Annotated in this window: 225 protein-coding genes, 3 tRNA genes, 1 rRNA gene and 1 pseudogene (1 of these 230 cut by a window edge); 111 read left to right on the top strand and 119 right to left on the bottom strand. The window is 43.2% G+C overall.

Annotated elements, in window-relative coordinates; genetic code table 11:
- Positions 1–507, top strand: the 3' portion of a protein-coding gene (locus Q8O20_RS04820; RefSeq protein ID WP_305530219.1) for an MBL fold metallo-hydrolase. 87 nt of this gene lie to the left of the window's left edge; the window shows 507 of its 594 coding nt (coding positions 88–594); the start codon falls outside the window, past its left edge; the stop codon is at positions 505–507.
- On the opposite strand, the gene Q8O20_RS04815 is transcribed toward Q8O20_RS04820, so the two are convergent.
- Together Q8O20_RS04815 and cmoB are read right to left on the bottom strand one after the other, a co-directional pair.
- Complete coding sequence (locus tag Q8O20_RS04815) at positions 504–977, bottom strand: PaaI family thioesterase (RefSeq protein ID WP_304743239.1); 474 nt, start codon at positions 975–977, stop codon at positions 504–506. The genes Q8O20_RS04820 and Q8O20_RS04815 overlap by 4 nt on opposite strands.
- A 2-nt stretch (positions 978–979) precedes the next feature.
- Entirely contained in the window at positions 980–1,873 is an 894-nt protein-coding gene (gene cmoB, locus Q8O20_RS04810) for a tRNA 5-methoxyuridine(34)/uridine 5-oxyacetic acid(34) synthase CmoB (protein WP_305530218.1), read from the bottom strand.
- Positions 1,874–1,928: 55 nt separating this feature from the next.
- Here cmoB and Q8O20_RS04805 point away from each other — a divergent pair, with 55 nt between their 5' ends.
- Positions 1,929–2,813: a cation diffusion facilitator family transporter gene (locus tag Q8O20_RS04805; protein ID WP_304743235.1), complete on the top strand. Its 885-nt coding sequence runs from the start codon at positions 1,929–1,931 to the stop codon at positions 2,811–2,813.
- 32 nt (positions 2,814–2,845) lie between these two features.
- Here the strand turns inward: Q8O20_RS04805 and rny are convergent, their stop codons facing one another.
- Positions 2,846–4,414 carry a ribonuclease Y gene (gene rny / locus Q8O20_RS04800; protein WP_305530217.1) on the bottom strand — a complete coding sequence of 523 codons (1,569 nt, stop codon included), beginning with the start codon at positions 4,412–4,414 and terminating at the stop codon, positions 2,846–2,848.
- Positions 4,320–4,964 (bottom strand): 5-formyltetrahydrofolate cyclo-ligase, encoded by a 645-nt coding sequence (locus Q8O20_RS04795; protein ID WP_305530216.1) that lies wholly within the window; start codon positions 4,962–4,964, stop codon positions 4,320–4,322. Before Q8O20_RS04795 ends, rny begins: the two co-directional genes overlap by 95 nt.
- A gap of 55 nt (positions 4,965–5,019) precedes the next feature.
- Here Q8O20_RS04795 and Q8O20_RS04790 point away from each other — a divergent pair, with 55 nt between their 5' ends.
- The 5 genes from Q8O20_RS04790 to Q8O20_RS04770 are packed head-to-tail and all read left to right on the top strand — an operon-like array spanning position 5,020 to position 8,802.
- Positions 5,020–5,571 (top strand): TlpA disulfide reductase family protein, encoded by a 552-nt coding sequence (locus tag Q8O20_RS04790; RefSeq protein WP_305530215.1) that lies wholly within the window; start codon positions 5,020–5,022, stop codon positions 5,569–5,571.
- Positions 5,572–5,573: 2 nt separating this feature from the next.
- On the top strand, positions 5,574–6,461 hold the full coding sequence (gene ftsY, locus Q8O20_RS04785) for a signal recognition particle-docking protein FtsY (RefSeq protein WP_305530214.1): 888 nt from the start codon (positions 5,574–5,576) through the stop codon (positions 6,459–6,461).
- On the top strand, positions 6,461–7,813 hold the full coding sequence (gene radA / locus Q8O20_RS04780) for a DNA repair protein RadA (RefSeq protein WP_305530213.1): 1,353 nt from the start codon (positions 6,461–6,463) through the stop codon (positions 7,811–7,813). Before ftsY ends, radA begins: the two co-directional genes overlap by 1 nt.
- Before the next feature lie 45 nt (positions 7,814–7,858).
- The gene (locus tag Q8O20_RS04775; protein WP_304743222.1) at positions 7,859–8,131 is read left to right on the top strand and encodes a hypothetical protein; all 273 of its coding nucleotides are present in this window, start codon (positions 7,859–7,861) and stop codon (positions 8,129–8,131) included.
- Entirely contained in the window at positions 8,122–8,802 is a 681-nt protein-coding gene (locus Q8O20_RS04770; RefSeq protein ID WP_305530212.1) for a carbonic anhydrase, read from the top strand. The genes Q8O20_RS04775 and Q8O20_RS04770 overlap by 10 nt, the downstream gene beginning before the upstream one ends.
- A gap of 15 nt (positions 8,803–8,817) precedes the next feature.
- Here Q8O20_RS04770 and Q8O20_RS04765 read toward each other — a convergent pair whose 3' ends face one another.
- A complete protein-coding gene (locus tag Q8O20_RS04765; protein ID WP_304743218.1) occupies positions 8,818–9,612 on the bottom strand; it encodes an ABC transporter permease in 795 nt (264 codons plus the stop codon).
- Positions 9,613–9,726: 114 nt separating this feature from the next.
- Between Q8O20_RS04765 and fliL the strand changes: the two genes are divergently transcribed.
- From fliL to Q8O20_RS04750, 3 genes are read left to right on the top strand one after another with little or no spacing between them, the layout of a single operon-like run.
- Positions 9,727–10,305 carry a flagellar basal body-associated protein FliL gene (gene fliL / locus Q8O20_RS04760; RefSeq protein WP_305530211.1) on the top strand — a complete coding sequence of 193 codons (579 nt, stop codon included), beginning with the start codon at positions 9,727–9,729 and terminating at the stop codon, positions 10,303–10,305.
- Entirely contained in the window at positions 10,302–10,658 is a 357-nt protein-coding gene (acpS, locus tag Q8O20_RS04755; RefSeq protein WP_305530210.1) for a holo-ACP synthase, read from the top strand. The genes fliL and acpS overlap by 4 nt, the downstream gene beginning before the upstream one ends.
- Positions 10,659–10,670: 12 nt before the next feature.
- Positions 10,671–10,970, top strand: a complete 300-nt coding sequence (locus tag Q8O20_RS04750; RefSeq protein WP_305530209.1) for a hypothetical protein — start codon at positions 10,671–10,673, stop codon at positions 10,968–10,970.
- A 1-nt stretch (position 10,971) separates the two neighbouring features.
- Here Q8O20_RS04750 and thiS read toward each other — a convergent pair whose 3' ends face one another.
- Genes thiS through Q8O20_RS04725 form a run of 5 tightly spaced genes read right to left on the bottom strand, consistent with a single transcriptional unit; the run spans position 10,972 to position 15,600 of the window.
- Positions 10,972–11,172, bottom strand: a complete 201-nt coding sequence (gene thiS / locus Q8O20_RS04745) for a sulfur carrier protein ThiS (protein WP_305530208.1) — start codon at positions 11,170–11,172, stop codon at positions 10,972–10,974.
- An 8-nt stretch (positions 11,173–11,180) separates the two neighbouring features.
- Entirely contained in the window at positions 11,181–11,693 is a 513-nt protein-coding gene (locus tag Q8O20_RS04740) for an ankyrin repeat domain-containing protein (RefSeq protein ID WP_305530207.1), read from the bottom strand.
- 3 nt (positions 11,694–11,696) lie between these two features.
- Positions 11,697–12,686, bottom strand: coding sequence for an SAM-dependent methyltransferase (locus Q8O20_RS04735; RefSeq protein WP_305530206.1), 990 nt, complete (start codon positions 12,684–12,686; stop codon positions 11,697–11,699).
- A gap of 8 nt (positions 12,687–12,694) precedes the next feature.
- Complete coding sequence (locus tag Q8O20_RS04730) at positions 12,695–13,870, bottom strand: aspartate aminotransferase family protein (RefSeq protein WP_304743203.1); 1,176 nt, start codon at positions 13,868–13,870, stop codon at positions 12,695–12,697.
- Positions 13,867–15,600, bottom strand: a complete 1,734-nt coding sequence (locus Q8O20_RS04725) for a molybdopterin-dependent oxidoreductase (protein ID WP_305530205.1) — start codon at positions 15,598–15,600, stop codon at positions 13,867–13,869. The genes Q8O20_RS04730 and Q8O20_RS04725 overlap by 4 nt, the downstream gene beginning before the upstream one ends.
- 146 nt (positions 15,601–15,746) lie before the next feature.
- On the opposite strand from Q8O20_RS04725, the gene Q8O20_RS04720 reads away from it, so the two are divergent.
- Positions 15,747–16,709 (top strand): chemotaxis protein, encoded by a 963-nt coding sequence (locus Q8O20_RS04720; RefSeq protein WP_304743199.1) that lies wholly within the window; start codon positions 15,747–15,749, stop codon positions 16,707–16,709.
- 19 nt (positions 16,710–16,728) lie between these two features.
- Here Q8O20_RS04720 and Q8O20_RS04715 read toward each other — a convergent pair whose 3' ends face one another.
- Both Q8O20_RS04715 and Q8O20_RS04710 read right to left on the bottom strand, forming a co-directional pair.
- Entirely contained in the window at positions 16,729–18,561 is a 1,833-nt protein-coding gene (locus Q8O20_RS04715; protein ID WP_305530204.1) for a biotin/lipoyl-containing protein, read from the bottom strand.
- 11 nt (positions 18,562–18,572) lie between these two features.
- On the bottom strand, positions 18,573–18,869 hold the full coding sequence (locus tag Q8O20_RS04710) for a hypothetical protein (protein ID WP_304743194.1): 297 nt from the start codon (positions 18,867–18,869) through the stop codon (positions 18,573–18,575).
- Positions 18,870–19,025: 156 nt separating this feature from the next.
- Here Q8O20_RS04710 and ppa point away from each other — a divergent pair, with 156 nt between their 5' ends.
- A complete protein-coding gene (gene ppa, locus Q8O20_RS04705; RefSeq protein ID WP_294895463.1) occupies positions 19,026–19,547 on the top strand; it encodes an inorganic diphosphatase in 522 nt (173 codons plus the stop codon).
- 6 nt (positions 19,548–19,553) lie between these two features.
- A complete protein-coding gene (locus tag Q8O20_RS04700) occupies positions 19,554–19,859 on the top strand; it encodes a hypothetical protein (protein WP_304743192.1) in 306 nt (101 codons plus the stop codon).
- On the opposite strand, the gene Q8O20_RS04695 is transcribed toward Q8O20_RS04700, so the two are convergent.
- Positions 19,856–20,371 carry a hypothetical protein gene (locus tag Q8O20_RS04695; RefSeq protein ID WP_304743190.1) on the bottom strand — a complete coding sequence of 172 codons (516 nt, stop codon included), beginning with the start codon at positions 20,369–20,371 and terminating at the stop codon, positions 19,856–19,858. The two genes, Q8O20_RS04700 and Q8O20_RS04695, sit on opposite strands and share 4 nt — an antisense overlap.
- Before the next feature lie 261 nt (positions 20,372–20,632).
- On the opposite strand from Q8O20_RS04695, the gene Q8O20_RS04690 reads away from it, so the two are divergent.
- The 5 genes and pseudogenes from Q8O20_RS04690 to Q8O20_RS11950 form a co-directional block, all read left to right on the top strand.
- Complete coding sequence (locus tag Q8O20_RS04690) at positions 20,633–21,160, top strand: transglycosylase SLT domain-containing protein (RefSeq protein ID WP_304743188.1); 528 nt, start codon at positions 20,633–20,635, stop codon at positions 21,158–21,160.
- 41 nt (positions 21,161–21,201) lie between these two features.
- Positions 21,202–21,429: a hypothetical protein gene (locus Q8O20_RS04685; protein WP_304743186.1), complete on the top strand. Its 228-nt coding sequence runs from the start codon at positions 21,202–21,204 to the stop codon at positions 21,427–21,429.
- A 37-nt stretch (positions 21,430–21,466) separates the two neighbouring features.
- The gene (locus Q8O20_RS04680) at positions 21,467–22,414 is read left to right on the top strand and encodes a DUF523 and DUF1722 domain-containing protein (RefSeq protein WP_305530203.1); all 948 of its coding nucleotides are present in this window, start codon (positions 21,467–21,469) and stop codon (positions 22,412–22,414) included.
- 2 nt (positions 22,415–22,416) lie between these two features.
- Positions 22,417–23,796, top strand: coding sequence for a deoxyribodipyrimidine photo-lyase (locus Q8O20_RS04675; RefSeq protein WP_305530202.1), 1,380 nt, complete (start codon positions 22,417–22,419; stop codon positions 23,794–23,796).
- Between the two features lie 1,114 nt (positions 23,797–24,910).
- Positions 24,911–25,273 (top strand): annotated as a pseudogene (locus Q8O20_RS11950) (methyl-accepting chemotaxis protein); the annotation flags it as partial.
- Between the two features lie 210 nt (positions 25,274–25,483).
- Here the strand turns inward: Q8O20_RS11950 and Q8O20_RS04665 are convergent.
- From Q8O20_RS04665 to Q8O20_RS04640, 6 genes are all read right to left on the bottom strand, one after another.
- A complete protein-coding gene (locus Q8O20_RS04665; RefSeq protein ID WP_305530200.1) occupies positions 25,484–27,124 on the bottom strand; it encodes a methyl-accepting chemotaxis protein in 1,641 nt (546 codons plus the stop codon).
- A 71-nt stretch (positions 27,125–27,195) separates the two neighbouring features.
- Positions 27,196–29,463: a diguanylate cyclase gene (locus tag Q8O20_RS04660; RefSeq protein ID WP_305530199.1), complete on the bottom strand. Its 2,268-nt coding sequence runs from the start codon at positions 29,461–29,463 to the stop codon at positions 27,196–27,198.
- 59 nt (positions 29,464–29,522) lie between these two features.
- Positions 29,523–30,821 carry a DEAD/DEAH box helicase gene (locus Q8O20_RS04655; RefSeq protein ID WP_305530198.1) on the bottom strand — a complete coding sequence of 433 codons (1,299 nt, stop codon included), beginning with the start codon at positions 30,819–30,821 and terminating at the stop codon, positions 29,523–29,525.
- Positions 30,822–31,035: 214 nt separating this feature from the next.
- Positions 31,036–32,580, bottom strand: a complete 1,545-nt coding sequence (locus tag Q8O20_RS04650; RefSeq protein WP_305530197.1) for an HD domain-containing phosphohydrolase — start codon at positions 32,578–32,580, stop codon at positions 31,036–31,038.
- Positions 32,577–33,344 carry an MBL fold metallo-hydrolase gene (locus Q8O20_RS04645; protein ID WP_305530196.1) on the bottom strand — a complete coding sequence of 256 codons (768 nt, stop codon included), beginning with the start codon at positions 33,342–33,344 and terminating at the stop codon, positions 32,577–32,579. The genes Q8O20_RS04650 and Q8O20_RS04645 overlap by 4 nt, the downstream gene beginning before the upstream one ends.
- Entirely contained in the window at positions 33,334–34,851 is a 1,518-nt protein-coding gene (locus Q8O20_RS04640) for a response regulator (protein WP_305530195.1), read from the bottom strand. The genes Q8O20_RS04645 and Q8O20_RS04640 overlap by 11 nt, the downstream gene beginning before the upstream one ends.
- Before the next feature lie 171 nt (positions 34,852–35,022).
- Here Q8O20_RS04640 and Q8O20_RS04635 point away from each other — a divergent pair, with 171 nt between their 5' ends.
- On the top strand, positions 35,023–35,373 hold the full coding sequence (locus Q8O20_RS04635; RefSeq protein ID WP_305530194.1) for a hypothetical protein: 351 nt from the start codon (positions 35,023–35,025) through the stop codon (positions 35,371–35,373).
- A gap of 7 nt (positions 35,374–35,380) precedes the next feature.
- Here Q8O20_RS04635 and Q8O20_RS04630 read toward each other — a convergent pair whose 3' ends face one another.
- Genes Q8O20_RS04630 through Q8O20_RS04620 form a run of 3 tightly spaced genes read right to left on the bottom strand, consistent with a single transcriptional unit; the run spans position 35,381 to position 40,370 of the window.
- Positions 35,381–36,667 (bottom strand): diguanylate cyclase, encoded by a 1,287-nt coding sequence (locus Q8O20_RS04630; RefSeq protein WP_305530193.1) that lies wholly within the window; start codon positions 36,665–36,667, stop codon positions 35,381–35,383.
- Entirely contained in the window at positions 36,664–39,597 is a 2,934-nt protein-coding gene (locus Q8O20_RS04625; RefSeq protein WP_305530192.1) for an ATP-binding protein, read from the bottom strand. Before Q8O20_RS04625 ends, Q8O20_RS04630 begins: the two co-directional genes overlap by 4 nt.
- Before the next feature lie 2 nt (positions 39,598–39,599).
- Positions 39,600–40,370, bottom strand: a complete 771-nt coding sequence (locus Q8O20_RS04620; RefSeq protein WP_305530191.1) for a phosphate/phosphite/phosphonate ABC transporter substrate-binding protein — start codon at positions 40,368–40,370, stop codon at positions 39,600–39,602.
- 141 nt (positions 40,371–40,511) lie between these two features.
- Between Q8O20_RS04620 and Q8O20_RS04615 the strand changes: the two genes are divergently transcribed.
- Both Q8O20_RS04615 and Q8O20_RS04610 read left to right on the top strand, forming a co-directional pair.
- Positions 40,512–41,978: a flagellar hook-length control protein FliK gene (locus Q8O20_RS04615; RefSeq protein WP_305530190.1), complete on the top strand. Its 1,467-nt coding sequence runs from the start codon at positions 40,512–40,514 to the stop codon at positions 41,976–41,978.
- Positions 41,975–42,226 carry an EscU/YscU/HrcU family type III secretion system export apparatus switch protein gene (locus Q8O20_RS04610; RefSeq protein ID WP_305530189.1) on the top strand — a complete coding sequence of 84 codons (252 nt, stop codon included), beginning with the start codon at positions 41,975–41,977 and terminating at the stop codon, positions 42,224–42,226. Before Q8O20_RS04615 ends, Q8O20_RS04610 begins: the two co-directional genes overlap by 4 nt.
- A 2-nt stretch (positions 42,227–42,228) precedes the next feature.
- Here the strand turns inward: Q8O20_RS04610 and Q8O20_RS04605 are convergent, their stop codons facing one another.
- The gene (locus Q8O20_RS04605) at positions 42,229–43,854 is read right to left on the bottom strand and encodes a methyl-accepting chemotaxis protein (protein WP_305530188.1); all 1,626 of its coding nucleotides are present in this window, start codon (positions 43,852–43,854) and stop codon (positions 42,229–42,231) included.
- Positions 43,855–43,976: 122 nt separating this feature from the next.
- Entirely contained in the window at positions 43,977–44,438 is a 462-nt protein-coding gene (locus tag Q8O20_RS04600; protein ID WP_305530187.1) for a YcgN family cysteine cluster protein, read from the bottom strand.
- Positions 44,439–44,522: 84 nt separating this feature from the next.
- Here Q8O20_RS04600 and Q8O20_RS04595 point away from each other — a divergent pair, with 84 nt between their 5' ends.
- Positions 44,523–44,984, top strand: coding sequence for a hypothetical protein (locus Q8O20_RS04595; RefSeq protein ID WP_305530186.1), 462 nt, complete (start codon positions 44,523–44,525; stop codon positions 44,982–44,984).
- Positions 44,985–45,249: 265 nt separating this feature from the next.
- On the opposite strand, the gene Q8O20_RS04590 is transcribed toward Q8O20_RS04595, so the two are convergent.
- The 4 genes from Q8O20_RS04590 to Q8O20_RS04575 all read right to left on the bottom strand — a co-directional run bounded on the left by Q8O20_RS04590 (position 45,250) and on the right by Q8O20_RS04575 (position 50,202).
- Positions 45,250–48,390 carry an RNA-directed DNA polymerase gene (locus tag Q8O20_RS04590; RefSeq protein ID WP_305530185.1) on the bottom strand — a complete coding sequence of 1,047 codons (3,141 nt, stop codon included), beginning with the start codon at positions 48,388–48,390 and terminating at the stop codon, positions 45,250–45,252.
- Positions 48,391–48,554: 164 nt separating this feature from the next.
- Positions 48,555–48,631: transfer RNA gene (locus Q8O20_RS04585), tRNA-Gly, on the bottom strand.
- Between the two features lie 37 nt (positions 48,632–48,668).
- Positions 48,669–49,382 (bottom strand): DUF3108 domain-containing protein, encoded by a 714-nt coding sequence (locus Q8O20_RS04580; protein ID WP_305530184.1) that lies wholly within the window; start codon positions 49,380–49,382, stop codon positions 48,669–48,671.
- Positions 49,383–49,389: 7 nt separating this feature from the next.
- On the bottom strand, positions 49,390–50,202 hold the full coding sequence (locus Q8O20_RS04575; protein WP_305530183.1) for an aldo/keto reductase: 813 nt from the start codon (positions 50,200–50,202) through the stop codon (positions 49,390–49,392).
- A gap of 108 nt (positions 50,203–50,310) precedes the next feature.
- Here Q8O20_RS04575 and Q8O20_RS04570 point away from each other — a divergent pair, with 108 nt between their 5' ends.
- Genes Q8O20_RS04570 through Q8O20_RS04555 form a run of 4 tightly spaced genes read left to right on the top strand, consistent with a single transcriptional unit; the run spans position 50,311 to position 52,460 of the window.
- Entirely contained in the window at positions 50,311–51,069 is a 759-nt protein-coding gene (locus tag Q8O20_RS04570; RefSeq protein ID WP_305530182.1) for a TerB family tellurite resistance protein, read from the top strand.
- 9 nt (positions 51,070–51,078) lie between these two features.
- Positions 51,079–51,489 carry a rhodanese-like domain-containing protein gene (locus Q8O20_RS04565; protein WP_305530181.1) on the top strand — a complete coding sequence of 137 codons (411 nt, stop codon included), beginning with the start codon at positions 51,079–51,081 and terminating at the stop codon, positions 51,487–51,489.
- A gap of 15 nt (positions 51,490–51,504) precedes the next feature.
- Positions 51,505–52,077: an NUDIX domain-containing protein gene (locus Q8O20_RS04560; protein ID WP_305530180.1), complete on the top strand. Its 573-nt coding sequence runs from the start codon at positions 51,505–51,507 to the stop codon at positions 52,075–52,077.
- 14 nt (positions 52,078–52,091) lie between these two features.
- Positions 52,092–52,460, top strand: a complete 369-nt coding sequence (locus Q8O20_RS04555) for a hypothetical protein (RefSeq protein ID WP_305530179.1) — start codon at positions 52,092–52,094, stop codon at positions 52,458–52,460.
- On the opposite strand, the gene Q8O20_RS04550 is transcribed toward Q8O20_RS04555, so the two are convergent.
- The 4 genes from Q8O20_RS04550 to Q8O20_RS04535 all read right to left on the bottom strand — a co-directional run bounded on the left by Q8O20_RS04550 (position 52,457) and on the right by Q8O20_RS04535 (position 60,558).
- Positions 52,457–54,265 carry a diguanylate cyclase gene (locus Q8O20_RS04550; RefSeq protein ID WP_305530178.1) on the bottom strand — a complete coding sequence of 603 codons (1,809 nt, stop codon included), beginning with the start codon at positions 54,263–54,265 and terminating at the stop codon, positions 52,457–52,459. The two genes, Q8O20_RS04555 and Q8O20_RS04550, sit on opposite strands and share 4 nt — an antisense overlap.
- Complete coding sequence (locus Q8O20_RS04545) at positions 54,262–57,081, bottom strand: EAL domain-containing protein (protein ID WP_305530177.1); 2,820 nt, start codon at positions 57,079–57,081, stop codon at positions 54,262–54,264. The genes Q8O20_RS04550 and Q8O20_RS04545 overlap by 4 nt, the downstream gene beginning before the upstream one ends.
- Positions 57,082–57,181: 100 nt before the next feature.
- The gene (locus Q8O20_RS04540) at positions 57,182–59,644 is read right to left on the bottom strand and encodes a bifunctional diguanylate cyclase/phosphodiesterase (RefSeq protein ID WP_305530176.1); all 2,463 of its coding nucleotides are present in this window, start codon (positions 59,642–59,644) and stop codon (positions 57,182–57,184) included.
- Positions 59,644–60,558 carry a substrate-binding domain-containing protein gene (locus Q8O20_RS04535; RefSeq protein WP_305530175.1) on the bottom strand — a complete coding sequence of 305 codons (915 nt, stop codon included), beginning with the start codon at positions 60,556–60,558 and terminating at the stop codon, positions 59,644–59,646. Before Q8O20_RS04535 ends, Q8O20_RS04540 begins: the two co-directional genes overlap by 1 nt.
- A gap of 127 nt (positions 60,559–60,685) precedes the next feature.
- Between Q8O20_RS04535 and Q8O20_RS04530 the strand changes: the two genes are divergently transcribed.
- The 3 genes from Q8O20_RS04530 to Q8O20_RS04520 are packed head-to-tail and all read left to right on the top strand — an operon-like array spanning position 60,686 to position 65,916.
- Positions 60,686–61,405 carry a helix-turn-helix domain-containing protein gene (locus tag Q8O20_RS04530; protein WP_305530174.1) on the top strand — a complete coding sequence of 240 codons (720 nt, stop codon included), beginning with the start codon at positions 60,686–60,688 and terminating at the stop codon, positions 61,403–61,405.
- Between the two features lie 4 nt (positions 61,406–61,409).
- On the top strand, positions 61,410–64,613 hold the full coding sequence (locus Q8O20_RS04525) for a chemotaxis protein CheB (RefSeq protein WP_305530173.1): 3,204 nt from the start codon (positions 61,410–61,412) through the stop codon (positions 64,611–64,613).
- On the top strand, positions 64,606–65,916 hold the full coding sequence (locus tag Q8O20_RS04520) for a diguanylate cyclase domain-containing protein (RefSeq protein ID WP_305530172.1): 1,311 nt from the start codon (positions 64,606–64,608) through the stop codon (positions 65,914–65,916). Before Q8O20_RS04525 ends, Q8O20_RS04520 begins: the two co-directional genes overlap by 8 nt.
- A 2-nt stretch (positions 65,917–65,918) precedes the next feature.
- On the opposite strand, the gene Q8O20_RS04515 is transcribed toward Q8O20_RS04520, so the two are convergent.
- The 5 genes from Q8O20_RS04515 to Q8O20_RS04495 all read right to left on the bottom strand — a co-directional run bounded on the left by Q8O20_RS04515 (position 65,919) and on the right by Q8O20_RS04495 (position 72,684).
- Positions 65,919–67,181 carry a diguanylate cyclase gene (locus tag Q8O20_RS04515; protein ID WP_305530171.1) on the bottom strand — a complete coding sequence of 421 codons (1,263 nt, stop codon included), beginning with the start codon at positions 67,179–67,181 and terminating at the stop codon, positions 65,919–65,921.
- A 6-nt stretch (positions 67,182–67,187) separates the two neighbouring features.
- Entirely contained in the window at positions 67,188–68,459 is a 1,272-nt protein-coding gene (locus Q8O20_RS04510; protein WP_305530170.1) for a diguanylate cyclase, read from the bottom strand.
- Positions 68,460–68,512: 53 nt separating this feature from the next.
- Positions 68,513–70,831, bottom strand: a complete 2,319-nt coding sequence (locus Q8O20_RS04505; protein WP_305530169.1) for a diguanylate cyclase domain-containing protein — start codon at positions 70,829–70,831, stop codon at positions 68,513–68,515.
- A gap of 69 nt (positions 70,832–70,900) precedes the next feature.
- Positions 70,901–72,433 carry an AarF/ABC1/UbiB kinase family protein gene (locus Q8O20_RS04500; RefSeq protein ID WP_305530168.1) on the bottom strand — a complete coding sequence of 511 codons (1,533 nt, stop codon included), beginning with the start codon at positions 72,431–72,433 and terminating at the stop codon, positions 70,901–70,903.
- A complete protein-coding gene (locus tag Q8O20_RS04495) occupies positions 72,430–72,684 on the bottom strand; it encodes a hypothetical protein (RefSeq protein WP_305530167.1) in 255 nt (84 codons plus the stop codon). The genes Q8O20_RS04500 and Q8O20_RS04495 overlap by 4 nt, the downstream gene beginning before the upstream one ends.
- A 143-nt stretch (positions 72,685–72,827) precedes the next feature.
- Here Q8O20_RS04495 and Q8O20_RS04490 point away from each other — a divergent pair, with 143 nt between their 5' ends.
- Positions 72,828–74,516 carry a diguanylate cyclase gene (locus Q8O20_RS04490; RefSeq protein WP_305530166.1) on the top strand — a complete coding sequence of 563 codons (1,689 nt, stop codon included), beginning with the start codon at positions 72,828–72,830 and terminating at the stop codon, positions 74,514–74,516.
- Positions 74,517–74,532: 16 nt separating this feature from the next.
- Positions 74,533–74,718: a hypothetical protein gene (locus Q8O20_RS04485; protein WP_304739133.1), complete on the top strand. Its 186-nt coding sequence runs from the start codon at positions 74,533–74,535 to the stop codon at positions 74,716–74,718.
- A gap of 27 nt (positions 74,719–74,745) precedes the next feature.
- Here the strand turns inward: Q8O20_RS04485 and Q8O20_RS04480 are convergent, their stop codons facing one another.
- Positions 74,746–75,597, bottom strand: coding sequence for a D-alanyl-D-alanine carboxypeptidase family protein (locus Q8O20_RS04480; protein WP_305530165.1), 852 nt, complete (start codon positions 75,595–75,597; stop codon positions 74,746–74,748).
- 30 nt (positions 75,598–75,627) lie between these two features.
- Positions 75,628–75,891: a DUF1294 domain-containing protein gene (locus tag Q8O20_RS04475; protein ID WP_305530164.1), complete on the bottom strand. Its 264-nt coding sequence runs from the start codon at positions 75,889–75,891 to the stop codon at positions 75,628–75,630.
- Between the two features lie 57 nt (positions 75,892–75,948).
- On the opposite strand from Q8O20_RS04475, the gene Q8O20_RS04470 reads away from it, so the two are divergent.
- Complete coding sequence (locus Q8O20_RS04470) at positions 75,949–76,443, top strand: histidine phosphatase family protein (RefSeq protein WP_305530163.1); 495 nt, start codon at positions 75,949–75,951, stop codon at positions 76,441–76,443.
- A 152-nt stretch (positions 76,444–76,595) separates the two neighbouring features.
- On the opposite strand, the gene Q8O20_RS04465 is transcribed toward Q8O20_RS04470, so the two are convergent.
- The 3 genes from Q8O20_RS04465 to Q8O20_RS04455 are packed head-to-tail and all read right to left on the bottom strand — an operon-like array spanning position 76,596 to position 77,895.
- Entirely contained in the window at positions 76,596–77,363 is a 768-nt protein-coding gene (locus Q8O20_RS04465; protein ID WP_305530162.1) for a hypothetical protein, read from the bottom strand.
- A gap of 45 nt (positions 77,364–77,408) precedes the next feature.
- On the bottom strand, positions 77,409–77,690 hold the full coding sequence (locus Q8O20_RS04460; RefSeq protein ID WP_305530161.1) for a type II toxin-antitoxin system RelE/ParE family toxin: 282 nt from the start codon (positions 77,688–77,690) through the stop codon (positions 77,409–77,411).
- Positions 77,674–77,895, bottom strand: coding sequence for an addiction module protein (locus Q8O20_RS04455; protein WP_294896354.1), 222 nt, complete (start codon positions 77,893–77,895; stop codon positions 77,674–77,676). Before Q8O20_RS04455 ends, Q8O20_RS04460 begins: the two co-directional genes overlap by 17 nt.
- Before the next feature lie 298 nt (positions 77,896–78,193).
- Here Q8O20_RS04455 and Q8O20_RS04450 point away from each other — a divergent pair, with 298 nt between their 5' ends.
- On the top strand, positions 78,194–79,276 hold the full coding sequence (locus Q8O20_RS04450) for a site-specific integrase (RefSeq protein ID WP_305530160.1): 1,083 nt from the start codon (positions 78,194–78,196) through the stop codon (positions 79,274–79,276).
- 141 nt (positions 79,277–79,417) lie between these two features.
- Here Q8O20_RS04450 and Q8O20_RS04445 read toward each other — a convergent pair whose 3' ends face one another.
- The 8 genes from Q8O20_RS04445 to Q8O20_RS04410 all read right to left on the bottom strand — a co-directional run bounded on the left by Q8O20_RS04445 (position 79,418) and on the right by Q8O20_RS04410 (position 85,922).
- Positions 79,418–80,395 carry a hypothetical protein gene (locus tag Q8O20_RS04445; RefSeq protein WP_305530159.1) on the bottom strand — a complete coding sequence of 326 codons (978 nt, stop codon included), beginning with the start codon at positions 80,393–80,395 and terminating at the stop codon, positions 79,418–79,420.
- A 12-nt stretch (positions 80,396–80,407) separates the two neighbouring features.
- Positions 80,408–81,046 carry a hypothetical protein gene (locus Q8O20_RS04440; protein WP_305530158.1) on the bottom strand — a complete coding sequence of 213 codons (639 nt, stop codon included), beginning with the start codon at positions 81,044–81,046 and terminating at the stop codon, positions 80,408–80,410.
- A 140-nt stretch (positions 81,047–81,186) separates the two neighbouring features.
- Positions 81,187–81,675, bottom strand: a complete 489-nt coding sequence (locus Q8O20_RS04435; RefSeq protein ID WP_305530157.1) for a hypothetical protein — start codon at positions 81,673–81,675, stop codon at positions 81,187–81,189.
- Between the two features lie 141 nt (positions 81,676–81,816).
- Entirely contained in the window at positions 81,817–82,476 is a 660-nt protein-coding gene (locus tag Q8O20_RS04430; RefSeq protein ID WP_305530156.1) for a DCL family protein, read from the bottom strand.
- A gap of 57 nt (positions 82,477–82,533) precedes the next feature.
- A complete protein-coding gene (locus tag Q8O20_RS04425) occupies positions 82,534–82,731 on the bottom strand; it encodes an AlpA family transcriptional regulator (RefSeq protein WP_299893417.1) in 198 nt (65 codons plus the stop codon).
- Entirely contained in the window at positions 82,728–83,528 is an 801-nt protein-coding gene (locus Q8O20_RS04420; protein WP_305530155.1) for a phage replisome organizer N-terminal domain-containing protein, read from the bottom strand. Before Q8O20_RS04420 ends, Q8O20_RS04425 begins: the two co-directional genes overlap by 4 nt.
- 218 nt (positions 83,529–83,746) lie before the next feature.
- Entirely contained in the window at positions 83,747–85,231 is a 1,485-nt protein-coding gene (locus tag Q8O20_RS04415; protein ID WP_305530154.1) for a hypothetical protein, read from the bottom strand.
- Between the two features lie 178 nt (positions 85,232–85,409).
- The gene (locus Q8O20_RS04410; RefSeq protein ID WP_305530153.1) at positions 85,410–85,922 is read right to left on the bottom strand and encodes a hypothetical protein; all 513 of its coding nucleotides are present in this window, start codon (positions 85,920–85,922) and stop codon (positions 85,410–85,412) included.
- Positions 85,923–86,038: 116 nt separating this feature from the next.
- On the opposite strand from Q8O20_RS04410, the gene Q8O20_RS04405 reads away from it, so the two are divergent.
- Positions 86,039–86,527: a helix-turn-helix domain-containing protein gene (locus Q8O20_RS04405; protein ID WP_305530152.1), complete on the top strand. Its 489-nt coding sequence runs from the start codon at positions 86,039–86,041 to the stop codon at positions 86,525–86,527.
- A gap of 257 nt (positions 86,528–86,784) precedes the next feature.
- Here Q8O20_RS04405 and Q8O20_RS04400 read toward each other — a convergent pair whose 3' ends face one another.
- The 9 genes from Q8O20_RS04400 to Q8O20_RS04360 all read right to left on the bottom strand — a co-directional run bounded on the left by Q8O20_RS04400 (position 86,785) and on the right by Q8O20_RS04360 (position 98,524).
- On the bottom strand, positions 86,785–89,916 hold the full coding sequence (locus Q8O20_RS04400; RefSeq protein ID WP_305530151.1) for a type I restriction endonuclease subunit R: 3,132 nt from the start codon (positions 89,914–89,916) through the stop codon (positions 86,785–86,787).
- 29 nt (positions 89,917–89,945) lie between these two features.
- Positions 89,946–90,866 carry a hypothetical protein gene (locus tag Q8O20_RS04395; protein ID WP_305530150.1) on the bottom strand — a complete coding sequence of 307 codons (921 nt, stop codon included), beginning with the start codon at positions 90,864–90,866 and terminating at the stop codon, positions 89,946–89,948.
- Positions 90,863–92,200 carry a P-loop NTPase fold protein gene (locus tag Q8O20_RS04390; protein ID WP_305530149.1) on the bottom strand — a complete coding sequence of 446 codons (1,338 nt, stop codon included), beginning with the start codon at positions 92,198–92,200 and terminating at the stop codon, positions 90,863–90,865. Before Q8O20_RS04390 ends, Q8O20_RS04395 begins: the two co-directional genes overlap by 4 nt.
- Positions 92,201–92,260: 60 nt before the next feature.
- The gene (locus Q8O20_RS04385; RefSeq protein WP_305530148.1) at positions 92,261–93,859 is read right to left on the bottom strand and encodes a hypothetical protein; all 1,599 of its coding nucleotides are present in this window, start codon (positions 93,857–93,859) and stop codon (positions 92,261–92,263) included.
- The gene (locus Q8O20_RS04380) at positions 93,856–95,190 is read right to left on the bottom strand and encodes a restriction endonuclease subunit S (RefSeq protein WP_305530147.1); all 1,335 of its coding nucleotides are present in this window, start codon (positions 95,188–95,190) and stop codon (positions 93,856–93,858) included. The genes Q8O20_RS04385 and Q8O20_RS04380 overlap by 4 nt, the downstream gene beginning before the upstream one ends.
- The gene (locus Q8O20_RS04375) at positions 95,187–96,926 is read right to left on the bottom strand and encodes a class I SAM-dependent DNA methyltransferase (RefSeq protein ID WP_305530146.1); all 1,740 of its coding nucleotides are present in this window, start codon (positions 96,924–96,926) and stop codon (positions 95,187–95,189) included. Before Q8O20_RS04375 ends, Q8O20_RS04380 begins: the two co-directional genes overlap by 4 nt.
- A gap of 194 nt (positions 96,927–97,120) precedes the next feature.
- Positions 97,121–97,196, bottom strand: a tRNA-Ile gene (locus Q8O20_RS04370).
- Positions 97,197–97,303: 107 nt separating this feature from the next.
- Positions 97,304–97,379: transfer RNA gene (locus Q8O20_RS04365), tRNA-Ile, on the bottom strand.
- Positions 97,380–97,414: 35 nt separating this feature from the next.
- Complete coding sequence (locus Q8O20_RS04360; RefSeq protein WP_305530145.1) at positions 97,415–98,524, bottom strand: FtsW/RodA/SpoVE family cell cycle protein; 1,110 nt, start codon at positions 98,522–98,524, stop codon at positions 97,415–97,417.
- Positions 98,525–98,614: 90 nt separating this feature from the next.
- On the opposite strand from Q8O20_RS04360, the gene Q8O20_RS04355 reads away from it, so the two are divergent.
- From Q8O20_RS04355 to Q8O20_RS04330, 6 genes are read left to right on the top strand one after another with little or no spacing between them, the layout of a single operon-like run.
- On the top strand, positions 98,615–99,592 hold the full coding sequence (locus Q8O20_RS04355) for an RluA family pseudouridine synthase (RefSeq protein WP_305530144.1): 978 nt from the start codon (positions 98,615–98,617) through the stop codon (positions 99,590–99,592).
- A complete protein-coding gene (locus Q8O20_RS04350) occupies positions 99,537–100,796 on the top strand; it encodes a hypothetical protein (protein WP_305530143.1) in 1,260 nt (419 codons plus the stop codon). Before Q8O20_RS04355 ends, Q8O20_RS04350 begins: the two co-directional genes overlap by 56 nt.
- Before the next feature lie 3 nt (positions 100,797–100,799).
- A complete protein-coding gene (gene trmB / locus Q8O20_RS04345) occupies positions 100,800–101,972 on the top strand; it encodes a tRNA (guanosine(46)-N7)-methyltransferase TrmB (protein WP_305530141.1) in 1,173 nt (390 codons plus the stop codon).
- A complete protein-coding gene (locus tag Q8O20_RS04340) occupies positions 101,965–102,636 on the top strand; it encodes a cell division ATP-binding protein FtsE (RefSeq protein WP_304742353.1) in 672 nt (223 codons plus the stop codon). The genes trmB and Q8O20_RS04340 overlap by 8 nt, the downstream gene beginning before the upstream one ends.
- Complete coding sequence (locus Q8O20_RS04335) at positions 102,623–103,435, top strand: cell division protein FtsX (protein WP_305530140.1); 813 nt, start codon at positions 102,623–102,625, stop codon at positions 103,433–103,435. The genes Q8O20_RS04340 and Q8O20_RS04335 overlap by 14 nt, the downstream gene beginning before the upstream one ends.
- On the top strand, positions 103,436–104,650 hold the full coding sequence (locus Q8O20_RS04330; RefSeq protein WP_305530139.1) for a murein hydrolase activator EnvC: 1,215 nt from the start codon (positions 103,436–103,438) through the stop codon (positions 104,648–104,650). It abuts the gene before it with no gap.
- A gap of 57 nt (positions 104,651–104,707) precedes the next feature.
- Here the strand turns inward: Q8O20_RS04330 and flgH are convergent, their stop codons facing one another.
- Positions 104,708–105,424: a flagellar basal body L-ring protein FlgH gene (gene flgH, locus Q8O20_RS04325; protein ID WP_305530138.1), complete on the bottom strand. Its 717-nt coding sequence runs from the start codon at positions 105,422–105,424 to the stop codon at positions 104,708–104,710.
- Between the two features lie 57 nt (positions 105,425–105,481).
- On the opposite strand from flgH, the gene Q8O20_RS04320 reads away from it, so the two are divergent.
- Complete coding sequence (locus tag Q8O20_RS04320) at positions 105,482–105,925, top strand: GatB/YqeY domain-containing protein (protein ID WP_305530136.1); 444 nt, start codon at positions 105,482–105,484, stop codon at positions 105,923–105,925.
- A gap of 6 nt (positions 105,926–105,931) precedes the next feature.
- On the opposite strand, the gene Q8O20_RS04315 is transcribed toward Q8O20_RS04320, so the two are convergent.
- The 8 genes from Q8O20_RS04315 to Q8O20_RS04280 form a co-directional block, all read right to left on the bottom strand.
- A complete protein-coding gene (locus tag Q8O20_RS04315; RefSeq protein WP_305530135.1) occupies positions 105,932–107,950 on the bottom strand; it encodes a diguanylate cyclase in 2,019 nt (672 codons plus the stop codon).
- A gap of 104 nt (positions 107,951–108,054) precedes the next feature.
- Positions 108,055–109,575 carry a methyl-accepting chemotaxis protein gene (locus tag Q8O20_RS04310; RefSeq protein WP_305530134.1) on the bottom strand — a complete coding sequence of 507 codons (1,521 nt, stop codon included), beginning with the start codon at positions 109,573–109,575 and terminating at the stop codon, positions 108,055–108,057.
- Complete coding sequence (locus Q8O20_RS04305) at positions 109,572–110,138, bottom strand: SCO family protein (protein ID WP_305530133.1); 567 nt, start codon at positions 110,136–110,138, stop codon at positions 109,572–109,574. Before Q8O20_RS04305 ends, Q8O20_RS04310 begins: the two co-directional genes overlap by 4 nt.
- 82 nt (positions 110,139–110,220) lie before the next feature.
- The gene (trpC, locus tag Q8O20_RS04300; protein ID WP_305530132.1) at positions 110,221–111,006 is read right to left on the bottom strand and encodes an indole-3-glycerol phosphate synthase TrpC; all 786 of its coding nucleotides are present in this window, start codon (positions 111,004–111,006) and stop codon (positions 110,221–110,223) included.
- On the bottom strand, positions 111,006–112,262 hold the full coding sequence (locus Q8O20_RS04295; RefSeq protein ID WP_305530131.1) for a lipopolysaccharide assembly protein LapB: 1,257 nt from the start codon (positions 112,260–112,262) through the stop codon (positions 111,006–111,008). Before Q8O20_RS04295 ends, trpC begins: the two co-directional genes overlap by 1 nt.
- On the bottom strand, positions 112,255–112,635 hold the full coding sequence (locus tag Q8O20_RS04290; protein WP_305530130.1) for a YkgJ family cysteine cluster protein: 381 nt from the start codon (positions 112,633–112,635) through the stop codon (positions 112,255–112,257). The genes Q8O20_RS04295 and Q8O20_RS04290 overlap by 8 nt, the downstream gene beginning before the upstream one ends.
- A complete protein-coding gene (locus tag Q8O20_RS04285) occupies positions 112,620–113,318 on the bottom strand; it encodes a tRNA1(Val) (adenine(37)-N6)-methyltransferase (protein ID WP_305530129.1) in 699 nt (232 codons plus the stop codon). The genes Q8O20_RS04290 and Q8O20_RS04285 overlap by 16 nt, the downstream gene beginning before the upstream one ends.
- A 146-nt stretch (positions 113,319–113,464) precedes the next feature.
- Positions 113,465–114,409 (bottom strand): Fic family protein, encoded by a 945-nt coding sequence (locus Q8O20_RS04280; RefSeq protein ID WP_305530128.1) that lies wholly within the window; start codon positions 114,407–114,409, stop codon positions 113,465–113,467.
- Positions 114,410–114,500: 91 nt separating this feature from the next.
- On the opposite strand from Q8O20_RS04280, the gene kdsB reads away from it, so the two are divergent.
- Together kdsB and Q8O20_RS04270 are read left to right on the top strand one after the other, a co-directional pair.
- Positions 114,501–115,220, top strand: a complete 720-nt coding sequence (kdsB, locus tag Q8O20_RS04275) for a 3-deoxy-manno-octulosonate cytidylyltransferase (protein ID WP_305530127.1) — start codon at positions 114,501–114,503, stop codon at positions 115,218–115,220.
- Positions 115,221–115,295: 75 nt separating this feature from the next.
- The gene (locus Q8O20_RS04270) at positions 115,296–115,637 is read left to right on the top strand and encodes an alpha/beta hydrolase (protein WP_304742327.1); all 342 of its coding nucleotides are present in this window, start codon (positions 115,296–115,298) and stop codon (positions 115,635–115,637) included.
- Here the strand turns inward: Q8O20_RS04270 and Q8O20_RS04265 are convergent.
- On the bottom strand, positions 115,634–116,110 hold the full coding sequence (locus Q8O20_RS04265; protein WP_305530126.1) for a hypothetical protein: 477 nt from the start codon (positions 116,108–116,110) through the stop codon (positions 115,634–115,636). The genes Q8O20_RS04270 and Q8O20_RS04265 overlap by 4 nt on opposite strands.
- Positions 116,111–116,240: 130 nt before the next feature.
- Positions 116,241–116,516, bottom strand: a complete 276-nt coding sequence (gene rpsO / locus Q8O20_RS04260; RefSeq protein ID WP_304742322.1) for a 30S ribosomal protein S15 — start codon at positions 116,514–116,516, stop codon at positions 116,241–116,243.
- Positions 116,517–116,677: 161 nt separating this feature from the next.
- Between rpsO and Q8O20_RS04255 the strand changes: the two genes are divergently transcribed.
- From Q8O20_RS04255 to Q8O20_RS04235, 5 genes are read left to right on the top strand one after another with little or no spacing between them, the layout of a single operon-like run.
- Positions 116,678–117,082: an Rrf2 family transcriptional regulator gene (locus Q8O20_RS04255; RefSeq protein WP_294896061.1), complete on the top strand. Its 405-nt coding sequence runs from the start codon at positions 116,678–116,680 to the stop codon at positions 117,080–117,082.
- A 3-nt stretch (positions 117,083–117,085) separates the two neighbouring features.
- Positions 117,086–119,278 carry a flagellar biosynthesis protein FlhA gene (flhA, locus tag Q8O20_RS04250; RefSeq protein WP_371131546.1) on the top strand — a complete coding sequence of 731 codons (2,193 nt, stop codon included), beginning with the start codon at positions 117,086–117,088 and terminating at the stop codon, positions 119,276–119,278.
- A 9-nt stretch (positions 119,279–119,287) separates the two neighbouring features.
- On the top strand, positions 119,288–120,364 hold the full coding sequence (locus Q8O20_RS04245; protein WP_305530125.1) for a DHH family phosphoesterase: 1,077 nt from the start codon (positions 119,288–119,290) through the stop codon (positions 120,362–120,364).
- Positions 120,365–120,374: 10 nt separating this feature from the next.
- Positions 120,375–122,207, top strand: a complete 1,833-nt coding sequence (locus Q8O20_RS04240; protein WP_305530124.1) for an ABC-F family ATP-binding cassette domain-containing protein — start codon at positions 120,375–120,377, stop codon at positions 122,205–122,207.
- Positions 122,185–122,886, top strand: a complete 702-nt coding sequence (locus tag Q8O20_RS04235; RefSeq protein ID WP_305530123.1) for a pseudouridine synthase — start codon at positions 122,185–122,187, stop codon at positions 122,884–122,886. The genes Q8O20_RS04240 and Q8O20_RS04235 overlap by 23 nt, the downstream gene beginning before the upstream one ends.
- Here Q8O20_RS04235 and Q8O20_RS04230 read toward each other — a convergent pair.
- Complete coding sequence (locus Q8O20_RS04230; protein ID WP_305530122.1) at positions 122,873–123,709, bottom strand: J domain-containing protein; 837 nt, start codon at positions 123,707–123,709, stop codon at positions 122,873–122,875. The two genes, Q8O20_RS04235 and Q8O20_RS04230, sit on opposite strands and share 14 nt — an antisense overlap.
- 93 nt (positions 123,710–123,802) lie before the next feature.
- Here Q8O20_RS04230 and Q8O20_RS04225 point away from each other — a divergent pair, with 93 nt between their 5' ends.
- From Q8O20_RS04225 to Q8O20_RS04210, 4 genes are all read left to right on the top strand, one after another.
- Entirely contained in the window at positions 123,803–124,477 is a 675-nt protein-coding gene (locus Q8O20_RS04225) for a TIGR01621 family pseudouridine synthase (RefSeq protein WP_305530121.1), read from the top strand.
- 121 nt (positions 124,478–124,598) lie between these two features.
- Positions 124,599–126,167 carry a sensor domain-containing diguanylate cyclase gene (locus Q8O20_RS04220; protein ID WP_305530120.1) on the top strand — a complete coding sequence of 523 codons (1,569 nt, stop codon included), beginning with the start codon at positions 124,599–124,601 and terminating at the stop codon, positions 126,165–126,167.
- An 81-nt stretch (positions 126,168–126,248) separates the two neighbouring features.
- Positions 126,249–126,686, top strand: coding sequence for a hypothetical protein (locus Q8O20_RS04215; protein WP_304739221.1), 438 nt, complete (start codon positions 126,249–126,251; stop codon positions 126,684–126,686).
- A 5-nt stretch (positions 126,687–126,691) separates the two neighbouring features.
- Positions 126,692–127,624, top strand: a complete 933-nt coding sequence (locus Q8O20_RS04210; RefSeq protein WP_305530119.1) for a class I SAM-dependent methyltransferase — start codon at positions 126,692–126,694, stop codon at positions 127,622–127,624.
- On the opposite strand, the gene Q8O20_RS04205 is transcribed toward Q8O20_RS04210, so the two are convergent.
- A complete protein-coding gene (locus tag Q8O20_RS04205) occupies positions 127,603–128,379 on the bottom strand; it encodes a diguanylate cyclase (protein WP_305530118.1) in 777 nt (258 codons plus the stop codon). The two genes, Q8O20_RS04210 and Q8O20_RS04205, sit on opposite strands and share 22 nt — an antisense overlap.
- Positions 128,380–128,530: 151 nt before the next feature.
- On the opposite strand from Q8O20_RS04205, the gene Q8O20_RS04200 reads away from it, so the two are divergent.
- The 7 genes from Q8O20_RS04200 (at position 128,531) to Q8O20_RS04170 (ending at position 136,573) form a co-directional block, all read left to right on the top strand.
- Complete coding sequence (locus tag Q8O20_RS04200) at positions 128,531–129,316, top strand: sensor histidine kinase KdpD (protein WP_305530117.1); 786 nt, start codon at positions 128,531–128,533, stop codon at positions 129,314–129,316.
- 56 nt (positions 129,317–129,372) lie between these two features.
- Positions 129,373–130,056, top strand: coding sequence for a response regulator transcription factor (locus tag Q8O20_RS04195; RefSeq protein WP_305530116.1), 684 nt, complete (start codon positions 129,373–129,375; stop codon positions 130,054–130,056).
- Positions 130,057–130,135: 79 nt separating this feature from the next.
- Complete coding sequence (locus Q8O20_RS04190; RefSeq protein WP_305530115.1) at positions 130,136–130,693, top strand: SCO family protein; 558 nt, start codon at positions 130,136–130,138, stop codon at positions 130,691–130,693.
- 11 nt (positions 130,694–130,704) lie between these two features.
- Positions 130,705–132,858, top strand: coding sequence for an ATP-binding protein (locus tag Q8O20_RS04185; protein WP_305530114.1), 2,154 nt, complete (start codon positions 130,705–130,707; stop codon positions 132,856–132,858).
- A complete protein-coding gene (locus Q8O20_RS04180) occupies positions 132,855–134,255 on the top strand; it encodes a response regulator (RefSeq protein WP_305530113.1) in 1,401 nt (466 codons plus the stop codon). The genes Q8O20_RS04185 and Q8O20_RS04180 overlap by 4 nt, the downstream gene beginning before the upstream one ends.
- 6 nt (positions 134,256–134,261) lie before the next feature.
- Positions 134,262–135,275 carry an HD-GYP domain-containing protein gene (locus Q8O20_RS04175; RefSeq protein WP_305530112.1) on the top strand — a complete coding sequence of 338 codons (1,014 nt, stop codon included), beginning with the start codon at positions 134,262–134,264 and terminating at the stop codon, positions 135,273–135,275.
- Positions 135,276–135,427: 152 nt separating this feature from the next.
- Positions 135,428–136,573, top strand: coding sequence for an iron-containing alcohol dehydrogenase (locus tag Q8O20_RS04170; RefSeq protein ID WP_305530111.1), 1,146 nt, complete (start codon positions 135,428–135,430; stop codon positions 136,571–136,573).
- Here the strand turns inward: Q8O20_RS04170 and Q8O20_RS04165 are convergent.
- The 3 genes from Q8O20_RS04165 to Q8O20_RS04155 are packed head-to-tail and all read right to left on the bottom strand — an operon-like array spanning position 136,570 to position 138,246.
- Positions 136,570–136,869, bottom strand: a complete 300-nt coding sequence (locus Q8O20_RS04165; protein WP_305530110.1) for a helix-hairpin-helix domain-containing protein — start codon at positions 136,867–136,869, stop codon at positions 136,570–136,572. The two genes, Q8O20_RS04170 and Q8O20_RS04165, sit on opposite strands and share 4 nt — an antisense overlap.
- A 22-nt stretch (positions 136,870–136,891) precedes the next feature.
- Positions 136,892–137,698, bottom strand: a complete 807-nt coding sequence (locus tag Q8O20_RS04160; RefSeq protein ID WP_305530109.1) for an ABC transporter ATP-binding protein — start codon at positions 137,696–137,698, stop codon at positions 136,892–136,894.
- Complete coding sequence (locus Q8O20_RS04155) at positions 137,683–138,246, bottom strand: DNA-3-methyladenine glycosylase I (RefSeq protein WP_305530108.1); 564 nt, start codon at positions 138,244–138,246, stop codon at positions 137,683–137,685. The genes Q8O20_RS04160 and Q8O20_RS04155 overlap by 16 nt, the downstream gene beginning before the upstream one ends.
- A gap of 115 nt (positions 138,247–138,361) precedes the next feature.
- Here Q8O20_RS04155 and Q8O20_RS04150 point away from each other — a divergent pair, with 115 nt between their 5' ends.
- Positions 138,362–138,829, top strand: a complete 468-nt coding sequence (locus Q8O20_RS04150; protein WP_305530107.1) for a methylated-DNA--[protein]-cysteine S-methyltransferase — start codon at positions 138,362–138,364, stop codon at positions 138,827–138,829.
- 2 nt (positions 138,830–138,831) lie between these two features.
- On the opposite strand, the gene Q8O20_RS04145 is transcribed toward Q8O20_RS04150, so the two are convergent.
- From Q8O20_RS04145 to Q8O20_RS04135, 3 genes are all read right to left on the bottom strand, one after another.
- A complete protein-coding gene (locus Q8O20_RS04145) occupies positions 138,832–139,362 on the bottom strand; it encodes a carboxymuconolactone decarboxylase family protein (protein WP_305530106.1) in 531 nt (176 codons plus the stop codon).
- Positions 139,363–139,507: 145 nt separating this feature from the next.
- A complete protein-coding gene (locus Q8O20_RS04140; RefSeq protein ID WP_305530105.1) occupies positions 139,508–139,921 on the bottom strand; it encodes a GNAT family N-acetyltransferase in 414 nt (137 codons plus the stop codon).
- Between the two features lie 28 nt (positions 139,922–139,949).
- Positions 139,950–140,231 (bottom strand): DUF1330 domain-containing protein, encoded by a 282-nt coding sequence (locus Q8O20_RS04135; protein WP_305530104.1) that lies wholly within the window; start codon positions 140,229–140,231, stop codon positions 139,950–139,952.
- Between the two features lie 294 nt (positions 140,232–140,525).
- Between Q8O20_RS04135 and Q8O20_RS04130 the strand changes: the two genes are divergently transcribed.
- Positions 140,526–141,158, top strand: a complete 633-nt coding sequence (locus Q8O20_RS04130) for a TIGR02391 family protein (RefSeq protein WP_305530103.1) — start codon at positions 140,526–140,528, stop codon at positions 141,156–141,158.
- A 99-nt stretch (positions 141,159–141,257) separates the two neighbouring features.
- On the opposite strand, the gene Q8O20_RS04125 is transcribed toward Q8O20_RS04130, so the two are convergent.
- Both Q8O20_RS04125 and Q8O20_RS04120 read right to left on the bottom strand, forming a co-directional pair.
- Positions 141,258–141,671 carry a hypothetical protein gene (locus tag Q8O20_RS04125; protein ID WP_305530102.1) on the bottom strand — a complete coding sequence of 138 codons (414 nt, stop codon included), beginning with the start codon at positions 141,669–141,671 and terminating at the stop codon, positions 141,258–141,260.
- A complete protein-coding gene (locus Q8O20_RS04120) occupies positions 141,668–142,558 on the bottom strand; it encodes a DMT family transporter (protein WP_305530101.1) in 891 nt (296 codons plus the stop codon). Before Q8O20_RS04120 ends, Q8O20_RS04125 begins: the two co-directional genes overlap by 4 nt.
- 114 nt (positions 142,559–142,672) lie before the next feature.
- Here Q8O20_RS04120 and Q8O20_RS04115 point away from each other — a divergent pair, with 114 nt between their 5' ends.
- From Q8O20_RS04115 to Q8O20_RS04100, 4 genes are all read left to right on the top strand, one after another.
- A complete protein-coding gene (locus tag Q8O20_RS04115) occupies positions 142,673–143,386 on the top strand; it encodes a pirin family protein (RefSeq protein ID WP_305530100.1) in 714 nt (237 codons plus the stop codon).
- 82 nt (positions 143,387–143,468) lie between these two features.
- Positions 143,469–144,422: a 5'-nucleotidase gene (locus tag Q8O20_RS04110; protein WP_305530099.1), complete on the top strand. Its 954-nt coding sequence runs from the start codon at positions 143,469–143,471 to the stop codon at positions 144,420–144,422.
- 16 nt (positions 144,423–144,438) lie between these two features.
- Positions 144,439–145,185 (top strand): arylamine N-acetyltransferase, encoded by a 747-nt coding sequence (locus Q8O20_RS04105; protein ID WP_305530098.1) that lies wholly within the window; start codon positions 144,439–144,441, stop codon positions 145,183–145,185.
- Positions 145,186–145,242: 57 nt separating this feature from the next.
- Entirely contained in the window at positions 145,243–147,369 is a 2,127-nt protein-coding gene (locus tag Q8O20_RS04100) for a WD40 repeat domain-containing protein (RefSeq protein ID WP_305530097.1), read from the top strand.
- Positions 147,370–147,381: 12 nt separating this feature from the next.
- On the opposite strand, the gene Q8O20_RS04095 is transcribed toward Q8O20_RS04100, so the two are convergent.
- Positions 147,382–147,924 (bottom strand): hypothetical protein, encoded by a 543-nt coding sequence (locus Q8O20_RS04095; protein ID WP_305530096.1) that lies wholly within the window; start codon positions 147,922–147,924, stop codon positions 147,382–147,384.
- Positions 147,925–148,047: 123 nt separating this feature from the next.
- Here Q8O20_RS04095 and Q8O20_RS04090 point away from each other — a divergent pair, with 123 nt between their 5' ends.
- From Q8O20_RS04090 to Q8O20_RS04080, 3 genes are read left to right on the top strand one after another with little or no spacing between them, the layout of a single operon-like run.
- On the top strand, positions 148,048–148,770 hold the full coding sequence (locus tag Q8O20_RS04090) for a hypothetical protein (RefSeq protein ID WP_305530095.1): 723 nt from the start codon (positions 148,048–148,050) through the stop codon (positions 148,768–148,770).
- A 1-nt stretch (position 148,771) separates the two neighbouring features.
- Positions 148,772–149,701, top strand: a complete 930-nt coding sequence (locus Q8O20_RS04085; RefSeq protein ID WP_305530094.1) for a bifunctional 2-polyprenyl-6-hydroxyphenol methylase/3-demethylubiquinol 3-O-methyltransferase UbiG — start codon at positions 148,772–148,774, stop codon at positions 149,699–149,701.
- Positions 149,698–150,333, top strand: coding sequence for an HAD family phosphatase (locus tag Q8O20_RS04080; protein WP_305530093.1), 636 nt, complete (start codon positions 149,698–149,700; stop codon positions 150,331–150,333). The genes Q8O20_RS04085 and Q8O20_RS04080 overlap by 4 nt, the downstream gene beginning before the upstream one ends.
- On the opposite strand, the gene Q8O20_RS04075 is transcribed toward Q8O20_RS04080, so the two are convergent.
- Complete coding sequence (locus Q8O20_RS04075) at positions 150,334–150,648, bottom strand: hypothetical protein (RefSeq protein ID WP_305530092.1); 315 nt, start codon at positions 150,646–150,648, stop codon at positions 150,334–150,336.
- 135 nt (positions 150,649–150,783) lie between these two features.
- Between Q8O20_RS04075 and Q8O20_RS04070 the strand changes: the two genes are divergently transcribed.
- A complete protein-coding gene (locus Q8O20_RS04070; protein ID WP_305530091.1) occupies positions 150,784–151,440 on the top strand; it encodes a lytic transglycosylase domain-containing protein in 657 nt (218 codons plus the stop codon).
- Between the two features lie 39 nt (positions 151,441–151,479).
- Here the strand turns inward: Q8O20_RS04070 and Q8O20_RS04065 are convergent, their stop codons facing one another.
- Entirely contained in the window at positions 151,480–152,187 is a 708-nt protein-coding gene (locus tag Q8O20_RS04065) for a YebC/PmpR family DNA-binding transcriptional regulator (RefSeq protein ID WP_304738427.1), read from the bottom strand.
- Positions 152,188–152,341: 154 nt separating this feature from the next.
- Here Q8O20_RS04065 and Q8O20_RS04060 point away from each other — a divergent pair, with 154 nt between their 5' ends.
- Positions 152,342–155,059, top strand: coding sequence for an EAL domain-containing protein (locus Q8O20_RS04060; protein ID WP_305530090.1), 2,718 nt, complete (start codon positions 152,342–152,344; stop codon positions 155,057–155,059).
- A gap of 20 nt (positions 155,060–155,079) precedes the next feature.
- On the opposite strand, the gene Q8O20_RS04055 is transcribed toward Q8O20_RS04060, so the two are convergent.
- Together Q8O20_RS04055 and Q8O20_RS04050 are read right to left on the bottom strand one after the other, a co-directional pair.
- Entirely contained in the window at positions 155,080–155,802 is a 723-nt protein-coding gene (locus Q8O20_RS04055) for an ATP-binding protein (protein ID WP_305530089.1), read from the bottom strand.
- Positions 155,803–155,900: 98 nt separating this feature from the next.
- On the bottom strand, positions 155,901–156,428 hold the full coding sequence (locus Q8O20_RS04050; protein ID WP_305530088.1) for a YaeQ family protein: 528 nt from the start codon (positions 156,426–156,428) through the stop codon (positions 155,901–155,903).
- An 81-nt stretch (positions 156,429–156,509) separates the two neighbouring features.
- Here Q8O20_RS04050 and mnmH point away from each other — a divergent pair, with 81 nt between their 5' ends.
- Genes mnmH through Q8O20_RS04025 form a run of 5 tightly spaced genes read left to right on the top strand, consistent with a single transcriptional unit; the run spans position 156,510 to position 160,487 of the window.
- Complete coding sequence (gene mnmH, locus Q8O20_RS04045) at positions 156,510–157,520, top strand: tRNA 2-selenouridine(34) synthase MnmH (RefSeq protein WP_305530087.1); 1,011 nt, start codon at positions 156,510–156,512, stop codon at positions 157,518–157,520.
- Positions 157,504–158,538, top strand: a complete 1,035-nt coding sequence (selD, locus tag Q8O20_RS04040) for a selenide, water dikinase SelD (protein ID WP_305530086.1) — start codon at positions 157,504–157,506, stop codon at positions 158,536–158,538. Before mnmH ends, selD begins: the two co-directional genes overlap by 17 nt.
- Before the next feature lie 4 nt (positions 158,539–158,542).
- Positions 158,543–159,634, top strand: a complete 1,092-nt coding sequence (locus Q8O20_RS04035; protein WP_305530085.1) for a transglutaminase-like domain-containing protein — start codon at positions 158,543–158,545, stop codon at positions 159,632–159,634.
- Complete coding sequence (locus Q8O20_RS04030; RefSeq protein ID WP_305530084.1) at positions 159,631–160,239, top strand: sulfurtransferase TusA family protein; 609 nt, start codon at positions 159,631–159,633, stop codon at positions 160,237–160,239. Before Q8O20_RS04035 ends, Q8O20_RS04030 begins: the two co-directional genes overlap by 4 nt.
- Positions 160,227–160,487 carry a heavy metal-associated domain-containing protein gene (locus Q8O20_RS04025; protein ID WP_305530083.1) on the top strand — a complete coding sequence of 87 codons (261 nt, stop codon included), beginning with the start codon at positions 160,227–160,229 and terminating at the stop codon, positions 160,485–160,487. Before Q8O20_RS04030 ends, Q8O20_RS04025 begins: the two co-directional genes overlap by 13 nt.
- A 72-nt stretch (positions 160,488–160,559) precedes the next feature.
- Here Q8O20_RS04025 and acs read toward each other — a convergent pair whose 3' ends face one another.
- The 8 genes from acs to Q8O20_RS03985 form a co-directional block, all read right to left on the bottom strand.
- Positions 160,560–162,518, bottom strand: a complete 1,959-nt coding sequence (gene acs, locus Q8O20_RS04020) for an acetate--CoA ligase (RefSeq protein ID WP_305530082.1) — start codon at positions 162,516–162,518, stop codon at positions 160,560–160,562.
- A gap of 12 nt (positions 162,519–162,530) precedes the next feature.
- Positions 162,531–163,145: a 3'-5' exonuclease gene (locus tag Q8O20_RS04015; RefSeq protein WP_305530081.1), complete on the bottom strand. Its 615-nt coding sequence runs from the start codon at positions 163,143–163,145 to the stop codon at positions 162,531–162,533.
- The gene (locus Q8O20_RS04010) at positions 163,145–164,968 is read right to left on the bottom strand and encodes a putative nucleotidyltransferase substrate binding domain-containing protein (protein WP_305530080.1); all 1,824 of its coding nucleotides are present in this window, start codon (positions 164,966–164,968) and stop codon (positions 163,145–163,147) included. Before Q8O20_RS04010 ends, Q8O20_RS04015 begins: the two co-directional genes overlap by 1 nt.
- A gap of 55 nt (positions 164,969–165,023) precedes the next feature.
- Entirely contained in the window at positions 165,024–166,688 is a 1,665-nt protein-coding gene (locus tag Q8O20_RS04005; protein WP_305530079.1) for a cation acetate symporter, read from the bottom strand.
- Positions 166,688–167,002 carry a DUF485 domain-containing protein gene (locus Q8O20_RS04000; protein WP_304739056.1) on the bottom strand — a complete coding sequence of 105 codons (315 nt, stop codon included), beginning with the start codon at positions 167,000–167,002 and terminating at the stop codon, positions 166,688–166,690. Before Q8O20_RS04000 ends, Q8O20_RS04005 begins: the two co-directional genes overlap by 1 nt.
- Positions 167,003–167,015: 13 nt before the next feature.
- Positions 167,016–168,362, bottom strand: coding sequence for an OprD family outer membrane porin (locus Q8O20_RS03995; RefSeq protein ID WP_305530078.1), 1,347 nt, complete (start codon positions 168,360–168,362; stop codon positions 167,016–167,018).
- A gap of 131 nt (positions 168,363–168,493) precedes the next feature.
- Positions 168,494–169,159 (bottom strand): response regulator transcription factor, encoded by a 666-nt coding sequence (locus tag Q8O20_RS03990; protein WP_304739355.1) that lies wholly within the window; start codon positions 169,157–169,159, stop codon positions 168,494–168,496.
- Positions 169,140–170,357: a HAMP domain-containing sensor histidine kinase gene (locus Q8O20_RS03985; RefSeq protein ID WP_305530077.1), complete on the bottom strand. Its 1,218-nt coding sequence runs from the start codon at positions 170,355–170,357 to the stop codon at positions 169,140–169,142. Before Q8O20_RS03985 ends, Q8O20_RS03990 begins: the two co-directional genes overlap by 20 nt.
- 105 nt (positions 170,358–170,462) lie before the next feature.
- Between Q8O20_RS03985 and Q8O20_RS03980 the strand changes: the two genes are divergently transcribed.
- The 12 genes from Q8O20_RS03980 to Q8O20_RS03925 all read left to right on the top strand — a co-directional run bounded on the left by Q8O20_RS03980 (position 170,463) and on the right by Q8O20_RS03925 (position 183,593).
- Entirely contained in the window at positions 170,463–170,969 is a 507-nt protein-coding gene (locus tag Q8O20_RS03980; protein ID WP_305530076.1) for a peptidylprolyl isomerase, read from the top strand.
- Positions 170,970–170,971: 2 nt separating this feature from the next.
- Positions 170,972–172,054: an epoxyqueuosine reductase QueH gene (locus Q8O20_RS03975; RefSeq protein ID WP_305530075.1), complete on the top strand. Its 1,083-nt coding sequence runs from the start codon at positions 170,972–170,974 to the stop codon at positions 172,052–172,054.
- 62 nt (positions 172,055–172,116) lie between these two features.
- Positions 172,117–173,715: a cation:proton antiporter gene (locus Q8O20_RS03970; RefSeq protein ID WP_305530074.1), complete on the top strand. Its 1,599-nt coding sequence runs from the start codon at positions 172,117–172,119 to the stop codon at positions 173,713–173,715.
- Positions 173,716–173,801: 86 nt separating this feature from the next.
- Entirely contained in the window at positions 173,802–174,245 is a 444-nt protein-coding gene (gene fabZ / locus Q8O20_RS03965) for a 3-hydroxyacyl-ACP dehydratase FabZ (protein WP_304742089.1), read from the top strand.
- 5 nt (positions 174,246–174,250) lie between these two features.
- Positions 174,251–175,036 carry an acyl-ACP--UDP-N-acetylglucosamine O-acyltransferase gene (gene lpxA, locus Q8O20_RS03960; protein WP_305530073.1) on the top strand — a complete coding sequence of 262 codons (786 nt, stop codon included), beginning with the start codon at positions 174,251–174,253 and terminating at the stop codon, positions 175,034–175,036.
- Complete coding sequence (clpX, locus tag Q8O20_RS03955; protein WP_294895455.1) at positions 175,033–176,265, top strand: ATP-dependent Clp protease ATP-binding subunit ClpX; 1,233 nt, start codon at positions 175,033–175,035, stop codon at positions 176,263–176,265. The genes lpxA and clpX overlap by 4 nt, the downstream gene beginning before the upstream one ends.
- Before the next feature lie 8 nt (positions 176,266–176,273).
- Positions 176,274–177,311: a rod shape-determining protein gene (locus Q8O20_RS03950; protein ID WP_304742082.1), complete on the top strand. Its 1,038-nt coding sequence runs from the start codon at positions 176,274–176,276 to the stop codon at positions 177,309–177,311.
- Positions 177,304–178,065 carry a rod shape-determining protein MreC gene (gene mreC, locus Q8O20_RS03945; RefSeq protein WP_305530072.1) on the top strand — a complete coding sequence of 254 codons (762 nt, stop codon included), beginning with the start codon at positions 177,304–177,306 and terminating at the stop codon, positions 178,063–178,065. The genes Q8O20_RS03950 and mreC overlap by 8 nt, the downstream gene beginning before the upstream one ends.
- Before the next feature lie 66 nt (positions 178,066–178,131).
- Positions 178,132–181,389, top strand: coding sequence for a carbamoyl-phosphate synthase large subunit (carB, locus tag Q8O20_RS03940; RefSeq protein ID WP_305530071.1), 3,258 nt, complete (start codon positions 178,132–178,134; stop codon positions 181,387–181,389).
- Positions 181,390–181,392: 3 nt separating this feature from the next.
- Positions 181,393–181,824, top strand: a complete 432-nt coding sequence (locus tag Q8O20_RS03935) for a hypothetical protein (protein ID WP_305530070.1) — start codon at positions 181,393–181,395, stop codon at positions 181,822–181,824.
- Positions 181,825–181,833: 9 nt separating this feature from the next.
- Positions 181,834–182,412 (top strand): hypothetical protein, encoded by a 579-nt coding sequence (locus Q8O20_RS03930; RefSeq protein WP_304742072.1) that lies wholly within the window; start codon positions 181,834–181,836, stop codon positions 182,410–182,412.
- 2 nt (positions 182,413–182,414) lie between these two features.
- Positions 182,415–183,593 carry a glutathionylspermidine synthase family protein gene (locus tag Q8O20_RS03925; protein ID WP_305530069.1) on the top strand — a complete coding sequence of 393 codons (1,179 nt, stop codon included), beginning with the start codon at positions 182,415–182,417 and terminating at the stop codon, positions 183,591–183,593.
- On the opposite strand, the gene Q8O20_RS03920 is transcribed toward Q8O20_RS03925, so the two are convergent.
- Positions 183,585–185,504 carry a GGDEF domain-containing phosphodiesterase gene (locus Q8O20_RS03920; protein ID WP_305530068.1) on the bottom strand — a complete coding sequence of 640 codons (1,920 nt, stop codon included), beginning with the start codon at positions 185,502–185,504 and terminating at the stop codon, positions 183,585–183,587. The genes Q8O20_RS03925 and Q8O20_RS03920 overlap by 9 nt on opposite strands.
- 186 nt (positions 185,505–185,690) lie before the next feature.
- On the opposite strand from Q8O20_RS03920, the gene Q8O20_RS03915 reads away from it, so the two are divergent.
- The 3 genes from Q8O20_RS03915 to Q8O20_RS03905 are packed head-to-tail and all read left to right on the top strand — an operon-like array spanning position 185,691 to position 188,841.
- Positions 185,691–186,245 (top strand): GNAT family N-acyltransferase, encoded by a 555-nt coding sequence (locus Q8O20_RS03915; RefSeq protein ID WP_305530067.1) that lies wholly within the window; start codon positions 185,691–185,693, stop codon positions 186,243–186,245.
- Positions 186,245–188,308, top strand: a complete 2,064-nt coding sequence (locus Q8O20_RS03910) for a TonB-dependent receptor (RefSeq protein WP_305530066.1) — start codon at positions 186,245–186,247, stop codon at positions 188,306–188,308. The genes Q8O20_RS03915 and Q8O20_RS03910 overlap by 1 nt, the downstream gene beginning before the upstream one ends.
- On the top strand, positions 188,305–188,841 hold the full coding sequence (locus tag Q8O20_RS03905; RefSeq protein ID WP_305530065.1) for a hypothetical protein: 537 nt from the start codon (positions 188,305–188,307) through the stop codon (positions 188,839–188,841). The genes Q8O20_RS03910 and Q8O20_RS03905 overlap by 4 nt, the downstream gene beginning before the upstream one ends.
- Positions 188,842–188,851: 10 nt before the next feature.
- On the opposite strand, the gene Q8O20_RS03900 is transcribed toward Q8O20_RS03905, so the two are convergent.
- The 8 genes from Q8O20_RS03900 to Q8O20_RS03865 all read right to left on the bottom strand — a co-directional run bounded on the left by Q8O20_RS03900 (position 188,852) and on the right by Q8O20_RS03865 (position 194,562).
- The gene (locus Q8O20_RS03900) at positions 188,852–189,646 is read right to left on the bottom strand and encodes an ABC transporter permease (RefSeq protein ID WP_305530064.1); all 795 of its coding nucleotides are present in this window, start codon (positions 189,644–189,646) and stop codon (positions 188,852–188,854) included.
- Positions 189,646–191,493: a flagellar hook-associated protein FlgK gene (flgK, locus tag Q8O20_RS03895; RefSeq protein ID WP_305530063.1), complete on the bottom strand. Its 1,848-nt coding sequence runs from the start codon at positions 191,491–191,493 to the stop codon at positions 189,646–189,648. Before flgK ends, Q8O20_RS03900 begins: the two co-directional genes overlap by 1 nt.
- A gap of 1 nt (position 191,494) precedes the next feature.
- Positions 191,495–191,926, bottom strand: coding sequence for a hypothetical protein (locus Q8O20_RS03890; protein ID WP_304742053.1), 432 nt, complete (start codon positions 191,924–191,926; stop codon positions 191,495–191,497).
- 14 nt (positions 191,927–191,940) lie between these two features.
- The gene (locus tag Q8O20_RS03885; protein WP_304742051.1) at positions 191,941–192,147 is read right to left on the bottom strand and encodes a flagellar biosynthesis anti-sigma factor FlgM; all 207 of its coding nucleotides are present in this window, start codon (positions 192,145–192,147) and stop codon (positions 191,941–191,943) included.
- A gap of 67 nt (positions 192,148–192,214) precedes the next feature.
- Complete coding sequence (locus tag Q8O20_RS03880; protein ID WP_305530062.1) at positions 192,215–192,508, bottom strand: rod-binding protein; 294 nt, start codon at positions 192,506–192,508, stop codon at positions 192,215–192,217.
- The gene (locus Q8O20_RS03875) at positions 192,508–193,554 is read right to left on the bottom strand and encodes a flagellar basal body P-ring protein FlgI (protein WP_305530061.1); all 1,047 of its coding nucleotides are present in this window, start codon (positions 193,552–193,554) and stop codon (positions 192,508–192,510) included. Before Q8O20_RS03875 ends, Q8O20_RS03880 begins: the two co-directional genes overlap by 1 nt.
- Positions 193,555–193,604: 50 nt before the next feature.
- Positions 193,605–194,192, bottom strand: a complete 588-nt coding sequence (rsmD, locus tag Q8O20_RS03870) for a 16S rRNA (guanine(966)-N(2))-methyltransferase RsmD (protein WP_305530060.1) — start codon at positions 194,190–194,192, stop codon at positions 193,605–193,607.
- Complete coding sequence (locus Q8O20_RS03865) at positions 194,182–194,562, bottom strand: hypothetical protein (RefSeq protein ID WP_304738337.1); 381 nt, start codon at positions 194,560–194,562, stop codon at positions 194,182–194,184. The genes rsmD and Q8O20_RS03865 overlap by 11 nt, the downstream gene beginning before the upstream one ends.
- 118 nt (positions 194,563–194,680) lie before the next feature.
- On the opposite strand from Q8O20_RS03865, the gene Q8O20_RS03860 reads away from it, so the two are divergent.
- The 8 genes from Q8O20_RS03860 to Q8O20_RS03825 all read left to right on the top strand — a co-directional run bounded on the left by Q8O20_RS03860 (position 194,681) and on the right by Q8O20_RS03825 (position 202,255).
- Positions 194,681–196,405, top strand: a complete 1,725-nt coding sequence (locus tag Q8O20_RS03860) for an ATP-binding protein (protein WP_305530059.1) — start codon at positions 194,681–194,683, stop codon at positions 196,403–196,405.
- A 65-nt stretch (positions 196,406–196,470) separates the two neighbouring features.
- The gene (locus tag Q8O20_RS03855) at positions 196,471–197,178 is read left to right on the top strand and encodes a response regulator transcription factor (protein WP_305530058.1); all 708 of its coding nucleotides are present in this window, start codon (positions 196,471–196,473) and stop codon (positions 197,176–197,178) included.
- A 115-nt stretch (positions 197,179–197,293) separates the two neighbouring features.
- On the top strand, positions 197,294–197,674 hold the full coding sequence (locus tag Q8O20_RS03850) for a PAS domain-containing protein (protein WP_305530057.1): 381 nt from the start codon (positions 197,294–197,296) through the stop codon (positions 197,672–197,674).
- A gap of 18 nt (positions 197,675–197,692) precedes the next feature.
- The gene (locus tag Q8O20_RS03845; protein WP_305530056.1) at positions 197,693–198,802 is read left to right on the top strand and encodes a methyl-accepting chemotaxis protein; all 1,110 of its coding nucleotides are present in this window, start codon (positions 197,693–197,695) and stop codon (positions 198,800–198,802) included.
- Positions 198,803–198,952: 150 nt separating this feature from the next.
- Entirely contained in the window at positions 198,953–201,067 is a 2,115-nt protein-coding gene (locus Q8O20_RS03840; RefSeq protein ID WP_305530055.1) for a ribonucleoside triphosphate reductase, read from the top strand.
- Positions 201,064–201,240, top strand: coding sequence for an anaerobic ribonucleoside-triphosphate reductase (gene nrdD, locus Q8O20_RS03835; protein ID WP_305530054.1), 177 nt, complete (start codon positions 201,064–201,066; stop codon positions 201,238–201,240). Before Q8O20_RS03840 ends, nrdD begins: the two co-directional genes overlap by 4 nt.
- Positions 201,206–201,889 carry an anaerobic ribonucleoside-triphosphate reductase activating protein gene (locus Q8O20_RS03830; protein WP_305530053.1) on the top strand — a complete coding sequence of 228 codons (684 nt, stop codon included), beginning with the start codon at positions 201,206–201,208 and terminating at the stop codon, positions 201,887–201,889. The genes nrdD and Q8O20_RS03830 overlap by 35 nt, the downstream gene beginning before the upstream one ends.
- Before the next feature lie 66 nt (positions 201,890–201,955).
- Positions 201,956–202,255, top strand: a complete 300-nt coding sequence (locus tag Q8O20_RS03825; RefSeq protein WP_304738313.1) for a c-type cytochrome — start codon at positions 201,956–201,958, stop codon at positions 202,253–202,255.
- Between the two features lie 31 nt (positions 202,256–202,286).
- On the opposite strand, the gene Q8O20_RS03820 is transcribed toward Q8O20_RS03825, so the two are convergent.
- The 9 genes from Q8O20_RS03820 to Q8O20_RS03780 all read right to left on the bottom strand — a co-directional run bounded on the left by Q8O20_RS03820 (position 202,287) and on the right by Q8O20_RS03780 (position 210,775).
- Positions 202,287–202,637, bottom strand: a complete 351-nt coding sequence (locus Q8O20_RS03820) for a chaperone NapD (RefSeq protein WP_304738310.1) — start codon at positions 202,635–202,637, stop codon at positions 202,287–202,289.
- The gene (locus Q8O20_RS03815) at positions 202,634–203,575 is read right to left on the bottom strand and encodes a WD40 repeat domain-containing protein (protein ID WP_305530052.1); all 942 of its coding nucleotides are present in this window, start codon (positions 203,573–203,575) and stop codon (positions 202,634–202,636) included. The genes Q8O20_RS03820 and Q8O20_RS03815 overlap by 4 nt, the downstream gene beginning before the upstream one ends.
- On the bottom strand, positions 203,572–204,051 hold the full coding sequence (locus Q8O20_RS03810) for a 4Fe-4S binding protein (protein ID WP_305530051.1): 480 nt from the start codon (positions 204,049–204,051) through the stop codon (positions 203,572–203,574). Before Q8O20_RS03810 ends, Q8O20_RS03815 begins: the two co-directional genes overlap by 4 nt.
- Before the next feature lie 2 nt (positions 204,052–204,053).
- Positions 204,054–204,662 carry a nitrate reductase cytochrome c-type subunit gene (locus Q8O20_RS03805; protein WP_305530050.1) on the bottom strand — a complete coding sequence of 203 codons (609 nt, stop codon included), beginning with the start codon at positions 204,660–204,662 and terminating at the stop codon, positions 204,054–204,056.
- Complete coding sequence (gene napH / locus Q8O20_RS03800; RefSeq protein WP_305530049.1) at positions 204,659–205,474, bottom strand: quinol dehydrogenase ferredoxin subunit NapH; 816 nt, start codon at positions 205,472–205,474, stop codon at positions 204,659–204,661. The genes Q8O20_RS03805 and napH overlap by 4 nt, the downstream gene beginning before the upstream one ends.
- Positions 205,474–206,271: a ferredoxin-type protein NapG gene (gene napG / locus Q8O20_RS03795; protein ID WP_305530048.1), complete on the bottom strand. Its 798-nt coding sequence runs from the start codon at positions 206,269–206,271 to the stop codon at positions 205,474–205,476. The genes napH and napG overlap by 1 nt, the downstream gene beginning before the upstream one ends.
- A gap of 5 nt (positions 206,272–206,276) precedes the next feature.
- Entirely contained in the window at positions 206,277–209,066 is a 2,790-nt protein-coding gene (napA, locus tag Q8O20_RS03790; protein ID WP_304738291.1) for a nitrate reductase catalytic subunit NapA, read from the bottom strand.
- Positions 209,067–209,225: 159 nt separating this feature from the next.
- Entirely contained in the window at positions 209,226–210,122 is an 897-nt protein-coding gene (locus tag Q8O20_RS03785) for a type IV pili methyl-accepting chemotaxis transducer N-terminal domain-containing protein (protein ID WP_304738288.1), read from the bottom strand.
- Entirely contained in the window at positions 210,122–210,775 is a 654-nt protein-coding gene (locus Q8O20_RS03780) for a Crp/Fnr family transcriptional regulator (protein WP_305530047.1), read from the bottom strand. The genes Q8O20_RS03785 and Q8O20_RS03780 overlap by 1 nt, the downstream gene beginning before the upstream one ends.
- Positions 210,776–210,909: 134 nt before the next feature.
- Between Q8O20_RS03780 and moaA the strand changes: the two genes are divergently transcribed.
- Together moaA and Q8O20_RS03770 are read left to right on the top strand one after the other, a co-directional pair.
- Positions 210,910–211,875, top strand: a complete 966-nt coding sequence (gene moaA / locus Q8O20_RS03775) for a GTP 3',8-cyclase MoaA (RefSeq protein WP_305530046.1) — start codon at positions 210,910–210,912, stop codon at positions 211,873–211,875.
- A gap of 6 nt (positions 211,876–211,881) precedes the next feature.
- Complete coding sequence (locus tag Q8O20_RS03770; protein WP_305530045.1) at positions 211,882–214,572, top strand: EAL domain-containing protein; 2,691 nt, start codon at positions 211,882–211,884, stop codon at positions 214,570–214,572.
- A 164-nt stretch (positions 214,573–214,736) separates the two neighbouring features.
- On the opposite strand, the gene Q8O20_RS03765 is transcribed toward Q8O20_RS03770, so the two are convergent.
- The gene (locus tag Q8O20_RS03765) at positions 214,737–216,482 is read right to left on the bottom strand and encodes a nitrite/sulfite reductase (protein WP_305530044.1); all 1,746 of its coding nucleotides are present in this window, start codon (positions 216,480–216,482) and stop codon (positions 214,737–214,739) included.
- Positions 216,483–216,665: 183 nt separating this feature from the next.
- On the opposite strand from Q8O20_RS03765, the gene Q8O20_RS03760 reads away from it, so the two are divergent.
- Together Q8O20_RS03760 and Q8O20_RS03755 are read left to right on the top strand one after the other, a co-directional pair.
- Positions 216,666–217,298, top strand: a complete 633-nt coding sequence (locus Q8O20_RS03760) for a hypothetical protein (RefSeq protein WP_305530043.1) — start codon at positions 216,666–216,668, stop codon at positions 217,296–217,298.
- Positions 217,295–217,702 (top strand): c-type cytochrome, encoded by a 408-nt coding sequence (locus Q8O20_RS03755; protein ID WP_305530042.1) that lies wholly within the window; start codon positions 217,295–217,297, stop codon positions 217,700–217,702. Before Q8O20_RS03760 ends, Q8O20_RS03755 begins: the two co-directional genes overlap by 4 nt.
- On the opposite strand, the gene Q8O20_RS03750 is transcribed toward Q8O20_RS03755, so the two are convergent.
- Positions 217,703–218,401, bottom strand: coding sequence for an exonuclease domain-containing protein (locus Q8O20_RS03750; protein WP_305530041.1), 699 nt, complete (start codon positions 218,399–218,401; stop codon positions 217,703–217,705).
- Positions 218,402–218,404: 3 nt separating this feature from the next.
- Positions 218,405–218,839 (bottom strand): hypothetical protein, encoded by a 435-nt coding sequence (locus tag Q8O20_RS03745; RefSeq protein WP_305530040.1) that lies wholly within the window; start codon positions 218,837–218,839, stop codon positions 218,405–218,407.
- Between the two features lie 86 nt (positions 218,840–218,925).
- Between Q8O20_RS03745 and murA the strand changes: the two genes are divergently transcribed.
- Positions 218,926–220,188 (top strand): UDP-N-acetylglucosamine 1-carboxyvinyltransferase, encoded by a 1,263-nt coding sequence (gene murA, locus Q8O20_RS03740; protein WP_305530039.1) that lies wholly within the window; start codon positions 218,926–218,928, stop codon positions 220,186–220,188.
- 15 nt (positions 220,189–220,203) lie between these two features.
- Here murA and purL read toward each other — a convergent pair whose 3' ends face one another.
- Complete coding sequence (purL, locus tag Q8O20_RS03735) at positions 220,204–222,417, bottom strand: phosphoribosylformylglycinamidine synthase subunit PurL (RefSeq protein WP_305530038.1); 2,214 nt, start codon at positions 222,415–222,417, stop codon at positions 220,204–220,206.
- 214 nt (positions 222,418–222,631) lie between these two features.
- Here purL and Q8O20_RS03730 point away from each other — a divergent pair, with 214 nt between their 5' ends.
- Entirely contained in the window at positions 222,632–223,048 is a 417-nt protein-coding gene (locus Q8O20_RS03730) for an Hsp20/alpha crystallin family protein (RefSeq protein ID WP_305530037.1), read from the top strand.
- Between the two features lie 19 nt (positions 223,049–223,067).
- Positions 223,068–223,544 carry an Hsp20/alpha crystallin family protein gene (locus Q8O20_RS03725; protein ID WP_305530036.1) on the top strand — a complete coding sequence of 159 codons (477 nt, stop codon included), beginning with the start codon at positions 223,068–223,070 and terminating at the stop codon, positions 223,542–223,544.
- 2 nt (positions 223,545–223,546) lie between these two features.
- On the opposite strand, the gene greA is transcribed toward Q8O20_RS03725, so the two are convergent.
- Positions 223,547–224,095 (bottom strand): transcription elongation factor GreA, encoded by a 549-nt coding sequence (gene greA / locus Q8O20_RS03720; protein WP_305530035.1) that lies wholly within the window; start codon positions 224,093–224,095, stop codon positions 223,547–223,549.
- Positions 224,096–224,251: 156 nt separating this feature from the next.
- Between greA and Q8O20_RS03715 the strand changes: the two genes are divergently transcribed.
- Positions 224,252–225,193 (top strand): diguanylate cyclase domain-containing protein, encoded by a 942-nt coding sequence (locus Q8O20_RS03715; protein ID WP_305530034.1) that lies wholly within the window; start codon positions 224,252–224,254, stop codon positions 225,191–225,193.
- A 5-nt stretch (positions 225,194–225,198) separates the two neighbouring features.
- On the opposite strand, the gene Q8O20_RS03710 is transcribed toward Q8O20_RS03715, so the two are convergent.
- Entirely contained in the window at positions 225,199–225,525 is a 327-nt protein-coding gene (locus Q8O20_RS03710) for a hypothetical protein (RefSeq protein ID WP_294895896.1), read from the bottom strand.
- A gap of 69 nt (positions 225,526–225,594) precedes the next feature.
- On the opposite strand from Q8O20_RS03710, the gene Q8O20_RS03705 reads away from it, so the two are divergent.
- The 5 genes from Q8O20_RS03705 (at position 225,595) to rpsR (ending at position 229,820) form a co-directional block, all read left to right on the top strand.
- Positions 225,595–227,544, top strand: coding sequence for a ribonuclease R family protein (locus Q8O20_RS03705; protein ID WP_305530033.1), 1,950 nt, complete (start codon positions 225,595–225,597; stop codon positions 227,542–227,544).
- The gene (holA, locus tag Q8O20_RS03700) at positions 227,537–228,502 is read left to right on the top strand and encodes a DNA polymerase III subunit delta (RefSeq protein WP_304738241.1); all 966 of its coding nucleotides are present in this window, start codon (positions 227,537–227,539) and stop codon (positions 228,500–228,502) included. The genes Q8O20_RS03705 and holA overlap by 8 nt, the downstream gene beginning before the upstream one ends.
- Before the next feature lie 117 nt (positions 228,503–228,619).
- A complete protein-coding gene (gene rpsF / locus Q8O20_RS03695) occupies positions 228,620–229,003 on the top strand; it encodes a 30S ribosomal protein S6 (RefSeq protein ID WP_295013249.1) in 384 nt (127 codons plus the stop codon).
- Positions 229,004–229,022: 19 nt separating this feature from the next.
- The gene (locus Q8O20_RS03690; protein WP_304738235.1) at positions 229,023–229,535 is read left to right on the top strand and encodes a single-stranded DNA-binding protein; all 513 of its coding nucleotides are present in this window, start codon (positions 229,023–229,025) and stop codon (positions 229,533–229,535) included.
- Between the two features lie 21 nt (positions 229,536–229,556).
- On the top strand, positions 229,557–229,820 hold the full coding sequence (gene rpsR / locus Q8O20_RS03685) for a 30S ribosomal protein S18 (protein ID WP_299938777.1): 264 nt from the start codon (positions 229,557–229,559) through the stop codon (positions 229,818–229,820).
- 77 nt (positions 229,821–229,897) lie between these two features.
- Here the strand turns inward: rpsR and Q8O20_RS03680 are convergent, their stop codons facing one another.
- The gene (locus Q8O20_RS03680) at positions 229,898–230,452 is read right to left on the bottom strand and encodes a GNAT family N-acetyltransferase (protein ID WP_305530032.1); all 555 of its coding nucleotides are present in this window, start codon (positions 230,450–230,452) and stop codon (positions 229,898–229,900) included.
- 103 nt (positions 230,453–230,555) lie between these two features.
- Positions 230,556–230,671, bottom strand: a 5S ribosomal RNA gene (gene rrf, locus Q8O20_RS03675).
- Between the last annotated feature and the right edge of the window lie 15 nt (positions 230,672–230,686).

Genomic DNA, 230,686 nt, shown 5'->3' with positions numbered 1-230,686 from the left:
GGGATGGGGGCGACTGAGTGGGTTATGGCAAATGTAAAGAATCCCGCAGCGATCCTCAATACCCACGGCCATTTCGACCATGTCTGGAGTAACAGTGAACTCCAAAAGAAACTGAATATCCCCCTCTACACTCCCAAAGGGGATGTGATGCTGCTCTTAAACAGCACATGGATGCCGGGACTTCCCCCATCAACTCCCGATATCGAAGTAGACGGTGACCAAACATTCGACATCAGCGATATCGAAGTAAAATTTCACCATTTTCCCGGCCATTGCCCCGGCTGTTCCATGATTGAGATCGGTGATGTAATGTTTAGCGGGGATTTTTTATTCAAAAACTCAATCGGGCGGGTTGATTTCCCCTACTCGGATCCAGAAGCGATGAAAGAGAGCTTGAAGAAGTTTTCACAGATGAGGGAGGATAAAACGCTTTACCCAGGACATGGGGAAGCAACAAGCGTCTATGCGGAACAGCAGCATGTCGCGTATTGGATTCGCTCGATTTAAGTGTCGATATTTTTCAAAAGGTCTAGACGGAGAACATGACGCTCCGTAACGACCGTTTTAAACTCCCCTTCAAACACTTTAATCTCATGAACGAAGCCGCGAACCGTGACGTTACGCTTTCGACCCTCTTTTTGATGTTCGGTCGCTTCAAACGTAACACTGTCTCCGACTCTCACAGGCGCTAAAAAGAGGCAGTTACATGAGGCTAAGACGACATTGGGTTCATTCACGGCTACCATAGCGGCGAAATCAGCTGCACTGAAAATAAATCCGCCATGTACCAGCCCCACGTCATCGGCACGCATAACTTCTGTCGTATCCAAAACTACTTTTGCGTACCCGCTTTCCAACTTAATAATCTCTCCGCTGTAAACGGTATTGATTCTCTCATGCGTATTCAGTGCCGTTTGCGGACTGATCGCTACTTGAATCATCTCATTCATAATATCTGTCGCTTGCTCTTTAGCCAAAATTACCCTCTTTTAATCCGTATGTATCCCCGCTTGGGTGCAGGGTAGCCCTCTATTGTTTTACTACTATCGGCAGGATCGAGAAAATCTTCAAGGCTTTGCGATTCGATCCAATCGGTTTTACGCTGTTCATCCGATGTCGTGAGTACCGTACCCAACACTTCAACGGAGGTAAATCCGGCACGAATACACCAGTTTTCAAGAGCTTTAAGGGTCGGAACAAAATAGACGTTGGTGATTTTTGAATAACTCCCGCTCGGGCAAAGGGCATACGGCTCGTCTCCGTCAATGATAAACGTATCGAGATAAATCTCTCCCCCCTCTGCCAAACCTTGAGCAAGAGCTTTGAGCATTGCAACCGGATCGCTTCGGTGATAGAGTACACCCAGACAAAAGATAACGTCAAATTTTTCTTCATAATAGGGCAGATGCTCCACTCCGAGGAGTTCATAGACAATATCACTTTTGACGTAGTGGTTGATGAGATCAAACTGCGATTGAAAGAGGGCTGAGGGGTCAAATCCAACCACTTTGGCGGGTGCATCTTCGAGAAAACGGAACATATAATAGCCGTTGTTGCACCCGATATCGGCTACTTTTTTACCCGCTAGATTAAAATGGGGACGGAGAAAATTGTATTTAAGGTCTGAGCGCCATTCGGTATCGATAAAAAGACCGAACAGATCAAACGGCCCTTTTCGCCATGGCATCATAAGGCGGGCAACACGTTCAAGTTCTGCGATATCTACCGTCTCTTTGGTCGTTACTTTTACAGTATTGCCGAGTTCGACAGTAGATTCAATCTTCGGAAGCTTCTGTAACGCTTCACGCAGCGGAGCGATATTTTTCCATGTCATCCATTTTGAGCGCTCTTGCCGAACCGTATTTAAATCCATCGTGACTCCTCACATTTGTCCTGAAATTTTATCCGTTTTTGGCTAAAATGCCCCCATGCGAATAGAAAAAAAAGCCACCCTTATTTCCACTATTGTCGCCTTTTTGTTGGTGACATTTAAACTCACTGTCGGCATTATCAGCGGTTCCGTTGCTGTATTAGCCTCTGCTATCGATTCATTACTCGATATGGTCGTATCACTCTTTAACTATTTCGCTCTTCATAATTCCGACAAAGAACCGGATGAGCATTTCAACTTCGGCCGCCGTAAACTTGAGCCTCTCGCCGCCGTCATAGAGGGGACGATTATAAGTCTCTCAGCCCTCTTTATCCTCTATACCGCCATCTCAAAAATGGTTCAGGGGAGTGTCATAGAGCATTTGGATATCTCCATCGGGGTAATGGTAGCATCCCTGCTCATCACGGCAGGGTTGGTCTTCTTTCTTAATAATGTTGCCAAAAAAACAGGTAACATGGTTATACAAGCCGATGCACTCCATTACAAAACCGATTTGCTCAGTAATGGAGCGGTTTTAGTCTCGCTCGTCTTTATCTCTTTTACCGAATACACGTTTATCGATCCGCTACTCGGGATCGGAATCAGTATTTATATGATTTATTCTGCTTTTCCTCTCATCAAAGAAGGGATTCTTATGCTCCTTGATGCGGCACTCGATCAAGAGAGTGTGACCAAAATCACAAAACTTTTAAACTCTCAACTCGATATCAGTAGCTATCATGATTTGCGTACCCGCCAATCAGGAAGCGAAATTTATCTGAGTGTTCATGTCGTCTTTAGCATCAGTACTTCTTTGTATGATGCCCATTTGGTAGGAGATCGAATCGAGCTTGGTCTGAAAAATCTTTTCCCTGACAACAATGTTTACGCCCTTATCCATCTCGATCCGTATGATGATTCTGACGTGGATCATACAGATTAAAGAATTCTTTGCCTCAAAGTGAGACAAAGAGGTTAACGTGCGTATTCGATAACTCTGCTTTCGCGAATAACGCTCACTTTGATTTCACCCGGAAACTGCACTTTTTGAGAAATTTCATCGGCAATCTCACGGGCGATCAATACCGTTTCATCATCATTGACACTCATCGCACTGACAATAACCCTTACTTCACGACCCGCATTAATCGCATAGGCTTGTTTAACCCCCGCTTTTTGGGTTGCGATCTCTTCGATCTCACTTACTCGGCGTAAAAAGCTCTCCAATACTTCCCGCCGCGCACCCGGACGGGCGGCAGAGAGGGTATCGGCCGCACACACCGCCGCACACTCGATACTTTTAATATCTTCGTGACCGTGATGGGCATAGATAGCATTAAGAACCACCGGGTCTTCGCTATAGCGTCGGCATAGCTCAGCACCGATATCGACGTGATTGCCGCCGTTATCTTGCGTCAATGTTTTACCGATATCGTGCAATAGTCCCGCACGCCTTGCAAGTTTGGTATCTCCCCCCATCTCAGCTGCCATAATCCCTGCTAAATGAGCGACCTCTAATGTATGAGCAAGTGCATTTTGCCCGTAACTGGAGCGGTATTTGAGTCTTCCGATAAGTTTCATCAGCTCAGGATGGATACCTTGCAGTCCCAACTCGAAAACGACCTCTTCCCCTTCACGGGTTGTCGCTTCTTCAAATTCATCGCATACTTTTTGGTACACTTCTTCAATCCGTGCGGGCTGAATACGGCCGTCTTGAATCAAAAGTTCTATCGTTTTCACAGCAATTGCACGGCGATAAAGATTAAAACTGCTGACGATAATCGCGTTCGGTGTCTCATCGATGATGATATCGACTCCGCTCACCATTTCAAGGGTTTTGATATTACGCCCCTCTTTACCGATGATACGCCCTTTGAGTTCATCATCATCGAGCTGAATAACACTGATCAGTCGCTCTGCCGCATACTCTCCGGCAAACCGTGACGTTGCCTGTGCCAAAATATAGTTGGCTTTACGTTTAAGCTGCTCTTTGGATTGCTCTTCCATTTCACGCATTTGACGCGCCAGTTCCAAACGCTCACTGTCGCGCATTTGGTCTAATAAAATTGCTTTTGCTTCGTGTGCCGATAACCCGGAACGCTGCTCTACAATCGCCCTTAACTGTTCACTTTTTTGGCGGTAGTCTTCTTTTAATTTCTCTAAAGCACGTTCATTGCGTTCTAAATTAAGCCGTCTGTTTTCGATCGTATTCCGCTCATGGGCAATCTTTTCTTCTTCACTGTGTCGAAGAGTTTCAAACTCACGTTCAGCACGTTCCATCTTTTCTTCACGAAAAGAGAAATCTTTTTTGACTTGCTCAGACGTCTCATCGTACCGCTTTTGAGCCTCTTTTTCGATCTCACGCGATCGTAGTGAAGCACGCTCTAAAATCAGGTGTGCTTCATTTTCAATCGCTTTGGATTTTGCTTTCGCCTGCTCTAAATAGAGATCAAAATGTGAGGCGGTAATCTTTTTTGAAATTAAAAATCCGACTAACCCGCTGATGAGGGCAACTGCGCCCCCTACGAGTAGTTCGTTTAACATTGGTTTTCCTCATGCCCTGAGCCCCGTATGGGGTAATGAGCAGGTCTCCTTGCACGTCGTAATCATCACATACATTTTGCGTCGTTTGACACGCGCATGATTGAATAAAAATCGTAAACGGTTTCGTTTTCAGGGTCGGAAAAAATCGATCATACATCCCTTTACCGAAACCTACTCGGCGCAGTGACCCGTCTACCCCTACTACAGGGACAATAGCTACATCTATTAAATTATATTTTCTATACGAATTCCGCGGCTCATAAATCCCAAAAGCTTTACATTCCAACGGGTGCCTAAATGGTACCATTTTGAAACTGACGCCATCCATAAACGGCAAAAATACCTTTTTGTCCCGCCGTAGCGATTGAATTGTTTTACGAATATCGGCTTCAAAACCGATCGGCCAATAGAGCAGTATCCGTTTTCCATCCAAAGCTTTTATGACCTGTTGTAATTGTTTGTTAACGGTTGCGTCACGAACCTTTTTAGTGCTAGGGGAGAGAGACTTGAGCCGATTTAAACAATGAGCTCTAAAATCACTTTTGGACACTTTTTACCTTTGCTTCGTTATAATCTTCATTATTTTATCTAAAAAAAGGTTTTGTATGCGTTTTTCAACCCTCCTAATCCCTTTACTCTCATTAACCCTTCTTTTTCAAGGATGCAGCGAAGAGTCCGAAAATGAAGCCATGGTTTCAACTGCTAACTTTACCCTCATGGATACCCAAGGCAAAAGCTATAGTGTTGAAAAAAAAGGAACCAATTTCACCCTTGATGCGGGAGATGATAAAGTTGTCCTTTTCGATATCTTCGCTACATGGTGTCCTCCGTGTCAAGCAGAAGTGATGCACCTCGGAAATTTACAGAAAAAATACGGAGACGACCTCATCATTATGGGAGTCACTATCGAAGAGGATAAAAGCAACGCCGAACTCGAAGCTTTTCGTGAAAAGTTCAAAGGGGGAGATTACCTCATTGCTAATAAAGCCGACAATCAGGCATTAGCCCGTTCCATTGCTTCAACCATCGGTGTGGGGCAGCAGTTCCCTATTCCCCTTATGGTCCTTTATCATAACGGAGAATACGTCACCCACTACGCCGGAGCAACCCAAGAAGAGATTATCGATCGTGACATCGCTCTGGCATTAGGAAAATAAGTATGTTTTCATTCATCAAAAAAGGGCTTCAAAAAACCGTTGAAGCGATTAGTGCGATTATTCCTGAGAAAAAAGCAACTATCAGCAAAGATGAGCTCGAAAATATTCTCCTCGAAGCCGATGTCGAATACGATCTGGTCGAAATCATCCTCAGAGAACTGTACCAAAACGACATAACCCGCGATCAGCTTCGATCCAAACTCCTCGCAACGCTGAGTTTTGCCCAAAACACCCTCCCTGATAATCCTAATAAACCGACAGTGAGTCTTATCATCGGTGTTAACGGTGCAGGAAAAACGACCACCATCGCCAAACTGGCACAACACCATCTGAACAACGGTGAGAGGGTTATCCTCGGTGCGGGCGATACCTTCCGTGCCGCCGCTATTGAACAGCTCACCCGCTGGGCGGACAAACTCGAAATTCCTATCGTCTCTTCCCGCCAAGGGCATGATCCCAGCGCCGTCGCTTACGACACCATCGAATCGGCTAAAGCACGCGGGTTTGAACAGGTCATAATCGACACGGCAGGACGGCTCCATACCCAAACCAATCTCGGAAATGAGCTGAAAAAAATAGTCCGTATCTGCGATAAAGCCCACACAGGCTCACCGCACCGTAAAATTCTCATCCTTGACGGAACGCAGGGCTCTTCGGCAATTGCCCAAGCCAAAGCGTTTAACGAGATGGTAGGGGTGGATGGAATCATCATAACCAAACTCGACGGTACGGCCAAAGGGGGATCGGTATTCTCTATCGCCTATGCCCTATCGCTTCCGATCCTCTACATCGGTGTCGGGGAACAGCCAGAGCATTTGATACCGTTTAACAAATATGAATTTGTGGACGGTATTTTGGATGCGATTTTTGGGGAAGAATCCAGCAAATAATGGCCAAGAAAAAAAACGTCCTCTTCGAATGTCAAAACTGCGGATTCACCACCCCGAAGTGGATGGGAAAATGTACCAACTGCGGCGGATGGGATAGCTTTGTCGAATTGAGCGAACAGCAGCAGGAGGTGATTAAGCTCACCTCTACTTCCTCCCCATCAGGCAATGTCAAGGCAAAAGAGATCACCCAGATCGTCGAGGAAAATACCGAGCGATTCACGAGCGATGATGCCGAACTCGATATGGTGCTAGGCGGCGGTGTCGTCCCCGGCTCACTCGTCCTCATCGGCGGAAGTCCGGGGGTGGGGAAATCGACCCTGCTTCTGAAAATCGGCTCAAATCTCGCAAAACAGCGCCGCAATGTCCTCTACGTATCAGGTGAAGAGAGCGAAGGGCAGATCAAACTCCGCGCCAACCGTCTGGGAGCCAATGTCGATAACCTCTACCTTCTCGCCGAAATACGGTTGGAGCAGGTACTCGCTGAACTCCATGAACGCGCTTACGAGTGTATTATCATCGACTCGATTCAAACTCTCTACTCCGAAACCATTGCCTCTGCCCCCGGATCGGTGACACAAGTACGACAGATCACCTTTGATCTGATGCGAATCGCCAAAGAGCGCCGTATCGCCATCTTTATCATCGGACATATCACCAAAGAGGGTTCCATCGCGGGACCGCGTGTATTGGAACACATGGTAGACGTTGTCCTCTATTTCGAAGGGGACAGTTCTCATGAACTCCGTATTTTAAGAGGGTTTAAAAACCGTTTCGGCCCTACGAGCGAAATCGGTGTCTTTGAGATGCGGCATGACGGTCTCGTATCGGCAAAAGATCTCTCGTCGCGCTTTTTCAACCGTACGAAGTCCCAAAGCGGTTCTGCCCTTACGGTAATTATGGAGGGTTCACGACCTATCGTCCTTGAAGTACAAGCCCTAGTCAGCGATACCCACGCCCCTAATCCAAAACGTCAGGCAACGGGATTTGAAAACAACCGTCTCAATATGCTCCTTGCCCTACTAGAGCGCAAACTCGAAATCCCTCTGAACAGTTACGATGTCTTCATTAACATTACGGGGGGTATCAAGATCACCGAAACCTCCGCCGATTTGGCGATTCTCGCCGCTATTATCAGCAGTTTTCGAAACCGTGCCATCTCCAAGGAGACCGTGTTTATCGGTGAGGTCTCCCTAGTCGGGGATATTCGAGAAGTCTATCAACTCGACCAGCGGCTCAAAGAGGCGGCCTCTCAGCAAATCACCAAAGCGCTGATTCCAAAAAAACCGATCGAAAAAACAACCATAAAATGTTACGAAATTGACGAAGTAAGTAAACTATTGGAATGGTTTTAACCTAAATTTTCGTATAATAAACGAATCATATACCAAGGATATTTTATGCCAGTATGTTCTATTGTTGCCGATCACAAATCTGAAGAGCGATACACTAAACTCTCACTTGCCTATTCAACGGAAGAAGAACACCAAATAATTGAAAAAGCCATCGCAGAGTGTACTCCTCTATGTTCCATCCAGCCTAATATTTACGGCGGTTCCGTCACAGAGGGAAAAAGAATGATCACCATCGAATACAATGATGATTGTGACCGAGAGGGTGGAAAAGTGTATGATGCTATTATTAAATATTTAGGGATTGAAGAGTGCCGTTAAGCAAAAATGCTGTGGATCTAAGCGTCCAACGTCTCAAAGAGTTTGCGGACGGCAATGAAACGTTTCAACAAACCTATTTTAAAAAACATGAAGCGCAATTGCTCAATCTCGTCAAAGAGGGACAAAATCCAAGAGCCCTTTTTATCGGATGTTCTGATTCCCGCGTCATTCCCGATCTCATTATCCAATCGAGTCCTGGGGATCTGTTTGTCGTTCGTAATGTCGGCAATTTCGTCGCTCCCTATAAACCCGATGAAGATTTTCACTCCACCGCTGCAGGGATAGAATATGCCGTATTGGTATTGGAAGTATCCGAAGTGATTATTTGCGGACACTCCCATTGCGGTGCTATCGAAGCACTTTACAAATCTTCATGCGATACCTCGATGATCCACACGGCAAAATGGCTTACCCTTGGGGAAAAGGCTAAGTCGATGGCGATGCTTGCATTAGGAGAGAACGCTCCGCGTGAAGAGCTGCTCCGTGCAACCGAACAACTCTCCATTGTAACTCAGATCGAAAATCTTCTCACCTACCCGTATGTAAAAAAATTGGTCGAAGAAGAGAAACTCTTTATCCACGGATGGTATTATGATATTGAAACAGGGGCTATCGAATACTACGATCCCGATACCTACCAATTTCGTCCGCTCAGCGAATTAGGGGATTAATTTTTCCCTTTGTCGTTACATATCTAAGTACAAAAATAGCGCTGAGAGAAAATAGTTAGTAATAAAAATTGCTACTGCCGAATAGACGACCGCATAAATCGTTGACTCCCCTACTCCGCGTGCTCCTCCGTTTGTGTGATATCCGATATAGGTTCCGATCGAACTGACAATAAATCCAAAAATTGCCGCTTTAATGATACCGGTCAAAATATCATCGAATTCACCTAGGCGCAGTAATGTCTCTTGATAGCTGATCGGATTAATCCCTAAAACACCTGTCGAAATAAAATACCCCGATCCTATAGCGATAAAATCGAACCAAATCACCAATAACGGCAGTGAAATCACCGTTGCAATAATGCGGGGAGTAATGAGATACTCTTTCGAATTAACCCCCAAAATATCAATTGCATCAATCTGTTCACTCACCCTCATCGTCCCAAGTTCAGCCGCCATTGCACTGATAGAACGTGAAATAAGCATCAATGACGCAAAAACAGGGCCAAGCTCTCGGCTAATAGAGAAAAATACGGTGTATCCTATAAAGTTTTCGGCACCGAATTGATGAAACCCGTTATAGAGTTGTATTGCCAAAACCATCCCCGTAAAGAGTGCGGTAAGGGTAACGACTCCCATACATCCCAATCCGATGACATCGATCTGTGCCAACACGATTTTATACCGCTTGATAGCAAGGGGGTAAAGTTTAAAAAGTTTTGCTTGGAATAAAATAAACAAGCCAAAGCGCTCAATCGTCATAAAAGCGTGGACAAAAGGGCGGCCTATATAGCCTAAAAGCGTCTCTACCATCAAGTTTTCCTTCTTTTCATCTGCTAAGTTTACCAAAATTTAGGTTAGGGAACGTGGCAAATTTCATAAGTTTCTCGCTACAATAAAGAATTAACTTTGACCCAGGAGCTATGGATGGCTGAAAAAGAGAAAGACGAACACGCAACAGAGGAAGAAGGAAAGAAAAAATCGAGCAATATGCTCTTGATTATTATCATTTCCGTATTAGTACTTATTTTAGTAATCGGAGGGGTCGTCGCCGCATTAATGATGGGTAATCATGATGCCGAAGCGGAAGCGGGACATGCGGCTAAAACAGAAGTTGCTGCAGATGCGCACGGCACTGAAGGGGAAGCAGCAAATGAGGCAACCGGAGGTGAAACCCATGTCGGAGGCGAAGCGATTACAGAAGTGGGACTTATGTTTCCACTCGATACCTTTACCGTCAATCTTTTAAGTGAAAGCGGCCGCCGTTATCTTAAATGTGAAATAAATCTCGAAATTGAAGGGGAAGAACTCTCTCCTGAACTTGAGACTAAAAAACCGATCTTCCGCGATATTATTATCCGAATTTTGAGTTCGAAATCACTTGAAGAGATCTCTACCATCAAAGGGAAAGAGAAACTGAAAGAACAAATCGTCAATGATTTGAATATGCGTCTCAAAGACGGTAAAGTCAAAAACGTCTACTTCACCGACTTCGTGGTGCAATGATCGGCATCGACCTTATCAAGCTTGATCGAATGAAACGCTTCTTGGAGCGTTTCGGCGATCGGGGACTTCATAAATTTTTATCTGGCAATGAAATTATCTTCGTTAAAAATTACCGCAATGCCGCAGGTTTCTGGGCAGCCAAAGAGGCATGTGCCAAAGCTCTCGGCTGCGGTATCGGAGCCGAATGCGGTTTCCACGATATTATCCTCTCTAAAACTCCCAAAGGTGCTCCGCTAATCGACCTTTCGCCTGAAGTATGTAAACGTTTCGGGATTACCGATCTCTCGGTATCCATCACTCATGACGGCGAGTATGCAATCGCCGTCGTAGCACTAGAAAAATCCTCAAAATAACCAAGGTCAACCATGCAATCTTCTGAACTTATCACTATCCAAAAATATGCGGCACGTCACCATATCAGTATTTTTAGCGTCATTAAAAAAACAATGAACGGGGAATTGCCGACCGTTGTTAAAGAAGAGAACGGCAAAGAGGTAACCTATATCGTTATGAATCCCTCAGCAGCTCAGCCGCAAAACGAAGTGCGTAGTGATGATACTGAAGAAATCGAAATCGATTATAAAAAAGAGTATGAAGCACTTCATAAAGAGTATCTAATCCTCAAAACAAAATACCAAAAGATGGTTGAAATGTTGGAAGGGTAATTCACCCTCCCCCGACGAAATCAAGCAGTTCTATCGTATCACCCTCTTTTAAAACCGCATTCCCCCACGCATCTTGTTTTACAATCTCCATATTAAGAGCTGAGGCCATTACACGCTCCTCTACCCCCAAAGAGCGGATAAGATCAAGCATTGTAGAGCCTTCATTCACGTCTCGTATTTCACCGTTTACTTTTACCTGCATAGTATCTCCTACATCGACATTTTAATAAGTTGTGCAATGGCAAAATTTTTCTTTGCCATTGCAAAATCGTACGGTGTTGCTCCGTCATTATTTTTCAGATTCGGATCGGCCTTCGCTTTCAGTAAAAAATCGACCACTTTCTCATTAGAGCTGAACGCTGCTTGATGCAACGGTGTAATCCCGTCGTTATTCGCGAGATTTATATCCGCACCATGCATCACGACAAAGCTCACAAGTTCCAAATCTTTTTTCTTAACCGCTAAAATAAGGGGGGTATTTCCCTGAAAGTCTTGTGCATTGATATCGGCACCGTTGTCGAGCAAAAGTTGTGCTATTTTTAAATCGCCCATTTTGATCGCGACATGCAATGCGCTCAATCCCGCTTTGTTTTGTTCGTCAACGTTTTTGTGGGTACGCAGATGATTTTTAATTTTTCCGATATCGCCTTCGAACGCTCCATCGTGTAAAACTCCGCCGAAGAGAACACTGGTTACGACACACGAAGTCATTAAAAAACGCATCTACTACTCCTTGACAAATCGAATCATCTTGAATCGCTCTCCCATGAGGGAGGGAGTAATCAAAATCTTCACTTTTTCGAGTTCTTGTGCATAAATCTCATCTCCGGCATGTTCTTTAAGTATTGCCAATAGATCTAAAATTCCCATCTCTACCAAGGCAACAAGCTGAGTAGCATACTGAGCACACATAATCCCCTGAGTTTCAAACGCCTCTTTAACGTGGGTGAAATTGACATCATAGGTGATATCGGTTTTTCCGAATGCTTCGAAACGGTTAAGCACTTCATCAAAAAGGGGAAACGTCTGATGCTCTTGATAGACACGAATCGAAAAATCGCTCCGTGCTTCCAACTCACCGTAGTCAAAACTCATAAATTCAAACCGTTTGGAACTCTCACTCATTGCGCTAGCAAACGATTCGTATCCTAGTGCGATCTCGCCGCGATCTTGCTTATATTTTTCAGCCAATGCCGTTATTTTAGAATCCTCAAGATCAAAAAGTATCTCATGGTTCAAGACGCGTCCTATTTTCCCTTTGTAAAAAAGTTCACAAGGAAATGCATCAAAAATTTCATTTGCAATAAAAAAAGTGGTCTCTTCATGAAGCTCAGATAAATTACTGTAGTGCTCTAACGTAACCGCATTGCCGAACGATTCGTCAAAATACGATTTTTGAGCAGTGCGAAGGTTCTCAAATCGCTCCACAATCCCAAATCGTAGAGTTTGCAATAACTGTGGACGAAGCGTATGAAGGAATTCGATAATATCCGCCAACAAATAGCCATGATGGGCACCAATTTCACAGATCAGCGAATCGGGACGCAAAAACCCCTCATCGAGACGTTTGATGATATGCTTCGCTATCGTTCCGCCGAAAAATTTCGAGGTACTCACCGCCGTATAAAAGTCACCGCTCTTACCGATCGGGCGATACGAGGCATAGTACCCCTCGGCTCCGTAGAGCCAATCGTTCATATAATTACTAAAACGCACGTGCTACCTTAGAGGGTTGCAATCGCTTTTTCAAGACGCACAAACCCCTCATCAATTTCACCCTTGGTAATCGTGAGCGGCGGAAGGAAACGGAGAGTATTACGCCCTGCTTTGAGGACGATCACCCCCGCTTCACGTGCAGCATTGATAATTTTACCCAAGGTATCCGCATCCACAACACGAAGTCCGCGCATCATCCCCAAACCGACGTGCTCTAAAAAAATCGCCGGATGGGCTTTTGCTAGCTTTGCCAACGACGTTTCAAAATAGAGAAGATGTTCATCCAACTCTCCGCTCTCTTTAATCTCTTCAAGGATATCAAGGACACTATTCGCTGCCGCCGTAGAGAGATAATTCCCCCCAAATGTCGATCCGTGATCGCCGGGGGCGAAAATATCTTTTTTGCTTGTCATTACGACACCGATAGGAACTCCTCCGCCGAGCCCTTTTGCCAAGGTAATGACATCAGGTTCAATCTCATAAAGGTTAGAGGCTAAAAACTCACCCGTGCGATAGATTCCCGTCTGTACTTCATCCACCATCAGCAAAACATCACGGGATTTGAGCATTGCGGCCAATGCTTGGACTTTAGCGCGATCTTGCGGCTGAACACCGCCTTCACCTTGTACCAGCTCGATCATAACCGCAATCGTATGCTCATCAATCAGCGATTCAATCTCGTCGATATTCTTGGCATACACAAACCCATCGGGGAAAGGGCCGAAATAGTTGTGCATCGATTCCTGACCCGTTGCTTTGAGAGCAGTAATGGTACGTCCGTGGAACGAATGATCCAACGTGATGATTTTATAGCGTTTAGGCATTCCGTCGCTCTCGCCGTACTTTCGAGCAATTTTAATCGCCCCCTCATTCGCTTCCGCTCCGCTGTTGCCGAAAAAACATTTCATATCGTAGCCGCTGAGTTGTACGATACGGCGTGCGCATTCGGCTTGAGGCTCGATGTAATAGAGGTTGGATACATGGATCACTTTGCTCACTTGATCGCATATCGCCTTGGTGAGGCGCTCATTGGCATGCCCTACACTGCACACGGCAATTCCCGCAGCAAAATCGATATATTCTTTTCCCTCGCTGTCAACTAAAACAGCGTTCTTCCCTGCCGTAAAACTGACATTTTGACGTCCGTAGGTAGGCAATATATATTTATCAAAATTTTTAGTCATTTTTTTGTTACCTTTATTTTATTTTCTTGATACACGGCACTCTCCCCCTCATAACTAAGGTGCGGAGGTGTCAATACATTCACATCCGCAGTACCTGAATAGATCAGCAGACAATCAACCCTTAAGCGCTCATCATGCTTAACTATCATAGTAACTTCTCCCGAGGGGGAGGAGAGTTGAACCCTCTCATCCGCTTCAAACCCTGCATCGGGATGGAAATAGACCCCATCAGGACGCTTAAACTGAGAATTTAGCCCTTTAGGGTACTTAGAGGTAATGAGATAAAACCCTTCACTCTTATCAATCTCCAAATCAACGGTGTCCAAAAATTCAAACTCGCCGTTTGCAAAACCCTCTTCATACGGAATCTCAGGAGAGTTTCGGCGATATCCGACACCCTCGCGAATATCCATTTGATTCCTGAAGCAATCTAAATAAAACAGTTCACTCTCTAACTCTATACCAAATGCTTCGCACAACTGACGAGTGAGATCGTATTCACTGATACCGATCTCACTTTCAACCATTTGAGCCATCTCTTGGAGAGTGTAATCACCGTACGAACTGCGAAAATCGTTTTTTTCCAAAAATGTTTTTGCCGGTATCACCAAATCAGCTTCTTGAGAGGTCTCATTCTCATACAATCCAAAATAGACACTCAAACCAGCCGAAGAAAATCCGCTTTTTACCCTGACAGAGTCAGGCATTTGAGCCAAAGGATTGGCACCTTGAATGAAAACACAATTATACTTCGAAAAATCAACAGTCGGCTTACTTACTCGATGAGACACTGACATGAACGGTATTCTCATACCGCTAAGAGAATTACCGAGATAACTCACTCCGCATCCCCTCTTTCCAAAAAGCCCCATAATAGCTCCGAATCCATCAATGCACCGGAGAATATCTGCACCGTCTCGGTATTTTTGAACACCGACACCGACGAAGATAATGCTTTTTTTCCCTTTCATTAGCTCTAATATAGCCCCGACTTCCCCTAGACTCACCTCTATGGCATCGAGCGTTGCTTTAATCCTTACCGTTTGAGTCAGTTCATAAAAATCGTTATATTCGCTTGCATGATTTTCTAAAAAATCGACATCGTGTACCCCTTCGATAATCGCGAATCGGCTTAAAAGTAATGCTAAGTGCAGATCACAATGGGGCTTGATTTGGATATGCAAATCAGCCTTTTGTGCTATCTCGGTCTTGATAGGGTCAATAACAATGATCGTCTTTCCCTCTAAATACGGCAAGAGGTGGGAGTGGGTCGTATGAGGATTACGTCCCCAGAAAACGATTACTTCACTCTCTTCTATCATCTGCGGCGGCACAACTTCATTCGCCCCTCGCCCTAGCAAAACACCTGCCTCACCGGCACCGTCACACAATGTACCTGACGTTCCGACCGCTTTAACAGAACCAAAAAAATGTTCGGGCGCACGCTGCATCAATCCGACATTGCCGCTCCCCCGATAGTACAGGATTTGATCACTCTTTGCGGTTTTCAATACCTCAATCAGTGTACCGATGGCTTTATCCATAGAGATTTCTTCACCTCGCAGCCTCGGAAGAAGTAATCGTTCTTGTTCTGTGAAATGATTGAGATGAGGACACAAATAACCTCGTGTTACAGGATGAGATTTATCACCCTTTAGCTTTCCATCCTCATTGACCACAACACGGCATGCGTCATAACAATCGAGGGGACAGGCTGTTGTTTTGTTCATTCTATCAACTTTATATTCATAAATAGTACATACACGAAAAAAATTTAACGTCTTTAGAGTATTTTACACTCCACACCCTTTAGGTTTTAGTAAAAAAAGCTGACGAATTGGATATCATTAAAGAATATAAATAATTTGAGGTCACTATGTCTCTTTTAGAACACGTCGACGCCGCAACCAACTTAGCCAAAAACAATGAAGTACAACTTTTAGTTTTTAAAATTGATATTGCTGAGGAATCTCCCTATTATGCTATAAATGTTTTTAAAACCCGCGAAGTCGTCGAAGCCAAACGCCATCATCTGACACAGATCCCAGGCGCGCATCCCCTTCTGGAGGGGACGATAGTTTTACGTGAACTTCAAATACCGATTTTGAATCTTCCAAAATGGCTCGGTATTGAGTTAGAAGATTCGAAAAAGAAAGCATCCAATCTACTCATTTGTGACTTTAACGGAATCATTATCGGTATCCGTATTATGTTCGCCTACCGTGTTATTAAAAAGAACTGGAACGAGATGCATTCCCCGGACAGTTACCGCCTTGGAGAAGACGGTCTCATCATTAATGACACACGACTCGATGACGGCAGCCTCTGTTTAATTCTTGATTATGAAAAGCTTTTAGCCGATGTCATTCCGCAAGCCATGGTTAATGTCGAAAATGCGACCAAGGCACTCCGAAACGTTACAATTCCCGATAAACTTAAAAACGGTGTCGTCCTCATCGCCGAAGACTCGAAAACAGCACAACGTCATCTACGACAAATTTTTGAACATGCCCATATCGGGTATCAAATGTTTAACAACGGAAAAGACTTGGTTGATTTTATTATGAGACATCCAAATCCTTCTTCCATCCCGGCAATCATCACGGACATCGAAATGCCGGAAATGTCAGGCTTTACCGTTATTCAACATCTCAAAGCTAAAGCCGAAACCAAAGCTATTCCCATTATTGTAAACAGTTCTATGACAGGTGAAAATAACAAGCGCGAAGCGGCTTCTTTAGGGGCTGACGGATTTATCGACAAAACAAAAAGTGAAAATATTTTAGCGCTTATTATTGAAAAAATGGGAGAGGTAAGTACAAAGCTTCTCCCTAGATAAGGGAGAGAAGAAAAAAGAGTTATTCTACTACTGCCAATACTTGGCCAGCTTCGATTTTATCATTCACATTTACATTGATTGATGTTACTTTTCCATTTCGTGGTGCGACTACATCGATTTCCATTTTCATCGCTTCTAAAATCATAATTTTATCGCCTGCATTGACACTATCACCAACTGCTGCAACAAGTTTAAATACTGAACCCGGAAGTTCCGCACAAATCGCGTTTGCATTTGCTACAGGTGCTGCTGCAACCGGTGCTGCTACAGGTGCTGCGACTGGAGCCGCAACCGGTGCTGCTACTGATACTGATTGAACATTTGCGTTACCATCTACGATTTGTACGTTATATTGTTGTCCGTCTACGATTACTGTGTACGTTCCATTTGCCATTGTGAAATTCTCCTGTTTTAGTGTTTGTTGTTTTGATTCTGCCGTTTTCGGGCTATTTTTTCGAACATTGATCGTTGCTTCCCCTTTAAGGAAAGCGATCCCTTTTACATCACATGACGCAGCGATGAAAATATTCTCATCCGTTGCTTCAATACCTTCGTTACTCAATTTTTGAGTCCAATAGGCGATTGATTTTGTCTCATCACGATCGGCGATGTCGATTGCATGATCGGTAGTCGGTTCGAGTTTAAGTTGCTCTTGTGCAATAGCAACTACCATAGGGTCAGGTTCAACCGGCGTTTTGCCGAAATAACCTAAAACCATTTTCCCATAACCCGGAGCAATTTTTTTCCATGGCCCCAAAAGAGCATTGTTCAGCGCTTGCTGGAAGTAAAACTGAGAAACCGGTGTTACCGACGTACCGTATCCTCCCCGTTCAACTACTTCACGCATCGCATGTATCACTTCCGGATAACGATCCAACATGTTGTTATCACGCATCATCTGGGTATTAGCAGTCAGTGCACCTCCCGGCATAGGAGAGAACGGAATGAGAGGTGAAACCTGTGTCGCTTCCGGCGGCATGAAATAATCGCTCAAACAATCGCCCAATACCTCTTCGTATTTGAGGATTTTTTCGAGTTCAAGTCCGCCGAGATCGTAATTCATCCCCTTGGTCGCATGAAGCATCGTCAAGATATCCGGTTGTGATGTACCGCCGCTCACAGGAGCCGCCGCCATATCAATACCGTCTACTCCCGCATCAAGTGCCGCGAGATAAGCCGCAACACTCACACCCGCAGTTTCATGGGTATGTAGGCGTAAATGAGTCCCCTCAGGAACAAGACGACGTGCCATTTTAATGGTTTCATGGATTTTGTGAGGGCTCGACGTTCCGCTGGCATCTTTAAAACAGATTGAATCATACGGAATACCCGAATCCAAAATTTCACGAAGCGTTTTTTCATAAAATGCAACGTCATGAGCTCCGACGCATCCCGGAGGAAGATCCATCATCGTTACAACGATTTCGTGTTTTAATCCATGATGGGCAATACGCTCACCGGAATATTTAAGATTTTCGACATCATTAAGAGCGTCAAAATTACGGATGGTTGTCGTTCCGTGTTTTTTAAACATTTTGGCATGCAAATCGACCATTTCACGGCTGCCCGTATCGAGCATAACCGTATTAACCCCGCGTGCAAGGGTTTGAAGATTTGCATCCGGTCCGACGATGGCGCGAAAACGATCCATCATGTCAAACGCATTTTCATTTAGATAGAAAAAAAGGCTTTGGAAACGGGCACCGCCTCCAAATTCGAAATGTCGGATTCCCGCCTCTTTGGCCGCTTCGAGCGCAGGGAAGAAATCTTCCATCAACACCCGCCCGCCGAATACCGACTGAAAGCCGTCACGGAACGTAGTGTCCATCACATCGATGTATTTTTTTGCCATTTACGTAATCCCTACTTTTTTATATTGTTGCGGTGGTGAATTGCAGCTACCAGTGCTGCGATTCCGAGCATTCCACCATTTTGAGAATTTTGTGTTTCATGATGGTGGAGTGCGGCTGCAATAGCAGCGACTTTTGCTCTTACATCGCTGTTTTCCAAATCATGGTGGTGCAATGCCGCTGCAATCGCCGCTACTTTGGCACCTTGTGTACGATCATGTGATGCGTCACTTGCAAAGTTCTGAGATTCCGGGGCATTCTTGGATTGAAACATTGTCAAATATTTCATTACTTTATTTAGTAATGCCATTCGCTACCCTCTATTAAATTTGCACGCGTAATCTTTACACGATGCGTGATTCTAGTATAAAGTTCATTAAAAAAGATTTACTGTGTCCTGTTTCAATGAACCTTTTAGTTTCTTTCGTTACAATCCGCCTCATTATTTTATACACAGAGGTGCCTCATGGATCTAAGCAAAATCGGTTACGGCGAAAATCCGGATAAAGTCAAAGCAATTATTGAGATTGCATGCGGATCAAACATCAAATATGAAGTTGAAAAAGAAAGCGGTGCACTTGTACTGGATCGTGTTATGCACTCTGCCATGTACTATCCTGCAAACTACGGATTTGTCAATAAAACACTTTCTCAAGACGGCGATCCGGCTGATATCTTGATTCTTACCGAATATCCTATGGTTGAGGGGTGTGTAACTAACTGCCGTCTTGTCGGTGTTCTTATTATGGAAGACGAAAGCGGTATCGATGAAAAATTGCTTGCTGTTCCGACATCAAAAATTGATCCTACTTTCGAAGAGATCCAAGACCTTGAAGATATTCCAAAACATACCTTGGCTAAAATCAAAAACTTCTTCGAAACCTATAAAATGTTAGAGCCTAATAAATGGGTAAAAGTAAAAGGGTTTGAAAATAAAGCATCCGCTGCTAAAATCCTTGAAGACGCTATCAAAAACTATAAAGAGTAATGAGCTATGATCGATTTCGACTCTCCTGATTTTTTTGCCTATGCGATTTTCGGATTAATATTGAATTTTGTCTTTTCTATCGCATTTGGTTTGTATTTAAGTAAAAATATCGGAGTCGAAGAGATGATGATTTCCAAAGGTGAACGTGAGCAGCCTTGGTGGCTTGCCCTCTCGCTCGCCGTCCCTTATGCGAAAATGGCTATCACCCTTTATCGTGTTGCTATTTTACAGCTCTATTTTCTTGATCGAGGGAAAAGCCACAAAGAGTACTGGGTTTATCTTACCTCCAATGATGAGCATCCTCAACGCTAATTTTCTTCCTTAATACAAAACGCTCTAATCTGTGTGTCGTACAATCCGCTTTTTTGCATTTGGGCACCTTGACGTGAGCGCTTTAATTTTCCGTTCCACTCAGTGTTATCAAATGCCGGATCAATAACCGCCAATCCCATCCGTAGCAACATTTCACTGTAGGTTTCAGTTCCGTTGGCATAAAGGACACATCCCCCTTTAATCGTCTCAAAATGGTACGACTGTTGAATATGTAAATAGTCACGCGCAAAATTCTTATCACGCGGATGAGCTTTATAATACGTATCAATCGCATTCTTACACTCTTGCGGATTGACACCGCTCAAGATCATTTTTTCCAACGGTATAACCCCGAACGGTTCACACGGAACAGGAATATTTTTATACAATAGCTTCATTTTGCTATTATTCTCGATCGATGTGAGAAGTCCGACCGTAATTTCACCATACAACGGTACCATACAAATCAATAGTCCGAATAATCGGACAAAAAATGTTTCATTTTTACTCATGGGATACTTTTTTACCCTTTTTTTTACTACTTTTAGAAAACTTTTTACCTTGAAACTTAAAGTAACATCTGTATTTGCAACATTATACAACACTATTAACCCATTATGTCTCCGAAACTTAATCGATGCTTTCCCGCTGTGTGGTAGCATACACCCCTTTTCTATTACTTTTTCTTAACTGATTCATTTAGAAAGGCCACACCATTGTTATATCCTTCCCAGTACCCTAAAATTTCACATTCCATTTCCGAGGTGTAACTTTTGAGATTTCTTTCCCTGATACTACTGTTTGCTTTATCCCTTTTCGCTGATGCAATGACCCCTAAACAACTCCATGTATTACAAACCGTACGTGATGTCGCAAAATCAATTCCTGATAAAAACGGCAATACCTATGAGAATACACTCAGTGCGATTTGTCTAACCGAAAGCAGCGCAGGCAAATATGTTATCGGTGATTTCAAACACAAGAAATCGTTTACCAAAGCCTCTTTAGGCCCTATGCAAATTCAAGTTGCTACCGCACGGCATGTTTCCAAAAACGTCAAAAAACTCCGCTGGCTCAATAATCTTAGTGATGTACAGCTGGCAGGACGTTTATTAGGCGATATTAGACTTTCTGCAAAAATTGCAACCCATTATCTCGTATTATTACAAAATCAACGGCTTGATCATTTTTATGCTATCAGCGGTTACAACGGAGGGACGACAAACCGCCCCTACTACAACCGTGTTATGAAAAACATGGATTTGGTCAACCACCTCATCACCTCCGGTAAGCTGTCATAATTTTTAAGCTATAATACTCCGATAAAGATTCGGAGGTTTTTATGGATGATGAAAAACTAAAAGTTGTTTTGGCGCTTCTTAGCGGTGTAATTTTTAGCTTAGTCTTTATTCTCCTCGCTTTCATTCTCCCTATCAGTTCCCCAAAAACTCCTCCAAAAACTATGGATTCCGAACTTCAGAAACTCTCAAAAGCCTATAAAGAGAGTCAAACGAAACGTCCGCCGGAACAGCAACATCTTTTAGATAAACAGAATCCTCCTAGTAAATAATTTTAATTATCCTATACTATAAGAAATAGGAGTCTCCATGAAAATAGCTGTTTCTTCGTGTTTATTAGGTGAAAAAATCCGCTTTGACGGCGGGCATAAGCATGATCACTTTGTAACGGATGAGCTGGGGCGTTTTGCCGAGTTCGTCCCTTTTTGTCCTGAACACTTAGCCTTTGGTACACCGCGCCCTTCTATTCGGCTTCTAAGATCTGAAAATCAACTCATTGTTCAATCCAATAAAGATCAAGTTGACCTCACCCAACGTCTTCTCGAAACAAGCCGTAATGAACTCTCCAAAATTTCAAATGAACCCCTCTGCGGGATTATTTTTAAATCCAAATCGCCCAGTTGCGGCCTGAATAGTGCCAAAACCTATCTCGATAACGGCTTCTGCGAGGGAAAAGAGGACGGTATTTTTGCCGCAATGTGCCGTGAACGCTACCCGTTGCTTCCGATGGAAGAGGAGGGACGTCTCCAAGATGCTTGGTTGAGAGAAAATTTTGTAATGCAGCTTTTTGCCTACGATGCCTATGAGCAATTCAAAACCTCTAACCCGACCGTAAAAGAGCTTGTCCAGTTTCACACCGCTTATAAATTTATGCTCCAAGCCAAAGACGAGAAGCTCTATCGAGAACTCGGTAATATCGTAGCCAATCACGATAAGCTCAGCTTTGAAATTCTCTTGGCCATGTATGAACTTGGATTTAAAACGGCTATTTCGCGTAAAAGCTCCATCAAAAAAACTCGTAATGTTTTAGAGCATTTGACAGGATTTTTCAAAAGTGAGCTTACGAAAGAGGAGAAAAAGATTTTGCACTCTCATATTAGTGATTTCGCCGATAAGATCATCCCGCTGATTGTCCCCCTCTCGACGATTTCCCTTTATGCACAAAAATACAATACGACCTACCTGCTCGAGCAAACGTTTCTTAATCCCTATCCTAAAACGCTGGCACTGCGTTCTCATATCGATGCGGGAAAATAACAATGCGACGAATTTTATGGTTTCGCCGTGATCTGCGGACGAACGATAATCCCCTTCTCTCTTTGGAGGGGGAGGTACTGCCTATCTTTATTTTCGATACGGATATTCTCGCTTCTCTCAAAGCGGATGATCGGCGTGTCACCCTAATTTTTAATGCACTAGTAAAACTAAAATCATCTCTTCAAGAACGGGGTCTTGATTTAGCCATTTTTTATGGAAAACCTCTTGAAGTTTTTAAATGGCTTTTATCGCAAAACACATATGATGAAGTATGTGCCTCTGGAGACTACGATACCTATGCTATAACGCGTGATCGCAATGTATCGCATCTTCTCCCCTTTAACCGCCTACGTGACACCTATATCTTCGCTCCTGATGAAGTCCTCAAAAGCGACGGAACCCCCTATCTGGTTTTTACCCCCTATTACAATCGTGCAAAATTACTCTTTACCCCCCACCACATGGTTGAATACCCGCACGCGCAACAACAACGGATAGAATTTGAATATCACTTTTTACACACTATTTCAGAAACGGGTCACTCGATAAAACCGATTGCCCTTGAATCGATCGGTTTTATTCCTCAACCGCTCACTCCAATGCAACGCCTCTCACCTGAAGACAAACTTGACCTTTTTGCCGAAAAAATTGAAAACTACTCACATAACCGAGACTATATGGCCCTCAACTCCACATCGGGACTGAGTACCGATTTGCGATTCGGGACACTCTCGATTCGGAGTCTACTACGATGGAGTGTGCTGCAAAAAAAACGGGGAATCGATACCGAAGCGTTTTTCAGACAGCTGATATTTCGAGAATTTTACGCGATGCTTTTAGTCCACTTCCCCCACTTAAGCGAACGAAATTTCCGTTATTCGTTTCATGGAATTCCCAATGAAGCATATTTTGAAGCATTTTGTACGGCACGAACGGGAGTCCCCATCGTCGATGCGGGAATACGTGAACTGCTGAAAAGCGGAGAGATGCACAATCGCGTACGGATGATTGTCGCATCCTTCTTTACCAAAAACCTCCTTTTACCCTGGCAGTGGGGCGAAGCTTTCTTTGCCGCTCATCTGAACGATTATGACGCGGCGAGCAATATCCTCTCTTGGCAATGGAGTGCGGGAACAGGAGTCGATCCGCAACCTTATTTTCGAATTTTCAACCCCTATACACAAACAACAAAATTCGATTCTGAAGGGATATATATCCGACAATGGCTTCCGCAGTTGGCAGCCGTTTCCACTAAAACTCTCTATAATGAAGCCTCTTTGTCCGCCTTACATTTAAACGATTATCCTCCTCCCATCGTTCAACATAAAAAGAGTGCGCAAGACGCATTGGCGTATTTCAAAAATTCTTATATTGTTTTGTGATAGAATTGCAACATAATTGTAATAATAAGGATATATAATGGTTAATTTAACCACGATTAGAGGGAAACTAATTGCATTGGTGGCGCTTAGTTTCATGATCTACGCGGCACTTGGATATTTGTCATACGCTAATAATAAAGATGCTAAAAAAACTGCTGAGAGGATGGTACTTCTCGGAGAAATCCGTTCAAACACCAATGAAACAGCCGTAGAGCTTCGCGGATATCAGCTGCTTTATACGGCAGAAGTTTTAGATCGCTACCATGCTGCCAATCAAAAACTTGATGATTCTATTCATAAGCTTTTGAAAATTACCCGTTCAGAAGAGAATAAAAAACGCTTAAATACAATGATTTCAGATCACCAAGAGTGGATAAAACTGAATGAACCCCGAATCAAAATTATCGGGGAAAATGAAAATGAAATTCACAGCTTCGAATTCAGTTCAACAGAAGATGGCAAAAAACTCAAAGAAATCACAAAAGAATCAACAGCTCTTTATCATAAATTTACCGAAGAGCAAGAAGAGTTAGTCAAATCGATGCAAGAAAAAAATCTTGCTACTCTCGATTCTAATGCCCTTACGATTGAAATTATTATCGGAATCAGTGCAACGGCCATGATGATAATTTTTTACTTTATCATCCAAAATATTATTGGTTCCATCTCTCGGCTCGAAGTGAGCATCGAAACTGTTTCTCAAAACCGAGATTTTACCCGTTCTGTCCGTATCGAAGGGGGTGATGAACTTGCCATCATGAGCCAAAAACTCGATGGACTCGTCAACACTCTCCGCCAAGCGTTCCAAGGTATTCGTTCCGCTTCCAGTGAGAACCTCTCCGTTTCGGCTGAACTCTCCGCTACAACTCTCGCTATCGGTAGAGCGGCAGAAGAAGAGGCAAAAATCGTTACACAGACAACGGTCGAATCAGATAAAATGAAAGAGGCGATGAAATCTTCAGCACTTGAAGCTCAAAGCGTACGTGAAAAAGCGCTTGGCGCACGCGAAAACCTCCAAGAAGCACAATCGGCGTTGCACAACACAATTGAGCAGCTCTCACATACGGTGCAAATGGAAGGAGAGATTAATGATCGTCTCAACTCCCTCTCCCAAGAAGCATCCCAAGTCAAACAAGTCCTTACGGTTATCGCTGATATTGCCGATCAAACAAATCTTCTTGCCCTTAATGCCGCTATCGAAGCGGCGCGTGCCGGTGAACACGGACGCGGATTTGCCGTAGTAGCCGACGAAGTACGTAAACTTGCCGAGCGAACCCAGAAAAGCCTCGTAGAGACCAATGCTACCGTCAATGTCATCGTCCAATCGATCAATGATATCACCGATCAAATGAACCATAACACGAAGCGTATCGAAACCTTGGTTCAAGCTTCTGCGGATGTCAATGATCACACAGAAACTGCTGTCTTAGCGTTAGCCGATACGGTCACCGCTATCGAAAAACTCTCGCATGATACACAAAACAATGCGGCCACCACCGAATCGATTATCCAAAAAATCGGCAATATCAATGAACTTTCTACCTCTAATGCCCGCAGTGTCGAAGAGATTGCCGCAGCAGCTGAGCATTTGCATCAAATGACGGAACAGCTCACCGCTCAAATTTCTGTTTTTCGAACATAAAATCTCGTCCGTTTCCCCAAGTGATTGGGGAACTTCTAACAAACCCTACGTATTCGATTGCCCCCTACAAAAATTAAGTTTTTCACCAAGTTCATACGATAATGAATTTAGTCGGCTGATTTTTTGATCCATCCGCTCCATAATCTCAATATTCGACAGCGAATCAGAATCAATATGAGTCATCTGTTCTGATGCGGTTTCTCCATGTTTTTGAAGCAGTTCGTAGCTCTCTTGTGCTTCCGTCATAGCTCTAATCGCCTCTCGCATCGCTGCAGTAGCCTCACCGATGAGTGCTTCGGAGGTTTCTGAGGTTTTTGAGAGTGATGCAATTGCCTCTGAACTGCTCACGGTACTGTCCGCTATATCACCCACCGATTGGATAATAATTTCAGTAGTAGCTCGTATCTCGGTCAAACTTGATTGCGTCTTCTCTGCCAACTTACGTACTTCATCAGCCACCACGGCAAACCCGCGTCCGTGTTCACCTGCACGCGCCGCTTCGATAGCGGCATTAAGGGCAAGAAGATTCGTTTGATCGGCAATATCTCCGATAATAGAGAGAATAGAACGGATTTGAGCCACTTCTTGTTCGAGTGCGCGAAGTTTTTGGGATATGATCTCTCCCTCTGCCGCACTCTCTTTTGCATTTCCTGCAACCGTATGAATACTTTTTTTCGTCATTTCAAGTTCATCGTCGGCTTTGTGTAATGAATCAACAACACTGTGTGTCAAACCTGACATCGTATGCAATTGCGTGCTGATAGAACTTATAACTTCAATATTTTTCTGTACCAGAGTTCTGGTATTCGTGACCTTGTGCATTACGTTGTTAGCATCCCCAACAGTTTCTGCACTAAGAGCTACGTTCTCTTTAGATACATTCACCGCTTGGAAAATAACGGTTCGGATAGTCGAGAGAAAATATTTCAATGAATGGGACAAGCGTGCAATCTCATCATTCCCTTTTTGATCAAATGAGGTTGTCAAATCAAGCGTCTCAGAGAGATTTTCCACCTGCAATGTCAAATGACTGAGACGATGAGTAATGAGGGCTGAAATCCACCATGAAATGATCCCTGCAATCAACAATGCCACGAAAAATATAAATAAACTTTTCATCAATAATGCATTTAGCGCAATACTAATATGATCAATCGCCATATCAGCACCGATCATATAAAGTTTTCCGCCGTCGGATTTATTTATCTGCAAGTAAGAGCGGAAATTTCCGTATTTATCGGAAGTATTTTCGTAAAATCGGTGCCCCTCTTGAAACCCTTTTCGAATCCCTTCACTGGCGTCATATTCGGTATAAAATGGATCATACTCATTCGCTTTGAGTTCATCCTCTGTAGCACTGCTTACTACCGTATGAATTTTATCCCCTTCCTTCACCATCAGATAAATATATTCAAAACCGTTTTCTTGCGCATACTTACTCAGTGCCCTCACCAGTTTCAAATGTTCAGCATCCTCCATTGGGCGGCTCATATCATATTTATCGACTAAATCGTTACCGAGATAGAGGGCACCCGCTTGAGATGCGATTTGAAGTTTCGTATCGACACTCTCCATATAGAGATTTTTTTGTTCCGTATAGATAAAGAGCATAAACAGCAAGCTTGCCATCGTTGCAATAAACAGTGTTGCCGCAATTACTTTTAGTCGCAAACTACTTTTTAGCATTTTTTAACCTTATATGTTTTATAAAGCAAATACTATTATTCTATTGATTAAATTTTGATTAAGTTTGTCTGTCAGACGTGAAGTGATGAGATAACTCTATTGCGGCCGCTTTCTTTTGCTTTGTAGAGTGCGGCATCTACTCTTTTGACACATTCGTGAACCTCTTCATCATAGATGAATTCTCCTACTCCGATGCTGATGGTTACAAATCCAATTGACTCAAACGGATATTCAGATACACATTTTCGAAGGTGATCTGCTACGTTCTCTACTTCTTCCAAAGAGGTATGGGATAATATAACAATAAATTCTTCGCCTCCCCATCGTCCAATTACATCAGTTTGGCGTAATGTTTTTTTCATCACATCAGCCAATTTTCGCAATACGTTATCTCCCTCTTGATGCCCTAAAGTATCGTTAATATTCTTGAAAAAATCAACATCGATCATCATAATACTGCAATGATAATTTTTATACCGATTAACTTTATGCTGCTCTTCATTCAGTTTTTCATCGATTTTTTGACGATTGTAAAGCCCTGTCAATTTATCCGTCGTTGAGAGAACAAGTAAACGGGTGTTATACCGTTTTAAAAGAATATAGCGCCATAAAAAAGCAACCAATAAAAGAAAAATGACAAGCAGTGCTTTACCGATTAAAGAACGGTCAAACCACGCCACCTGTTCAATCGTAGAGGTCCATCGGTTATAACTTTTTTGCATGGTTTCATCATCCAGCTGTACCACCATTTTTTCAAAAACACCATACAAAACAGGATTATCATTACGTACCGCAACACGCAATTCATCTTTTTCTTGAAGACGTGATGAAACTTTCAGACTTCCGGCATACTCTTTTTGTATATAAGATGAAGCAACAACAAGATTATCGATATACCCGTAGAGTTGACCATTTTCAACTTTTTTTAATCCGTCACTAATCGATTCGACTTCAATAATATTTAGATCTGGATAAAGTTTCTTTATACGATCAAATATCTCATATCCTTTGACAATTCCTATTTTCATACCATTAAGTGCGTCTATACTTTCGGTAAAAGGTTTCTCTTTCGTTGTCACCATTACATATGGCAGCGACATATAGGCTGACGTAAAATATAAATAGCTCTCACGATCGAGCGTTTTTGATGCCATTGATAAAATATCGCATTGTCGATTTTGCACACGCAACAGTGATTCGTTCCACGTAGCCGTAGGTATTAACTCGATAGGAATACCGATTTTAGACTCAAAACTTTTCATAATATCTGAAGCGATACCGATATGTTTCCCGTTGCGAATTGCTTCCAGCGGATACCACTCGGGATCAACACACATCGTAATTTTTTTCTTTTGATTAAGATAACTTTTTTCAGACTCAGTCAGTTGATCGTTTTTAGCACTATCAATAATATCCTGAAATAAAAACTGCCTAATTTTCTGATCTCCCTGAATCATTCCGGCATGAAGAATCTGTTTATACAGACGATGAGTGAATTCACTGTTTGTTTCACCGATTTTATACAAATCACTCATCATCAGCTTTTCAATTACTTTCGCTTCATACATTAACGCATCATGAGACTTTTTCACTCCGTATTTTTGTTTTAGAATGGTTATTATTTCATCTGGATGATCTATCGCGTATTTCCAACCCCGATTTGTTGCTTCAATAAACTTTTGTCCCCGCTGGGAATGCTCAATCGCCTCTTGGTGAGAAGTAAAAAGATTTCCCGCATTAACAACAAATCCATACTCTACCGGATCAATAAGATTATAAGGTATTTTAAGTCGATCAAGTTCATACAGCTGATTAGAACGGTACACACTCATTGCATCAACTTTATGCTGAATAAAGGGATTAATACTGAAGGTTTGATCTACAAAATGGCTATTGTCAGCGGTAATATCAAAATGAGTCAACAAGAGGGATAAAGAGCTGTGCTTAAATTCGTTATTTGTCCCCATTATCGTCTTACCGATTAAATCGGCAGGCTTATTGATCCCTTTTTGGGTTACAAAAACCAATGGAGAGTGTTGAAGATAGGTTGCCATCAGAACAATGGGCTGAATGCGGCCCTTTTCGATCACAATACTGCTGTTATAGATACCGTATGTGGATTTGCGGCGTAGTACATCACTAACAACATCGATTCCGGCACGATATTCACGCAGTTCGACATCAAGCCCCGCTTCACGATAATATCCTTTCTCTTTTGCAGCAATGTATCCGGCATACTCAAATTGATATTTCCAATCGAGCTGAACCGATATTTTCTCGAGATTAGCCCCAAATACAGTGCTAATCAATGCAAAAAAGAGGATAAAAAATCGTATCATCAAAGGCTTTCCAAACAGTCTATATTATATTGTACACTGTTTTATCGAAAAAATTTATCTTAATGACGTCGATCGTTATCGCGTCGCTTTGGCTCATGACGGCCGCTATCGCGTTTTTGAGTCGGCTTTCCACCTCTATCACCGCCGCCGTTTCCGCCACGGTTTCCACCGCCGCCGCCTGCTCCGCCGCGACCGCGTTGAATCGGTTCAGCTTTGATAGAAGGATCAGGCTCGTACCCTTCAATAATAGTGCTATCAAGCTTTTTATTGATCAGTTTTTCAATTCCGCGTAAATAATCGGCTTCATCAACACACACGAGAGAGATCGCTTCCCCTTCGCATCCCGCACGTCCGGTTCTCCCGATTCGGTGAACATAGTCCTCCGCAATATTAGGAAGTTCAAAGTTCACAACATGAGGAAGTGCATCGATATCGATACCGCGCGCCGCAATATCGGTCGCAACGAGAACTCTGACACTGCTACATTTAAAATCATTCAGCGCTTTGGTACGAGCCGCTTGGCTTTTATTTCCATGGATAGCGGCTGCAGTGATACCGATTTTTTGGAGGTATTCGGTGAGTTTGTTCGCACCATGTTTGGTACGGGTAAAGACGAGAACCTGTTCCCATTTGTTTTTACCGATCATCTCTCCCAAAAGGGCACTTTTGCGTTTACAATCAACAAGGATAACGCTTTGTTTCACAAGTTCGCTGGAGGTATTGCGGCGTGCCACTTCAACCTCGGCAGGATTGCGGAGCAACGTGCTTGCCAATGTTTTGATATCATCCGAATAGGTTGCAGAGAAGAGGAGATTTTGTCTCGCTTTCGGGAGAATCGTAATGACACGGCGGATATCACGGATAAATCCCATATCGAGCATTCTGTCCGCTTCATCAAGGATGAAAAATTCAACGGCGCTCAAATCAACCGTCCCCTGCCCTACATGGTCGAGTAAACGTCCCGGAGTGGCAATAAGGATATCGATTCCGTTACGTAACATCGTGATTTGAGGGTTAATCCCTACTCCGCCGAAAATAACGGCACTTTTAAGGGGAAGATATTTGCCGTAAATTTTTACACTCTCGGCTACCTGTGCCGCAAGTTCGCGCGTCGGGGTGAGGATCAGGGCACGAATTTTACGATGCGGTTTTGAGGTTTTTTTATCACTCAAGATTTGGAGCATCGGCAAGGTAAAGCCGGCTGTTTTACCGGTACCGGTTTGTGCACCTGCGAGCATATCACGCCCTTCTAAGATAAAAGGGATGGCTTGTGCTTGAACCGGTGTAGGGGTAGTGTAGCCTTGATCAGAAATTGCTTTGAGCAACGACGCGTTTAGATTTAAATCGGTAAATGTCATAAAAGGGTTCCTTTGGTGGTTAGGCCCAACCAAAGTCGTAACTCAGGACGGTTTTAGGCAAGGGGAAAAATAGAATATGGAAAGTGCAATTAAGAGCAAGTTCGTAAGCAGTGCCAACCGTAGGCACAAATATTTAACCGTATTTTATCATACCTATACTACATTCCATCTTCAAACAATAAACTTCTTTTAATCACCGACCGTGAGCTCTACGCTATTGATTCCGTCTATGCCGTTCATCCCGCATTCTTTGTTCTAAATCAGAAAGGCTGATCACATTCTCGGTTGTAAGATCAAAATGAAAGTGGGAACATGTCAACCCGTTTTGAGTCAAAAGCTCCGATTGTTCATAAGTACCTTCCGGAAATTCAAAATCTTCTTTTCCCAATATCACAAAATCATTCGCATGCAGCCGAAAAAAAGTAAGCCCCGGAAAACTTTCCCGTATTGCTTCTGCGACATCTGCTAAAAGTTTATTTCCCTTATCCCATCCGTGGGCATCGTTATACTCTCTAAAATGGTGCAAAGAGATGACATTGATACATTGATACAAGTGGCTGTAACTGTTTTTTAACAGTATGAGATCAAGATAGCGCTGGTTGTAAAAACCGGTTACCGGATCTTTATAAAAATAGGCGAACCGTTCCTCTTCTAGCGTGTTGATTGGAAATTGTGTGATGTGTTCCTGCACTTGCAGATTTTGAAACGCTTTCCGTGCATAGGGGACGATCTCGGGATCAAACTGACTGCCGCTGAGTGATTCGATCTCTGCTAACGCTTCTTCAACATTTTTTCGACCTTTATAAATACGACTGGTTGTCATCGCATCAAAAGCATCGGCAACAATCATAATTTTTCCCAATTCATGAATCTCCGAGCCTCGGAGTTTTTGGGGATACCCCTCCCCGTCATACCGTTCATGATGACTTTTGATGATCGGTACGATTGTATCAAACATCGGGATTTCACTCAACATGTCAACTCCGACATTGACATGTTCTTTAATCAATTCCCTCTCAAGAGAATCTAGATGGCTTGGTTTGAGCAAAATACTGTCCGGAGTGGCTATTTTTCCGATATCGTGAAGCAATCCGGCACGATAGATTAAATCACATTGTTCGGCAGAATATTTCATTTCAACGGCAATTAATTTCGAATACTCGGCAACCCGTTGAGAGTGTCCCGCCGTGTAACTGTCACGGCTCTCGACCATCTTGATAAGACCTAGAAGCGTTTTTTCGTAGTAGGCAATTTTTTCCTCTTCCAAAAGCGTGCATGCTTTGACTTTCATATCGACCAATAGTTCAAGATTCTGGCGATACTCTTCATTTTCTCGCGCCTGCATAATTTTAGAAACTGTTTTGTACAACACTTCAATAATTTGAGCATGTTGAATCGGCTTAAGAATATACGCATCAATCCCCAGCTTAATCGCCTCCAGCAAGTATTCGCTCTCCGTATACGCGGAGGTGATCATCATCTCTTGGAGCGGATTGATATTTTTGATCTCGCCAAGCATCTCGATTCCGGTCATTTTCGGCATCATAATATCGGTTATGACAATATCATAGTTACCGTTTTTATAGGCCTCTAGCCCCTCCAAACCATCGGAGCACACCACCAAATGGGGAAAAATTTTTCCAAGATACTGCTTCATTTCCTCACGCAGTTTGAGATCATCTTCGACATATAAAACCGTGATATCTAATCCCATTTCACGGAGTAATTTAAGCTGATCAGAGGTATTCAGAGAACTCATTTTTTCAATCCATAAAGTTCATGGCAACGCTCTTCGCCCCCTTGAACCGCTTCAAACCATTCAAGAAATCGAGTAGCGTTTTCCCCCTGAAAGAGCGATCCATGCTGTGGAGCGATAGTTGAAACGTCATACGCGCGTACACATTCAACCCATGCGCGGCAAAAACGGTTTGACGCCATATAGCGGCTATGAAACCCTTCCAAAAACGGACGATGCTCCTCAAAATCATCAACCCGCTTATTCAGATTTTGAGGGGATGCGATTGCGGCACCGATGTCACCCGAAAAGAGGATTTTTGAACGACTGTCGTAGAGGGAAAAATTTCCCGGTGAATGTAAAAAATGGGCAGGGATAAACTGCAAAAAATCGTTCCCGAATTTTATCCTAGCCCCATGATCTTCCAGCCCTATAATTCTATCCATGTCCATCAAACCGAAATGGCCCATAAATCTCACCCACAGCTGAGATATGACAAGTTTGGCCGAAGTAGCGACACTCCACTGGTTGATCGCACCCGCAACATCGGGATCTTGATGAGAGAAAAAGATATATTTGATTTTTTGCGGATTAATATGAGCCGATACCGCATCATACAGTTCGCTGAATATCCCTTCGCTTCCCGGATCTATCAAAACGGCACTCTCATGCTGAATAATCAAAAATTGATTAACCGACAACGAATAATCTTGATGTTCTTCATCTTCAAGACTGAACATAATACATTTGTGACTGCCATCATCATAAAGGAGTGTTTCATTTTTCATATTGAATCCCCTTAAATTCGCGGATTAAAACCATTTGTCGTTTAGCGATATAATCGATAATATTCTTTTGTCCGTGAGAACTTAAGTTGAAGATAAAAACAACTTCGAAATGGCGATTTCCTTCCGTGATACGAAGCACCTCGGCTTGTGTATTGATAATAGCCGGGCGTGCCCCTATAGTGATAACAATATCCAAAACGACCAGATGTTTTATTGCAAATCCGGCGGGTAAGGAAGGAAAATTTATCCTGATGCCACGCAGTGAAATATCCAATATCTCCAAATCAGCGTCAAATTTACGTCCTTCGTAGAGTACCGTCACCCGTATATTTTCATCAGGGGGAACCCGTATCGTGTCCCGACGGGTAGGAGAGCTTTCAACAAGCTGATAGTGCTCAAATAAAACACTTTGGTCATCAAAATCAATCCGCTTGATCCCATCCGCCATAATCGTCATCGGAAAAAGCTCTGAGGTAAGGTAAAATATATCCTCGTGCTGCATCGCTTTGAGCTGAACATAGGGGGACTTGAGCGTCACACATTTCCCCTCGATATTTATCACCAATCCGTCATTTGAAATACTCAACCCTTTATAAAGATTATGCACTTTGATCTTCGCACCGCTTCGCATTGCCATCTCAAGCAACCCTCGCACCATTTTTTCATCTTTCGCCAACTCTTCGCGTTCTGCGGCATTGGTATCATAGAGTTTTAAAAGACCCAATTCTGTCACATCATTTAAAGAGAGGACGGCATACCCCTCTTTCTCCGGAACGCTCTGAAAATTAAGGATAAAATGGTGTGAAACCTCTTCTAAATCTTTGATCTTAACGTTAAACAATCTCCCCGGATGAGAGGAAATATGTTTAAACCATTCCATCTCGTCGTGGTTGTAAACAAAACTTTTATGCTCTAGCAAAATCTCTCCAAAAGAGGCAAACCGTTTACGAAGTGCCTCAATATTGGAAACACCGAAAAAATCGAGACATGGCTGATTCGCAATCACCACATTACGCTCATGCAAAAGCAACACCAGATTGTTTTGATAATTAAATACGGCATGAAGATTGGTATTAAAAATTTTACGATGCAATGCTTCGGTGAGTATATGAGCACATCGGGTGAATGTTTCCACAAGGTTATCGATTTTAAGAGGTTTGATAAGATAATCGAAAATACCGATTTTTATAGAACGGTGAAGGAACTCAATTTCATCATGTGCCGTCGTGATGATAATAAGGACATCAGTGTCGATTTTATGGATTGCTTCAGCCATACGCAAGCCGTCCATTTTCGGCATATTGATATCGGTGATAACGATTTGGGGGCGATGAAGTTTAAAAAATTCCAATCCCTCTTCCCCATCATGAGCAGATAAGACGGTATCGAAGAATTTTTTAAATAAGGTGGTGGCTTGAGTATTTAATCCTTCATTATCTTCTACATAAAGAAGGGAATACGAGTGCAAACTGGCGCGCACCTGCTTAAGCACATTCGGATCAACCATTATTTTTCCTTCATAATATGACATAGGGTAACAAAAATCGTCTTAAAGGAACACTAAAATAAATATTAATACTCTTCAAAACTGCAACTTCTACATCAATCTATTTTTTTTACGTCATACTTTCTTCAGATTTTTCTAGTAGGAAGTAACGCCCTGTGAAGCGACAGCCGCTTGGCGAATGAAGCACATCTCTTGCGTGAGTACTGTATTGAACCCTCCTCTGCCATGTGTGAAGAGGCGGCAAAAATCGAATTTTCATGGAACCAACCCTCCCAAGAGGTACTGGAAACACAATTACGTCACGGAGGATTTTTTATCACATCCCATCAGCGAAGCCATTCGTTTACATTAGCAAAAAAGGATTGGTACACTATGCTCAGACACCGTTTCATGTCTGATTTAGGTGTCTTCAGTGATCAAGAGATCGAAGAGGGGATAGCCGAAATCGAACAAAAACATCCCGGAGAGACCATCGACATCCTCGATAATCTGATCTTTATCACGGCAACAAAACAGCTCTAGATAGGATTTATAGTGTGTATTCAATCACCTGATTGCGCCCATTATTTTTGGCTGTGTAGAGTGCTTCATCGGCGTGCTTTACAACCTCTTTGTAGGTCTCATCTTTTACATCAAATGCCGATACTCCGAAACTGCAGCACTTGTGCCCGATAACGTCGATCGGATGCGTTTCGATTGAAACTCTCAGTTTTTCAGCCAAAGCATATGCCTCCGAAGTAGACGTATGCGGACAAATAATGAGAAATTCTTCTCCCCCCCAGCGCCCTAAGATATCGGTCTCTCGAATATGTTCCGATAATATTTTTGAAATACCGACTAAAACATTATCTCCCACATCGTGTCCGTAGGTATCATTTACCTCTTTAAAATGGTCGATATCGACCATTATGACGGCAAAAGAGTGATTGTACCGTTTGGCACGTTTAATCTCTTTACTAAAATTATTTTCTAGATACATTCGGTTGTGCAGCTGCGTCAACTGATCGGTTACGGATAGTTCCTCAACCCGCTTTTTATCGGTAATATTCTGACTGATAGCGGTATATCCGCTCTTATTTCCCAAATCATCGACTATCGGATATATCAAGATATCAAGCCAATAAAACGATCCGTTTTTAGTCTTGTTTTTTATCTCTCCATGCCATGTTTCCCCGTTGGTGATCGTTTCCCACAGTTTCACAAACAACGACGAGGGCATATCAGGATGTCGTAGAATTCTATGCATCTTCCCTATCAGCTTCTCTTTTGAGTATCCCGATATTTTGCAAAAAGCATCTGAAACTTCGATGATTTTCCCTTCCAAATCGGTAGAAGAGATAATGATATTTTTATCGATAAGTCTCATTTGACTCTCAATCGTTTTAGCATACTGCTGGCTTTTTTCCAATGCGCGGTTGAGGGCATTTCTCAAATTAAATATCTGCAATGTATTTTTGAGTCGTGCGAGAAGCTCCTCTTTTTGAAACGGCTTGGACACAAAATCAACCGCTCCGAGTTCAAATCCTTTTACGATACTTTCATTGTCATGCTTTGCGGTTAAAAATATAATAGGGATATTGACGGTGTCAGGGTTCTTCTTTAGCACTTTCGCCACTTCAAAACCATTCATTCCCGGCATCATAATATCGAGTAATATCAAATCCGGTTTCGGGTCAGAGGAGACTATTTGTAGCACTTTTTCTCCGTTGGTTGCGACCAAAAGATCATACTCGTCACGCAAAATTTCAGCCACAATAGAAATATTTATAGGTTCATCATCTACGATTAATATTTTTTGTCTGTTAGTGTATTTCATTTCATCGAGCCTACAATTTTTTGGAGTACGGCTAAGGCATTATCGTATTGATACGTATGTATATATTCTATCACTTCTTTACGTAAATCATCATGAGAAACTCCTTGCAACATCTCTTCAAGTAGCCCTATTCGCCCCTGCTCAATCACCGTCGACTGAGCTAGATCCGCAATAATGGCGTTTATAAATTCCCTAACGCTTTCTATACTGTGCGATGCAGTAACCTCATCCTTCTTCTCTTCTTGATAAAAAGAGCGTATTGCCTCGATTACCTCTTTGACCGCGTTAATCAGTTGAGAACTCAACGTTTCGATTTCACTCACGTCATCGGATGCTTCGATCGCACCGGCCAGTGCATACACTTTGGTTATCGAAAGGTTCCCGCCCGTCCCTTTAAGGGTATGGATCAGATGTTTAAAAGAATCGCTTTGTACGTTTGTGAGATCAAGCATAGAATCAATCATCTCAAATTCATCGCAAAAATAGAGTAAATAGCGCTTGATCTTCTCAGAATTGTTTCCGACTAGATCACGTAATGCCTTTAGGTCAATCCCCTCTATCGTCCCAAAGACTTCAGACGGAGCAGCCTCTTTTTTCTCTTCTACCGTAGATTTTGAAACGGTTCTCAAAGGGCGAATCCATCGAACCAATGTATCCGTCAGCGCAGCATAGTCGATAGGTTTGCTAAGATGGGCGTTCATCCCTACCGCAGAAGTGAGCTCTTTGTCTTTTTGCATCACGGCGGCACTCAGAGCGATGATAGGAACCTCTTTATATTCGGGAATCATTCTTATCTCTTTTGTGGCTTCAAATCCGTCCATAACGGGCATTTGTAAATCCATCAAGATCAAGTCATACAGAATCATTCCAGCCAATGCAACCGCCTCTTTTCCGTTGGCTGCGATATCTACGATCATCTCTAACTCTTCGAGCAGTTCCACAACAACAATCTGGTTAATCGTATTATCTTCCGCAAGGAGGATTCGAGCACCTTTGATTGCATCCAAACTCTCTCTAGAGATCACTATTTTTTCTACCGTGGACTGGAGTGCAAACGATTTCATTTTTCCAAAAACCGCCGTGAAGATAAAGGTGCTCCCCATCCCCTCTTCACTCTCTACACGTATATCGCCTCCCATCATCTGCACCAGCTGTTTGGAGATGGCAAGTCCAAGCCCTGTTCCGCCGTATTTACGCGTAATAGAGGTATCCGCCTGTGAAAACTCTTGAAACAGTTTTTTCTGTGCCTTGCTATTCATCCCTATCCCGGTATCTTTGATACTAAATTGTAAGCAAACACTATCGTCATCTTCATTCGTTGAAACGACGTGGACCACAATACTCCCCGAGTCGGTAAATTTGATCGCGTTACCGACTAAATTAGTCAAAATCTGTGTTAGACGGAGAGCATCACCGATCATAACACTCTCATTTAAATGGATATCCAATGTGATTGATACCCCTTTTTGAATTGCCTGAAATTCAAAAAGGCTCATGATATTATTCAGTACACTGTTAAGTTCAAAGGGTTTATTCTCCAAATCAAATTTTCCCGCCTCAATTTTGGAATAATCAAGAATATCATTAATAACATCCAATAAAGCATGGGAAGAGAGATTTGATTTTTCAAGAAAATCGCGCTGTCTTGCGTTCAAATCACTCTTAAGAACCAATTCGGTCAATCCGATAATACCGTTAAGCGGTGTTCGGATTTCATGAGACATATTGGCCAAAAAGTCGGATTTAGCTTTTGCTGCCGTTTCAGCCGCTTCTTTGGCTTTTTCAAGTTCCAATTCACGCTCTTTTTGCTCCGTAATATCAATTCCGATTGTGGTGACATACTGCATTTGCCCTTTCTCATCAAGGACCAAGGCATTAGACCATTCAAATATCCTCTCTTCACCCTCTATCGATATCCAGGCGTTTTGAAAACTTTTGGTGATATTTCCTTCTCTTGCATTTTTTATAATACCGACTACTTTATCTTGCATGTGCGGTTGCAGAAATCTCGCCCAAAAATACGGTTCGGAAGCAATCTCTTTTTGGGTGTATCCCGTAAAACGTTCACCGTAGGGGTTGATATTGATCATAACCCCGTCCTTGTCCATAATTGCGATAATGGCATTCGCACTCTCGACCAATGTTTTATTAATACTTTTTTCAAATATCAATTTACTTTCAAGCTCATTACGCTTGAGGATATCCTCTTTTAATTCCGCCATTGCATTGTTAAGCTTGCCGTTACGTTCTCGGATACGCTCTTGCATCAGTTGTAACGCATCGGAAAGGATAGTGATCTCGTCCCCATTGGCTCCGACTGAGGGGATCTGTGTTTCCTCATCTTCAGCAATACGCTCCGCTGAGAGGGTAAGTCGATTTAAAGCTCTAGTCAGCCTATTTCCTATAATGTACGCGATAAAGGTACTGATCGTGATCTCAATGAGGACCAATAGAAAAGTCAATCTTCGATTGTCCTCGATGATCTCCAAGCTTTCACTGATCTCAAACAAAATCTTCGCATACCCTATAGTCTCATCATCCATTTTGATAGAGGCCTCTATAAGCCTAAAAGTGCGCCCATTCTCCTCTATATCTCCGGATGTCTCCTCAAAACGATCCATTTTGATTTGGGAATCTGCACTCGCGTTACTCAAGAGGCGATGCTCTTTATCAAAGACTTTAACGGCTGCAATATTTTTTAATTTTACAAAACTCTCCGCTTGATTATCCAATGTCCCCAAATCATAAATAATCAGCGGTGTTTTCATCATTTCGGTAAATAATGTAGTTCCTGTTTCGATTTTTTCTTCGATCAGAGAGTGTGAAAGTTTTGAAAGGGACGTAAAGTTAAAAAATACAATCAACGATATGAAAAGTATCTCAATACTCAAAAAAGAGAGGATAAAACGGTAACGGAAAGATAATTTCATACTTAATCTTGCGTTGAGGGAAGTGCTACTGCGATATCCCGAACCGAATCAAATTCTGCATCATTTGTCTCTTGAAGACGCTTCATACTTAAGATTGTGACAAACTGTTCGGGCATTTCAATGATTGCTTTAGCGATTTTTTCTTTTAAACTCTCAGAGATTGATGGATGAAAGGCAAAAGGGTGGCTGGGATAGGCTTTAGTTTTATAGATAATAACCAGAGACTCTTTGGTCTCTTTATCATCCAAATTATTAAACGTCCGCTCAATACCGCCCCCCACATCACCGATATTTCGTGAAATTCCTTTATAGACGGAATCGTGAGAGTTGACATACCGATAGTTTTTTTCTTTGTTGACGTTAATATTGTATTTTTTTAATAACTCATATTTAGTCAGAAGGGTTGCGGCAAATGCATCGGGGGCGGGAAATAGAAACGATTTGCCCCTCAACATAGAAGCATCGGTAAGGGAGCTATCTTTGCGGCTAACTAAAATTCCGACAATATTTTTCATATCACGCACGCCGGCACTATACCCTTGGCGTTTATGTGCCACCACGTAATGATAGGGGTTCATATAAGCGATATCGTATCCGCCGCTGTAGAGCACTTTTTCAAATTCAGGTATTGAACGTTCTACTTTGAGTATTATTTTTTCTCCCGTAGCTTTTTCAAGATAACTGACTATCGGTTGCCAATCTTTAACAAGTTCCATTGGACTTTGCTGAGGAACAACACCAAAAGTTAACGTTTTTGCGAATAAAAGAGTCACAAAAAAAGAGTGTAAAAAAAGAAAAAGAAAATAACGCATCAAAACTGCCTTCCCATCTGTATAGATACCGATTATACCATGACTACGAATCCCTTTGAGAAGAAATCAGTTTTTTTGTCCCACTGTGTTATCATTTTTATTATGATACATTTATCACCCGAAGCACGGCTCAGTATTATCCTCCCCAATACGAACAAAGCCCTCTCCGACGCCGTCAAAAATGCCACCCCTGAACAGCTCGAAACGCTTAAAGAGGGGAAAGATATCAAATCTCTTCTCACCTCCGTTTTTCAGGATAAAACCACCGCTTCCAAATCGGATCACGTCCTTCTCGATCTCCTTAAAAACTCTACGGCATTTAAAACAATGGGAAGTTTCAGTGACGCACTGCAATCACTGGTAAACGACTTAAAAAACTCTTCTGAACTAAATCCGAAAACCGCTGTATTGGAAAAATTTCTTAAAAATGTAACCCTCCTCGATGCTAACAACCTCAAAAGCCAAATCGCTTCCAGCGGTGTATTTATGGAGTCTAAATTTGCTGCCGCTTTACAAAAACTTCCCGATCTAATCCAGAACCTTGAACAGCTCAAAGCGGTTCTCTCTAAAATGCCGCAGAATGAGGCTAAAAGCATCCACGCTCAAATCAGTGCCCTTTTAGATACTCCGAATTTCTCAAAAGCAAGCCTAACTCTTGAGAATGCAACGCAACTTGCCGATGGAGTAAAGAAAATTTCTGAATCACTTCAAAAACTTCTCTCCAAAAGTGACCCCCTCTACGCCGGTGAGGTTGCAGTCCTAGCGCAGAAGCTAGATCAATCAAACGGTATTCAAGAGTTAAAAACGACCCTTTCCCAGCTTTATGGCTCGCTCCTCTCCAGTAACGCCCCTGATACCAACGACCTCCTCGACTCGATCGAAAAACTCCTCAAAAATATCGGTAATTCCCCCTCTGAAGATATCAAAGCATTTAGCCATCAGCTCCAAAGTGCTATAAATGAGGGAGATACCTCCAAAGAGCTCTCCTCTTTGTTGAGTAAGCTGAGTGAATTTATCACCCCCAAAGAGCTCGTCACCGAAACATTTCTGCAAGAGTCGATGGCAAATGATTTGAAATCTAATCTCCTCTTGTTACACGAAGAGCTTATATCCTCCAACGACCCGTCATCTCAAAAAATACTTGAACAGACCGAGAAGCTCCTAACCCAAATCGACTACCATCAGCTCCTCTCCCATCTCAGTTCGTCCAACTCCATCTATTTCCCTTTTGTATGGGATCAGCTCCAAGAAGGATCACTGACGTTTAAAAAAACGACCGATAAAAAATTTTACTGTGAAATCAATCTGAAACTCAAAGAGTACGGAGAACTGAATCTTATGATGGGACTTTATGATGAGAATCAGCTCGAAATCCAAGCCCACACCGAAAAACCTGAGCTCAAAGCGCTGATCCACGAGCATATTGCTGATCTGCGCTCACTGCTTATTAAATCAGGTCTTACTCCAAGATCGATTCGGGTTTTCGAGATGAACGAAACCAAAACTCCCCTCAACGAAAGTTACACCTCCGCAGAAGGATCAGATCTCGGATTTGAGGTAAAAGTATGAAAAAAGCGGTGGCAATGCGTTATGACAGAGAGAAAGAAAATGCCCCCCGTGTCATCGCTAAAGGAAAAGGTGAAAGTGCGGAGAATATCATTAAAATTGCGCAGCTCCATAACCTTCCCATCCATAAAGACGAAGATTTGGTAGAGTTGCTCAGCAAAGTGGAACTAGACCGAGAGGTCCCGGAAAAGCTCTATCTCGCAGTTGCTGAAGTATTTAGTTTTATTTATAAGATCACAACCCGTCACTAGAATTACGCGTGAAACCGTCCAAGATTCTGATTCAGCCCGTCCGCTACTTTAAAGAGGTGTTCCGCCGTCGTTGCAATCTCTTCCACACTTCGTGCATTCGCACGGGAGAGATCGTTCATCGCCGCGAGTCTTTGTGAAATTCCTTCAACCTCTTTTGTGCTGGTATCGGCATCCACAACCAATTTTTTAATCGCTTCGCTCGTTTGATTCACAACGCCGGAGGTCTGCTCAATTCTCTCACCGACCAACTGTGATTTTTCTCCTAGTTTTTCAATGCTTTTGGCATTTTGTTCCATTTGTACCGATGCCTCTTCGATAGCGGAGACGATGAGGGAGATCGTGACGTCGGTTTGGGTGAGACTCCCCTGTGTCCGCTCGGCGAGCTTTCGTACCTCATCGGCAACAACGGCAAAACCTCGTCCATGTTCCCCTGCCCGTGCCGCTTCGATAGCCGCATTGAGTGCCAACAAATTGGTTTGATCGGCGATATCACCGATAACGGAGAGAACCTCTCGAATTTGGCGTGCATTGTTCGTCAGCTCACGGATTTTGATCGCGAAATCGGCTTCCACTTCCACGCTGTGATGAATCATCTTAATCATCGCCATTAACTCATCACGCGATATTCGAAGCATTTCACTGGCTTCTACCACCTCTTTACACGTTGTTTCATTATCACGTTTAGAGAGGGCTAGGTGGGCAATAATCTGTTCCGTACTGCGGTAAATCGCATCCATTTGATTCGATTCATCTTCCATGCGGCGTCCGATTGCTATAGAAGTTTGGGAGAGTTCCGTCGCCACTGAGGCATTCTCATCCGATGCACGTTTAGCATTTTGAACCATAGTCTGGATTACGGCGATAAAGGAGTTGATCGATCCGGCAGCACGTGCCGGTTCATCCGCTCCGGTAATCCCCAGACGCTTCGTCAAATCCCCGTTACCGCTGGCCAGTTCTTCCGCCATTAACTGCATGGTAGAGAGCTTATGCCCGATCGAACGCTGTATCGCAATCAGCAGCATCAACAATAATGTAACTAAAACGGTAATTATGATCCCTTTTTGAATAACTAAATCCAAAAATTCATTATCAACGTCATCGACATAGACTCCGCTTCCGACAATCCATCCCCATGCAGGAAAAGCACGAACAAATGTCAACTTCGGTAACGGTGTCTCTGTATCAGGCTTCGGCCACATATAAGTGACGTACCCCTCTTTTTCCTCTTTGGCTACTTTTGCAAATTCGACAAAAAGGTGTTTTCCTTCCGGATCTTTAATGTCGGAGAGGTCGGTATTATCCAATGCAGGTTTGATCGGATGCATAACACCCTGAACTTTATCGTTTAGAATAAAAAAATACTCTTTCTCGTTATAGCGAAGTGTTTTGATATGTTCCTTTGCCGCATCCTGAGCTTTTTCTAAACTCATGCGCCCTTCACTCACTTCATTCTGATAATACGCAAGTAGAGAGGTTACCGTGTCTATTTGAGTGGTAAGCATCGTCTTTTTGGCATCCATCAGCCCTTTTTTCGTTGAAAGCAACGAATCAACCGCCGCCACCATTAACGCCAAAGAGACCAACAGCGAAACCAACATCAATTTAGTTTTTATCGTTATATTATCCATCACTACTCCCTTTTTCTACAAAGATTGCACTATATTACGCGAATTATAAGACTTAAGTATAGCACGAGAATAGCGAGATCGATAAAAATGCATATTTCATCATCAATCAATAAAATTTATTTTTAAAATGACTTAAAAACAGACTCTTCGACAATATAATCTTCCAAATCAATCGTCTCAGTTTCCAGCACAGGATCGAGTGCATGCATCCCATACGGACGTACTGAATGGCGATCTTTGGTAATCAGCGGATGCCAAGAGGGGAGAGGTTTTCCGTGGTGGCGCAGACGATACGCGCATGTCTCAGGGAGCCAGTCGTACTCAGCTACCCGATCAATGCTTAGCCCCATACATCCGTCTACTCTCTCAAAGCGGTTGTGATAATCACTGCATTGTGCCGCATTGATATCATAACAATGGCATGCGACACGAGTCAGATAGATAGGGGCATTATCATCTTCCTCATCCTGCAAACGGTTCAGACAGCACAGACCGCATCCGTCACATAAAGCTTCCCACTCCTGCGGATTTAATTCTTCGAGCGTTTTCGTTTCCCAAAAAGGGATAGTTTCTTGTTGTTTCATAGTAGAAAAATAGCATATTTGGGATTAAAATCGCCCATTCGGAGCGTTATTTGGATATGATGAGCAAAAGATAAAGGATAATTTATGGATAGCACAGAACAAACATTAGCAGAACAGTTACGAGATTGCGCAGAGGCCATCGGAGGAAAAAACTTTTTTCTCACCCTCGCCGAAACCATACGCACCACCCGAGAAGGGATCATCGTAGGTGAAAAAAAACAAATCAACTACTCCAGCGGGACGATGACATGGAATAAAACCCTCCATGCCGATAACTGGAGACTCTTGGTCGAATCGGCAAAAGTACGGACGAAAGACGGCAATATTCTCCTCTCCTCCGAAGACAAACGACACAAAAATATCCTCAACATGATCCGCACCCTCAAACCGCTCACCTTTACGGTCACACCGACGAACAGTGCAGACGGAGAGGGATTTAGTTTCAGCGCACTCGAAGTGATCGATGATAAAACAACACGTATATCGCCGCTCTTTAAAGCGATGTTTGTCACGCCGATGGATGTATTGAAAAAGAATATGGGGTAACACTAATTATTTGCTATTTATGCTATAATTTTTTTACAAATTTCCTTCGGGACTACTCTTGGGGCAACCCAAGGGGAACAATTCACAACTTCATCAATTCTTTCAGTCTCATTTTTAACTCGTTAAAATCATCTTCATGGATCATTCCCATTTTACGTTCAAGTCGTTTTGTCATGCTGAACTCGATTCAGCATCTTAGATTCCGTATCTACCCAAGAAGTATGGAATGACGTGAGACATTTAGCCTGTCTACGTTTTAGCTATTTTAATTTTCTTCTTCATCTTCCTCTCTACATTCAAAGCTTCCGGTTCCCCATTTTTCTCTACTTGAGTGTAAAATAAATCCTGCGGGAACAGGTTTAAATGGTGATGTAGGAGATATTTTATATGATTGAAACTCACGTAATTTTTTTATGTCAATTTCACCAACAACCAAGTAATCATGATTCCCACCGAATATTCTCACTACATCTTTTTCATAATCTTCTTTATACGGTGCACGAATTCGGCTATCACCATATTTTCTATTGTTTACCTGAGAAATATAACAATGAATATCTAAAGCAGAGGCTTCTACGAGAGAATTAAAAGATTTTATATCTTGATTCCATTCAACAATAAATAAATTATCAATTTTACCTTTGAAAAATTGACGATGTGAAACATCGGTTAGTTCATTACATATCAAACCAGCAAAGTGAAAATCTCCATGATTGTAAATGTATTTTTTTTCAAATTTTCGGTCTGCTTTTAATGAAGCACCTACAATATTTCTGATCTCAATAGACTCACGATGAGCACCTTCAACTTTATCTTGTCTAAACATACGTGCACTTTTATATCCATATTCATCAGTTGTCAAAAACATCATCAATGAATTACGAACAAATTTATTACCCTTAATTGTGTTATGCAAATACTCAACGCCAGTTATTAAGGATATTCCATTCACTATAAGTTTTCTTGAGATTAGCCATGCCCAATCTCTTGGTATAGAAAGTTCTGGTAAAACCAAATAATGTGGTTTTTTCTTAACGGCTTCATTCACTATCTGTTCCAATTTACAGTAACGACTTAAGCTTTTATCGTGTTTGTTTTTTACAGCGTCATACCATTCATTGTCATCAACTTGGTAGTTTGTGATTCCTATTTTTTTTAAAGCAGTTTGCTTCAAGAGACTATATGGCACATCTATGATTTCTTTATCAAAGTTTTCTTTTTTTTGATCATCTTTTGAATGTGTACCTCTCAAAGCATCAATAAAGTCATAAAAATTCTCCAAATATTCCTTTGTATTTTCAAATGGATAAACAATCGAAACATCTAGAGGAGAAAACATTCTTGTCGGAAATACAAGAGGAAATAAATCTAGTTTTAAAATAGATTTGGATTCTGCAACCTTTTCTATAAAATTATCTAATACTGGGTTAGATGAAGATAATTCTTGTATGAATAACTTTCTATTCTTTGATAATTTTTCAAACAATGACTTCTTATTACCAATTAACATTGCCCTAGTTGATATAGATGCATATCCATCAAAGGAAAGATCATGAAAAAACAAATCTTGATTGAATTCTTCCATAATTTCTATGGGAGATTTCTTTTTTTCTATATCAATATCATCAGCAATAATAAAATCACTTTCTTCATCTTCATTTTCACTATCAATTTTTATTTTTTTTACTTCGAGATAATCCATTATTAGATCATTTAAAAAAGTACCATCAAGAAATAATTCATCAATAATTTTTTGTGCATATTTTTTTGACATTTTATTGTCAACAGAAAATGACTCAATAAAAATTTCTTGGAACATTGTTTGATGAAAAGCTCCAAACTTTTCCCAATTCATTTCAGATTCCAATGAAGATTCACGTTCACTATCACTTTCACTATTATTTTTAAGTTGGTCAAACGTATTTTGTACCTCTTTTAAAAAGCAAAGTGCTTCTTCACCATCACCACTGTGAATCATAAGTCTAAAAATGCGATGCACAAATAAATAATTATCAAAGAAATTTTTTGGAACAAAAATATGATTATTCAGTAGCTTATAAATCTCTATACGTTTATTTTTCCATTCTGATGGAGATATATATTCATTAAGAGCATGTGCATGACTTAATAAAAGAGACAATCCTAAGCGCTTCATAGTAATTGCATCAATTTTTCTCAAAGCGTCATTGAATTCTTTGCCATCAGAATAAAATCCAATAACTTTTCGTAGTAACGTAGAATTATCACAAGCTATGTCGGGCAGAAATCTCCATTCACTAGAAACTGCATGAATTTCTGCTTCCATTGCTTCCAATAGACTTAAATCAGCTTTTTTATCTAGAAAAAATATTTTTTGCTTACTTTTTTTAAATCTCAATTCTTGTGATCGATTCCTAAACAATAGTCCATCACCATCATCAACCAGCGATGGTATTTTTTTACTTACTAGCCAATCTATAACATCATTGCCACATGCAACATTTCCAGGGTCTGATAATACAAGTAAAATATCATCAACATATCGACCATAATAAGCTGGAGAAAGGTAATGTTCAACTTCTTCATCAAAGTTTTTCATAACTGCATTTGCCAAAATTGGTGATGCTGACAACCCAACAGGTACACCAGTATCCATATTCACATTTTCATTCCATTTAGCCAGCAATGCAACAAAATCTTCATGAAATATCTTTAGTGTTTCATCTTCTGAAAAAATGCTATCAAGATTAAATTCTTTATAAAATTCAGGAGTCGTAAAATCATTAAGCTTGATGCTATGAAAAAAGCTTGATATATCCATAGTTATAGTAATGACTGAGGTCGTCTTATGCAATTCTTTTATTGTATCAAAGCTTTTATTACGCCAGTTTTGATAGAGATATTGATATGGCTGAAAAATTCTTGGTGATTCAATATTATATGCTTTAATCTCTCCATCAAACTCGCATGATGATGGATTTATTGGTTGAATTCTTGTCAATCTAGAACCATAAATATTTTTACCAAATGCTGCATCTATATAGTGACCGATTTTATTGACCCATAATGCCGAAATAATATGTAAATCAATTCCACAATTAATTACTTTTCTAAATTGTAGTTTTTCAATTTTTGTAGCTTTTTTATTATGTTCAAGAGAAGTGGAAAAAAAATGTATATCTAAATTTTCTTCTTCGGATAATTTTAAAGATTTAGGTACTTCCCAATAATCACTACATTGGATCTTTTTGAGTCCATATTTTTGAAGCTTTTTGAAAAGTTTTTTGATCTCTTGATCTAAGTCGCTTTCAAATACCAACATATTGACTGATGCAATACTCGCTTTATCATTAAAGAGTTCACACTTGGTTTTTTTGTATGCAGTAAATAAATCATTTTCTTGTAAAAATTCATATTTGTTCATCATATTCTCTTCATATTATCAATACCATACTGTTCCATCATAAAAACCTATACATTGATTTTTTGTTTTTTTAGATTATAGCGGAAAAGATAGCAATGGAAAAAAATTATTGCATTTGAACAATGTGCGGTATGAAAGTAAAAAAGGATTGTTTAAAAAGAGAGAAGTGGAGCGGGAAACGAGACTCGAACTCGCGACATTCAGCTTGGAAGGCTGACGCTCTAGCCAACTGAGCTATTCCCGCATCACTGAGGGAATGATAACACCTCTTGGCTTAAAACTTATTTTATCCGCTTGCCGACAATATCCCCAAACAGCAGTACATCCTCCAAAATCGCTTTTTCGCACAATCCCTGTTCATCGAGATTAATTAGCAATTCCCCCTGCGCACTGCTGAAAATACGGTCATTCAATACCACTTTTACAAAATCACCCTGCTTGATGTCGAGTTTCTCTTGCATCTGTGTCAGGGCTTCATCGCGGGGAAAATTGATATCGATCCGACCGTCTTTTTTATTGCCTCCGATAACATAAAAAGGGCGATCTTTCCGTACTTTCATATAATTTTTGAAATTAAAAAAGAGGCTGAGGACATCTTCGCTCGCATAAAATTCATTTTTGACCTTATCCCATTCATCGCTTTGGATATTCTCTCTCCAGACGATTTTATTCACGTGGTCAAACGTATAAATTTTGGTCGTCTTTTTCGAATCGGTTCGTCTGATTTTGATGTATTTTTGAGGAATCAACACTCCATCGACGAGTGATCCGTGACTTTCGTAGGTTTCGATCCGATTGTTAGTAAGGAGTTTGGCTATTCCGGTAGTGCGGGCTTCAATACGGATAGCGTAGGTTTGATCCTCTTTGATCTCGAAACGTGCATCGGCAATCCCCATCGCCTGAAATATCCCATAGGAGACCTCATAGGTTGCACTAATGACTTTAGCACTCGCTATCTGTGATACGATTGCGAGGATTAAAAAAATATGTTTCATTGTGTGATTATAACAAAAGGGCACTGATACTCGCGATCTCATCAAAGCGCAGTTCGAAACTGAAAATATCCAAATCTTCCGCAATATGCACTTTTGACGTCGATCCGATCAACGGAACGATCCCCATCTGATTAAGGTAGCGATAGAGTATCTGTGCTTCGGTTTTGTTGTACTCTTGGGTCAATGCGAAAAACTCTCGGCTTCCCAGAATATGGGGGTTGGCGGTCAAAGACCAAAAGCTCTGATAGATAATCCCCATCTCATCACACCAGTGTCGCAATCCGATATCGTATCCGCTATCAGCGTAAAAACGATTTTGCACCACAGAGGGTTTTACCTCCGCATCGCTATAGAGCCGTTTGAGTAATTCCAGATCATAACAGTTGCTGATGCCGATCTGACCTGCTGTACCGCTATGAGCGATCTTCTCCATCGCACCCCATACTTTGAGGAGATTGGCATACGGAAACAGCGGTGAGTGGAGCACCAGAGAATCGACGTATTCACTCTGAAGATTACGCCGTGAGGCGGAAAACGATTGCTCTACCTGCAGTTCCAAAGGGGCTTTTGGATCATAGGGAATACGCGCGGGATCTTGCCCTGAGAGAGGGGTAAATTTCGTCTGTACAAACAGCTCTTCACGCTCTATCCCTAGAGATTTCAATCGCATCAAGGCTTCCCCTACCCCCGCTTCATGGTAGTGTTTGGGCTGGCACGCCGTATCGATCCCTCTAAATCCGCTCCTAATCGCCGTCTCTACCAAATCTGCCGTCTGCTCTTTTTTCCATGCCGTGCCGTAGATGAGGGGAGGTATCTTCATATCGTGCCTTCTTTAACTCATATTTTCACCATTATAACTTACCTAAAAACTTCTCACAGTTACTTTTTACGGGTACACTGTCGCTTACTTTTTATGTCAGGATACTCTGTGACTCAAATTATCATCTTAGTAGTCGTTATCGCCCTTTTTTATTGGCTTTCGCGAAGCTTTTCCCAAAACCAGCATACCTACTCCAAAAGCCAGTTTTCGGGGTTTAAACTCACTAAAGAGAACCTTGCCTACAGCGAACTGGGTCTTTTTGTCGCCCTCAGTGCCAAAGTGGCCAAAGCAGACGGTCGGGTCGATGAACTCGAAGCGGAACTCGTCAGCAATATGTTCAGTGACATCAGCGCCCTTTTCCCTAATCCCGAAGCAACCAAAAAAATGCTCAAAGATATTTTCGATGAAGAGAAAAATGCTCCGCACAATATCGATCCGGTAGCACAAGCGCTCTATAAAGCGTTAGAAAACGATCTTCATAAACGTCAAAAGATGATGGAGTTTTTGGTTCATCTCAGCTATATCGACGGAACCCTCAGCCATGCGGAAGAGGAGATGCTTCGAGCGATTGCCAAGCATTTGCACTTTAGCGAAGCAGATTTTGCCTCTATGCTGGAGCGTTTCGGCTCACATCACCGCCACAGTGTCAAAGAGAGTTCAATCGATCAAGCGTATATCCTCTTGGGACTCACGGCACAAGCTACAAACGATGAAGTCAAAAAAGCGTACCGAGCCCTCGTTCGCGAATATCACCCCGATATTATCAAATCGCAAGGGGCTTCGGATGAGTATCTCAAAGAGGCGACGGAAAAGGTACAAGATATCAATGCCGCCTATGAGATGATCAAAAAATCGCGCGGAATGTAAAGGAATTATATGGACAAAAAACGACTGCTTAATCTCGGGTATTGGATACTCTTTATCGGAATTCTCGGCTACGCCGCCTACACAAAAGGGTGGATTCTCACCAACTTTGAATCGATCTCCCCTGCGCAAGCACAAGAGATGATCCAAAAAGGGGAAAAAGTAACCCTGCTCGATGTACGGACACCCGATGAATTTACGAAAGAACATATTGACGGCTCAATTCTTATTCCGTTACAGACCCTTAGTAATAATCTCGCCCTAATCGCCAATGTTAAAAATCAAAAGATTCTTGTCTATTGTCACAGCGGAAACCGAAGTATTGCCGCTTCACGACTCCTCGTTGAAAACGGCTTTACACCCCTCAACATCAAAGGGGGAATTACCGAATGGAAAGCCCAAGGGCTACCCGTCACCCAGTAAAAAAAGAGTATCCTTATGCATACACGAAGAGTACCCTTTGGCTTCATCGACCATGATAAAAAAAATGCCGTCTTTTTAGCTATCTATGTCGAATCAATTTCGCCGTGGAAATACTTTAAAGACGATATGCAGCATCTCAAATGCCCCGCTCTCATTATGATCGATCGGTGGGACGGACGGATGGGGTTTCCCGGTGGAACGGTAGATAAGAATGAAACCCTCATGGATGCTCTGGTCAGAGAGATCAAAGAGGAGGTAGGTATCACGATCAAACCCTCACAGATTGACCCGATCGCTTCGCATGAGAGTCGCATCGTTACCCATTTGTATGGGCTAAAAGTACTGGAAGCAGAGTTTTTGCATATTTACTACCATATTCTCAACAACTTTGCCCGCTCCATTTTATTGCATGCCTATGAAGAAGGGGATGAGTCCCATTTTATGTCTGAAATAACAGGGATCAAAATTGTCCCTCTGGTTCAACATGAGAATAAAGGGATCAACCGATTTTTAGAAAACGCTTTCGCAGGAGCTACCCGAGAAGATCTTGATGTTCTCCTGCACGACGTATTACATCTTAGTATTTAAATAAGGAACACCCTATGCCGTTAACGGAAACTCAAAAACAAATTATCAAAGAGTCCACCGAGCTTTACCGCGCGGAGATTACCCAGATCAACACATGGATCTACAGCGAAGCCAACGATGATCGATGTGATCAGCTCTATCTGCTCCGAGCCCTCTCAAGCATCGAGCATGGCAACCGTATCGGGCTGTTCAATGATGAGGACGCCTCAGAAGTGTACTTCGAAGAGGTAGCAAAGGAAGTAAACCGCTATTTCCCTGAAAAAGATGATGCCGAACTCTTCGATGACATTTCCATTTTGGAAGATGATATCAGAGAGCGGTACTTTGAAAATCCCGCAAAAGAGAAACAAGCCATTTTAAGTGCATTGAAACTCAGTTTTTAATAAACGACACGATTACGGCCGCTCTCTTTTGCTTTATATAACAGTTTATCTAAACGGTTGAGGAGTTCTTCGGATGATTCATCATTCTTCAGTGCCGCAACCCCGAACGAACAGGTAATTCGCCCCACTCTTTCAAAATTTTCAAGTTCAATCGTTTTTCGAAGGATTTCGGCAACACTCAACGTCTCTTCCAATGAACTATCCGGTAAAAGTATAATAAATTCTTCTCCTCCCCAACGGGCGATAATATCACTTTTTCGAAGCCGCTGTTTCACCAGTGCGGCAATATGTTTTAATGCCTCATCTCCAATCAGATGTCCGTATAAGTCGTTTACTTCTTTAAAATGGTCAATATCAAAGAAGATGACTCCCAACGATTTTTGATCGCGAAGAGCCATATTAATGGTATGTTGAAACACCATTGTAAAATGAAGTCTATTGGCGACCCCGGTCAGCGGGTCCGTCATAGAGCGCGCTTGTATCGATGAAATATCGGTAAAAATAACAACATACCGCTTCTCTTGATGAAATCGCAATACAGAGAGTTTAACCTCAAAAATGGTCGTTTTCCCCTCTATGGTAATTTTAGCTTTATGATGGACATACGGATGATCGGAAATATATTCGCTCCAACGCTGATCATTCACCATCGGCAGAAGGTATTCCTCGGTATCTCCCTCTTCAAAATATTCACATACACATTGATGCTCACGCTTAAATGCGGCGACATTTGTATAGTGAAAATAGGCTAGAAACGTTTTATTTGCGGCAATAAGCTGATGACCGTCCGTAACAATAACAGGTGAGGGGATGGCATCGAGAATGGTTTGATTGTAGGCTTCTTGAAAACTCATTTTTTCAGCAACCGTATCGTACACCCGACTGACAATCATCCATAAAATAAAAATCAACACCAGCGTGATCAATGCCGTAGCTATAATCATCTGAAAAACATGATTTGAAAAATCAGCAACCGCTTGAACAAAAATGACAGCTCCGATCGGCTGGTTTAGATAATTGTTGACGATAATAGCTTTCATAGCATAGGTTTGATTCGCATAGTTGATAACACTGTTTTCAAGAATTTGATGCTGATTTTTATAACTTTCGATCAAAGGGAGAAGCTTAGAGGATACATTGATCGCTAACATATCACCGATTTGGAGGAAGTTGCTGATACCGCTTAAAACCCCCACATTATTTTCTTGGATCATAAAAAAAGACTGATAGCCGGTATAGCGGTTTATTTTATCGGTAATGTAAGAGGCTTCAATCCCAAATTCAACAGCCCCCAAATAAACTCCATCTTCAATCACCGGAGTGAGGATACGAAATGCCAATCCCTGCCGTCCCTCTTCAAATCCGTAAACCGTTTTATGCTCTCGGTGAATATGTGCTACCATAGAACGTTGAGAGGCAATAGGATCACCGTAAACTTCGGGCTGGTGCATCCGAAGAAGTGATGTTCCATCGGCATTGTGAAACTGCATGATAGTGAGCATCGGATTCTCTTGACGCATCACTTCCCATCGCGGTGCAATCAAAGGGTAGAGTGCATCATGATTTTTCGATCGAAACGCGTTTAAAACCCCTTCCGTTTTCATATTGGCATCTGCGCGTGATACATAGAAACGGACGATATCGTGAAGCGTTTCTTCGTAATTAAGACGGACGCTTTGATAAATATCGCTCATCCGAGCCTCATACTGGTCTTTATCATGCAAGATACTGTACGTGGCTACAATCGTAGCTACCCCGAGGATAACAGAACTCAGAAGAAGCAATATTTTAGTTTTTAAACTCATGCTTTTTCCTTGGTCATTGTGATCTTGTAAAGTGCTTCAAACTCCGCTAACGGCAACGGGCGGCTAAACCAGTAGCCCTGATACGCATTGCACCCTATTTCGGAGAGGGCATTACGTTGCTGTAGTGTCTCTACCCCCTCTGCAATGACCGAAAGCCCCATACTCTCCGCCAATGCTATAGTTGATTTGCAGATAATAGCATCGTTGGGGTCTACTAAAAGATCACGAACGAAACTTTGGTCAATTTTTAACTGATCCAGAGGGAGACGTTTCAGATACGACAGCGACGAGTAGCCGGTACCGAAATCATCCAGAGAGAATCCTACCCCTGCATTTTTTAATGCCGCCATTTTTTCAATTACATCTTCCACGTTTTGTACCAAAATACTCTCGGTAAGCTCCAGCTTCAATCGCTTTGCATTGGCACCGCTTTGCTTTAGTGCTAACAATACCTGAGATACAAAATTGCTTTGGCTGAACTGTTTCGCGCTGACATTGACCGCAATGCTCATCGTTTCCATTTCGGGAAGATGTGACCATACTGCCAACTGTTCACACGCCGTATTTAAAATCCAATCACCGAGAGGAAGAATAAGAGCCGTCTCTTCGGCTACCGGAATAAAATCGGCCGGAGATACCATACCGCGCTGCGGATGCATCCAACGTACAAGAGCTTCGACACCGCTGATCAATCCGTGAGTGTCAACTTGGGACTGATAATAGAGGATAAATTGTTTCTCCTCGATCCCTCTGCGAAGATCCTCCTCTAACCCGGCACGCTCCCTCAAGGCAGATTCCATATTCGGATCAAAAAAGCTCAAACCGTTACGCCCCGCTTCTTTAGATTTATACATTGCCAAATCTGCCTGTTTCATCAGATCGTCGATAGAAGTATCGTCACTTTTGTAAAGTGTCACCCCGATACTCGCACTGCTACGATGTTGAATCTCACCTAAAAGATAAGGTTGGTTCAAGGCGGCAAGAATTTTTTCTGCAACTCCTTCACTCGCAGTTGCCGCATCGGTTTCATTGCTGCTGAGTCCGGATAGAATCACCACAAATTCATCCCCGCCGAATCGTGATACGGTATCTCCTTCACGAACACACAGGCTGATGCGACGGGCAGCCTGTTTCAAAAGTTTATCCCCCATATCATGTCCTAGCGTATCGTTGAGCGTTTTAAAATTATCCAGATCAATAAATAATAATGCCCCGTAATTGCCGCTGCGTGAACTTCCCATCAGAGCTTGCTTCAATCGATCCAGTAACAAAATCCGGTTGGGAAGTCCCGTGAGCTGATCAAAAAAAGCCAATAAATTGATTTTTTCTTCGGAGAGCTTATGCTCACTGATATCGGTATCACTCCCTCGGTAACCGAGTAAAAGTCCCTCATGGCTTACCATAGCGATTGCATTGCTAGAGAGCCAAACCGTGCGCCCATCATGCTTAACCGCAAGGTTTTGAATCTTTTCATACGATTCATGGCGCTCAAAAATTTCAAAGATTTTTCTTCTACATGCTTCTCTACCCTCTTGCGGATAAAGCTCATAAAAATATTTTTGGCCGACAAGCTGATCACTTCGATATCCCAGCACCTGTTCTACGGCATTGCTTACATAGGTATACATTCCTTGAGCATCAATCTCCCATACAAAGGTTCGACTCTGCTCGGCAAGTTGTTCAAAACGCTCTTCAGCTTCTAGCAGATTGGCTTGTTGATGACGAATATTTTTATCGGTTCGGCGCAATACCAAAAAGATAAAGCCTAAAACCACCCCTATTAAAATAACTCCGCTCAAAGCATTAACAGTGATAAAACCAAGCAGCTCCGATTTCTCATGAGCAATATCTTTCATAATAATCATATCGCCGATCTCTTTGTCAGAAACATCTCGTACGGGAATAATCGAAACCCGCCATTTTTTACTATCCTCAGCTACTTCATGATTAATATCCTGATGGGATAAGCGCTCCATATCATGATGATGTTCCATTAAACTCAGAACATTTGTCAATCTCTCTTTCGACGTATAAATAACGGCATCGTTAGGGAGCTGATTCCAATCAGCCTTTCGCCCCAACATACGCATCCCTTCTTCCCATGTCTGACGCTTCAGATACTCTTTTCGGATAACCACCGCAATCTCATTGCCGCTTTGAATATGAAGGTTTTGGAGAACATCCTCAATCTCTTTACCGAGCTCTACATAGCCTATCAATCTATCGCCCTCAAACACAGGCTGTATCACTCGCAGGGTAAATGTACCTAAGGGGCCGATTTCAATACCGGATGACGCTTTATGGGTCCACTCGGCTTTTAGTGCGGTGAATCTATTGATGAGATCCCCGCGTTTGGCTGGATTATGTACCCTCAACAGACATACTCTGTTTTTATCTAAAAAATAAAAATGGGTGAGATGATTCTCTTTTTTCATCGTCTCGAATACACGTTCCCAATCCCTCAAAAGACGTTCACTATCCCCTTCTCGAAGCGCTTCTTTCACGGCTTTATTACTGACGATAGGTTGCAGCGCCATGGCCAATCCGGAAGCTTGCTGATCAAGCGTCCCCTGAAAATCCTCCGAGACCTCATTGAGTTGGCCGACAACAATATCCTCTAAATAACGGGAGTGTTGTTCCCCTATGAGTACCCCTGCACTTACGATCAATACCAAAACCATCACCGACAGAATGATCATCAATCGACGCAGTATCGGTTTAGGTGACATACCGGCATTGCAAATACGATTTTCTAGTAAATTACCTAAACGGATAACGGCATGTAATGATTTTTTTAAATAGCTATAAGCGGTCATTTAATAATCCTAAATCATTATTATTTGTTTTTCTTAATTAGATAGACACTCTGTATCTATCTTATTCTATCCGTATTAACTGTAAAATCGATTAAAACTCTCACTTTTGATTTAGCATAAACTGCTTTAGCTCCTCTATTTTTAAAGGCTTCGCGTAATAATACCCCTGTATTTCATCACACCCCTCTTGCTGTAAAAATTCAAGTTGTTCTTTGCTCTCTACCCCCTCGGCAGTAACAGAGAGACCGAATGTTTTTGCCAATGCGATAATCGCACGTGTAATCGCGATCCCCTCAAGAGAGCCCGGGAGATCGTCAATGAACGATTTATCAATTTTAAGCCGGTCAACGGGAAGTTTTTTAAGATAGCTTAGAGAAGAGTAGCCTGTTCCGAAATCATCAATCGCAATTTTAATCTTTATAGCACGCAGTTTACTCAAAGTTGCAAAAGCTTCACTCGCATTTGTTGCGAGATAACTCTCCGTGATCTCTATTTCAATCCATTCCGGATCAATATGTGTTTGTTCGATTATTGAAGAAAGAATGTCAAAAAATTTACTGTTTTGCAGCTGTAGTGACGAGACATTGAACGCAAAATAAGGGAGGAGATACCCTTCTTGACGCAATAGCATAAAATCTTCACACGCTTGTTGCAAAACCCATGAACCGATCGGAATGATCAGCCCCGTCTCTTCCGCCAAATGGATAAAACGATCAGGACTCACCCATCCGATAAGAGCACTGTTCCATCGAATCAATGCCTCAACGGCCACTATTTTTCCGCTTGAAGCAGAGACTTTAGGTTGATACACAAGGGTAAATTCATCTCCCCTCTCAACCGCAGTTTTAAGGGCATGAAGTCTCTGTGTCCGATCTTCAACAATATGGGCAAGTTCCTCCGTAAAAAAGCAATAGCGGTTGCGTCCGGTATCTTTTGAGCGGTACATTGCCAGATCGGCATTTTTCAGCAATGCAGAAATCGTTTCTCCATCATCCGGAAAGAACGCTACCCCGATACTGGCCGTTGTACGGATTTCATGGATTCCGCATGCAAACGGGAGCTGAAACGCATCCATGATTTTTTGCACGATCGGCTCGACGGCTGAAATCTCATAAAACCCTTCGATGAGGATATTAAATTCATCTCCTCCGATCCGTGCGAGCGTGTCCGCATTTCGAAGTATCTTACTCAATCGTGCCGCAACTGCCTGCAACAGCAAATCCCCGACATCATGTCCAAGAGCATCATTGATCTGCTTAAACTGGTCCAGATCCAAAAAGATAATCCCGAATTTATCTCCGTTACGTCTCGCCATATCGATGCCGTGCTGTACCATCGTATTAAACAATCGACGGTTCGGAAGGCTGGTAAGCGGATCGGTATTGGAGAGATCTTCAAGCTTTTTTTGAGATGCTATCAGTGCATTCTCCCGCTCTTGGACACTTAATGCAAGGCGATTAACATTTTTGGAAATACTCTCAAGCTCATCACCCGTATGAATCACCTGCATATCGGAGTAGTCTTGGCGTTCAATCTTTTCGATCTGATTCATAAGCGAATTCAGAGGCTGAGCGATACTCCGTTTGAAAAGTCTTTGCAAAAATAAAAGTGTCAGCAGAGTCAGTGTCGTAATGAGGGTAAAAAAAGCTATTCTGTTTTCCTGAAGTGCTGTTTCCAGAGATGACTTATCCAATGCGGCAGAAATAACGATATCCCCTTCCAACGTTGCCATACTTACGGAACCTAAAAAGCGATTCTCTTCTTCGATTATTGTCAGTTTTTCCTTTTTTAAGGAACGCAAATTTGAATTTTTCTGACTCCAGATTTCAATTCCTAAATCACGGGATAATGCCTGAAAATAAGGTTTTGATATATATCTTGACATCTCGATATGGGTGATAGTTTGATTGCTGTCTTTTACAAACAGGCTTTCATGGGACTTGATAACAAGATCGTTTTGGTATCGGTGATACGTTATCACACCCCCCTTGACAAGATCGTTGTATTTGTAATACGAAATATGTTTATCCGGCAAATCTCCGAGAGGGCGTTTAACATAGTCATACTCGTTTTCATAACGGCTGTAAAATACCGGTTTTCCCTCTTCAAATGAGACGAATGTCAGGTAATATCCATGTGCTCTTTTCGTAACATACGCTATAAGATCTTCATGGGCATCGTACAAAGCGATATCGTTATTGAGCGATATTTTCACCCGATTGAGTAGCTCTTCTGCGAGCCTCTTTTTTTCTTCATCCAATAAGACGGTATCGTAATGCATTTTATCCTGATAGGTATTTATAAGCTCGACCGATGCGAGAAACGACTCGTCATCTTTGATAAAAGCAATCCCTTTTTTCAGATCTGATTCCACACCGCCAAGATCGACCTTCAGACGATGAAACGCATATTCGATTCTCTGATGGGCGGTTTTAACAAAATTTTCGCGTAAAAAATAGTCAAAATAGACCCCTGACACAAGAAACATCACGGCCGTTGAAGCGACCAATATAAGTGCTAGTTTCGTTTTAAGGTTAAATAACCTGAAGAGTGTTGTTATCATTAAAAAATCGGGGCTTCTTTCTCAACATTTTCTTTCGTAATAAGTTTTACCGGTATGACTATATGTTTGGGAACGCTCTCCCCTTTAAAAATTTTCAAAGCGGTCTCAACCGTTTTTTTTCCCCCCAACGGAAAAAGAACCGAGCCGCTCTGAGTCCCTTTACGGATAGCATCACGCGCTTCAGAGGTATAATCACACCCGATAGTAATAATGGATGAGGGATCTATGGTATGACGGAGCATCGCTGAGCGTGCTCCACTGAGCATGCTGTCACTCTCAGAAAAAATAGCGTCCACCTTTTCCCCTGAAGCAATCAGCTTCTCCATCTCCAAAATAGCATCTTTACGAAGATAGTTTCCCGTTCGTTTGATCACACGAATCCCCTTGTGTTTAGCGATCTCATCCATAAACCCTTTGGAACGCAATTTCGTAACATCGGCTTTTTGCAACCCTTCAAAAAGGAGAACTTTCCCTTTTCCTCTTAAGCGCTCAGCGATGTATTTTGCCCCCATCTCTCCGATTTTGATATTGTTAGAGTTAATAAAAGTGGTATACCCATCCCCTTGAATACCGCGATCAAGGATGATCACCGCAATTTTGCTTTTCACTGCCTTGAGAATCACCGGAACGACCGCTTTTTCATCATTGGTTCCCACAACGATCAAATCGACTTTCGCATCGATAAAGCCGTTGATATGACGGATAAGCAATGAGGTTTGCCCTTTGGCATCCGAGTAAACAAATGTCAATTCAGAATGTTTGGCCGCTGCATCACGTACCTCATACACTTGCGCTTTACGAAAATCATTTCCCATTGTATCTTGGGCAAAGGCAACAGTTTTTGGTTCTGCATAGAGCATGGCTGCTCCCGTAAGCGATAATAATAAAATAAATAATTTTGTAAATTTAATCATTATATACTCCTTTTAAGATTATAACGTGTTCACCACCAATATTCAATTCGAATATAAAAAGGGTATTTATGAAGATTATTGGATAAAAAAGACACTTTGAAGACACTTTTTGATTACAATAGCCACCATGAATACTCATCACATAATTAAGCTTTGCGACCGATGCTATTGGGATAGCACTACTGAAACTGTAAAATTGCATAATGAAATCGTCTCATTAACATCTAACATGACAAAAGTTTTGAAACTCCTCATTACCAATTACAATAAGCCAATCAGCAGTATTGACATATTTTTTCATATATGGGAGAACTTTGAAAATGAGTATAAACCGAGAAATGTCCGTAACTTAATCAGTAATTTGCGCAAACGTCTCCCCTGTCTTTCGATCATCAACTATTACGGCGGAAGCTATATGCTGAAAAAAAATCGTGAGAGCCATCCTCTATTTACCGATCATTTGATTGAGATTCTCGATCAAGCCAAAAACGGCATCACGATATCCGATCCCAACCAAAACGACAACCCTGTCATTTACATCAATCACGCCTTTGCAGACGCGTTTGGATATTTACCCGAAGAGGTCATCGGAAGAAATTGCCGTTTTTTACAGGGGGATGATCGTGATCAGTCGGCACTTGAAGAGATACGCCAAGCTATGAATGCCCAAAAAGATGTCACCGTCACCCTTCGCAATTATCACAAATCGGGAAAGCTTATCTACAACGAAGTGACGATCAGCCCTATCTTCGATAAAAAAACACAAAAGCTAAAATATTATCTCGGGGTACAAAAAGATGTTACCGCAATTCAACAATTGATACAGCAGATAAAAGGGATGGTCTAACCCTATGGCAAAAAAGAAACGTCCCACCGATGCGTATAAAAGTTTAACCATTGTCGGAATCGGTGCAAGTGCGGGAGGATTTGAAGCCCTCTTAAAATTTATCCAAAATATTGAACCTTCCGAGAGTATTTCATATGTCATTACACAGCATCTCGACCCCAAACAACCAACCATGTTGGGATCGCTGCTCCAAAAATATTCCAAAATCCCTATCATTGAGATTACCGATACTATGGAGCCGTTGGGCAATATTATCTATTTTTGCCCCCCTAATTTTGACCTTGTTATCGAGAATAGCCAATTTTTTCTCATGGTTCCACCCCTAAAACCCTACCCTAAACCCTCGGTCAACCGCTTTTTTAAATCACTCGCCTTAGAGAAGAAAGAAAAAGCAATCGGCATTATCTTAAGCGGTACGGGAAGTGACGGAGCCGAGGGGATTGTAGCGATTAAACAAAGCGGCGGAATTGCCCTCGCCCAAAATGAAAAAGCGAAATATTTTTCAATGCCGAAAGCCGCTATCGATACCCAAGCCGTCGATGCGGTACTCCCTCCTGAACTCCTAGCACAAGGGATTATCTACGCCATCGACGATCCCACCTATTTTGATCGTCATTTTGATGTCTTGGACAACATTGACAAAGTTTTCAGCCTACTCAACCAAAAAGGGGAAGTTGATTTCAGCGACTACAAAGAGGCGACCATTCATCGCCGTCTTGAGCGTAGAATCACGGAGACTAAATCGGAAAGTGTGGACGAATACATCGCTTTGTTGCAACGCTCTCCGGCTGAAATACTGAATCTGAAAAAAGAGCTCCTCATCATCGTCACTTCCTTGTTTCGTGATAAAGAGGCATTTACCGCAATCGATGTCCATTTGGAAAAAATGCTCATCAGCAAACTCGACAATACGGTCCGAATATGGGTTGCGGGGTGTGCTACCGGAGACGAAGCCTACTCCATCGCTATTGTCATCACCGAACTCCTTAAAAAAATGGAGCTCACTAAAAAAGTGACTATTTTTGCCACCGATGTCAGTGAAGAGGCAATCGATGAAGCTCGAAGCCGAAGTTTTAGTGAAGAGGAAATGGGCCACATCGACCCTGAGTTGATTAAACTCTATTTTGTCGAAAAAAATCACCGCTATACCCCCACCAAAGCGATACGGGACATGATCGTCTTCTCCAAACACGATGTGATTAAAGACCCTCCGTTTTTAAATCTTGATCTTGTCAGCTGCCGCAATCTCCTCATCTATTTTAATCCCGACCTTCAACAACGGGTACAAAGTATTTTTTATTACGCACTGCGCTATCAGGGGCTCATGTTTTTAGGTTCCTCTGAAACAATCGGCACATTGACCAATCTCTTTTCAATCATCGATAACAAATATAAAATTTATCGTAAATCCAACGACACCGGAGTTGTCGATATCGAAGCCCTTGCCTATTTTCAAAAAAAAGAGTTCAAACGGGGATCGAAAAAATTACGGGATGAAGTTAACAGTCTGGATGTCAATAGCTCGATCAACGCCGCAGTCACCTCTTTTTTCGCCGTTAACGGGATTGTCGTGGATACCAACGGTACTATTTTATTTTTCAAGGGTGAGAATAAATACATCTCCAATCCGCAAGGGCTTGTCACCAATGATGTCTATCGGCAGACATCTGATTTTTTACGTTTGGATCTACGGGCAACACTCAGTGAAGCGATCCGAAACGAACAAGTTGTCGCTTCTAAAAAAATCCGAATTCTCCCTCTTGCAGATGAACGCAACTACGTAATCATCACTGTCTTTCCGTTGGGGCGCAACAAGCTCTCGGAAAACAGTTTTTTTATCACCTTTGATGATATCAATGAAAAAGAGAGTTCACCGCTTCTCACCTATCAGCCCCAAACCGTAGACGGGTATGATTTCAATATCCTCGAAAACGAACTCTCCGCCCTCAAAGAGCGGCTTCAAATTACCATAGAAGAGCTCGAAACATCCAACGAAGAACTCCAAAGTACCAACGAAGAGTTGCAGTCCACGAATGAAGAATTACAATCTACGAATGAAGAGCTGGAAACCTCAAATGAGGAGCTTCAAAGTACCAATGAAGAGTTACGTACCGTTAATGATGAGTTCGAGCACAAGAATAATGAGCTCGCTTTTGTCAACGAAGCCTTGAATAAAGTGGTAGAGGTCATTAATACCGACGTGTTGATCTTGGACAAAAATCTCGATCTTTTCCTCCATACCAAAGGGGTTGAGAAGTTTTTTGAGATCAATTATACCAACCGGATCAATCTCAGTGAAATCATTATCCATGAACATTTTCCGATACCGAATCTTTTTGAAAACATTAAAAGTGTCGTACAAAACACCAACGAAGTTCAGTATGACTTGACCATCGATCACCGGATATACTGGTTCCAAATCAAACGGATCAATCTCTCCAACGACGATTACGGCGTCATCATAAGCTTTACCGACAAAACCGACATAATCCGCAACCAAGAGCTGATGTTCCAGCAATCCAAGCTCGCCAGCATGGGAGAGATGATTGGTAATATCGCCCACCAATGGCGTCAACCGCTCAATACCCTTGCCTTAAATCTTTTCGGAATACAAAAAAAATTCGAAAACCATAGTATCGATGAGAGCTCGTTTAACACCTTTGTCGAAGAGTCTCAAAAGAACATTCAGCACATGTCCTCCACCATCGATGATTTTAGAGATTTTTTCAGTCCCAACAAATCGAAAAAGATTTTCTCGCTCCACGATGTGATTGAAAAAACAATCTTTTTTGTCAAAGACACCTTTGATCATCACGGCATCACCATTCAAAATGACCATCAGAATGATGCGCAGATTCATGGATTTGAAAATGAATTTGCACAGGTATTACTCAATATTTTCAACAATTCAAAAGATGCGTTAATCAAAAACAATACCCCGGAGGGGAGCATAAAAATAACCTTTGAACAAGAAGCTGAGATCATCAATATTCTTATCACCGATAACGGTGGAGGGGCATCTACAGAGGTAATTGCAAGGGTATTTGAACCCTATTTTACGACTAAAGAGAAAAAAGAGGGGACAGGAATCGGATTGTATATGTCAAAAATGATTATAGAAAACAGTATGGGAGGATCAATCCAGATGCTGCCGTTTGAAGGTGGGATGATGACAAAAATTTCTTTACGCACGGTACCGTATGCTTAAAAAATTCACCCTTCTCTATGTAGAAGATAACGACGCAACGATTGATGCTTTTATCGGAGCATTTCAGGAATATTTCAAAACCATTTTTGTCGCTCGCAACGGTGAAGAGGGGCTTGCTCTCTTTGAAACTTCCCACCCCGACATCGTCCTAACCGACCTTCAAATGCCTAAAATGGGTGGATTGGAAATGATTGCACGGATGCGCGAAATATCTCCCAATCTGCCGATCATTATCAACTCAGCCTTTAGTGATACCCATTTACTCCTCAAAAGTATCACTCTGCATGTCGATGATTATATTTTAAAACCGACCGATCCACACTTGTTACTCCAAGCTTTTGAAAAAGTGGCTCGCGTGTTGAATCTCGAGAAATCGCTGGTACGCTCACATACGATGATGCAGACGATCATCGATGAAATACCCGATCCTATCATGTACATTGAACTTGATTTCAGTGTCAGTATGATGAACAAAGCGGCAAAAGAGCTAGGGGGAGAAGATGTCAATGCACTACTTCCCAAATGTTATAAAATATCTAATAATACAAGCGGTGCCTGTGCAGAAGGTTCCCCTCTCTGTCCGATAGAGCATGTTTATAAAACGAAAAAACCCTCTACTCAACGCCATGTGCATACCGATAAAAAAGGGAAAAAACACCATATTGACGTTGCTGCTCGACCAATATTTGATGCCGATGGAATAGTCATAGCCTACCTTGAAATTCGCCACGATATCAGTAACTATCTCGATATCCAAAATAAATTACTTCACAAAACAAAAAAGCTTACCCATATTTCCATGCATGACTCGTTGACTCATTTACCTAACCGCCGTCTTCTTGCCGATCGAATTGATCACGCTATTGAGCGAAAAACACGTTCCGGCGGAGAGTTCGCAATCTTTTTTATTGACTTAGACCATTTCAAAGAGGTTAATGATACGTTAGGGCATTTGATCGGTGACCAGCTTTTGATTCAGGTAGCCAAACGGATACGAACAATGACCCGTAAAGGAGATACGATCGCACGTAACGGAGGAGATGAATTTGTCCTTCTCATCGATGACGGAGTATCAAAAAGCCATTTTACGACCGTAGCCGAAAAAATATTGAAACTTTTCGAAGCCCCTTTTCTCATCCAAGAAAAAGAGATTTTCAGCGCATGCAGTATCGGGATCAGTATTTTTCCCCAAGACGGACAAACCGTTGAATCGCTTCTCCATCATGCCGATGTCGCTATGTACACCTCTAAAGAGGCAGGACGTCAACAGTTTACTTTTTTCTTACCCCAAGCTGCCGTTTGAATTTAGACCGAACATACCTTATTTTTTCCGGTAGTTTTAGCATGATGCATCTGTGCATCGGCTTCGCTCATCGTATCGTTTAAAGAATTATCATGTTCCAACGCCGCCCCGATAGAAACTGTCAAAAACACCTCTTCTCCCGATGCAAGTACAAGAGGGGTCAATGCTATTCTTTGTCGAATACGTTCTAAAATTTCAATCGATTTTTCACGGGTCGTTTCTTTTAAGACAAGACAAAATTCATCTCCTGTAAAACGTGAAACGACATCTTGATACTGTACGTTTGAGCGAAGTAGTTCAGAAACGTGAATGATCATCTGATCTCCAATATCGTGTCCGTAACTTTCATTGATACTTTTAAAATTATCAATATCGATCATCGCCGTCATAAACTCTTCATCTCGATTGACCGCTTCTACGAAATAGGGTTCCATCACCGTAAAAAAGTGGCGCCGATTGTACAATCCGGTCAAAAAATCGCGGCTGGAGTAATGGGTAATCGTATCGATATTCTCCAACGCTTCGATCGCATTGTTCAACCGACACGAAAACTCCTCTTTACTGAACGGTTTGTTGATAAAATCGTTTGCCCCTTGTTTAAGAAACATAGCGGATACATCAGAGTCTTCCGTCGAGGAGAGGACAAAAATAGAGAGTTGATTTTTTGTATACTTTTTACGAACCGCTTTGGTAAGTTCCAGTCCGTCCATCACCGGCATATTGTAATCGGTGATAATGATTTTAATATCGGGATTCTCTTCCAAAATCAAGAGAGCCTCTTCTCCATGAGCGAGTGCATACACTTGAAAAAAGAGATTTCCCACCATTTTTTTCATCTGATTTCGAAAAACCGATGAATCGTCCACCACCATCACTTTATGGTGACGATTTTTGAGGAGTCTTTTTATAATATCGATTAGGTAGTCGATATCATGGATTCCCCCCTTATAAATGTAATCGATAATATCTTTTTTAAGCATCACTTTACGAAACTCTTTATCGACACTCCCCGTCAAAACGATGGAGGGGATGTTTTTTTTGAGCATTACATCAACCACTTCCCCATTGGGAGCATCGGGAAGATTGAGATCAAGAATCGCTAAGGTATAGCTATATTTTTTACTAAAAAGCTCTGCTTCTGAGAGCGAATACGCCACATCTATCTCTATTTTCAATTCACTTTTTACTTTTAAACTGATCAACTTTGCCAATGTTTTACTATCATCCACCAACAAAATACGTTCAACTATTGTTTTATTTATCATTTGAAATTACTCTTTCTGTTCAACTTTTTTATAAATCGCTTCGACTATAGTATTGCGTCCTGAATGTTTCGCTTCATACAGGGCATTATCGGCAAGTTTAAGCACCCCTTGCACACTGGAAGATTTCAGAATATCGGGATGGTAAAGCCCTCCGCTGATCGTGCATTGCACCTCTTCATCGCTAAATATAAAAAGGTGATTTTGGACTCCCAAGCGGATAGTTTCGGCCTTTTCGATAGCCTGTTCTCGCGTAATACGGTTAAAGATTATAACAAACTCTTCACCTCCGGCACGGTAGACACTGTCCTGAATCCGTACACTCTCAAGCATGATTTTCGAAATCTCGCATAAAACAAAATCACCGGCATCATGTCCGTAGTTATCATTAATTTTTTTAAACCAGTCGATATCGAGCATCAAAACGGCATACGGGAGATGATTCTTCTCGTATTGAAGAATCAACTCTTCGAGATCACGCTCCATATTGAGCCGATTTTTAAGCCCTGTCAACGGATCATGTGACGCCAGTTGCATCAATTTTAAATTGCTATGTTCCAAGCTCATCGTTCGCATAGAAATTTGCTGTTCAAGATTTTCCTGTTCCCACATCACCTCTTGAAATAACTCTTTGATCTTATTCGCCATCGGCTGAAAAATAAAAATCACTTCGAGAAGAAGAGTCATAAGTGTAACCAACCATACCATCGATTCCAAATGGTTGATCGCAGATATATTTTCTTCGCCCTCTTTTTGGTACTGTATGACTGCCGTATTTAAATCATTCAATAGCGGATCGGAGAGTTCTAAAATTTGTCCTAAAAGATTGATTGCTTCATGTTGAGATTGTTCACTACTCAAATGTCGTGCCAGCACAAGATACTCTTCAACACGCGCTTTTAGCAGTGTATCTCCATAGTAAAGGGAGTAAATCGCCGGTGATAGCTCAACACGTACCCCCTCTTTCAAATTTCCCGAGGAAAGAGCACGGTTCGCAAGCGCCATTTCATTAATAGCAGCAAGCAGTTTCACCCGTATCGCTTCACTGTCCGAATGGGTCCCTTTCGCATAAACACGGAGATAATACTGTTGGGAATACGAAGCGATTCGTTGCGAGAGCATTCGCTGTTTTCCCGAAATATTGACCACAAGAGCTGTTGAGTCACTCGCTTTGAGTGCAAGTTTCAAAACGTAATACGCACCGCTTGAGAGTAATGCAATCAATAAAATCGCGATAATATAGCGCTTGGTGAAACTCGATTTAAGTTCTTGAGCCTGCATACTTCCCTAATTTTCGTACAATATAGATTATATAAATGATAACTCCGATATTCTTAAAGGGTACTGACCCTGTTTCTTCCGGTAGCTTTGGCATTATAGAGTGCGTCATCTGCTCGCTTCAGAAGATCTTCTTTCGTCACATTCTCCTCTATCGCTTTAAAAGCCATTCCAATACTGACACTCACATGATCGGCCGTCGATGAATATTCATGAGGTAATTGTAATGCTTCAACCGCTTGTGCCAAACTCTCGGAGACTCGCTCTGAGCCCTCAAAATCAATATCTTTGAGTAAAACAATAAACTCTTCTCCCCCATAACGGGCAATAAGATCGCTGGGACGCTTGAGGGCATTCTTGAGGGCTTTGGCTATTGCAATCAAACATACATCCCCTTGAGCATGACCGTAATGGTCGTTGTAATGTTTGAAATGATCGACGTCAATCATCAGTACGGAGAGCGTTTTTTTATCTCGGAAAGCCTCTTTGTAATTTTTCTCATACATTTCATCAAAAAACCGGCGGTTCGCAATATGGGTAAGACCATCAATCATTGCAAGCTCTTTGAGCTGATCATTTTTGAGTTTCAGGGCACTATTTGCCTCTTCGAGCTTTGATTTCGTCTCTCGTAACTCTTGATTAATCACGACCTGCTCGGTAATATCCTGTACGGTCCCTCTGGAGATGGTTGGAACCCCCTCGGAATCATATTCGGTATCTCCCACCTCACGAACCCACTTGATTCTCCCATCACTCATCAAAAGACGGTGATCGATCGTATACTTTTGTCTCGTTTTCAGTGAATATTGATAGGCTCGGTTCACACTCTCTCGATCATCCGGATGAATACCGTTTAAAAAAGCGTCATATGAGGCTTCAAAGCGGAGACTATTGATCTCGAAAATACGGAAAATTTCATCCGACCAATACAACACATTGCTACTCAGATCAAGTTCCCAACTCCCTAGGTGCGCTATAGCTTGGGCTTTTTTAAGGCTCACTTCACTTCGTTCCAGTGTTTCATGCAGTAGTTTTTGCTCTGTAATATCTCGAAAAACGATAATAGCGCCCTCATCCGCAGGAGCTACGGTCAGACTGACCGGAAAGTAGGTACCGTCATGTCGAATTAAATACTCTTCAGTACTGCGGGTTTTACGATCATTTAACGTCATGTAAATCGGACATTCCGATTCATCATATACCTCATGGGTCTCTCTATGGTGGTGAAAAAGGACATGCTGATCTTTATCAAGAACCTCTTTTTCAGTGAATCCCGTCATCTTCAATGCTTGATCGTTAATCCAGGTACATTTCCCCTCTTCATTGACGCCGTATACACCGTCTCCGATGTTGAAAAGGAGTGATTCGAACAGTTTTTTCCTCCGCTGCTCTCGTGAATAATAGATCAGAACAAGGAGCAAAGCCACTATCGATACAATAATGACCGTTTTGTAATGTGCCCAGATATCGGCAAACGTGATTTCGGGTACTTGATCAAACGGAGGGAGACGCAAATGGCGGGAAAGTTCTTCAACTTCCAGATAATCGGCAGGAAGCGTATAACCGTAAATCCCCGCTTTATTAATCACTTCATTGGTCGGTTGAAGCGAAAAGAGAGCCGCAATAAAAAGCTTGATATCTCTCTCTTTAGCATGAGGAAGCGCAAATACAGGCCATTCAGGATAGAGCTGTGTCGATACTTTGTAAGGATGCCCCGCCATTTTTTTTTCATTAATGATTCGGATATCCCCTGCTTTGATATCACCGCTTGCAATCATCTCTTCCAAAATCCCATCACGGATAAATCCGACTTCGGCTCGACGCATTAAAATATCTCGAACCACATCTTGATGGGAGTTATGGGTCTCGATGATCTTATTATTGTACCTGTTAATATCAATCTCATGCTGATGGAGTTCGTATACCTGAGCTCGGTATCCGCCCATGTGTTTAATACTGGGAGTTGAGATTGATTTGCCTTTAATATCCTCCAAATGTTCAATCGTACTCTCAGGACGAACAATAATGACACCGCCGAGATGACTGGCAGGCTTTCCAGAATCATTGGCACTGATCAGTGTCGCGAAGGCACCGCTAAGGGCATATTGCTGACGAACTACGAGAAAGTGGGTGGGATTGGTAGTGGCAATATCAAGCTGATTTTTGGCGATTTTATCGTCCATCTCCTCTTGGGTAAGAACTTCCAAAACAACCCGATTATCGAGTTTTGCATTCAGATAATCGACCAACGGCTGGTATTTGGCACGGGTCTTTTCATGTCCCATATAAGCGAAAACACCGAATTTGATCTCATCTTTAGCCGATGCGGAGATAAAAAATAGGAATACTGCTAAGAAAGGGATCAATCTATTCATACTTAGGCACTTTTTATTTGAATAAGTAATACTACCCTATCCTCACTTTAATGCCGTTAAAATAGACGGTTACCGGTACCACAGCCGCATCATCGCCGCACCTAAAAGAGCATAAGCGACCTCATCGATTTCCGCCATCCAAAATCCCATAGCCCCCAGAGCCAAAATCAGTGCCGTAGAAAGAGGTGCCATCGCAGCACGAAACTCTTTTTTAATCATCTCATACTGCTGCGCTGAAAGCTCCACACTCAATTCCCCCTTGCTTGCACGCTCAATCATACGACGAAACGCACTGATATCTCCGGGGATACGTTTAATCTCATCGATCAAGGTTTCAAGGATCGAATCTTTCATCCCCAATGCTCTTGGGATATTCTTTTGGAGAATCGGGAGGATATCTTTGATCCCGTTAAAATTTTCGATATAAGTGGTCCCTAGCCCCTCTATGATGGCACTGACCCGCAAAATATAAATTGCCTCTTGGGGTAGTTTAAAGGGGAGATTTCGCGTCTGCTCCAGCACCTCGAACGCCAATTTCTGCATACTGCCGCTATCGAGAGCGTCATTACCGAAAATATCGAACATCCGCTCCGTAAACTCGGCAAGCTCAGCGGAGGGGGCATCGTATGCTACCGTCCCCAGACGTTTCGCCGCACTCACATACCCCTCAAAATCACGCTCGTTTGCCGCTTTTATTAGCTCGATAATGGCAATACGAGTATCGTTAGGAACCCTCTTTACCATCCCGAAATCAAGCAGTACAAGTTTTCCCTCACCGTTTACCAGCAAATTTCCCGGATGAGGATCGGCATGAAAGAACCCCTTAACCAACATTTGATCGGTATAAAAACGGACCAGTTGATCGATCAGCGGTTTTATATCGAGCCCATGCGAGAGGATAGCGTCACGATTATCAAACCGCCACCCCTCCTCGAAACTCATCACCAGAGCATCATCGCAACTTAAAGAGGGATAGCAAATAGGAAACACTATCCCCGAGTCTTTGTAGAGCGACGAAAACTTCTCCAGATTGCTCCGTTCATGATTCAAACTGCACTCTTGGACAATCATCGATGAAAATTCCGCAATTACCGATTCGATTGAGTGACGGGTAGTATGGGAGAAAAGGGGTCGAAAAAAGCCGTTAAAAAGGGATAGTATGCGGATATCGGCACGAACCCGCTTTTCGATCCCCTCACGTCGCAGTTTCACGGCTACTTTCGTCGTCTCATCAACCCATGCGGCGTGTACTTGACCGATCGATGCCGAAGCGATAGGAACACTATCAAAACGGATAAATACTACGGTAGGAAAGGCTTTTGCCATTACCCGCTCATACGCGGCTTGGCTCATAGGGGGGAGATCATCGTGAAGAGTTTTCAATGCGCTTAGATATGACTCATCGAAAAAATCGTTACGGGTGGCCAATACCTGCGCCAGTTTGATAAAACTCGCCCCTAGCTCCGTGATAGTCGAGGCAAGTTTATCGGGGCTAAGAGAGGAAACCCCTAAAAATGTCTCTCTTTTTTTTATCAGCAGATAAAACGAAAGCAAAAGACGAAAAACGCTCCAAAGACGTCTCGGTGAATACAATGAACTCACGATCGTAGCGCTTCAATATCCTTTTTCGTCGCAATTCCGAGCTCTTCAATTACCTCTTTAATGGCCGCCTTCAGCTCCTCTTTGAGACGTTTTTCTTCGTCTTCCCCTTTGGTTTTAAGACTCTCGAGAAAACTTTTGGTATCGCTGGTATTGAGTTTTCCTTTCTCTTCAAGCTTTTTCAATTCCTCTTCGACTCTCTCTTTGAGCAACAATGCTCCGCCCATTCCTGTGTATAGCAACTCTTTTAACATACTATGCTCCTCTAATGTCCAGATACACTATTATAGGCCTAAAAAATAAATTGTGATACCTTTTATTTGAATTACATTAGAACGGCTGGGGACTTCTTTATTAAAAACTGTTTATAATATTATTAAAAAAAGAGAGGTACCGAATGCAACAGCTAATAAACCATTACGGCATCTCTTTTTTATCCCTCCTCGATCGCCTCAATGAGGGGGTTGTGATCCATCGGTGCGATACAACTATTTTGTATGCCAATAAAGCCGTATCTGAGATTCTCGGGCTGCCGTTGGATCAAATTATCGGGAAAAATGCAGCCGATCCGGTATGGAATTTTACCGATGAAAAGCTCGAACCCTTAAGCATCAACGACTATCCGATACAAAAACTTCTTCATTCCCATCAAAACCTTGTTGATCAACTCGTCGGGATCAGATCAAGCGACGGGACGCTCAAATGGGCCGATATAAACGGCTCACTTATTGCCGAAGAGGGAGAAGATCCGATCGCACTGCTATTTTTCAGTGATGTCACCGATCGAAAAAATGCTTACGATGAGGCGGCGCTTTTCAAACATCTCGTCGATGTCGTCGATACCGGTATTACGATTACCGATCCTTCACTTCCTGATAATCCACTCATCTACGTCAACCGTGCCTTTACTGAAACAACAGGGTACAGTGCTGAGGATGCACTAGGGCGTAACTGCCGTTTTTTGCGTGAACCTGAACCGCAGCAACCTGCACTCGGTGCTGTTTATGAAGCTCTTAAAAATGCTAAGTCCTGTGAAGTCGAACTTCGCAACTTCACGAAAGAGGGAAAACTATTTCATAATCTTCTCAACATTACCCCGATGTTTGATACCAACAACAAACTAAAATACTTTATCGGTGTCCAACACGATATCAGTCACCAAAAACAAAATGAAGAGAAACTTGCCAAACAAGCACTCTACATTCAATCCATTCTTGATGCTCAAGAGAACATCGTATACGTCACCGAAAACAGCTCTATCATCTATGCCAATCAGCCTTTTTTCGATTTTTTTGCCGTTGCCTCATTGGAAGACTTTTTACAGCATGACTCGTGTATCTGCGGCCGTTTTTTACAAACCGATCTCACCTTTACCCCCTCTTCCATCGAGGGGAAAATGTGGATTCACGAGATACTGGCCTTGGAAAAGTCCAAACGGATCGTAGCGATGAAATCACCCTCAAACGAGAAACGTTTTTTTAGCCTCGCGGTCAAAGAACTCGTCAGTGATCGTTATATTATTACGTTAAACGATATCAGCCAGTCTCTCCTGAGAGAGCTTTTCCTAAAAAATAAAGCCTACCATGATCCGCTCACCGGTGCCCTCAATCGTCAATATTTCTACGATTATTATGATGAGAACCGTCAAAATATCACCTCATTAGGGATCATCATGATCGATTTGGATTATTTCAAAAAGATCAACGACACCTACGGTCACGGTATTGGAGATGACGTACTCAAACAGGTTGCCGAAAGTATCCAAAATTCGATCCGTAATGATGATACCCTTATCCGATGGGGGGGTGAAGAGTTTATACTTTTGATCAATACGGCTAAAAAAAGCCAGCTTATCTCGATTTCCGAGCATATCCGCCGCAGTGTCAGTGAGATCGTTTTTGAATCTATCCCCTCCATAACGGCGAGTCTGGGAGCGACCCTCCTTTTAGAGGGGGAATCCTTTAAAACGGTGATCGAACGTGCCGACCAAGCACTCTATAGTGCAAAAGCAAACGGAAGAAATAGAATAGAAGTAGTAAACGGTTCAGAGGATTCAATATCTGCCGATATAGATACGACTTCATAAAAAGGAGTACAAATACATGGATTCGATCAACTCGAACATGGGAATGGGACCTGAACTTTACGCAATGAAAAAAGCGATAGACGTTCAAAGTCAAGGAATTCTCAAAGTGCTGGAAAGTACATCATCTGCTTCCGCACAATCAAACACTGCTTCCGGAGCCGACCTGACAGGACTCGGACAAAAACTCGACATTAAAGCCTGACTTACAGCCCCTATAGAGGCTGTAGTCTTAGAGCGCTTCCACCAATGTATTCACGCGTTGAACAAATATCTGCTCAAATATCTGTTGGGCAACTACCCAGCGGTTTGCTTTTGAATTCAACATCACAATCAGACAATCGTTTCCATCTTTTTTCGCACGGGCTATGAGACAAGGACCCGCCTTTGAGGTATACCCCGTTTTGACCCCCACAGCGTACTCATAGCGGTTTAAAAGTTGATTATGGGTTTTGGCGACATATTTACGATTCGTATTAAGCCCGTAATAAACAAATTGATTTTGTCGCGTAATATCGTTAAAAATCGGATTTTTAATCGCATACTCCGCGAGTTTAAGAAGGTCTTTAGGGGTAGAGTAGTGACTCCCGATGTCGTAGCCGCACGGGTTGGTAAAATGGGTATTGCGCATCCCTATCTTTTTAGCTTTTTCGTTCATCATCACTGCGAAGTTTTTAACATTTCCTCCAACAGCATACGCAATCGCCATCGCCGCATCATTATCGGATTTGATCATTGTCGCTTTAATCAGGTCTTCGAGGAGAATGAGTTCCCCCTCTTTGTACCCCGCAACCGTAGGTTCGACCCGAATCATCTCAGAGGTGATGAGTACAGGACGGTTTAATCCCCCTTGTTCGATTGCGAGCATCGCCGTCATAATCTTGGTGAGACTCGCAGGTGCGACCCGCTTTAGTGCCTCTTTGGAGTAGATAACCTCACGCGTAGTCAGATCTTTGACGAGCAGTGCTTCCACATTGAGTTTGGAGAGTTCTTCTATATCGATATCGGCGTAAAGAGAAGAGAAGAAGCAAAAAGTTAAGAGAAAGAGATATCGATACATTAAAGACCCAGCCGTTTTAATCATTGAAACATTTTAGCATAAGGTTGTACGATTTTAATAACCGCTCCCTATTATCGCACCGAATACGAGGATATGGATTAGGAGTGCTACCCACAGTACCCCTTTGAACTTTCGCGTTTTATGGTTAAACAGTTTCTGTCCCGCCAAAGAGCCGACACTCCCGCCGAGAATCGTGAGGAGAAGGAGTCTGTTTTCGCTGACACGTCGTTTTTTATGGATTGCAAGGTACTTGTCGATTCCGAATGTTACTAAAGAGAGGAGATTTAGGATAATAAGTATTGCAATAAGGTAATTCATAAGAGTATTATACGGAGTTAAGGATCATTTTTTACCTCTCTCTAGGAGCTTATGAACATGAAAACACTCTACCTCATCCGTCACGCCAAATCAGACCGGAACGACCCTAGCTTGAGCGATTATGATCGCCCTTTGAGTCATCGGGGGATGAAAGATGCTCCGTTTATGGGTTCGATACTCTCAAACGACGGCATCCGCCCGGGTCTCATCCTCTCCAGCCCTGCTCTACGCGCCAAAACCACCGCGATAGCGTTTGCCGAAGCCCTCTCGTATCCATCGGAGTCGATCCGCTACGACCATGCCCTCTACGCCTCCGATGTCGAAACCATCCTCTCCCTCATCCGAGACGTACCTGTGAGTATCGATACCCTTTTTGTGTTCGGTCATAATCCAGAATTCACCGAATGTGCCAACCTCCTGACGGACGGTGATATCGACAACATTCCCACCTGCGGTGTTGTGACGATGCGGTTGAAACATGAGAGTTGGGAAAGTATAGGGGCAAATTCGGCTGACATAATCGGGTTTGATTTTCCGAAAAAACATCGGTGACATGATTTTTATATCAAGTGACATAAAAACTATGTCATAAAAGTGGAAAACTAGCCTGTCCCCTTTTTCCTACGACATCTATGACCGCTTGACGAGAGATTGCTAAAAAAGTAGCTTCTCCTCTTTTTTATCTTTTTCCTTTTTTCCTAATCTTAAACATTCTTCATTAATTTTTCTGTTTCTGCTATTATTTCAGAAGCTCTTAAAATACTTTCTTTGTCGGTGTCTTTTCCATCTAATACACTTTTTAATTCATTTAAAATACTCAATTCTAATTCTTCAAGCAAATAGTGTAATCCATTAATCCCATGTTGATTTATAAATTCTTCTTGATGCGGTAGCACTTTCTTTACAACTTGTAAAATAGAAGCACCTTTAGTAAAATCTTCACTTAAACCAATTTTTAATGTTTGCATTCGTAATACAGAAATTCCCAATATTGATGAATAAGCAAAATATAACGCCCATGAAAGTTCAGACAAAAATAATCTTGTTTTGAAGGCTTTGCTTTCTTTCCAATAATCTAAATTGTCATTTTTATCTAGCATTGTAAACATATCTTTAACTCTCGGATCATCTTTAGAATATTCTAAAATCTGCTCGTACTTAACAACACTTATTAATCCAGAAGTTTGTTTGGCTGGAGCCAATGCTAACACACTTGCCCATAGTTCTTCAGCTGCTTTTACTCTATATTCATGTAATATTTTTTGTTTGTCTGCGATGCCATTTAACGCCCCTCGTCTAATAGCTTCAATTTGTGTTTCTTTAGCTTTTAAATCACTTCTTAGTTCTTCTAACTTCTCATCATACTCATGCTTTATTCCAAGACTTATACGAGTTAGTAACCAATTTTTCATAAGCCAAAGTACGCAACTTATCATTATTGAAGAAACAACTGTAGATAATAAAAACTCCATGCTAGAACCTTTGCATTTGTAAAATATAGCTAAGGAAAAAGGTACTTAATCCCCTTCTCTACTCCACTCATTTTGATTAAAAATACCCAAAATAACAATATCCTCGCCATCAATCAAATACGGGATGGTGTAACCTTTGTGGATTAATTCACGGTTACCATCCTCAGTTGGTCGTCCTTTGCGGGGATTATCGATCAAAGTTTCGACGAAAGTTTTAACATCTTCGTAAAAGCTCCGTGCATTCTTAGGATTGCTGATAGCGATAAACTTCGTAATGACTAAAAGCTCTTGGTTGAAACGTTTACTTCGATTAACTCGCACGCTCATCTAATCCGTTTAGAAACTCTTCTATCTCTTCCCAACCCTCATTCCAAGGAATGGTCTCCATTTTTCCACTTTTATACTCTTCAATGCGGCGTTTAACTTCATCGGCATACCACGGTTTCGGGTCGATTGTAATCGCTTCTTCTGGCAGAGCACTGAGGAGTTTTAACGCTTCCTCAGCATAAAGGTCGTTTACTCGTATTGTCATAACGTCCCCTTTTTAATGTATTGAGAAAATTATAACACGGTTTAGAGTATTTGAATTTAGGTGTGAATGATTTAATTGAGGAGTTGTGTGATGAATGTGTGGTGGGTCAAGCAGGATTTGAACCTGCGACAACCCCGTTATGAGCCAAACGTACATAATTATCTTATATAATATTCAGCTCTACAAAGCCCTATTCTACGTTAATGTAACTCTATTTTAATCTAAGTAAAACTATACTGTTATATCAAAAGTCGGTACCTAATTCGGTACCCATTTTCAACGAAAGTGTATTTAAACCATGGCCATAAATAGAAAAGATTATCCCAACAAAATAGAGACTGGTCTAAGCGCAAATAATGATTACACAATCTTTTTATACCGCTTTATGTATGAAAAAAAAGAGTACAGCGGGCTAATCGATTTAGCTGACAAATCAGCCTGGGGAAAGAAAGATCGAATCACATTCGCTAAAGGCGAACTGGTTCGAATCAAGAACGATAAACGTGATTCTATTTTCAATACAGAAATTACACTTGCAGCTTATATGGATGAATACTGGAAGAATGTACCGGCAGGAAAATACAAATCGATCAGAGAAAGTCACTACGATCGACATGTGAAGCCCCATATTGGAATGAAAAAGCTTGTTGATCTTCGTCAAAAGCACATTGAAGATGCACTGAAAAAACAAGAAGAAGCCAACCTATTGCCTCGCACACGCAAGCAAACAATGGAAGTTTTGAATCCGGCAATGAAAAAAGCCATTGCAAACCGCATGATTCAATTCAATCCATGCGATGGCATTAAAATCAAACTCCCTCCGACCAAAAAGATCGTAGTTAATGCAACGTTAACGCTAAATAAGATTCACACGGCCATTGAAGAAGAATTCAAAGGAGATCCTTTCTACCACGCTCTCTTCCTTTTTGCACTGCAAGGAAGACGTAGAGGCGAAATTATCACCCTACGATGGGAAGATCTCAACTTTGATGCAAACTATTACGTCCTACGCAAAACAAAGAACAATGAAGAGCAAAAGATTTTTTTGCCAGAACGGATTAAAGAGTTACTCAACCAATTCAAAGAAAATGAGGGCTGGGTGTTTCAATCTCGCCGAACCGGTACTCACCTTGTCGATATACGACGCGTTACAGATCGAATGAAAACACGGCTTGGAGATCCTAAATTTGGAGTTCACTATCTCCGGAACGTAATGGTGTCGGCGATGGCAGAGCAAGGGTTGGAGAGTATGCACCTATCTGGTGCTCTTGGACACAATGATCCAAATACGATCAAAAAGTATTTAACGATGAATTATCTAAAAAGTTCCGAAATGGCAAGTGATGTTATTGATATTATTGTGGAGAAGGCTAAAAATTAGGGGGATCATTAAAAAGTGGTAAATTTCCGCTCTTTTACCGCTTAAAACTTAAGCGTCGAATCGTAGCTGCCTAGACACTAATATACAGCAAAAAAATTTCTGGTTGTCGCCCGCCGGAGAGCAGGAGACGCAATCAGATAATCACGTTGTAGCCGCCGGATCCCCTTCTTCCTCTTCCTGCGACTCATTGCTTAATATTTCAAGGACCCCGTTTGCATCAGTTAATTTGCCAATAGCCAAAGAAAGCTCGACCTCTTCTTCCTCGGCTTTAAGGAGAGCCTTGTCTTCTAATATGCTTTTAGCGCTCGCCTGCATACTTTTGTGGTGATTTTTCAGTTTGAGGCCAATAAGAATGAGCGGAGTAATTAGGATGGAAAACCCTGTGAGCGTTGCTAATAATGGAAATGAGCCGACGGCAAGAACAGTCAATGCGACCTTGGCCACGTTTGGATAAGATGTTATAAGCCATGCAATCACATCAAAAAACCCAACTATCTGATAAATTGCAAAGGTTATTGCGGTCAAAACTACAATATATCCGAGTATTGTGGCGGCACGGCCAAAAATTTCAAATTTGCTGTTCTCCGTATGGTTACTTACCCTGGTCTTTTTGATGAAGTAGATAAAGAGCCATAGAGCAATCAGAGTGAATGAGAAAATATAGAAGAAGTAATACCCGAAAAGATAGCCTGCATGCTCGATTCCGCCAATAACAATAAAAATGAACCCGAGCAGTGCCGCAAGCATGGCGACTTCGACACACGGACGCAACTCCTGACTGAGAAGGTTGCCGCTCTTCTGCGCAAGCTCCTTTTGCATCTCTTTGGCTTTGGCCGCACCGCTGTTGATGGCAAAAAAGACTTTTTGATGCCGCTTAGTAAGTGATTCATTATGCTTTTCGCCGATGAAGTTTATCAGCGATTCTTGTTCGACAGCAAGGTCGGCAATGACTTTATTCAACATCTCCACTTTTTCATCAATAATGGAGTTTAGCCGTCTGTCGAAAGTCCCGATAATTTCATTTATGAATTTATCGATAGAAAGCCCCAAAAGTAATGTGGTGCAAAACATGATAAGTGTCACAAAAGAATAAAAAACGTAGTGTTCAGGGGAAGGCATAGCGCACCCCCCTTAATTAGAGAATGTGTGGTTTGAAAATGCCGTTTCTACAAGGCTGTGCAATTGTTTGGCGTAAGCTGTTTCGTTGTAGCTGACTATAGCCCGATAATCAATCTTACCCAGCTCAATCCGTACCATGCTCTCGTCACCAACCATGAAATGATAATCGGAACCGAGAATTTCTTTGATTTTTTCAATTTCGCTTCCAGAGGCTGTTTTGATATCAACATTCCCACCCGCGGCTTTTGCAAACTCAAGGAAATGAAGTGCTTTGGAATTTTGTATGTTCTCGGCGCAGTACGGTTCTTCAAGCAGCAATCGTATTTCGACGCCACGGTAAGCCGCGTCTTGGAGTGCGTCATAAACATCGTTTGTATCGGCGACGGCTTCGTCCATTCTCTGATTAAAGATATAGAGAGTGTTTTTAGTATTAAGGACCAGCTCTTTGACGCAGACCTTGGCGTATTCGACACCCTTATTGAGGAACCACCCTTCTTTTTTCATACTGGCCCGCATGGCAACACCCTCAGCGTAGCGGTCATAAGGAATAACTGCCGCACCTTCGGCATGAGCGTGGGCTGGGATGACGAATGGAGTCATTTTTTCTACCTCGCCGCAATTTGCGGCCGCATCAGAGGATTTGTGTGTCATAACACCCTTTTCGTGACGGAATTTTGAAATTTTAGCATTATAGCAAAAAAAATGCCAGATCTATTGAACCCGAATCAACCTTAATTAGGTAGATCCATCCAATTCGAAAATGAAGCAAGATTTGAAGATGCTGGATCTCATCAGTTTTCTACATTCTCCCAATACATTATGATTGGAGTATATCGTTGTACTTGATCTTTTCCAAGTGGAGAGGCTATATAAGCTTTACATGCTATTTCATTATGATTATTTTCACAAGATAATTTGAGTAGTTTGAGAGTATCTTCGGATACTTCTTTGTGAACCATAGGTATTCCTCCTCCTTTATCTAAATCGTTGATAATGATATTTTTCATTTGTCTATTAAAATGCTGATTTTTTTCAAATATACAAGATATTTGTGCATCTTTAAGATAGCCTCTGCCATGGTCAGGATAAACAGTTCCTACTATGAAACATCCATCATATTGACCGGAAGTGATCTTTAGACTGATGGGGCTCTCTTCATAAAACATCATTTCAGATGATCCAGTTGTAAAAATGGCATTTCCTTGTTCAATCGCGTATGAGGATGTGCATGCAATAAAGAATGTTGACAATAAAATAGATGCTTTCAATCTTGTAACCATTCAGTTCCTACCTTTCTTTTTTAAAATCAATTATATCCCATTAAGCCGATTCTTCCAAAACAACCGAATGTTTCTCGACCTTGCAGCGATCAACTCTCACCATTTCTAAATCCAATTAAAAAATGAAGAGAAATTAAAAAATTATAATACCGGCATGCGGTTAAGATCATTTCCTTTTCTAATATTTTCTTTCATTAGAGAAGGTTGCAGTTCCGCATTGTTTTCATGAAATTTTTTAAACCTGGATTCCAAATCTTTATCAGCTAGCTCAAGGTTTTCACCATTCCCACATGTATTCAGTTTTTCAAGGGTAGTGCTTTCAAGTTCCAAGAATTCACGGACTAATTCTGAAAAAGGTGTTTTATGGTCTATATGTAAGTCCTCATTTTTTTCAATTTCATTTCCTGAAAGAGCACATTTAATCGGAAGGGTAAGTGTTTTGCGAAAAGCAAAAAGTTGATCCCGAACTGCGAATCTTAGTGCTTCAAGGACCTCACTTCTTTTCGTTTGAATTTGGCCTGTAATACACGTTTTGTATGAGAAGCGTTCTTCGGTACCATCGATGCGGACAGCAACGAAACTGCTTCCTGATCCTTGAGTGTTTTTCTCGACCTTGAAGTGCTTTATTCCGGGACCAATTTTCCTTTCGGATGAAGGGTGCATATGGAGCAATAGCGAAAGTTTTTCTGTCATTTCTTGATTTGTGATGATATGACTTTTTGCAGTCTTCAGATAGCTTGATATTTCACGGATAAATTCACTTTTCGTAGGGTATTCGTAATCGCCTAAGTAGAACTTCATTTTTTGCCTAACGTTTAATATGTTTATCTGTATTCACTTGGAAATAATTATATCTCATTACGCCGACTCTTCAGACACAACAGAATGCTTCTCGATCCAGGCATCAATTTCGAGGCGATCATATCGCACATATCCCCCAAGTTTCTTGTAGGGAATCAGCTTCTTCGATCTCATTTTGTCCTGCCATTTTTTACCGAAGCCATACTCTTCGAGGAGTTCATCGGGGGTGAGGAAGCGTTTTTGTGAAGGGCTCATGCAACCCCCTTACCTTGCTGTAGTTTGCAAGATTCATAAAAAGCAATTTCGAACAACATAGGCGTTATATTGATCCCAAAATCTTTGACATGATCAGTCGCAATTTCTTTGCATTTTTTTCGATTTTTATGTCCAAAGCTGCAAAAATCTTGATAGAGATCATTCAGTGACTTTGGCCACGTAGTCATAAGGTCTTGCCAATTCACAAAATTTTTGGATTCATCTGATCTTGGATCTTGCATTTCGCTCATGATTGTCTTTTTGAAAGCGATCGGATTTTTAATCCCCTCCCCTGCCATTCTGAAATACAAATATTCCTCGCGCGCGTTACCCCCCATATCTTTCTCTAACTCTTTTCTCTTCTCTCTTTTCTCTGTGTCACTTTTTGTCACTGTGCCGTCACAATGTGACGGTAACTGATTAGGAGCTTTGTTCTTTTCCCGCAGTTTACGCATTCTTTCGGCAGAGTCACCTTCTTTTCCAATTAGTGTAGGTACGGATGGCAATAAAAATTCTTTGTCAGATAATGGTTCAATGAGCCCCGTAGAATTCATAAATGAAAGTGCAATTTCGATGTTAGAGACATCCTCGTCGAGGATTAGGGCTAGCTCTTCTTGAAGAGATTTCTCTAATCCTTGAAATTTGATCACACCTCCTTCACTAATAGAAAGCAGCATGATTTTTTGCAAGATGATAGTATAAGTGTCACCACCGGCTATCTTTCGCAGTTTTTTTATTTTCGGGTCGCGAAAAAAATCATCTTTCAATTTAAGCCAATAGTACTTTTTAGAAGACATCTCACTTCCCCTCAAATTAAACATATTGATATAGTTTAATTATATCAATGTGATATATATATGTCAAGGGATTGATTTAATTCTCTTCGTAATACAGTTACATATCACTAAACATACTAATGTAAGAAGATGAACACAAGACTTTTGTCGGATTTTATCAAAGAGAAACCAGTGAAAAATTAATGAGAAGCAGCATTGCTTCATGTATGTAGCTTCACCTAAAAAGGTCCCTTGATTGTCAGTCCTTTTGGTTTTTCATGCTGTGCATTGTATTGTTCTATCTTGGTAAGAACTTCGTATATGTCGTTTTTAGAAGCATTTAATGTAGACCTATTTTGTTCCAATCTCGCCTTATATGCGTTATTACGCCGCTCTATAGCCGTTTTATAAGGTTCTGCCGTATTTCGTTTATAGTTCAATACTTCCCGTTGACGATGTACGATCTTTGAAATATCCGGATCTTGATGCTCAACTGCACTGTGAATCTCTGCAATCATATCGACGAGATGATCGGAATGATGTTTTGCTTTGGCTGTGATCTGCTCAACTACCTCGGCGATCTTCGGGGCGATCAGTTCTGAGCGGAACGTCGGGGAGGTGGACGAAAACGCACCGACTTTGACCGCGGCTTCCATAACCACTTTGTCTTTTTCGACGTTTTCAGCTTTTAAACGCTCTATTTCGCGTTTTTGAGCTTCGATAGTATTCTGAGCCTCTGAAAGTGCATTTTGAGCTTCTATGACTATTTTTGTGCTTTCTGTGAGCCTATTTTCAAGCTCTTCAATCATTTTGGCTTTTGCTTCGTCGTCTTTGGTTTTGTTGATCTCAGTATTAAGCCGGTGAAGCTCTTTTTTCTGTTCAACATCGAGGGCTTCCATCGCGGAAATCCGTTTTTGCGCTTCTCGGAAGTTATACTCAAGTCGGACAATTTCCCGGTTTTTAGCCTGGATTGTCAGACCGTGCTCGAGATAATTGGTTACTTTTTCATTCCGGACCGCTTTATGTTGTACCTTAATCTCGGCAACTGTTGAACGTTTGTCGCTCTTTTTTTCCGGCTTATATTCAAGCTTTAAGACTCTAGCCGCCGTATTGATCCGATCATTCAGATCCTTGTGCTGCATCCGGCCAGTTTTACCGGTTCTTGGATCGAACATCGAGAATTTGACATGAGCATGATGGTTGTGTACCGGTTTAAAATCCTTGATATCGACCTTTTCGCTAAACTCCTCGGCCTTTGGTCGATAGTCCGGTGCATGGGTGATCGATTCGGCCAGTGGGACGCTGTACCATTCATCCCCCTTTTGGAGTATGTCTTTGGTCGGGTAGTAGGTGATCCCGTTCTCATCCTCGAAGTGTCCCTCATCTCGATGGATAGAGAGCTCGGTGATGTAGTGGCCCCCATACTTGGTTGATAGCTCATCAAACACTTTTTGAACATCAGCAGCGGTATGGTGAGTTTCCAGGGAAAGGACGGTCTCTTTGATGAGTGCGTCTTTTTGTTTTTGCTGCATTTTTTGGCCGGTCGTCTCTTTGTACTTCGCTTCCGCCAGTGCCAAAAAATCAGCATCGGAATGACGGAGATCGTAGAGGTTCTCCGATCCAGGGGAAGTACCAATAAGATACTTCGGTTTTTCTTCCCTACTGTTATGAGCCGACGAATGAGCACCGGCGGCTGTAACTGAAAAGGTGGCAGATCTTGGCATTTTTTTCTCCTTCCATGATGAGCTTGCGAGACAAGGGAACAACGTAGTACCATTTATGGTGCGTAGTTGCAACTACGCACCCCTTCAGAGTTCTACGTTGTAATTGCACCACTATCGGTACAATTTAAGATCATCCCCACTTCGCAAGCTAAACTAGGGATGATAGGGAGAAAATGGATTAAAGTTTAAAATCAGACGATTTTTTTGGATGCTTTTTTTTCAGTTCGGCCAAAGCTTCCATTAGGTTTTTTGACGACTTACCATTGCCAGAATCAACGACAAATTCTTTGATTATGCCCATCATTTTTTTGTGGTCGAGTTCAAATTCCTCGCCCGTATGGTTGAGCTTATAAATACTCGCTTGATCAACGGCTTTATGTATAAGATGATAAGCTTCTAAATCATTATCCTCCTCCAAAAGATCAACTACCTTTGCAAGTTGATTCAAAATTTCTACTGCTTCTTTGTCCGGATCTTCAAGATCTTGAAAGTATTGGATCGATGCAATAAACTGCAGCTCAAGTATTTTCATGTTCATCGTTGCAGATCCCAAACTATCAGAAGATCCGTTGCCGCCATTTTCGTCATCTTTTTTATTTAGCTCGCTGATCTGTTGCAGTATTTCTGCCAATGTTCTAGAACGGGCTTTGAAGAGTTCCTCAAGTCTTTGCAAAAGATCTTTTCTGTTCATAGTATTTTTCCTTTTAATATTATCATTTTAAACAATATGATACATTTTATTATATCTATATGATATATGTATGTCAATCAATTAATTTAAATATCTTTGTGATATAGTTACATATAATGAAGACACAAGGTAAAAAGATGAATACAAGACTTTTACTCGACACTATCAAAGAAAAAACCGGAATAAAAACAGATAAACAATTAGCTGAAGAGATTGGTGTCAAGTATGGTGCATTAACAAACTGGATTGCACGTAACTCTTTTCAATATGAACCAATAATTATTTTTCTACTGAAAAAAGATGTCGATTTAAACAGTGTATTTAAACCTGTATTGATGCCAGATCTCGCAAAAGTTTTAATCGCCTTTCGAAATAATGATCACACTAACGCGGTTGGTTCCATTATACCAAGGCTGCCAAAATCAAATTTAGAAGAGGGCCTTGAATTTGATGCTATTCAAACAGCTGGAGAAATTGAAGAAGCTTACATATACGTAGCTAAATATGGCAACCTTACAATGCTACAAAAATTTAAAGATACACTTACAGGAATAGTTGCAATGTACAGAGAACAAGCCGACGAAATAAAAAAATTTATGAAATAAAAACTAACTTTCCCCCTCATTACAAGGGAAGTTATACGAGGCAGCAACACTGCTTTTTGTAATCCAATCTCAATCATAACTCTTTAGACTTGTATTTTTATAAGGGTACAAAGCTGACCCAAGAGAGTGAAACTCACTCCCGCAACTCAGGACTCTCCTCACTAAGTAAGGGAGGACGATAAAGGCTGCCACGGACGAATTTTCCCTATTCTCTAACCACGCTCCGCTTGTTATCCAATCACATCCTTTGTGCCGATTCAAATAATATCAGTTTTTGAACTTCTAATATCATTATAAATCATGTCCAATAGCAGTCTCGCAAATCCGCTTTGAACTTTCTCTTCGGTCAGTACCTGTTTGGCCATATTCTCATGTGCACCCATACTGCCAATGATGGCATCGAGCATCACCGTAGGGAAATCACCTAGCATGGCTTGTTCTCTTGAATTGGTACGGAATTGTTCGACTACTTTCGAGTTCTCCATCACTTTATCTTTGATAGTACGTGCGTAGTTGAGTTTATCATCATCTGTCAGTTCACCGGCAAAGAGTTCATTCATCTTTTCGACAATATGCTCTATCGTATCTGTTTCAGGATCACGGGCAACGCCACCACCGGGACCATCAGGTTTAATCGTTCCATTATCCAGATTAATAGACTGTACTTTTTTATTTCGTAGACTGTAGTGTGTCATTTCAACATTGCCAATATCGATAGGTGGGGTGATATCAATGACTTTGAGATTCGGAAGAAGTCCCCGCGCATACGCGCATAGTTTTTCAAGATCGGCATCTTCATAGTCAACAATCTGTGAGAGAAATTCATACATTCGAATAAAGGTTCCAAGGTCTTTTTTGAAAAGATCGAGTGCATCTTTATCTTCTTTCGCAGAGGTAATATCACGCTCGGCATTATGAATACCCGCTTCATCTTTGTTTTCTTTCGCATGAGTGAGTGCGATATTGGCTGAATTAATTGCTTCCAGTGCTGCTTTATAGCGTGTCTTATAGCGTTCACTTGCCGGCTTAACTGCGGCGGACATTGCCTCTTGTTTCCCTTTGGGATCGAAGTAGGCTTGTGCGAATTGTTCTACCTCGTTTTGAGTATAAATTCCAAATGCGCTTAGTTTCATTTCGATCTCATGCACGATATTCGGATCACTCACATCGGTCAAAGCAGCGGTGGTATAGTAAGGATCAAATGCCTCTTTAATCTCATCGGCTTTATTGAAAAAATCGAGGATAAAGACCACATCTTTCCCCGGATAGGTACGGTTGAGACGTGAGAGAGTTTGTACCGCTTCGACACCGCTCAGTTTCTTGTCCACATACATGGCACACAATTTGGGCTGATCGAAGCCGGTTTGAAATTTGTTGGCAACGATCATCACCTGATAATCGTCACTATCAAAGGCTTTGCGCATATCACGCCCTTTGAGATTCGGATTCATATTTGCTTCGGTGTATTCGTTGGTTATTCCTTCAACATCATCGATCACACTCCCAGAAAAAGCAACCATGGCTGCAATGTTGGGGTAGCTATTCTCATGGATGTATTTATCAAACGCCAGTTTATACCGTACCGCCTCTTTACGTGAACCGGTGACAACCATTGCCTTGGCTTGACCATCGAGGAGATGCGCTATATGGGTACGAAAATGCTCGATAATGATCTGGATTTTTTGAGAGATGTTATAAGGGTGTAGTTTGACCCATTTCGCCAGTTGCACTTTCGCTTTTTTTGCGTCCACTTCTCGCTCGCCTTCAGCAGTTGCAAGCTTGTAGGCAAGATCATACGTTGTGTAGGATTTCAGTACATCGATAATAAATCCTTCTTCGATCGCCTGACGCATAGTATACGAGTGAAACGGAAGAGGGATATTATCGGATGCCGCCGGACGGGTCGGGTCAGGAAGCGTTCCGAACATTTGAAGCGTTTTACTCTTCGGAGTAGCGGTAAAAGCGAAATAACTGATATTGTCACTCTCAGATCGCGCAGTGAGTGCAGCAGCAATAACATCTTCCGCACTAATCTCTTCATCCTCTTCGATCTGTTGTGTTGTCAAAACTTCACGAAGCTTTTTAGCCGTTGCACCGGTTTGTGAGGAGTGCGCTTCATCGGCGATAATAGCGTAGGTTTTCCCTTTTAGCGTAGTTCTTTCACGTATCGCATCGATGACAAACGGGAAGGTTTGGATAGTTACAATAATGATCGCTGCTCCTCGTTCAAGAGCATTTACCAATTGTTCGGATTTACTCCCTTCTCCATCTTCTCTATTAATTGCAACCACTACGCCATTTTTATGTTCGAACTGAGAGATAGTCTCTTGGAGCTGAGAATCAAGAACCGTTCGATCGGTGATTACGATGACCGAGTTAAAAATCCGCGCACTGGTCTCACTGTGTAGTGATGAAAGCTGATGAGCTAGCCATGCGATCGAGTTTGATTTCCCGCTACCGGCACTGTGTTGAATCAGATAACGCTGACCGGCACCGTTAACTTTGGAATCCTCAATAAGTGCCGTAACGACATCCAACTGGTGATAGCGAGGAAAGATGATGCTTTCGCTTTTGTATTTTTTCCCAGTGAAGTCCTCTTTCTCTTTGACTTCGAGGTGGATATAGCGGCCGATGATCTTTAACCACGTATCTTTGGAGAATACTTCTTCCCACAGATACGATGTCGCATACCCGTTAGGATTATGAGGGTTGCCGGCCGCTCCATCATTGCCTTTGTTAAACGGTAAGAAAAACGTATCTTTCCCTTTGAGCTGGCTCGTCATATACACTTCATCGGTACTCACCGCAAAATGTACCAGTGAGCGTCGTTTAAAAGCCAATAGCGGTTCTTCGTGCTTCGTGGCGGGATCTTTTGGGTTGCGGTCATATTTGTACTGATTAATGGCATCTTGGACGTTCTGAGTAAAATCGGTTTTTAACTCGATAGTAGCAACCGGGATACCGTTAAGAAAAAGAACCAAATCGATGCTATTGCGATTATGCTCAGAATAGTAGACTTGACGTACTACACGGAGGATATTGGCGTCATAATCGGCTTGGAGCTTTTCGGAATGCAGGTCAGGTTTGAACTGACAGAGTTTGAAACGGGCATTAATCTCTTTTAGCTCGTGCCGGAGGAAATAGAGTGAGCCTTGTTTATCCATCATCGAGGCGACATGGCGGCATAGGGCTACATCTGTATTGCTTTGATGACGTTTGGAAAACTTTTCGTATTCAGAGGGCTGAGTGGTTTGAATATAGGTGATAAGATCTTCGGGGTAGAGGGCAAGAGATTTATCGTAGCCATCACTGGAACCTTCTATCCATTGATGATTCGTTAGATACTCGACGATCTCGGTTTCGAAAGTAATCTCTTTGTGTTTACTCATATCTTGACTCCATAAGCATTAGTGCATTTTTACTCATGATCAAAAAGCTCAACTAACATTTTATTTCCACTATCAGTTATACTAACATAGCCTCGATCACTTTTATTCAAAATTCTCTCTGATAACAACTGATCATATATCAATTTTATTTTTGGACGTGCCAATTTCGTGAAATTAACTATCTGATCAATCGCAGTAGTTTCAGTTGTCGTTTTATAATTCCCCTCATAAAAATATCTCAAAACTTTTGTACGATCATCTTCTACAATAACATCTTCTTCTTTTGTAATATCCGTTTCAGAAAATGCATCGCTAACTGTACGAGTTTTTAAATCTACACGCTTTATATTGCCGAATTTCTCTTTGAGTTCATCTCGTTCTGCTGTGATAGCAGGTAGATTTTCCAAGGATTTTTTCAACGATTCATTTTCAGCTTCCAACTTCTGTATCAGTTCATCTGACACTTTTTGAGTGGAGTAATAAGATTCAATCTGTTCTTGTAGGGGCTTCAGTGTATTTGCAAGCGCTTGAGTATGCTCTTTTTGGCTTTCTTTGAGTTTTTCAAGCGCCTGATCTCTCTCATCAGCCAATTTGTAATGTTCACGTCTAATTTCTCGTGCTTGTTCCTGTGTTATTGGAGTTTCATCTTCAATTTGTTGCTTTATTTTCATTGACTTTTTGTTGTACCATAATGTCACATAGTAAAACACTAGTCCGATTGCCGGATATACGAACACATAAATCAATGCGAAATATAATGGAAATAAAAATTCCACATGACATTCTCCCAAATAAAGAAGTTTATGATCAAGCATACTGGTGCCAAAATAAACCAATAAATATTTGTGGTTGAATAAAATCCATGAGATAACATAGGAGCTCATAAATGGCGTATAAGCAAAATCATACAGCTTTGCTTTGATAGAATTTTTTAGTTCTTCTCCCATCACTGCACTCCCATCGTCAACTCAATTTTTTTAGCAAGATATTTAAAAATACCACTTAAATCCGTTCCTGTAGCAAAAAGATCACGTTCAATTGCCTTGAAATTTTCACCCACTTCTTTGAAGTCATTGATATGAGCTTCATGCCATTCTTTAACCATAGCAAGAACCCGTTGCGCGGTTGAGTTCTCATTTTTTTCTGCTTTTCTTATCAAGTCTTCAATTTGTTTTTTTGCAATCTCATGAGCTTGATGGTCATTCTGTTTTAAACTCAGGAAAAGGTCATTATGTTTGAGTTTTAGCATAATGACATACACCATTAGATAATTCAGTTTATGTACCGGGTAAGCAAATGCATAATAAGCAATGATTTTTTCAATATCTCTCAATGAAAGCTTATATTCTATCGCCCAAAAGACTAAATATCTTATAAATGTATTACAGTTTTCATCAACGGAAAATTGATAACGAGAAAAAGTATGCTCTATAAAAGAAGTATATTTTTGTTCCGCATAATGGCTATCCAAACCATCTGGCTTTGGCAATTGGAAAAAGAAATTGACAAATTTACCCAAATAGGTTGCCGCATCCGTATCATTTCCATACACACCGCGTACTGCTTTTTCAAGTTGCTCTCGATTGAGAAGAAGAACAAATACGAGATTGGGTACGTCGAAGAAATGCTTGATACGTTCGATTAATTTTACTGCAAAGGTCGGCTGACAACGATCCAGTTCATCAATGAAAATAACAACTGGTCTATCCTGTGATTGTGCGAAATCGGCCAGAGATTCTTTAAATTGACGCATTGCCATTTTGTTTTGTGTATGGCTTTCGAGATTATTTTTGATCCATTCACTCATAAGATTGCCAGACTCATCTATGCTTTCACTCAGCGCTGCACTTACTTCTTCTGTGATATTACTGGTGCCTAATAAAACTCTGCCACTTACATTGAATAAAGCTTTAACTGCAATCGGAAGCAACGCTTTGGTGACATTCAAACTGCTTTGTTTGAAATCCTCTACAATACCATCATCGATAATCTCCATTATTTCAGCACTAATGAGCATAAAGGGATCTTCGATATAGTCCTGTTCAAAAGCATCGATATAAATAACTTTATATGAATCGTTTTTAAGATGCTCTGCCCAGTTTTTTCCAAACCATGTTTTCCCTTCACCCCATGGAGCGTCGATAGCGAGTACCGCACCAGAAGAAAGCCGATAAAGATAAGCCGTTAACTGCTCTGCAAGCTGTTTTCTACTGAACTTATCGCCATCAAAAGGTTTTTGAATGGTTGCAGATGGTTGTGGTAAAGATAAAAGAGGATCACTCATACAATTCCCTTCAAATAGATATTTATTATTTCGAGAATATTTCTTTGTTGATTGGTCATTCTACTCCCTTTTCGTATGCCGCTTAACAGCAACTATAATTTGCCACATTAACACCGAAAATGCAATATAGAACCATAGACTTATAAATTCCATTCCTTTTTTGAGCAGCTTGCTATCAAAAGGTAAAAGGGATTTCGCGAGACCATTAAAAAACCCAGCGATCGATCCTAATATATGATTTACTGGTTCATTGAATATATATAACCATTCTCGCTCATATCCAATGCTCAGTAAGTAAAATAGTAAACTCAAAGCTACAAAAATACAGATTGGTCTCAGATAGTTTTGGCCAAATTCTGAAATTGACTCATTGAACCAAAATACAAGCTTTTCAGTTTTTTTGCCATCTTCTTTCAAAAGATCTTCTTTATGTTTCCGCATCTCCAAAGCAAAAAAGTGATTGGCATCAATATGATTCCCGATTTTGTCAAAAGAGTTTTTGACTATCCGAAATGTTTCTCGTGTCGTGTTTGAAAAACCTATTTCAGTATTTAAAAAATTGGGGGAATCTTTCAAATTAATATTGTCGATGTCTAAACCTGAATAAAAATGTGTATTACGAAAATTGACGAAATTTGAAAAAGTCACATATTCAAAAAGGGCGATATAGTCTCTATTCTTTGGGTCTATTTCTTTGCCAAATTGGCATAATTCAAAACCGGTAAAGTTATCAAAAATACTCTTATGTATTTTGAATTTTTCAAAAGTGCTTTCAAAAAAATCAGCGATCTTTTTGAAATTACAATCATCTATTTCGAAAGCATTCACTCTATTATATTTGAACTCAAACTTCTCATCAAATACACTGTTTTCGAAATAAGCTGACTCGATTATATAGTCATTGAGAACGAATCCTTTTTCAAAATTACTGTGATATACCTTCAGCTTTTTAATGTTTGATCGTAATTCATCCGAATTTGCAAAAATCGGTTCTTTGGCATCAATGTATTCAAAAGCAAGTTCTTTATCAAAATGACAATTATTAAACTGCTGATGAGTTAGTTGAAATCGTTCATCATCATTCTCAGTACCAGCGGCAGAGACACTATTGTGAAAACGACATTGTTGATAGACTACATTGTCAATATTTTTTAAAACTGGATAATCATAAAGAGACCAATGCTCGAAAAACTCACAATCTTGGAAGAAGCATTCTGTAGATGGCAGTGCTATTCGTCCCACATAAAATTGACAGTAATTGAAATGTATTTTTCCAAGTTGTTGCAATATAGGCATATAATCAAAAGGCTCTCTACTATCGTATTTTGGAAATGCAATATGGTTCAATACAATAGTTTTATTTTGTAATCGCTCGCGAATATGCTGAATATTATTCTGTATATCTGGGTGTAATGATTCCCTTTTTAAAATAGATGTCACGATACTTTTACTAAAAAAAGTTGTTTCCGTAGTACCCTTAAAAATTTGATTAACTATATGCTTGCAAAGTTCTAAGTAAAAGCTGTTGAGTTCTGCAAAATGCAATTTGTTGTCACGTATTATTTTATTTTTAGGGCAATGAAGTATGCATTCTTGATATCCATCAAATTTTGGCAATCCACACCCATCTGCATAATACGAACACATTTCTTGACTCAACTGTAGACTCCCCTCACATCAATTTTCCCCGTAATCGCCGCAGAGATCAAAGCCGTTCGCCGTTCTTTCATCAGCTCTATTGCTTGACGGGCTTTAGCGATAAGGATATCAATTTTCGCAGTTTGAGTGCATAGATAATCAGCAATGACTCGCTGCTCTTGATTATCCGGTAAGGCAAAAGTGAAATCTCTAAAATTATCTTGAGATAGATTTTGCATGCTAGCGCTTGTTCCAGCGCAAACAGTTTGGATATAACTTCTGTAAACGCCTGTGAGTGTTAAATAATGAATAAAAGCAGGAACAGCAAAATCAAAACTGACCTGCCATAATCGATCAGGCAAATAAATATTTTTAGGTGCGAATGTTACCAAACCAGCAGCACCAACAAGATCTGGAGTATTCATTCTACTTACAATCAATGTATTTTCTTGTAATGGACATGATAATCGCATGATTTCTTCAGGAATAACTGTTTTGTTTTCATTTGGATCAAATTGCCCAGTATAAACACAACTAGTTTTGAGGACACCAAATTCAGTTACAGATGCAGGCTCATTTGAAGCATTGACACTCGTTCCAGACTCAATTTTTTTGATTACATGCTTCATTTTCTTTATTTCCCAATGCTCTGGCACTTCCCCCAGCCACTCAACCCCGCTATCTTTCATCTTCACATTTGAGTCAAGCCCTTTAGTAACGGCGTGAGAGATCAAAGCAGAACGTTTTTCTTTTAGTAGCTCAATCATCCGTTGTTGTTTAGCGATGAGGGTATCAATTTTGGCGGTTTGGATGTCGAGGAAAGATAAAATATTCTTTAACTCATCTTCTGGAGGCAATGCAATGTATATACCCCCTACAGTTTCTGTATTCAAATTAAGTTGGGTTCCCATTTTTCCAAGACCAAGATAACAGGTACCAGCCTCGAAAATTCGGTATAAATACTTTGGATCAATTTTAAGCAATGGAAAATAAACAAATCCGTCATGAATACATGCTTTTAGCCCAGCGATACATGGTTTTCCAACGGATCCAGCAATACTAACAAATAAGCTTCCTGGTTGAATTTTGACACTCAAAGAGCTCCCAAGATCAGATAACTGTTGAATTGTTTCGGTTAACAATCCATTTGAAGCTGAAACATCTGTAATTCTTACCCAAGCATATTCGCCTTCATCATCAAAATATTTTGCATTATCAATAGGACGCGGTGAAGCTCCTCTTTGTACTGGCGATAATCTTTTAATAGGAAAGACTTTCCAATGCTCTGGTACTTCTCCCAACCACTCAACGCCGCTATCGTTGTAGCTCGGATAGGGTTGGTAACGACTCACGAATGTACCTCGTTGAGTAGGCCAAGGATCTCTTTGGTAATACTATCCAGCTCTGTATCAATCTCACTCAGACTTCGTGGCGGTGTGTATTCATAGAAATGACGATTGAATGGAATCTCGTACCCTACGATACCGATTTCCCCGTCTTTTGTGTCGCAGTGCTTTTTATCCTCGCTGATCCACGCATCAGGTACATGGGGGAACACTTCACGTTTAAAATACTCGTAGATGTCTTCTTTAAGAGGGATGTTTTCATTATCGCGCAAAGCTGTATCGGGTTTTGACTTCCCTTTGCTTATTACTACTTTGCCGTCTTCGATCAGCGGACGCTCAACCGTGATACGGCGGTATCCAAAATCAGTGGTATCGAAAATCTTGCTAATTTTAGACTCTTCAAATACACCGTAGATACGGGTAATTTCATCTATACTCGAATCACTGAGCTGTTTACGCTTGCTCCCCAGATTTTTGCGCATACTCTCACCAAAATTAGACGCATTAACCAGTTGAACTTTGCCTTTTCGTTCAGGAGCTTTGTGGTTAGAGAGAATCCAGATATAAGTCGCGATACCGGTATTGAAGAACATATCTGTAGGCATAGCAACAATACCCTCTAACAGATCATTCTCTAAGATGTAACGGCGTATCTCACTCTCACCCGAACCCGCTCCACCGGTAAAGAGCGGTGAACCATTGAGGATGATTCCTATACGGCTTCCCCCTTCTTCTTTTGGACGCATTTTGGAGATAAGATGGAGAAGAAATAGTAATGACCCATCACTTACACGAGGCAATCCGGGACCGAAACGACCACCGAAGCCCTTTTCTAAATGCTCTTTTTTAACTTCTTTCTCGACCTTCTTCCACTCGACACCAAATGGGGGATTGGAGAGCATGTAGTCAAATTTCTTGTCATAGAGCTGATCATCACTGAGAGTATTGCCGTATTTGATATTTTCGACTGCTTGCCCTTTAATCAGCATATCAGCTTTACAAATAGCATACGATTCAGGGTTAAGTTCTTGTCCAAATGTGACGAGCTTAGCATCGGGATTCATCTCATAAACGTATTCACTCCCAGAGGAGAGAAATCCACCCGTACCGGCGGTAGGGTCATAAAGACTGCGAACGATCCCAGCTTTGGTAAGAATCGAATCATCCCCGATAAAGAGTAATGAGGTAGTGAGGCGCACAATATCACGAGGAGTGAAGTGTTCCCCTGCCGTTTCATTCGAGGCTTCCGCGAATCGGCGGATAAGTTCTTCGAACACTAATCCCATTTGGTGATTACTGATGACATCCGGGTGGAGATCGACGGTAGCAAATTTCTCAACGATTTTATAGAGAAGATTCGATTCATCGAGATAGGCAAGCTGTTCGGTGAACTTGTATCGCTCGAAAACCTCACGGGTGTTAGGGCTAAAGTCGGCAATGTAGGTTTCCAGGTTGTGGCGAAGGTTCGCTGCGTCTCCCATTAGCGTCGAGAGGGAAAACTTGGAGGTGTTGTAAAAGCTCTGATTCGATTTTTTGGTGAGAAACACTTCCAGAGGAATACCCATAGTTTTGCGAGCCTCATATTCAGCGAGAACTGCTTCGCGTGTCGGTTCCAAAACACATTCCAAACGACGTAAAAGAGTGAAAGGCAAGATAACCTTGCCATAGTCAGATTGCTTGTAGTCACCTCGAAGGAGGTCGGCAACTGACCAGATAAACGCCGCTGTAGAAGAAAAACTCATTTATAATCAACCTTGATGCTTCTTTGTTAAATGATTATACTCAAAGAGGCTGAATATTTATAGGCGAATATCTACACATTTAAATGACTTTGAAGATAACCAGTACCCATTAAAGTGCGTCTATTCAAAATTCAACTATTTTAGAGATTTTTAAAGATTTTATTGAGTGTATTGGATGATATTGAAATGCAAGATGGTGGGTCAAGCAGGACTTGAACCTGCAACTACGCCGTTATGAGCGGCGGGCTCTAACCATTGAACTATTGACCCATTAAAAGCTATTAGTCGGTACCCAACTCGGTACCCGCATTAAAATACTATTATTTATCAATATCAAGAAGTAGCTATAAAAGTGCGTTATATAGGAGATTTAAAGGTGGTGGGTCAAGCAGGATTTGAACCTGCGACAACCCCGTTATGAGCGGGGGGCTCTAACCACTGAACTATTGACCCGTTTTTGAAAGAGCGCAATTATAAACGCTCTTTGATTAGACGAAGCTTTTTTTACCCGTATCTCCGTAAAGATATCGGAATCGATAGGCTAAGAGGTTTTCCAAAATCGCCAAAATGACCATAAAGTTCACAAAACTGCTCCCTCCGTAGCTAAACATCGGCAGAGGTACCCCGACGACGGGGGCGAATCCGATCGTCATGGCGATGTTAACCGCCATATAAATGAAAAAGAGGAGCGATAACCCCCCTGCGACGACTTTTATATAGTAGTCCTCCGTCCAAAAGGCGATCATGAGCAGATGGATAATCAGCGCGGCATAGAGAGTGATGAGTAAAAATGCCCCGAAAAATCCGAAACGCTCCACCACGTAGGCGAAAATAAAGTCACTCGATGCGATGGGGAGAAACTTCATCTGCGTTTGGGTCGCATCTTCTTTGTTTTTACCGAAAAAGCCCCCCGATCCGACGGCGATAATCGACTGCTCGACGTGGTAGCTCGGTTTTTCACCGACAAAATCATATAAGCGCTGTTTTTGGTAATCGTGCAACTGCGTGTAGATGAGCGGCAGTGAAATGACAAAGGTAACTGCCAAACCGATCCATACTTTCCAATGGACACCGACGATAAACAAGATACCGAATCCCAGCAACGCCAAAACGGTAGCCGTTCCCAAATCGGGTTCTTTGGCGATGAGCAAAAACGGCATAATGATGAAAAACGAGAGTTTCAAAAATTCTTTGAGTCGGTACCCATCACGCGGCGGCGGATTACGGTTGATCAAATACGCGAGCATCAATACAAATGCGGGCTTGAGAAGCTCTGAGGGCTGAATCGTAAAATGGATAAACGGTATCTCGATCCATCGCTTTGCCCCCAGACGGCTGTGCCCTACAAACTCTACGGCGATAAGAAGCAATACACTCGTCCAATAGGCTATCGGGATCATCCAAAGCAACCGACGGATAGGGAGAAGAAAAAGGGAAATAAAGACACCGATCCCGACAAACACGTAAACCGTATGCTTTTGACCGAGTGTAGGATGGATCTCGTAAATGAGCCAACCTGAAGTAAATATGAGCGGAATCAATAAGATAACCGTTATGAAATCAAAATGTGCTAAAATTCGGCGATCAATATTAAGCACTACGATCCTTATTTTTTTGCTAATTGTAGCATAGCGGGCTTATAACTTTATTTTAACGTACACAGACCCAATACCAAAAGGCATCCCATTTTGACACAAGAAGAATCTACATTTACGACAGACGAAGCGGTTCGTTTAGACGTTTTTTTAACCCAACAGCTAGGTCAGACACGCAACCAAATCGCACAGCTTATAGAGCAGGAATGTGTCACTGTAGACGGCAAAGCGACCGCTAAAGCAGGGTTAAAACTCAAACCTTCTCAAAAAGTCACTATCCGCTTTCCCGAGCAAAAATCAACCCCCGCACAAAAAATCGATTTTGATGTCGAGATTTTATTTGAAGATGACGATATCCTCGTTATCAACAAACCAAGCTCCCTCACCGTCCACCCTGCTCCAAGCGTGAAAGAACCAACTCTCGTTGATTGGCTTAAACATAAAGGGATCGCCCTCTCGACCCTCAGCGGCGAAGAGCGTCACGGAATCGTCCACCGACTCGACCGAGGAACCAGCGGTGCCATGGTAATCGCCAAAAACAACGAAGCCCACGAAGCGCTCTCCTTACAACTTCAAGATAAAAGTATGGGACGTTTTTATCTCGCCGTCGTTACCCCTGCGATGAAAGAGGAAATCACCGTGATCGACCGTCCTATCGGACGAAGCGCCCACAATCGCCTTAAAATGGCGATCAGCGAGAGCGGCAAAAGTGCCAAAACTGCCTTTGCCAAACTCTTACCAAGTCACGATGAAACTGAAGAGCTGATCGCGTGCAAACTTTTTACCGGACGTACCCATCAGATTCGGGTTCATCTTGAGTCGATCAGCCGCCATATCATCGGCGATCATCTCTATGGAACCTCGGCAAAAAGCGATAAAATGGAACGTATCTTGCTTCACGCTTATAACCTCTATTTTACCCATCCGACGACCCAAAAACGGGTGAATTTCACCGCGCCGTTGGGGAATGTGGTAGAAGATTATTTACAAAAACATTTTGATTCAAAGGAATTGCATGAACTCATCGATCCGATACGCATTGAGCGCCTCTTTAGTTCTGAGTCTCTTTAGCTTTAGCGGCTGTGTACCTCAGCCCGTAGCCCCTAAGGCCGTCACGATTGACTCGACACTTCCGACTCCGTCGTTGAACGGGTTTATCGCCGATATCACCTCGATCGCGTTCGAGTGGAAACCCCTTGAAGATCCGAGAGTCAGCGGCTATTATGTTTATCGTAACACTCCCGGCGCCGAGGATCAAAAACTCCAGCGTATCGCAACGATCGACAGCCGATTTGCAACCCATTTCGTAGACAGTGATCTCAAACCCGGAAGTGAGTACCAATACCGCTTTTCGGCTATTACCAAAGAGGGGAGCGAATCGGTTGCCAGCGAGACCATGCTTGTGGCGACTCAGCCGATGATCGCACCGATCAGTTTTTTCCAAAGTGTCGGGAATATGCCCCGCAGTGCCAAACTTCTCTGGCGTCCGCATCCTAACGGAAAAATTAACGGTTATGTGATCGAGCGTCAAGAAGCAACGGATCAAAAATGGGTCGCTATTGCTACCATTACGGGTCGTTTGAATGCCGAGTACATCGATCGTGACCTCAAAGACAGCCAAGTTTATCACTACCGCATCAAAGCGACAACGTTTGACAAACTGACCACGGAGCCGAGCGAAGTGAGCAAAGTGATCACCAAGCCGTTGCCTCCTGAGATTCGTAATATCACCTCGACCAACAATCTCCCTCGTGCTATCACATTGGGATGGGAAGCAAGCACAATCAGTGATCTGAGCCATTACAACATCTATCGCTCATCCACACCGAACGGTTCATTTGAGTATCATGTCAAACTCGAATCTACCAGTTTTACCGATACCATTACGGAAGACGGCAAGTTCTACTTCTACAAAATTACCGCCGTGGATAAAGACGGCCTTGAGAGTCTCCAATCCTCTGTCGCAACGCAGGGTTCAACCCTATCAAAACCGCAAACACCGATCGCCTATGAGGGAAAAGTTGTTAACAAAACGGCTGAACTTCAATGGAAAAACAGTGATCCGCGCACCGTCTCTTATACGGTTGTAAAAACGACGAAAACAAGCTGGATCACCCGTGAGAGCATCGATATCAATAATATTACGGAGACAACTTTCCGTGATAGCGATATCAAACCTGACACCGGTTACCTCTATGAGATTTTGAGTGTCGATAAAAACGGTATCCGTTCACTTCCTACCGAAGCGATCGAATTACGTTACGAGGCCAAATAGAGAATGCCGCATTTAAACCTCGAATCGTTTAACCCCCTTACCTTTCCCGCTCACAGCGGTGAGGTGGAGTTTCTTTTTCAAGCCGATTATAAAAACCCTGATGAGGGTGCCCTCATCGCTACCCGATACAAAGGACGTGAATTCTTTTTGGTCTACAAAAACGGTGCAAAAAAACTCCTCAAAGGGGATAAGGTTACCCGCCCTTCTCCTAACTTTATACTCAAACACGCCTTATCAGCCTATGCGGAGTGTTCCGGTTCTCCGATCCTCGATTCCAATGTCGATAACGCCCCTGAAAACGCCCATCTCAAAACCCATGATGCCCTCAAATCGATCCAGTTTTTTGCCGATCATTTCCCAAAAGATCGGGAAGTACGTATCGAAGTCGGATTCGGTTCAGCCCGCCATCTTCTCCACCAAGCCTCCGCCAATCCCGATGTCTTGTTTATAGGGTTGGAGATTCATAAACCCTCAATCGAGCAGGCACTCAAACAAATCGTCATCCAAAATCTCTCCAATATTATGATTCTCGATTACGATGCACGATTATTTTTGGAGTTTGTCCCCTCCAACATCGTCGGTAAAGTTTACGTCCATTTTCCCGTGCCATGGGATAAAAAACCTCACCGCCGCGTTATCTCCGAAGCCTTTTTAAAAGAGTCGGAGAGGGCATTGCGTGTCGGCGGAACACTGGAACTTCGTACCGATAGCGAAAACTACTACCGTTTTGCCCTTGAAACATTCAGCTCGCCCGCTGTAAGCCGCTTTGATGTGCGTAAAAACCAAGAGATCGCTATCGTCAGCAAATACGAAGACCGTTGGAAAAAACAAGAGAAAAACATCTACGACGTCACCTTTACCTGTGATATAGAATCTCCTGAGCCTGACATGATCGGTGATTTTACTTTTTCAGAGGGAAATATTGATGCCGATGCGCTCTATCGCCTCTCCAAAGATACCTATAAGCGTGACTGGGGATTTATTCATGTCGAACGTATGTTTAGCATCGGGAAAGAGGGAAGTATGATCCGCCTCTCTATGGGAAGTTTTGACCGCCCTGAGAGTACCTATGTACTCCTCGAAAACGGCGCGGCACGCTATTACCCCTCTCTCCCCGTTCGCTCAAGTGCAAACCTCAAAGCCCACATCTTACTAGACGAGCTACTTCATGGATAAAGTCATTATTGCCGAAAACCTCTCACTGTCGTACAAAGAGTTCGAAACTATCATCAGCAAAGCCAGTTTTTCCATCGATGCGGGAAGCTTTGTGTTTATAACAGGAGCCAGCGGAAGCGGCAAATCGACCCTTCTTAAATCGTTCTACGGTGCAATTGAGCCCCGAGCAGGAGGACTTATGGTGGGTGGTGTCAAAATGAACCGGATCAGCACCTCCCGACTCAATTTTCTCCGCCGCCACATCGGTATCGTTTTTCAAGACTACAAACTGATCAAAGAGTGGACGATTGAGAAAAATGTTATGCTCCCCCTCATCATTTCAGGGTATACGAAAGAGGTAAGCGGACCTCAGGTGCAAAAACTTCTCGGTCACGTCAAACTGATCCATCAAGCAGGAAAATATCCCCCCGAACTCTCCGGCGGAGAGCAGCAGCGTGTTGCCATGGCGCGTGCACTCGCTCACAACCCTATTTTGATTTTAGCGGACGAACCTACCGGAAATTTGGATGAATACTCGTCGCAAGTGATCTGGAATCTCTTGGAGGGGGCAAATACGCAGCTCAAAACGACGATCGTCGTCGTAACACATCATATCCCTTCCAGCATTACTATTCCATACAAACATTTTCATATCGAGATGGGGAATATTCATGAAATCTCTTAAAAATCATATCTCACTCATCATAGCCCTCTTTACCGTTTTATTTTCGGTTCAAATCTATGTTGCCGTCGACCGCACTATTGAAGCGTACGAAAATCGTCTCAAAAATGATTACTCTATCATCGTTGTTTCTCACAAAGCGCTTACCCCCGCTGAATTTAAAGCAATGGATTCCCTGATTGAGCGAAGCGAGTCTATTGCTACCGATCAGGTGTTAGAGCGTCTTAAGGGTGAAATGACGAAAAAGAATCTTGATTTGCTCAAACTCACCCTCCCTAAATTCTATCGCCTCTATTTGAGCCGTTTTCCAACGCCTCAAGAGATATCCAAACTGCAAAAACGGCTTGAAAAACACTCTGCAATCGAGCGGGTTGAAGGGTATGCTCAAACGCATGACACCGTCTATAAACTGATGCTTTTATTTAAGGACGTCGTCCAAATTTTCTCTATTGCTATCGCCGCAGTCACCTCGCTCCTCATCCTTAAAGAGATGCGTTTATGGCAGTTTCAACATGCCGATCGGATGTCGATCATGGCTCTTTTCGGGGCACCCGTATGGCTCCGCTCCGCCGTGCTGTTTCGCCTTGCCATCGTTGATGCGATTATTGCGACCATCGTACTGTGTCTTGCTTTTTTTCTGATTGAACAATACGGATGGATGGATCTATTGCTCCGTACGGTCGGTATCAGTATCGAACTGTTCGATTTTATCAATGACGGGGTACGTTCGCTTCTGATAGCCCTCGGGGTCTCTATCGTCCTCACCCTGACTATCGTCATCGGAAATGAAGAAGAGGAATAGATGCGAACCCCCTTCTCCCTACTCTTAATCTCTATTTTGGCGGTTTCACTTCCTGCCGCCAAAATAGACGAGAAAATACAAAACACCTCAAAGCAGTTAAATCAGACCAAGCAAACATTCTCGAGTCTCAACGCTAAACTCGAAGCGACCGCCTCCAAAATTATTCAGCAGCGCCAAATTGTAGGGACACAGCAACAACATATCAACACCCTCGTCGAAGAGTTGAAATCCAAAGAGAGCGTCTATCAATCCAATAAAACGACGTTGCATGGATTGGAAACACAGCAAGCTCTTTTGATCAAAACCCAAAACGATATCGAGCAGCGCCTCGTATTCGCCATAGCCCGCAATACCTCTATCTCTTTGCTTATCAACGACGATCGTGCAAAAGAGGCCAACTCAATAATCCTTGAAGAGGCGCTCAAACTGCATCTCAAACAGATTCAGCAAGAGATTAAAGAGCTTAATTTCATTTTTTCTGAAAATGCCGAAAAAATTTCGGGACTCTCTTCCCAAACCACCGTACTTAAAAAATCGATTGCCGTCATTGATCAGCAAAAAAACAAAGTATTAGAAACAAAAAAAGAGAATGAAAAAGCGATAGCATTGCTCGAAAAAGAGAAAAACCAGTATAAAAAATCGTTAGACAAAATCCTCAATCAGCAGCGTTCACTCCAAAACACCCTTGCTAATCTCAATATTATCAAACGTGAATCGCTTAAACCTAAAAAGGCACCTCCTTCTTTAGTAGCCCAAAGACCGGGTTCCAAGCCTGTACCCGAAGACGTCAAACGCGCCGTTGCCCAATACAGCCCCTCTAATGTTGCGGGATATTCGGGTGAACGGACGATTGCTCCGTTGGATGGCTATGTCGTAACAAAACGATTCGGCCCTTATACCGATCCGATTTACGGGATAAAAATCTTTAATGACTCCGTCTCTCTACGTCCGAGCGAAGCCGATGCCAAAGTCAAATCGGTACTCAACGGAAAAGTTATCCTCGCCAAACCGACCGCGATGCTCGAAAACGTTGTTATTATCGAACACGATAACGGTCTTCATACGATCTATGCCCATTTGGACAAAATCGCCCCTACGGTTGAAGTGGGAAAACGGCTTAAACAAGGTTCGATTATCGGACGTGTAGGAAGAGAGTTGATGTTTCAGGTAACGCAGCGTAACGCACATATCGACCCGATGCAAATGATCCGCTAAAGAGAACTCAGCGTTAGCGTAGCAAATCGGGACTTAGTTCCGATTGCGTTCAAATAGTCAAAATGGCCAGACGGCTCCGACCATTTTACTTGCCCAACCTTGATTGATCGAGCGATCAACATCCCCTTCATTCGCATAAAGTATCTTAGCATCAGAGATTTTTGATGAGTTAATTTGATTGTTTTGGTCGATATCATACGGGCGGATAACGCCGCTAAGCTGCATAATCTGCTTTTGATCATCGACCATGATCTCACGTCGTCCGGTGATAAAATAGTTTCCGTTTGCCATCATTTTAACAATTCGGGCAGATACCGTTGTCGAGAATGAGGCATTTTTAGTCGCACTTCCTGATCCGGAGTAATCGGAACTTGATCCGGCACTAAAGCCGATATTGGCTAAACCGTTTAGTTTTCCTACTGCCGAATTGACGGCTGAATTATTCCCAGCAGAGCTGAAGAGACCGCCGTTTAGCCCCAACGTATCCGCTTCCGTCAATGCTTTGCTTGCTTTATTCGAGCTGGTTGCGGTTTCTGAAATAACGACCGTCACAATATCATTGACATGCATCGCTTTATGATCGGAAAAGAGGGGGCTATCCCCTTGCCCAAACAAACTTCCGCGTGCCACAAAACTGTTTTCTTCTTCCCGTGAGGGCATCTCTTCAACATATTTTGGCGGTGTAAAGGCTATTTCAGGCTCAGTAAGACGCGCACTACAACCGCTAAGTAACAATGACGCCGACAATATCGATAAGTAGAGTGGTATGCGCATTATTCCATCCGAGTCATATTTAGCTATAATAAGCAAAAATAGTTCCAAGGGGTAGATATGAGTTTAAAAGAACAAATAAGCAATGACATCAAAACAGCTATGAAAGAGAAAAATGTAGCGTTGCGCGATGCACTCAGACTTCTCAGCAGTGCTATGAAGCAAATCGAAGTCGATGAGCGCAAAGAGCTCAGTGATGATGATATCATTAAGATCATCCAAAAGCAGGTCAAACAGCGCAACGACGCTATGAGCCAATACCGTGATGCGGGACGTGAAGATTTGTATGAAAAAGAGGCTTCCGAAGCGGCAATTTTTGAAACCTATTTACCTGCACAGCTCAGTGATGAAGAGCTAGAGTCTGCATTACGCACTATTATCGCCGAAACAGGGGCAGAATCGATCAAAGATATCGGACGAGTCATGGGAGCGGCGTCCAAAGTACTCGGTGCTCAGGCTGATGGAAAACGGATCAACGAATGCGCTAAAAAGATATTGGGCTAAGAGCCCTTACAACTGGTGTGGGCGACCTAAATGGAAGCCCTGCGCATAATCGACACCGATCTCTTTTAGAATATTAAGTGTCTCAATATCTTCCACATACTCTGCAATGGTTTCCTTCCCGAACTCTTTCGCAATTTGATGAATATGTTTTACAAAAATACGGTCTTTCTCATTAACAACAATATTTTTGACAAATTCACCGTCAATTTTTACATAGTCGGTATCAAAATATTTAAGATAGACAAACGATGAAAACCCTGAACCGAAATCATCCAGCGCGAAACTGATCCCTTTTTGTTTCAGTTCTTCTATAATATCCATCAACCCGTTGACGTTATGAATCGCTTCACGCTCTAAAATTTCAATCGTAACCCCCGTACTGGAAGTCGGATGAGGATTTCGTTCACCATGCGCTTTAATCACGTCAACATAATCTCCGCCAAAGAGACTTTTCGTGGAAAGATTAAAGAAAAAGCGTTTGTCCCATAGCCCACGTTCCTCACGCGCCAACAATCCTTTGGTTAAAATTATTTGATCGATTTTTGGTGCGAAACCTAAGCTCTCAGCTACTTCAATAAACTGCCCCGCCGCCATATAACGTTGACCGTCACGAATACGAGCGAGAACCTCATATCCGAAAATCTCTCCGCTTTGCACATCGTAAATCGGTTGGACAAAAGGCTCTACCCGATCTTCGTCGATAGCACGACGTAAGAATTCCCCTTTTTTCTGAATCTCACTCGCCATCTCCTGATCGCTTTGATCGGCACGTGCAATCGTATTTTTGCCGGCACGTTTGGCCTTATACATTGCCAAATCCGATCCTGTCAAAAGCGCTGTGATGTTTTCACCCTGTTCCGGATATTCGGCTATTCCGAAACTTGCCGTCAAGGATACGTGATCAAACATCAACGAAATAGGGGTCATTTCGAGGGATGAACGAAGTTTTTCGACTACCGCATACCCGTTTTCATACGGCGTTTCAGGGAGAATGACCGCGAATTCATCCCCTCCGATACGGGCCAAAATATCAGCATTACGGAGATTTGATTCAAAAATATTGGTTACCTCTTTGAGTACCAAATCCCCCGATGCGTGACCGTACGTGTCATTGATGTATTTAAAATTATCTAAATCGATCATCAAAACAGTAAATTTATGGTGATGACGAACCGAGCGCATCACTTCATACGTCAAAAATTCTTCAAATTTTCGGCGATTATAAAGTCCGGTCAGATAGTCGCGATCGGAAAGTTCTTGGAGTTTTTCATAATAATCTTGAATCGAATCCAACATTTTATTGAAATAATTTTCAATATTTTTAACTTCCAGAATTTTTGTTTTAAGACTTATCCGTTTGGCCATGTCATTATTGCTGATGATATCTTGAATCATCACGATAAACTGTTTAATAGGCTGAACCAAAAGTGCATTAAGTTTGTAGTATAAAATAGCAAAAATGATAATGGTAAAAGTGACAAAAAAGATAATAAAGGAGTTAATCATCGTTGTGAGTGAAATTTTGAGGTTGGCAACCGGAAAACGGACATCAATAACGCCGTTAATGTCCCCTATTTTAGCATTGGAATGGCAGCTGAGGCACTCTTGCTTAACAACAATCGGATAGAGATAGCGAATCTCTTCATCACCCGCTAAGATCTCTTCACCCTTCATCGCACTGGCAACCATAGGATCGTGTTCTCGAATCTGCTTGTCATTGTTATGATCACCGAACAACTCCGCAACAATCGGACTGCGATAGGCATTGATTCGCATATTCGGCTCAACTTTATTCAAGCGAACAATAATCGCATCCAATTCCTCTTTGCTCCACCCTTTTTCCATAGCAGAATACAAAGCCTCAAATGCCAATCGACTCGTCTTACGGGCATCAACACGGGCGAGATCGTCAATTGCCCGTTTTTTGATAAAGATACCGTACACAAAAGCAACGGCTAAACTGGTTAATAACGAGATGATAACCGTCTTAGCAATAAGCCGTTTGTAGGTTGTGTAAGATTCCATTCAATATCCCTGACGATAATTTAAATAATTATAACATTGGATTTCTAAATTAAAACTATTATATTGGTTTATTCTTAAGCAAACAAGCCCGAGAAACTGCCCCTCTAAAACTTTTTCGCTTTCACTTCGCTCAAGACACGATCGGCCATTACAAAAACTTCATTGGCAATAGAATCGGTGTTTCGTGCAATATCTGCATTATTCTGAGTCTCTACCTCAAACCCTGAAACAATTTGATTAATCTCCACAATCCCTTTGGACTGACCTTCAATCGCATCACCGATATCACTGATCGATTGTACCAAAATACCCACATTGGCATTGATTTCCGAGAGTGATTTTTGGGTACGCTCGGCAAGTTTGCGAACCTCATCGGCAACAACGGCAAATCCACGACCGTGTTCACCGGCACGTGCCGCTTCGATGGCTGCATTAAGTGCGAGAAGGTTTGTTTGATCGGCAATGTCTCCGATAACGGTGATAATCATTTTGATATCATCCGATTGTCGTATTACCTCTTGTGTTTTTTGAAGAACATCAGCAACACTTTGCGTCATACGCTCAACTTCCTGTGAGGTTTTTTGAATCTCCTGTGCCTGTTTTTGAGAGGAATTATCTAACTCATCCACATTGTTTTTAAGCCGTTGCGCACTCTCATCCATAGCGATTCCGTTTGAAAGACTGGTACGGAGCATCGCGGTAATATCATCACCCAACTGATTCACCAATTGTTCAATTTTGCCGGTGCTTTGATTAATGCGCTGTGTAAAATCAAGTTGCCCGTACGATTCGACTACTCGGGTAATCTCGCGGATATCTTCTCCTACCATTTCACGCAGTGCGCCGAGCATACTGTTAAAGACTTCACGAAGCTCTTTCAACTGTGTATTCGAAGGAATTGAAACCAACGTTCGCGCTATTGTCCCTTTAGAGACTTCCGCTACGATACTCACAGCTTCATTTACCATCATAGCGTCTTCTTGAATCCCTTTTTCCAAAATTTTGACATTATTATCGGCTTGAATTTGAAGCTGATTGCTTTTAATAAACTGATGAGATGTCATCACAATGATATAAACGAGTCCTATAACCTGAGTTGCAAACATTGCGATATGGGTCAATAAAATCCACACATCACAGCCACTCGAAAAGACAATGACATCCAAACCGAACATCGTTGCGTGGTTTAACTGAAGGACAAAAAAGAGTATATGATGAAACGCTACTGCAACCGTCGCAAGCAAAATAGGGATGATATCTTTATAGATCGCTAAAAATGCCGCTATAACAAATAAACCAAAGTGCATTTCAATCATCCCCAGCTGCTGCTGGATCATAATCATCGGGAAGATCGAAAGGGCAATCCCGATAATGCTACGCCCGAGCAAAGTCCCCCGAAATCCTAAATAGGCAATCACAATAAGGGCTAATGCAACGGCACCGTTAACCATCCCGAACTGATAAGTCGAATAACGGACAGACGTGATAAACGCAACAGTGAGAAAAGAGAGGATACCGATAATAAGCATGAATTTATCGGCTTTAACAAAATCAGCGTGCAAGCGTTCTTTTATTTCAGGACTTAAAGAAGAATCTTGTGCAGGAAAAAGAAAAGTGAGGTTCATTGGAAGGCTCCTATATCTTGTAGAATTACGTCTCGATTGTAAGGGGAAGAGGTATAAATATAGACCAATTCATATCCCTTCCCTTTTTTTTGAAGCAAATACGCATAGGGCATATGCTCGGCTTCAACCCCTATACGGGTATAAACCAAATTCAGAGTATGTACCATTTTTTGCAGCTCAGCTTCATTCGGAGCATACGATTTAAACCCTTTATCGAAATGCTCAGCCCAGCTTTGCACCGATAAAGGATCCATCTGCGGCGTCATATTTACAAACCAGACAGAGAGAGTAGGTTTAAACTCACGTACTCTCGCTTCTTTGTAAATGTCTGCTAAATCGTTCAGTGCAGGGGTACAAACACGACTACACCCGACATAGCCGAAATAGACCAATACAACATCTGAGCGTTCCCCTTTTAAAAAAGGGAAATCAACACTTCTTCGATCTTCGCTTCTTCCTGCATGTGCTGAATCACTCAATGCCGGAAATGCTAAACTCACTATCAACCCAAACGCCAAAAAAATCAAAGCAATACCCGAAAAGGTTTTCATCCCTGCTTTCATCTCAATGACCTTTGGTTCAAATGGTGATATACAAAATTGTAATACTCTCTTCCTAAGTTAAAACTTCATTGTATATAAAAAATTATCCGTTTTTTAATATTTTTAGGGCAGATTCAACATCATCCTGACGCATCAAAGACTCACCGACAAGAAATGCATCGACGCCCGCTTTGCTCAAATCTTCGAGTTGTCCGTGTTCGTAGATACCGCTTTCGGCAACGATGATTTTCCCGTTAGGGATCAATGGGATAAGCTCATAAGAGAGATTCATATTCATCTCAAACGTCTGTAAATTACGATGATTGATCCCGATAATGTCGGCACCCGCGTAGATCGCCTTGGTGAGTTCGGATTTATCGTGAATCTCAACAAGGGCTTCCATCCCAAGATGACGGGTATAGTTCAATAGCTCTTTGAGTTCGTCCCTGCTCAGTGCCGCCGCGATCAGGAGGACAAAATCGGCTCCGTAGACAAGTGCTTCGAGAAGCTGATATTTGGAGATAATGAAATCTTTGCGCAGAAGAGGAATACCCACATAACGGCGAATCTCCGCGAGATAATCGAGATTCCCCTGAAAAAAGTGCGGCTCGGTAAGGATAGAAATAGCGTTTGCTCCGCCGCGCTCATACGCCTGTGCAATTGCGACGGGATCAAAATCCTCACGGATGATGCCGCGCGAGGGAGAAGCTTTTTTCACTTCGGAAATAATACGATACGGCTCTTCAGGGGTAGCGGTGAGATAAGGGCGGACGTCACGTGGAGCACGGGCATTAAAGGCTAGCGAGCGTCCGAGCCACTCCATACTGAACTTGGCTTCCCGCTCGATGAGATCTTCTTTGGTTTTTTTGATAATGTCGTCTAAAATCATTAATTTTTCTCCTTGGTTTTACATTTTTCAATCGCTTTGAGATGATCTTTTACCTCTTGTTCATCGCTGCCGATCATCGATTCGACCTGTTTAATAAGACGAAGCGCTTCAACGCACTCATTCAATTTATAATGTCCCCATGCCAGTGAATCGATGTAAAACGGAGAATCGGGCTGTTTTTCCAAAGCACGCTTGACATATCCCATCCCCTCAGTCACGTTAAGGTCATGATCGATCATCAGATACCCCAAATAATTGAGGTACAGAGGCTCTTGTAAATCGGTGTTGGCTCTTTTGAGCCCATCAACAACCTCGGAGATCAACGCAGGATCATTACGATTCGAAGCCCCTTCGTATTTGAATACGGAGCTTTGTGCCAAATAGAGCGGATTGTCTTCGCGTTCATACAGGTTTTGAGCAAGAGCGGAAGCCTTGTCAAAGGCTTTGACTCTGACGTAAAGATCGAGTAAAAGGGGATCATTCATGTGCGATTTTTCAAGCAATGCCGTCATTTTAGAGATATCTTGGCGGTACAAATAGATTTTAAGTGCCTCTTCTGCAGTGGAAGGATCTTTAAAACTGTCATACGTCTGCTCATACATCTTCGCCGCATCTTCCAATGCACCCTTATCCGCATACAAACTCCCCAAACGCTTACCGAGATTCTGAGAGTTGCCGTGCGTTCCGATATGCTCTTTTAAAAATGCTATCGCTTCGGATTTTTCATCCAGTTGCGCGTATTGAATCAGAGCTATCCGCTCCGCCGTTGTTTCATCGTAGTTAAGCGCATACGATTTTTTAAGTGCTCCGACGGCTCCCGCGTAGTCACCGAGTTTTAACCGTGCTTCGGCGTACAAAAGATAATCGGGTGATGTTTTACTTTTTTCACTCTGAAGAAAGGCTTTTTGCGATGCTTCGGCAAACTTACCCTCCCTCAGCAAAACAATAATCTCAAATCGGTTTAATATCTCATCTTGGGGATCTTTCGCAAGCGCTTCCGATGTTATTTTAGAGAGTGATTTTATGTCGTTGGATTGTTCCAGCATCCGTAAGGATTGATAAAGGTACTCTTTTTTTGAGGTCTGTTTATAGAGCTCGGCAAAAAAACCGGAGGCTTGATGGTGTTTCTGGCGCATCTGTGCATCAAGTGCATAGAGAGAAAAGGTATCTTCCAATAAATTGCCGTTATGGACACTTTTGGGCGCGGCACTTGCCACGGATACGGTTAAAATAATGGCATATAAATATTTAATCATGGATGATCCCCGGGCACTCCGCTTTGAGTTCATCGATACGGTGGCGAAAGTAATCCCAAAACGGAAACGTTCGACACTGCAATGGGCGGGCGGCGTAAATACTACACCCATTTAGTGAACGATCAAAAAACACACAATCAAATGAGCCCTTTAGTATCTTCTCTTTGAGGGAAAACCGAAATCCCTCTTTGCGCAAGAACGTACGACGAAACTCCCCCTCATCCATCTCCAGCAGTTTCGCGATTGCCACTATCTCCGTGACAGAGACAAAAATATTACCGCTCTCTCCCGTACAGCAGTTTCCGCCGCACGAGGCACAGGCGGAGGGGTTAAACGCATAGCTGAAACCTTCTTGTGTCATGTAATCGGACATTTGATACTGTGCGCCTTTGCTTTATCGTAAATCGCCGCTACCGCTGGGGTATACGCACCCTCTTCCTCCGTAATAAGCGGAGGTAAAACGGTGAGCGCCGATTTGCTATTTTTTTTGACATGGATCAGTACCAATATACTGGGACGATCCACTTTAGAATGGACGAATTGTACCTCAACGACTCTTAATCCTCTACTCTCAAATGCACTGCATAGCTCAGCAAACTGACGCGCATCGTAGCAGATTGCCGCTTCGCCTGAGGATTTCAGAAGTTTCGATATTTTGGTGACAAACGCCTCGATCGGGAGATGGACGTTGTAGCGGGCTTGATGGAGAATCGGGTTTTCCGAGCGGGCTGAGCCTTCATGATAAAACGGAGGATTGGAGACGATCCAATCATAGCTTCCATGACCGCCCAGTTCCAAGAAATCCCCCTCATACAGTGTATATCCGATCCCGTTTATCTGCGCATTACGACGGGCAAACTCAGCATACAACGGCTGTTTCTCAACCGCTTCAAGATTCACGGCAGGAAAATCGCGCCCTACCAGCAATCCGACGATCCCGCATCCCGCACCGACATCAAGCATTTTTCCCCGAGGGGCAAAACGGGAGATAAATCCGTACAACAATATCGAATCGCTGTTGTAACAATAGCCTCCGTCGGGTTGATAAAGGAGCATTTAGATACCTTTTTGTGTAATGTGTAAATTTTGTTGTTTTTTTAACATAGGTCTGAACCTATGCGTAAATTTTACTATTTTTATTTCTCTACTGTTTAATTTTTCCCATATAACTCTTTCATTAATTTATCTCTCCTGATCATTCATCACATCAGCACCCATGAGCCTTTTTTAGCGCTTCCGATACGTTGTAATCGTCCCTCTTTTTTGAGGTTAGCGAGCTGTTTTTCGATGGCTCTGGTACTTAAATCCAGTTCATCAGCGAGTATTCGGATCGTCGCTTTAGGATATTTTGACAGATAACGGAGGATAGCTTCGTCGGTATTCTCCGAACTTTTTACCGAACTTATCACCGAACCAACGGCTTCTAAAATACATTCCAGAATAAACTCGATAAAACGTGTACATTCACCCTCTGTATCACATGCTGATAGTGTCTTATAGTAGGTTTCTTGGCGTTCTTTGATGATACTTTCGATAGGAAAAAAAGCGAATGAAGAGTGATAATGACTGAGTATCAATGTTTGCCAAAAACGTCCCATGCGACCATTACCGTCACTAAACGGGTGTATAAACTCAAACTCATAATGAAAGACAGCACTCGAAATAAGCGGATTAACCTTCGAATCCTTCAACCACCCGAAAAGCTGATCCATCAAAGTAGGAACTTGTGATGGAGGCGGTGCGACATGGATTACTTCATCGCCTTTGACCGCGACCTTTACCGCCCTAAAATGTCCCGCATCAGAAACAAGATCATTCATCATTACCCCATGCGCTTTAAGCAGATCATCAAGTACATAAGGGTCGAGACGTTCCATCTGTTCATACGCATCCAAAGCCGATTTCACTTCTTGAATCTCTTTTGGGGAGCCTAAAACCCTTTGACCCTCTAGCAAAGCCGTCACATGTTTGGCTTCGAGCGTGTTGCCCTCAATGGCGAGGGTTCCAACAATCGTTTTGATACGATTCTTTTTTCTAAGTTGAACATCACTTTTACGGTTTGCATCAACTTTTGCAATGAGCTTCGTAATCTCGATAACAAGATTTAGGGACTTCCCACTGATTGTATAGGGCGGTTTATAGCTCATTGATAAATTGACCCTCCCTATCCAAACCACCCAATCTTTCACCCTTTGGGATATAATTGTTTAATTATATCACTTCATATCAGGTTTAACTATGATTATCATCCCTGCCCGTCTCGCCTCCACCCGCTTTCCCGAAAAAGTTTTAGCCGATATCGGCGGTTTGCCGATGGTGATCCGTACCGCCAAACGGGTTGCATCGATCGACCGTGTCGTTGTCGCGTGTGACGATGAAAAAATCTTGGAGATTTGTGCCGCTTTCGGTGTCGAAGCGCGCCTCACCTCGACTACTCATAAAAGCGGAACCGACCGTATCAACGAGTGCGCTCAGATCATCGATGTTCCTGATGATGAACTGATCATCAACGTCCAAGCCGATGAGCCGTTTATCGAAACGGAAGTGCTTGAACTCCTGATTGAGCGTCTCAATACCCTCAAAGCACAGAACGCCCCGTTCATCATGGGAAGCTGTTATAACGCGATTAATACCGAATCGGCACAAGACCCTAATTTGGTAAAAGTGATTACCGACAGTGAACACAACGCGATCTATTTCTCCCGCTCTCCTATCCCGTTTAACCGCAGCGGAGAGGCAAACTATTTCGGACACATTGGTATTTATGGCTTTACGAAAAAGTCCCTCCACGATTTCTGCGCCCTCGGTGAAGCACCGCTGGAGGACATCGAAAAACTCGAACAACTCCGCGCCCTCTACCACGGTAAAAAAATCTCGATGGTAAAAGTGGCGAGTGCGGGATTCGGGATCGACACGGTGGAAGATTTGGAGCGGGCGAAGAAGATTTTCGGGGTTTGATTTTCTCTATGCTACACTGATGCTACGCATAAAGCGTACAATAATTGCATCGATTATGTTTTTAAAGGAGTAATTATGTCACTCATCGAAACTTTTACCGACTATGTTCTCAACCGCAAAAGTCTCAAAGAGTATGTGGAAGTTCGCAAAACAATCAACGAACGGGGCGAATTCAACGACGCAAAACTGATCCAAGCCGAAGAGAATTTGGAGCGTCTCAAAAAAGAAGAGCCTGAAGTCTATGAGGGGATGTACGAAACATTGGCCAAAATTTATGCGCGCAATGCAGGGTTGTCGATCGAATACCCTATCGACTTTATCCGTCAAATCCTGAAAATGTATAAAAGCTCACTGACCCCAAAACAAGTCTATGAAGAGTACAAGAGAGTATTAGAACACTATCATCACGACGTTTAATGAGTATACTCTTCTGCTTTTGATTTTGCTTTCTGGGCTGTGGATAAATCCCCTGAGTTTTTAAAAATGACGGAAGCTCTTAAGAGATAATCAGGGTCATTGTTCTCTTCGATATGGAGCATCCCTATCGCGTTCTCAAACTCTTTACGATTGGCAAAGCACTCTGCGATCTCTATCTCATACGCCTGCTTCGCGTGAGATTTTATACTGTAATAGAGCCCTCTGCTTACAATATCTTCTCGCATCACTTTAGCCTCAGCGTATTCAAAAGCGGCTTGGGTACAATTGCCTTCGTTCAGATAGGTTTTTATCGTTTGAATTTTTGTATGATAAAGCCCCTGCATCTCTTTCGTCTCTCTTTTCTCAAACTCTGAATAGACCAGCAACGCGGCTATAACCGTTATAGTAATCACACTAAACAGTATCAAAATAGGGAATTTAGACTTTTTAGGTGTTTGATTGTCGTCTATCATTTGTCCTCTCCTTTGATTGGAAAATGTAACGGATATAATTATTGTATCGTATATCTTTTATAGAGAAGAAAATATAAAAATGGAAGATTAAAGAGGATTTCCCCGAATGGGGAAAGAATCGAAGAAAAACTTAGATATTGTCGCGGATACCGAGATCAGTAACTAATTTGTTGTAGCTTTCGCGGTTTGTACGTTTCAAATAACGCATCAAACGACGACGTTGACCAACCAATTTTAAAAGACCAAGACGTGATGAATGGTCTTTTTTGAAAATTTTCAAGTGCTCTGTAAGAGCTGCAATACGAGTTGAAAGAAGTGCAATTTGCACTTCACTTGAACCGGTATCACCTTCAGTTCTTTGGTATTGTTTGATAATTTGCGTTTTGTTCGCCGTATCTAAAGCCATAATAGCCTCCTGATGGGTAGTTAATTTACTTGAAAGACGATTCGTTCAAGCAGGGTCGGAATTATAGCGGAATTTTTTCTATTTTACGCTAAATTTATCTAGCAGTAGCCTCTAATTATTTTTAGCTATAATAACCTTTTTAATACCGGAGGATGTTTTAGATGCTTATGACTAAAGCGAGTGAATACGCACTGTTGTCACTGATCGTTTTAGCCAAAGCGGGTCATCCTCTCGATGCGGATACCCTCTCTCGCGAACTCGATATCTCCAAAAGCTTTTTGGCAAAAATCCTCCAATCCCTTGCACGTCAAGGGATTCTCAACTCCTACAAAGGGGTTAACGGAGGATTTGAACTTGCCCGTCACAGCCGTGATATTACCGTATTGGAAGTGATGGAAGCGGCGGAGGGGAAAAGTCCTGCGGTATTTAGCTGTTCCCCCTCCCAAGAAGATTGTCCCTCAAACAAAGCGATGAGTTGCGGTTTATGGCCGTTTCTGAACCGATTGCAGGGAAAAGTGGACGCTTTTTTAGGTATTCTGACCCTCGAAGCTATTTTAGAAGAGTAATGTTTGGCAAAAGCAAAGAATAGAACCCCTGACATCAAAACGGTATTATCGGCCATTTTCGCCTCACGCGACCTTAGTGTCGTCTTTTTTGTTATGGCTATTTTGGCGATTATCATTGTCCCGCTCCCAAGCGGAATGCTCGATTTTCTCCTTGCAGTGGTTATTGCCTTGTCGGTTCTCATATTATTAATCTCTCTTTACATCCCAAAACCGACCGATTTGACCACTTTTCCGACCCTTTTGCTCGTTATTACCCTCTTTCGACTGGCTCTTAATATCGCAACGACCCGTATGATTTTAAGTCACGGTCACGAGGGACCCGAAGCGGTCAGTGATATCGTTACCAGTTTCGGAAACTTCGTTGTCGGCGGGAATATGGTCATAGGGGTTATCGTCTTTACCATCTTGGTCTTGATCAACTTTATGGTTATCACCAAAGGTTCAGGACGCGTCGCCGAAGTTGCAGCGCGCTTTACCCTCGATGCAATGCCCGGAAAACAAATGGCGATTGATGCCGATCTCAACAGCGGTCTTATCGAAGAAGCCGAAGCTAAACGACGCCGTGCGGAGATTTTGCAAGATGCCAACTTCTACGGAGCCATGGACGGATCGAGCAAGTTTATCAAAGGGGATGCCGTCGCAGGGATCATCATTACCCTCATCAACATTATCGGCGGATTTTTGATCGGAATCTTCCAATTCGATCTCGATGTAGGTGCGAGTGCGCATACCTATACCATTCTCACTATCGGAGACGGTCTCGTATCACAAGTACCTGCGTTGATCATCTCTACCGCAACGGGTATTATGATCACGCGCGGTTCAAGCGATACGGGCGGAAACTTCGCCGAGGGCAGTATCAACCAGTTGATGGGGAATGCCCGCGTTATGATCATCGTCGGATTCATTATGCTCCTTTTCGCTGCGGTTCCGGGATTACCGACCTTCTCGTTAGGATTTGTAGGGCTTATCTTTGCCGGATTGGGATACGCTCTGTATAAATACGAAAAAGGGGATCTCGTCCTCACCTCCGCTCCGCTCATTAACAAACCCGGTTCTCCTGCTACGGGAGATTCAGGAACGTCAGAAGGTGGTTCCTCATCCGCACCGCGTAAAAAATCAAACGAAGAGATCGCAAAAGAGGAAGAAGCGGCACTTGAAGATATTCTCAAAATTGAGATGCTTGAGCTCACCCTCGGATATCAGCTTATCCGTCTGGCCGACAGTGCACAGGGGGGAGATTTGTTAGAGCGTATCCGATCCATGCGCCGCAAAATCGCCTCCGATTTCGGCTTTTTGATGCCTCAGGTGCGTATCCGTGACAACCTTCATCTCAAACCGACGCAGTATGAGATCCTTCTCAAAGGGGTCAATATCGGGGACGGTCTCATCCAGCCCGATCGCTATCTCGCGATGGACAGCGGTATGGCAATGGGGGAAATCGAAGGGGAAGCGACGAAAGAGCCGGCATTTGGTCTGGATGCACTGTGGATCGATCCTTCTCTCAAAGAGGATGCCATTATCAACGGTTATACCGTCGTCGATCCGGCTACCGTCATCTCAACTCACATGAGTGAACTCATCAAACGCCACGCTGAAGAGCTTCTTACCCGTCAAGAGACCCAAGCACTTATCGAGAAAATCAAAAACGACTATCCGGTTGTGGTGGATGATCTTCTTAAAGTGGCCAATATCGGTCTTATTCAACGTGTTTTCAAAGCACTTTTACACGAACGTGTCCCTCTTAAAGATATGATCACGATTCTCGAAACGATGGCCGATGTCGCGGAATATACCAAAAGTGTCGATATCATCACCGAACACGTCCGTGCTAAACTCTCCCGTATCATTACCCAACTCTATACTAGCCCTGACGGTATTATCAAACTGTTGACGTTTGATACGATGAGCGAGCAGATGATGCTGGAGAAATCGCAAGAGCGTGACGGCACACGCCAACTCCTCCTCAATGTCGGAGAGATCAACGGCCTTATCCAAGCGACAAGCCTCAAAGCAACCGAACTTCTCCAAAAAGGGATATCCCCTATCATCGTTATCGTCGATCCGAAACTCCGTCGTCCGTTGGCGGAGATTTATGAGCGATTCAGCCTCGATATCGTCACCCTCTCCCACGCCGAAATCGATTCGAATGCGAAGTTCGAAGTACTCGGTTCCATCACATTAGATACTAAATAGGATATATTCATGACCACAACGTTTTACCACCTCTCTCACATCGATCTCGACGGTTACAGCTGCCAACTCGTCATGGCACAAACGCCCCACACCATGTTCAGCTACAACGCCAACTACGGTGCCGAAGTAATGGATCGCCTCGAAGAGATTATCGATACGATCAAAAAAAGCAAACAAACCGCGACTATCCTTATCACCGATCTAAACCTCTATCCCGATGAAGCCAGATGGCTCAACAACGAAGTCAACCGTCTCAATGAGGGCGGATGGGAGATCACTATCACCCTCCTCGATCACCATGGAAGCGGTAAAGATACGGCGGCCCAATACCCGTGGTATTTCCTCGATACCGAACGATGCGCCACTAAAATCGTCTATGAGTATGCAATGGAGCATTACGGATTACATGGCGGAGGATGGTTAGAGGCGTTTGTCAAAGTGGTCAATGCCGTCGATCTCTGGCACCAAGATGAAGAGGATGATTTCGAATACGGAAAAGTGTGTATGCGTCTCATCTCCGACGCCAAAGAGCTTAGCCGCGTCATGTTCGGTGATGAAGATCGCGCCTACAAACTCGCCATGCTCGAAGAGGCGGCAACGATGCGATTTCTCCCCGAAGCGAACATCGTCTTGGATGAATCACTTCATAAAATGAAAAAAGAGTTCTTTAAAGACGAGGCCAACAATACTCTCGATAATCTTTCGACCAAATACATCGTGGCACTGCTGGGAACCAAACGCTCGACTATGACGATCTATTACAAAGGGTGGAGAGGATTTTTGAGCTACGGACTCGGAAATACTTCGATTATCGGCAACGGATTTCTCACCGCATTTCCTGATTTTGATTTTATCGTTGATGTAAGCACACGCGGAACGATGAGCTTGCGCGGTCATGACAAAGTCGATGTAGCAATGATGTCAGGAGAATGGGCCAACGGCGGAGGTCATCCGAACGCGGCGGGCGGACGAATCCAAGGGTTCAAAGAGCAATTTCGCTACGATAAAGTGAAACGTCAAATTGAAGATATGCTCTCCAATAAAGAGGCGATGCCCGGTAAACTCCCCCACAAAATAGAGGGATAATTTTTATTCTATGATTCAAATCAATAACCTCACCAAAAGCTACGGCACCCGAATCCTCTTTGAGGATCTCACCCTCAAACTCAATGCCGGAAACAAAGTCGGTTTTGTCGGACGTAACGGAAGCGGTAAATCAACCCTCTTTAAGATCATTCTTGATGAAGAGCCTTATGATAGCGGCGAAATCATCATCCCGAAAAATTACCGCATAGGTACGCTCCGTCAACACCTCCACTTCACCCATAAAACGGTACGCGAAGAGTGTGCCTCAGTTCTCACGGGGGACATGGAGCATGAGGTCTATCGCGTTGAGAAAATCCTTTTCGGTCTGGGATTTACACAGGACGATTTGGAAAAAGATCCCCTCAGTTTCTCAGGAGGGTATCAAATCCGCCTCAACCTCGTCAAACTCCTCGTCACCGAACCGAATCTCCTCTTACTGGATGAGCCGACCAACTACCTCGATATCGTCTCTCTGCGCTGGCTGGCATCGTTTATAAGATCGTTTGAGGGAGAAGTGATCCTCATCACCCACGATCGTGATTTTATGGATTCGGTCACTACCCATACGATGGGATTACGCCGCCGAGGTATCTCTATCATAAAAGGCAATAGCCATAAATATTATGAGATGATGGAGAGTGAAGATGAACTTTACCTCAAAACTAAAATAAATCACGACAAAAAACGTGAAGAACTTATCGATTTTGTCGCCCGAAATAAAGCCCGTGCTTCCACGGCAGTCATGGCACAATCCAAACAAAAAGAGCTGGATAAAATGGGGATCATGGAGTCGCTGGAAGGTGAAAAAGATTTAAGTTTTTCCTTCTCCTACCGCCCTACCCCCTCTAAAATCACGATGGAAGTCAAAAACCTATCGTTTGGCTACCGTCCCAATGAACCGCTGTTTGAAAAGCTCTCCTTTGTTTTGGAAAAAAACAAATGCCTTGCCATCATCGGGAAAAACGGTAAAGGAAAATCAACCCTCCTGAACACTCTCGCAGGGTTACTGACGCCCGAGGGTGAAATACTGACCCACCCCGCCACCGCCATTGCCCATTTCGGTCAAACGAACATCGATCGTCTTGATAAAAATCGTACCATCAGCGAAGAGATACAAAGTGCCGACAATACGCTTCAAAATGTTCGTATTCGAGGCATCTGCGGAACGATGATGTTCAGCGGCGACGATGCCGATAAAAAAATCTCTATCCTCTCAGGGGGAGAGCGCAGCCGCGTTATGCTGGGGAAGATTATCGCGACCCCTGCCAACCTCCTCTTCCTCGATGAGCCGACCAACCACCTCGATATGCAGTCCATTGACTCGCTGTGTGACGCAGTCAAACGGTTCGAGGGTTCCGTCGTCATCGTCACCCACTCCGAAATGCTATTGCGTGAGTTAGCCGATCAACTCATCATCTTCCGAGAGGGGGGAGCGGAATTTTTTGATGGAAACTACGATGACTTTTTGGAGAAAATCGGATGGGACGAAGAGATATCCGACGCCCCAAAACCTCCAAAAGTGACCCAAAATAGTAATAAAAAAGAGCAGAAACAGCAGCGTGCCGAACTGATTCAAGAGCGTTCCCGTCTCCTTAATCCTCTCAAAAAAGAGATCGATTACTGCGAGAATACGATTATGAGTCTTGAGGATAAAGTGAAAACGGCACATGAGCAGCTCATCGTCTATTCTAACCAAGGGGAAAGCGGTAAACTGATGGACGTATCTAAACAAGTCGCAAGCGATGAGAAGATGATCGAAGAGCTATTTGAGCGGCTCGAAATCGCTACGAATGAATTTGAGCGAATTACCCAAGAGACCGATGAAAAACTCGAAACCCTCTAAAGTCCGCCTCGACAAACTCCTCGGCTCGCTGGGATATTGCGTACGCAAAGAGGTTTCCGCTCTTTTACGCGATGGTGTCATTACCCATACCCTTAATCTCCCCTTAAAAAGCGATACCAAAGTCTCTCATGAGGAAATTCTGTATGAGGGCGAACCGCTTGATCCGCCTACAGGGATCGTGATATTAATGAATAAACCGCTCGGACTTGTCTGCTCCCACGATGAGGGGGAAGGGAGACTTGTTTACGATCTCCTCCCAGCGCGATGGAGACTACGTGATCCGAAAATCTCCACCATCGGACGGCTCGACAAAGAGACGAGCGGATTGCTCCTCCTCACCGACGATGGAGCGTTACTCCACCGCCTCACCTCCCCCAAACACAAAGTACCCAAAGTATATGAAGCAACTCTAGATCGGCCGCTAAAAGGAAATGAAGGAGAAATATTCACTTCGGGAACATTGATGTTAAACGGTGAAAAAAGCCCCTGCCTCCCTGCCAAACTTACCATAATCGATGAGACACACGTGACATTAGAAATCACCGAGGGGCGATACCATCAGGTACGTCGGATGTTCGCAGCGGTAGGAAATCATGTCACGGCACTGCACCGCTCGTCGTTTGGGGAATTGAGACTGGAAGGTTTAAAAGAGGGGGAATACCGCCTTACGATGCTCTAAGAGTTATTTGAGCGTTTTTATCCGCTTGGATAGTTTCAAATGCACTCTGGATCGATTGAAAAGTCATCGTGTATTTCTCGATAAGCGCTTGACCTTGGTTATAAACTCTATCGGGATGATATTTGTAGAGAAGCTTTTTAAATCTTTTTTTGATCTCTGAAAGATCTTCCTCAGGTGAGACATTCAGCAGTTTATAGGCCTTATCTATTTTTATTTGTTCACTCTCTTTTTGAGGAATAAAGGGATTATTAGCTGCAAGGAGTTGTGAGATTTGCTGTTGATTATAGGTAAAACTGACGTAATACTGCATGATGCGGGTACGCTTTAAAAGTGCGAGAAGTTTTTCCTTAACAATCTCATTATCAACTTTAACGAGATAGTGATCTCTATTCTCCTCAAGGCTAATGATATGGGTTCTAAAATAACCGCGTAAAAAGTTATGCATATACGTTGCAGCATTCTCTTGTTTAAAAGTAAATTTTAAATAAATAGTGTTGATAACCTCGATTGAAATCGGAATATTCGTAATAATATTGGCTTTTTCTATCCAATTGATCTTTATCGGGCGCTGCGGTTTTGATTCGATTTCTGCTCTTAAATCGCGAGGGTCTTTGCCTTGCATCTGTTGATAGTTCCAATATAGCCAATGAAAGAACCTTTTTTTGTTGATGAATTCTTCGTTGCAGTGATGGATGAAAATACCTGATTCGCCCTGAACCTTGTATTTGAAGTGACGATTTACAAAATCCACAATCACTTTCTCTTGTATAGTATCACGTCTAGCATGGATCAAAATCATGGTTCTATTGGTAAATATCCGCATTGTTAGATACTCCGCTTGATGTGTTTCTCCTTTTAAGCAAAAAATATTCCCCTGATCTGCTTGAGCAAAAGGGTAGATTGGATAAACTCTCACATGGAAAAAATTGCCCTTATTTTTGAAAATGATGTCTTCATCATCGCCTCTAAACCCGCAGGTGTCAACTTCCACTCCGAAGAAGAAGCGGGATTTGTCGTGCAAGTCTCCCAACAGCTCGGCATCCCCCTCTTCCCTGTTCACCGACTCGACAAGATGACCTCAGGGCTTGTCATCCTCGCCAAAAACTCCGAAACCGCCGCACAGTTTGGGAAGATGTTTGAAAATCGCGAAATCGAAAAATATTATCTCGCACTCTCAATGCGCAAACCGAAGAAAAAAATGGGGTGGATCAAAGGGGACATGGCAAGTGCAAGGCGGGGGGACTATAAACTCCTCACCACGATGGAAAATCCCGCGATCACCCAGTTTATCAGCTGTGCCCTGCGCACTCATGAGCGGTTTTTTCTCATCAAACCCCATACGGGGAAAACCCATCAAATCCGCGTCGCACTCAAAAGCCTCGGCTCTCCTATCGCGGGTGATGAACGCTACGCGGCATGCGATGAAGCACGCAAAGAAGAGAGGGGGTATCTGCACGCTTATGCACTCCGTTTTCGTTTGAACGATGAAGAGTTCAGTTTTGTTTTACCTCCCGATGAGGGGGATCGATTTCTCAGTGATGCGTGTAAAACGCAACTCGACGTTTGGAATCAGCCATGGGACCATTTTTAATATTGTATGATTAGCCCCATTTTTAAGAACTTTCACCACTACAATCTGCTACAATATTCTATAATCATATTCTAAAAAATTATAACTGTTTCCCCATTTTGACAGAGAAAAAGAACACAATATGAGTTTTAAAACAATTTTTGTAAAATTAATAATCATAGTCGCCACGATAGAGTTTATCTTGATGACGTCATTCCACTTTCTTGTGTTACTCCCGCCGTTTATAGAACTAGTTGTTGATGTATTTTTACTCGCGTTATTAAGTACTCCCTTTATCTACCACTTCGTATTACGCCCGATTGAAGCGGTTTTTATACGTCAAAAGAAACTGGAAGAATCGATGCTCCATCTTTCCAATCAGTTTATCGATAATATTGACCATGAATTCGACAAAAAGCTCGAATCAGTTTTGAAAGTTGCTTCAGATGCCTTTAACGACATTTCTGTCGGAGCCATATACGAATTAAACAATACATTGTATCGACAATACCACCGTTACATCAAAAATGATAAATATCCTTTACTTCTCCCCGATACGATTACTCAAGAAGATACGGCCTACTTAAACGACAAGTTGCAACACAAACAAAGCTTGTTTTTTTGTCAAAATGAAGATTCGGATCAGCACTTAATCAAAATGTTCAACGTAAAGAATGGATGTATTCTTATCCTTCCGATGTTTTCGCGAGAAATACTCGAAGGTTTTATCTGTTTTCAAACTTTTTCGACACAGGAATTTCACCACGATGAACTTCTAATCCTTATGTTCGCCGCTCAAATGATCATCAATGCTATGAAACGCCATGCAGTCGATCAACAACTCAAAAAATATTCCAATGCACTGATGCAGACAGGCGATGCGGTATGTATTACGGATAAAAGCGGTATTATTGAATATGTCAATCCGGCATTCGAAGAACTTTCTAAGTACAAGCAAAACGAACTTATCGGGCAAAAAACATCGATCATGCGTTCAGGTTTTCACGATAATACCTTCTATGACGGATTATGGAAGACGCTAGAGAACGGAAAACAGTTTCATGGCGATTTTGTCAATAAAAATAAAAGCGGCATTCTCTATCATGAAGAAAAAACAATCAGTTCTATCAAAAATGACGAAGGGGAAGTTACCAACTATCTCTCTACGGGTCGAGACATAACCCAAAGAAAAGCGATGGAGAATGCTCTTCGTGAACTGGCTACAAAAGACAAACTCACGAATGTTTTTAATCGAAATCAATGTGATCTTTTTTATGAGAACTTGATTGAAAGAATCGATAAAGAACATAACCTTTATCTACTTCTATTCGACATCGATAATTTTAAACATATCAATGATACATTCGGTCACCATCAAGGAGACAGTGTCCTTAAAAAGATTGCATCCCTTGTCCAAGAGGCTATTCGTCCTGAAGATATACTGATCCGCTGGGGAGGAGAAGAGTTTATTATTATGAGTATTTCTGAGAATGATCACTCCATACAGATGTTTGCTGAACGTATCCGCATAACAGTAGCCTCCTCAACTTACGGTGAGATTCCTCAAGTAACGATTAGTATAGGCCTATCAAAGCATGATACGGGGATGAGTAAAGAGATGCTTTTTGAACAAGCGGATCAGGCAATGTATCACGCTAAAAAAGAGGGTAAAAACCGCGTGTACCATTTTAGAGATACTCAAACTATTTAAATATCCTCCTACACAACTATAGATTCCTATTTTGGACTGTTTTTTGCTATTAACCTTGTAATATAACTATAAGGAGTGCAAATGCAGGTTCAAACGAACAACTCCTATCCATTTTCAAACCCTTTTGCCTCATCCTCATATTCGTCTCCCCCCTCTTATAAAGAGATATCACAAACGGGAGAAATAGACCAGCTCAAAGATGATTTTAGTCTGATTTCCCAAGAGCTGAATCCAGCTGAACGGAAACTTTATAATACCTTCCTCAGCTCTGAAAATTATCAAGCCGCGAAAGGGATCGTGACGATCGGATTTATGCGTGCGGCAGGTGTTTATCACGACAGCGACGGAAATACTCTCTCGGGTGAATCACTCTCTAGAGATTTAACAAAGCTCTATCCACCCGATTCCAAGGAAGAGGAAAACTCTCTTAAAGCGCTGCAAGAATATCTTACACTCAACCCCTCTTCTCTGGATATGGACAAAGAGAAACGGGGAAATTTACTCGACCTCAAAGTCTAAACCCAATGCGTTTAGACGATCTCCGACAGCTATTAATCACCGCTTCACACACCGTAACCGAAGAGTATACCCGTTTGTTTCACGGACGGGGCAATACCTATGGAGCCTACCGATTTCTCACTATTGACAGCGTGGACAAAGTGCTGTTTGCCGTACTCTTCGATGCGGACAATGAAGAAGAGGCTATTATCGCTATGTTACGTGATCTCTATACTGCTAAGGGAAAATGGGAAGCACTCATTATCCAACAGCGTTACCTCCCCTCAGCACCTTCTACCCTCATTGCGGGAGTTCTCCCGCAAGAGACGTTTGCCATCGAAAATACCCTCAAATACCGTATCAATTTTCAAAGTGCCCAAAACATCGGATTTTTCCCCGATATGAAAATCGGGAGAGAATTTATCCGTGAACATTCAAAGGGAAAAAATATCCTCAATCTCTTCTCCTACACCTGCTCGTTTTCCGTTGTGGCTATGGCAGCCGGTGCAAACGCCGTCGTCAATGTCGATATGAATAAAAACGTCCTCACCATCGGACGAGATAACCACCGCCTCAACGGCCTTGATACGAAACAAGTGGAGTTTATGCCCTACAATATCCTCAAATCGTGGAGCCGTATACGTAAAAGCGGTCCCTATGATCTGATCATCATCGATCCCCCTAGCTTTCAAAAAGGGTCGTTTGCCGCAACAAGCGATTATGAAAAAATTATCCGCCGACTCCATGAGTTTACATCAGAGGAGTGTATCGTTTTATCGGCACTCAACGCTCCTGAGCTGGAGAGTGAGTTTATTAAAACCCTTTTCCGTGAAAATGCCCCTGAATTTCGGTATGTCGAGAGACTGAAGAACTTAGAGAGTTTCCCCGAAATCGAGGAAGAGCGAAGTCTTAAAAATCTGGTTTTTAGGAAAGAAACCTATTGCACCAATCTTTTATGACGATACATTGATTTATCGGCAGTATCAATGACGAAACTGAGTTCAGAGCCTTGTTCAAACGCTGCTATCCCGTATGCAAAGCTCACTTTAAAAGTATTCTCATCCACTTTAAATATTTTTTTTGCGCAGTTCACAAGCATATAATCAATTTTTTCTTCGATCTTAGCTACCGACTCGCCGCTGCTGAACATAACCAAAAACTCATCACCGCCGAACCGAATGACATCTCCCCCCATCTCTTTGAGTTTTTTTGCGATATGGACCAGTACTTTGTCACCGACAATATGTCCGTAGGTATCGTTGATTTCTTTAAACTTATTCAGATCAATCATCACCATCGCCCCATTATCACGCATGCTTTGTTTATCGCTATTCAAATAATGGTCTTCAAACCATTTGCGGTTATAGCTTTTAGTCAGGGCATCTTCATATATGATTTGCTGGAGCGTTTGAATCTCATCACGCAACGCTTTTGTCTCTTCCAAAACGGCAGAGAGCTTTTTTTTATCTTCAGACTCAATCGCTTCAATCGCCTGCTCTGCACAGTTGGATAATCGAAGTACATGATTGACAACATTTTCATTCAACATTTCAGCATCTAGAAGTTCGTCAGGCTGCAGTTCAACATTGAGTGCATGAGCCTCTTCAGCATACAGTTTCCCGTAATATGAGGGAAAGACTACTTTGAGCGGTTGAATTTTAATTTTAATTTTTTCACTAATACAAACATGCTGTTCATGTATATTTCTCATCATTTATTCTATCCTCAATCATTAAGTACTTTTGTTTTTATGAATTAATAAACGTTTTTTAACTAGCACTCCGTTATATTGCAAGTATAAAATAGATATGTTTGATGAATGTTGGGTGTATACTAACGCATGGAAATCATACTAAAGGATTGAATTGGATCTACCGCTTTTAACGATCAGTATCATTCTTCTCTTGATCGGAATGTTACTCTATTGGAATCGTCGACTGAAAAAAGAAGTTACCCAAAAACAGCGTGCATTGGAAGAGCGGGATATTTTACAGGAACAACAGGACTTTTTTATCCGAAAAATGGTGCATGAAATGAGCACACCTCTGAGTGCCATTGAACTCAATATTTCCGTATTAATCCGCGACTACCCTAATGTGCGCAACCTTGAAATGATAAAAAGTTCAGCCCGTATTCTCACAACCATCTACGACGATATCGCATTTTTATCCCGTAAAGAATATCTCTGTCCCGTTGCGGAGTGGATCAATATCGAAGAGTTTATCGCCGACCGTATTCTCTATTTTGATGCCATGCTCTCCGTAAAGGAGATCGTGATCGAAATGGAGATCGATGAGGGGTATGAGGTCCATATGAGCCGTACCGAATTGCAAAGGCTCATCGATAACAATCTCTCCAATGCCGTCAAATATACGCAACAGCACGGAGAAATTATCATCATCGTCATCTCTCAAGAATCAAACGGACTTCTATTGACTTTCAAAGATAACGGGATCGGTATGTCCGAAGAAGACCAAAATAGACTTTTCGAAGTTTACTATCGGGGTAATGCCCATCATCAGGGGTTGGGGCTTGGAATGAGTATTATAAAAGATATCTGCGATGCCAATGGAATCTCTATCCATGTTGAAAGTATTAAAGGGAAAGGAAGCTCTTTTATCTACCGTTTTCCACCATCGCTCATCCAATAAACGCTCATCAAACATTCAGAAGCTATACTTCAACAAGAGAGTTAAAGGAACCCACTATGAGAGCGTTGCTTCTAGAAGACGATTATGCCTTCAATACCCTTATTGCTGAAGAGTTGATGCGGCTCGGTTTTTCGGTCGATTCGTGTTTCGAAGGGGAATGCGCTATAAACGCCGTCTATATGAAGCAGCACGACCTCTACCTAATCGATATCAATGTTCCCACTTTTAACGGCTTCGAAGTTCTGAAATATATTCGGGAACGCTCTATAAATACCCCTGTTATCATCATCACAACCCATGCGGAAATCGAATACCTCAAAAAAGCGTTTGCACTTGGATGCCACGACTATCTCAAAAAACCTTTCGATATGGAAGAACTCGTCATCCGAATACATAATGCCCTACGCCTCTCCAATCCGGAACGGAAGGATGATTATCTTCTCCTTTCACAGGGGTATACCTACTCACTGATCAGCGGTGAACTCTATTATCACGACTCCCCTATCGAACTGACTCGAATCGAATCTCTGTTACTGCGTATCCTGATTCAAAATATCGGCAATGTTGTCAGCTCGGATGTCATACAAGACTATGTATGGAACAATGAAGAGGTAGCACCCTCAACTATCCGCTATTGGATACACCGTTTGATGAAAAAACTCAAAAGCGGGATGATCGTCAACGTCCGAGGCGTCGGTTACCGTCTTCGAAAACTCGACAAAAGCGGATCAGTTCACTAAAGAGATACCGATTACCTCTCTCCAACATTGACCCAACATTTCTATACTACACTTTTACAAATACAGTAAAAGGTCCCTATTGAAACAAAAAATCGCAGGTGTTATCCTCCTTTTAGTGATCCTCTCATTATTGATATTTTTCCCGTTAACGGCTCACCTTTTCGGAGATAAGGGGCATTCTGTAAAAATAGATAAGAGTGATATTTCCGTTCCGTTTTTAGAACACGAGAAAGCCAAAGCGGTTTTCGTCTATTTCGGGTACGTAGGATGTACAACCATCTGTGTCCCGACCCTCAATGACTTTGCCCCTATGTATCGCCGAATACAAAAACACGCTCCCGATATCCCTTTTTATTTCGTCAATCTCAATCCGACACAGCCGAGAGAATGGGTCGAACCGTTTGCGAAAAGTTTTCATCCGCTATTTCACGGCATTTATGCGACCAAAACCGAAGTTGAACAACTTGAGCGTGATTTCAATCTTGCCGTTACTTCAGATAACGAGGAGATGTCCCACTCATCCAATCTCTTTTTACTGGTCCGAGAACATAATCACTATGTTTTGAAACGGATCTATATAACCCACCCCTACCCTGAACAACAAATAATCAACGATTTGGAAATCTTAAAACTATGATCCCTTTTACCTTGCTAGATAAGAAAGAACACCTCTTGCTTCAATCGCATTATTACGAAGCCGACAAATTGATGATGTGGATTTTAATTATTCACGCATTGGTCGCTGTTTTCATAACCTCCCGATATTACGATGCGTACTGGCTCGGAGTGTCCGGAAGTGCCGTTATTATGGCTCTATGCGGCGCAGCGTTTATGTTATTGCGGGGGACGCTGTGGTTTCGTTTGATCGCAGCCGTTGCGATTATCCTCTTTTCCGCCCTCTATATTCAGCAGCATCTGGGTCGAATAGAGATGCACTTTCACGTTTTTATCGGTTTGGCTATTTTGACCATTTACAAAGATGTCCTCCCCATGTTCATAGCCGCTGCCGCGATTCTCGCGCACCATATAGTATTCAATTGGATGCAATCGATCCAAATTGTATTCGGAACGACTCCGGTAATGGTTTTCAGCTACGGATGCGGAATAGAATATGTCATTTTGCACGGTGTAATGGTCATTGCTGAAGCAATAATCCTCACCTATATCATCAAAAATGCAACCCAGCAGTTTATCGAAGTGATTCGTACCAAAGAGGCACTTAATAATTCCAATAAACGGCTGAGCCGATTTAATATCACATTGGAAGAGGAGGTACGCTCTCGTACCGGCGAATTGGAAACAGCCCTTCACAAACAGATCGGAATGGCCGAAGATCTCAAAACAGCTAAAGAAGAAGCTGACTCGGCAAATCAACTAAAATCAGAATTTTTAGCCAACATGAGCCATGAAATCCGCACCCCTCTCAACGCCGTTATCGGTTTTTCGGAGTTATTGGAACAGGAGGTTAAAGAACCCAAACAGGTGCAATATCTTCATGCCATCAAAAATGGCGGAAAAACCCTTCTCTCTCTGATCAACAATATTTTAGACCTTTCAAAAATTGAATCGGGACATATGAAAGTGGAATTGCACCCGTTGCATCTAAAGCCGTTTCTTCGGGATATTATGACTATATTTATCGAACCCGGAAAGAAAAAAGGGCTCGAAATCAGCTGCGACATTGCAAAGAATCTTCCTGAATGGGTTATTGTCGATGAGATTCGAATCCGACAGATTTTATTTAATCTCATCTCCAATGCTATCAAATTTACCGCAAAAGGGTCGATCACTCTACACGTACTTTCTATCCCTTCAGCTAAAGAAGGAATCATTGAACTCGTATTCATAATCAAAGATACCGGAATCGGTATCACCCCGAAAAATCAGATGAAAATTTTTGATGCTTTTGTCCAAAACGAGGGGCAAGACAGCCGACAATACGGCGGTACCGGTTTGGGGCTTGCTATCTGCCGTAAATTGGCACAGCTGATGGGCGGAGACATTACACTTTCAAGCCGCCTTAATGAGGGGAGCGAATTTACCCTAAAACTCGCCGATATCGAAATATCGGAGGCACTGTTCGTGGAGGGAGAAGAGACATTTGGCAAAAATACGGTTCTCTTCTCCCCTGCCAAAATCTTGATTGTCGACGATATAACAGAAAATCGGATTTTGCTTTGTGAATTTTTGCATGAATTCGGATTTGAAATCGAAGAAGCCAAAGATGGCCTTGAAGCGACCGATATGATCAGAGAAGCGACCTACGATCTCATCCTGATGGACATCAGAATGCCCCGTATGGACGGGTGTGAAGCGATACGGTATATTCGGAACGAACTAGACAATCATACCGTTCCCATCATCGCCGTCACGGCATCGGTTATGAAAGAGGACTACGAACATTTGCTGAATGCATTTGAAGGGATCATCGAAAAACCGGTCAACAAATCGTTACTAATCTCTACGCTACAGCGCTTTTTACCGAATACGCAACACGAACAAAAAGAGGAAGAAGAGAGCTTATCCAATTCCTCTTCACTTTCACCACAGCAGCAAGCGGAGCTAAATAATAGACTTGAAAGCTTTAAAGACCGAATAAATACCATTTTAGAATCCGGAGATATCGAATTAGCTGAAGCGTTCGCCGATGAACTGCTACAAACAGGGTCTGAATTCGACATTGCGGCAATCATCAAGTATGCATCCGCACTAAGGGAAGATTGCGAAAGTTTCAATATCGGAAGTGTCGAAAACTCTTTACAACAGTATCCTAAGAATCAAAAAAAATGGAGCCAAATATGAGCAATAAAGTAATACCGACCTTATTGGTCGTCGATGACGAACCGCGCAATATTCAAGTCGTCTCCAATGTCCTAAAAGAGATCGATGATTACCATATTTTATATGCAACAAACGGTGAGCAGGCATTACAGAGGGTCGAAAAAAATGATATCGATCTTATCCTCCTTGATATGATGATGCCGCTGCTTGATGGATTGGAGACATGTAAACGGTTGAAAGCCGATCCTCGTTATAGCGCGATCCCCGTCATCTTTTTGACGGCAAAAAACGATGAAGAGAGTCTTATAAAAGCTTTTGATGCGGGAGCGGTCGATTATGTCTCAAAACCGTTTTTACGCCGCGAACTCATCGCCCGTGTCACCACCCATCTCCATTTGCGCTTAGCCCAAAAAGAGCTCTCTTCCGAGCTCTACGAAAACAAAGAACTCCTCAAACAGTATAAAGAGATTGTCGATCTCAGCTCAATTGTGACCAAAAGCGATCCCAGCGGCCGTATCATCTACGCCAACGATAATTTTTGCGCCATCAGCGGCTACACGCATAATGAACTGCTCGGAAAATCTCATAATATCGTTCGCCATCCCGAAGTACCCTCCTCCTTCTATAAAGATATGTGGGCAACAATTCAACAAAAACAGCCATGGAGAGGGATTGTCAAAAACATTACCAAAGAGGGGAAAATCTATGTGGTTGATGCCGTCGTCAGCCCTATTCTCAACAGTAAAGATGAAATAATCGAATACATCAGCCTTCGAAAAGACATCACCCCTCTCATCGAATTAAAAGAGGAGATTGAAGCAACCCAGAAAGAACTGATCTTGATGCTTGGAAATGTGGGGGAAAACCGCTCCAAAGAGACGGCGGCACATGTCCGACGCGTCGCCGAATACGCCAAAATCTTAGCCGTTGCGTACGGATTAAGCCCATCTGAATGTGAAATCCTATGGTCAACCGCCACGATGCACGATATCGGCAAAGTAGGAATTCCCGATCATATTTTAAACAAACCGGGCAAATTGAGCGACGAAGAGTTTGCCATCATGAAAACGCATGCCGAAACGGGCTATTCATTCTTCAAAAACTCTTCACGCCGCTTATTACAAGCGGCAGCTATCGTTGCCCATGAGCATCATGAACGGTGGGACGGTTTAGGATATCCCAGAGGGATTGCAGGAGAAGATATCCATATATTCGGACGCATTACCGCCATAGCCGATGTATTCGATGCATTGGGGGCCAAAAGGGTTTACAAGCGAGGATGGGAGATTGATGAAATTTTGAATTATTTCAAAGAACAAAGCGCCAAGCAGTTTGATCCGAAATTAGTGGAGCTTCTTTTAGTCAATGTTGATAAATTTTTAGCCATTAATGAAACATATCAAGATATTTTAGAATAAGAATCCATGAAAAAAATAATACGTCTACCCCTCACCCATTCCTATAGTCCCATCACTCCCGACATACTTGTAATAGGAGAAATCGTCCCGTTTGATATCCATATCAAACGTTACAATGACTTCGTTGTCATCATTAAAGCCGGAACACTCTTAGATGAGACCCTTATAGAAAAATTGATGAAACAAGATCAAATTTTTGTTTTTAAAAACCATTCAGACAAACTAAACGATTATCGTTCGCTCCACAGCACGATCAATCTTTCCGATGCTATTCACGATATAACTGATCCGATATCAGACGCATTATCAATCAAAGAAAAAAATTCATCCATCACTGCTTTGGAAGAAAAACTCCTATTCGTCTATTCGACCAGTGCAAAATTGATGCGTTATTTTTTCAATAGCGATGGCGAGAAACTTAATTCCGAGGCATTGAATCAATGCTCAACGGAGATTGTTGATACGCTTCAAACCGATGTTAATGTTATGCCGTTGGTTCTACAGATGCTGCCTGATGAATATTCTGTCTATCAGCACAGTACTAATGTCGCTTTTTTTGCCTCGATCATAGGAAAAACGATTCATATGAGCCGTAAAGAATTAATTGAACTGACATACGCAGGATTAGTCCATGACATTGGAAAGAAGCGAATCAGTAGCACCCTCTTGGCAAAGCCTTCCCGTTTGGAAGAGGATGAATACGAACTCATCAAAAATCATTCGTTATATGGATATGAGATTTTGAAAATGAACGGGATTTTAGCCCCAAATATTTTAAATGGGGTCAAGTACCATCATGAAAAACTAGACGGTTCAGGTTACCCTGAGGGACTTCGAGGAAAAATTATCCCAAAAGGTGCCCGAATACTGAGTATGTGTGATGTCTTTGATGCATTAACGACCAAACGAAGCTTTCGGAAAAGCTACACCAGTTTTGAAGCATTGCATATAATGAAACGGGAAATGAGCAGCCAGTTTGATGAACATTTCGTCGATATTTTTATCAAAATGCATCGATAAATTTCTAAGGATTTAACCATAATCCTGTAAAAATATCATGGGTATAGATACGAATACCTACAGTATTGCTTTATTGTTTCCGTTTGGCTATTGTGTCAATGAACAACCAACCAGTTTAGCAAACTTGTAACCTATATCTAACAAGGAAATTTATGAACACATTTACCTATTACAACCCTACCCGTATCGAATTCGGACGCGGTAAAGAAAATAATATCGGAGCCATGATTGCCGAACAAGGGATCAAACGTCTCCTTCTCGTCTACGGAACCGGTTCTATCAAGAAAAACGGTTTGTACGAACGGGTCATCGCGAGTCTCGCAGCAGCGGGAATTGATTATGAAGAGTTGGATGGTGTTGTGAGCAATCCGCTTCTCTCCCGCGTCCATGACGGGATCGAAATAGTAAAAACCCATAATCTCGAAGCCGTTCTCGGCGTCGGCGGCGGCTCGGTCGTCGATTCAGCCAAAGCAATCGCGGCAGGAGCGCTGTATGAGGGTGACGTATGGGATTTTTTCATTCAAAAAGCCTCTATCACCGCTGCCCTCCCCGTCTATGCAATCATGACGCTCGCAGCAACCGCCAGTGAGATGAACGGCAACTCGGTTGTCATGAATGACACCACCAAACAAAAATACTCCATTGCCTCCGTACTCGTCAATCCGAAAATATCAATTATCAATCCCGAACTCATGATGAGCGTCACCCCGGAATATCTCGCCTATTCGGCAACCGACATTATCGCCCATACGATCGAAGTCTATTTTACCGCCAGTGATCATCCCCATTTTCAATCCCGACTTGTCGAATCCATCATCAAAACGGTTATCGAAACGACTGAAATCCTCCTCAAAGATCCGCTCAATTACGATGCACGTGCCGAGTTTGCATGGGCTTCCACCCAAGCGCTAAACGGCTTGACAAACTCCGGAACAGGAGGGGGGAGTTTCCCGAACCACATGATCGAACATGCCCTCTCCGCACTCTTTAATATCGCTCACGGTGCGGGTTTAGCCATTGTTATTCCGGCATGGATGAAATGGTATAAAGGGCAAAATCCAACTCAATTTGAACGCTTTGCCAAAGAAGTATTTGCCCTTGATACTGCGGATGAGGGGATCACAGCCTTGGAAAACTGGTTTAACTCTATCGGTGCACCGATCACCTTGTCCGCAGCAAATATTTCGCGTGAACGTATCGATGACATTGCCGAGAATGCGCATGGATTAGCCGTATTATGGGGAATGGGGGAAGAATATTCTTCCGCAACAATTGCCGAAATACTTCGAAACGCCTAAAGTCTGATCCTCTCCCCGTAGCGCACTTTGCGCTCGGGTGTATAATCCCACCACACACGCGCCTCTCCGCCGTCCATAAAATCGGTGATCGACATCAGCACGTCAAGCATGCACGGGTCTTGTCTCTCGCCGAACGCTTCGCAAAAGCGAACATACAGAGCATAAGGGTCTTCCCCTTTGAGCTGATCGGGGGAGATGATGCCGATGCGGGCAAGATCAGCAGCAACCGTTTTGCCGATATTGGGAAGGTCGGTCAGTTTTTCAACATTTTCTCGGGTCACTTTTGAGGGATTCATGAAACAACCTTTGTATCCATATTTATTTTGGACGTATCGAATAACGCCCCCGTTCCTTTTGTACTTCCAGCGATGTATTGAATATTTCCGACAAATTTACGCTATTTAGCACCTCATCTTTCTTTCCCGATGCGTAGATACTCCCTTCTTTGATCAACACTGCTTTTCCTATCTCTTCAAATACCTCTTCGATATGGTGTGTTACCAAAATCACTGTTGTGCCACCCTTAGCAAGGGAACGCATCATCTCTATAAAATCAAGCTGTGCTTTGATATCCAGTCCCACGGTAGGTTCATCCAGCAGTATAGCTTTGACCGGATGTACCAGCGCCCGAGCAACGATACATTTGCGCAATTCTCCGGTCGACATCTCACTCAAACGCTTCGCATGCAGATGTTGGATTCCCAATCGCTCCATAGCGCGTTCAGCCGCCGCTATCTGATCCGAATCGATCGATAAATGATCGAACAGTCCTAACGTCCCGAAAAAACCGCTGATGACCGTCTCAAAACCGTTTAATTCCCCTCTCTCAAACGCAAAGCGCGTATGCAGCTCGTTCGTCACAACTCCCAGAGATTTTCGCAGTTCGGATACGACCCATCGCTCTTCGCCCAATATCTCTCGTCTAAAGGGCTCATGGATAATTGAGGGATAAAGTTCACAATTTATGAGCTTAATGAGGGTCGATTTCCCAGAACCGTTTGCCCCTAAAATGACACAGTGTTCCCCTTGCTCAATCTTGAGTGAAATATTTGTAAGGACAGGGAGATTATCGTACCGAAGCTCCACATTTTCAAAAAAAACTATCGAATTTATCCGTTCTTGCATACACATCCGTTCTCATGATCATTGACCATCCCGCTCGCTTGCATAAACGCATAGAGAGTAGTTGAGCCTATAAATTTGAAGCCCCGTTTTTTGAGCTCTTTAGTCACCCTGTCAGAAATCTCTGACCTACATGCTGCCGTTTTATAATCAGGAACATTATTCATTATCGGATTCCCGTCGACTTTTCCCCAAAAATAGTTATCCAAAGAGCCGAACTCTTTTTGAATCTCTAAAAACCCTTTGGCATTGGAGACTATCGCTTCGATTTTCGGACGGCTTTTAATGACGCCTCCGTTCCTTAGAATACGATCGATATCCGCATCGGTATACAAAGCTACTGATGAGAGATCAAATCCATCAAACGCTTCCCGATACCCTTCTCGTTTTTTCAGTACCGTCAGCCAACTCAAACCTGCCGACTGTGTTTCCAAACAAAAAAGTTCAAAAAGATCCCGATCATTATGCAAAGGTTTGCCCCACTCTTCATCGTGATAGGCGACATAAACAGGATCACTCAATTTAACCCATCCGCAACGTGAAACAGACATTATTATCTCCACTCTTTCCATTGAAAATATCATAGCATAAACAGTGCAACAACCCTTTTTTATGGCGAAATGAAATACTCTCCTCGTATTGACAAAACATCACTATAATTTACGAATGAAAAACTATATTCGTCTCATTCATACCCCCATCGGCAAAATGATAGCTGCTGCCGATGAGAATGCAATCACCTCGCTAGACTTCACTAACGAGTCCGAGCTAATCCAAAACTCCGATACGCCACTCCTGATCCGATTGGAAGAAGAATTGCACGAATACTTCACAGGGAAACGGATAACTTTCACCCTCCCCCTCTCTCCGAAGGGGACACCGTTTCAAAAGGGGGTTTGGGAAACGCTATGCACAATTCCCTATGGAGAGAGAATCTCCTATGCTAATGAAGCGCAAAGATTCGGACATCCAAAAGCGATCCGCGCCGTTGCCAATGCCAACGGACGAAACCCTATCGCAATCCTCATCCCCTGCCACCGTGTTATCGCCAGCGGCGGCGGACTCGGCGGATACAGCGGAGGAATAGAGAAAAAAAAGTTTTTGTTGGAGTTAGAAGAAAAATTCGCTCTCTAGGGTTATTGCCCCAGAGCGAAAACGTTGGAAAGGGTATTAATATAGTTAAAATATCCGGTAATAGAGACGGCTTCGACGATCTGTACGTCCGTGTATCCTAAGGCTTTAAGCGCATCAATCTCTTCTTTGAGAATTTTATAGTTCTCTTTTTTGGATGCTTTGATACAGAAATTGAGAAGTGCTTTTTCGGCATCACTCGTCGTAATAGCCTCTACCCCCTCAAGCACCTCTTCGATCCGCTGTTCGGAGAGTCCAAGCATTTTAGCGATCCCTTTATGGACATCGACACACATTTTGCACCCGTTCTCTTTGGATATCAAAAGGGCTATTGACTCTTTGATATCGTAGGAGAGATGTGTTTCATTCAGTAAAAAACGTTGAACCATCCCATCTGTTGCCAAATAGATATTTTCATCCAATGCCAAGAGTTTAAAAATTTCACCGAGTTTACCGGTTTTCTCTAAAATAGGTCGGGCTTTATCTTGAATCGAAGGAGACATCTCTTCAAATTCGGGTAATGCTATATGTGCCATTAATGTCCTTTAATTCGTAAAAATTTTAGGGCTACATTATAGACTATCAATCTTAGTTATTCTTTCAAATCGGAGTGAATTTCGTGATCTCATACGAGACTATTTAATGTAGGTGAGTGAGATGATAAACATAACTATCCCTATTTTATAAAATTTCTTTCGTACTCTCCAACACCCACGCCGAGGGGTGTTGAGTAAAACCGATTTTGGGATAATATTCTGCCGCTGCAGGTGCAGAGAGCAAAATCAGTTTGCATTTAGCCCCTAACTGTTCGCGTACTTTTTGGATGAGTTTTTTACCGATCCCCTGATGTTGAAAGCTCGCATCGACTGCTAAATCTGACAGATAGCAGCAGTAGCTAAAGTCGGTAACGGCACGTGCCACCCCTACGATTTTCTCATCCAAAACCGCCGTAACAATGATGTCGGCATTTTTGATCATACTCTCGATACACTCCATATCATCGACAGGTCTGCGTTCGCCCAATGTGGAACGGTTGAGGATGTCGATAAAATCTTCAGTTGATAGGTTGGGGGTTATTTGGTAGGTAATCAACATTCATTTTCTCCTGTTTTTTTTATAAGGATCATCCATACACGTGCAAAATGATTTCCGCCCCTTTTTCACGGATCGGGACTATGCTCTGATAGGCGGAAGAGTGATACCATTCTTTTGCTTTTTCGATGGAATCAAATTCAATGGCTACTACATCAGGATAGTCCGTAGTACCCACGAATGAATTGATACAGGTTCCCCTCACTAGAACCTTTCCACCATAAGGTACAAGCGTTGACTGCACTTGGCTTTTATAGTCATTCCACTTTTCCTGATCGGCGATACGGATTTGCCCTATAACATAAACACTCATATTTATTGTCCTCATATCAGCTGAATCGTTTTGCTCTTCTATGTTTTTGATAAGAGTATCGTACCGCTCTTTCGGTAAATTTAGCCCCTCTACAAGCGGGGATCAAACTCTATTTTGCAAAAGAATATTCAGGAGGAGAATGGGATGTGATGCGGATGGGGTTCGGTGGATTCGAGATGGAGGAAATCGAACCTGCCATTAAAGCGTTTGCGGAAATCTTTTAAGAGAAATGGTGTAAAATCTATCAATTCTATACCTCTCTTAAAAATACGTTACAGCAAAGAAATAAAAAGAATGGCAAACACAGAAATAGAAGCAAAAATTGAATTCCAAAAAGTAATTGGTGAAACTAGCTCTGGCTATAAGTCAGTTAGATTTTCACGTGTAAAATACAAAGCGAGTCCAACTGCTCATATAGATATTAGACAATTTCAACGTGGTTATGATGAGGAAGGAGAAGAACAATTTTTTCCAACGAAAACAGGTTTTAGAATTCCTGAACGTGAGTTTCGCAAGGTTATAGAAAAATATGCTGTAATGCCAGAAAGTTACATACATCCTTTGATTGTTAAAAAGTGCTTCTCACTTTTACAAAGTGGCGAGTTTGATAGTGCAGTTATGCAAGCATTCAAAGCAATTGAAGTCATTACACGGGAAAAAATTGGGGCATCGTCTGACATATTTGGTGAACGATTATTAAAAAAAGCTTTCAATCCTGATGATGGTATTCTAACTAATCATAAACTACCAAAATCAGAAAAAAATGCTTTACTTAATTACATTACAGGAGCATTTAGTTTTTATCGAAACTCAAGTTCACATCGCGATATTGCATTGGATTTTGTAGCTGCGTTTGATAGAATAGCTGTTGCTAGCGATTTACTAAAGATTATCGAAGATGCCGAAATTTCGAAAACATCTTGTTAAATTAAAAAAGGAAGATTAGGGGTCAGGTATTCAATCTTCAAAGTCTGTTTGAAAGCATACAAACCAGCAAATTCTCCTATTTGATGACCCGATCTTGATCTAGATTTCAGAATCCTTGTCATCTTTGATCGTAAAGTTCGCAAATGCACCTTCGACGCTCATCGTATTTTTATACTTTGTTGCCGTTAATCTCACCGTTTTTGTTTCCAAATTACAAACCGCAATACGAAAATTCGATCCCATAAAAGGTTCCACAATGCAGACAATATTCCCCTCTACTTCACGTGTCGCATGTATTATCCCTTGTAAATTATGAAAAAAATACTTAGGATAACTCAGAGGAGTGATTTCGACGACATCAGAATATCTTTTCTTATCCAATGTACTCGCAATGGTGGCAGCATCCTCAAAATTATCAAACTGTACGCACCAATCATCAAAAACTTTATTAAAATGATTTAGATCTTCATCCAAAAACCCGCCTGCCGGAGATTGCAAAGCATAAATACTCACGTAGCTCCTTTCGCTTTTCTCATATTAAACAGCATCACCGCCGCAAACGCCAACAAACATCCAAAAAGTGTCGAAATAGCCAATGTCTCGCCATATACGACCCAGCTCGACACGATAGCCCCCACGGGGACGATAAACATAAATACCCCCGTTCGGTGCGCCCCTACTTTCCCTGCCGAAACGAAATAAAGCGCCGTGCTAAACGTCCCCGGAATAACCCCGATAAAGAGGATCGTCCACCAAAACACCTCATCGTATGCACCAAAATCAAATGGATGGTGCGGCAGAGCAAAAAGCATATTGATAAACGTCGTGATACCGAAAACGACCAACGTGTAAAACATCAGATGCGCACGATCCGCCGCTTTTTGTGAGACCACCGTCACCAGCGCCCACACAACCGCACATCCAAGAAAATAAGCACTATCGACATTCAAGAACGCAAACCCGTCAAACGGTACGCGAAGCAGTATCAACGCTCCGAAAATACCGATAGAGAGTGCGCCGATTTGGCGCATGGATACCTTGGTTCCCAAAAACGAGATAGCGAGGATATAGGTGATGATCGGGGCGAGCGACGTTACCATCGTCCCACCGTAGCCCGCATCGCCGTGCGAAAGTCCCGCGAAAAAGAGATAATTAAAGAGCGATGTTAATACCCCCGCAATCACCATATACATCAGACCTGCTCTATCGGTTTTGAGGGGTGTTTTTAAATACCAAATGATAGGGATGATGCTGATAAACGAAATCGCATAACGCCAAAAAGCGGCGACTTCGGCATTGGAGTGTTCCGCCGCAACTTTCCCCGCTGTCCACGCAAACCCCCAAAAGAGCATCGCGACAATCATACCGATCAAATAGATATTAGAAGCTTCTTTTTTCATGGCGTGATTGTGCTACTTTTTGGCTTTGAGAGGGATGAAATAAATTTCACTTGACATTATTACTAACTTGGCGTATATTTTAGAGCTAAAACCTATCTTTAAAAAGGTCTCCTCGTGTCACCTATCATTCATCGTGCCGATGAGCGCGGTATCTCAGAACTTGGATGGCTCTCTAGCCGTTTTAGCTTTTCATTTGCCGACTATCATAACCGTGAACGGATGGGATTTGGTGTCCTGCGGGTGATCAATGATGACCGTGTCCAAGCCGGAACAGGTTTTGGTATGCATCAGCACCGTGATATGGAAATCGTTACACTTGTCACCAAAGGGGCACTCGAGCACCGCGATTCAGAAGAAAATCACGGAATCATCCATGCCGGAGAGATACAGTATATGTCGGCAGGTACAGGCATATATCATTCCGAACACGCGACGGATACAGAAGATACCGAGCTCTTTCAAATCTGGATTCACCCGGATAAACAAGGATATGCGCCACGCTATGAACAACGTGATTTCAGATCACTCACTAACACCAAAGGATGGCATACGCTGGTTTCGGGTGATGGGAGGGATCATTCAATCCAAATCCGTCAAAGCGCCCAAATTTCTATCGCTTCATTAGAGAACGGAGAAAAACTAGAGACTCCAAAGATGGAAAAAAATCGGGGGCTGTTACTCCTCGTCATCGAGGGTCAAATCACCATAGACGGCACCGTGCTAAACCGTCGGGATGAGATACAAATCACTCAGGAGGGAACATACACTATCGAAGCATTACAGAACTCACAGGTACTTTTGTTTGATATCTCTATTAGTGAGAGGTAACGATTAACGTACTGTTTCGATATCTCCACCGAATCACAATAATATTGGATACAATCTCCTAAAATAGTTGCAGGAATTTTCTATGGCACTTGATCTCTCCGATACCCTCGTCGTCGGTATCACCGCAACGGCATTGTTCGATCTCTCGGAAGAAGATCGAGTCTTCAAAATACAGTATGAAAATGATCCCGACAGCGCAATCGAAGTCTACCGTCAATACATGTCGGAGCGGGAAAATATTCCGCTGAAAGTAGGGACGGGATTTCCTCTTGTCAAAGCACTCCTTGAACTCAACCGTTATCGGAAATCGGGAGATACCCCGCTCGTCGAAGTGGTTATCATGTCACGCAACAGCCCTGAAACAGGTTTACGGGTGCTCCATACCGTAAGAGAGATGAACCTGCCGATCTCACGCTCGGCATTTACGGCGGGGGAAACCGTTGTCGATTATCTCGATGCATTTGATGTCGATCTTTTCCTCACAACCGATAGTGCCGATGCACAGCAAGTGATCGATAGCCGAACGTGTGCCGCCGCTGTCGTTAAAGCACCGCCCAAACACATGGGTTCAATCCCCGAAGGTCAAGTACGTATTGCTTTCGACGGAGATGCGGTACTGTTTGATGAAAGCAGTGAACTCCTCTACAAACAGCACGGTATCGAAGCGTTTCATGCCGCCGAAGATGCGGCACAAAATACTCCATTGGGAGAAGGCCCTTATGCCACACTGCTTAAAAAACTTTCACGCTTGCAAGACCGTCTCCCCATTCGCGTCGAATATTCCCCTATTCGTATTGCCATTGTCACCGCACGCAACTCTCCTGCGGAAATGCGGGTAATCAAAACATTGCGTGAATGGGGTGTCTACGTAGATGAAGCGTTTTTTCTCGGCGGAGTCGAAAAGAGCCGTGTGCTAAAAGCGTTCAAACCCCATATCTTTTTTGACGATCAGGATGTTCATCTCGACAGTGCATCCCAAGATGTCCCCTCCGGAAAAGTCCCCTATTACAGCGATTCATTACTCAATACACAATAATGTGAAAGGCTCATCCATGACCGCATCCAATTTCTCCCTCCCCGACTACCTCCGCCGCATCGGCTACAGCGGTGAAACCCGTCCCGACCTCGCAACCCTCACGGCGATTATGAGCGCACAGCTCCAATCGGTTCCGTTTGAGAATACCGAGGTGCAAGCGGGTAGAATCCCCTCGATGGTGCCTGAAGAGATCACGACTAAAATCGTTACTCACGGGCGCGGAGGGTACTGCTACGAAGTCAACGGACTCTTTGCCATGGCACTCACGGCGATCGGATATGAGTGGTATTTCGCGGGGGCGCGTCCGATGTTCTACCCCTCGCGTCGTCCTAAAACCCACCTCGTCGTCATCGTCACTATCGATGGCGAACATTATCTCTGTGACAGCGGGTTTGGAGGATACGGTCTGCGTCAACCGATTCACATTCAAAACGGAGAAATAGCCGAGCAGAACGGGGATCGGTTCCGCTTGGAACTGAGCAACAATGAATACGTTTTGAGTTCTTGGGTCAATGATGAATGGTCGCTTCAATACGGGTTTTCTCTCGCCGCTCAGGAGTGGATCGAGTTTAGCCTCGCCAACTATTTCAACGCGACGCACCCCGATACTATTTTCACCCAAAAGAAGCTTGCCGTTATCCAAACACCAAAAGGACGCAAAATTCTCCTCAACGATACGCTCAAAATTATCGAAAACGGTTCCACAGATGAGACCATAGTGGATTACGCAAAAGCTGCAAATGAGCATTTCGGATTAACCTGATATTCACCACTAAATATGTTATACTCTAGTATAAATTGATTGTAAAGGCTCATAGGGATGCCTCAAAAAACGTGTTTGGCGCAGTTTGATTCTCCGATTGTTTTGATACAACCGCTACAGTATCCCAATGTCGGTCTTGTTACGCAAGATAACACTATTTATATGTACAATCTCTCCAGCAAAGAGTCAACCCGAATCTTTCGTCCGAATATCCCCGAAAATGATACCCTCTACTGCGCGTTTGACCCTCAACACGATCGTCTCCTCTTTGGAAGCGATAAGGCGCATTCTCTTAATCTGATAGATTTAAATGAGAAAAAAGTGCTTATGCAGTTTGATCTTGACCAGCAGTCTCCTACGATTATCTCTTTCTCGCCTGATGGCCTTTATTGCGTCTGCGGAACCGATCAGGGGAGAGTATTGATGTGGCGAAGCGATTCCAGTACGCTGATTGCCAGACTCCACTCTTTTCCCGAGTACAGTGCTATGTATTCGAAACCCAAAACAAATTATGTCTCGGCCTTAACGTTTGAGGGGATGACGTTAGCCACATCGGGATACGGCGGAAGTATCGTCGTGACGGACTATCGTACTCAGAATGTTATGAAACGCTTTACTCCCGGATATTTAAAAAATACGGCTCTACTGCTTTATAACAGTTCAGTAATTGTGGGGAATCAGGAAGGAACGCTGATTAAGATCGATCGAAACGGACTCCTCCCTAACCAACGCCTCGGAACATCCCATAAAAACATCCGATATGTGCGCCGAATAGGGCCTGAACCCTTTATCATCGTCGCTTCCGATTTACCCTATATAACCCTTATCAACGGCGATACCTTTAAAGTCATTCAAGAACGGTACCGAGAACTCAAATCTCCCCTTACTTCGTTGTGCGTTATTAATGATTATCTTTTGAGCGGAAATAAAAACAAAGAGTTGTTGAAATTCGATCTTCAGCCGTTTGATCACCTTGAAGAGTTGATTAGAGCCAAAAGGTATGCCTCAGCCTATCTTTGTTGCGCAAATGAACCGTTATTGATTCACAGTGATCTTTACCAAGTGCTTGAGCGAATTTATGCCGAACACATGAAAAAAGCAAAAGAGTTCTTAAATAAAAAAATGACCGAAGAGGCCAAACGTGTTTTAGAACCGTTCAACGCCGCAAAAACAAAAGAGATCGCGGAACTCTTTAAAGCCTACTCTTTTATGGATCGTTTTACCCTCCTTTTTCAGCAAAAAAAGTTATCGGCGTTCTATGGTCATGCGGAGCAGTACCCCCTTCTACAAGAGACGACCCTTTACGCTCAAGTGGAAAAACTTTGGACAGAGAAATTTTCAAAAGCTCAAAAGCTGATGTTTCTCAATAAAATGAAAGAGATCCAAGAGGAACTGCATCTCTTCTCTTCCGTCAGTTCTAAACGACCCTTTATCCTGTTACTCCTGCAAAATTCGGCTATCCTCATAAGCTATTCCAAAGCGATTCAGACAAAAAACTACTTTCAGCTCAAAACTATTACTCAAAACTTCCCTCTGCTTCGAAAATTTCCCTCCTACCTTAACCTTATCAAAAATACCGGAGAAATTGTCACTGCTGTCGCCAGAGCTTTGAATGAACGCTCATTGGAAGAGGCTGAATTGCTTTTGAACGAATTAAAAGAGATGGTTCACTACGAATCCGAATATGCCCAACTCAAAAAACTTTTTACCTTGGCAAAAAATCTAAACCATGCTATTTCAAATGAGCATTGGCGTTCGGCTTATCGACTCATCGATTCCCATCCTGAACTCTTAATACTTCCATGGGGAGAAGAACTTAACACAAGGTGGAATGAAAAACTCTCCCAAGCAGAACACTATGCGATCAAAGGAAACATCACCTTTCTCAAAAAAGAGTTCTCAGGCCTTATAACTCTTCCGCAGCGTCAAGGACGACTGGGCGATATTTTACGAACGGCGTATCATGTCCAGCTAAAAAGACTCCTCAAAACAGATCCGGAAACTTTTTCTTCGGGAGTTTTCACCTATTGTGATCTGTTCGGTATCGATACGGAACTGCGTAATTTACTCAAAAAAGCACAGCGTAAGAATATTACTCCCGATCTGACACAAGTACACCTCATGCCTAAAAACAGAGATCATTGGGTCTCACACCTCAGTGTCCTTCCGAGTAAAATTGCCTAATCTCAAAACCGATTAGATTTTTTCGCCGTTTTTCTTCGCCTGCGTATTGGATGAACTTAACATTTGCTCCAAAAATCCGATCTCTGCCAACTCAGTTGTTTGTTCATCGTTGCGTGTAGCTTGAATATTTTTGAGAATATCACTGCTCATCAAGGAGGTATTCTGAGCCGGTTTATTCTGTTCTTCGGTTTTTTGCGCTTCCATCAGCTCTTCAAGCAGCTGTTTTTTAAAATCGCTCACCATCTGGTTAATATCCATCGGTTTATCGGGATTCTCAGCTTTTTCTTTGAGAAGTTTTTGACGGTACTCTTCAACCAGCGCTTCAATCTTCTCTTCGTTAAGCTCTTTGAGAAAAACAGCGGCACCTTTAGTCAGAAGATCATCTTTGAACTTTCCGAGTTCACCATCTTCGGCATTCACTTCATCACGGCTTTTGTACTCTTCGGCGTGGTAAAACTGCGCAATCAACGCCATATAATCTTGGTTGACGCTCTCATCTTTGGTAACGTCAGACACGCCACCAAACGATAAGCTGGAAACAGAGGCTACGTTCATAATAATCTCCTGCTAAATAAGTAATACTTTTGACAAGCAAAAATCGTTCTCTAAAAATTTTATAGAAGTAGACTCTAAGCTCCAATCGGTAAAATGGCAGCCAATAGGGACAAAAGGGTATGGATGCAAAAAATCAGTATAAACGGCCGTGAATACGGCTCGATAGAGATGCCCCAGACCAAAGCGGCACTTAGAGTGTATGAGTGTGTCACCAAAGCATTTGCATCCAGACGACAGATTAAAATCACCCTCCTCTTTTCTCCTTCCAAACTCAGAGCATTGGGCTATTATCAAAAAGGGGGATCACGTCAGGAGCTCGAAGATTTGGAACTCTATATCGAGCTGGGAAAAATACTCCGATTCAACACCGAAGATGCCCTCAAACTCAAAAACAGTATCGAACTCACCAATGACATTGCCCACAACCATTTTAACATCGCCAAGCGCCTTACCCTCGTTAATAAAGAGAAAAAAAGTTCTGCCACTGACACCTACCTGTTTTGGGATATTGAGAATTTTTCCAATATCGGTCCGATCTTTAACGACCTGATCGACAAATACGCCATCCCCGATCACCATATCTACATTGCCGCCAACCCTGACTCTCTTTATCTCTTTAAAGATGAGTGGGAAGCCAACCTCTACGATTACGGTAAAACCCTCAAATCGTTCAACTTTACCAAATGCGATCACGGTAAAAATGTGGCGGATGGAGTGCTTCTGGATCATTTCAAACAACTCAACCTCAAAAATGCCGATGTGTACGTCATGACGTTTGATAGAGAGCTAAAAGGGCTCTTTATCGATTTAAGCGATCGCAGTAACAACCTTTTTATGATGGAATAATGTGAAGCAATTTACCTCTGAACCTCTCAGTACTATCCTCGCATGGGCTCACGAAGCTCTCATAGAATCCAATACAATCACCTTCGAAGTACTCAACCCCGATCTCGGGCGCGGACGCTATGCAGGAGAGATCCTCTCCTACGGCGATACCGACTATCTCTACCGCAGCTACAAAGCGTGGAGCGATTTGGGTGAACTGCTGTTTTGCCGAATGCTGACCCCGAAGTCGCTCTCGGAATACACGGTGCAAATCACCTACGAAAAACTCGACCTCAGCGACTCCTTCCACCATTCTGAGGAGAAAGAGGAGAAGTACGGCACGACGTCTCGTTTTGCAGCCATCCATAAAAATGAAGAGCCCGCATTTTTGAGTCCCTATGTACGAGCACTTCAAAGTGTCAAAGTGGGAGAACGTCAACGGATACTCAATCTTGGGATCAATACGGGGGATGAGTTTGACCTCATCCGAACGCTTGTGCCTCGTGATGAATATCTGAATATTGAACTTGTCGGGATCGACCACTCGCAGAGTGCCATTTCGGTGGCTCAAGAGCGATTCAGTGAAGGGAATGCCACTTTTTATGCCCACGACATCAACGATCTCGCCTCACTGAATCTGGGACGATATGACCTCATCATCACGATCGGAACCCTCCAAAGCAGCGGCTTAGAGTTTAAACCCCTCTTTGCTTCGCTGGTACAAGAGTATCTCACCCCCGATGGAGCAATGATTTTGGGATTCCCGAATTGCCGATGGATGAGCGGAGAGATGATCTATGGTGCCAAAGCACCGAACTATCCCTATTCGGAGATGTCGATCCTCATCAAAGATATCTACTACTGCAAAAAATATTTGCAGCAAAAGAAGTTCAGAGCAACGGTAACGGGAAAAGATTATCTCTTCCTCACAGCGACAAAAATCGGACTATGAAGCAGTTTATCCTCTTTGACAATGACGGCGTACTCGTCGAAACAGAACTTTGGTATTTTCGTGCCAATGAGAAAGCGATGAAAGAACTGGGGGTCACTCTGGAGCTGGAGTATTATCTGGAGTTGATGAAACACGGGGGGAACTGGTGGGAACTCGCGCAACAGAGGGGTGTGACATTAGAAGAGATTAACCGTGCCAGAGAACGTCGAAGCCGCTATTATCAGCACTATCTCCGTACTGAAGATATCTACATAGAGGGGGTTGAAGAGGTGATCCGTGAACTCTCGAAAGATTACCGCATGGGGATTGTCACCACCTCTCGACGGGTCGATTTCGAGCTGATTCATCACAAAAAAAAGCTCACCCGCTATATGGATTTTATCCTCTGTGAAGAAGATTATCCGAGGGCAAAGCCCCATCCCGATCCTTATCTCAAAGGGCTGGAACTCTTTGGTGCTCACACAGGTGAAGCGATCGTCGTTGAAGATTCACAGCGGGGACTAACGGCGGCGGTGAGAGCCGGAATCGACTGTGTGATCGTCAAAAATAATTTTACGGCAAGCCATGATTTTAGTACCGCGACCTATCGTATCGATTCACTCCGTGATTTGGGTGGATTATTGCTAAATTGATTAATTATTTCTGGTTTTATCCCATACATCATGCTTGCTATGTTCTTTGTGTTGAAACTTTTCATCTTTTAGATGATAAGCCTCTTTATCTTCGGTGACACAAAAGAGTTCATAGACCATAAGGTGCGGATTATGTTTTACTACAACATCCAAAATATCCGATTCGTTTGCGTAACGTTGTATTTCGGCAATAGTATCGATATCTTTAGAGACGATTTTAACGACTAAATCACCCTTATAGCCTGCATAGGTATTAATATCCTCAATATCATAATCTAGCGCAAATCTAATGATTTTTTTTCTCGTTCCCTGCATTATTATGTACCTCTTCTCGAACATTCATCATAAAGCGAATATACCATACCGATCGTATAAAATGTATTATACACCGTTATTTGTCTCATTAACGCGAGCATGCTACAATGTTCCCTTTATGTAAAAAGGTGCAACATGATACGTATCCTCTATTTATTTATTGTATTCTTTTCTATAGAGCTCTTTGGACGCAGTGACGTAGAAGCGATCAATCTCTCTTTGCAATCGCTCCAAAGTGAAGAGTCCCTTCTCGATACGGCAGTATTAGATAATACGCTCGATCGGTATCGGGGAACGATCTCTCCGCTTTATAAACGCTATCAAGTAACGACAGAAGAGTTAGAGCGTATCAAAGCCAAATTTGCAGATGCGGGAATCCCTCCGTTTTTTGCCCTCATCCCCTATGCTGAGTCCAAATTCAACCCCTCATCCCATGGATACGGTACGGCAGGATTATGGCAATTTAGCAAACAAAGCGCACGTAATTTTGGTCTTAGTGTGACGAAAAAGAAGGATGAGAGACTAAACATCGATCGCTCCACAGAGGCAGCCATTCGCTATATAAAATACCTTAAAAATGAGTTTGGAAACTGGTATTTAGCTGATTTTGCGTATGCGATGGGAGAGGGGACACTACATCGTATGATTCAAAAAAATGGAAGCAAAAAAATGTCTGTTTTGCTCAAAGATCCCCATTTCCCCTCAGGAGCAAAAGCCCATTTTGCCAAAACACTTCTATTGGATGCAAAAATTCATTATTCAAAAAAGGATGAAGAAATAAGAGGAGAATAGTTTAAACATTTCCTACCTCGAAGAGGCAAGAAGTCGTGATTATCCGATATTCGTATAAACAGCTTGGACGTCATCGTCCTCTTCGAGTTTATCGATCAGTTTTTCGATATCGGCCATTTGCTCATCGCTAAACTCTACCGGAGAGTTCGCAATACGCTCTAACGCGGCACTATCAGGTATAATCCCCATCTTTTCAAGTTCAGCAGACAACGCTCCGAATGCGGTATATTCACCGTATACACTCACTTCGCCCTCTTCTTCTTCGATACTGTCGATTCCGGCATCTATGAGTGCGAATTCAAGCTCTTCCAAATCCATGGCAGGTTTTGGAAATCGGAACACCGCTTTACGGCTGAACATAAATTCGAGGGAGCCGTTATTAAGAGTTTCCCCTTTGGCACGGCCGAAAATCGTACGGACATTGGAAATGGTTCGTGCGTTATTATCGGTAGCACACTCTACAAAAAAGAGTACTCCATGCGGCCCTTTCCCCTCGATATTCATCTCCGCTAATGAAATAGCATCTTTACCGCTGGCGCGTTTGATCGCTGCATCAATATTATCTTTTGGCATATTTTGCGCTTTTGCCGTCAAAATCGCACTACGGAGTTTCGGGTTCATATCGGGATCTTCCCCGCCCTCCTTTGCCGCCATCGTGATAATTTTCCCCAATTTTGGAAATACGCGTGACATATTCCCCCAGCGCTTCATTTTTGCCGCTTTACGATATTCAAACGCTCTTCCCATACGGTATGCTCCCTCACATCAACTTAAAAAATTGTCGAATTATAGCCTCTTTGCACGATTTAGACAACTCATACTCCACTGTACAACGATGTTTATTTGAAATTATGCTATCCTATAAGAATAACACTAAAATCCATAACAGACAGAGGTGGATATGTCCTCTCCAACCTATATTGCATCTCCTTTTAGACAAAATCTATGGCAGAGTGTTGCTATTTTGATACTTACGATTATCTCATTCGTTATCTATGTTGCTGCCGAAAAACGGATCGATCGAGCCAATGAAATGCGATTACACTCTTTTCTCCTTGCCGATGAACTTCGCCAATCATCGGATGATCTTACCCGAATGATCCGCACCTATGCTGCTACCGGAAATCCTCTGTACAAAAAACACTACGAAGAGATTCTCGATATCCGCAACGGTAAAAAGCCCCGTCCTCTCACTTATCAAAATATCTACTGGGATCTAGTCGGCTTGAATAATACCCGCCCACGACCGCTTAGTACCCAATCGATTCCCCTAATAGAGATGATGCGTCAAGCAGGATTTACCGAAGCCGAATTTGCCAAACTCTCCGAAGCCAAAAACAATTCGGATGCACTCACACAAACCGAATTCAGAGCAATGAAGCTCATTGAATCGAACCATGCGGAAAAAGCTTTTGCACTCCTTCATGATGCGGCGTATCACCGAGCGAAACTCACTATTATGTCTCCGATCGGAGAGTTTTACGATTTAATGAATGCTCGTACCTCAGCAGCGGTTCATTCGGCTGAAACGACCGCTTTCATTTTACGAATCATTTTTATCCTTATGGGGATATTCTTATTCATTATGCTCTGGCGCCTCCACAAAACATTGCAAACAACACTGGGAAGCTCTCTCGAAGATGTACATGCCCATATAATGCATATCGGCAGTGGAGACTTTTCACACCCCATTACTCTAAAATACGGAAGCCAAGAGAGTATTTTGGGATGGCTAAGCGAAACACAACAAAAGCTCAAAGAGCTACTCACGACAAATGAACGGTTAAAAAATCTCTATGCGGCTCTTAGTCAATGCAATCAAGCGATCGTCCGTTCAAGCAGTGAAGCAGAACTTTTCCCTCTCATCTGTCGCGATGCCATCGATTTTGGAGGGATGAAAATGGCCTGGATCGGTATGCTCGATCCATCATCCAACTCTCTCAAATCTGTCAGTTGTCATGGGGAGGGAACCGATTATCTCGAAGGGTTCACCATCTCAACCGATTCGACGGATATTACTAAGACGCACGGTCCGACAGGAGGTGCATTCCATGAAAATCGTCCGTTCTGGTGTCAAGATTTTCAAAATGATCCTACAACAGCCCCATGGCATGAGAGGGGGAAACAGTACGGGTGGGGTTCTTCAGCCGCACTGCCGCTAACACGTGAAGGAAAAGTCGTAGGTGTTTTCTCCCTGTATGCACAAGAGAAAAATGCCTTTGATGACGCCGCACAAAAACTCCTAGAAGAGATGGCAATGGACATCAGTTTTGCATTGGAGCTGTTTTCAAAAGAGATGGCACGTGTGAAAGCAGAAAAGCAAATTCAATATCTAGCTAACTATGATGAACTTACCGGTCTTCCAAACCGTTTAAAACTCGACAATCGAATCCAATATCTGCTAAGTTTGGCGAAACGAAATGAGATTGCCTTCACGGTTATGTTTCTCGATCTCGATCATTTCAAAACGATCAATGACACGTTAGGGCATAGCTGTGGAGACAGCTTACTGATCGAAGCCTCCAAACGGCTCAAAATGATCCTGAGAGAAGAAGATACCATCGCCCGCTTCGGAGGAGATGAATTTATTATTTTACTTCCTAATATCGGAGTTGATGGAGCAACCCAAGTCGCCCAGAAACTTTTGAATACCTTCCAAGAACCGTTCCCTATCAATGAACATGAACTCTGCATCAGCAGCTCTATCGGTATTGCCCTTTATCCGAATGACGGAAATGATTTTGAAACCCTCTATAAAAATGCCGATACCGCCATGTACAGAGCAAAAAAAGAGGGTAGAAACAGATTTTGTTTCTTCACGATGGAGATGCAGCGCCACTCTGTCCGAAATCTTGAACTTAGCAATGCACTCCGATATGCACTAGAGCGCAACCAGCTTGAACTCCACTATCAACCTCAATTTTCAACCCAAAAAGGTACCGTGATCGGCGCTGAAGCGCTATTACGCTGGAATCATTCTGAACTCGGAAGCATATCTCCCTCAGAATTTATTCCGATTGCCGAAGAAAACGGAATGATTTTATCGATAGGAGAGTGGGTACTGCACACCGCAATCAAAGTGGCGAAAGAGTGGATGGATGGAGGATATTCACCGCTCATTATGGCGGTGAACCTCTCAGCGGTACAGTTTCGCTCCTCGAACTTACCTGCTCTAATTGCCGCTATCCTTGAAGATGTGGGATTGCCGCCGGAGTATTTAGAACTTGAGTTGACCGAAAGTATCGCGATGGATGATCCTCAAAAAGCAATCAATACAATGAATGAACTTCATACCAAAGGGATACGAATGTCCATCGATGACTTCGGAACGGGGCACTCTTCGTTAAGCTATCTCAAAAAATTTAAAATTTACAAACTAAAAATCGATCAATCATTCGTCCGAGATATCAATATCGATCCCGAAGATAAAGCGATTGTTTCCGCTATCATCAGTATGTCAAAAAGTCTCGGATTACAAACTATTGCCGAAGGAGTAGAGACGATTGCTCAGCTCAACTATCTTCGTGAAGAAAAATGCGATGAGATACAGGGGTACTATTTTTCCAAACCTCTCCCCAAAAAAGCTTTTAAAGAGTTTAGAGACAAATATGCATTTTAACGTTTCGTAGTGTTAAAGAGTTACTCGTCGATAAAGACAATATCGCTTTGAATGTTGTTGAACAAAAGAGAGCGGTTATCAACACGGTGCTGATACAAAAAGCTGTTGGTAGCCATTGAGCGCAGCATTGTCGTGTTGTAGTAATACGCGTTTGAACAACGTCCGACGAAGAGGAACGAGAACAAAAGCTTGATACGCGGGTTTTCAAACATCTCATGAGGCTGTGCCAAAAAGGTAAGGCCGAATTTTTTGAGATTGACGAGATCAAAAATGTAAAAAATAAAGTCTTCGAATTTGGTGTAAAATCCTTCCAGACTGGCAATTTCTTGCATAATATAGTAATAGTTATCCAAAAGTTCCCGTTTTTGCATCATTTGGGAAAGCTTGCTTTTGACATCCCGTTTGCTCGCAAAAAACGAAGGACTTACCGCCATATAAATATTTTTGCGCTCTGCTATAGCCTGATCCAGTGCACTGTTAAACTCATCCGTTTCATTAAAACACATATAGTAAAAATCGCTGCTGGTTTTGAATTTTTCTTCTACCTGATCCGGTGTCGGATTGGAAAAGTCAAGATAGAGGGTCGGAATACCGCTGTCAATGACAAATTCACGAATTTTATTTGCCAAATGAGTTTTTCCTGAACCCGGCTCCGCCAAAATGAGGGTATTCTCGCATAATACACGATCTTGCAGTTCGAGAGTCGCGATAGAACTTTTAAATTTTCCGATTTTTCGTTTCATTGGTTTATCCGTAAAGGTGAAATAATAGTAGGATAAGTATAGCTAAAGGTAACAGATTTAGAGTTAAAGGAGCATCGGATGTAGAGAATTGTGACGTATTATTGCCACTCCTCTTGCGTTATCGTAACATCTCCTTGTTCACTGTGAAAGCTGAGCTCTCCATCACTGATATTACATTGCAGACGCATGGAGCGCTCACACAGTTTCTCGATCTCCTCGGAGTGCAAATGGATCACACGGAGATTTTTAAACCGCTCATACGCCGCGCCGTATTGTCTCCACCACGCGGTAGCGCTTTTGAGGTTATAGGTGTAGACGATCACATTTTCCGCTCGTCCGCACGCTTTACGCAACCGTTTCTCATCCATCTGTCCCAAATCGATCCACAGCACGATGTCACCGCTGTAATCTTTCTCCCATAGTTCGGGTTCGTCGTCTCCGCCGATCCCTTTGGTGATGACCAGTCGCTCGGAGGCGTTAAGGGCAAAGGCCGCGAGACGGATCATCAGTCGCTCATCGGTCTCGGAGGGGTGCTGGGCTATCGTGATCTCATGGGTTTCATAGTAGTTGCGATCCATATCGGCGATACTAAGTTGTACTTTATAGATCGTTGAACCTGCCGCCATGTGAACTCCCTTGTAAGTGTGGGATTATGGCATAAGGGGGCTTATAATGGAGCTATTAGCGGATAAATGGTAAAATCCGAAATGATACAAACCATACCGATTGAAACCTTTTTAGAATCCATACATGGCTATGACCTCATCATAGATGCCAGAAGCCCTCATGAATACGATGAATCTCATATTCCCTTAGCGCAAAATTTTTATGCGCTCAGCGACGAAGAACATCACCGAGTGGGAACCACTTATAAACAAATCTCCCCTTTTGAAGCACGGGTACAGGGGGCATCGTTTGTCTGCCTCAACGCCGCCCGTCATATACATGCTATCTATCCGACATTTACCCCAAACTCAAAAATAGCGATCTATTGCGCGCGCGGAGGTATGCGTTCCTCATCCCTCGGAACGATTTTATCCGATATAGGGTACCGGATTGACCGTGTTATCGGTGGGTACAAATCCTATCGAACCTTTGTAACCGGATATTTGGAAGACCTCCCTCCCCTCAATTTTATTACCCTTGGCGGAAATACGGGATGCGGGAAAAGCGACCTCTTGAATGAACTGGACAACGTGATCGATCTTGAAAAAATGGCCAACCATTACGGTTCGGTATTCGGCGATGTCAACGGGGCGCAACCCACCCAAAAAGAGTTCCAAAATCGGCTAATGCACGCCTTTCTTTCTCTAAATCGAACTCAAAGTGCTTTTGTCGAAGCCGAAAGCAAACGGATCGGAAAGATTATGCTCCCCGCGCCCCTTTACAAACAGATGGAGTCGGGGTTTCGCGTTGAGATCACAGCACCCATAGAACAACGAGTAGAGCGGATCATGCGGATGTACGACACGATGGATGAGCCTTTTTTTATGGAACGTATGGAGCGCATCTCCCCCTACATCAGCCGTGACGATAAAGGTTCCGCTATCGCCGCATTTCTAAACGGTGATCTCCCCCGTGTTTCTGAAATATTGCTGACACAGTATTACGACAAAGTCTACAAAGTGACGATCAAACCCGATATGAGCATCCATAACGATGACCCGCTCAAAACACTCGACATTCTGAGAGGAATTCAAGATGAACAACAGCGCTAAGCTTACAAAATTCGTTCGTGCTTCGGGATGCGCCGCCAAACTCTCCCCCGGCTCGCTCGAAAACGTCACCTGCCATCTGAAATCGTTTCACAAAGATCTTCTCGTCGGATTTGAGGGGAATGAGGATGCGGGGGTTTATCGGATCAACGAGAGCCTCGCGATGGTACAGACGGTCGATTTTATCACCCCCGTCGTGGATGACCCCTTCATCTACGGTCAAATCGCGGCGGCCAATTCTCTGAGCGACGTGTTCGCGATGGGGGGCGATGCGAAAACCGCCCTCAACCTCGTCGGATTTGACGGCAAAAACCACCCCACTGAAGTGCTAACCGAGATTCTCAGAGGTGGGCAAAGCAAAGCGCAAGAGTGCGGAGCGGTGATCGTGGGGGGGCATACGATCGAAACCCCTGAGATGCTCTATGGTCTCTCATGCACCGGATTCGTCCATCCCGATAAAATCCTCCGTAACAACACAGCCCATGTAGGGGATTTGATCGTCCTCACCAAACCGTTGGGTCTGGGGATTCTGATCACTGCAATCAAAGCTGACCTCTTGGATGAGCCTACCGTGATGAAGGTCGCCGAGACGATGCGTACCCTCAACTATAAAGCCTCCCTTATAGCACGGGAGTTTGATGCTCACGCGTGTACCGACGTGACGGGATTCGGCTTTTTAGGTCATTTAGCGGAGATGAGCGGAGGGACAAAATCGATCGAGGTGGAGAGTTCCGCCGTCCCGTTTTTCGCCGAAGCGTTGCCGATGGCATCGATGGGAATTATCCCCGCGGGAAGTTATGCTAACAAAGAATATCTGGAATCCAAGGTATACTTTAAACGTGAAATTGGAGCCGATCTGGAGATGATCCTTTTTGATGCGCAAACATCAGGGGGACTTTTGATCGCTGCGACTCCTGAAAATGCCCGCCGTATTGTAGAACGTTCTCTTAACGAAGGGATACCCTCAGCGATTGTCGCACAGGTTATCGCTAAAACCGATACCGATATTATTGTAGGATAAGACCATGCACCGACGCGAATTCATTAAAATTACCGCTGTTTCAGGGGCGATATGCCTTACTCCCTCTTTTCTCACCGCCTCTTCGACACTGACGCTCAAAGAGGGACTTTCGGTATATAAACTCAGCTGGAAATTTGATCTCTCCCACCACAGCGCCAATGCGTGCGCCCTATGGGTTCCCCTCCCCTCTGATATCAGCGGATTTCAGCGCCTTATCGAGCTAGGAGATTCAACCGAGGCAGAGACCCATTTCGAGAGCGACCACAACCGTTACGGCGCCCGTACCTTTTATGCCCTTTGGGAGAAGAGTGCCGTGAGTAAAACACTCGAACTCTCAATGAACGTAGCACTGAGGGATCGTCAATGCGATTTCCGTCCTAAACGTATTTGTCCTGATGAAATGGAAAATGCCAAAGCATTTTTAGCCCCCTCCGCCCATATCCCTACCGACGGAGCCGTTGCCAAAGTTGCCAAGCTCATCGTCGGAGGAGAAAAAAATCCTCTCAAAAAAGCCCGTAAAATCTATGACTGGATTGTGGAGAACAGCTACCGTGATGAAAATGTCCACGGGTGCGGTGTCGGAAGCCCCAACGCTATGCTCTCCCAACTCGAACGGGATGGTCGCATGGGAGGTAAATGCCTCGATATGTCGGCTCTCTGCGTCGCGCTGATGCGCGCCTCTGGTATCCCCGCACGGGAAGTGATGGGGATTCGTGTCGGAGCCTCACGCCTCTCTCCTGCATTCGGGGCAAGCGAAGATATCACCAAAGCGCAACACTGCAAAGTAGAATTTTTTATCCCGAATATGGGGTGGATACCGTGCGATCCCGCCGATATCACCAAACTGGTACTCAAAGAGGGGATTGATAAAAACTCCCCCCGCGCGATTGAACTGGCAAACAAATTCTTCGGCTTTTGGGAGAACAACTGGATGGCACTCAACCACGCCCGCGACTTTGACCTCTACCCCGCCAATACCCAAGGCACTCTCGACTCATTCGGCTACCCGTACGCCGAAGTGGACGGAGAATACCTCGACCCTTTTGAGCCGAAAAGCTATCGTTATACCATCCGCTCCACAAAAGAGGCTAAATGATCCTCGATTGCCGTAATATGGATTGCCCGCGTCCCGTACTGGAGACGAAGAAAGCTCTCGATGCCCTCCCTGAAGATGCGACCCTCGCCGTAGAGGTGAACACCCTCAGCGGACGGGAAAACTGCAAACGGTTCGCCCTCTCACAGCACTGCACCTTTACCGAAGAGACTCTCAATGATGGAGCGACACGCCTCACTGTCGTTAAAGGGAGAGGATACGTTGAGAACGATGAGGAGAACCCCGTCGATGTAATGATGCAACAAGAGAGACGCAGTGCGGTATTCGTACTGTTCGGCGCACTTATCACGGCGCTTCTATCCGCCTCATGTTGCATCATTCCGACCCTTTTTATGGTCTTCGGGATCTCCTTCGCCGGGGTTATCAATGTTCCTGAACTCAACAGTTATCGGTGGCTATTTACCGCCTTTGCCGTCTTGATGCTGAGTATCGGATTTTATCAAATGGTGATCAAAAAACAGATCGAATGCGATTGTGTCCCGAGCCTCACCTCCAAAATCCTACTGATCCTTTTTTGGGGATTGTTTCTCTTTAGCCTTGCCGCCCTCTTCTATCCCTATTATGAGGTATTGATATGGGGAGAATAGTCTTAGGATTGCTTCTGTTAGCGTCTCTAGCGTATGCCAAAGAGTGGAAGCTCCATATCAACGGAATGCACTGCATCGCCTGCACACTGGCGGTCAAAAAAGCGCTAATGGGTGTCTCAGGAGTTCAAGAGGCGAAAGTGAATTTCAAAAACGAGAGTGCGATAGTTATAGCAGATGATAAAGTTACGCTTCGGATGATGCAGGATGCTGTGGCACAGACAGGGTATAGTGCTGCCGTGCAAAAATAAAAACGTTTAGCAAATATTTTTTTAGGGATAGATCCCGCATCAAGTGCGGGATGACGGGAGAGCGGGTAAAACTTACCCTTTAACTTTTGCTTCGATAGTAGCAACGATACTTGGATCTTCGAGAGTCGAGATATCCTGAGTGATCGCTTCACCTTTCGCGATAGAGCGAAGGATGCGGCGCATGATTTTTCCTGAACGGGTTTTCGGCAAGCCCGGTACGAAAACGATATCATCACAGATAGCAATGTTACCGATCTCTTTCATGATCACTTTGTTGATCTCTTTGACCATCTCCATCTCTTCACCGACGGTGTCATCGCTTTTGAGAACGATGTAGGCGAAGATTCCCTCACCTTTGATATCGTGCGGTTTACCGACTACGGCTACTTCCGCAACGTTCGGGTGTTTTTTACAAGCCGCTTCAACTTCTGCGGTTCCCATACGGTGACCTGAGACGTTGATAACGTCATCGGTACGTCCTGTGATGGTGATGTATCCGTCTTCGTCGTAGATTGCACCGTCACCCGTGAAGTATACCGGCTGTCCGTCTTTTTTGACATCACCGAAATACGATTTCACGAAACGCTCAGGATCGCCCCAGATTCCGCGAATCATTGACGGCCAAGGACGGGTTACACACATATAACCCGCCTCACCTGCTTCGACTTTGATACCCGTTTGAGGATCAAGGATTTCGGCGATGATACCCGGAAGCGGGAATGTCGCACACGCAGGTTTGATCGGCGTTGCACCCGGCAATGGAGAGACGATATGTCCTCCCGTTTCCGTTTGCCAGTACGTATCGACGATCGCACATTTGCTTCCGCCGACTGCCTCATAGTACCATTTCCATGCCGGAGGATCGATCGGCTCACCGACGGTTCCTAAGACTTTAAGAGAGCTGAGATCGTATTTAGCCGGCTCATCTTCACCCATTTTGTGCAATACGCGGATCGCGGTCGGAGCGGTGTAGAATTGGTTGATTTTGTACTCTTCGACCATTTTCCACGGACGTCCTGCGTCAGGATAAGTCGGTACACCTTCGAACATGATTGTCGTTGCACCCATGGCTAATGGACCATAGACGATATAGGTATGTCCGGTAATCCAGCCGACGTCAGCCGTACACCAGTAGGTGTCGTTTTCTTTGACGTCAAATACCCATTCCATCGTCATTTGCGCCCAGAGGATATACCCGGCTGAGTTGTGCTGAACCCCTTTTGGTTTTCCGGTAGAACCTGAAGTGTAGAGGAGGAAAAGAGGGTCTTCCGCATCCATAACTTCGGCTTCACATACGCTTGATTGGGATTTGATCAGTTCGTTGTACGAATAGTCGCGTCCCGCTACCCATGTGACATCTTCGTTATTACGCTCAACCACGAGGACTTTTTCAACCGGAGATTTTTCATCGATCGCTTGGTCAACTACCGGTTTGAGCATGTACGGTTTATCTTTACGGTATGCACCATCAGCCGTGATGACCAATTTTGCTTCTGCATCTTCGATACGGTCTTTCAACGCTTCAGACGAGAATCCGCCGAAAACGATTGAGTGGATCGCACCGATACGAGCACACGCGAGCATCGCGTACGCCGCTTCAGGGATCATCGGCATATAGATGACGACACGATCCCCTTTTTTGACATGAAATTCATTTTTCAGAAGGTTTGCAAATTTATTGACGTTGTAATAGAGTTCAAGGTACGTAATGATTTGTTTATCACCGCGATCCCCTTCGAAGATGATCGCCGCTTTGTTTTTGCGTGAGCTGAGATGACGGTCGATACATTGGTGAGCAACGTTCAGTTTTCCGTTCACGAACCATTTGTAAAACGGTGCATTGCTCTCATCGAGCACTTGAGTGTAGGGTTGAAACCAGTCAATTTTTTCATTTGCAAAGTGAGCCCAAAATCCTTCATAGTCCTCATTTGCCCATGTTTGAAGATCATGGTATTCACACATATTTTTGATGCGGGCATTCTTAGCAAACTCGCGGTTCGGTTGAAAAGTCGGTTTTACGATATCACTCATAGTTAAGGCTCCTTAGTGTAGTTTAAGTGTATTTTTTAATTTAATGTAGACCATTGCGGTCATAATCGCATCGTTCAATGCGTTGTGCTGTCCCATCCTCGGGATTCTTAAATCCCGTAGGATTGTATCGAAGCGCAAATCAATATTTCCTTGAGGGATCAGCTCAATTTTTTTATCAAAATAGAGCCCTGAAACTTCAATTTGTTTATTGGGAAGAGTTATCCCTAACCACGGCTTGATGAGACGATTTATCATTGCCATATCAAACTCCAAATAATACCCAACCAAGGGGCGATTTCCAATAAAATCAAGAAACTTTTTTGCCCCTTCTTGCGGTTCAAGTCCATTTTCCAAATCACACGGTCTAATATGGTGAATTTTAATGCTTTCAACACTGATTTCGTTAGAAGGTTTTAAAAAAACTTCAAAGCTTTCCGACGTCAGTATACGATCCCCTTTGACCTTCACCGCACCGATACTCAGCACAGCATCTTTTTTCGTATTGAGGCCTGTTGTTTCCGTGTCAAATACGACCACTTCATCTCCACAGTAGGGTTCAAACATCCACGCATAACTTTCATCGTTCAATCCGCGACGGTTCCATGAGCGTTTGAGAGAATTGAACATCACACCACCATACCTAAATGGAAATGGTACGTCAGAAATTTTTTAAAGGTATTAACGACTTTAAAAGCATCTTTGAGTAAATCTCGCTCGGGTTTTGTCAGCATTTTTGGATTGATATAATTTTTTTCATCATTTCCCGGCTTTTGGGAAAGGAAAAAGCGAAGGCGAATGCTCAAAAGCGTATCATACGCTTCAATCAATTCACTCGCAAAGCGCTTGTCAAACAATCCGATATTATTAAGCTCTTTGATCCGCTCCGTCGTATTGGTCTGCGTAATCTTATGCTCCAAAGAGAGGATTCGGATGCCGTGAACCATCGCAAAAATCCCCCCTTTTTTAATATCAAATTCACTTTCATGCTCGGCACGTCCCAAAACAAACCCTGAAAACATACTCAACGGTGTTTCAAATGCCAACGCGGCTTTTGCCAAATGCGCCAACATATCACTCCGACCTTCAAATTGTCCAAACAACGAATCTCGGCACGCTTCTAGCAGTTTCTCGTCTCCCGCAACACACTGAGCATCCAGAAAAATAGACAATCCCATCAATGACTCTTCATTCAAAGTGCCGATCCAACCTTCAATCAGTTTTTGATACCCTGATACACTGCGGCGCCAATACGGATTTGAAACCATCACATTACCGTTGCATTTTGGGAATCCGAGCTGAAGAAGATACTCATTGAGCTGCATCATATACGGCTCATACGTCTCCATACTTTCACCGTCGCGAATGATCAGAGCATTGTCCTGATCGGTACGAAGAATCTGTTCACCTCGCCCTTCTGAGCCCATAACGATCAGTGCACATTTGTCTTGAAACGATTCAGGGACAACCATCTCGAAGACTTTGCGATACACTTTGGCGTTAAGTTCGCTGACGAGTTTGGAAACATACCGAACCCGTACCCCTTTGTTCGTAAGCGAACGCACCAAATGGGTAAGGGAGCGCTGTGCATTTTGAAGTTCATCGATACTCACCGCACGATCGATTGATGCGGCGATAAGATGAGTATGATTGGCAAAATGGCTGAGAAGATCAAGCTGTTCTAAAATCCCGACAATCTTTTCACCGTCGGTTACAACCAACCGTTTCACTCCGTGTTTTGTAAACAGCAGCAGCGCATTAAAAAGAAAATCGCTTTGCTCAATACAAATCAAACCATACGTTGCGATGTCGCCGATTGGATCACTGCTGCTTTTATCCGCCAACAAAACTTTCTCACGAAGATTCGTATCGGTTACGATACCGACCGATTCCCCGTCTCGAACCAAAATAACATTAGCGCTTTGATCCGTCATTTTCACGAGGGCTTCGCGTATCGGCGTATGGGCTTCAACAAAACACGGAATATGGAGATAAATTTCATCGACACGGGAGACCATAAACGGGGTCAGCTCATTTTGGTGCTGTCGTTCTTTGAGGTTTTGGTGTTTAGTGATGAAATCTTGCATAAAGTAGTTTTGAAACGGTTCGACATCTTGGAGGAGATTGAGAAAAGATTCTTTGGGGAGTTCATAGCAGATGAGATCTTCGGCGACGCTAAAGGTGCTTTGGGTATTTCCGTATATGAGGGAGTTCGCGTCAAAGCTGTCGCGCTCCCCATACACATTTTGGAGTTCACCCTCGATGGTTTCGTTGACAATACCTTTGATAATGATGTAGAGGGATTCCGCCCTCACCCGAGGAGCGATTAAAACTGTCTCCTTCGGGTAATAGGCAATATCCATCTGAGTCATCAGTTGCTCAATCATCCTCTCACCGAGAAGGTCAAAAGGATGGATCGACATCAATAGTGCTTTTTGGTCAAACAGACTCAAAGAAAACTCCTAATACATTGAAAAAAATCTGCCCCGAATGGAGCAAGATTTAGATTTAGTGCTCTACAGCACCTTCTGCACCGATACCCGTTTGACTTCGGATAAATTGTGCTTCATATGCCTCTTTCTCTTTTTCTGAGTTTTCACTTCTATCGGTAATCGAGAAGAACCAGATTCCAATAAACGCTGCACTCACAGAGAAAAGAGCCGGATATTTGTAAGGGAAAATTGCTTCAGCATTTTTCAATACATCCACCCATACGGTCGGCCCAAGTACCACAAGAACTGCCGCTGTCAATAGACCTAATGATCCACCGAACAATGCACCGCGAGTAGTGAGTTTTGACCAATACATAGAGAGGAACAAAATCGGGAAGTTCGCACTTGCCGCGATCGCAAACGCCAATCCGACCATGAACGCAATATTTTGATCTTCGAATGCAATACCGAGGTAAATTGCTACGATACCCAAAATAACCGTTGAGACTTTAGAAACTTTCATCTCCATCATTCCATCCGCTTTACCTTTACGGATAACACTCGCATAAAGGTCGTGTGAAATCGCTGATGCTCCGGCCAATGTAAGACCGGAAACAACCGCAAGGATGGTTGCAAACGCAACAGCTGAGATAAACCCGAGGAAGAAGTCTCCACCAACCGCATGTGACAAGTGGATTGCCGCCATGTTATCACCGCCGAGGATCGGAGCGCCGCCGTCAACTGCTTGCTTAGCAAGGTCAAGATATTGCGGGTTTTGGAATACCATAACGATCGCACCGAAACCGATGATGAACGTCAAGATATAGAAATACCCGATAAAACCTGTCGCATAGAAAACCGATTTACGTGCTTCTTTTGCATCGCTAACCGTGAAAAAGCGCATAAGGATATGCGGAAGACCCGCTGTACCGAACATCAACGCTATTCCGAGTGAAATTGCTGAAACCGGATCCGAAACCAAGCCGCCAGGCGCCATGATTGAGGTCGTCTCTTTCATCTGTACCGCAGTCGCAAACAAGGTTTCGAAGTTAAAGTTATAGTGAGCCATAACCGCAATCGCCATAAACGTCGCACCTGAGAGGAGCAAGAATGCTTTAATGATTTGAACCCAAGTCGTTGCTAGCATTCCCCCGAACGTTACGTAAAGGATCATGAGTACACCGACTAAAACAACCGCGATCTCATAATCAAGACCGAAAAGAAGTTGGATCAATTTTCCCGCTCCAACCATTTGAGCGATCAAATACAATACAACCGTCAAGATCGAACCGACTGCCGCCAAAGTACGGATAGGGGTTTGACGCAAACGATACGATGCAACGTCCGCAAACGTATATTTACCAAGGTTACGGAGCTGCTCTGCCACCATAAACAAGATAATCGGCCAACCGACCAAGAATCCGATAGAGTAGATTAGACCATCATACCCTTTCGCATAAACGAGGGCAGAAATACCCAAGAACGAAGCTGCAGACATATAGTCTCCCGCGATCGCCATACCGTTTTGGAATCCTGTGATCCCTCCGCCGGCAGTATAGAAATCTTTTGCCGTTTTGGTACGTTTTGCCGCCCAATAGGTGATTCCCAATGTCGCCCCTACGAAAATCAAGAACATGATAATCGCTGACATGTTTAACGCTTGTTTTTCAACTTCTCCAGTTAACGCCTCGCCTGCGAACGCCGCAAAGCTAGTAAGAAGTACTAATAGTAATGTTTTCATCACTCTCCCTTTGCTTTAGCTTTGATTTTAGCGGTAAGTTCATCGAATTCACCGTTTGCACGACGGACATAAATCCCCGTCAAAATAAATGCACTGATGATAACACCGACACCGACCGGAATCCCGACCGTTGTTACTGAACCTTCCGATAACGGAGTCCCCAGAAGTGACGGATCAAAAGCGATAACCAATACAAATCCGAAATAAATCACCAACATAACGATCGTCAATGTCCATGCAAACTTGCTGCGTACACGTGTAAGCTGTAAAAAATCTGGATCGTTTTTAATACGATCAACCATCTCTTGTTTCATAATTTAACCTCCTTTAAAAGTTATAGTTTGCGATAAAGCGATATTCGTCCCAGCTAACTGAGCCGGTTGACGACTGATAAAAATCATCCGCATAGTTGGCACGAAGGCGAAGCTGAAGATTTTTAAATGTCTGAGGATTGAAAATAATATCAAATCCTGATTCTTTAGCTGTCCATGCATAGTTAGCAGAGTAACCATTTAGTTTATCCATGTCAAACTCAGTATAGTAAACACCCGTATTTAAATTGATTCCGAAAGTTTTCCAGTCATAGCTTGCTGCGACTTTTAGGGCATCCGTTCCTGCCATAAATTGGTGACGTGTTACCATCCCCTGCGTATATGCCGGCATACCGCCCCATGGAGAAATAGTTCCTCCGTGTGTTCCGTTATCCGCATCAGAATCTTTAGTGTTGTGAGAAGCTGCAACCGAAACATCAAAACTCGCTACTTTCACACCAAGTTTTGCCGCGATAAAGTCACTTTCAACTTTTTGAACAGCAGCAACAGAGTTTGATCCGACATCGCGTTCATTGATCCATTGTGCCGACACATACGGTGCTACACCGCTTGCGTATGACCAACCGTAGTTTGCCTCTGCATAGATTGCATTGAGGATATCATGAGCATAATAATCCCACACTTGAAGTTTCAAGCCAGGTATTCCTGAATAAATTGCTGCTACAGCACTAACGCCATCTGTATTTTGACCGATCGCATATTTACCCATATCGGTGAAATCACCCGTTTGATTACGAGAATCGACCAACGAATATCCAGAAGTAACACTTAATACTCCATTCGTATATGCACGGCCAAATGTCCCTTGAGCAAATCGTGTTACATGCGCCGCGATCAATGTCGTATCTTTTACATCCGTATTGCTAAGAACGTATGCTTCAAAAAGATTCGGAAGCATCCTAGCATCATCACTTCCAGCCATCGGAGTATCAAGTTTTTGACGCCCTGCTTTAAAGGCTGTATTTCCATTCTTATATTGAAGATACCCTTCTCCAAGATAAACATCATTTTTATTATCTCTGCCTAACAAAGTAGGATCTACATCATTGACATTGGTACGATCACCCAAAAAAAGACCGAATGTTCCGTATGCCGCAGCACCTAAGCTCACCCCGCTCCAAGCACTGGTTTCGTATTTGATATACCCACCGACTGCGTTTGCTCTGCGGGTATAATCATTGTTTGCCGCAGGACGGGTATCATCAACCTCTCTGCTGATCGAAAATTCACGGAATTGTCCGCTTACTTTTCCTTCATTAAACATTCCAGCCAAATCATCGGCTGCTGAAGCGCTTAAGACCATCATTGAGGCCAAAAGCGAAAGACGTACTGTATGTCTCATTCTCACTCCTTCAAGTTTTTATCAGTGTCATTATGAAAACGAAACGTAGCATGAACGTAGCAATCGTTAAATTAGAAAAAATTATCGTTAAAAATACTCGATAGTAAGAATAGATGTGTAAAAAAGTAGCACTAATGGGAACGGGGAATATCGATCATGTAACCTAATGCCCGTATATTTTGGATGAAATCTTCTTTAAGTGACTTTTTTAAACGGCTCACTTCAGCCCGTATAGTCGCGTTATCCACGTATTCTTCATCCCAAACATAGTTACGAAACTGGTCAAAATCGACCACACGCCCTCTATTGCGCGCTAAAAGATCGATAATCTGAAGCTGTCGCTTGCTGAGGGGCTGTGTTACGTTATCACACAGCAATGTCGAGGTTGACGCATCGTACGCATAACTCTTCGAAAGACGCAAATGACTTTGGGGAATCGCACAGCTTTGCATCACTTTATCGATACGAAGGGCAAGCTCTTTGAGATGAAACGGCTTTTTGAGATAATCGTAACATCCCAGATCATACGCACGGCTGATCCCCTCGATATCGACAAGGGCGCTGATGTAAATAGCGGGTGGGCGGATTTTTTGTTTGTGAAGCTCTTCGAGAAGTTCCAGTCCGTCGATCCCCGGAACGTTAATATCGAGTATCAGCAGATCAAATGTCTCTTTTTGCAGTGCATCAAGAGCATCTGAACCGTCATAATAAAAGGTAACCTGATGTCCCGATGAAACCAAATACTCCGTGATCGCTTCACTGAGCATCTGTTCATCTTCAAGAAGGAGTATTTTCAAGATTACCCTTTTTAAAGTGATATTCAAAACGGGTCAATTCACTATCCGATAGGGTTGTGATTTCAACACCGTCTTCATCGCAAATCGATTTGACGAGACTAAGCCCCAGCCCAAATCCATCTGTTTTTTTCCGTTCCCGATAGTATGCCTCAAAAATCTTTTGCGGGTCATGAATCTTTTGAGAGCGGCTCTCTACCCAAAACCTGCACCCCTGCGTATCACACTCCACACCGACTCGAATCTCTTCACCGTTTTTGGTATATTTGATCGCATTGGTAAGATTATTATCGATCACACGCTGCAGTTTCGTTTCATTAAACTGTATCCACGCAGGAAATTCAGGTCTTAAATAATTAAAAGAAAGATTCGAGAAATGGGCAACCTCATCGAAAAACTCCAGCCGTTTTTCAACATATTCATCCAAGTCAATCGCTTTTTTGGGATACTCAATCTGATCTTTTTTAACTAAATAGCTCAAATCATCATAAATACTAAAAATATTTTTGACTGCCGCTTCAATCTTTGCCAGATATCGATTACGCCCTTCATTCATAGAAAACAGCTCTATATTGGCCATAATCACCGACAACGGTGTGTGGGTTTCATGGATGGCATAGCGGATAAACTGCTTGTGCGATTCCAGCAATCCTCTCGAAAATTTTTGCTCCTCTTCAAGGGCATCGTTTTTGATTTGCAGCGCCTGTGTTTTAAATCGCACCCTCTCTTCCAATCCGGCATTGAGGGTTTGCAAAGATTCTTTTTGCTCTTGAATCGTCTGCGCCATTTCGTTGGCATATCCCGACATACGTTTAAACTCATTGAAATAAAGCTCATCGGGTTGAATCAATTCCGTTTTCTCATGCGCTGATTCAAAAAACTTCATAAACCGCTCCATATCCCGTGCGATCATGCTGTTAAGGATTTTGGAGATACCGATAATAAAACCGAATAAGATCAAAGCAAGAGTAGCGATCTCCACCATCACTTTGATGAGCCGCCCTTTTAGACCGTGGAGCTGCCCCTCGGCAATATGCATATTAAAACTCGAATCATTCGAAATTTTGGCAAATTCGCGATACTCATCATAAATGACCAATGATGAAAAAATAACGGTGAAAAAAAGGATAAATACAATAGTATAGAAATTAAGATCCCGTAATGAGATACTGTTCAACCGACGTTGCAACCAAGATTCCACTGCTCACCATCACCCAAATTAATTTCGTTCATTATAACCGATTCCCTTTTGATAGTTAAGATTGTTCTACTATAATTTCAAAAATTCCCTCAAGGATCATGACACATGTTCGGACGCAAAGAACTCAAAACCTATACCGTTACTCCCGAAGAGATGGCAAGCTATCAATGGGCTAAAATGACCACCGCTAAAGGGGTTATGTGGATCAAACTCTATAACGACGAGACTCCTAACACCGTTGCTAACTTCGCGGCACTCGTGAATGACGGCTACTACAACGGACTTAACTTCCACCGCGTAATCCCAGGCTTTATGGCTCAGGGCGGTTGTCCTCACGGCACAGGTACAGGCGGACCGGGTTGGGCTATTCCGTGTGAAACAGCTCTTAACAAACACAAGCACGTCAAAGGCTCTCTCTCTATGGCGCATGCTGGACCGAACACAGGAGGAAGCCAATTCTTCATCTGTTTCGTCAGCACCCCTCACCTTGACGGTGTTCATACCGTTTTCGGCGGTATCGAAGCGGATGATAAAGAGTCTATGGCGGTTCTTGATTCTATCGCTATGCGCGACGCCATCGAAAAAGTAGAAATTTTGGCGGCACGCGACTAATTATGTTAGTCCATATCTGCTGTAGTGTCGATTCTCACTTTTTTATCGAGAAGCTACAGCAGGAATTCCCCGATGAAAAACTCATCGGGTTCTTCTATGATCCCAATATCCATCCTTACAGCGAATACCGCCTCCGTCTCCTCGATGTTGAACGAAGCTGTCAAAAACTGGGTATTGAGCTGATAGAAGGTGAATACGATTATGAGAACTGGATGGACGCCGTCCGCGGCTTGGAGAGCGAACCTGAGAAGGGATCACGTTGTGAAGTATGCTTTGATCGCCGTTTCGAAGTAAGCGCTCACAAAGCGATCGAATTGGGTGAGCAGACAATGACCACCACCCTTCTCGTCAGCCCCAAAAAATCCCAAGAACAGCTGATCCGCAGCGGCGAAGCATTTGAAGCGTCTCACGGCGTCAAATTTATCCCGTTTGATTACCGTAAAAATAACGGAACCGCCGACCAGGGACGTGTCAGCCGTGAACAACAGCTCTACCGTCAAGACTATTGCGGCTGTCTCTATGGACTCTCTATGCAACGCGATCAACAGCATAGATTGATGGACGAAATGTTCTCCCCTATTTCAAAACAGATTCTCCCTGCATCGATTGAAGAGCGTTTGGAACTCTATACCCGCCGCAATGAGTTGGAAAATACAGGGACACCGTATCGCATACTCAAAGAACGGTTTTTAAACTACCGCCTGATTCGATCTTCGGTAAAGGTCGGCACCGAAATCGTCCCCTCTTACCCCCTCTTCTACTCCACCATCAACCGCACCTCCACCGAGGGAAAAATTGATTTTGAAATTGACGGGCAATTTTTCCTCACCCGCGAAGAGGTACGCTTTATCACGCTGGATACATTCAATACCCTTACCTCATCGTCGTATAAAAATACAAAAGAGTTAATGTTTAATGCACCCTCTATTGAGACTGAAATAGCTTTACGTAGTCAACTAACAAAAAACCCTTACAATACCTCAGCAATTATCGTCTTGGATGAGATCCCGACCGCTAAAATCACTCTCGTTTTAGAGACAAAAACGTATGATGATACGAGGGAGCGTCTCATTATTACTGAGTGACAATTAGACAACCGCCCACTTTTTAACCACCCTTAGCACGAACCTTGCACTATAATATCCATATGGAAAAGTTACTCTTATCAATCTTTTTGACTGTTGCCATCGCAACCGTCCTCAACATCATCCTAAAACGGTTCGGCATCTCGCATATCATCGGCTACATTGCGACGGGGACGATTATCAGTACCCTTTTCGGGTTCAACGGTTCCGCAAACGATTCACTCGATTTTATCGGGGAATTCGGGATTGTCTTTTTGATGTTTACTATCGGACTGGAGCTGAGTCTGGATAAAATCAAAAAGATGAAAGAGATCCTTCTTACCAACGGAGCATTGCAAGTGCTCCTGAGTGTCGTCGTGATCTTTTTACTTTCCCACTATCTATTTCATCTAAATTTCAACACCTCACTCATCATCTCACTGGCGTTTTCCCTCTCCTCCACCGCCATTGTCCTAACCTATCTCAAAGAGTCCAAGGACATCCACACACCCTACGGGCAAAAATCGATGGGGATTTTGATCTTTCAAGACCTCGCCGTTATCCCTATTTTATTGCTTATTACCTTTTTGTCCAACGACACTCTCTCACTAGGTGAAGTACTGATAAAAACGATTCTTTCTGCCCTCTTCGTCGTCGTCTTTATGTTTACGATAGGGGATAAAATCGTTAATTCCCTCTTGCAATTTTCCGCTAAAACCGAGCTTGAAGAGCTTTTTTTAGGTTCGGTTTTTTCTATCCTCATCGGTGCGGCACTTCTCGCTCACAGTATGGGTTTTACCTATTCGCTTGGGGCATTTATCGCAGGGATGATTATCGCCGATACCCGTTACAACGTTAAAGTCGAATCGGATATTGCCAGCTATAAAGACCTCCTCTTAGGTGCCTTTTTCTTCGGGGTGGGGACGAAAATCGATATGCTCTATTTTGCCGAAAATATCCATATTATCATTTTTATTTTTGCCTTTGCCATGCTCTTTAAAGCACTCGTCATCTACGCGATTATAAGACGCAACTCCGATAAAAATACCTCAGCAAAAACAGCCCTCTCCCTCGCACAGATCGGAGAATTCTCTTTTGCTATTTTTGCTTTGGCGGGGGCAGAAAAACTGATCAGCGAAGAGATGGCAAGTTTTCTGATACTTGTGAGTGTTATCTCGATGATTCTCACCCCGTTTATTATCGGAAACATCTATAAACTCTCCTCTTATTTTGAAAAAGAGTTTTACGAATCGGACGTCATTACCCCCATCGAGCGCAAAGAGCATATTATCGTTGCAGGGTTTGCAATGCTGGGGAAGATTGTCGCCGCATCACTGCAATCCAAGGGAGCCAATTTCATTATCATCTCTGATAACCTCAAACACGTTTTACACGCTAGAAAGCTGGGATATATGGCCTACTTCGGCCACTTAAACAAACTCCCCGTTTTGGAATCGTTGAGGGTGAAAGAAGCTCAGGCGATTATCATCACGATGAGCAGCGAACAAAACCGTCGTCTTATCAGTGAAGCGGTACTAGGCTATGACAAAGAGGCCAATATTATCGTCAAAATCGACAGTGTCGAAGAGCGAAAAAGTATGCGGGATCTGCCGGAATTGGAGTTTGTGGATGCCAGCTTTGAAGTAGCGGATTTACTGGTACAACGAGCCTTTAAAAAGTAGATGCTAAAGGTTTGAAAACTTATTATCACTGATTAACCATTTTTTCGGTAAAATTGGGAGATTTTTTACCCAAGGTGTCCCAAAATATGATAGATGTTGTTCAAATTCAAAAAATTTTACCCCACAGATTCCCTTTTTTACTGGTTGACCGTGTTACTTCTCTTACTCCGAATGAATCCCTTATCGGATTCAAAAATGTTACGATCGGCGAGCAAATTTTCGAAGGACATTTTCCGGGTCACCCGATCTATCCGGGTGTTATGATCTTAGAAGGTATGGCACAAGCCGGCGGAATCCTCGCTTTCCAGAGCATGGATATGACCGAAGAAGAAGCGGCGCACAAAGTGGTCTACTTTATGAGTATCGACGGTGCAAAATTTCGCGCCCCAGTCCGTCCGGGAGATCGTTTGGAATACCGAATGAGCGTCGTTAAACACAAAGGATCGATTTGGGTGCTTGAGGGGAAAGCTTACGTTGACGATGCACTTGTCAGTGAGGCTGAACTCAAAGCAATGATCGTAGATAAGTAGGTCGTATGAGCTTGATTTCACCACACGCCATTATCGAAGAGGGTGCAGTTATCGGCGAGGATGTCGAAATCGGTCCGTTTTGCTTTATCTCGGGTAAAGCCAAAATCGGACGGGGAACAAAAATCGCCGCAAGTGCCTGCATCTACGGCAACACCACCATCGGTGAATACAACGATATTTTTTCCCATGCCGTATTGGGTTCAATCCCACAAGATTTGAAATATGCCGGAGAAGAAGTTGAACTCATCATCGGTGATCGCAACAAAATCCGCGAGTTTACCCTTTTCAATCCGGGAACAGCAGGCGGCGGCGGCAAAACTGTTGTCGGAAACGACAATCTCTTTATGGGATATGTCCATTTAGGGCATGACGTCATTATTGGAGACCACTGCATCCTTGCCAATGCCGCAACTCTGGCCGGACATGTTGAGATGGGGAACTACGCCGTTATCGGCGGAATGACACCTGTACATCAGTTCGTCAAAATCGGTGATTACGCTATGATCGCAGGGGCATCCGCGCTCTCTCAAGACGTACCTCCGTATTGTTTGGCGGAGGGAAATCGCGCGGTTCTTCGCGGTCTTAATCTCAACGGATTACGCCGTCATGTCGAACGTGCCGATATTGATGCCCTTCGTTCAGCCTATCGTGAATTATTTGAATCGGGCAAACCTCTTCAAGAACAAGCAAGCGCTTTGCTCCAAGAGGCAACGAGTGAACTCGTTAAAAATCTTTGTACTTTTATTGTCAATACCAAACGGGGTATCCCCTATGAAAGGAATCAATCATGATTCATCGCCATTGCAGTTTCTGTGACGCGGCAGAGAGCGATCACAACCCGCTTATTGCCGGAACAAATGTCTATATTTGTAAAAACTGTGTCTTTTCAGCCTATAAGATCATGTTTGGTGATACGGAGGGAGAAAATACAACTACCCATGAGCACAAAAGTACCGAGCTTCTAACTCCGAAAGAGCTTAATACCTTTTTGGGGCAATACATTATCGGACAACAGCGGGCGCGTAAGCTCCTCTCTGTCGCGGTTTATAATCACTACAAGCGTATTTTCAAACATACCCTTGTCGAAGATGAAACCGAAATTGCCAAATCGAATGTCCTCCTTATCGGACCGACCGGAAGCGGTAAAACATTAATGGCACAAACGATTGCCCGCGTCCTCAACGTCCCGATCGCTATTGCCGATGCCACCAGCCTCACCGAAGCGGGATACGTCGGAGAAGATGTCGAAAACATCCTGACTAAGCTCCTCCAAGCGGCTGATGGTGATGTTGAGCGGGCGCAGCAGGGGATTGTCTTTATTGACGAGATCGATAAAATTTCCAGAATGAGTGAAAATCGCTCTATCACCCGTGACGTTTCGGGTGAGGGAGTACAACAGGCACTCCTTAAAATTATCGAAGGTGCCGTGGTCAACATCCCTCCTAAGGGGGGTCGTAAACACCCGAATCAAGACTTCATCCAAATCGATACTTCCGGTATCCTTTTCATCTGCGGCGGTGCATTTGACGGTCTCGGACAGATTTTAGAGCGGAAAAAGGGAGCCAATGTCATGGGCTTCGGTCACGACAAACGAAGTACTACCGATATCGATGACAGTTTCGAAAATGTCGAACCGGATGATTTGGTCAGCTACGGCCTTATTCCTGAGCTGATCGGACGTTTACCGATTATTGCGTCACTCAATAAAATCACCGAAGAGGAGATGGTTCGTATCTTGACCGAACCGAAAAACTCTCTGGTAAAACAATACACCAAACTTTTTGCCATCGATGATGTCGAGCTGACATTTGATAATGAGGCGTTAAATGCGATCGCAGCCAAAGCATTGGCTCGAAAAACGGGAGCACGCGGACTTCGTGCCATTATGGAAGAGACTATGGGAGATACAATGTATGAACTCCCGGAGTACAGCGGTTATGAAGTGCTCATTACCAAAGAGGTAGTCGAGGAAAAAGTTTCCCCTGTATATATCAAAAAATCAACGCAAAAAAGTGCATAGGAGAGTCAATGCTATTTAATAAACTTATCGGAATGTTCTCAAACGATCTCTCTATCGATTTAGGGACAGCAAATACCCTCGTTATTTCAAAAGGGAGAGGGATAATCATCAATGAGCCTTCTGTCGTTGCAGTAAAAACTGAAAAATACGGTCAACAACGTGTCCTCGCCGTAGGGCGCGAAGCCAAAGAGATGGTAGGAAAAACTCCGGGGAATATCAAAGCTATCCGCCCGATGAGAGACGGTGTTATCGCCGATTTCGATATGACTGAGAAAATGATCCGTAAATTTATCGAAAAAGCGCACGGTCGTACTACCCTCATCAGCCCTCGTATCATTATCTGTATCCCTTACGGCCTGACTCAGGTAGAGCGTAAAGCGGTTCGTGAATCGGCAATGAGTGCGGGAGCACGTGAAGTGTACCTAATCGATGAGCCAATGGCGGCAGCGATCGGTGCGGGAATCGATATCCGTGAACCTAAAGGAAATATAATCGTCGATATCGGAGGGGGTACCACTGAAATCGGTGTTATCTCACTCGGAGGACTCGTTCTTTGCCGATCTATCCGTGTTGCAGGGGATAAAATCGACCGTGCTATCATGGACTATATTAAACGTAAATACAATCTCCTCATCGGCGAGCGTATCGCGGAAGATATTAAAATCAATATCGGTACCGCAATGCCTCTTGCTCAAGAGCTGAAAATGATCATCAACGGGCGTGACCAAGTTGAGGGTCTTCTTACGTCGATCGAACTCTCCAGCGAAGATGCCCGCGAAGCGATGCGTGAGCCGCTCAAAGAGATTCTCGAAGCGCTACGTGACGTACTTGAAAATATGCCGCCGGATTTGGCAGGGGATATCGTCAACAACGGTGTTATCCTCACAGGTGGTGGGGCGCTTATCCGCCAACTCGATAAATACCTCTCTGAAATTATCAAAATTCCGGTGTACGTAGCCGATGAGCCGCTCTTGTGTGTTGCACGCGGAACCGGACGCGCATTAGAAGAGATCGACCAACTCCACGAACTCTTCGATAATGAATAAACAAGCGTTAACAATCGCTGTACTCCTTAGTGTTTTGGTAGGGGGAGTACTCTATTTTACTAATTTTTTACAATCCCCTATACTGCGATTAAACCTTGCAATTAAATCATCGTATTTGGATGGTGTTGAGAGTATTCAACGCGCCGTTGATGAGCATTTTAACCAGCAAAGAACCATTATCGATCTGCGTCAAAAAAATCGTTTTTACGAACAAGAGTTACTGAATCTTCATCAAGTCGCCGATGAATATCAAAAACTTCTTCAAGAACACAACAGCAGTTTCCGTATCACCCCTGATACCAGTTTGGTTCGAACCCTCTCCTATGTCCGTTTCGGAGATCCTCACCGAGTATGGATTGAGATGGAAAAATTTGATCCGAAACGGGTTTACGGACTCCTCTATCGCGGTTATGCGGCAGGGATAGTTGTCTCTAAAAATAAACGTCCTATTGCCCTCTTAAACGGTGACGTCAAAAGCTCCTATGCCGTTAATGTAGGAGTTTCTATGGCACCGGGGATTGTAAGGGGAAATAATTCACGCCGTTTGATAGTCGAATTTATCCCGACATGGATTCCTATAAAGGTTGGAGATGAAGTACTCACTTCAGGGCTCGACCGTATCTTTATGGCAGGGCTGAAAGTGGGAAAAGTGATCTCAATCACTAAAGCCAGCGGTTATCAAAGTGCCGTCATCGAACCTTACTTTTACGGTAAAAATCCTGCCTATTTTCACGTTATTACCAAGGTAAGATGAAGGTTGTAATCGGATTTTAAGTGCTTCTCGTCTATAATAATAAAATTTTTATGACGAGGGGTCTCAATGCCAAAACGCGACGACATCAAAACGATATTACTCATCGGATCAGGCCCGATCGTCATCGGTCAAGCCTGTGAATTTGACTATTCAGGAACACAAGCGGTCAAGACGCTCAAAGAGCTTGGCTACCGCGTAGTTTTGATTAACTCGAATCCGGCAACCATTATGACCGACCCTGAATTTGCCGATCGCACCTACATCGAACCTATCAAACCTGAAATCATTGCTGAAATCATCAAAAAAGAGAAAGTTGACGCTATTCTTCCTACTATGGGGGGTCAAACTGCTCTTAACGCCGCGATGAAAATGCATGAATTGGGAATGTTAGAGGGGATTGAATTTCTCGGTGCCAACCCAAGTGCTATCAAAAAAGGGGAAGACCGACAAGCGTTCAAAGAGTGTATGGTAAAAATCGGAATGGACTTGCCGATTTCCCGTTACGCTTACAATATGGAAGAAGCGATGGCGGCAGCTGAAGCAATCGGTTTTCCGATCATCATCCGTGCATCGTACACTCTCGCCGGTGGCGGAAGCGGTGTTGCGTATAACATCGATGAATTTAAAATGCTCGCTCAACGCGGACTCGATGAGTCTCCGATTACTGAAATCCTGATCGAAGAATCTCTTCTTGGATGGAAAGAGTATGAGATGGAAGTTATCCGGGATCGTAACGATAACTGTATCATCGTCTGTTCTATCGAAAACTTCGACCCGATGGGTGTCCATACGGGTGACTCTATCACGATTGCCCCTGCCCTGACATTGACCGATAAAGAGTACCAACGTATGCGTGACGCATCGTTCGCGATTTTACGTGAAATCGGCGTTGACACAGGGGGATCAAACGTACAATTCTCTGTCAATCCAGAAACAGGACGTATGATCGTTATCGAGATGAACCCTCGTGTATCGCGTTCATCTGCACTCGCTTCCAAAGCGACCGGATACCCGATTGCTAAAGTGGCAACCCTCCTCGCAGTCGGCTTTACCCTCGATGAGATCACCAACGACATTACGGGAACTCCTGCGGCGTTTGAGCCGGTTATCGACTATATCGTGACCAAAGTTCCGCGCTTTACGTTCGAGAAATTCCCCGAAGCGGAATCGACCCTCACCACCAGTATGAAATCGGTCGGTGAAGCAATGGCAATCGGTCGTACTTTCAAAGAATCGGTTCAAAAAGCCCTCTGCTCACTGGAAACAGGACTTAGCGGTTTCGATCCAATCGACGGTGATCTCGAATTCGTCAAACACGAAATCCGCCGCCCGAATGCAGAGCGTATCCTCTACGTAGGACAAGGGTTCCGTATGGGATTATCCAAAGCCGAAGTATTTGAACTCTCTAAAATCGATCCGTGGTTCCTAACCCAAATCGAAGAGATCATTGCCCAAGAAAAACTGATCACAACGGCAACCCTCACAGATGAGCCTCAACTTCGCCGTCTTAAAACGGAAGGGTTCTCCGATAAAAACATTGCACGTCTTATCACTCTAAACGGCGGAAGTGCAAAAGAGAATGATGTCTACGAAGCGCGCAAAGCTCTTAAGATCATGTTTGAATACAACGAAGTCGATACCTGCGCGGCAGAGTTCGGTTCATTGACCCCATATCTGTACTCAACCACCAACATCACACGCCTCGGACTTCAAGCACCGCGCGTAAGCGATAAGAAAAAAGTGATGATTCTCGGTGGAGGACCTAACCGTATCGGTCAGGGGATTGAATTTGACTATTGTTGTGTTCACGCCTCATTCGCCCTCAAAGAGATGGGAATCGAGACGATCATGGTCAACTGTAACCCTGAAACCGTCTCAACTGACTACGATACCTCCGATGTCCTCTATTTTGAACCAATCGATTTCGAACACGTCCGCTCTATCGTCGATGCGGAACAGCCTGATGGGATCATCGTCCATTTCGGAGGACAAACCCCTCTTAAACTGGCAAACGGACTTCATGCTATCGGTGCCAAAATCGCAGGAACCTCTGCGGAAGTAATCGACTTGGCAGAAAACCGTGAAAAATTCTCCGCTTTCGTTGTTGAACAAGGGCTCAAACAGCCTGAAAACGGTATCGCTATGACGAAAGAGCAGGCATTTAAAGTGGCTGAAGAACTCGGTTACCCTGTACTCGTTCGCCCTTCGTATGTTTTGGGCGGGCGTGCTATGCGTATCGTCTACAACGAAGATGAACTCCGTACCTATATGGATGTTGCGGTATCCGTGAGCAACGATTCTCCTGTTTTGGTTGATAAATTCCTCGACCAAGCGGTTGAGCTGGATGTCGATGCGATCAGTGATGGCACTGATGTCTATATCGGCTCCGTTATGCAGCACATCGAAGAGGCAGGGATTCACTCCGGAGACAGTGCATGTTCACTCCCTCCGGTAAGCCTCAGTGCTGAACTCCAAGCACAGGTTGAACAACAAACCAAAAAAATCGCATTAGGTCTCGGTGTTATCGGTCTACTTAATATCCAATACGCGATCTACCAAAACGAAGTTTATTTGATCGAGGTCAACCCTCGTGCATCTCGTACCGTCCCGTTTGTCTCAAAAGCAACCGGAATGCCACTCGCAAAAGTCGCAACCCGTGTCATGGTGGGTGATACCCTCCGTAATGCTCTCAAATTCTACGATAACTACAATGTTGTTATGGAAGCCGATGGTCTTCTCAAACCGCGTCTAAAAGGACACGTTGCGATCAAAGAGGCAGTATTCCCGTTCAACAAACTCTACGGTGCCGATTTGGTTCTCTCTCCAGAGATGAAATCGACCGGAGAAGTAATGGGTATCAGCCAAAACTTCGGAGTCAGCTTCGCCAAAAGCCAACTCGCAGCCGGAAACAAAATCCCGACCTCTGGAACGTGTTTCCTCTCGTTCATCGAAATGGATAAAATGCACGCTCCTGAAATCGCACGCGGACTACACAACCAAGGGTTCAAGCTCGTAGCGACTCGCGGCACCCAAAAAGTGATCGAAGAAGCGGGAATCCCGTGTGAAGCGGTTCTTAAAATCTCTGAGGGACGTCCGAATATCGAAGATGTCATGAAAAACGGAGAGATCTCTCTCGCCATCAACACCTCCGATAATAAAACATCGAAAAAAGACGCAGAATTGATCCGTCAAATCGTTTTACGTATGGGAACCCCTTATTTTACAACACTCAGCGCGGCGCGTGCTGCTATCGAAGCGATGGGGCACATGAATGATGACAGTTGGATGGAACCTCATGCCCTCCAAGATTATCTTATCCCTTAATTTATGAATAAAATTCTCCTCGCCCAAACCGACACCACCGTCGGTTTTCTCTCACAAAATGCTAAGCGCTTAGAAGAGATAAAAATGCGCTCAGGAGATAAACCTTTTCTCAAAGTCTATGCCGAGCTTAAAAACCTCAGCCGTGATATCCGTATCCCACCCCTCCATAAACACCGTGTTCGTCATAGCAAAAAAACAACCTTTGTCGTCAAAAATCAAGCGTTCCGCTATGTCAGCACCCCTGAACACGCGGCTCTTATTAAGCCATACCGATGGCTCTATTCCACCTCAGCCAACGAAAGCGGGAAAAGCTTTGATGAAACATTTTGTCGCGCAGTCAGTGATATTATCATCGAAGATCATCGCGGCCTCAGTGAACAAAGTGCCTCAAAGATTTTTCGCCTTACACCATCACATTTAAAACAATTACGATAGGAAACGCTCATGAAACATTTTACGACTGCAAATACTATTATGACCGGCACCATCGGCCTTGCCGTACTCAGTGCCCTCAGCGGGTGCCAAAGCGCACCGGAAGAACAAGCGGCTGAAGCACAAAACAAGTTTATCGTTGTCGAACAGCAGCCTAACGGTAAATACGTTGTAATTGAAGAGATGCCGACCACAGGCCCAAGCCGTGCGATTATCAAAGAGACCGATGAAAACGGTACGGTCACTGAACGGATTATGAGCGAAGCGGAGATGAAAGAGCTCGCGGATCAAGAGTACAAAAAAATGCAAGAGGGGAAATCAGAGCTCAACGCTGAACCTAAGGGAGAAGGGATGGGGCTTGCCGGAACCATTCTCGCTGCTGCTGGGGGAGCATTACTGGGAAATATGATCGGAAATGCCCTTATGAATAACTCAAATTTCCGCAAAAATCAAGATGCATCGAATCGTTCGGCGTACCATCGCTCATCCGCAGGCGGCAGTAACTCAGCCGCTTCCAATAGCCAAAAGAAAAGTTTCTTCGGCAATTCCGCGTCCAGAAGTACCTCTTCCAGCAGCAGTTTCGGAGGATGAGTATGGTCTCTCTCCAAAAAATCACGCCGATTGATGATCAGACATTAGAGCAATTCGGATTCGGCTGGCACACCGACAGCGACGCAAGTAAATACATAGCCGATGAGTTGGTTGTGGTCTCGGATCGTGAAGCAGAAGCATACTATGAAGCGGTCAATGAGTTGTATGATATGTACGCCACTGCCGCACAACATGTCATCGACAATAACCTCTTTTTTGATCTCGGCATTCCGTTTAACCTGATCGACGCAATCAAAAAAAGCTGGGAAAACGATGTCCATTGGCATCTCTACGGCAGATTTGATCTCGCAGGGGGGATCGGCGGCTCTGCGATAAAACTGATCGAATTCAATGCCGACACCCCGACCTCTCTTTTCGAAACGGCTATCTTGCAGTGGGCATTACTTAAACATAACAAAATGGACGAAGAGCGACAATTCAACAACGTCTATGAGGCGATCCGCGATAACTTCCGTCGTCTTGTTACCCTTTTCGATGATCCCGAAACATTTGAAAAACATTACGACGGATGGAAAATTCTTTTCAGCTCGATCAGCGGCAATATCGAAGAGGAACAAACAACCCGTCTCCTACAGCAAATGGCAATCGATGCCGGATTCGAGAGCGGATTCGAACCTCTAGGGGGTGTGAAGTTTGACGATGAAGGGATCTATGACAGCGCAGAAGAGCCGTATGAGTATTGGTTCAAGCTCTACCCTTGGGAAGATATCGCCATCGAAGAGCCGGAACTAGCGACACAGCTCAGTAGTATTATGAACAATCAAAAAGCGATTATCCTCAATCCTGCCTATACGTTACTCTTTCAATCCAAAGGGATGATGAAAATTCTTTGTGATCTCTTCCCTGATTCTCCATACCTTCTTAAAACCTCATATGAGCCTCTTAAAGGGCTCCAGCAGGTCGAGAAACGGATGTTTGGTCGTGAAGGTGCGAATGTACGGATTATGGACGCCTCAGGCTCTGTGATCGAAGCAAACGACGGCCCGTACGGGAACTTCAAACCGATCTACCAAGAGTACGTTGAATTCCCGAAAGACACTAACGGCAACAGCTATCAAGCAGGAGTCTTTTTTGCGTATGAAGCGTGTGGCTTAGGTTTCCGTCGCGGCGGAAAAATTCTAGGCAATATGTCAAAATTTGTGGGGCATGTTTTACGATAACGATATCGGTTTACCGGTAAAATATCCTTGTGAATAATCAACATCCAAGTTTTTGAGGGTGTTGTAAATCTCTTCATCCGAAACAAATTCCGCAATCGTCTTTGCACCGATTTTTCGTGCAAAATCGATAATCGTCTCGACAATAATATGGTGACGCGGATTACTGCTGATTTCCCGAATCAACGAACCGTCTATTTTGATGTAATCGACACTCAATTTAAGTATGTTTTCAAAATTCGAATAACCCGTCCCGAAATCATCAATCGCAATTTTTGCCCCCAATGCTTTGACTTTGGTAATAAATTGTGTCACTTCCTCATAACTTTCGATCCCCTCCGATTCTAAAATCTCAAAGACGATTCGAGGTGCGGTACCGGTTTCGGTAATCGTTCTGATAATCTCACTCACCGTATGGGAATTACGTATATCACTGTCGGAGAGGTTAATAGAGAACTCCTCACTGCGCGTAGCGAAAAGGGTGCACGCTTGATAAAGTACCTCTAATGTGATTTGCGGATAAAGTTTGGTTTGTTTTGCGATAGGTAAAAACTCCATCGGCGGTATCATATTACCGGCGTCGTCAATCATCCGAACCAATGTTTCATATTTGTGGATTTCACCTGTTTTGAAGTCAACAATCGGCTGATAATGGCACAGAATACGATGTTCAAAAAGGGCTCTTCGAACATCCGAAGCCATCGTTAAATTAGAGCGGTATTGTTCTTCAACTCTCTCTTCTTGATTGTAAAATGCAATCTGCTTTTTATTCTCTTTGGCATAGTGTAATGCGATATCGGCACGCGTTAATACATTTTCGGTACCTAAAGCGACACCGATTGTCACTCTAATATTTAAACTCTCATCTTTGATGGTAAACGTCTTCTCATCTAAAAGTTTCATAAGAGTTATCAATCGATGTTCCAGTTCAGTCGAACTAAGGGTATCTGAAAAAGTCAATACAAATTCGTCACTCCCCAAACGATAACATGAGCCCGATAGTACATTGAGCCAGGCACCGATTTGTATCAGCATTTCATCCCCGATCTCAATTCCGAAAAAATCATTGATCTCTTTAAAATCATCCACGTTGACAATTGCCAGAGCCGTTATCTCTCCTTGAAGCAATTTTTCCTGCAGTCTAAACCGATTCGGCAAACCGGTCAATCGATCACTGTAATATTGATTTTCCAGCTCAAGCGTTTTTTCTTTCACTGCCCCCTCAAGAGACATATTCATCGCTTCCATTTGTCTCAAATAACGGTACGTTGTCCCCTGCATCGCATTAAAGGCAGTCACAATTTGTTCAATCTCTACACTACCTTCTTCTTCTAGTACCATCTGGTCACCCGGTCGATAGTCACGAACTTTTTGCGCAATTTGACTTAATGGGGAGAGAAGATAGCGCACCCACCACACGGCAAAAAAGAAAATCAGTGCGATACTTATCCCTACCCCGTAAAAAACATTATACATAGCCTGACGTGTTTCATCATACGCCAAATCATTGTAATACAACGTAATGGAACCCATAAAATGACCTGATGTCGGCTCTTGTATTTTATGCGTAGCTGAAATCGCATTGTGTATGTTTAGCGGCTTCTCTTTCTCGGTAGTGTACAGATACAACAATTTGCCATTATTATCACGAACCGAAAGTTCTATAACACCGGGAACCGATACAACAGGAGAAACCTTTTCAGCGATTTGCTCATTAAATTTCAGATAAAGGGCCATCTGTAGTGATTTTTCAATCGTTTGCAAGAGTAAATCAGCTTTTTGTTTTTCCGAAGCCAATTTCGTATTTTCAAAAGTAATACTAATAAGAATACCGAACGTAATAAACATCAGTAAAAAAACAAGTATTAAAGAACCGACAACTTTATAAGAAAGACGACTTCGTGAACGATACATTTTTAAGCCTTCTAATGATAAAAGATTATTCTAAAAATCATGCAATCTTTGCACTGTAACTATATTAAAGTGAAATAAGAATTTTAACTGCATAATATACAATCAACTTTATTTAATCTATCTTTATTCAGCTGTTATTAACGGTTTTAGTACTATATTTAAATATTAACTCAAAGGATGAAATCGGTGAAATGCCAAGTCGCATCGACAGTAGCTGAAAAAAATGCAATTTTGCAGCAGCGTTATGCGATTTTCGTTGAAGAATTCCATTTTTTTGAACCTCATGATGAGTCTGATAAGATTGAATATGACCGATATGATGAGCATTCTCTTCTATTGGGTGTGTGGGAGAAAGAGAACTTAATAGCTTCCTGCCGCCTTGTTCTCCCCAATACTACCTTCGGATTACCGACACTCAACAGTATGATCATTGATACCAATAAACTGCAAAGTGACCAGATAACAGCTGAAATTTCACGTATTACGGTTGCAGCTGCACACCGAACTTTCAAAAATACCATCAAGATTATGAAAATTATGCAAAAAGAGCTCTATCGAATCGCTTCCGATTACAATATTATGCAATGGGTCGGTGCCGTTGAACCCAGCTTTCTCCGTCTGCTACAACACTCCGCGCTTCCGTATGTTCCAATCGGGCCGCTCCAACACATGATCGGCGCAGATCGATACCCCGTCATTTTAACAATACGAGATTATGCCGTCTCTAGGAAAGAATACTGATGAAAACCCGCTTCTCTTGTGCTCTGTTACTGCTCCCGCTTTCGCTTTTAGCGACCGAAACAAAATCGGATCAAAACCTTTTTAATACTCTCGCCGATGAGATGAACACTATTGCTCAAACAGCAAAAACCCAACGCTCAAACATTGACTACCTCCCCTACATAATGACGGTATTTGAGGGCGAAGAACTTTCCCGTGCCGGTGCATCTTCACTTAAAGAGGCTCTCTCCCTCGCTGCCGGCGTCAATATGGCCAGCGATAACCTTTCCTTGTTTAATCCGGTCATCCGAGGTTCAAATCCTGTCGCCTACGGACAAAGCAAGCTCATCCTTGACGGTGTCGAGGTTAACGATCTATTCTTCGACGGTTATACGGCGTATCTGAGTATGCCGATCGATATGATCAAGCGAATCGAAATTGTAAGAGGCCCAGGAAGCTACAGTGACGGACACTGGGGGTATGCCGGATCGATTATTGTAACAACCTATAAAAAAGAACCCGATACAGAAAAAAATGGCCGCTGGTTCACCTCTGCCGGTACGCACAATACCTACAAAGCAGGTGCTTCGTATGCGATGAGAGACAATGACTTTTCTTTTGCCGCAGATCTCTACACCGTACACGACAATCTTTCACTCCCTTATGGTCAAGACGGCCTTTCAAATAATCTTTTAGGTGTAGCCAATGCACCTCTCTCTCGATCCGGCAACGCACCCTCTTCTACCGATGCCACCATGTTTTCATTTTCTCTCGCTAAAGGGGACTTTTTTTCCGACGGCCGTATCTCCTCCTACCGCCACGGTTCAGGTGGAGGCATTAACTATGCCCTTGCTTCTGGAGAGGATCACTACAATATCGATCAATGGCAGCTTCGTGCCGGTACCCACTACAATCTGGAAGATTTTACCGGAACATTCCAAGCATCTATCGTACAAGACAGTTTTATCAGCCATCAGCTTCTTGCACCCGCAGGCTTACGGCTCCCTTCGCTGACTCCGCCTACGAGTATTGTCACCTATCTGGACGGTTTTTACGGTGAACACGAAGCGATTATACGGACCTACCGAGTTAACAACACCCTCCGCGGCACCGTATTAGGAGGAGAAGCAACATTTGGAATCGGTAAATCTTGGAGCAGTGTTAACTCTGAAAAAACGATAACAACCGACCGTGACAGCGGAACGGAAATGACCGATTATTCAACCATACTCCCTTTTTTCAGTCCGAATGGATCGATTAACAATCTAACAACCTACCTGACGTATGAGCGGGTTTTATCCTCCTCACTAAGCGGCTATGCTTCCTTGACGATAGATAAACGAAACAATTTATCCGCCCAAGTAGATCCTCGTGCCGCACTCTTATATACGTTTAATCCCGACAATCTGATCAAGTTTTCAATCTCCCGTGCCCATAGAAATCCCTCTTGGCAAGAGATGTATACCCTCAATAACAGAGCCCGATGGGGAAACCCCAACCTCATTCCCGAAACCGTAGTAGCCTACGAAACCCAGTTGATTCATCGATTTGAAACGGATCACACTTTATCGGTAAACTTTTTCCAACTCAACAATGAAGATCAAATTTATCCTCAATACAATAGTACATTCTTACGATACGAGTATATTAACGGTTCAAAAAGCAAAATTCGTGGATTTGAAGCCGAATGGCGCAAACGTTATGATGAGACCTCTTTTTACGGAGCATTTACCCATATCTGGGCTGAAGACGCTCAAGGTGCTACATTGCCCAATGCTCCAAGCAACACAGCACGAGGATTTATGACGCATACCCTCGATACCAACTGGTACGCCTCTCTTGCCGGACGGTGGCAAAGTGCAACACCTAGAGCAACCACTGATCAGCGTAGCGATATGAAAGCCATCGGTATCGTCGATACCTCTATTGGATATAAAATTCCACAATTCCAGAGTGAAGTTCAGCTAACGGCTAAAAATCTTTTCGATAAAAATGAGTTTTACCCTAGCCCAACAAACACCTATGATGGGGACTACCCTTCAACAGGTCGTACCTTCCTACTTACTTTTAGGGGGACATTTTGAAACGTCTCCTAATAAGTCTTTTTATTGCGACCACAGGGTGGAGTGCCACCTATGATCCATTTTTGTTGGAAACTCAGCTCTCTTTGCTACCTAAAATCGCCGTATTGGAAAAAAATATCCTCTCCTCTAACGTCAAAACACCTATCAAAATTTTGATCGCCTACGACAGAGGAGATGATGATACCGCCGCCTCATGTATCAAAATATTGATGTCTAAATTTAACGGCCGTCTTAACGGTCGTCCGATCAATGCAACGGCACTTCCGTTTGATAAACTTGACGGAACAACGTCGTATCACTTTATCTATGCTCTCAAAGCGAGCTTGTCACAGCTCAGTAAAGTCCATAATGCCGTCGGCTCAACAGGTGCAATAACCGCTCTCTACGATGCGGATAAACTAGCCGACGACGGTTTGTTACTTTCGATTCGGATGGAGAGAACTCCTATTATTCTAATCAATGCAAAAGCACTTCGAAACAACCGTTTTTCATTCCCTGACAGCCTTCTGGAAATTGCGAGAATGGTGCAATAACGCTTTTCCCCTATCGCATCTCTTTTTGATTCAGTCGTCCTTGCAAAGCATTCGATATATTCATCAGAGAAAAAGTGACGATAAAGATTAAAAGCCCCGGGAAAAAACTCACCCACCACGCTATGTCAATCACCTCTTTACCGCCGCTGAGAATACTTCCCCAGCTCATTTGCGGCGCTACAATTCCAAGACCCAAAAACGAGAGTCCTGATTCTGCCAAAATCGCCCCACCAACTCCAAACGTAAAACTAACCAGCACAATCGGAGCTAAAAGCGGTGCATAATATTTAAAAATAATCTTCAGTGGATGCACCTTTGCGATATGTAATATACGGATATAAGGCTTCGAAGCGATCGCAAAACTCTCGGAACGGATCAGCCGTGCCGTCCCCATCCATCCCGTAATAGAGATAATCAGCACTAATACCCAAATCGATGCATTGACGTAACTGACCAGTGTTAAAAGCAAAAAGAGGGTTGGAAAGGTCAAAAAGAGATCGACTACTACAATAAAAAGTTTGTCATATCCGCCACGCAATAATGCGGCACTTACCCCATAAAGCAATCCGACGAGAGTAGAAATAAGAGCACTTGCAAAGCCGATCAACAGCGATACCTGTCCCCCCTCCATCAACCGCACCAACAAATCACGCCCTAAACGGTCTGTGCCGAACCAATGACTGAGAGAAGGCTCAGCTAAAATAGCTTTAGAATCTAAAAGGAGCGGATCGAGAGTATAAAAAAACGGTCCGAAAAAAGAGAAGAAAATCACCCCGACCAGCGCGGCAATACTAAAAAAAGGCATTATGCCTTGATACCTAAAAGGGTCGTCATCATTTGATCGATCGTCGTGATAACTTTGGCGGCGGCACCGTAGGATGTTTGATAGCGGATCAGATTGGCCAACTCTTCATCAATACTCACTTTACTGACCGAATCGTATTCCTGCTTAATAGAATTGTATTGCGCCGTAAGTGAATCATTCGCTAATATGGCTGAATTCGTTCTTGTTCCGACTTTGGTGACTAAGGTATCAAAATAGCCGTATATCGTGTCTGTTGTTTTAGCGAATCCATTCCCGAAGGTAACGGACGAGAACTGCAATTCGACCATAGCCAATGCAGTTTGATTATCCCCGTTTGCAGGAGATTTAAACCCTTTTATTTTACTCGTATCCTCTTTTAACTCACGGTTTAGGGCAATACTTTTCGCATCCGATCCGTCTAAAAAGCGATTAAGGCCCGTTACTCCGGCGAAGTTGGTTCCTTTATCTTCAATCGCAAAGGTATACCCTTGCTCAAGTAATGATGCTTTTAAATCGATCTGAAATACTTTTTGATTTGTGTTAAACGTCGCCAGTAACATATCATCAATGTCATTCAGCGCATTGCCGTCTTGATTATCATCTTGTGAATTGTTGATCTGCCCGGTAATACTGTTCAACGTCATAGGGGAATCATCGATAAGTGTCCCCTCATCGATATTTATAGTACGTCGGCCGACCGCATTTCCGTCTATATCATACACTACGATGTCAAATGTACCCGATGCAAAATTTTCGTCGGTACTCATCAAAGATTGATTATTTGAAAAACTGAGAGGATTAGAGACCATTGACGTCGTCGCACTCTGCGCATAGACGTTATTCGTAGCTTCTATCAACCCTTTTGCAAAGGCATCGAGGTTGTTTATGGTCTCTTGTAAAAATCCGTCTTCGAATTCTCCGTTTGTCCCGATGGTTGAGCCTCTTAATTCCAAGAGAGCGCCGATTTTTCCTCCGGTGATACGATCGGCATAGGGAATTTTAACTCCGTCTTGACGCTCATAATACAGATCATTATAGCCGTTCGGATTCGATTCGCTATCCATTCCAATCGGGTGAAATGAACCACCGTCAACGATATTGAAACCGCCGATTTGTATCGTGTAGCTTCCTTGTTTAAGTGCAATATTACTGTCAATAACGTTATTCGTTTCTACTTGACCTACCAACACTTTCGCATTAACAAGCTTTGTCAACGTTATTTCAAGTTGATTACGCTGATCTCGCAAATCGTTGGCATTATTAGCTCCGCCGGCTTCAGCTTTATTAATCTCTATATTTATTTTTGAAATCTCTTTGGCAATTCGGTTGACTTCATCAACGTTGACTTTAACCTGATCATTCAAAGAACTTTGCAAACCCGATACTTGCGCACGTGTCTCTTGAACATGCTGAGCCATCGTTTGCGCTTGCTGTGCCAATGCTACTTTAAGTGCCGTATTACTAGGGTTGTTGGCAAGAGATTGCCACATATCAAAATAGTTTTGCAAATCATTTTTTATACCGACATCATCGATTTCGGGAAAATAGGTTGAAAGCTCTTCAAGATTTTTTTTCAGAATATCGGAATTTTCTTTGTTTTGAGTTGCATTGGATAACCGTCCAAAGACAAATTCATCAAATACGCGCACTATTTCGGTAATCTGAGTTCCGCCGCCCCGTTGTCCCGGGTCCACACTCAGCGGTTTTGCCGCAGCGGTAACAACACGCTGACGAGAATACCCTTCGGTTTCGGCATTAGCAATGTTATGACCGGTCGTATCGATACCGATTTGTGCTGCGTTTAAACCGCTGTAACCGATGTGCAAAGCGTTAAAAATTGATGCCATATTATGCTCGTATTTCCAAAAATGAGGCTTCCGAGGTCGCCACTTTTTGATATCCCTGCATTTGCGTCGGAACCAAACGCTCTAACAGAGTATTGTAAAATGATCCTACACTCAAAACCATTTTTGCGTATTGCTGGTTGACTTCACGTAAAAGAGAGAGGTGTTCTTTAAGGGAATCGAGTTGTTGATGTTGTTCATTATCTAAAAGTTCAGAGAGAGGACGTGCTGGATGTTGCGTCATCAGTTTTGAGATTTCACGATCGATCATCGCTTTTTTCTGTTCAAAGCTTTTTATCTTTTCCTCTTTGATTGACAAACGGTCAAACTGAGGATTGTGCTTTGCCTCTTTGATATCATTGATATCATCTCGCGATAAAGATATGAGCGTCTCAAGATCTTTGATAGCACTCTGTAACTGATAAGACAACATCATAAACTCCTATACGGTTAGGTCAGCTCTTGCGCAATTCGCTTGGCTAACGCTTCGATATCGACACGGTATTCCCCTTTTTCGATAGAAGCTTTTAGCTCTTCGATTCGGCTTGTGTCACCTTGTTTGGTAATAGATTGCATGGATTTCTCCTGCTCTTTGGTTTTTAATGCCGGTTCTTGATATGTCGCTTTAAGCAACGACCCGTTCACACTTGAGATCATGGTGAATCCTTGTTATCCGTTTATGATATGTACTTACCATATCGGCAAAAACCATTATTAATTTAGTCTATTTCTCTGTTTTTTCACCCTTTTGACTAAGGTGTTCAAAAAGCATTTGAGAAAACCCGAATCCCCCTGCACTCGCGTTGGATAACTCTTCACGATACATTGATTTAAAAATCTTGTCTCCCGGATCGTTGGAGCTGGTAAAAACATTTTTTTCGTCTTTCATCGCTTCATCGAGCATCATTTTCACAATAATCGCTTCAAACTGATCGGTTTTCTCCCGAAGCACTTTATCACCCTCTTTGGTTCCGATGGTAGGAATCGCTCTTTGGTGCTGTACGCTCGTGATATCCATTAGATGATCTCCAAATCAACCGAGATAGCTCCGGCACTTTTCATCGCTTGCAGAATCGAAATCATCTCTTTGGGACTTGCACCCAGCTTTTGGAGAGATCGTGCTATGTTGGCAACCGTCGTCGTCCCTTTTTCGGTGTAGACTTCATTTTCATTCAATCCGATTACAAGACTTTTGTCCATAGCTACACTACCTGCAGGTTTGGAGACATTGTTTTGAGAAAGAATTTTGACGGTGATGTCCCCTTGTGTTATGACCACCGGTTTGACCTCGACATCGATACCGGCAACGATCGTCCCCGTCCGTTCATTGATAATGATCTTTTGTTCTTGTGCGTAATCGATATCGAGACTTTGCACCTCGGCTAAAAACTCCACCATTGATCTGTTTTTAGGAAGCTGTAGCATAATCGTTCTTGAATCAACTGCGGAAGCGATGTTATCGCGATACTTTGCATTAATAGCCTTTTGGATCGCGACGGAGTTGGCAAAATTAGATGCTTTTAGTGAAAGGGTCGCATTTTGCTGATGAGAGAGGTCTTGGTTAATTTCACGCTCTACCAAACCACCGCCGTAAACCATTCCGACCGTCGGGTGAGACTCGGCACCGGCACCTTTTTCATTTTTACCGCCGATACTGATCGAACCTTGCGCAAGCGCATAGATTTTGCCGTCAACCCCTTTGAGAGGAGTCATTAACAATGTCCCCCCCTCAAGCGATTTCGCATCTCCGATGGAAGAGACGGTAACGTCAAACGCATCCCCTTGGCGTGCGAAGGGGGCAAATTTTGCCGTAACAACGACAGCGGCAACGTTTTTGGATTTGATATCAACCGGATTCATATCGATATTCATCGCTTTAAGCATGTTCGCGATCGATTGGAGGGTAAATTTTGAGGTCGTACCGTCACCCGTCTTCTTCAAACCGACAACGAGAGAGTAACCGATAATTTGGTTATCACGAACGCCGACGATGTTAGCGACTTCGCTGATACGTGCCGCTTCGGAGAGGGTTAACAAACAAAAAAGTAATACGAAAATTCTCATGCCCATCCTTTTATTCCAAAGGATAAAGCAAAGGCTATTCCAAAAATGGCTTAGGCGTAATACGTGAGTGAAGTTTTCCCGAAACGTTTGGATTTGAGGCGGTTAAAATGACCGATGGCATCGGGCAATTCGAGGGTACTCATGTGCTCGATAATAATCAAAGTCGCCATTTCAAGAGGAAGAGAGGCGATCATATCAATCGTTTTATCGTAAATCTCTTCCATCCCCTCGCGGATTGAAAAAGGGGGATCAACGTAGATAAAAGCACTCTCGCCCAACGAGGCAAGACGCTTTTTTACGTGAGCCATGTTACTAAAACTATCCCCTTCGACAATTTCGCAAGCCGATGGATCGGTTTGGGCGATATTCTCACGGAGCGTTCGTATCGCATCACGGTCTTTTTCCATAAAAATAATTTTTTTGGCTCCGCGACTGAGTGCTTCAAGCCCGATGGAACCGCTTCCGCTGAACACTTCTACTAAAACAGCATCGATAATATCAAACTGTAACGTATTGAAAAACGACTCCAAGACAATCCCCTTCGAGCTGCGTGTCGTCTCTTTGGAGGGGAGTTTGAGCGTTTTGCCTTTGTATTTTCCGGCAATAATTTTTTTGGTAATAGTTGGATTATTTTTCATAAAATGCCCGTATCGCTTTTAAAATGTTCTCTTTGTACTCCCGCGTCAGTTTATCAATATGACGCTCCAGAATATCAAAGCTCACCCCCTCTTCACTGGAGGGGAATGTCTCCTCTTCAATCGCGACGGGGGCATATTTTTCAGATTCGAATTTTTGATTCAATGCATGGAGCAATTGTGCTTTTGAAAACGGTTTAATCAGATCGGAAGATTCCCCTACCCCGACAACGAAGGTGGGATACTGATCATCATGGATATTTTTGTCACGGATCAGAATATCGCACTGGCGAAGTGAGCTCAGATGCCCTTCTAAAAAAAGTTCCAAGGAACGTTGCAGTAATGGAGAATCACACTGAATAGCTACTTTCACGCCGTTTGCCTTGTACAAAATATTCGATTATTATATAAAGGTATTTTAGCACACTCCTCTCTTGAATTGCGTTAAAATGGTGCCGAATAAAACTTATACTACTATAAAGTTATACACAATGAACCTTTTTTACAAAAAGAGCCGATTAAATTTTGTTTGGACTAATCTATGGGTCGGAATAGCGCTCTCAATATTGGTATTAGGATCAGGAATATGGGTTATTCACAGCGATATTCAATCTCGAGCACTGGAGAGGCTAAAACAGCAGCATACGATAAATCAGTCCCGTATAAATGAATTTCAGCAAACGCAATCTCAAATTCTTAGATCCCTTTCTGAACATATTGACCCCTCTTTATTCTATCATTTTCTCAAAGCCGACACGCACATTATGCAAATACGGTTTATCGATTTAAAGGGGGATGAGAAGATACGATTCGATCGTCTTCGTGATGGGAGTATCCGTCAAACCTCGGCTGATAAACTCCAAAACAAAGCGGATCGCTACTATTTTAAACAATTTGCCGTACTCTCAGAAAACGTCGTTGACTTTTCCGAGTTGGATCTTAACATGGAACACGGCAAGCTTGATACGCCGTTTAACCCTACTCTGCGTGCTGGAATAGCCGTATATGAAAACGGCGTAAAAATTGGAATCATCGTTATCAACTACTATATGCAAGAGTGGATACAACACCTCAAAAGCAACAACGACTCGACTTTTTTTCTCATTGATCAAGACGGCTATTTTTTAATTCATCCCGAACCGACTTGGTCATGGTCAAAATACCGATCTCCCGCTAAAAGCGCCGTTGAGTATTTCCAGCTCTCAGAATCGCATTTTTCTCTCCTTAACGAAAGTGAGTATCGGTGGATCAACGCTGATACCGTTGCCTTCTCCCTCGATCTGAACGGTCAAAAACTTTTAGCCCTTTATCAGCCGAAAGTATCTCCCAATGATATTTTGATCCGCAGACTTGTCCAATTCGGATTGATTATCCTTTTATCACTGCTCCTCATAGTTGTTCCGCTCGTAGGTATGATTCGGTTCAATCTTCATCGTTTCGAAGAAGAGAGGACAAAAAACAAGATTATGCTTACCCATCAGTCTAAACTTGAAGCGATGGGAGATATGCTCGGAGCGATCGCCCATCAATGGCGACAGCCGCTTAACTCGATAGGGCTGATTATGCAAGATTTAGTGAGTGCATTCAACCACAGCGAACTCAATAAAGAGTATTTAAAAACTTCTGAGAAAGGGGTCATGGAGCAGCTGCAATTCATGTCTCAGACGATCGATGCCTTTCGGAACTTTTTTGTCGATGAAAAAAAAGAAGAGCTGTGTAATTTAGTCGAAATCGTCACTGAGATTCGAACACTTTACCTAACGCAGCTTACGACACATGGAATTACGCTGGAAACGGTATGCGCGAAGGGAAATGAACTATTGCATCCATGCCAAGACGAATCAGTGCCGGAGCGATTTAATCTGAGCAGTCATCCTGCCCTCATTAAACAAATTCTCCTCAATCTTATTACCAATGCCAAAGAGGCACTGGATCACTCGCTCAAACGTCGCTCCGCGGATTGCACTATCACCCTCACCCTTTTTGCCTACGATGACACGCTTCGTATCGATGTCAGCGACAGTGCAGGAGGGATCAATGCCCTTACCGCCAAACGGATATTTGAACCCTATTACACTACAAAAGAGATGGGGACGGGGTTGGGACTTACCATTGCCCATACCCTTGCAAAACGACATTTAAAAGGGGATCTTATTCTCCAGCCCCACACAAAAAAAGGGATATCCACTTTTACCCTTACACTTCCCCGTTTTTAATGTTTCTATCAGAAAACAAATGGTTATAATAGATGAGACATCAGCTGTAAAAGGGAAACAATAGAGTGGAAACGTATGATCTTTTTAAAAAATATTCTATTTTAATCGCCGAAGACGATCCCATCGCATTAAATTCTCTCGTCAATATTTTAAAACGCTATTTTAAAAATGTCATTACCGCAACGAACGGCTATGAAGCGTATGACAACGCATTATCTCAAAAAGTCGATATCATCCTCACCGATATGCGTATGCCCTATCAAGACGGTGCTGATTTTATCGAACAACTGAGAGAATTTGATCTTAATGTACCGGTCATATTTATGTCAGCACATACGGATTCAAAAACCCTTCTTAGAGTTATTCCGTTAAACATTACCGATTATTTGGTCAAACCGATCCAAATCGAAAAAGTTCTAAGTCTATGCCATGTACTGCTCAAGAAAAAAGCGGCCCTCTCCGAGGAACAGCATACGGCAAAACATCTCTATCAACTCAACAACGGTGTTCACGTTGATTTAACCCATAAGGTAGTCAGCCATGAGGGTACAATGCTGTTATTGACGAAAAAAGAGTTTGAATTGCTCTCTTTGCTGATTAAAAATAGACACTCGGTTCTAAGTAAGACCCAGATCGAGTACCTATTATGGAGTGGGGAGGTTATTTCCGAGAGCAGTGTTAAAACTCTTGTCAAAAAATTGCGTTCTAAAATCGGTGAAGACGCCATAGAAACCGTTAAAAATTTGGGGTATAAAATCTCCCTTCTAAGCTAAGTCTATCTTCTGAGCATAAAATAACCAAAAAATAACCCTGCCAAGCTACTATACAAGCAATTAGTTATGCGAATATCTGAAATTAGATGATTCAACACTGTAATAAGGGGCAAAAGTGGAATACACACTCAACGATACCGATTTTTTGGTATCACAAACCGATTCAAAAGGGAAAATTATTTTTGCCAATGAGGATTTTTGCAAGATAGCGGGATATACCCTTGAGGAGCTTATCGGCCAGCCTCATAATATCGTCCGCCACCGTGATATGCCCCATGCTGCCTTTAAAGATTTATGGGACACCGTGAAAGCGGGCAAAGTATGGAAAGGGTATGTCAAAAATGCCACCAAAAACGGCGGTTTTTACTGGGTATTTGCCACTGTCTATCCGAATATCGAATGCGGAGAAGGACAAGGGGGCTATATGTCATGTCGACGAAAAGCTTCACCTGCTGAGATCAAAGCGGCAGAAGAACTCTATAAAACAATGCGATAACCAAAGGGCAAAGCAACCATGAACAACACGACAAAAATAATTATTTTATCGGTATTAGGGATTTTAGGTTTGGTTCTGACCATCACGATCAGCTCGGTTTGGATGACATCGGGAGTGATCGTCCTCCTTATGGGAACGGCGATAGCCCTCAGCACTGCTTCGAGTTCGGGGTCTGATACATTCACTCAGCACTTAATCGATTTCCAAGAGCTGATCCAGTTTAAACGCAATCAGCTAAAAGATATCCCTGCGGAAGCGAACAGTATCGAAGAAAAACTAAACCGTCTTGCACAAACGCATGAGGGTATTTTGGAACAGGATATCAAAGTAGCCGGAGAGATGGTTCTCCTCGCCGATAAAGTAAGTCGCGGACACTTTATGTGCCGTGTCGCCAGTGATTCCAAATCCCCACACATCCATCTGCTTCGTAAAACGATGAATGCGATGCTCGATTCGACCGAAAAAAATCTCGATCAAGCGATCAAAGTTCTAGAGTCGTTGAGTGAAGGAAAGTTTTCTACCCGTGCCAATGTCACCGTCGAGGGAAAAATGGCGCAAATGCTTGAGAAAATCAATGCTTTGGGTGTGGCACTGCAATCGATGGAGCAGGAAAACAACGACGCTAAAGCGGTACTCAACAACAATACCCAACAGCTTAAAAATACGATTGAAAGCCTCCGTTCAAAAGAGTTTGTCGAACTCAACGGGATGATCAACACCACCGTAGAGCGGATTCAAAGAGTAGCAAATAAAGAGCATGAACTCTCCGACAATCTCCAAACCCTTGCCGGCAATGCCCAAGAGACCAAACAGATTTTGACCACCATCGGGGATATCGCCGATCAGACCAATCTTCTTGCACTCAATGCGGCAATCGAAGCGGCACGTGCAGGTGAACACGGACGCGGTTTTGCCGTAGTTGCCGATGAAGTGCGCAAACTCGCCGAACGTACCCAAAAAAGTCTCGCTGAAACGGCCGCTACGATTAACATCCTGATCCAAGCGATCAACGACAACAGCGACTCTCTCAACAAAAATATGGATGAGATGATGGATCTGACAACCTATGTCGGGAGTGTCGATGACAAAATGGAAGAGCTTCTTCAATCGATGGATCGATTGCAATAACTACAATACTAAGCTTTTTCCGAGAATTCGTCACTCTCGGATCCCTCTCTTCTTCGATAAATTGATTCAGGTCAAAGACTTCTCTTGCGTAATGCATTACAATCACTTTTATAAATAAAGATCCCCCTACCATCATCCGGAGATACACTAATGCAGACGATTCAACGCGTTATCAAACGAGACGGCTCTGCAGAGCCTTTTTACCCTTTTAAGATCGAAGATGCTATTCGCAAAGCCTTTCAAAGTGTCCATGCATCCCCGGATGAGAGTGTTATTGAAACCATTTTAAATCGCGTCCTGCTCGAACATATTTTTGAAGTCGAAGCAATTCAAGACCTTATCGAACGCTCTTTATTCGATGCGCACTATTTTGAGGTGATGAAATCGTTTGTAACCTACCGCTTTCTACACAAAATGCAGCGCGAACATATTTTGGGGCTGGGAGAAGACACGACGTATATCAACAGCACCCAAAGCGTCGAAGAGTATATTCACAAGTCCGATTGGCGGGTCAATGCCAATGCCAATACCGGCTATTCCAATGCAGGACTGGTGAACAACCTCGCGGGAAAAGTGATCGCCAATTTCTGGCTTGACAAAGTCTATTCTCCTCATGAGGGTGCCGCCCACCGAAACGGCGATATCCACATCCACGATCTCGATTGCCTCACGGGCTACTGCGCAGGATGGAGTCTAAGAGCCCTCTTGAATGAAGGGTTTAACGGAGTACGCGGACGGGTAGAGAGCGCTCCGCCTCGCCATTTACGCGAAGCACTGGGACAAATGGCCAATTTTTTAGGAATATTGCAATCGGAATGGGCAGGTGCGCAAGCATTCAGTTCGTTTGATACCTATCTCGCCCCTTATGTATTTATCGATGCCCTCCCCTATAAAGAGGTGAAAAAAGCGATACGGGGATTTGTCTATAATCTCAACGTCCCCGCACGCTGGGGGCAATCGCCGTTTACAAATGTGACGATTGACTGGGTGGTTCCCGAAGATTTAAAAGAGCAGTTTCCAACCTACCGTGACCACCATCTTTTTGAAGAGATTAGTGAAACGGCACATCATCAACGCAAACTTTATGAGCGGGGCAAACGGGTACTTAAAGAGCTCACCTACGGTGACTTTCAAACGGAAATGAATATCATCAATCGCGCATTTTATGAGGTAATGACCGAAGGAGACAGCGGCGGACAGCCCTTTACCTTTCCGATCCCTACCGTCAATATCACCGAGGATTTCGACTGGTATGGAGAGAACACCGATGTTCTGTTTGAAAATACGGCTAAAATCGGTTCCAGCTATTTTCAAAATTTTATCGGCAGCCAATATATCCGCAATGAATCAGGCGATCTGATAGAAAATCCCCATGCGTACAAACCCGGTGCGGTACGAAGCATGTGTTGCAGACTTCAACTCGATTTACGCGAATTGCTCAAACGGGGGAACGGACTTTTCGGAAGCGCGGAGATGACGGGAAGTATCGGTGTCGTGACGATCAATATGGCCCGATTGGGATACCTTTATAAAAATGATTATAAGGGGTTGATGAGCGCCTTGGACACATTGCTCGATATTGCGTATTCGACCTTGGAGAAAAAGCGTCTTTTTGTACAAGATATGTTTGATCGGGGGCTTTACCCTTATACCGCCCGTTACCTCAAAGGATTTCGAAACCATTTTTCGACCATCGGAGTGAACGGACTCAATGAAATGATTCGCAACTTTAGCGAAAATGATCAAGATATTTCATTGCCGTACGGGATAGAGATGGCACAAAATATCCTTGATCATTTACGGGAACGGATGCGCGAATTTCAAGAATTAAGCGGCAATCTCTACAACCTTGAAGCAACGCCGGCAGAGGGGACGACGTATCGCTTCGCCAAAGAAGACAAAAAACGCTACCCCGATATATTGCAAGCGGGTGAGGGGGAAAATATTTATTACACAAACAGTTCTCAACTCCCCGTCGATTATACCGATGACCCTTTCGAAGCACTGACGCTCCAAGATGAGCTTCAATGCCGTTATACGGGGGGAACCGTGCTCCATTTGTATATGAATGAGCGGCTGAGTTCAGGCGAAGCGTGCCGGGCTATGGTGAAAAATGTCATCACCAATTTCCGTCTCCCCTACATCACCGTAACCCCGACATTTTCAATTTGTCCGCACCATGGCTATTTGAGCGGAGAATATGAATTTTGTCCGAAATGCGATGAGCAAATAGTGAGTCAACACCAACACAAGGAAAACGTATGAAGTCCCATGATATTTTAGAAGTAAGCAAGAGCTTGCGTACACGTTGCATGGTCTATACCCGTGTGATGGGATACCACCGCCCGGTAGAGAGTTTTAATCTCGGTAAAAAAGGGGAGCATAAAGAGCGAACCTGCTTTCATGAATCCTCTAAACGTCATGTTGCCGCTTTATGATATCACCCGCTTTACCCTTCTAGACTACCCCGATATCCCTGCCGCCATTTTTTGGTTTGCGGGATGCAACCTGCGATGCACCTACTGTTATAACCCCGATATTGTTTTCGGCCAAGGAAAACTGAGCGAAGAGGAAGCCCTGGCGTTTTTATCCTCACGGTGCGGATTGCTCGAGGGGGTAGTTCTAAGCGGCGGAGAGTGTACTCTCTACCCTAACCTGATCCCTTTTTGCCGCTCGATCAAAGCGCTTGGATTTAAAATAAAACTCGATACCAACGCCATGCGTCCCGATGTGATTCGTGCGCTAATTCGTGAGAATCTGATCGATTACGCCGCATTGGATTACAAAGCACCCGCATCCAAAATGACCGATATCTGCGGCGGCGGAAGTGAAAAACGGTTTTGGGAGAGCTTTGATATCCTCCGCCAAAGCTCACTCGCGTATGAAGTACGCACAACATGGCATAGCGATTTACTGGAAGCAAAAGAGCTGATAGAGATGGCACAAAAGCTCAAAGCTTCCGGCTATGACGCCCCCTACTATGTGCAACCTTTTCGAAACGGAGTCGAAACCATAGGAGCGTTGGCCCCCATGCACCAACTGAGCGATTTATCGCTGCTGATTGATACCATTTGCATGAGAAATTGACTCAGGTCAAAGGGATGGATACCATAATATTTTATAATAATGTATTCTTTATACTAGGAGTTTACGATGAAAAAAAGTGTAATGGTATTGGCAGTATTGGTTGGATTAGGGTCAACAGCTTTTGCGGCGGAAGACGGTGCGGCGCTTTACAAAAAATGTTCTGTTTGTCATGGAATGCAGGGTGAAAAAGCGGCATTGGGTAAAAGCAAAATAATTAAAGATATGAGTTCGGCAGAAATCATCACTGCCCTCAAAGGATACAAAGACGGCAGTTACGGCGGAGTTTCGAAAGGGCTTATGAAAGGTCAAGTTGCATCTTTAAACGATGCTCAGATTACGGCTATCGCCGCACACATCTCCAAATAATACTCTCCCCCCGCAAGGGGTGATCCATCTTTTAAAAACGGTCTTTCAGATCGCCGTTGTATTTAATATCCCGTTTTGTCGCGTTTTCATCATTCAGCCATTGCGGTAAATCATTACCGACCGCTTCAAGTTTATCGCGTTCCGCATTGAGTTCATCTTCACTGTAGGCAAATGACATATCGGCTGAAATCACGTGTTCCATCTCTTGTATCTTTACCAGCTTTACAATCTCTTCTTCGACACCGCTCCCCTCGATAGTGACAATAATGCGCCCTTTTTCATCGTGAAAATGGTAATCGCAGAAATCGGACGATTTGAAAATTTCGACCACCTCATCGGTAAACTTTGGATTGGTTTGCACCACTATGCTTGAAATATTCACGGTATTCTCCAATAGTAAATTTTATTTTCTTCTCCGGAACCTATAAGGGTATGCTCATCCAAAAAGATCAGCGTATCATACAAGCTCTCTCCCCCTTTGAGCCGCCCGATTTTGTTTTGGGTTTCCAGCTCAAAGACTTGCAACTCATTTTCATCTCCGTCCGTATACACCCCGATTGAGGATGAGGGACTCAGCCCTACGGCGTAGACGAAGAAATTTGTTTCGATGAAATAACTCCCATGCGCCTTATACACCCCGACCCTTCGGTCATGTCCGCCGCTGATAATCGTATTGTTTTGGTATGCAAGTCGATTAATCGCATCGAGATTGATTCCGCTGAGCGTCTTAAGTACTTTGCCGCTTCGTGCCTCTATCTGAACGATTTCACCGCTCTCATCCCCTACGGCAACAAGAGAACGATTGGGACTCAGTGCCATATCTCCGAATACTCCGCCGCCTGCTTGAACTTCATAAAGTCGTTTTCTCGTCTTCACATCCATCAAAACGACGGCATCGCCGGAGAGTCCGAATAGAAGATGATTGGCGTCCACAAATCGGACTTTTTTGATCAACAATCCGCTCGCGTTGCCGATTACCTTCACCAGTCTATTCTCACGCCACAGATAGACGTTACGAAACGATTCGCCGCTCTCAGAGACCATTACGGTTGACCCCGCAAAATGATCCACCGAATAGATTTTCGGTACAAATATTTTTCCGGAACTGCTATGGACGCTCGGAAGAGATATTGAGGAGAGTTTACGCCGTGAAGAGAGATCAAACACATTGACGACACCGGTATCGGTAGAGGCATAGATTTTCCCCTCCCGAACCACCATGTCACTAATCAATCCGTCGGTTTTTAGAATTGCTGCAGGAGGTGTTACCGTTGCAACCGCTTGAACTATAAAAAGGAAAAAGAGAGATAAAAATTTCACGCTACCACCTCTATTGCTCCACTGGGGCATACACCGATACAATAGCCGCAACCGGTACATCTTTCGGGAAGAATTATAGGATTCAACATCCCTTTAAACACAATCGCATTTTCCAGACAGGGTTCTTTGCACGAAAAACAAATCGTCCCGTGATGTGACATGCAGTTCATCATCGTAATTTTTGCATGTCCTTGGATAAATTTCGTCGGATCGCTGAGTACTGTAGGGATACAGGCCTCCAAACATTTATGGCAATCACTGCATCCCGAGATTTTGAAATTCAAAAAAGGGATCCCTTGCGTATCACGATCAATAATCTTCTCTTCGCATGCGCTTACACACATGCCATTACAGGCAAGACATTCATTAAATGTCGTACCCTCCATCACGTAAGGGGGACGGACGATATACTGCGCTTCCTCTTTAAAGAGAGAGGCAATGGCACCGAAAAAACCCCGACGTGCTTCGTGTTCCATCTTTACAAACCGTTTCCGACTTTGACACCGATGTCGAGTTCATCAAGAAGATACGATTTGTTTTTATGCTTTTGCCCTTTTTTATCGGTATAGGCAGGTTTAAAGGTATTCGCCACTTTTAAATCCCCTTTTGTCTGCGGAGCGTGACATGCTGAACAGTTATAACGACCTTGCCACAGCTGCCCTTTCAAATCTTTCTTAATGATTTGCTCATCGCTTTCTGCTTTGAGGTTATCATCATCATCGACCGATACCGCCGGTCTAAAACTGGTAAAGTGACTCTTAGGGATCGGAGTCGCCCCCATATCTTTGGCGATCTCAGGCATATGACACCCGAGACATGAGTTATTGTTTTTGTCGATTTCCCCCAAATCATCGATATCGTGGGGGATCATAGGGGGTGCATTGGTATACGCACGGTCAAACAGTTTCGATGTCCCCGGAGCCTCTTTATTGTAGTTGGTACCGTTAGGGAGTGCCGTATCTTCGGTATAAATATCGACTTTACGTAATCCCAATTGTGTTTCATCCACCTCTGTATTAACAGCATAGAGACTGCTAATGATCAGTGACGCAGCGACTAAGCTGCCGATTAGTAGTTTAGCTTTCATTCCTCATCCTTTGGTTGTTTTGTAAAACTTCGAATAGAAAATCGCAGAGCATCTTCTTGGCAGACATCTACACATCTGCCGCAATTGGTACACTCGCCCATAAGTACACTCTCACTGCTGCGGTTGATCATATGAAGCACCTCTTTTTCAGGGCACACCGTAATACAACTGCGGCAATCAGTACATTTTGCTGCATCGTGCCAAACACGAATTAAAGAAAATTTCCCGATAAGCGAATGGGTAGCCCCAAGGGGACACACATACCCGCACCATCCGTTTTCATGCACCAGCAAATCAAATAAAAAGATTACGGCCAGTGCGCCGCCACCCATACCCATACCGAAGATAAGACCTCGATGCGCCATCGAAATAGGGCTAATAAGTTCGAATACCGCCACACCCATAAGGGCGGAGAGGATTAAACTCAGACCCAGAATCCAATAGCGCAAAGAACGATTCATATAAAATCGCTTTTGCACTTCGGAAAATTTCAAAACTCGACGTAACCATGCCGCAGTGTCGGTAATCATATTGATAGGACAAACCCAGCTGCAAAAAGCACGCCCCCCGATAACCCCGTAAAACAGAGTCACAATTAACGCACCCAGTAATATATCTATCCCCAGACTTGCACCCGTAACGGCTATTTGCATCACGGCATAAGGATCACTCAGGGGAACAACACCCAGCACCGATGAGCTGCTTAAGTTACCTTGAAGCACTTTCCATCCCCATATATTGGCTCCTACATAAAGAACCAAAAGGGATATTTGCGTTAATCGACGAAGGAGTAAGTAGCGATAGTTTTTCATTACAAGCCCCCTTCATCATTCAGTGAATCGAGCGCGCTCTTTTCACTTATTTTTGTTTTGGTCACCTCGATAGAGGCACCCTCTAACCGTTTTTCATCCTCTTTATCCCATCCTTTGATGTAGTGGTCTCCCACTTTCCCCATGGCCAACGCTCTAGGGAGAATATGAATCGCGGCAATCTGGGTAACACAAGCATGTTCGCACAGCCCGCATCCCGTACACTGATCCGGATGAACAACGGGTTTTAAAAAGGCATGCTTCCCGGTACGGTCGTTCTTGGAGTGTTCGATCGTAATCGCCTCTCCTAAAAGCGGACAGGCACGATAGCACGCATCACACTGAATCCCCCATGTTGCGATACATGAGTTCTCATCGACAACCGCCAAACCCATATGTGCTTTGTTGATGTCCAAAACGGCTTTGTTTTTTACATAGCTGGTAACGGAGAGCTCATTGAGCGCACCGCTCGGACATACAGGAACACAGGGAATATCGGTACACATGTAACACGGAACACTTCTTGGCGTAAAATAAGGAGTCCCCATCGGAAGATTGTCTCCCGGGCGTGCCAAAATAAGAGTATCGTAAGGACACGCTTCCACGCACAAACCGCATTTGATACAGTTTTTAATAAATTCCGCTTCATCCAATGCCCCAGGAGGACGCAAAACGAGAGGCGCCGCTTTCACTTCACCCACATAAGCGCTCCAGACCAAAGCCCCCATCGCACTAAGCCCAATCCCTCTAGCGATAGAGAGGAGAAAACGGCGACGTTCATTAGGAGTTTCAGTTTTCATCGTCGTTACGCTTTATAAATTTTGACTGCACATTTTTTATGGTCGATCTGTTTGGAAATCGGGCACGTATGATCCAAACACACTTTATTGATAAATACTTTTTCATCAAACCACGGGACAAATACGAGTCCACGAGGAGGTCGGTTACGGCCGCGTGTTTCAACATGCGCTTTTACTTTGCCTCGACGCGATTCTACCCACACCATTTCACCCCGTTTGACACCGCGCTTTTCAGCATCGGAAGGGTGCATATAACACAACGCCTCAGGAACAGCGCGATAAAGTTCAGGAACACGCATCGTCATCGTTCCGCTGTGCCAATGCTCAAGTACACGACCCGTACATAACCAGATGTCATAGTTTTTATCCGGTACTTCGGTCGGCTCCATATACGGACGGAAGAAGATTTTGGCTTTGTTATCCAAATTCACTTTCGCACTGTTTGTAACCCCTTGCAGATTTCCGGTTGGAATATCCTTGAACGCATGACCGTAAAACGCAAAGGCACCGTTAGCGGCTTTTTTCGCATACGGATCGTATTTCGCGTTGTAACGCCAGAAGGTCTCTTTACCATCCACTACCGGCCATTTCAGACCGCGGACACGGTGGTACGTATCGAAATCGGCATAATCGTGCCCATGCCCGTCACCGAATTTACGATACTCTTCCCACAGATATTTTTGAATAAAGAATCCATACCCTTTGAACACTTTACCGTCACTCCCGACGACATTACGTTTATCGCCCTCAACTTCAGAGTTTTGATACCCTTTTCCTACCGGATCAGGCCATTTGAACGCTTTTGCACGATTATTGGCGAAGAGCACTTCATACAGTGTTGTGCTCTCTTTGTATCCCATCGCTTTGGCTTTATCCATCACGTCAGGCAAGCCGCCATCAAGACCCGGAATTTTTTGTGCTCCCCATACCTCTTTGATCGTAAAGCGTTTGGAGAGTTCAACAAACTGCCAGGTATCGGACATCGCATCCCCCATTGGAGTGACTTGTTGTCTCCAATGCTGCGTGCGGCGTTCCGCATTACCGTAGGCTCCCCACTTCTCATACATCATGGCACTCGGTAAAATCAAATCGGATACTTTTGCCGAAATTCCCGGATAGCCGTCGGAAGTAACAATGAAATTGTCCATCGTGCGCGCCGCTTTAATCCAGTGATCCGCATTTCCCGTATCCTGATACGGATTACAGACGCTGACCCATGCAAATTTTACTTTACCGTCTTCGAGATCACGGTGGATTTGTGTAAAGTGCGATCCCGCTTTTGGATTAATGGTGCCATCGGGAATCGTCCAAATACCCTCTGCCATTTTTCGGTGTGCCGGGTTCATAACGACCATATCCGCAGGAAGACGGTGAGCAAAAGTTCCTACTTCACGCGCCGTTCCGCACGCAGATGGCTGACCTGTAAGGGAGAATGCTCCATTGCCCGGTTTTGCTTGTTTTCCAAGGAGGAAGTGAACCATATAGGCTTGTTCATTAACCCATGTTCCGCGCGTATGCTGATTGAATCCCATCGTCCAGAACGTCAAACATTTACGTTTTTTCTCGATATAGAGATCGGCCATTTTTTGAAGTTTTGCTTTGTAATCGGCAAGACTTTCATCCGCATCCCCTTTCGAAACTTTGGCGACGTAATCGAGAGTGTACGGTGCAAGCCCTTTTTTAAACTCTTCAAAGGTGATTTTCCAATGTTTGTTCGCATCACCGGTGTTTTTCATCTCCAGCGTATCGCCCTCTTTGTAACCCAAATACCCTAAACTAACCCCCTCATCGGCGGTGAGTACTTTGGATTTTTGTTTCGCTGCCGTATCGAGCTCTTTTTTACCGTATTTCGGATGATTGATATCTTCTCGAAGACCGTATCCGATATCTACAGGACCCGTTGCAAAGACGATATTTTTATCCAAAAATTCTTTGTCCATCGCTTCGGGATGATTGTAGACAATTTCACGTGCGATGTAATTCCAGATTGCCAAGTCGGTATTCGGCTTAAAAATGATTTCAACATCGGCAAGGTCCATTGTGCGGTGTTTGTAGGTTGAAAGAACGACTACCTGTACTTTATCGGGATTGCTGAGTTTACGATCACTGACACGTGACCAAAGAATAGGATGCATCTCCGCCATGTTTGAGCCGAATGCGACGATTGTTTCGGCGAGTTCAATATCCTCATAACAGCCTGATGGCTCATCCGCTCCAAATACGTTCATGAATCCCGTAACGGCAGAAGCCATACAAAGGCGGGCATTCGGATCGATGTTATTAGTACGGAAACCCGCTTTCATCAATTTGAGTGCGGCATGCCCTTCCATCGCCGTTTGCTGACCGGAGCTGAACATCGCGATACCGGTCGGCCCTTTCTCTTTGAGAGCTGATTTGATGTGTATTTCCATCTCATCAAACGCACGCTGCCAGCTGATCGGTTTAAATTTACCCTTCTTATCAAACTCACCTTTATCATTCATACGCAACAACGGCTGCGTGAGACGATCGGCACCGTACATGATCTTGGCGTTAAAGTACCCTTTGATACAGTTAAGCCCGCGATTGACCGGAGCCAACGGGTCCCCTTTGACCGCGACGATGCGGTCATCTTTGGTTGCCATCATAATTCCGCATCCCGTTCCGCAAAAGCGGCATGCTGCTTTATCCCAACGCCATCCGGCTTGCCCTTGGAGCGCTGCCGCTTCTACCTTGGCAGGAACTGCCATTCCTATTGCTGTTGCGGCGGATGCCGCAGCGGCACTTTTTAAAAATTCTCTTCTATCCAATGACATAAAAGCCTCCTTAGTGGAATCACTGTTATCCATAGTTATTTATGAACAACTAACGTTACCTTGATGCTATGATATAACTCATGCACTTCAACCATTATAAAGATATTTAAAAGGAAAGATATTGACTTAGGTCAAGAAAAGTGAGCGGTGAAATGCCGATTAGGCATTTCGAATAGAATTAGCTTTTTCGAGGTTGTTTTTCAGTTTTTTAAGACGCATGGAGGTTTGATGCAACTCTTCGCTTACTTGGATCATCACATCTTCATTTTGCTCCAATATCGCTTCGGCTTCGGGAGTGGAGCCCACTAAAACCAACGTAGCGGCTTCACTTTTTTCTACGGCATCGGCAGCGCTTTGGAGTGCTTCTTCAACATTCCGTAAAAAATACTCAATATGGGAACACGCGACATCGAGTTCATTTCCCCGACACTCTAAATTTTTTACACCGCTTATCATTTGTGAATGATCCAAGAATTTGTCAAAATTTCGTTGGATTTCCAATGTCGTACGAGCCATATAAAGGATAATACCAAACGATATAAACGCTAAGAAAATCTGAATACGATGCGCCAACAGACGTTTTCCCATCATAGCATCTTCGTATTGGCTCACGGCCTTATCCATTAATGACAAGGTTTGATCTCCATTATCATAGATGGTTTTTAAATCAAACAGGTTGTGATCTCCCTGTAAATAGCGGTCGATCAATCCCCCCATTCGGTTCCAATGGGCATGCACTTCCATCATCGTTTTATCAATCTCATCATTTGAAAATCCGCGATAATCCGATGCTGCCATATTGAGTTGCTTGAAATTATTATCAAACTCGGCACGGGCACTTTCAAGACGCTCATACGCCCCCTCTTCATCTACCAGCAGACGATGAAGCTCCAGTACGGTACGCTGCGAGAGCATTCTTTGTTTTCCGGCGGTATTGATCACTTTCGCATCCAGTTTTTGGCTGGAGTTAAGCCAAATATCGACTAATATAATAGTGATAAGATTGATAGATAAAATAGCGACCATCCATCGAATTTTAGTGGATATCGATTGCATTATATAGCCTCCTTGAAGTAGTGGGATAAATCCTCTTTTTTTAATACGATTGTTTTCTGGTTTTCTTCAGAAATCAACCCTAAACGGATAAATTTTGCCAAAACACGTGAAAGTGTGGCGGGCTGAATATTCAGGCGGTAGGATATCTCCTGTTTTTTAAGACTGTTATAGAGGGGCAAATGATCATGGAGCATTTTAGCTACTTTGGCGGTAACGTCATACACCATCCCCATACTGATCATACAATCTACCATCTGCTTTTGATCGGCTAAAAGATTCACCAAATTGATGAGCAATTGATTCTCTTTTTGAACCACTTCTTTAAAAAGTTTTAAATCAAAAGAGATCACTTCACTCTGAACCATAAATTCTATATTACTAAAACAGCTGATACTATCGCATTTTAGCGAACCTATATTAGTTAATAACGTTTGATCGGATAAAGAATAGAGAAAAATTTCACTCTCGAATCGGTCTACTTTGTAAAACTTAGCCTCACCGTGTATTAAAAAATAGACTCGATTAAGATCATCTTCTTCATACACCAAAATTTCGGATGCCCCGTATAATTTATACTTAGCCGTATTATTTAATAGGATCAATGAGGCGGGGTCACTGTGATCAAAAAAATGGAGCCGCTCTGTTAACAGCATACCGCATTCCCCTTTTTATTATTTTAAATTATAGTAGCACAAGGCTACCCCTATCGGCTTGATTTATATCAAGTGCTTTGGGCAGTACGATACGTTACTATTGAATTCTAAAGTTCTCTAAAAAGGTTCAAATTATGTTACGAGACCCCTTCGGTAGAGAAGTGACCTATTTGCGAGTATCCGTTACCGAGCGGTGCAACTTCCGTTGTCGCTATTGTATGGCTGAGAAACCCTTTAGCTGGGTTCCCAAAGAGAATCTTCTCAGCTATGAGGAGCTCTTTGCCTTCATTAAGATCGGTATCGACAGCGGTATCCGCAAAATCCGTATAACCGGCGGAGAACCGACAACGAGAGAAAATCTCGATGAATTGATTTCGATGATTCACACGTATGCTCCCGAAGTCGATATCGGTCTCACGAGCAACGGCTATCTCCTCCCCGCGATTGCCCATAAACTCAAACGTGCGGGATTAAAGAGGATAAATATCTCCCTCGATTCACTGGAAACGGAAACCCTTCATTATATTGCCCAAAAAGATGTTCTATCTCAGGTACTAAAAGGGATTGAAGCGGCCGTTTCAGCAGGACTCTCCGTGAAAATCAACAGTGTCATTTTACGGGGCATTAATGAGCATGAAATCACAACGTTGTTTGATTATGCCAAAGAGATCGGCGCACAAATACGCTACATTGAATATATGGAAAACAGCTATGCCTCCAATACCATTTCGGGACTGCGCAGTGATAAAATTCTCGAAACTCTTTCGCGCCATACACCCTTTACCTCCGTCTCAAGTATAAAGTCAGGGCCGGCCAATCTTTATGAAACATCGGACGGCTACCGTTTCGGAACGATTGAGCCGCATCGTCACGACTTTTGTGCGACATGTGATCGTCTTCGCCTAAGTGCGGAAGGCGATCTGATCGGATGCCTCTATTTCGAGGGAGCCAAAAATATTAAAGAGGCTATTCGGTGCGGAGACACCCGAGAAGCAGCCAAAATTTTGGCGGCAGTCGTCGATAACAAGCCTGAAAAAAATCTCTGGGGAGTTGATACAAATGAGGTTTCTTCCCGTGCTTTTTACCGTACCGGAGGATAAAATAGTATGAATAAATTTCATATCAGAATAGGTTTGATTTTATTGGGTGTTGTCATCGGTATATGGAATTTTTACATTTTAGGGATCGAATGGGTAGCCTATCATGAGACAAAACGCTCTTACTCTCAAACACGCGCATTGATTCAGTTTTCACAAAGTGTAGGTGATTTCGTCCATGAATCTCAAAAAGAGCGGGGGTTAAGTGCCGCATACCTTGGATCAAATGGAGATATGCAGTTTAAATCGAGTTTGATGAAACAGCGGCTTATCAGTGATAAAAAGTTTTTAGCACTCCTTCAGAGAATAAGAACCTTAAGCCGCTACTCTTTACCGGAGAAGTTCCATCAATCCATTAAAACATCTATCGACAAACAAAGGCAACTCGGTGATATCCGTGAACAGGTCATCAATCTTGAGATCACTGCCTCCGAGGAGATCGATTTCTATACCGAATTGAATGCAAATTTTCTAGGATTACTCCCATTATCGGCCAAATCAGCACCGACCCGTGAGATTGCACTGCGCTTATACGACAACACCTTGCTCGTAGAATGTACAGAAAAAGCAGCCATCGAGCGAGGTACTCTCGCCAATGTTTTTGCAGCCAAACGATTTGATCCCGGTATGTACGAAAAAGCGATTTCGGTGCATGCCATCCATCAAAGTTGTAAGCAATCGTTCTTTGACAAAGCATCCAATAACGAACGGACGTTATACAATGCTTTTTTTTCCCATAAATTATTCCAAGATTCTCATCGCATTTATGAACAAGCCCTCAGCGGTAATTTTTCGATGGGAGCCACAAAATGGTTTAACCATATGACGGTTAATATCGATCACTTAAAAACACTGCATGAAAAATTTGATCAGCTGCTCGAAGAGGATTTATCCCAATTAGAGAAAAAAACGCTTTTGAAACATGAAATTTTTTTAGTCGGCTCTTTTACGTACGGATTTTTTATGCTTTTAGGGGCAATTTATTTAGTTCAGCAAATGTTTGCCATGATCAATACCTTGCGAATATCTTCGGTCGTTTTTGACTCCAATGAAGGGGTATTGGTTGCCGATATAAACGGAAAAATCATTCGGGTCAATCCGGCATTTGAGGCAATCAGCGGCTACAGCGAATCGGAAGTTTTGGGCCTCACTCCGGCACTCTTAAAATCAGGGCTTAACAATAACCAGTTTTATAAAGATATGTGGAATTCGCTCATTAACAAAGGATTTTGGAACGGGGAAATCTACAATCGTCGTAAGAACGGAGAAATTTATCCGGAATATTTAAGCATCTCCGCCGTACGAGACGAATATCGAAAAATCACCCATTATGTAGGCATTTTTTCCGATATAACGGCTAAAAAAGAGAATGAAGAGCGAATCTATCGATTGGCCTTTTACGATCCCCTGACACAGCTCCCCAACCGCCGATTGCTTCTGGAACGTTTGGAACATGCTCTCCTAAAAAATGAAAGAAATCAAACCTACAGTATGGTGGCGTTTATCGATTTGGACAATTTTAAAATTGTTAACGATACCAAAGGACATCTCGTAGGCGATGACTTATTAAAAGAAGCGGGAAACCGTCTCCTCGAAGCGACACGTGGTGAGGATACCGTAGCCCGTTTAGGGGGGGATGAGTTTGTTATTTTGATTGAAGATTTAGGCTCTTCTCGCGATCATGCTTTCAAAATCGCATCCGATATCGGGAGCAAAATATCTCTCTCACTTCAAAAACCGTTCGAAATACACGAAGAGCTATTTTTCATCACTGGAAGCATCGGGATTGCAATTTTACATGATTACAAACAGACCGTAAATGAGATTTTAGCGCAGGCGGATACGGCCATGTATAGTGCCAAAGAGTCGGGGAAAAATACGTTTCGTTTCTTCGATTCCGCACTTCAGCAAAAAATGTTGAAAAAATTAGAGTGCGAAAAAGTACTCTTTAATGCACTGGAAGAGAACCAGTTTCAACTCTTTTATCAGCTTCAATACAACCATCAAAACGAAGTAAGCGGAGCAGAAGCGCTCATTCGATGGTTTCATCCGGAGAGAGGGATCATCTCCCCCACCGAATTTATCCCGATTGCCGAAGAAAACGGTTTTATAACGGAAATAGGAAAGTGGATTATAGCCGAAGCATGCAGAACGCTCCAAGAGTGGAGTCATGATTCTCACCAAAAAAATTGGACTTTGTCGATCAATATCAGCCCGAAACAATTTTTGGACGAATCGTTTACGACCGTATTATTAGAGAATGTAACTACCTACTCAGTCTCTCCTTCGCGCCTTCGTTTGGAAGTGACAGAGTCATTGCTGATCAATGATATTGAAAAAATTCAGAACATTATGCATCGTCTTAAATCACATGGATTTACATTTTCTCTTGATGATTTCGGAACAGGCTATTCATCCTTATCCTATCTGAACAGTTTTCCTTTTGATGAATTAAAGATCGATCAGTCGTTTATCCGAAATATGAACAATGATTCGCATGCTTCTGCGCTCGTCCGTGCCATCATTACCATGGCGGAAGTCCTTGGATTGGAGATTGTAGCCGAAGGGGTTGAACTATCGGAACAACATACGATCCTCCAATCTATCGGCGGTATTCATTATCAAGGGTATTTATTTTCAAAACCTTTATCCAAAGATGATATGCACGCTATGCTCTTGAATAATCATTCAGATCTTTGACCTATATCAAAGACATTACCCTCACAAACATCTATAATTGTCGTACCATAAAAAAACCTTCCCCCATCAGGGGTTGGTTCAAACAGTACAGCAAAAATGACCTCCTTCATCTAGCTTCGATTCAAAGCACTGTACTGTTTGACCCAACTCCTCAATATGATCCGCTAACGTTCCCAGTATTTTGTAGCGGTTAGCAACCTCTTGATTTGAGGAGCGATTGCACTCTCCGTTGTACTGACTACCCATACTTTTTTACTCATATAACGGATGGCATCCTTAAAGTCATCCTCGATAAGAGACAAAAACGGCTCATGCATAAAACACTCTTCAAACAGCTCTTTTTCTCCGTTAAACACCTCTTCTTCCACGCTGCATTGTGGAAGAGTCACATCAGAAAGAGAAAGGGTCGAACCTGTATCCAATTGTGCCAAAAACCATAACGACAAAAACTCTATGGTATAACGATTTAGCCTGTGCATTGAAAATAATTCAAAATTCTCATATCCGCTCATCTCATATTCTCGTATGATAAGTTCCAGCACTGCTGAAAGATGTTCCAACGGAACCATTTCAAAAAGTTCTCGCCCGACGCCTGTGCCATGGGTATGTTCGGCTCCGATATAGATACGAACCCCTTTATCTGCCTCACCAAAATTTCCGGTACGCAATCCGATCAGCCCGATATCGCAATGCTGATGCCGGCTGCACCCTTTTGCACACCCTGATATACCGACTTGAATACGATGTTTTTTAATGGCTTTCAGAGGAAGCAGCGCGGCTTCGTCTTTGATATTCCAAAAGGAATAAGGACAATAATGACTTCCGGCACACGCAACAACCGTTTCACTCTCTTTGAGAGAGCCAAAAGGCACCGTAGGTTCAGGAAGACCTATTAGGTAGAGGTTATGATCCGTACTCAAACGCACTTCTCCCCCGCATGCGTCGACAAACGCTGCAATATTCAAGAGCTCTTCAGGAGTGATACGTCCAAAATCGGTTTCGTAACAAAACGCATAGCTTCCGTTGTTGAGCCTCTCATACTGACTAAATTCCCTCTTTTGGAGTACCAAAGTTCCTTCAGATTCCCACGATGTTTGATACACCTGCGCGATATGCTCTTTAAACGTATCCAATCCGATATCTCCAAGAAGATAAAAAAGACGGGTACGGGAGCGGGTGAACCGTGATCCGTGTTTGTTAAATGTTTCAACAAATGCACTAAAAAAAGAGACAACCGCTTCAGGGGGCAAAAAAATATCAGCACTGCGGGCAACCTCGGTATTTTTTCCCCCCATGTAGACATTAAAACCGAATCGATCCTCTTTCTTTGCTAATGCAAAATAGAGATCGTTGGCAAAAAACGAGCTAACATTTGCTGAAGTTCCCGAGATACCGGTAGACAATCTGCGCGGCAACATTCCCACAAGATGAGGCGTTTTTAAAAAATACTTCTCCATTTGCATAATCAGAGGATATGTCTCAATCACACTAAAGCGGCCTTGTCCGTCATAAACATCGGTAACGATATTGCGAACATTATCCCCAAACGTTTGCCACGTAGAGATCCCCAGTGCATTAATCTGTTTATAAACGCTAAGGACATTTTCACTGCTCAACCCATGCAACTGTATCCCGGAGCGTGCCGTCAGAATGATCTCAAGCGCATGACTTTTAACGATCTCGGCGATAGCTATCAATTGCGCCGTACTAATCCGACCGGCAGTAATACGTAGTCGAAGGGTATATTCTTCATCCGCCAACGGATTATTAAAGATACCGAAGTCCTGCAGATAAAAGCTGTCTCCCTCGCTGATAGCGTTAAAATCGAGTGCTTCTATTTGTGGATAATACTCAAAGGGGGAAAGGGAAGCTTTATGCCGCTCACGTTTATTTAATCTTTTTTCACTCACGTCTATCCTTTTGTCTAAAAAAAGTGTAAATAACTTGTCAAAATTTGTGATTCTGCAGGCATCTTAAAATTATCAGAGTATAACGCATACACCGTTTTCAAATCATTGATTTATGTCAAGAGAATTGCTCCCTAAAATTTCTATAATATAAAAATTATATTTTCGATCCATTTTAAAGGATACATGATGCATTCAAGTCCGTTATTTTTTCAATCTGTCCCCAAAATAACTCTTTATGACCCGCTCTCCGAGATGCTCGGAGCTGCACAAAAAGGGATAGTGCACTACGAATATGGCGATGTTGTCAAATTAGCCGGACACTCCTGCCCAACAGTTGCGGGAGCATATCTCATGCTTCTCAAAGGACTAACTCTTTTATACGGTGATAAAACTCCCGTTCGAGGTGAGATTCGTGTCACGATCAAAGGGAATCTCGGAGAGGGTGTCGTAGGGGTCATCGCCAATGTAGCTTCCATGATTACGGGTGCAACAGATACGGGAGGATTTCACGGATTGGGCGGAAAATTCGATCGTCGCAACCTCCTCTTTTTTGGACCAGAGATGATAGAAGATATGGTATTAGAGCGTCTTGACAGCGGTAAACGTGTTGTATTAACCTACAATCCGACCATTGTCCCCATTGATCCGCAAATGGCATCTTGGCTCCAAATGACACTCTCAAATCAAGCAGATGAGCAGATATCCGAATTGTTTCGATCCGCATGGCAAGAGCGGGTAAAAACGATTCTGATCGATTTTGCAGAAGATCCCCGCCTTATACAAACACGTATAAGCGATCAAAGAGAAGCCGAATGAATAAACTGTTGATCATACTTTTCACGGCACTTGGGGTATACGGAGCCGAGGGATACAGCGTCTACCAGAAACACTGTATGCAATGCCATGTCGAAATAATGGAGAAAAAAGAGGTGATGAGAGTGCTTCACACCCTCAAAGCTCCCCCGATGGTCGAAGTCTCCAATCGCCTCAAAGAAAATATCGTTATCAGCGACGATGATGACGATGTCAAACGGCGTGTTATTATCGCATTTATAAAAGACTACATCGAAAACCCGAGCGTCCAATACAGCATGTGCCATCCGATGGCAATTGAAAAATTCGGGATTATGCCCTCGTTAAAAGGGAAACTCAGCGAAGAGGAGCGCCAAGCCGTTGCGGAATGGGTGCATGATCGCTATAGCGGTGTTGCGTTTAAATAATTACGACTGCAATAAATAGTGCTCGATACTGTAGCGAAGATCTTCGTCCATATCCATCACACTCTCCAGCATCCACTTCAGATAGGCGGGGTCTTTGAGGGCGATCTCTTCGATCCTCTTTTTGGCGTATTTCCCAAACGGCAAACGGCTCAGAAGAACATGGCTTTTGGATATCTCGATCAGCTTCTCAATATCCGCCAAATCGAGAAGATACTCCAAGACCATTTTCGTATGGAGCGCGTCACTTAGAGCATGATGAGGAACGAGCGATACCCCATGCTCTTGAAACACCCTCCCCTCCTCACGATAGAGTCTCAGCTCATACCGTAAAAATTGAAGACTATACCCCTCCAAATCATCCATCAGCGATTTGGAACATTTAAGGGTATCGATAACGCTCCCCTGCCATGTCACTCCCTCTTTTTGGAGCATCGAAAGTTCAAACGGGGCATTATGCGACACTAAAATATTCTCAGGAGTATTGAAGCTTTTGAGTTGTTCGGCACTAAAGGATTGGGAAAATGAGGGAGCATCACTCACCATCTCATTCGTGATTTGATGGATCGCCGAAGCGGCGGGAGGGATTTTTTTTCCGGGATTGATCAACTCAAAATGGGTGGATTTCCCCTCAATAATCCCCAGAGCGCAGATTCTGTCTTTGACCTCTAACCCTGTTGTTTCCGTATCGAGAAAAATCACGTTCTACTCGGTCGGAAAAGATTTAAGTGTCGCCATTAGATTATGATAGTGCTCTAACGTACGGAAGCTTTTTTCAAAACGCCACCCCAATACAAACGCGATAATATCTCTCTTCAAGGGTGCACTCAGTTTTTCGGCACGTCCGTAATAGGCCAGTGAAATATTTTTATTTTTGACTTTAGCCTCTTTATCGTAGATAATCGCAATGATTTGCGCGTATTTACCCTCTTTAATGCCCCCTAAATCATCATCGCCTAGCGATAATCCCGAGAGGTTAATCGCTTTAAACTCAAACAACGCATCAAACTCTCCGACTTTGGTATGAATCCCCAGTTTTAGGTACAGCTCTTCGAGTGATTTGAGGTTGCTTTTGCGTTCTAACTCATAGCTGGAGATCTGTGCCGTCAGGTTTTTCAGACGATCGAGTGCCGAACTCACATTTTCTCCTTCGAGTATCGCTATATTTTGATAATTTTAACCTATGTTGACTTATAATATCAAACTTTTATACTTGTGGGAATTTAATGGACTATTTACGAATTCAAGGGCCGACTAAACTTAGCGGTACCGTTACCATCTCCGGCGCAAAAAATGCCGCATTACCACTTATTACCTTGGCACTTTTAGCCCATAATCCGCTAAAAGTCACCAATATGCCCGAAGTAGCCGATATTAAAACCCTGCTAAAACTTCTCCAAAACCTCGGTGCCAGCTGTTCATTAGAGAACCATGTCCTCAATGTAGACACCTCCACCGTTAGCCACACGATGGCAAACTACGATATCGTTAAAACGATGCGCGCCTCTATTCTCGTCCTTGGACCGCTCCTTGCCCGTTTTGGACATTGTGAAGTCTCTCTTCCGGGTGGCTGCGCCATCGGTCAACGCCCGATCGACCTTCATCTTAAAGCACTAGAGCAAATGGGAGCACAGATCACGATCCATGCAGGATACGTCCATGCCGTAGCCCCTGAAGGTCTCAAAGGTGCCCATATCATCTTCGATAAAATCACCGTTACCGGAACGGCCAACATCGTTATGGCGGCGGCACTAGCTCACGGTAAAACCGTCCTTGTCAACTGTGCTAAAGAGCCTGAAGTGGTTCAACTGTGCGAAATTCTCCGTGATAGCGGTATCGACATCAACGGAATCGGGACACCTGAACTTACCATCATCGGTACAGGGGGCAAAACCATCGAGATGGTTGATTTTGAAGTTATCCCTGATCGTATCGAAGCAGGAACCTATCTCTGTGCAGGTGCTATCACCAATTCTACGATTACGCTAGAGCGTGTACGCCCCGATCACCTCGATGCCGTCACGGCAAAGTTAGAGCAAATGGGATGCCGCGTCGAGTGCGGAGAAAATACGATGACGATTCATCCCGCAACCGAACTCAAGCACGTCGATATTATCACCCAAGAGTATCCGGCATTCCCGACCGATATGCAAGCACAATTTTTAGCTCTTGCTACGATTGCCAAGGGAGCCAGCACCATCGAAGAGCGATTATTCGAAAACCGCTTTATGCATGTCAGTGAATTGCAACGTCTTGGAGCCGAGATCAAACTCAGCGGTCATACTGCCACCGTTATCGGGCCGTGTGAACTTGCAGGTGCCGATGTCATGGCAACCGACTTGCGCGCTTCGAGCGCACTCGTACTTGCCGCTATGGCAGCAGAGGGGACAACAAATGTCCACCGTATCTATCACCTTGATCGCGGATATGAAGACTTAGAAGGAAAATTACGCGCATTGGGCGCAAAAATTGAGAGATTAAAAGAGTAAAAATGAAATGGGATCTTAAAGATCCCCCTCGATCACTTTTTGGAACGTACCGTAATAGACATTTTGCATCTCGGCAAGATCCATTTTCACATCATTCACCGCAAATACTTTTCCACCTACGCTACCGATTTTCGCACACGCTAGCGTACCTACCATCGCTTCGAACGCAGCACAGTTTTCAGGTGCAACTTCGATAATGGCGCGAGACATACTCTCAGCAAAAATATCACGAGAATCGGTTACAGAGATTGTCGCTTCTACCCCTTTATCACTCACACATGCCATTTTGGCGAGTGCAATCGCGACACCGCCCGAACTACAATCTTTTGCCGCTGAAAGAAGCCCTTTTTTATTCGCTTCGATAACGAGGTTCCATAATGCCCGCTCTTTATCGTAATCGATGGCCGGGATGGTTCCCGCTACGACGTTGTAAAGCTCTTTCATGTAAAGTGATCCGCCGAATTCCGAACGGCTTTCACCGACAAGATACAATGTATTTCCCTCTTTTTGGAACGCAGACATCAATACTTTGTTTTGATCTTCATTCACTCCGACCATCGCGATCGATGGGGTTGGGAATACCGACTTGCCGTTGGTTTCATTATAAAGCGATACGTTCCCGCCGATAACAGGGGTATTAAGTTCAGCACACGCCTCTTTAATTCCCAAACACCCTTGGCCGAACTGCCACATTACTTCAGGGTTCTCAGGGTTTCCGTAGTTGAGACAATCGGTGATCGCTTTGGGAGTTGCACCGCTCATCGCGACGTTACGACCGCTCTCGATAACCGCTGCCGCCGCTCCTGCTTTCGGGTCGATGTAGCAGTAACGGACGTTACAGTCGGCACTCATCGCCAACGCTACACCGTTCTCTTTGATCCGAATAACGGAAGCATCGAGTTCGCCACCCTTTTTGACCGTATTGGTTTGTACCATTGAATCGTACTGCTGATAAATCCAATGTTTATCGACCACTTCCATTGAACTGATCAGTTTTTCAAATGCGCTCTGATTATCTACCGCCTCGAAATCAGAAAGTTTAACCTTTGCGATCTCATCAAGATAAGCCGGACGAGACATAGGACGATCCAAGATCGGAGCCTCTTCGCTCACCGGATCAACAGGTACTTCCGCACATTTTTCACCGTGCCAGAAAAGCTCCATGTTCCCCGTCGCCGTTACTTCACCGATAACCGCGCAGTCGAGATCCCATTTTTCGAAAATATCGATGATCGCCTGCTCAGTCCCTTTACGCGCACAAATCAACATACGCTCTTGAGATTCAGAGAGCATAAACTCATACGGCATCATCCCCTCTTCACGAGCAGGAACCTTATCAAGATGCATAATCATACCGCTACCTGAGCGTCCCGCCATCTCAAATGAACTCGACGTTAGTCCCGCCGCACCCATATCTTGGATACCGACAACGTAATCGGTTTTGAAGAGTTCCAAACACGCTTCGAGGAGAAGTTTTTCGGTAAACGGATCACCCACTTGAACTGTCGGACGAAGCCCTTTGGATGCTTCGGTAAAGCTGTCCGAGCTCATAACCGCACCGCCGAGACCATCACGTCCTGTTTTAGACCCGACATAGATAACCGGATTGCCGATCCCCTCTGCTTTTCCGTAAAAAATCTCATCGCTTTTCGCTAACCCGAGAGTAAACGCATTAACAAGGATATTACCGTTGTAACACTCATCGAAACTCGTCTCCCCACCGATAGTCGGAACTCCCATACAGTTACCGTATCCGCCGATACCCGAGACGACACCGCGTACTAAATAGCGTTGATGAGCACTGATATCGTCTTTGTTCAATACATTACCGAAGCGTAGCGCATTAAGATTGGCGATAGGGCGTGCGCCCATCGTAAATACGTCACGCATAATTCCGCCGACTCCCGTCGCTGCCCCTTGATACGGTTCAATAAAACTCGGGTGGTTATGGCTCTCCATTTTAAAAACCGCCGCATACCCGCCGCCGATATCGATAACTCCCGCATTTTCACCCGGCCCTTGGATAACCCACGGTGCTTTAGTCGGAAAACCGCTCAAATGTTTTTTAGACGATTTATAACTGCAGTGTTCACTCCACATTGCCGAAAAAATTCCGATCTCAACGAGATTTGGTTCACGTCCGAGGATTTTTTTGATGTGATCATAATCTCCAAGTGAAAGTTTATGCTGTTTTAGAACTTTTTCGATATCTGGAAGGGGAGTGCTCACGGCAAATTCCTTAAAATAGTAATAGTAACGCGATTATATCAAAGGGGAATATTCATCCATCTTAAAGCTACTATAATTTCAAATACTTCCTTCAATATTACCATTGTTACCGTTTATTAACTAAACATACTTGACATATAAAGGCTCAAGTTATATAATTTTTCTACCATTTTAAATTTTAAAATGGAATCAAATTATCCTTAAGGAGCATCCCATGTTGCTAACACGTTTTGATCCGTTTAGAGAGTTTGAAAGACGCTTTAACGGTTATTTACCTGCCGATACAAAAGAAGCGGCAAATGTTACCAGTTTCAGTCCGGCTGTCAATACACGCGAAGATGAGCAGGGATATCATATCCATGCCGATTTACCGGGAGTAGCAAAAGAAGATATACATATTGATCTCAAAGACAATGTTCTGACTTTATCGGGAGAACGTAAACACAAAAAAGAGGTGAATGAAAAAGACTTTTATAAATTGGAAAGTTTCTACGGAAAATTTCAACGCAGTTTCACCGTCCCTGACGATGCGGATATGGATCACATTGATGCAACGACAGAAAATGGTGTTCTCAATATTATGATTCCCAAATCAGCCCCCAAAGAATCTAAAAAAATTGAAATCAAATAAGGAGATTATGATGAATGGGATGAAAATTTTTATCTCATCATTACTGGCAGTCGGATTTTCTGCCGCTTCATTGTTTGCCTCAAACGCTTCGGCTTCAACACCTCAAAAGTGTGAGTTCGGCTGTCCGTTTTGGGAGATAGAAGAGATGGAAAACTTTTTTAACCGCCCGATTCCGCGCATGAGCAGTATGTACAGTGCTGCAAGGATGAAAGAGAGTAACAAAGCCTACCTCATCAGTATCGATCTGCCGGGGATGGATAAAAAAGATATTTCGATCGAAACATCAGGAAATAGATTAATGATTTCGGGAGAACGGAAAGAAGAATCAGAGAGTAAAGAGGGGTCGAAAAAATCGTATCGGCGATTCAATCAGAGTTTTTCACTCCCTGATGATGCCAACCTCGAAGCGATCAGTGCCACATCCACTAACGGCGTACTAAAGATCACCGTTCCTAAAACAGGGAAAAAGGTATCTAAAAAAATTGAGATTAAATAAGGTCAGTGAAAACTATATTCTTTCTCGGTACGGATATTTTTTTTGAGAGAAAAAATATCGATATAGGTGATCGCACTCACTTCGTAGCTCTTTTTTCCATGAGGGAGGTGGACGCTAAACTCATCCCCTTCCTCTTTTCCGAGCATTGCACGCGCCAGTGGTGAGTGAACTGAAATAAGTCCGTTTTCTGGCTCACTCTCCAACGTCCCGCAAATACTATAGGAAAATTCCTCTTCCGTGTTCACATCCATAATCGTGATCGTTGCACCGAAATGAGCGCGGGAGTGATCGAGGTGTGATGGGTCAATCATTTGGGCTTTTTGAATCATCGAATTAAGATAAAAGAGGCGCTTATCGATATGACGCAATTTCTCTTTAGCCGCATGATACTCCGCATTTTCACTTCGATCTCCCAGTTCCGCCGCACGCTGTTTTTCGACATTGACACGGGGTTTTTCGACATCTTTGAGATATTTGAACTCTCGCAGGAGTTCATCATACCCTCTAGGTGTCATCGGTTCATTTTGACTCATTAATTCATTCTCTTCCATACATCTATTTTTAATGATCATTCATTCTTTTATTCTAGAAAATATATCGTATATCAACTTGCTTTGGAGCATAAATAATCGCTATTATCTCGTTTAACTCCAAGTCCCTCTCCAAAACGCAACGAATTTGCAACTCTAAAATGAAATAATTCTAAAATGGAAAATATTAATAAAGACCTTTATGCTCTTGTCGATGAAATCATCCAAGAGCTAAAACACAATAACTTACCGCCCATACCTGAAAATTTCAGGTTTTATTTTGATAAGCTCTTAGAGACTAAAAATGATGCTTTACGTCATAAAATCACTTCCATTAGCCCCCGTTTTGATGAAAAACTCCATAATGAATTTGAGTATGAGCGGTCACTAAACCAAGGTACAAAAGCCGTTAAGTTGATTTTAAAACAAGGTTCAAGTGTCTATAAGAACACAACTCTTTTAAAGAAAATCATACAAAATAAAAAAGATTCTGTGATTGCGAATAAGAATCAAGAAACTTTATTGGAGGTTACCGCTTCGGTAGAGAGTGTATTGGATAGGTTTTTAGTATCGTTGGAAAAACAATCAACGATTATTAAAGAATTATACGGAACCGCAGCCAGTTCCATCAAAAATGCAAAACGGACAAGCTTATACAATGCAAGTTTAGGGGTTTTCAATAAAAAATATTTTATTACCCTTCTTGAGAAAGAACGTGAATCATGCATTAACTCTTCGTACGAAAGCGCTTTAATGGCTGTCTCATTAGTCATCGAAACGATAGAAGTTGAAAATAAAAAAGCTCATGCAAACCTGATACGCGAGCTAGCAAAAACCCTTTCAAATGCCTTGCGTCGAAGTGATTCGATAGCTTATTACGGGGATGGGGTTTTTTCAATTTTATTACGCCATACGAGTGATGAACATGCGGAAATTGCAGCGGAACGTTTTTATCGTCTGATATCAAAATCTATTTTATTTGAGCCAGAGTCAACCCAGAAACATCAAAATATTTTGATGGGAATAGTGCAAATAGATTCATGTTTGAATGCGGAAGAGATATTAGAGCAATCCATTGAAGCGATGCATTCATCCGCTTCAACCGATATCTCTGACTAATACCTCTACGCCGCAAATCCGAGGATATAATAGGTCGGTTTCCCCTCCACTTTTTGGAGATTCACTTTGTACTTATCCGCGAAATGGTTGATTTTTTCCATCGCGTCACTGGCACTGATTTCCCCCGTCGCATCGATCTTGATTTTAAAATAGTCGTTGCTGTTGGACATCGCTACATACGATTCATCCGTTTTCAACGCTTCGTGCAAATCCAAAATATGTTTGATAATTTTTTCATACCCCTGTGTATTATCTTCGATGCGGGCAAGTTGGAGGCTCAATGCCTCATTAGGGGTGTATCCAAGTTGATTTAAAATCGCTTCGTGTGTCATTAGAGTGTTCCTTTGTAAAATTAAAGAGGTTATTCTAACATAGAAGTATTTATTGATTATAATATCTGCATGAAATCACTCCTAATCCGTCTTACCCACGGTCTTTATGACCAAGATATCGCACCCGAAGAACGTGAGTCTATTAATGAATGGCTTACACGGAAACTTTTAACGCATGAAGAGAACAAATATCAACTCGCGTCTCAATACCGCGCCGGTATCATCTCTTTGGCTTCCGAGAGCGGAGCCTATCTGCAAACACTCGGAGAGAGTATCCGCGACCACTTTATCGAAACCAATAACCTTATGGGGGCAAAAAGCGGCGATTTAGTCATCGCCCAACGGCTATTAGGAAAACGGGGTGGTCCGCAAGCCAAAGTCGTCGTCATCGCTGGACGGAGTGAAACCTTCAGCGTCGCCGTCGTCACGATGAAAAACGGCTATTTGAGCCTCCAAGACATCCGAACCGATCACCCCGCAGGTTTTGCTCTGAACGATTTACCCGAAACCGCCGAAGGCTCACTCTATCAAATCAACAACCAAAGCGGAACGATAGCCGCCTATTTAGGCAACCTGAGTGATCCTAAAGTGGATGAGAAAATCGTCCTCGCCCTTTACAACAAACACGATGCGTTCGAAGATGACGTGTTAGCCATGGCACGCGAATTTCCAAAAGAGGTCGATGCCTCGCTGTATCCCCACCGCCGTGATCTGCGCCACTTGCCGTTTTGCACCATCGACCCCGTCACCGCCAAAGACTTCGATGACGCCATCTGTTATATCCCCGAAACGTCCACCCTCTACGTCGCCATTGCCGATGTCAGCGAATACGTCCACCCCTTCGGTGCGATCGATGCCGAGGCGATTTACCGCAGTTTCTCGATCTATCTCCCCCACCGTTCCATCCCGATGCTCCCTCGAGAACTCAGCGAAACTCTCTGCTCGCTCCAGCCTCTCGTCGATCGTCTCGCCTATACCTTTGAGATGCACATCGACCCCGTAACCTATGAGATGGATTCCCATACCCTGTATGAGTCGATCATCCACTCTCACCGACGCTTCAGCTACGAAGAGATCGATGCCTTTTTTGAAGGAAATCTCGAAGCCAAAACCGAAAAAGAGGCGAAGGTATTAGCCTATATCCCTCTGCTCAATGATCTCACCTATAAACTCCGTGAAGAACGGATGAAAAAAGGGTACAACTTCCGCTCCAGCGAGTTGGAGATGCGTATCGACGAAGAGCAAAACATCGTCTCCACCGAGTTTGCCGTCGAGACACCGTCGCATGCCCTCATCGAAGATTGTATGCTCCTCGCCAACAAAGCGGCGGCATCACTGTACGAGCGGGGAGTGTTTCGTATCCACGAATCCCCTAGCCCGATGAAACTACAAAGCCTCTACACCGAGTTGGCGAGCATCGGTATTTTTGTCGAGTCCCAAGGCTCTATCAAAGAGACGATCATGGCGATCCAAGCCGAGGCGGAGCGACGCGATCTCATCAGCGAAGTCGATACCCTCATCATCCGCGCCCAAATGCAAGCACGTTACGCCCCCTACAATATGGGACATTTCGGGTTGGGATTTGATCGCTATACCCACTTCACCTCTCCGATCCGCCGTTACAGCGATCTGATCGTCCACCGCCTCCTCAAAGCGATTGCCGCAGGAGATACCGAAGAGGGATCGTATGTATTACGAAACATCGAGTCTCTTTGTACCTCCATCAGTGAAAAAGAGCGTGAAGCGAGCGACATCGAGATCCGCTTCCAAGAGCGCAAATTCGCCCGTTGGGCAGCCACCGTCATCGGTCAGGAGTTCAAAGCCCGTATCATGCGCGCTGAAGAGCCGTTCATCGCCGAGATTCACGACACTATCACTGGGGCAAAAGTACAGATTTCCTCACAATTTGGTCTGATGCTCTTCGATGACATTATCGTTAAAATCGAAACCGCCAACCTCGCCACCGCGAAAATCACCGCTTCGTTTGTGAGTCGGATAGAGAAGGAAACGGATGAATAGACAAGAGCTTGATCGCCATCTCCAAAATCATTCAGCACCACGAGCGATGGCACTCTTCGGCGAGAGCCACTTTCTCATCGACCGCTATGCCCATAGACTTGCCCAAATCGAAGGGGCATCCGTTCTGAGCCTCTATCATGACGAATACGATTTCAACACCGCCAAAGCCCACCTTTCCCAAGGTTCTCTCTTCGGCGACCAAAATCTCCTTATTGTCAAACACGAAAAAAAGCTCCCCAAAGCCGAACTCGATACCCTCGTGGAACTCGTCGGAAAAAACAGTGACAACACCTTTATCTACTGTTACTACGGTGACGATGTCAAAGGAGCCGACACCGCGTTCAAAGGTGCTCATACGGGTTCGGTTCGTTTCTTCCACCCCTTTGCCGCCGAAGCACGCGCCATCGTGATGCAAGAAGCGCAAAACTCAGGGGTTCAACTCGATAATCAAGCGGCATTTCACCTCCTCGACATCCACAACAACGATCTCGCCCTCGCCTGCAACGAACTCTCCAAACTCTCCATTTTAGGCAAGCCGATCGGGATGAAAGAGATCGACGAGCACGTCTTCGGTCTGAGCGAAATCAAACTCGATCACTTCATCGCCCGTGTCATCGAGAAAAAAGAGTTCCTCCCCTCCCTTCGCCACCTCCTCGAATCGGGAGAAAACGAGATCCAGCTCCTCACCGCCATCAGCGGATTTTTGACACAGCTTTATCTCTTTAACAGTGCCATCAAAATTCACGGGGTCGCCGATTCGGCCCTCGTATTAGGATACAAACTTCCGGGATTTGTCGAAAAAGAGCGTGCTGCCCTCTCGATCAAAATCTCGCCTGAGGGGTATAAACGGGGGATTAATCTCCTCCTCGATACCGAACTAAAAATGAAATCGACAGGCTCGCCGGATCAAGAATCACTGCTTCTTTCGGCATTGCTGAAACTGCAAGCAATCCTTTAACCAAAACTAATATTAAGCTATTTTTCAGTATAATCCGCGCGTTCCTTGCTCTTTGCAACACGACTGTCGTGCTGTATAACAACCATAAGGGGCGAACACCATAAGGAGACATACGCTATGAGACATTACGAAAACCTAGTAATCGTAAAACCTACTCTTACAGAAGAAGAGATTAAAAACACCATCGCTCTCGTTGAAGAAGTGATCACTGCAAACGGCGGTGAGATCGTTGCTCGCGACGCAATGGGAATGAAAAAATTAGCTTACCCGATCGAGAAAAACGCTCGCGGTTATTTCTACGTTATGTATTACAAATCTGCACCTGCTGCGATTGCTGAAATTGAACGTCGTTTTCGTATCAACGAAGAAATTTTGCGTTTCGTAACAATGAAATACGATAGTAAACGTGAAATTGCAGCTTGGAACGGTATGGTTGAAAAAACCAAAAAACCTGCTCCGACTGCTGCTGTTGCTGAGAAAAAAGAAGAAGTAGCTTCTTAAGTCATTACAAGGAAAACCTATGTATAACAAAGTCATTTTGGTTGGAAATCTTACTCGAGATATCGAACTTCGATATTCACAAAACGGTTCGGCAATTGCCAAAACCGCTATTGCAACCAGCCGTAAATTTACGGTAAACGGTGAGAAAAAAGAGGAGACATGTTTTGTCGACATCACTTTTTTCGGCCGCTCGGGTGAGGTAGCCAACCAATACCTTCGCAAGGGTTCTAAAATCCTTGTTGAGGGGAGACTTAGTTTTGAACAATGGGTTGACCAAACCAGTGGCCAAAAGCGCTCTAAACACTCCGTTATCGTCGAAACGATGCAAATGCTCGATTCACGCGGCGAGGGTGGTTCTCAGGGCGGTTATAACGAAGAGAGCGATGGCGGAAGTAATTACGGCGGGGGCTATGATGCTCCGGCTCAAAAAGCTTATACACCGCCACCGTCGTATTCTAAACCCGCACCGGCCAGAATGCCGGAAAACAATCTCCCAGAGATTGATATAAACGAAGACGAAATTCCGTTTTAGAATAAGCACAAGGATAGAACCATGTCAGAAAAAAGAAAATACAAAAAACGTTATTGCAAATACTGCGAGCAAAAAGTTGATTTCATTGACTACAAAGATGTACAGTCATTGAAATATTCACTCTCTGAGCGTTTCAAAATCATGCCTCGTCGTCTTACAGGTAACTGTAAACGTCACCAAGATATGGTTACAATCGCAATCAAACAATCACGCGCTGCTGCGTTGATCCCATACACAGTATCACGTAAAGTGATCGCTGGCGCTCCTTTCGAAGATATTCGTTAAGCCCTAGCGTGTCGGCACTCTGCCGGCATACTTTATTCCCTTTTTTACCTCTTCTAAATACCCAAATTACTTCTTTATTAATCCATCCATCGTCTTGGATCATATCCGTCTGTTGGACGTATTACTTCCGCTTTCTGTAATCTTTTTATCATCGTAACAACATCAGCTCCATCTACAGGACTTTTCTTACCTGAATTACTATCATCTAGAACAAAGCCATGGCGCTCATAAAAACTCATTGCCTGAGAGTTATGGACAATACTGGTACTTATGTGCTCATACAAAGCTCCCGCTTCGATAAACAGCTGCTCAATCATCTGTGATCCTATCTCCTTCCCTCGAAACTCAGGAAGTACCGCTATAGTCAAAACAGGGGTATTGTCATCAATGTAGCCGTTTGAGCCGTGATCGGCATTTAAACGCCGTATCCATACGGCTCCTGCAAGTTTATTATCTACAAGGGCATAAAGACCTAAGTCTTTACTGGTAAAGCCGTAGAACTCGTTATAAATAGCCAGTTTAGGAATATCGGAGAGTGATTTATTGACATCGTCTAAGCGCATCGCATAATGGAGCATATCGGTAAGAATTTTTTGTTCAGAGGATCTGAGGAAATAGAGTGTTGGTTTCATAAATGAAAGTATACAGTAGCAATACTAAGAGGTTGATTTTGACAATGAGTAAAAAATTTGTGATTTTTGTTATGAAAGATAGAGTTAGAAGGTTAAATCTGAGGCCAGGCGGCGACCTACGTTTCCACACCTGAAAGATGCAGTATTATGAGCGATGAGGGTCTTAGCTTCCGGGTTCGGAATGGGACCGGGCGTTTCCCCCTCTCTATAGCCACCTGAACACTCAGAAAGGAA

Source organism: Sulfuricurvum sp. (assembly GCF_030691015.1).
Taxonomy (GTDB): domain Bacteria; phylum Campylobacterota; class Campylobacteria; order Campylobacterales; family Sulfurimonadaceae; genus Sulfuricurvum.
The sequence above is the reverse complement of the archived record's forward strand: the minus strand, read 5'-3'. Positions and strand labels throughout refer to the sequence as shown.

Bases quoted from the DNA above. Each gene is read 5' to 3' on its own strand.
- Q8O20_RS03890 (WP_304742053.1), bottom strand. From the start codon at position 191,926: ATGATGTTGTCTTATCAGTTACAGAGTGCTATCAAAGATCTTGAGACG.
- Q8O20_RS04240 (WP_305530124.1), top strand. From the start codon at position 120,375: ATGATTCAAATCAATAACCTCACCAAAAGCTACGGCACCCGAATCCTC.
- Q8O20_RS04740 (WP_305530207.1), bottom strand. From the start codon at position 11,693: ATGCGTTTTTTAATGACTTCGTGTGTCGTAACCAGTGTTCTCTTCGGC.
- Q8O20_RS03755 (WP_305530042.1), top strand. From the start codon at position 217,295: ATGAATAAACTGTTGATCATACTTTTCACGGCACTTGGGGTATACGGA.
- Q8O20_RS04220 (WP_305530120.1), top strand. From the start codon at position 124,599: ATGAGTTTTAAAACAATTTTTGTAAAATTAATAATCATAGTCGCCACG.
- Q8O20_RS03705 (WP_305530033.1), top strand. From the start codon at position 225,595: ATGAAATCACTCCTAATCCGTCTTACCCACGGTCTTTATGACCAAGAT.
- Q8O20_RS04510 (WP_305530170.1), bottom strand. From the start codon at position 68,459: ATGCAGGCTCAAGAACTTAAATCGAGTTTCACCAAGCGCTATATTATC.
- Q8O20_RS03875 (WP_305530061.1), bottom strand. From the start codon at position 193,554: ATGAGAATTTTCGTATTACTTTTTTGTTTGTTAACCCTCTCCGAAGCG.
- Q8O20_RS04290 (WP_305530130.1), bottom strand. From the start codon at position 112,635: ATGTCCGATTACATGACACAAGAAGGTTTCAGCTATGCGTTTAACCCC.
- ftsY (WP_305530214.1), top strand. From the start codon at position 5,574: ATGTTTTCATTCATCAAAAAAGGGCTTCAAAAAACCGTTGAAGCGATT.
- Q8O20_RS03690 (WP_304738235.1), top strand. From the start codon at position 229,023: ATGTATAACAAAGTCATTTTGGTTGGAAATCTTACTCGAGATATCGAA.
- Q8O20_RS03885 (WP_304742051.1), bottom strand. From the start codon at position 192,147: ATGATCTCAAGTGTGAACGGGTCGTTGCTTAAAGCGACATATCAAGAA.
- Q8O20_RS04350 (WP_305530143.1), top strand. From the start codon at position 99,537: ATGAACTCATCGATCCGATACGCATTGAGCGCCTCTTTAGTTCTGAGT.
- Q8O20_RS03920 (WP_305530068.1), bottom strand. From the start codon at position 185,504: ATGTATCGTTCACGAAGTCGTCTTTCTTATAAAGTTGTCGGTTCTTTA.
- Q8O20_RS03730 (WP_305530037.1), top strand. From the start codon at position 222,632: ATGTTGCTAACACGTTTTGATCCGTTTAGAGAGTTTGAAAGACGCTTT.
- Q8O20_RS04000 (WP_304739056.1), bottom strand. From the start codon at position 167,002: ATGAAACAAGAGATGGTTGATCGTATTAAAAACGATCCAGATTTTTTA.
- Q8O20_RS04655 (WP_305530198.1), bottom strand. From the start codon at position 30,821: ATGACATTTACCGATTTAAATCTAAACGCGTCGTTGCTCAAAGCAATT.
- Q8O20_RS04230 (WP_305530122.1), bottom strand. From the start codon at position 123,709: ATGCGGATATTTACCAATAGAACCATGATTTTGATCCATGCTAGACGT.
- Q8O20_RS03810 (WP_305530051.1), bottom strand. From the start codon at position 204,051: ATGGAACACGAAGCACGTCGGGGTTTTTTCGGTGCCATTGCCTCTCTC.
- Q8O20_RS04225 (WP_305530121.1), top strand. From the start codon at position 123,803: ATGGAAAAAATTGCCCTTATTTTTGAAAATGATGTCTTCATCATCGCC.
- Q8O20_RS04270 (WP_304742327.1), top strand. From the start codon at position 115,296: ATGTCACTCATCGAAACTTTTACCGACTATGTTCTCAACCGCAAAAGT.
- napH (WP_305530049.1), bottom strand. From the start codon at position 205,474: ATGAAAAACTATCGCTACTTACTCCTTCGTCGATTAACGCAAATATCC.
- Q8O20_RS04130 (WP_305530103.1), top strand. From the start codon at position 140,526: ATGGCAAACACAGAAATAGAAGCAAAAATTGAATTCCAAAAAGTAATT.
- Q8O20_RS04060 (WP_305530090.1), top strand. From the start codon at position 152,342: ATGTCCTCTCCAACCTATATTGCATCTCCTTTTAGACAAAATCTATGG.
- Q8O20_RS04515 (WP_305530171.1), bottom strand. From the start codon at position 67,181: ATGATAAATAAAACAATAGTTGAACGTATTTTGTTGGTGGATGATAGT.
- thiS (WP_305530208.1), bottom strand. From the start codon at position 11,172: ATGCAGGTAAAAGTAAACGGTGAAATACGAGACGTGAATGAAGGCTCT.
- Q8O20_RS04015 (WP_305530081.1), bottom strand. From the start codon at position 163,145: ATGTTCAATTCTCTCAAACGCTCATGGAACCGTCGCGGATTGAACGAT.
- Q8O20_RS04175 (WP_305530112.1), top strand. From the start codon at position 134,262: ATGAAAAAAATAATACGTCTACCCCTCACCCATTCCTATAGTCCCATC.
- Q8O20_RS04035 (WP_305530085.1), top strand. From the start codon at position 158,543: ATGCACCGACGCGAATTCATTAAAATTACCGCTGTTTCAGGGGCGATA.
- Q8O20_RS04450 (WP_305530160.1), top strand. From the start codon at position 78,194: ATGGCCATAAATAGAAAAGATTATCCCAACAAAATAGAGACTGGTCTA.
- Q8O20_RS04255 (WP_294896061.1), top strand. From the start codon at position 116,678: ATGCTTATGACTAAAGCGAGTGAATACGCACTGTTGTCACTGATCGTT.
- mnmH (WP_305530087.1), top strand. From the start codon at position 156,510: ATGATACAAACCATACCGATTGAAACCTTTTTAGAATCCATACATGGC.
- Q8O20_RS03760 (WP_305530043.1), top strand. From the start codon at position 216,666: ATGATGCATTCAAGTCCGTTATTTTTTCAATCTGTCCCCAAAATAACT.
- Q8O20_RS04725 (WP_305530205.1), bottom strand. From the start codon at position 15,600: ATGAACAAAACAACAGCCTGTCCCCTCGATTGTTATGACGCATGCCGT.
- flgK (WP_305530063.1), bottom strand. From the start codon at position 191,493: ATGGCATCAATTTTTAACGCTTTGCACATCGGTTACAGCGGTTTAAAC.
- Q8O20_RS04730 (WP_304743203.1), bottom strand. From the start codon at position 13,870: ATGACTAAAAATTTTGATAAATATATATTGCCTACCTACGGACGTCAA.
- Q8O20_RS03830 (WP_305530053.1), top strand. From the start codon at position 201,206: ATGAATCCTCTAAACGTCATGTTGCCGCTTTATGATATCACCCGCTTT.
- Q8O20_RS04285 (WP_305530129.1), bottom strand. From the start codon at position 113,318: ATGCTCCTTTATCAACCCGACGGAGGCTATTGTTACAACAGCGATTCG.
- Q8O20_RS03980 (WP_305530076.1), top strand. From the start codon at position 170,463: ATGTTCGGACGCAAAGAACTCAAAACCTATACCGTTACTCCCGAAGAG.
- Q8O20_RS04475 (WP_305530164.1), bottom strand. From the start codon at position 75,891: ATGAATTACCTTATTGCAATACTTATTATCCTAAATCTCCTCTCTTTA.
- Q8O20_RS04440 (WP_305530158.1), bottom strand. From the start codon at position 81,046: ATGACACACAAATCCTCTGATGCGGCCGCAAATTGCGGCGAGGTAGAA.
- Q8O20_RS04565 (WP_305530181.1), top strand. From the start codon at position 51,079: ATGGACAAAAAACGACTGCTTAATCTCGGGTATTGGATACTCTTTATC.
- Q8O20_RS04410 (WP_305530153.1), bottom strand. From the start codon at position 85,922: ATGAACAGAAAAGATCTTTTGCAAAGACTTGAGGAACTCTTCAAAGCC.
- Q8O20_RS04165 (WP_305530110.1), bottom strand. From the start codon at position 136,869: ATGAATCCCTCAAAAGTGACCCGAGAAAATGTTGAAAAACTGACCGAC.
- Q8O20_RS03880 (WP_305530062.1), bottom strand. From the start codon at position 192,508: ATGGATATCACGAGCGTACAGCACCAAAGAGCGATTCCTACCATCGGA.
- Q8O20_RS04400 (WP_305530151.1), bottom strand. From the start codon at position 89,916: ATGAGTAAACACAAAGAGATTACTTTCGAAACCGAGATCGTCGAGTAT.
- Q8O20_RS04405 (WP_305530152.1), top strand. From the start codon at position 86,039: ATGAAGACACAAGGTAAAAAGATGAATACAAGACTTTTACTCGACACT.
- moaA (WP_305530046.1), top strand. From the start codon at position 210,910: ATGTTACGAGACCCCTTCGGTAGAGAAGTGACCTATTTGCGAGTATCC.
- Q8O20_RS04645 (WP_305530196.1), bottom strand. From the start codon at position 33,344: ATGAAAAATGAAACACTCCTTTATGATGATGGCAGTCACAAATGTATT.
- Q8O20_RS04650 (WP_305530197.1), bottom strand. From the start codon at position 32,580: ATGAGTTCTCTGAATACCTCTGATCAGCTTAAATTACTCCGTGAAATG.
- Q8O20_RS04335 (WP_305530140.1), top strand. From the start codon at position 102,623: ATGAAATCTCTTAAAAATCATATCTCACTCATCATAGCCCTCTTTACC.
- Q8O20_RS04540 (WP_305530176.1), bottom strand. From the start codon at position 59,644: ATGATAACAACACTCTTCAGGTTATTTAACCTTAAAACGAAACTAGCA.
- murA (WP_305530039.1), top strand. From the start codon at position 218,926: ATGGACTATTTACGAATTCAAGGGCCGACTAAACTTAGCGGTACCGTT.
- Q8O20_RS04525 (WP_305530173.1), top strand. From the start codon at position 61,410: ATGGCAAAAAAGAAACGTCCCACCGATGCGTATAAAAGTTTAACCATT.
- fabZ (WP_304742089.1), top strand. From the start codon at position 173,802: ATGATAGATGTTGTTCAAATTCAAAAAATTTTACCCCACAGATTCCCT.
- Q8O20_RS04095 (WP_305530096.1), bottom strand. From the start codon at position 147,924: ATGAACGTAGCCTCTGTTTCCAGCTTATCGTTTGGTGGCGTGTCTGAC.
- Q8O20_RS04520 (WP_305530172.1), top strand. From the start codon at position 64,606: ATGCTTAAAAAATTCACCCTTCTCTATGTAGAAGATAACGACGCAACG.
- Q8O20_RS04330 (WP_305530139.1), top strand. From the start codon at position 103,436: ATGCGAACCCCCTTCTCCCTACTCTTAATCTCTATTTTGGCGGTTTCA.
- Q8O20_RS03770 (WP_305530045.1), top strand. From the start codon at position 211,882: ATGAATAAATTTCATATCAGAATAGGTTTGATTTTATTGGGTGTTGTC.
- Q8O20_RS04680 (WP_305530203.1), top strand. From the start codon at position 21,467: ATGAAAATAGCTGTTTCTTCGTGTTTATTAGGTGAAAAAATCCGCTTT.
- Q8O20_RS04425 (WP_299893417.1), bottom strand. From the start codon at position 82,731: ATGAGCCCTTCACAAAAACGCTTCCTCACCCCCGATGAACTCCTCGAA.
- Q8O20_RS04320 (WP_305530136.1), top strand. From the start codon at position 105,482: ATGAGTTTAAAAGAACAAATAAGCAATGACATCAAAACAGCTATGAAA.
- Q8O20_RS04160 (WP_305530109.1), bottom strand. From the start codon at position 137,698: ATGCAAGAACGGATAAATTCGATAGTTTTTTTTGAAAATGTGGAGCTT.
- Q8O20_RS04685 (WP_304743186.1), top strand. From the start codon at position 21,202: ATGGATGATGAAAAACTAAAAGTTGTTTTGGCGCTTCTTAGCGGTGTA.
- Q8O20_RS03975 (WP_305530075.1), top strand. From the start codon at position 170,972: ATGTTAGTCCATATCTGCTGTAGTGTCGATTCTCACTTTTTTATCGAG.
- Q8O20_RS04625 (WP_305530192.1), bottom strand. From the start codon at position 39,597: ATGAAATTATCTTTCCGTTACCGTTTTATCCTCTCTTTTTTGAGTATT.
- Q8O20_RS04550 (WP_305530178.1), bottom strand. From the start codon at position 54,265: ATGAGTTTAAAAACTAAAATATTGCTTCTTCTGAGTTCTGTTATCCTC.
- kdsB (WP_305530127.1), top strand. From the start codon at position 114,501: ATGATTATCATCCCTGCCCGTCTCGCCTCCACCCGCTTTCCCGAAAAA.
- Q8O20_RS03785 (WP_304738288.1), bottom strand. From the start codon at position 210,122: ATGCAATCGATATCCACTAAAATTCGATGGATGGTCGCTATTTTATCT.
- Q8O20_RS04775 (WP_304743222.1), top strand. From the start codon at position 7,859: ATGCCAGTATGTTCTATTGTTGCCGATCACAAATCTGAAGAGCGATAC.
- Q8O20_RS04720 (WP_304743199.1), top strand. From the start codon at position 15,747: ATGTCTCTTTTAGAACACGTCGACGCCGCAACCAACTTAGCCAAAAAC.
- Q8O20_RS03900 (WP_305530064.1), bottom strand. From the start codon at position 189,646: ATGCCTTTTTTTAGTATTGCCGCGCTGGTCGGGGTGATTTTCTTCTCT.
- rsmD (WP_305530060.1), bottom strand. From the start codon at position 194,192: ATGAAAAATAATCCAACTATTACCAAAAAAATTATTGCCGGAAAATAC.
- Q8O20_RS04605 (WP_305530188.1), bottom strand. From the start codon at position 43,854: ATGGATAATATAACGATAAAAACTAAATTGATGTTGGTTTCGCTGTTG.
- Q8O20_RS04005 (WP_305530079.1), bottom strand. From the start codon at position 166,688: ATGAAAACATTACTATTAGTACTTCTTACTAGCTTTGCGGCGTTCGCA.
- fliL (WP_305530211.1), top strand. From the start codon at position 9,727: ATGGCTGAAAAAGAGAAAGACGAACACGCAACAGAGGAAGAAGGAAAG.
- Q8O20_RS04595 (WP_305530186.1), top strand. From the start codon at position 44,523: ATGGATAGCACAGAACAAACATTAGCAGAACAGTTACGAGATTGCGCA.
- Q8O20_RS03950 (WP_304742082.1), top strand. From the start codon at position 176,274: ATGCTATTTAATAAACTTATCGGAATGTTCTCAAACGATCTCTCTATC.
- Q8O20_RS04505 (WP_305530169.1), bottom strand. From the start codon at position 70,831: ATGAATAGATTGATCCCTTTCTTAGCAGTATTCCTATTTTTTATCTCC.
- Q8O20_RS04575 (WP_305530183.1), bottom strand. From the start codon at position 50,202: ATGAAGATACCTCCCCTCATCTACGGCACGGCATGGAAAAAAGAGCAG.
- Q8O20_RS04205 (WP_305530118.1), bottom strand. From the start codon at position 128,379: ATGATGAGAAATATACATGAACAGCATGTTTGTATTAGTGAAAAAATT.
- napA (WP_304738291.1), bottom strand. From the start codon at position 209,066: ATGTCATTGGATAGAAGAGAATTTTTAAAAAGTGCCGCTGCGGCATCC.
- selD (WP_305530086.1), top strand. From the start codon at position 157,504: ATGAACAACAGCGCTAAGCTTACAAAATTCGTTCGTGCTTCGGGATGC.
- Q8O20_RS04080 (WP_305530093.1), top strand. From the start codon at position 149,698: ATGAAGCAGTTTATCCTCTTTGACAATGACGGCGTACTCGTCGAAACA.
- acpS (WP_305530210.1), top strand. From the start codon at position 10,302: ATGATCGGCATCGACCTTATCAAGCTTGATCGAATGAAACGCTTCTTG.
- Q8O20_RS04580 (WP_305530184.1), bottom strand. From the start codon at position 49,382: ATGAAACATATTTTTTTAATCCTCGCAATCGTATCACAGATAGCGAGT.
- Q8O20_RS04050 (WP_305530088.1), bottom strand. From the start codon at position 156,428: ATGGCGGCAGGTTCAACGATCTATAAAGTACAACTTAGTATCGCCGAT.
- Q8O20_RS04560 (WP_305530180.1), top strand. From the start codon at position 51,505: ATGCATACACGAAGAGTACCCTTTGGCTTCATCGACCATGATAAAAAA.
- Q8O20_RS03845 (WP_305530056.1), top strand. From the start codon at position 197,693: ATGAACAACACGACAAAAATAATTATTTTATCGGTATTAGGGATTTTA.
- Q8O20_RS04700 (WP_304743192.1), top strand. From the start codon at position 19,554: ATGATCGATTTCGACTCTCCTGATTTTTTTGCCTATGCGATTTTCGGA.
- Q8O20_RS03970 (WP_305530074.1), top strand. From the start codon at position 172,117: ATGGAAAAGTTACTCTTATCAATCTTTTTGACTGTTGCCATCGCAACC.
- Q8O20_RS04310 (WP_305530134.1), bottom strand. From the start codon at position 109,575: ATGAACCTCACTTTTCTTTTTCCTGCACAAGATTCTTCTTTAAGTCCT.
- Q8O20_RS04530 (WP_305530174.1), top strand. From the start codon at position 60,686: ATGAATACTCATCACATAATTAAGCTTTGCGACCGATGCTATTGGGAT.
- Q8O20_RS04480 (WP_305530165.1), bottom strand. From the start codon at position 75,597: ATGATTAAAACGGCTGGGTCTTTAATGTATCGATATCTCTTTCTCTTA.
- Q8O20_RS04155 (WP_305530108.1), bottom strand. From the start codon at position 138,246: ATGTCTGTTTCACGTTGCGGATGGGTTAAATTGAGTGATCCTGTTTAT.
- Q8O20_RS04195 (WP_305530116.1), top strand. From the start codon at position 129,373: ATGAGAGCGTTGCTTCTAGAAGACGATTATGCCTTCAATACCCTTATT.
- Q8O20_RS04485 (WP_304739133.1), top strand. From the start codon at position 74,533: ATGGATTCGATCAACTCGAACATGGGAATGGGACCTGAACTTTACGCA.
- Q8O20_RS03825 (WP_304738313.1), top strand. From the start codon at position 201,956: ATGAAAAAAAGTGTAATGGTATTGGCAGTATTGGTTGGATTAGGGTCA.
- Q8O20_RS04315 (WP_305530135.1), bottom strand. From the start codon at position 107,950: ATGGAATCTTACACAACCTACAAACGGCTTATTGCTAAGACGGTTATC.
- Q8O20_RS03910 (WP_305530066.1), top strand. From the start codon at position 186,245: ATGAAAACCCGCTTCTCTTGTGCTCTGTTACTGCTCCCGCTTTCGCTT.
- radA (WP_305530213.1), top strand. From the start codon at position 6,461: ATGGCCAAGAAAAAAAACGTCCTCTTCGAATGTCAAAACTGCGGATTC.
- rny (WP_305530217.1), bottom strand. From the start codon at position 4,414: ATGTTAAACGAACTACTCGTAGGGGGCGCAGTTGCCCTCATCAGCGGG.
- Q8O20_RS04630 (WP_305530193.1), bottom strand. From the start codon at position 36,667: ATGAAATACACTAACAGACAAAAAATATTAATCGTAGATGATGAACCT.
- carB (WP_305530071.1), top strand. From the start codon at position 178,132: ATGCCAAAACGCGACGACATCAAAACGATATTACTCATCGGATCAGGC.
- Q8O20_RS04140 (WP_305530105.1), bottom strand. From the start codon at position 139,921: ATGTTGATTACCTACCAAATAACCCCCAACCTATCAACTGAAGATTTT.
- Q8O20_RS04100 (WP_305530097.1), top strand. From the start codon at position 145,243: ATGCCTCAAAAAACGTGTTTGGCGCAGTTTGATTCTCCGATTGTTTTG.
- Q8O20_RS03725 (WP_305530036.1), top strand. From the start codon at position 223,068: ATGAAAATTTTTATCTCATCATTACTGGCAGTCGGATTTTCTGCCGCT.
- clpX (WP_294895455.1), top strand. From the start codon at position 175,033: ATGATTCATCGCCATTGCAGTTTCTGTGACGCGGCAGAGAGCGATCAC.
- Q8O20_RS04470 (WP_305530163.1), top strand. From the start codon at position 75,949: ATGAAAACACTCTACCTCATCCGTCACGCCAAATCAGACCGGAACGAC.
- Q8O20_RS04555 (WP_305530179.1), top strand. From the start codon at position 52,092: ATGCCGTTAACGGAAACTCAAAAACAAATTATCAAAGAGTCCACCGAG.
- Q8O20_RS04025 (WP_305530083.1), top strand. From the start codon at position 160,227: ATGGGGAGAATAGTCTTAGGATTGCTTCTGTTAGCGTCTCTAGCGTAT.
- Q8O20_RS04305 (WP_305530133.1), bottom strand. From the start codon at position 110,138: ATGAAAGCAGGGATGAAAACCTTTTCGGGTATTGCTTTGATTTTTTTG.
- Q8O20_RS04420 (WP_305530155.1), bottom strand. From the start codon at position 83,528: ATGTCTTCTAAAAAGTACTATTGGCTTAAATTGAAAGATGATTTTTTT.
- Q8O20_RS03805 (WP_305530050.1), bottom strand. From the start codon at position 204,662: ATGAAAGCTAAACTACTAATCGGCAGCTTAGTCGCTGCGTCACTGATC.
- Q8O20_RS04535 (WP_305530175.1), bottom strand. From the start codon at position 60,558: ATGATTAAATTTACAAAATTATTTATTTTATTATTATCGCTTACGGGA.
- Q8O20_RS04235 (WP_305530123.1), top strand. From the start codon at position 122,185: ATGAAAAACTCGAAACCCTCTAAAGTCCGCCTCGACAAACTCCTCGGC.
- Q8O20_RS04150 (WP_305530107.1), top strand. From the start codon at position 138,362: ATGAAAAACTATATTCGTCTCATTCATACCCCCATCGGCAAAATGATA.
- Q8O20_RS04545 (WP_305530177.1), bottom strand. From the start codon at position 57,081: ATGACCGCTTATAGCTATTTAAAAAAATCATTACATGCCGTTATCCGT.
- Q8O20_RS04390 (WP_305530149.1), bottom strand. From the start codon at position 92,200: ATGAGTGATCCTCTTTTATCTTTACCACAACCATCTGCAACCATTCAA.
- trpC (WP_305530132.1), bottom strand. From the start codon at position 111,006: ATGATTTTAGACGACATTATCAAAAAAACCAAAGAAGATCTCATCGAG.
- rpsR (WP_299938777.1), top strand. From the start codon at position 229,557: ATGTCAGAAAAAAGAAAATACAAAAAACGTTATTGCAAATACTGCGAG.
- Q8O20_RS03995 (WP_305530078.1), bottom strand. From the start codon at position 168,362: ATGAGACATACAGTACGTCTTTCGCTTTTGGCCTCAATGATGGTCTTA.
- Q8O20_RS04065 (WP_304738427.1), bottom strand. From the start codon at position 152,187: ATGGGAAGAGCGTTTGAATATCGTAAAGCGGCAAAAATGAAGCGCTGG.
- Q8O20_RS03860 (WP_305530059.1), top strand. From the start codon at position 194,681: ATGAACCTTTTTTACAAAAAGAGCCGATTAAATTTTGTTTGGACTAAT.
- nrdD (WP_305530054.1), top strand. From the start codon at position 201,064: ATGAAGTCCCATGATATTTTAGAAGTAAGCAAGAGCTTGCGTACACGT.
- Q8O20_RS04120 (WP_305530101.1), bottom strand. From the start codon at position 142,558: ATGAAAAAAGAAGCTTCTAATATCTATTTGATCGGTATGATTGTCGCG.
- Q8O20_RS03715 (WP_305530034.1), top strand. From the start codon at position 224,252: ATGGAAAATATTAATAAAGACCTTTATGCTCTTGTCGATGAAATCATC.
- Q8O20_RS04805 (WP_304743235.1), top strand. From the start codon at position 1,929: ATGCGAATAGAAAAAAAAGCCACCCTTATTTCCACTATTGTCGCCTTT.
- rpsO (WP_304742322.1), bottom strand. From the start codon at position 116,516: ATGGCTTTAGATACGGCGAACAAAACGCAAATTATCAAACAATACCAA.
- Q8O20_RS03780 (WP_305530047.1), bottom strand. From the start codon at position 210,775: ATGCTGTTAACAGAGCGGCTCCATTTTTTTGATCACAGTGACCCCGCC.
- Q8O20_RS04460 (WP_305530161.1), bottom strand. From the start codon at position 77,690: ATGAGCGTGCGAGTTAATCGAAGTAAACGTTTCAACCAAGAGCTTTTA.
- Q8O20_RS04665 (WP_305530200.1), bottom strand. From the start codon at position 27,124: ATGCTAAAAAGTAGTTTGCGACTAAAAGTAATTGCGGCAACACTGTTT.
- Q8O20_RS04170 (WP_305530111.1), top strand. From the start codon at position 135,428: ATGAACACATTTACCTATTACAACCCTACCCGTATCGAATTCGGACGC.
- Q8O20_RS04070 (WP_305530091.1), top strand. From the start codon at position 150,784: ATGATACGTATCCTCTATTTATTTATTGTATTCTTTTCTATAGAGCTC.
- Q8O20_RS04180 (WP_305530113.1), top strand. From the start codon at position 132,855: ATGAGCAATAAAGTAATACCGACCTTATTGGTCGTCGATGACGAACCG.
- Q8O20_RS04590 (WP_305530185.1), bottom strand. From the start codon at position 48,390: ATGATGAACAAATATGAATTTTTACAAGAAAATGATTTATTTACTGCA.
- Q8O20_RS04030 (WP_305530084.1), top strand. From the start codon at position 159,631: ATGATCCTCGATTGCCGTAATATGGATTGCCCGCGTCCCGTACTGGAG.
- cmoB (WP_305530218.1), bottom strand. From the start codon at position 1,873: ATGGATTTAAATACGGTTCGGCAAGAGCGCTCAAAATGGATGACATGG.
- Q8O20_RS04750 (WP_305530209.1), top strand. From the start codon at position 10,671: ATGCAATCTTCTGAACTTATCACTATCCAAAAATATGCGGCACGTCAC.
- Q8O20_RS03935 (WP_305530070.1), top strand. From the start codon at position 181,393: ATGAATAAAATTCTCCTCGCCCAAACCGACACCACCGTCGGTTTTCTC.
- Q8O20_RS04675 (WP_305530202.1), top strand. From the start codon at position 22,417: ATGCGACGAATTTTATGGTTTCGCCGTGATCTGCGGACGAACGATAAT.
- Q8O20_RS04495 (WP_305530167.1), bottom strand. From the start codon at position 72,684: ATGTTAAAAGAGTTGCTATACACAGGAATGGGCGGAGCATTGTTGCTC.
- Q8O20_RS04790 (WP_305530215.1), top strand. From the start codon at position 5,020: ATGCGTTTTTCAACCCTCCTAATCCCTTTACTCTCATTAACCCTTCTT.
- Q8O20_RS03840 (WP_305530055.1), top strand. From the start codon at position 198,953: ATGCAGACGATTCAACGCGTTATCAAACGAGACGGCTCTGCAGAGCCT.
- acs (WP_305530082.1), bottom strand. From the start codon at position 162,518: ATGAGTGATATCGTAAAACCGACTTTTCAACCGAACCGCGAGTTTGCT.
- Q8O20_RS04435 (WP_305530157.1), bottom strand. From the start codon at position 81,675: ATGGTTACAAGATTGAAAGCATCTATTTTATTGTCAACATTCTTTATT.
- Q8O20_RS04490 (WP_305530166.1), top strand. From the start codon at position 72,828: ATGCAACAGCTAATAAACCATTACGGCATCTCTTTTTTATCCCTCCTC.
- Q8O20_RS04265 (WP_305530126.1), bottom strand. From the start codon at position 116,110: ATGATAGACGACAATCAAACACCTAAAAAGTCTAAATTCCCTATTTTG.
- Q8O20_RS04145 (WP_305530106.1), bottom strand. From the start codon at position 139,362: ATGGCACATATAGCATTACCCGAATTTGAAGAGATGTCTCCTTCGATT.
- Q8O20_RS04445 (WP_305530159.1), bottom strand. From the start codon at position 80,395: ATGCCTTCCCCTGAACACTACGTTTTTTATTCTTTTGTGACACTTATC.
- Q8O20_RS04465 (WP_305530162.1), bottom strand. From the start codon at position 77,363: ATGGAGTTTTTATTATCTACAGTTGTTTCTTCAATAATGATAAGTTGC.
- ppa (WP_294895463.1), top strand. From the start codon at position 19,026: ATGGATCTAAGCAAAATCGGTTACGGCGAAAATCCGGATAAAGTCAAA.
- Q8O20_RS04695 (WP_304743190.1), bottom strand. From the start codon at position 20,371: ATGAGTAAAAATGAAACATTTTTTGTCCGATTATTCGGACTATTGATT.
- Q8O20_RS04640 (WP_305530195.1), bottom strand. From the start codon at position 34,851: ATGGTTGATCCGAATGTGCTTAAGCAGGTGCGCGCCAGTTTGCACTCG.
- Q8O20_RS04135 (WP_305530104.1), bottom strand. From the start codon at position 140,231: ATGAGTGTTTATGTTATAGGGCAAATCCGTATCGCCGATCAGGAAAAG.
- Q8O20_RS04295 (WP_305530131.1), bottom strand. From the start codon at position 112,262: ATGATTAAATATTTATATGCCATTATTTTAACCGTATCCGTGGCAAGT.
- Q8O20_RS04765 (WP_304743218.1), bottom strand. From the start codon at position 9,612: ATGGTAGAGACGCTTTTAGGCTATATAGGCCGCCCTTTTGTCCACGCT.
- holA (WP_304738241.1), top strand. From the start codon at position 227,537: ATGAATAGACAAGAGCTTGATCGCCATCTCCAAAATCATTCAGCACCA.
- greA (WP_305530035.1), bottom strand. From the start codon at position 224,095: ATGGAAGAGAATGAATTAATGAGTCAAAATGAACCGATGACACCTAGA.
- mreC (WP_305530072.1), top strand. From the start codon at position 177,304: ATGAATAAACAAGCGTTAACAATCGCTGTACTCCTTAGTGTTTTGGTA.
- Q8O20_RS04375 (WP_305530146.1), bottom strand. From the start codon at position 96,926: ATGAGTTTTTCTTCTACAGCGGCGTTTATCTGGTCAGTTGCCGACCTC.
- Q8O20_RS04075 (WP_305530092.1), bottom strand. From the start codon at position 150,648: ATGCAGGGAACGAGAAAAAAAATCATTAGATTTGCGCTAGATTATGAT.
- Q8O20_RS04215 (WP_304739221.1), top strand. From the start codon at position 126,249: ATGCAGGTTCAAACGAACAACTCCTATCCATTTTCAAACCCTTTTGCC.
- Q8O20_RS04105 (WP_305530098.1), top strand. From the start codon at position 144,439: ATGACCGCATCCAATTTCTCCCTCCCCGACTACCTCCGCCGCATCGGC.
- Q8O20_RS04715 (WP_305530204.1), bottom strand. From the start codon at position 18,561: ATGGCAAAAAAATACATCGATGTGATGGACACTACGTTCCGTGACGGC.
- Q8O20_RS04415 (WP_305530154.1), bottom strand. From the start codon at position 85,231: ATGCCAAGATCTGCCACCTTTTCAGTTACAGCCGCCGGTGCTCATTCG.
- flgH (WP_305530138.1), bottom strand. From the start codon at position 105,424: ATGCGCATACCACTCTACTTATCGATATTGTCGGCGTCATTGTTACTT.
- Q8O20_RS04090 (WP_305530095.1), top strand. From the start codon at position 148,048: ATGCAAAAAATCAGTATAAACGGCCGTGAATACGGCTCGATAGAGATG.
- Q8O20_RS04710 (WP_304743194.1), bottom strand. From the start codon at position 18,869: ATGGCATTACTAAATAAAGTAATGAAATATTTGACAATGTTTCAATCC.
- Q8O20_RS04340 (WP_304742353.1), top strand. From the start codon at position 101,965: ATGGATAAAGTCATTATTGCCGAAAACCTCTCACTGTCGTACAAAGAG.
- trmB (WP_305530141.1), top strand. From the start codon at position 100,800: ATGCCGCATTTAAACCTCGAATCGTTTAACCCCCTTACCTTTCCCGCT.
- Q8O20_RS03710 (WP_294895896.1), bottom strand. From the start codon at position 225,525: ATGACACACGAAGCGATTTTAAATCAACTTGGATACACCCCTAATGAG.
- lpxA (WP_305530073.1), top strand. From the start codon at position 174,251: ATGAGCTTGATTTCACCACACGCCATTATCGAAGAGGGTGCAGTTATC.
- Q8O20_RS04280 (WP_305530128.1), bottom strand. From the start codon at position 114,409: ATGAGCTATAAACCGCCCTATACAATCAGTGGGAAGTCCCTAAATCTT.
- Q8O20_RS04615 (WP_305530190.1), top strand. From the start codon at position 40,512: ATGATACATTTATCACCCGAAGCACGGCTCAGTATTATCCTCCCCAAT.
- Q8O20_RS03680 (WP_305530032.1), bottom strand. From the start codon at position 230,452: ATGAAACCAACACTCTATTTCCTCAGATCCTCTGAACAAAAAATTCTT.
- Q8O20_RS04430 (WP_305530156.1), bottom strand. From the start codon at position 82,476: ATGAAGTTCTACTTAGGCGATTACGAATACCCTACGAAAAGTGAATTT.
- Q8O20_RS04245 (WP_305530125.1), top strand. From the start codon at position 119,288: ATGACCACAACGTTTTACCACCTCTCTCACATCGATCTCGACGGTTAC.
- Q8O20_RS04660 (WP_305530199.1), bottom strand. From the start codon at position 29,463: ATGATACGATTTTTTATCCTCTTTTTTGCATTGATTAGCACTGTATTT.
- Q8O20_RS04610 (WP_305530189.1), top strand. From the start codon at position 41,975: ATGAAAAAAGCGGTGGCAATGCGTTATGACAGAGAGAAAGAAAATGCC.
- napG (WP_305530048.1), bottom strand. From the start codon at position 206,271: ATGAAAACTGAAACTCCTAATGAACGTCGCCGTTTTCTCCTCTCTATC.
- Q8O20_RS04055 (WP_305530089.1), bottom strand. From the start codon at position 155,802: ATGAAACGAAAAATCGGAAAATTTAAAAGTTCTATCGCGACTCTCGAA.
- Q8O20_RS03930 (WP_304742072.1), top strand. From the start codon at position 181,834: ATGAAACATTTTACGACTGCAAATACTATTATGACCGGCACCATCGGC.
- Q8O20_RS04110 (WP_305530099.1), top strand. From the start codon at position 143,469: ATGGCACTTGATCTCTCCGATACCCTCGTCGTCGGTATCACCGCAACG.
- Q8O20_RS04600 (WP_305530187.1), bottom strand. From the start codon at position 44,438: ATGAAACAACAAGAAACTATCCCTTTTTGGGAAACGAAAACGCTCGAA.
- Q8O20_RS04210 (WP_305530119.1), top strand. From the start codon at position 126,692: ATGCGTTTAGACGATCTCCGACAGCTATTAATCACCGCTTCACACACC.
- rpsF (WP_295013249.1), top strand. From the start codon at position 228,620: ATGAGACATTACGAAAACCTAGTAATCGTAAAACCTACTCTTACAGAA.
- Q8O20_RS03925 (WP_305530069.1), top strand. From the start codon at position 182,415: ATGGTCTCTCTCCAAAAAATCACGCCGATTGATGATCAGACATTAGAG.
- Q8O20_RS04455 (WP_294896354.1), bottom strand. From the start codon at position 77,895: ATGACAATACGAGTAAACGACCTTTATGCTGAGGAAGCGTTAAAACTC.